At 74.0% G+C, this 216191-nt stretch carries 232 protein-coding genes, 2 tRNA genes, 1 other RNA gene and 1 riboswitch (2 of these 236 only partly in view); of the genes, 135 read left to right on the top strand and 100 right to left on the bottom strand.

Features of this window, described 5'->3' with window-relative positions; all coding sequences use genetic code 11:
- The 4 genes from K3554_RS06820 to K3554_RS06805 all read left to right on the top strand — a co-directional run.
- Positions 1-559, top strand: the 3' portion of a protein-coding gene (locus K3554_RS06820; protein WP_259945243.1) for an acyl-CoA dehydrogenase. It extends 1112 nt beyond the left edge of the window; only the last 559 of its 1671 coding nucleotides appear in the window; its start codon lies beyond the left edge, outside the window; its stop codon occupies positions 557-559.
- A gap of 83 nt (positions 560-642) precedes the next feature.
- Positions 643-1698, top strand: a complete 1056-nt coding sequence (locus tag K3554_RS06815) for an MBL fold metallo-hydrolase (RefSeq protein ID WP_259945240.1) — start codon at positions 643-645, stop codon at positions 1696-1698.
- 32 nt (positions 1699-1730) lie between these two features.
- Complete coding sequence (locus tag K3554_RS06810; protein ID WP_259945239.1) at positions 1731-2219, top strand: DUF6173 family protein; 489 nt, start codon at positions 1731-1733, stop codon at positions 2217-2219.
- Positions 2220-2269: 50 nt separating this feature from the next.
- Positions 2270-2410, top strand: a complete 141-nt coding sequence (locus tag K3554_RS06805; RefSeq protein ID WP_259945236.1) for an aa3-type cytochrome c oxidase subunit IV — start codon at positions 2270-2272, stop codon at positions 2408-2410.
- Positions 2411-2610: 200 nt separating this feature from the next.
- Here the strand turns inward: K3554_RS06805 and rpsU are convergent, their stop codons facing one another.
- The gene (rpsU, locus tag K3554_RS06800) at positions 2611-2817 is read right to left on the bottom strand and encodes a 30S ribosomal protein S21 (protein WP_259945234.1); all 207 of its coding nucleotides are present in this window, start codon (positions 2815-2817) and stop codon (positions 2611-2613) included.
- Positions 2818-2926: 109 nt separating this feature from the next.
- On the opposite strand from rpsU, the gene K3554_RS06795 reads away from it, so the two are divergent.
- Positions 2927-3703, top strand: a complete 777-nt coding sequence (locus K3554_RS06795) for a COQ9 family protein (protein WP_259945232.1) — start codon at positions 2927-2929, stop codon at positions 3701-3703.
- 83 nt (positions 3704-3786) lie between these two features.
- Entirely contained in the window at positions 3787-4773 is a 987-nt protein-coding gene (locus K3554_RS06790; protein WP_259945230.1) for an NAD(P)H-quinone oxidoreductase, read from the top strand.
- 23 nt (positions 4774-4796) lie between these two features.
- Here K3554_RS06790 and K3554_RS06785 read toward each other — a convergent pair whose 3' ends face one another.
- The 3 genes from K3554_RS06785 to ubiA are packed head-to-tail and all read right to left on the bottom strand — an operon-like array spanning position 4797 to position 8030.
- Positions 4797-5120 (bottom strand): hypothetical protein, encoded by a 324-nt coding sequence (locus tag K3554_RS06785; RefSeq protein ID WP_259945228.1) that lies wholly within the window; start codon positions 5118-5120, stop codon positions 4797-4799.
- A complete protein-coding gene (locus tag K3554_RS06780; protein WP_259945226.1) occupies positions 5117-7033 on the bottom strand; it encodes an OmpA family protein in 1917 nt (638 codons plus the stop codon). Before K3554_RS06780 ends, K3554_RS06785 begins: the two co-directional genes overlap by 4 nt.
- A 55-nt stretch (positions 7034-7088) precedes the next feature.
- Entirely contained in the window at positions 7089-8030 is a 942-nt protein-coding gene (gene ubiA / locus K3554_RS06775) for a 4-hydroxybenzoate octaprenyltransferase (protein ID WP_259945223.1), read from the bottom strand.
- Between ubiA and K3554_RS06770 the strand changes: the two genes are divergently transcribed.
- Genes K3554_RS06770 through K3554_RS06755 form a run of 4 tightly spaced genes read left to right on the top strand, consistent with a single transcriptional unit; the run spans position 8029 to position 11521 of the window.
- Positions 8029-8769: a 16S rRNA (uracil(1498)-N(3))-methyltransferase gene (locus K3554_RS06770; protein ID WP_259945221.1), complete on the top strand. Its 741-nt coding sequence runs from the start codon at positions 8029-8031 to the stop codon at positions 8767-8769. The genes ubiA and K3554_RS06770 overlap by 2 nt on opposite strands.
- The gene (locus K3554_RS06765) at positions 8766-9587 is read left to right on the top strand and encodes a GNAT family N-acetyltransferase (RefSeq protein ID WP_259945219.1); all 822 of its coding nucleotides are present in this window, start codon (positions 8766-8768) and stop codon (positions 9585-9587) included. The genes K3554_RS06770 and K3554_RS06765 overlap by 4 nt, the downstream gene beginning before the upstream one ends.
- Positions 9584-10102 carry a hypothetical protein gene (locus tag K3554_RS06760; RefSeq protein ID WP_259945217.1) on the top strand — a complete coding sequence of 173 codons (519 nt, stop codon included), beginning with the start codon at positions 9584-9586 and terminating at the stop codon, positions 10100-10102. The genes K3554_RS06765 and K3554_RS06760 overlap by 4 nt, the downstream gene beginning before the upstream one ends.
- A 48-nt stretch (positions 10103-10150) precedes the next feature.
- Positions 10151-11521, top strand: coding sequence for a glutamate--cysteine ligase (locus K3554_RS06755; RefSeq protein ID WP_259945215.1), 1371 nt, complete (start codon positions 10151-10153; stop codon positions 11519-11521).
- Between the two features lie 22 nt (positions 11522-11543).
- Here the strand turns inward: K3554_RS06755 and K3554_RS06750 are convergent, their stop codons facing one another.
- From K3554_RS06750 to K3554_RS06730, 5 genes are all read right to left on the bottom strand, one after another.
- Complete coding sequence (locus tag K3554_RS06750) at positions 11544-11831, bottom strand: hypothetical protein (protein WP_259945214.1); 288 nt, start codon at positions 11829-11831, stop codon at positions 11544-11546.
- Between the two features lie 35 nt (positions 11832-11866).
- Positions 11867-12469, bottom strand: a complete 603-nt coding sequence (gene plsY / locus K3554_RS06745) for a glycerol-3-phosphate 1-O-acyltransferase PlsY (protein WP_259945212.1) — start codon at positions 12467-12469, stop codon at positions 11867-11869.
- A complete protein-coding gene (pyrC, locus tag K3554_RS06740) occupies positions 12462-13730 on the bottom strand; it encodes a dihydroorotase (RefSeq protein WP_259945210.1) in 1269 nt (422 codons plus the stop codon). The genes plsY and pyrC overlap by 8 nt, the downstream gene beginning before the upstream one ends.
- Before the next feature lie 210 nt (positions 13731-13940).
- Positions 13941-14474, bottom strand: coding sequence for a hypothetical protein (locus K3554_RS06735; protein ID WP_259945209.1), 534 nt, complete (start codon positions 14472-14474; stop codon positions 13941-13943).
- 46 nt (positions 14475-14520) lie between these two features.
- Positions 14521-15453, bottom strand: a complete 933-nt coding sequence (locus K3554_RS06730; protein WP_259945206.1) for an aspartate carbamoyltransferase catalytic subunit — start codon at positions 15451-15453, stop codon at positions 14521-14523.
- Positions 15454-15532: 79 nt separating this feature from the next.
- Between K3554_RS06730 and K3554_RS06725 the strand changes: the two genes are divergently transcribed.
- The 5 genes from K3554_RS06725 to K3554_RS06705 all read left to right on the top strand — a co-directional run bounded on the left by K3554_RS06725 (position 15533) and on the right by K3554_RS06705 (position 22684).
- On the top strand, positions 15533-16312 hold the full coding sequence (locus K3554_RS06725; protein WP_259945203.1) for a uracil-DNA glycosylase: 780 nt from the start codon (positions 15533-15535) through the stop codon (positions 16310-16312).
- A gap of 78 nt (positions 16313-16390) precedes the next feature.
- On the top strand, positions 16391-17218 hold the full coding sequence (yghU, locus tag K3554_RS06720; RefSeq protein WP_259945201.1) for a glutathione-dependent disulfide-bond oxidoreductase: 828 nt from the start codon (positions 16391-16393) through the stop codon (positions 17216-17218).
- Entirely contained in the window at positions 17208-17738 is a 531-nt protein-coding gene (gene moaB, locus K3554_RS06715; RefSeq protein ID WP_259945198.1) for a molybdenum cofactor biosynthesis protein B, read from the top strand. The genes yghU and moaB overlap by 11 nt, the downstream gene beginning before the upstream one ends.
- Before the next feature lie 113 nt (positions 17739-17851).
- Positions 17852-19306: an efflux RND transporter periplasmic adaptor subunit gene (locus tag K3554_RS06710; RefSeq protein WP_259945195.1), complete on the top strand. Its 1455-nt coding sequence runs from the start codon at positions 17852-17854 to the stop codon at positions 19304-19306.
- A 3-nt stretch (positions 19307-19309) separates the two neighbouring features.
- Positions 19310-22684, top strand: a complete 3375-nt coding sequence (locus tag K3554_RS06705; RefSeq protein ID WP_259945193.1) for an efflux RND transporter permease subunit — start codon at positions 19310-19312, stop codon at positions 22682-22684.
- On the opposite strand, the gene K3554_RS06700 is transcribed toward K3554_RS06705, so the two are convergent.
- The 3 genes from K3554_RS06700 to clpS are packed head-to-tail and all read right to left on the bottom strand — an operon-like array spanning position 22681 to position 24814.
- Complete coding sequence (locus tag K3554_RS06700; RefSeq protein ID WP_259945190.1) at positions 22681-23487, bottom strand: SDR family NAD(P)-dependent oxidoreductase; 807 nt, start codon at positions 23485-23487, stop codon at positions 22681-22683. The two genes, K3554_RS06705 and K3554_RS06700, sit on opposite strands and share 4 nt — an antisense overlap.
- Positions 23484-24485: a class I SAM-dependent methyltransferase gene (locus tag K3554_RS06695; protein ID WP_259945188.1), complete on the bottom strand. Its 1002-nt coding sequence runs from the start codon at positions 24483-24485 to the stop codon at positions 23484-23486. The genes K3554_RS06700 and K3554_RS06695 overlap by 4 nt, the downstream gene beginning before the upstream one ends.
- Complete coding sequence (gene clpS / locus K3554_RS06690; RefSeq protein WP_259945813.1) at positions 24485-24814, bottom strand: ATP-dependent Clp protease adapter ClpS; 330 nt, start codon at positions 24812-24814, stop codon at positions 24485-24487. The genes K3554_RS06695 and clpS overlap by 1 nt, the downstream gene beginning before the upstream one ends.
- A gap of 150 nt (positions 24815-24964) precedes the next feature.
- Between clpS and K3554_RS06685 the strand changes: the two genes are divergently transcribed.
- On the top strand, positions 24965-25648 hold the full coding sequence (locus K3554_RS06685; protein ID WP_259945186.1) for an HAD family hydrolase: 684 nt from the start codon (positions 24965-24967) through the stop codon (positions 25646-25648).
- 331 nt (positions 25649-25979) lie between these two features.
- On the opposite strand, the gene K3554_RS06680 is transcribed toward K3554_RS06685, so the two are convergent.
- Entirely contained in the window at positions 25980-27320 is a 1341-nt protein-coding gene (locus K3554_RS06680; protein ID WP_259945184.1) for an aminotransferase class III-fold pyridoxal phosphate-dependent enzyme, read from the bottom strand.
- 80 nt (positions 27321-27400) lie between these two features.
- Between K3554_RS06680 and K3554_RS06675 the strand changes: the two genes are divergently transcribed.
- Positions 27401-29302: an amylosucrase gene (locus K3554_RS06675; protein WP_259945181.1), complete on the top strand. Its 1902-nt coding sequence runs from the start codon at positions 27401-27403 to the stop codon at positions 29300-29302.
- On the opposite strand, the gene K3554_RS06670 is transcribed toward K3554_RS06675, so the two are convergent.
- From K3554_RS06670 to K3554_RS06650, 5 genes are all read right to left on the bottom strand, one after another.
- Positions 29299-29496: a hypothetical protein gene (locus K3554_RS06670; RefSeq protein WP_259945179.1), complete on the bottom strand. Its 198-nt coding sequence runs from the start codon at positions 29494-29496 to the stop codon at positions 29299-29301. The two genes, K3554_RS06675 and K3554_RS06670, sit on opposite strands and share 4 nt — an antisense overlap.
- Positions 29497-29567: 71 nt before the next feature.
- Positions 29568-30095: a Dps family protein gene (locus tag K3554_RS06665; RefSeq protein WP_259945177.1), complete on the bottom strand. Its 528-nt coding sequence runs from the start codon at positions 30093-30095 to the stop codon at positions 29568-29570.
- Positions 30096-30160: 65 nt separating this feature from the next.
- Positions 30161-31156: a Gfo/Idh/MocA family protein gene (locus tag K3554_RS06660; RefSeq protein WP_259945174.1), complete on the bottom strand. Its 996-nt coding sequence runs from the start codon at positions 31154-31156 to the stop codon at positions 30161-30163.
- Between the two features lie 46 nt (positions 31157-31202).
- Complete coding sequence (locus tag K3554_RS06655; protein WP_259945172.1) at positions 31203-31472, bottom strand: DksA/TraR family C4-type zinc finger protein; 270 nt, start codon at positions 31470-31472, stop codon at positions 31203-31205.
- 52 nt (positions 31473-31524) lie between these two features.
- Positions 31525-31878, bottom strand: a complete 354-nt coding sequence (locus K3554_RS06650; RefSeq protein ID WP_259945170.1) for a DUF1428 domain-containing protein — start codon at positions 31876-31878, stop codon at positions 31525-31527.
- A gap of 130 nt (positions 31879-32008) precedes the next feature.
- Between K3554_RS06650 and K3554_RS06645 the strand changes: the two genes are divergently transcribed.
- The gene (locus K3554_RS06645) at positions 32009-32350 is read left to right on the top strand and encodes a helix-turn-helix transcriptional regulator (protein WP_259945168.1); all 342 of its coding nucleotides are present in this window, start codon (positions 32009-32011) and stop codon (positions 32348-32350) included.
- A complete protein-coding gene (locus tag K3554_RS06640) occupies positions 32347-32823 on the top strand; it encodes an SRPBCC family protein (RefSeq protein ID WP_259945166.1) in 477 nt (158 codons plus the stop codon). Before K3554_RS06645 ends, K3554_RS06640 begins: the two co-directional genes overlap by 4 nt.
- A 336-nt stretch (positions 32824-33159) precedes the next feature.
- Here K3554_RS06640 and rpoH read toward each other — a convergent pair whose 3' ends face one another.
- Entirely contained in the window at positions 33160-34056 is an 897-nt protein-coding gene (rpoH, locus tag K3554_RS06635) for an RNA polymerase sigma factor RpoH (RefSeq protein ID WP_259945163.1), read from the bottom strand.
- 233 nt (positions 34057-34289) lie between these two features.
- Entirely contained in the window at positions 34290-35279 is a 990-nt protein-coding gene (locus tag K3554_RS06630; RefSeq protein ID WP_259945160.1) for an RluA family pseudouridine synthase, read from the bottom strand.
- Between K3554_RS06630 and K3554_RS06625 the strand changes: the two genes are divergently transcribed.
- The 17 genes from K3554_RS06625 (at position 35278) to K3554_RS06545 (ending at position 49579) form a co-directional block, all read left to right on the top strand.
- Complete coding sequence (locus tag K3554_RS06625; protein WP_259945158.1) at positions 35278-35568, top strand: DUF6476 family protein; 291 nt, start codon at positions 35278-35280, stop codon at positions 35566-35568. The two genes, K3554_RS06630 and K3554_RS06625, sit on opposite strands and share 2 nt — an antisense overlap.
- A 76-nt stretch (positions 35569-35644) precedes the next feature.
- Complete coding sequence (locus K3554_RS06620) at positions 35645-37942, top strand: bifunctional salicylyl-CoA 5-hydroxylase/oxidoreductase (protein WP_259945155.1); 2298 nt, start codon at positions 35645-35647, stop codon at positions 37940-37942.
- Positions 37939-38682, top strand: a complete 744-nt coding sequence (locus tag K3554_RS06615) for an SDR family NAD(P)-dependent oxidoreductase (protein WP_259945152.1) — start codon at positions 37939-37941, stop codon at positions 38680-38682. Before K3554_RS06620 ends, K3554_RS06615 begins: the two co-directional genes overlap by 4 nt.
- Positions 38679-39134 carry a MarR family winged helix-turn-helix transcriptional regulator gene (locus K3554_RS06610; RefSeq protein ID WP_259945149.1) on the top strand — a complete coding sequence of 152 codons (456 nt, stop codon included), beginning with the start codon at positions 38679-38681 and terminating at the stop codon, positions 39132-39134. The genes K3554_RS06615 and K3554_RS06610 overlap by 4 nt, the downstream gene beginning before the upstream one ends.
- Entirely contained in the window at positions 39124-39924 is an 801-nt protein-coding gene (locus K3554_RS06605) for an enoyl-CoA hydratase family protein (RefSeq protein ID WP_259945147.1), read from the top strand. Before K3554_RS06610 ends, K3554_RS06605 begins: the two co-directional genes overlap by 11 nt.
- Position 39925: 1 nt before the next feature.
- Entirely contained in the window at positions 39926-41089 is a 1164-nt protein-coding gene (locus K3554_RS06600) for an acyl-CoA dehydrogenase family protein (RefSeq protein WP_259945145.1), read from the top strand.
- Positions 41089-41904 (top strand): tryptophan 2,3-dioxygenase, encoded by an 816-nt coding sequence (gene kynA / locus K3554_RS06595; RefSeq protein WP_259945141.1) that lies wholly within the window; start codon positions 41089-41091, stop codon positions 41902-41904. The genes K3554_RS06600 and kynA overlap by 1 nt, the downstream gene beginning before the upstream one ends.
- Before the next feature lie 7 nt (positions 41905-41911).
- Complete coding sequence (locus K3554_RS06590) at positions 41912-43537, top strand: AMP-binding protein (RefSeq protein ID WP_259945139.1); 1626 nt, start codon at positions 41912-41914, stop codon at positions 43535-43537.
- Positions 43534-43770 carry an Lrp/AsnC family transcriptional regulator gene (locus K3554_RS06585; protein WP_259945138.1) on the top strand — a complete coding sequence of 79 codons (237 nt, stop codon included), beginning with the start codon at positions 43534-43536 and terminating at the stop codon, positions 43768-43770. Before K3554_RS06590 ends, K3554_RS06585 begins: the two co-directional genes overlap by 4 nt.
- 31 nt (positions 43771-43801) lie before the next feature.
- Positions 43802-44947 (top strand): ABC transporter substrate-binding protein, encoded by a 1146-nt coding sequence (locus K3554_RS06580; protein WP_259945136.1) that lies wholly within the window; start codon positions 43802-43804, stop codon positions 44945-44947.
- A 58-nt stretch (positions 44948-45005) separates the two neighbouring features.
- Positions 45006-45926: a branched-chain amino acid ABC transporter permease gene (locus K3554_RS06575; RefSeq protein ID WP_259945135.1), complete on the top strand. Its 921-nt coding sequence runs from the start codon at positions 45006-45008 to the stop codon at positions 45924-45926.
- Positions 45923-46906, top strand: coding sequence for a branched-chain amino acid ABC transporter permease (locus tag K3554_RS06570; RefSeq protein ID WP_259945133.1), 984 nt, complete (start codon positions 45923-45925; stop codon positions 46904-46906). The genes K3554_RS06575 and K3554_RS06570 overlap by 4 nt, the downstream gene beginning before the upstream one ends.
- Positions 46899-47651 carry an ABC transporter ATP-binding protein gene (locus K3554_RS06565; protein ID WP_259945131.1) on the top strand — a complete coding sequence of 251 codons (753 nt, stop codon included), beginning with the start codon at positions 46899-46901 and terminating at the stop codon, positions 47649-47651. The genes K3554_RS06570 and K3554_RS06565 overlap by 8 nt, the downstream gene beginning before the upstream one ends.
- On the top strand, positions 47648-48334 hold the full coding sequence (locus K3554_RS06560) for an ABC transporter ATP-binding protein (protein ID WP_259945130.1): 687 nt from the start codon (positions 47648-47650) through the stop codon (positions 48332-48334). Before K3554_RS06565 ends, K3554_RS06560 begins: the two co-directional genes overlap by 4 nt.
- A complete protein-coding gene (locus K3554_RS06555) occupies positions 48335-48739 on the top strand; it encodes a thioesterase family protein (protein ID WP_259945128.1) in 405 nt (134 codons plus the stop codon).
- Positions 48736-49131, top strand: coding sequence for a RidA family protein (locus K3554_RS06550; protein ID WP_259945126.1), 396 nt, complete (start codon positions 48736-48738; stop codon positions 49129-49131). The genes K3554_RS06555 and K3554_RS06550 overlap by 4 nt, the downstream gene beginning before the upstream one ends.
- Positions 49124-49579: an N-acetyltransferase gene (locus K3554_RS06545; protein ID WP_259945123.1), complete on the top strand. Its 456-nt coding sequence runs from the start codon at positions 49124-49126 to the stop codon at positions 49577-49579. Before K3554_RS06550 ends, K3554_RS06545 begins: the two co-directional genes overlap by 8 nt.
- A gap of 142 nt (positions 49580-49721) precedes the next feature.
- Here K3554_RS06545 and K3554_RS06540 read toward each other — a convergent pair.
- Together K3554_RS06540 and K3554_RS06535 are read right to left on the bottom strand one after the other, a co-directional pair.
- Positions 49722-49798: transfer RNA gene (locus tag K3554_RS06540), tRNA-His, on the bottom strand.
- 101 nt (positions 49799-49899) lie between these two features.
- Positions 49900-50382, bottom strand: a complete 483-nt coding sequence (locus K3554_RS06535) for a GNAT family N-acetyltransferase (protein ID WP_259945120.1) — start codon at positions 50380-50382, stop codon at positions 49900-49902.
- Between the two features lie 44 nt (positions 50383-50426).
- Between K3554_RS06535 and K3554_RS06530 the strand changes: the two genes are divergently transcribed.
- On the top strand, positions 50427-50624 hold the full coding sequence (locus tag K3554_RS06530) for a DUF6324 family protein (RefSeq protein WP_259945117.1): 198 nt from the start codon (positions 50427-50429) through the stop codon (positions 50622-50624).
- A gap of 207 nt (positions 50625-50831) precedes the next feature.
- On the opposite strand, the gene K3554_RS06525 is transcribed toward K3554_RS06530, so the two are convergent.
- Positions 50832-51299, bottom strand: coding sequence for an MmcB family DNA repair protein (locus K3554_RS06525; RefSeq protein WP_259945114.1), 468 nt, complete (start codon positions 51297-51299; stop codon positions 50832-50834).
- 89 nt (positions 51300-51388) lie between these two features.
- Between K3554_RS06525 and ssrS the strand changes: the two genes are divergently transcribed.
- Positions 51389-51543, top strand: a non-coding RNA gene (ssrS, locus tag K3554_RS06520) — 6S RNA.
- 188 nt (positions 51544-51731) lie between these two features.
- Here the strand turns inward: ssrS and K3554_RS06515 are convergent.
- On the bottom strand, positions 51732-52058 hold the full coding sequence (locus tag K3554_RS06515; RefSeq protein WP_259945111.1) for a DUF1992 domain-containing protein: 327 nt from the start codon (positions 52056-52058) through the stop codon (positions 51732-51734).
- The gene (locus K3554_RS06510) at positions 52055-52294 is read right to left on the bottom strand and encodes an accessory factor UbiK family protein (RefSeq protein WP_259945109.1); all 240 of its coding nucleotides are present in this window, start codon (positions 52292-52294) and stop codon (positions 52055-52057) included. Before K3554_RS06510 ends, K3554_RS06515 begins: the two co-directional genes overlap by 4 nt.
- A gap of 93 nt (positions 52295-52387) precedes the next feature.
- Between K3554_RS06510 and lgt the strand changes: the two genes are divergently transcribed.
- The 5 genes from lgt (at position 52388) to K3554_RS06485 (ending at position 56613) form a co-directional block, all read left to right on the top strand.
- Positions 52388-53281 carry a prolipoprotein diacylglyceryl transferase gene (gene lgt / locus K3554_RS06505; RefSeq protein WP_259945106.1) on the top strand — a complete coding sequence of 298 codons (894 nt, stop codon included), beginning with the start codon at positions 52388-52390 and terminating at the stop codon, positions 53279-53281.
- Entirely contained in the window at positions 53278-54333 is a 1056-nt protein-coding gene (locus K3554_RS06500; protein ID WP_259945103.1) for a class I SAM-dependent methyltransferase, read from the top strand. Before lgt ends, K3554_RS06500 begins: the two co-directional genes overlap by 4 nt.
- Positions 54334-54416: 83 nt before the next feature.
- Complete coding sequence (gene pgeF / locus K3554_RS06495) at positions 54417-55163, top strand: peptidoglycan editing factor PgeF (RefSeq protein ID WP_259945101.1); 747 nt, start codon at positions 54417-54419, stop codon at positions 55161-55163.
- Between the two features lie 96 nt (positions 55164-55259).
- A complete protein-coding gene (locus K3554_RS06490; RefSeq protein WP_259945099.1) occupies positions 55260-55400 on the top strand; it encodes a hypothetical protein in 141 nt (46 codons plus the stop codon).
- A gap of 49 nt (positions 55401-55449) precedes the next feature.
- Positions 55450-56613 carry an alpha-hydroxy acid oxidase gene (locus tag K3554_RS06485; RefSeq protein ID WP_259945098.1) on the top strand — a complete coding sequence of 388 codons (1164 nt, stop codon included), beginning with the start codon at positions 55450-55452 and terminating at the stop codon, positions 56611-56613.
- Between the two features lie 82 nt (positions 56614-56695).
- On the opposite strand, the gene K3554_RS06480 is transcribed toward K3554_RS06485, so the two are convergent.
- The 3 genes from K3554_RS06480 to K3554_RS06470 all read right to left on the bottom strand — a co-directional run bounded on the left by K3554_RS06480 (position 56696) and on the right by K3554_RS06470 (position 61058).
- The gene (locus K3554_RS06480; RefSeq protein WP_259945097.1) at positions 56696-56899 is read right to left on the bottom strand and encodes a DUF3253 domain-containing protein; all 204 of its coding nucleotides are present in this window, start codon (positions 56897-56899) and stop codon (positions 56696-56698) included.
- Between the two features lie 22 nt (positions 56900-56921).
- On the bottom strand, positions 56922-59918 hold the full coding sequence (gene ileS / locus K3554_RS06475) for an isoleucine--tRNA ligase (protein ID WP_259945095.1): 2997 nt from the start codon (positions 59916-59918) through the stop codon (positions 56922-56924).
- A gap of 171 nt (positions 59919-60089) precedes the next feature.
- Positions 60090-61058 carry an NAD(P)-dependent alcohol dehydrogenase gene (locus K3554_RS06470; RefSeq protein WP_259945094.1) on the bottom strand — a complete coding sequence of 323 codons (969 nt, stop codon included), beginning with the start codon at positions 61056-61058 and terminating at the stop codon, positions 60090-60092.
- A 103-nt stretch (positions 61059-61161) separates the two neighbouring features.
- Between K3554_RS06470 and K3554_RS06465 the strand changes: the two genes are divergently transcribed.
- The gene (locus K3554_RS06465; RefSeq protein WP_259945093.1) at positions 61162-62034 is read left to right on the top strand and encodes a LysR family transcriptional regulator; all 873 of its coding nucleotides are present in this window, start codon (positions 61162-61164) and stop codon (positions 62032-62034) included.
- On the opposite strand, the gene K3554_RS06460 is transcribed toward K3554_RS06465, so the two are convergent.
- Together K3554_RS06460 and K3554_RS06455 are read right to left on the bottom strand one after the other, a co-directional pair.
- Positions 62031-63671: an FAD-dependent oxidoreductase gene (locus tag K3554_RS06460; protein ID WP_259945090.1), complete on the bottom strand. Its 1641-nt coding sequence runs from the start codon at positions 63669-63671 to the stop codon at positions 62031-62033. The genes K3554_RS06465 and K3554_RS06460 overlap by 4 nt on opposite strands.
- A gap of 61 nt (positions 63672-63732) precedes the next feature.
- Complete coding sequence (locus K3554_RS06455) at positions 63733-64785, bottom strand: YcjF family protein (protein WP_259945087.1); 1053 nt, start codon at positions 64783-64785, stop codon at positions 63733-63735.
- Between the two features lie 132 nt (positions 64786-64917).
- Here K3554_RS06455 and K3554_RS06450 point away from each other — a divergent pair, with 132 nt between their 5' ends.
- Positions 64918-65064: a hypothetical protein gene (locus K3554_RS06450; protein ID WP_259945084.1), complete on the top strand. Its 147-nt coding sequence runs from the start codon at positions 64918-64920 to the stop codon at positions 65062-65064.
- 55 nt (positions 65065-65119) lie between these two features.
- On the opposite strand, the gene K3554_RS06445 is transcribed toward K3554_RS06450, so the two are convergent.
- Positions 65120-66508, bottom strand: coding sequence for a YcjX family protein (locus K3554_RS06445; RefSeq protein WP_259945081.1), 1389 nt, complete (start codon positions 66506-66508; stop codon positions 65120-65122).
- A 114-nt stretch (positions 66509-66622) separates the two neighbouring features.
- Here K3554_RS06445 and truA point away from each other — a divergent pair, with 114 nt between their 5' ends.
- From truA to K3554_RS06420, 5 genes are all read left to right on the top strand, one after another.
- A complete protein-coding gene (truA, locus tag K3554_RS06440) occupies positions 66623-67396 on the top strand; it encodes a tRNA pseudouridine(38-40) synthase TruA (RefSeq protein WP_259945078.1) in 774 nt (257 codons plus the stop codon).
- A 121-nt stretch (positions 67397-67517) separates the two neighbouring features.
- The gene (locus K3554_RS06435; RefSeq protein WP_259945076.1) at positions 67518-70136 is read left to right on the top strand and encodes a hypothetical protein; all 2619 of its coding nucleotides are present in this window, start codon (positions 67518-67520) and stop codon (positions 70134-70136) included.
- Positions 70137-70282: 146 nt separating this feature from the next.
- Positions 70283-70492 (top strand): cold-shock protein, encoded by a 210-nt coding sequence (locus K3554_RS06430; RefSeq protein ID WP_259945074.1) that lies wholly within the window; start codon positions 70283-70285, stop codon positions 70490-70492.
- A gap of 57 nt (positions 70493-70549) precedes the next feature.
- Positions 70550-71143: a nitroreductase family protein gene (locus tag K3554_RS06425; protein WP_259945073.1), complete on the top strand. Its 594-nt coding sequence runs from the start codon at positions 70550-70552 to the stop codon at positions 71141-71143.
- Positions 71140-71829, top strand: coding sequence for an EI24 domain-containing protein (locus tag K3554_RS06420; RefSeq protein ID WP_259945072.1), 690 nt, complete (start codon positions 71140-71142; stop codon positions 71827-71829). Before K3554_RS06425 ends, K3554_RS06420 begins: the two co-directional genes overlap by 4 nt.
- Here the strand turns inward: K3554_RS06420 and K3554_RS06415 are convergent.
- On the bottom strand, positions 71826-72065 hold the full coding sequence (locus K3554_RS06415; RefSeq protein ID WP_259945071.1) for a DUF1467 family protein: 240 nt from the start codon (positions 72063-72065) through the stop codon (positions 71826-71828). The genes K3554_RS06420 and K3554_RS06415 overlap by 4 nt on opposite strands.
- 32 nt (positions 72066-72097) lie before the next feature.
- Positions 72098-72502, bottom strand: a complete 405-nt coding sequence (gene mce / locus K3554_RS06410; RefSeq protein WP_259945069.1) for a methylmalonyl-CoA epimerase — start codon at positions 72500-72502, stop codon at positions 72098-72100.
- 98 nt (positions 72503-72600) lie between these two features.
- Between mce and K3554_RS06405 the strand changes: the two genes are divergently transcribed.
- A complete protein-coding gene (locus tag K3554_RS06405; RefSeq protein WP_259945067.1) occupies positions 72601-73308 on the top strand; it encodes a response regulator in 708 nt (235 codons plus the stop codon).
- Here the strand turns inward: K3554_RS06405 and K3554_RS06400 are convergent.
- Entirely contained in the window at positions 73305-73997 is a 693-nt protein-coding gene (locus tag K3554_RS06400; RefSeq protein ID WP_259945065.1) for a GNAT family N-acetyltransferase, read from the bottom strand. The genes K3554_RS06405 and K3554_RS06400 overlap by 4 nt on opposite strands.
- Positions 73998-74023: 26 nt before the next feature.
- Entirely contained in the window at positions 74024-74656 is a 633-nt protein-coding gene (locus K3554_RS06395) for a DUF3047 domain-containing protein (RefSeq protein WP_259945064.1), read from the bottom strand.
- Between the two features lie 252 nt (positions 74657-74908).
- Here K3554_RS06395 and K3554_RS06390 point away from each other — a divergent pair, with 252 nt between their 5' ends.
- The 6 genes from K3554_RS06390 (at position 74909) to K3554_RS06365 (ending at position 78239) form a co-directional block, all read left to right on the top strand.
- A complete protein-coding gene (locus tag K3554_RS06390; RefSeq protein WP_259945062.1) occupies positions 74909-75415 on the top strand; it encodes a YbjN domain-containing protein in 507 nt (168 codons plus the stop codon).
- Positions 75416-75447: 32 nt separating this feature from the next.
- Positions 75448-76242, top strand: a complete 795-nt coding sequence (gene proC / locus K3554_RS06385) for a pyrroline-5-carboxylate reductase (RefSeq protein WP_259945059.1) — start codon at positions 75448-75450, stop codon at positions 76240-76242.
- Complete coding sequence (locus K3554_RS06380) at positions 76239-76574, top strand: tRNA-binding protein (protein ID WP_259945057.1); 336 nt, start codon at positions 76239-76241, stop codon at positions 76572-76574. The genes proC and K3554_RS06380 overlap by 4 nt, the downstream gene beginning before the upstream one ends.
- The gene (locus K3554_RS06375) at positions 76571-77509 is read left to right on the top strand and encodes a D-glycerate dehydrogenase (RefSeq protein WP_259945055.1); all 939 of its coding nucleotides are present in this window, start codon (positions 76571-76573) and stop codon (positions 77507-77509) included. The genes K3554_RS06380 and K3554_RS06375 overlap by 4 nt, the downstream gene beginning before the upstream one ends.
- Before the next feature lie 84 nt (positions 77510-77593).
- Positions 77594-77920, top strand: a complete 327-nt coding sequence (locus tag K3554_RS06370) for a DUF305 domain-containing protein (RefSeq protein WP_259945053.1) — start codon at positions 77594-77596, stop codon at positions 77918-77920.
- A gap of 34 nt (positions 77921-77954) precedes the next feature.
- Complete coding sequence (locus K3554_RS06365) at positions 77955-78239, top strand: DUF1289 domain-containing protein (RefSeq protein WP_259945051.1); 285 nt, start codon at positions 77955-77957, stop codon at positions 78237-78239.
- Between the two features lie 99 nt (positions 78240-78338).
- Here the strand turns inward: K3554_RS06365 and K3554_RS06360 are convergent, their stop codons facing one another.
- Together K3554_RS06360 and K3554_RS06355 are read right to left on the bottom strand one after the other, a co-directional pair.
- Entirely contained in the window at positions 78339-79793 is a 1455-nt protein-coding gene (locus tag K3554_RS06360; protein ID WP_311200380.1) for an NAD-dependent succinate-semialdehyde dehydrogenase, read from the bottom strand.
- A gap of 2 nt (positions 79794-79795) precedes the next feature.
- Positions 79796-80746 (bottom strand): aldose epimerase family protein, encoded by a 951-nt coding sequence (locus K3554_RS06355; RefSeq protein ID WP_259945049.1) that lies wholly within the window; start codon positions 80744-80746, stop codon positions 79796-79798.
- An 87-nt stretch (positions 80747-80833) separates the two neighbouring features.
- Between K3554_RS06355 and K3554_RS06350 the strand changes: the two genes are divergently transcribed.
- Entirely contained in the window at positions 80834-81640 is an 807-nt protein-coding gene (locus K3554_RS06350) for a class I SAM-dependent methyltransferase (RefSeq protein ID WP_259945047.1), read from the top strand.
- On the opposite strand, the gene K3554_RS06345 is transcribed toward K3554_RS06350, so the two are convergent.
- The 6 genes from K3554_RS06345 to K3554_RS06320 all read right to left on the bottom strand — a co-directional run bounded on the left by K3554_RS06345 (position 81637) and on the right by K3554_RS06320 (position 87677).
- Positions 81637-82176 carry a flavodoxin domain-containing protein gene (locus tag K3554_RS06345; protein ID WP_259945045.1) on the bottom strand — a complete coding sequence of 180 codons (540 nt, stop codon included), beginning with the start codon at positions 82174-82176 and terminating at the stop codon, positions 81637-81639. The genes K3554_RS06350 and K3554_RS06345 overlap by 4 nt on opposite strands.
- Positions 82177-82257: 81 nt before the next feature.
- A complete protein-coding gene (locus K3554_RS06340; protein ID WP_259945043.1) occupies positions 82258-83157 on the bottom strand; it encodes a hydroxyacid dehydrogenase in 900 nt (299 codons plus the stop codon).
- Positions 83154-84212: a Gfo/Idh/MocA family protein gene (locus tag K3554_RS06335; RefSeq protein ID WP_259945042.1), complete on the bottom strand. Its 1059-nt coding sequence runs from the start codon at positions 84210-84212 to the stop codon at positions 83154-83156. Before K3554_RS06335 ends, K3554_RS06340 begins: the two co-directional genes overlap by 4 nt.
- Positions 84209-85543: a hypothetical protein gene (locus K3554_RS06330; protein ID WP_259945040.1), complete on the bottom strand. Its 1335-nt coding sequence runs from the start codon at positions 85541-85543 to the stop codon at positions 84209-84211. The genes K3554_RS06335 and K3554_RS06330 overlap by 4 nt, the downstream gene beginning before the upstream one ends.
- Complete coding sequence (locus tag K3554_RS06325; RefSeq protein ID WP_259945037.1) at positions 85540-86379, bottom strand: PfkB family carbohydrate kinase; 840 nt, start codon at positions 86377-86379, stop codon at positions 85540-85542. The genes K3554_RS06330 and K3554_RS06325 overlap by 4 nt, the downstream gene beginning before the upstream one ends.
- Before the next feature lie 2 nt (positions 86380-86381).
- On the bottom strand, positions 86382-87677 hold the full coding sequence (locus tag K3554_RS06320; protein WP_259945035.1) for a cytochrome-c peroxidase: 1296 nt from the start codon (positions 87675-87677) through the stop codon (positions 86382-86384).
- A gap of 72 nt (positions 87678-87749) precedes the next feature.
- Between K3554_RS06320 and K3554_RS06315 the strand changes: the two genes are divergently transcribed.
- On the top strand, positions 87750-88145 hold the full coding sequence (locus tag K3554_RS06315) for a tetratricopeptide repeat protein (RefSeq protein WP_311200392.1): 396 nt from the start codon (positions 87750-87752) through the stop codon (positions 88143-88145).
- On the top strand, positions 88142-88555 hold the full coding sequence (locus K3554_RS06310) for a hypothetical protein (protein WP_259945030.1): 414 nt from the start codon (positions 88142-88144) through the stop codon (positions 88553-88555). Before K3554_RS06315 ends, K3554_RS06310 begins: the two co-directional genes overlap by 4 nt.
- Before the next feature lie 56 nt (positions 88556-88611).
- Here K3554_RS06310 and K3554_RS06305 read toward each other — a convergent pair whose 3' ends face one another.
- From K3554_RS06305 to K3554_RS06275, 7 genes are all read right to left on the bottom strand, one after another.
- A complete protein-coding gene (locus tag K3554_RS06305; protein WP_259945027.1) occupies positions 88612-89265 on the bottom strand; it encodes a hypothetical protein in 654 nt (217 codons plus the stop codon).
- The gene (locus K3554_RS06300) at positions 89262-89879 is read right to left on the bottom strand and encodes a hypothetical protein (protein ID WP_259945024.1); all 618 of its coding nucleotides are present in this window, start codon (positions 89877-89879) and stop codon (positions 89262-89264) included. The genes K3554_RS06305 and K3554_RS06300 overlap by 4 nt, the downstream gene beginning before the upstream one ends.
- A gap of 177 nt (positions 89880-90056) precedes the next feature.
- Positions 90057-91064 (bottom strand): TRAP transporter substrate-binding protein DctP, encoded by a 1008-nt coding sequence (dctP, locus tag K3554_RS06295; RefSeq protein ID WP_259945807.1) that lies wholly within the window; start codon positions 91062-91064, stop codon positions 90057-90059.
- An 80-nt stretch (positions 91065-91144) separates the two neighbouring features.
- Entirely contained in the window at positions 91145-92437 is a 1293-nt protein-coding gene (locus tag K3554_RS06290) for a TRAP transporter large permease (protein WP_259945022.1), read from the bottom strand.
- Positions 92438-93016, bottom strand: a complete 579-nt coding sequence (locus tag K3554_RS06285) for a TRAP transporter small permease (protein WP_259945021.1) — start codon at positions 93014-93016, stop codon at positions 92438-92440.
- An 85-nt stretch (positions 93017-93101) separates the two neighbouring features.
- Positions 93102-94160, bottom strand: a complete 1059-nt coding sequence (locus tag K3554_RS06280; protein ID WP_259945018.1) for an ABC transporter ATP-binding protein — start codon at positions 94158-94160, stop codon at positions 93102-93104.
- The gene (locus K3554_RS06275) at positions 94157-94963 is read right to left on the bottom strand and encodes an IclR family transcriptional regulator (protein WP_259945014.1); all 807 of its coding nucleotides are present in this window, start codon (positions 94961-94963) and stop codon (positions 94157-94159) included. Before K3554_RS06275 ends, K3554_RS06280 begins: the two co-directional genes overlap by 4 nt.
- Before the next feature lie 174 nt (positions 94964-95137).
- On the opposite strand from K3554_RS06275, the gene K3554_RS06270 reads away from it, so the two are divergent.
- From K3554_RS06270 to K3554_RS06225, 10 genes are all read left to right on the top strand, one after another.
- Entirely contained in the window at positions 95138-96394 is a 1257-nt protein-coding gene (locus K3554_RS06270) for an ABC transporter substrate-binding protein (RefSeq protein ID WP_259945011.1), read from the top strand.
- Between the two features lie 117 nt (positions 96395-96511).
- Positions 96512-97477 (top strand): carbohydrate ABC transporter permease, encoded by a 966-nt coding sequence (locus tag K3554_RS06265; RefSeq protein WP_259945008.1) that lies wholly within the window; start codon positions 96512-96514, stop codon positions 97475-97477.
- On the top strand, positions 97474-97821 hold the full coding sequence (locus K3554_RS06260) for an MmcQ/YjbR family DNA-binding protein (protein ID WP_259945006.1): 348 nt from the start codon (positions 97474-97476) through the stop codon (positions 97819-97821). Before K3554_RS06265 ends, K3554_RS06260 begins: the two co-directional genes overlap by 4 nt.
- Before the next feature lies 1 nt (position 97822).
- On the top strand, positions 97823-98671 hold the full coding sequence (locus tag K3554_RS06255; protein ID WP_259945003.1) for a carbohydrate ABC transporter permease: 849 nt from the start codon (positions 97823-97825) through the stop codon (positions 98669-98671).
- A 22-nt stretch (positions 98672-98693) separates the two neighbouring features.
- Positions 98694-100799, top strand: a complete 2106-nt coding sequence (locus K3554_RS06250; protein WP_259945002.1) for an alpha-galactosidase — start codon at positions 98694-98696, stop codon at positions 100797-100799.
- A gap of 85 nt (positions 100800-100884) precedes the next feature.
- The gene (locus K3554_RS06245; RefSeq protein ID WP_259944999.1) at positions 100885-101652 is read left to right on the top strand and encodes an SDR family NAD(P)-dependent oxidoreductase; all 768 of its coding nucleotides are present in this window, start codon (positions 100885-100887) and stop codon (positions 101650-101652) included.
- On the top strand, positions 101649-102515 hold the full coding sequence (locus K3554_RS06240) for a 2-dehydro-3-deoxygalactonokinase (protein WP_259944997.1): 867 nt from the start codon (positions 101649-101651) through the stop codon (positions 102513-102515). The genes K3554_RS06245 and K3554_RS06240 overlap by 4 nt, the downstream gene beginning before the upstream one ends.
- Entirely contained in the window at positions 102512-103114 is a 603-nt protein-coding gene (locus K3554_RS06235; RefSeq protein ID WP_259944995.1) for a 2-dehydro-3-deoxy-6-phosphogalactonate aldolase, read from the top strand. Before K3554_RS06240 ends, K3554_RS06235 begins: the two co-directional genes overlap by 4 nt.
- Entirely contained in the window at positions 103111-103977 is an 867-nt protein-coding gene (locus K3554_RS06230) for an SMP-30/gluconolactonase/LRE family protein (protein ID WP_259944993.1), read from the top strand. Before K3554_RS06235 ends, K3554_RS06230 begins: the two co-directional genes overlap by 4 nt.
- A gap of 98 nt (positions 103978-104075) precedes the next feature.
- A complete protein-coding gene (locus K3554_RS06225; RefSeq protein WP_259944989.1) occupies positions 104076-105959 on the top strand; it encodes a beta-galactosidase in 1884 nt (627 codons plus the stop codon).
- A 3-nt stretch (positions 105960-105962) separates the two neighbouring features.
- Here K3554_RS06225 and K3554_RS06220 read toward each other — a convergent pair whose 3' ends face one another.
- The 6 genes from K3554_RS06220 to K3554_RS06195 all read right to left on the bottom strand — a co-directional run bounded on the left by K3554_RS06220 (position 105963) and on the right by K3554_RS06195 (position 113093).
- Complete coding sequence (locus K3554_RS06220; protein ID WP_259944987.1) at positions 105963-106958, bottom strand: extensin family protein; 996 nt, start codon at positions 106956-106958, stop codon at positions 105963-105965.
- Positions 106955-107827, bottom strand: coding sequence for a prephenate/arogenate dehydrogenase family protein (locus K3554_RS06215; protein ID WP_259945805.1), 873 nt, complete (start codon positions 107825-107827; stop codon positions 106955-106957). Before K3554_RS06215 ends, K3554_RS06220 begins: the two co-directional genes overlap by 4 nt.
- Before the next feature lie 47 nt (positions 107828-107874).
- A complete protein-coding gene (gene hisC / locus K3554_RS06210) occupies positions 107875-108966 on the bottom strand; it encodes a histidinol-phosphate transaminase (protein ID WP_259944986.1) in 1092 nt (363 codons plus the stop codon).
- A gap of 142 nt (positions 108967-109108) precedes the next feature.
- The gene (locus K3554_RS06205; RefSeq protein ID WP_259944983.1) at positions 109109-109744 is read right to left on the bottom strand and encodes a protocatechuate 3,4-dioxygenase; all 636 of its coding nucleotides are present in this window, start codon (positions 109742-109744) and stop codon (positions 109109-109111) included.
- A 93-nt stretch (positions 109745-109837) separates the two neighbouring features.
- The gene (locus K3554_RS06200; RefSeq protein WP_259944980.1) at positions 109838-112036 is read right to left on the bottom strand and encodes a primosomal protein N'; all 2199 of its coding nucleotides are present in this window, start codon (positions 112034-112036) and stop codon (positions 109838-109840) included.
- A 430-nt stretch (positions 112037-112466) separates the two neighbouring features.
- On the bottom strand, positions 112467-113093 hold the full coding sequence (locus K3554_RS06195; RefSeq protein WP_259944978.1) for a LysE family translocator: 627 nt from the start codon (positions 113091-113093) through the stop codon (positions 112467-112469).
- A 67-nt stretch (positions 113094-113160) separates the two neighbouring features.
- Between K3554_RS06195 and fsa the strand changes: the two genes are divergently transcribed.
- The 3 genes from fsa (at position 113161) to K3554_RS06180 (ending at position 115582) form a co-directional block, all read left to right on the top strand.
- The gene (gene fsa, locus K3554_RS06190) at positions 113161-113814 is read left to right on the top strand and encodes a fructose-6-phosphate aldolase (RefSeq protein ID WP_259944976.1); all 654 of its coding nucleotides are present in this window, start codon (positions 113161-113163) and stop codon (positions 113812-113814) included.
- Positions 113815-113960: 146 nt separating this feature from the next.
- Positions 113961-114659, top strand: coding sequence for a DUF484 family protein (locus K3554_RS06185; protein ID WP_259944973.1), 699 nt, complete (start codon positions 113961-113963; stop codon positions 114657-114659).
- 53 nt (positions 114660-114712) lie between these two features.
- The gene (locus tag K3554_RS06180) at positions 114713-115582 is read left to right on the top strand and encodes a tyrosine recombinase XerC (RefSeq protein ID WP_259945803.1); all 870 of its coding nucleotides are present in this window, start codon (positions 114713-114715) and stop codon (positions 115580-115582) included.
- Positions 115583-115915: 333 nt separating this feature from the next.
- Here the strand turns inward: K3554_RS06180 and K3554_RS06175 are convergent, their stop codons facing one another.
- Entirely contained in the window at positions 115916-116653 is a 738-nt protein-coding gene (locus K3554_RS06175; protein ID WP_259944970.1) for an SDR family NAD(P)-dependent oxidoreductase, read from the bottom strand.
- A 66-nt stretch (positions 116654-116719) separates the two neighbouring features.
- Between K3554_RS06175 and K3554_RS06170 the strand changes: the two genes are divergently transcribed.
- Complete coding sequence (locus tag K3554_RS06170; protein WP_259944967.1) at positions 116720-117103, top strand: rhodanese-like domain-containing protein; 384 nt, start codon at positions 116720-116722, stop codon at positions 117101-117103.
- 199 nt (positions 117104-117302) lie between these two features.
- Here the strand turns inward: K3554_RS06170 and K3554_RS06165 are convergent, their stop codons facing one another.
- Positions 117303-118523: a mandelate racemase/muconate lactonizing enzyme family protein gene (locus tag K3554_RS06165; protein ID WP_259944965.1), complete on the bottom strand. Its 1221-nt coding sequence runs from the start codon at positions 118521-118523 to the stop codon at positions 117303-117305.
- A gap of 67 nt (positions 118524-118590) precedes the next feature.
- The gene (locus tag K3554_RS06160; protein ID WP_259944963.1) at positions 118591-119652 is read right to left on the bottom strand and encodes an alcohol dehydrogenase catalytic domain-containing protein; all 1062 of its coding nucleotides are present in this window, start codon (positions 119650-119652) and stop codon (positions 118591-118593) included.
- 96 nt (positions 119653-119748) lie between these two features.
- Between K3554_RS06160 and pcaD the strand changes: the two genes are divergently transcribed.
- Positions 119749-120543 (top strand): 3-oxoadipate enol-lactonase, encoded by a 795-nt coding sequence (gene pcaD, locus K3554_RS06155; protein WP_259944961.1) that lies wholly within the window; start codon positions 119749-119751, stop codon positions 120541-120543.
- On the opposite strand, the gene K3554_RS06150 is transcribed toward pcaD, so the two are convergent.
- Positions 120519-121532, bottom strand: coding sequence for a sensor histidine kinase (locus K3554_RS06150; protein WP_259944960.1), 1014 nt, complete (start codon positions 121530-121532; stop codon positions 120519-120521). The two genes, pcaD and K3554_RS06150, sit on opposite strands and share 25 nt — an antisense overlap.
- A 174-nt stretch (positions 121533-121706) precedes the next feature.
- Between K3554_RS06150 and K3554_RS06145 the strand changes: the two genes are divergently transcribed.
- On the top strand, positions 121707-123011 hold the full coding sequence (locus K3554_RS06145; protein WP_259944959.1) for a lyase family protein: 1305 nt from the start codon (positions 121707-121709) through the stop codon (positions 123009-123011).
- Positions 123012-123021: 10 nt separating this feature from the next.
- Here the strand turns inward: K3554_RS06145 and K3554_RS06140 are convergent, their stop codons facing one another.
- The 5 genes from K3554_RS06140 to K3554_RS06120 all read right to left on the bottom strand — a co-directional run bounded on the left by K3554_RS06140 (position 123022) and on the right by K3554_RS06120 (position 127600).
- Positions 123022-124908, bottom strand: coding sequence for an acyl-CoA synthetase (locus K3554_RS06140; RefSeq protein ID WP_259944957.1), 1887 nt, complete (start codon positions 124906-124908; stop codon positions 123022-123024).
- Between the two features lie 100 nt (positions 124909-125008).
- Complete coding sequence (locus K3554_RS06135) at positions 125009-125224, bottom strand: GDCCVxC domain-containing (seleno)protein (RefSeq protein WP_259944955.1); 216 nt, start codon at positions 125222-125224, stop codon at positions 125009-125011.
- Complete coding sequence (gene merF, locus K3554_RS06130) at positions 125191-125409, bottom strand: mercury resistance system transport protein MerF (RefSeq protein WP_259944953.1); 219 nt, start codon at positions 125407-125409, stop codon at positions 125191-125193. The genes K3554_RS06135 and merF overlap by 34 nt, the downstream gene beginning before the upstream one ends.
- 46 nt (positions 125410-125455) lie before the next feature.
- On the bottom strand, positions 125456-127237 hold the full coding sequence (locus K3554_RS06125) for an ABC transporter transmembrane domain-containing protein (RefSeq protein WP_259944951.1): 1782 nt from the start codon (positions 127235-127237) through the stop codon (positions 125456-125458).
- 289 nt (positions 127238-127526) lie between these two features.
- Positions 127527-127600, bottom strand: a tRNA-Gly gene (locus K3554_RS06120).
- 85 nt (positions 127601-127685) lie between these two features.
- Here K3554_RS06120 and K3554_RS06115 point away from each other — a divergent pair.
- The 5 genes from K3554_RS06115 (at position 127686) to K3554_RS06095 (ending at position 134363) form a co-directional block, all read left to right on the top strand.
- On the top strand, positions 127686-128609 hold the full coding sequence (locus tag K3554_RS06115; protein WP_259944950.1) for a bifunctional riboflavin kinase/FAD synthetase: 924 nt from the start codon (positions 127686-127688) through the stop codon (positions 128607-128609).
- Complete coding sequence (locus K3554_RS06110) at positions 128599-129075, top strand: YcgN family cysteine cluster protein (protein ID WP_259944949.1); 477 nt, start codon at positions 128599-128601, stop codon at positions 129073-129075. The genes K3554_RS06115 and K3554_RS06110 overlap by 11 nt, the downstream gene beginning before the upstream one ends.
- Positions 129072-130094 (top strand): low specificity L-threonine aldolase, encoded by a 1023-nt coding sequence (locus K3554_RS06105; RefSeq protein WP_259944948.1) that lies wholly within the window; start codon positions 129072-129074, stop codon positions 130092-130094. The genes K3554_RS06110 and K3554_RS06105 overlap by 4 nt, the downstream gene beginning before the upstream one ends.
- Positions 130095-130474: 380 nt before the next feature.
- A complete protein-coding gene (lysA, locus tag K3554_RS06100) occupies positions 130475-131749 on the top strand; it encodes a diaminopimelate decarboxylase (protein WP_259944947.1) in 1275 nt (424 codons plus the stop codon).
- A 28-nt stretch (positions 131750-131777) separates the two neighbouring features.
- The gene (locus K3554_RS06095) at positions 131778-134363 is read left to right on the top strand and encodes a DUF4175 domain-containing protein (RefSeq protein ID WP_259944946.1); all 2586 of its coding nucleotides are present in this window, start codon (positions 131778-131780) and stop codon (positions 134361-134363) included.
- 180 nt (positions 134364-134543) lie between these two features.
- On the opposite strand, the gene K3554_RS06090 is transcribed toward K3554_RS06095, so the two are convergent.
- Positions 134544-135425, bottom strand: a complete 882-nt coding sequence (locus K3554_RS06090; protein ID WP_259944945.1) for a zinc-ribbon domain-containing protein — start codon at positions 135423-135425, stop codon at positions 134544-134546.
- A 160-nt stretch (positions 135426-135585) separates the two neighbouring features.
- On the opposite strand from K3554_RS06090, the gene K3554_RS06085 reads away from it, so the two are divergent.
- From K3554_RS06085 to K3554_RS06075, 3 genes are read left to right on the top strand one after another with little or no spacing between them, the layout of a single operon-like run.
- Positions 135586-136263, top strand: a complete 678-nt coding sequence (locus K3554_RS06085; protein WP_259944944.1) for a cell division ATP-binding protein FtsE — start codon at positions 135586-135588, stop codon at positions 136261-136263.
- Positions 136260-137180, top strand: coding sequence for an ABC transporter permease (locus K3554_RS06080; protein ID WP_259944943.1), 921 nt, complete (start codon positions 136260-136262; stop codon positions 137178-137180). The genes K3554_RS06085 and K3554_RS06080 overlap by 4 nt, the downstream gene beginning before the upstream one ends.
- Positions 137177-137992 (top strand): 1-acyl-sn-glycerol-3-phosphate acyltransferase, encoded by an 816-nt coding sequence (locus K3554_RS06075; RefSeq protein WP_259944942.1) that lies wholly within the window; start codon positions 137177-137179, stop codon positions 137990-137992. The genes K3554_RS06080 and K3554_RS06075 overlap by 4 nt, the downstream gene beginning before the upstream one ends.
- Positions 137993-138015: 23 nt before the next feature.
- On the opposite strand, the gene K3554_RS06070 is transcribed toward K3554_RS06075, so the two are convergent.
- The 5 genes from K3554_RS06070 to K3554_RS06050 form a co-directional block, all read right to left on the bottom strand.
- Positions 138016-139002, bottom strand: a complete 987-nt coding sequence (locus tag K3554_RS06070) for a hypothetical protein (protein ID WP_259944940.1) — start codon at positions 139000-139002, stop codon at positions 138016-138018.
- A 161-nt stretch (positions 139003-139163) separates the two neighbouring features.
- Positions 139164-139958: a serine protease gene (locus tag K3554_RS06065; RefSeq protein ID WP_259944938.1), complete on the bottom strand. Its 795-nt coding sequence runs from the start codon at positions 139956-139958 to the stop codon at positions 139164-139166.
- A gap of 65 nt (positions 139959-140023) precedes the next feature.
- On the bottom strand, positions 140024-141442 hold the full coding sequence (gene glcF / locus K3554_RS06060) for a glycolate oxidase subunit GlcF (RefSeq protein WP_259944937.1): 1419 nt from the start codon (positions 141440-141442) through the stop codon (positions 140024-140026).
- Position 141443: 1 nt separating this feature from the next.
- On the bottom strand, positions 141444-142514 hold the full coding sequence (locus tag K3554_RS06055; protein ID WP_259945802.1) for an FAD-binding protein: 1071 nt from the start codon (positions 142512-142514) through the stop codon (positions 141444-141446).
- A gap of 233 nt (positions 142515-142747) precedes the next feature.
- Complete coding sequence (locus K3554_RS06050) at positions 142748-144181, bottom strand: FAD-linked oxidase C-terminal domain-containing protein (RefSeq protein ID WP_259944936.1); 1434 nt, start codon at positions 144179-144181, stop codon at positions 142748-142750.
- A 98-nt stretch (positions 144182-144279) separates the two neighbouring features.
- Between K3554_RS06050 and K3554_RS06045 the strand changes: the two genes are divergently transcribed.
- The 3 genes from K3554_RS06045 to K3554_RS06035 are packed head-to-tail and all read left to right on the top strand — an operon-like array spanning position 144280 to position 145777.
- On the top strand, positions 144280-144969 hold the full coding sequence (locus K3554_RS06045; RefSeq protein WP_259944935.1) for a DUF599 domain-containing protein: 690 nt from the start codon (positions 144280-144282) through the stop codon (positions 144967-144969).
- Positions 144969-145376 (top strand): CopD family protein, encoded by a 408-nt coding sequence (locus tag K3554_RS06040; RefSeq protein ID WP_259944930.1) that lies wholly within the window; start codon positions 144969-144971, stop codon positions 145374-145376. The genes K3554_RS06045 and K3554_RS06040 overlap by 1 nt, the downstream gene beginning before the upstream one ends.
- 53 nt (positions 145377-145429) lie before the next feature.
- Positions 145430-145777 carry a hypothetical protein gene (locus K3554_RS06035; RefSeq protein WP_259944928.1) on the top strand — a complete coding sequence of 116 codons (348 nt, stop codon included), beginning with the start codon at positions 145430-145432 and terminating at the stop codon, positions 145775-145777.
- A gap of 4 nt (positions 145778-145781) precedes the next feature.
- Here K3554_RS06035 and K3554_RS06030 read toward each other — a convergent pair whose 3' ends face one another.
- The 3 genes from K3554_RS06030 to K3554_RS06020 all read right to left on the bottom strand — a co-directional run bounded on the left by K3554_RS06030 (position 145782) and on the right by K3554_RS06020 (position 148087).
- Positions 145782-146696 (bottom strand): HNH endonuclease, encoded by a 915-nt coding sequence (locus K3554_RS06030; RefSeq protein ID WP_259944925.1) that lies wholly within the window; start codon positions 146694-146696, stop codon positions 145782-145784.
- Between the two features lie 71 nt (positions 146697-146767).
- Positions 146768-147454 carry a phosphatidylcholine/phosphatidylserine synthase gene (locus K3554_RS06025; protein WP_259944923.1) on the bottom strand — a complete coding sequence of 229 codons (687 nt, stop codon included), beginning with the start codon at positions 147452-147454 and terminating at the stop codon, positions 146768-146770.
- Between the two features lie 66 nt (positions 147455-147520).
- Positions 147521-148087 carry a cytochrome P460 family protein gene (locus tag K3554_RS06020; RefSeq protein WP_259944921.1) on the bottom strand — a complete coding sequence of 189 codons (567 nt, stop codon included), beginning with the start codon at positions 148085-148087 and terminating at the stop codon, positions 147521-147523.
- Between the two features lie 141 nt (positions 148088-148228).
- On the opposite strand from K3554_RS06020, the gene K3554_RS06015 reads away from it, so the two are divergent.
- Positions 148229-149410, top strand: coding sequence for an aspartate aminotransferase family protein (locus K3554_RS06015; RefSeq protein ID WP_259944919.1), 1182 nt, complete (start codon positions 148229-148231; stop codon positions 149408-149410).
- Between the two features lie 74 nt (positions 149411-149484).
- On the top strand, positions 149485-150411 hold the full coding sequence (argF, locus tag K3554_RS06010) for an ornithine carbamoyltransferase (protein WP_259944917.1): 927 nt from the start codon (positions 149485-149487) through the stop codon (positions 150409-150411).
- On the opposite strand, the gene K3554_RS06005 is transcribed toward argF, so the two are convergent.
- Together K3554_RS06005 and K3554_RS06000 are read right to left on the bottom strand one after the other, a co-directional pair.
- Positions 150408-151406: a serine hydrolase gene (locus K3554_RS06005; RefSeq protein ID WP_259944915.1), complete on the bottom strand. Its 999-nt coding sequence runs from the start codon at positions 151404-151406 to the stop codon at positions 150408-150410. The two genes, argF and K3554_RS06005, sit on opposite strands and share 4 nt — an antisense overlap.
- A complete protein-coding gene (locus K3554_RS06000; RefSeq protein ID WP_259944913.1) occupies positions 151403-152164 on the bottom strand; it encodes an ABC transporter permease in 762 nt (253 codons plus the stop codon). The genes K3554_RS06005 and K3554_RS06000 overlap by 4 nt, the downstream gene beginning before the upstream one ends.
- 182 nt (positions 152165-152346) lie before the next feature.
- Here K3554_RS06000 and K3554_RS05995 point away from each other — a divergent pair, with 182 nt between their 5' ends.
- Both K3554_RS05995 and K3554_RS05990 read left to right on the top strand, forming a co-directional pair.
- Positions 152347-153000 carry a GcrA family cell cycle regulator gene (locus tag K3554_RS05995; RefSeq protein ID WP_259944911.1) on the top strand — a complete coding sequence of 218 codons (654 nt, stop codon included), beginning with the start codon at positions 152347-152349 and terminating at the stop codon, positions 152998-153000.
- 103 nt (positions 153001-153103) lie between these two features.
- Positions 153104-154390, top strand: a complete 1287-nt coding sequence (locus K3554_RS05990) for a UDP-N-acetylglucosamine 1-carboxyvinyltransferase (RefSeq protein ID WP_259944908.1) — start codon at positions 153104-153106, stop codon at positions 154388-154390.
- A 78-nt stretch (positions 154391-154468) separates the two neighbouring features.
- Here K3554_RS05990 and pssA read toward each other — a convergent pair whose 3' ends face one another.
- From pssA to K3554_RS05975, 3 genes are read right to left on the bottom strand one after another with little or no spacing between them, the layout of a single operon-like run.
- Entirely contained in the window at positions 154469-155227 is a 759-nt protein-coding gene (gene pssA, locus K3554_RS05985; protein ID WP_259944906.1) for a CDP-diacylglycerol--serine O-phosphatidyltransferase, read from the bottom strand.
- A 1-nt stretch (position 155228) separates the two neighbouring features.
- Complete coding sequence (locus K3554_RS05980) at positions 155229-155924, bottom strand: phosphatidylserine decarboxylase (protein ID WP_259944903.1); 696 nt, start codon at positions 155922-155924, stop codon at positions 155229-155231.
- Positions 155925-155972: 48 nt separating this feature from the next.
- Positions 155973-157724 (bottom strand): AsmA family protein, encoded by a 1752-nt coding sequence (locus K3554_RS05975; RefSeq protein WP_259944900.1) that lies wholly within the window; start codon positions 157722-157724, stop codon positions 155973-155975.
- 83 nt (positions 157725-157807) lie between these two features.
- Between K3554_RS05975 and rimO the strand changes: the two genes are divergently transcribed.
- The gene (gene rimO, locus K3554_RS05970; RefSeq protein WP_259944898.1) at positions 157808-159169 is read left to right on the top strand and encodes a 30S ribosomal protein S12 methylthiotransferase RimO; all 1362 of its coding nucleotides are present in this window, start codon (positions 157808-157810) and stop codon (positions 159167-159169) included.
- Between the two features lie 40 nt (positions 159170-159209).
- Complete coding sequence (locus K3554_RS05965) at positions 159210-159449, top strand: hypothetical protein (RefSeq protein WP_259944895.1); 240 nt, start codon at positions 159210-159212, stop codon at positions 159447-159449.
- A gap of 33 nt (positions 159450-159482) precedes the next feature.
- Here the strand turns inward: K3554_RS05965 and msrB are convergent, their stop codons facing one another.
- Together msrB and K3554_RS05955 are read right to left on the bottom strand one after the other, a co-directional pair.
- Positions 159483-159974, bottom strand: a complete 492-nt coding sequence (gene msrB / locus K3554_RS05960; protein WP_259944893.1) for a peptide-methionine (R)-S-oxide reductase MsrB — start codon at positions 159972-159974, stop codon at positions 159483-159485.
- Between the two features lie 104 nt (positions 159975-160078).
- Entirely contained in the window at positions 160079-160810 is a 732-nt protein-coding gene (locus K3554_RS05955; protein ID WP_259944891.1) for a M48 family metallopeptidase, read from the bottom strand.
- A gap of 57 nt (positions 160811-160867) precedes the next feature.
- Between K3554_RS05955 and K3554_RS05950 the strand changes: the two genes are divergently transcribed.
- A complete protein-coding gene (locus K3554_RS05950; protein WP_259944890.1) occupies positions 160868-161275 on the top strand; it encodes a thiol-disulfide oxidoreductase DCC family protein in 408 nt (135 codons plus the stop codon).
- Entirely contained in the window at positions 161275-161502 is a 228-nt protein-coding gene (locus K3554_RS05945; RefSeq protein ID WP_259944889.1) for a hypothetical protein, read from the top strand. Before K3554_RS05950 ends, K3554_RS05945 begins: the two co-directional genes overlap by 1 nt.
- A gap of 4 nt (positions 161503-161506) precedes the next feature.
- On the opposite strand, the gene K3554_RS05940 is transcribed toward K3554_RS05945, so the two are convergent.
- The 3 genes from K3554_RS05940 to K3554_RS05930 form a co-directional block, all read right to left on the bottom strand.
- Complete coding sequence (locus tag K3554_RS05940) at positions 161507-162469, bottom strand: acetyl-CoA carboxylase carboxyltransferase subunit alpha (RefSeq protein WP_259944888.1); 963 nt, start codon at positions 162467-162469, stop codon at positions 161507-161509.
- Between the two features lie 227 nt (positions 162470-162696).
- On the bottom strand, positions 162697-163659 hold the full coding sequence (locus K3554_RS05935) for an L-malyl-CoA/beta-methylmalyl-CoA lyase (RefSeq protein ID WP_259944885.1): 963 nt from the start codon (positions 163657-163659) through the stop codon (positions 162697-162699).
- 204 nt (positions 163660-163863) lie between these two features.
- Positions 163864-164412, bottom strand: coding sequence for a TlpA disulfide reductase family protein (locus K3554_RS05930; protein WP_259944882.1), 549 nt, complete (start codon positions 164410-164412; stop codon positions 163864-163866).
- Between K3554_RS05930 and argH the strand changes: the two genes are divergently transcribed.
- The 7 genes from argH to K3554_RS05895 all read left to right on the top strand — a co-directional run bounded on the left by argH (position 164411) and on the right by K3554_RS05895 (position 169557).
- Complete coding sequence (argH, locus tag K3554_RS05925) at positions 164411-165796, top strand: argininosuccinate lyase (protein WP_409197339.1); 1386 nt, start codon at positions 164411-164413, stop codon at positions 165794-165796. The two genes, K3554_RS05930 and argH, sit on opposite strands and share 2 nt — an antisense overlap.
- Positions 165793-165954: an argininosuccinate lyase gene (locus K3554_RS05920; protein ID WP_259944877.1), complete on the top strand. Its 162-nt coding sequence runs from the start codon at positions 165793-165795 to the stop codon at positions 165952-165954. The genes argH and K3554_RS05920 overlap by 4 nt, the downstream gene beginning before the upstream one ends.
- 65 nt (positions 165955-166019) lie before the next feature.
- Positions 166020-166682, top strand: a complete 663-nt coding sequence (locus tag K3554_RS05915) for an HAD family phosphatase (RefSeq protein ID WP_259944875.1) — start codon at positions 166020-166022, stop codon at positions 166680-166682.
- Complete coding sequence (locus K3554_RS05910) at positions 166679-167413, top strand: TauD/TfdA family dioxygenase (protein ID WP_259944872.1); 735 nt, start codon at positions 166679-166681, stop codon at positions 167411-167413. Before K3554_RS05915 ends, K3554_RS05910 begins: the two co-directional genes overlap by 4 nt.
- Before the next feature lie 66 nt (positions 167414-167479).
- Positions 167480-167872 (top strand): DUF1761 domain-containing protein, encoded by a 393-nt coding sequence (locus K3554_RS05905; protein ID WP_259944869.1) that lies wholly within the window; start codon positions 167480-167482, stop codon positions 167870-167872.
- An 84-nt stretch (positions 167873-167956) separates the two neighbouring features.
- Complete coding sequence (gene greA / locus K3554_RS05900) at positions 167957-168430, top strand: transcription elongation factor GreA (RefSeq protein WP_259944866.1); 474 nt, start codon at positions 167957-167959, stop codon at positions 168428-168430.
- Between the two features lie 110 nt (positions 168431-168540).
- Positions 168541-169557, top strand: coding sequence for a hypothetical protein (locus tag K3554_RS05895; RefSeq protein WP_259944864.1), 1017 nt, complete (start codon positions 168541-168543; stop codon positions 169555-169557).
- Here the strand turns inward: K3554_RS05895 and K3554_RS05890 are convergent.
- Positions 169533-169967, bottom strand: a complete 435-nt coding sequence (locus tag K3554_RS05890) for a hypothetical protein (RefSeq protein ID WP_259944863.1) — start codon at positions 169965-169967, stop codon at positions 169533-169535. The genes K3554_RS05895 and K3554_RS05890 overlap by 25 nt on opposite strands.
- A 172-nt stretch (positions 169968-170139) precedes the next feature.
- Here K3554_RS05890 and K3554_RS05885 point away from each other — a divergent pair, with 172 nt between their 5' ends.
- The 3 genes from K3554_RS05885 to K3554_RS05875 are packed head-to-tail and all read left to right on the top strand — an operon-like array spanning position 170140 to position 172638.
- Positions 170140-170541 carry a DUF1636 domain-containing protein gene (locus tag K3554_RS05885; protein ID WP_259944862.1) on the top strand — a complete coding sequence of 134 codons (402 nt, stop codon included), beginning with the start codon at positions 170140-170142 and terminating at the stop codon, positions 170539-170541.
- Positions 170542-170547: 6 nt separating this feature from the next.
- Positions 170548-171435: an adenosylcobinamide-phosphate synthase CbiB gene (gene cbiB / locus K3554_RS05880; protein WP_259944861.1), complete on the top strand. Its 888-nt coding sequence runs from the start codon at positions 170548-170550 to the stop codon at positions 171433-171435.
- Between the two features lie 21 nt (positions 171436-171456).
- Positions 171457-172638, top strand: coding sequence for a lytic murein transglycosylase (locus K3554_RS05875; RefSeq protein WP_259944860.1), 1182 nt, complete (start codon positions 171457-171459; stop codon positions 172636-172638).
- A gap of 126 nt (positions 172639-172764) precedes the next feature.
- On the opposite strand, the gene K3554_RS05870 is transcribed toward K3554_RS05875, so the two are convergent.
- A complete protein-coding gene (locus tag K3554_RS05870; RefSeq protein ID WP_259944859.1) occupies positions 172765-173544 on the bottom strand; it encodes a transglutaminase family protein in 780 nt (259 codons plus the stop codon).
- Positions 173545-173583: 39 nt separating this feature from the next.
- Positions 173584-177009: a chromosome segregation protein SMC gene (smc, locus tag K3554_RS05865; protein ID WP_259945801.1), complete on the bottom strand. Its 3426-nt coding sequence runs from the start codon at positions 177007-177009 to the stop codon at positions 173584-173586.
- A gap of 194 nt (positions 177010-177203) precedes the next feature.
- A riboswitch (cobalamin riboswitch) is annotated at positions 177204-177346 on the top strand.
- Positions 177347-177466: 120 nt separating this feature from the next.
- On the opposite strand from smc, the gene K3554_RS05860 reads away from it, so the two are divergent.
- Both K3554_RS05860 and cobW read left to right on the top strand, forming a co-directional pair.
- Positions 177467-178111, top strand: coding sequence for a HupE/UreJ family protein (locus K3554_RS05860; protein ID WP_259944857.1), 645 nt, complete (start codon positions 177467-177469; stop codon positions 178109-178111).
- A 119-nt stretch (positions 178112-178230) separates the two neighbouring features.
- Entirely contained in the window at positions 178231-179304 is a 1074-nt protein-coding gene (gene cobW / locus K3554_RS05855) for a cobalamin biosynthesis protein CobW (RefSeq protein WP_259944855.1), read from the top strand.
- Between the two features lie 329 nt (positions 179305-179633).
- Here the strand turns inward: cobW and K3554_RS05850 are convergent, their stop codons facing one another.
- Positions 179634-180545 carry a pseudouridine-5'-phosphate glycosidase gene (locus K3554_RS05850; RefSeq protein WP_259944853.1) on the bottom strand — a complete coding sequence of 304 codons (912 nt, stop codon included), beginning with the start codon at positions 180543-180545 and terminating at the stop codon, positions 179634-179636.
- A gap of 389 nt (positions 180546-180934) precedes the next feature.
- On the opposite strand from K3554_RS05850, the gene cobN reads away from it, so the two are divergent.
- Both cobN and K3554_RS05840 read left to right on the top strand, forming a co-directional pair.
- A complete protein-coding gene (gene cobN, locus K3554_RS05845; protein ID WP_259944850.1) occupies positions 180935-184699 on the top strand; it encodes a cobaltochelatase subunit CobN in 3765 nt (1254 codons plus the stop codon).
- Positions 184696-185145, top strand: coding sequence for a GNAT family N-acetyltransferase (locus tag K3554_RS05840; protein ID WP_259944848.1), 450 nt, complete (start codon positions 184696-184698; stop codon positions 185143-185145). Before cobN ends, K3554_RS05840 begins: the two co-directional genes overlap by 4 nt.
- Before the next feature lie 2 nt (positions 185146-185147).
- Here K3554_RS05840 and K3554_RS05835 read toward each other — a convergent pair whose 3' ends face one another.
- A complete protein-coding gene (locus K3554_RS05835) occupies positions 185148-185453 on the bottom strand; it encodes a hypothetical protein (protein ID WP_259944847.1) in 306 nt (101 codons plus the stop codon).
- Positions 185454-185686: 233 nt separating this feature from the next.
- Here K3554_RS05835 and cobO point away from each other — a divergent pair, with 233 nt between their 5' ends.
- From cobO to K3554_RS05815, 4 genes are all read left to right on the top strand, one after another.
- The gene (cobO, locus tag K3554_RS05830; protein ID WP_259944846.1) at positions 185687-186304 is read left to right on the top strand and encodes a cob(I)yrinic acid a,c-diamide adenosyltransferase; all 618 of its coding nucleotides are present in this window, start codon (positions 185687-185689) and stop codon (positions 186302-186304) included.
- Between the two features lie 129 nt (positions 186305-186433).
- The gene (locus tag K3554_RS16835; protein ID WP_311200378.1) at positions 186434-186640 is read left to right on the top strand and encodes a Lin0512 family protein; all 207 of its coding nucleotides are present in this window, start codon (positions 186434-186436) and stop codon (positions 186638-186640) included.
- A complete protein-coding gene (locus K3554_RS05820) occupies positions 186637-187011 on the top strand; it encodes a Lin0512 family protein (protein WP_259944845.1) in 375 nt (124 codons plus the stop codon). The genes K3554_RS16835 and K3554_RS05820 overlap by 4 nt, the downstream gene beginning before the upstream one ends.
- Before the next feature lie 32 nt (positions 187012-187043).
- Complete coding sequence (locus K3554_RS05815) at positions 187044-187925, top strand: 50S ribosomal protein L11 methyltransferase (RefSeq protein ID WP_259944844.1); 882 nt, start codon at positions 187044-187046, stop codon at positions 187923-187925.
- 1 nt (position 187926) lies between these two features.
- Here the strand turns inward: K3554_RS05815 and K3554_RS05810 are convergent, their stop codons facing one another.
- Both K3554_RS05810 and K3554_RS05805 read right to left on the bottom strand, forming a co-directional pair.
- Positions 187927-188070: a DUF1127 domain-containing protein gene (locus K3554_RS05810; protein ID WP_259944842.1), complete on the bottom strand. Its 144-nt coding sequence runs from the start codon at positions 188068-188070 to the stop codon at positions 187927-187929.
- A 204-nt stretch (positions 188071-188274) separates the two neighbouring features.
- Entirely contained in the window at positions 188275-188487 is a 213-nt protein-coding gene (locus K3554_RS05805) for a DUF1127 domain-containing protein (protein WP_259944841.1), read from the bottom strand.
- Positions 188488-188742: 255 nt separating this feature from the next.
- Here K3554_RS05805 and ruvC point away from each other — a divergent pair, with 255 nt between their 5' ends.
- The 15 genes from ruvC to K3554_RS05730 all read left to right on the top strand — a co-directional run bounded on the left by ruvC (position 188743) and on the right by K3554_RS05730 (position 202116).
- The gene (gene ruvC / locus K3554_RS05800) at positions 188743-189246 is read left to right on the top strand and encodes a crossover junction endodeoxyribonuclease RuvC (protein WP_259944839.1); all 504 of its coding nucleotides are present in this window, start codon (positions 188743-188745) and stop codon (positions 189244-189246) included.
- Positions 189243-189896 (top strand): Holliday junction branch migration protein RuvA, encoded by a 654-nt coding sequence (gene ruvA / locus K3554_RS05795; protein ID WP_259944837.1) that lies wholly within the window; start codon positions 189243-189245, stop codon positions 189894-189896. Before ruvC ends, ruvA begins: the two co-directional genes overlap by 4 nt.
- Before the next feature lie 86 nt (positions 189897-189982).
- A complete protein-coding gene (gene ruvB / locus K3554_RS05790; protein ID WP_259944835.1) occupies positions 189983-191005 on the top strand; it encodes a Holliday junction branch migration DNA helicase RuvB in 1023 nt (340 codons plus the stop codon).
- Between the two features lie 161 nt (positions 191006-191166).
- The gene (locus K3554_RS05785) at positions 191167-191796 is read left to right on the top strand and encodes a hypothetical protein (protein WP_259944834.1); all 630 of its coding nucleotides are present in this window, start codon (positions 191167-191169) and stop codon (positions 191794-191796) included.
- Positions 191793-192182 carry a tol-pal system-associated acyl-CoA thioesterase gene (gene ybgC, locus K3554_RS05780; protein ID WP_259944833.1) on the top strand — a complete coding sequence of 130 codons (390 nt, stop codon included), beginning with the start codon at positions 191793-191795 and terminating at the stop codon, positions 192180-192182. The genes K3554_RS05785 and ybgC overlap by 4 nt, the downstream gene beginning before the upstream one ends.
- Before the next feature lie 242 nt (positions 192183-192424).
- A complete protein-coding gene (gene tolQ / locus K3554_RS05775) occupies positions 192425-193123 on the top strand; it encodes a protein TolQ (protein ID WP_259944831.1) in 699 nt (232 codons plus the stop codon).
- Position 193124: 1 nt separating this feature from the next.
- Positions 193125-193616 carry an ExbD/TolR family protein gene (locus K3554_RS05770; RefSeq protein WP_259944830.1) on the top strand — a complete coding sequence of 164 codons (492 nt, stop codon included), beginning with the start codon at positions 193125-193127 and terminating at the stop codon, positions 193614-193616.
- A 1-nt stretch (position 193617) separates the two neighbouring features.
- Positions 193618-194811 carry a hypothetical protein gene (locus tag K3554_RS05765; protein ID WP_259944828.1) on the top strand — a complete coding sequence of 398 codons (1194 nt, stop codon included), beginning with the start codon at positions 193618-193620 and terminating at the stop codon, positions 194809-194811.
- Positions 194812-194893: 82 nt separating this feature from the next.
- Positions 194894-196222, top strand: a complete 1329-nt coding sequence (gene tolB, locus K3554_RS05760; protein ID WP_259944827.1) for a Tol-Pal system beta propeller repeat protein TolB — start codon at positions 194894-194896, stop codon at positions 196220-196222.
- Between the two features lie 11 nt (positions 196223-196233).
- Positions 196234-196767 (top strand): peptidoglycan-associated lipoprotein Pal, encoded by a 534-nt coding sequence (gene pal, locus K3554_RS05755; RefSeq protein ID WP_259944826.1) that lies wholly within the window; start codon positions 196234-196236, stop codon positions 196765-196767.
- Positions 196764-197591, top strand: a complete 828-nt coding sequence (gene ybgF / locus K3554_RS05750) for a tol-pal system protein YbgF (RefSeq protein ID WP_259944825.1) — start codon at positions 196764-196766, stop codon at positions 197589-197591. Before pal ends, ybgF begins: the two co-directional genes overlap by 4 nt.
- Positions 197578-198768, top strand: a complete 1191-nt coding sequence (gene tilS / locus K3554_RS05745; RefSeq protein ID WP_409197338.1) for a tRNA lysidine(34) synthetase TilS — start codon at positions 197578-197580, stop codon at positions 198766-198768. Before ybgF ends, tilS begins: the two co-directional genes overlap by 14 nt.
- A 67-nt stretch (positions 198769-198835) precedes the next feature.
- Positions 198836-200761, top strand: a complete 1926-nt coding sequence (ftsH, locus tag K3554_RS05740; protein ID WP_311200377.1) for an ATP-dependent zinc metalloprotease FtsH — start codon at positions 198836-198838, stop codon at positions 200759-200761.
- 141 nt (positions 200762-200902) lie between these two features.
- Positions 200903-201523, top strand: a complete 621-nt coding sequence (locus K3554_RS05735) for a hypothetical protein (RefSeq protein ID WP_259944822.1) — start codon at positions 200903-200905, stop codon at positions 201521-201523.
- Complete coding sequence (locus tag K3554_RS05730) at positions 201496-202116, top strand: MOSC domain-containing protein (protein ID WP_259944821.1); 621 nt, start codon at positions 201496-201498, stop codon at positions 202114-202116. Before K3554_RS05735 ends, K3554_RS05730 begins: the two co-directional genes overlap by 28 nt.
- A gap of 1 nt (position 202117) precedes the next feature.
- On the opposite strand, the gene K3554_RS05725 is transcribed toward K3554_RS05730, so the two are convergent.
- Both K3554_RS05725 and K3554_RS05720 read right to left on the bottom strand, forming a co-directional pair.
- Entirely contained in the window at positions 202118-202246 is a 129-nt protein-coding gene (locus tag K3554_RS05725; RefSeq protein ID WP_259944820.1) for a hypothetical protein, read from the bottom strand.
- A gap of 45 nt (positions 202247-202291) precedes the next feature.
- A complete protein-coding gene (locus K3554_RS05720; RefSeq protein ID WP_259944818.1) occupies positions 202292-203038 on the bottom strand; it encodes an alpha/beta fold hydrolase in 747 nt (248 codons plus the stop codon).
- Positions 203039-203104: 66 nt separating this feature from the next.
- Between K3554_RS05720 and K3554_RS05715 the strand changes: the two genes are divergently transcribed.
- The gene (locus tag K3554_RS05715; RefSeq protein WP_259944817.1) at positions 203105-203479 is read left to right on the top strand and encodes a hypothetical protein; all 375 of its coding nucleotides are present in this window, start codon (positions 203105-203107) and stop codon (positions 203477-203479) included.
- Positions 203480-203514: 35 nt separating this feature from the next.
- On the top strand, positions 203515-204015 hold the full coding sequence (locus tag K3554_RS05710) for a hypothetical protein (RefSeq protein WP_259944815.1): 501 nt from the start codon (positions 203515-203517) through the stop codon (positions 204013-204015).
- Here K3554_RS05710 and cobT read toward each other — a convergent pair.
- Complete coding sequence (cobT, locus tag K3554_RS05705) at positions 204012-205013, bottom strand: nicotinate-nucleotide--dimethylbenzimidazole phosphoribosyltransferase (protein ID WP_259944812.1); 1002 nt, start codon at positions 205011-205013, stop codon at positions 204012-204014. The two genes, K3554_RS05710 and cobT, sit on opposite strands and share 4 nt — an antisense overlap.
- Positions 205014-205072: 59 nt before the next feature.
- Here cobT and cobS point away from each other — a divergent pair, with 59 nt between their 5' ends.
- The 4 genes from cobS to K3554_RS05685 are packed head-to-tail and all read left to right on the top strand — an operon-like array spanning position 205073 to position 207906.
- Complete coding sequence (cobS, locus tag K3554_RS05700) at positions 205073-205828, top strand: adenosylcobinamide-GDP ribazoletransferase (RefSeq protein WP_409197337.1); 756 nt, start codon at positions 205073-205075, stop codon at positions 205826-205828.
- A 10-nt stretch (positions 205829-205838) separates the two neighbouring features.
- On the top strand, positions 205839-206519 hold the full coding sequence (locus K3554_RS05695) for a molecular chaperone DjiA (protein ID WP_259944808.1): 681 nt from the start codon (positions 205839-205841) through the stop codon (positions 206517-206519).
- Entirely contained in the window at positions 206516-207517 is a 1002-nt protein-coding gene (locus tag K3554_RS05690; protein ID WP_259944805.1) for an endonuclease/exonuclease/phosphatase family protein, read from the top strand. Before K3554_RS05695 ends, K3554_RS05690 begins: the two co-directional genes overlap by 4 nt.
- A gap of 32 nt (positions 207518-207549) precedes the next feature.
- On the top strand, positions 207550-207906 hold the full coding sequence (locus K3554_RS05685) for a hypothetical protein (RefSeq protein ID WP_259944802.1): 357 nt from the start codon (positions 207550-207552) through the stop codon (positions 207904-207906).
- Between the two features lie 120 nt (positions 207907-208026).
- Here K3554_RS05685 and rodA read toward each other — a convergent pair whose 3' ends face one another.
- Genes rodA through K3554_RS05660 form a run of 5 tightly spaced genes read right to left on the bottom strand, consistent with a single transcriptional unit; the run spans position 208027 to position 213675 of the window.
- Positions 208027-209196 (bottom strand): rod shape-determining protein RodA, encoded by a 1170-nt coding sequence (gene rodA, locus K3554_RS05680; protein ID WP_259944800.1) that lies wholly within the window; start codon positions 209194-209196, stop codon positions 208027-208029.
- On the bottom strand, positions 209193-211130 hold the full coding sequence (gene mrdA, locus K3554_RS05675; protein WP_259944798.1) for a penicillin-binding protein 2: 1938 nt from the start codon (positions 211128-211130) through the stop codon (positions 209193-209195). Before mrdA ends, rodA begins: the two co-directional genes overlap by 4 nt.
- Positions 211131-211147: 17 nt before the next feature.
- Entirely contained in the window at positions 211148-211675 is a 528-nt protein-coding gene (locus K3554_RS05670; RefSeq protein ID WP_259944796.1) for a rod shape-determining protein MreD, read from the bottom strand.
- A 1-nt stretch (position 211676) separates the two neighbouring features.
- On the bottom strand, positions 211677-212621 hold the full coding sequence (gene mreC, locus K3554_RS05665) for a rod shape-determining protein MreC (protein WP_259944794.1): 945 nt from the start codon (positions 212619-212621) through the stop codon (positions 211677-211679).
- Positions 212622-212637: 16 nt separating this feature from the next.
- Positions 212638-213675, bottom strand: coding sequence for a rod shape-determining protein (locus K3554_RS05660; protein WP_259944792.1), 1038 nt, complete (start codon positions 213673-213675; stop codon positions 212638-212640).
- A 214-nt stretch (positions 213676-213889) separates the two neighbouring features.
- Here K3554_RS05660 and K3554_RS05655 point away from each other — a divergent pair, with 214 nt between their 5' ends.
- On the top strand, positions 213890-214978 hold the full coding sequence (locus tag K3554_RS05655) for an ATP-grasp fold amidoligase family protein (RefSeq protein ID WP_259944790.1): 1089 nt from the start codon (positions 213890-213892) through the stop codon (positions 214976-214978).
- A 106-nt stretch (positions 214979-215084) separates the two neighbouring features.
- Here the strand turns inward: K3554_RS05655 and K3554_RS05650 are convergent, their stop codons facing one another.
- Positions 215085-216191, bottom strand: the 3' portion of a protein-coding gene (locus K3554_RS05650; RefSeq protein ID WP_259944788.1) for a 2-isopropylmalate synthase. The gene runs 450 nt beyond the window's last position; 1107 of the gene's 1557 nt are visible here — the last part of the coding sequence; its start codon lies off the right edge, out of view; its stop codon occupies positions 215085-215087.

The following is a 216191-nucleotide window of genomic DNA, read 5'->3' as shown; positions in this document are numbered from 1 at the left end:
GGAGTGGCGCGCCCGCGGCGCCTTCCTCACCCCGATCGCCAAGGCCTTCGGCACCGACACCGGCATCAAGGTCGCCGGCGACGGCATCCAGGTCCACGGCGGCATGGGCTTCGTGGAGGAGACCGGCGCCGCCCAGTTCCTGCGCGACGTGCGCGTGACGGCGATCTACGAGGGCACCAACGGCATCCAGGCCATGGACCTCGTAGGCCGCAAGCTCGCCGACGGCGGCGCGGCGGCCTTCGCCCTGCTGGACGAGGTGGCCGAGGCCGACCACGAGGGGCTGCGCGCTGCCTCTGCCGAGCTGCGGACGCTCACCGAGTGGATGCTGGCGCAGGACATGCAGGACCGCTTCGCCGGCTCGGTCGCCTACCTCGCCGCGTTCGCCCGCGTGCTGGGGGCGCACTATCACCTGCGCGCCGCCGCGGCCGACGCCTCGCGCGCCGGCATCGCGCGCTTCGCCGCCGGGCGGATGCTGCCCGAGGCCTTGGCGGAGATGGCGAAGGCGCGGACCGGGGCCGAGGAGCTCTACGCGATCTCCACGGAGGAGATCGCGGCTTGAAGCATGGGGGGCCAGCCCCCCATACCCCCCGAGATATTTCCAGCCAGAGGAAGGGGAGCGTTGTCTCCCCGGAGGAGCCGTCAATGAACGTCCCCATCCCCGACGGCTACGCCGGCCTGCGCTTCCCTTGGGAGTCGCCGCCTGCCGAGGGCGAGGCGACCGAGGTGGCCGAGGGCATGCTCTGGGCGCGCCTGCCGCTGCCGATGGCCCTCGACCACGTCAACGTCTACTTCCTGCGCGAGACGGACGGCTGGACGATGGTCGACACCGGCTTCGCCTCGCGCCGCACCCGGGCGATCCTGGACCGCCTGCGCGCGGGCCCCTTGGGCGGCCGGCCCATCGTGCGGGTGCTGGCGACCCACCACCACCCCGACCACGTCGGGCTGGCGGGCGACCTCCAGCGCGATGGTGCGGAGCTGATGATGACGCGCACCGCCTGGCTCATGGCCCGGATGCTGCAACTCGACGCCCAGCCCGTTCCGCCGCCCGAGACGGTCGCCTTCTGCCGTCGCTACGGCATGGACCCGGACGTCCTGGCGCGCCGGAGCGCGGAGCGGCCCTTCAACTTCGCGGACTGCGTGGCGCCCATGCCCGTGGGCTACCGCCGCATCCGCGAGGGCGAGCGGCTGGAGATCGGCGGGCGGCTCTGGGACGTGCACCGCGGCGACGGCCACGCCCCCGAGCACGCCGTGCTCTACGAGGCGGACGGCGACCTCGTGCTCGGCGGCGACCAGCTCCTGCCGGGCATCTCGCCCAACCTCGGCCTCTACCCCACCGAGCCCGACGCCGACCCCGTGGGCGACTGGCTCGACGCCTGCCGCCGCCTCGCCCCCCTCGCGCGCGAGGACCATCTCGTCCTGCCCGGCCACAAGCTGCCCTTCCGCGGCCTGCCTAAGCGCATGGCCTCGCTGGAGCGCAATCACACCTCGGCCCTGGACCGGCTCCACGCCCACCTCTACGAGCCGCGCACCGGGGGCGAGTGCTTCGCGCCCCTGTTCAAACGCCCCATCGACGAGGGCACCTACGGGCTGGCGTTCTTCGAGACCGCGGCGCACCTGAACCACCTCTGGCGCGCGGGCCGCGCCACGCGCCGCGAGCGGGGCGACGGGGTGTGGCTGTGGCAGGCGGCCGCCGCTTGACGGCGCCCCCCGCCGCGCCAACCTCCACCGCCATGGACAGCACCCCCAGCACCACCGCCGAGGCCATGGAGGCCCACGCCCTGAACCGCGCCGTTGACGCCGAGGGACGCGACACCGCGCCGCCGGTGCCCGCGCCCTCGAAGCGCCCCGTCTCGCCGGCCGAGTGGGCCTGCAAGCGGCTCGTGCTCTACATCAAGGCCTTCGAGGAGCGTCTCGACGCCGAGCACGAGGCGGCGATGGGCTTCGCGGGCGGCCCCGGCGGGGCGCAAGGATTGCTGCGGATCGAGGGAGTCGGCTTCTCCGCGCCCGACCTCGTGACCTTCTCGGGCCGCGACGGGACCGGCGTGCCCTCGACGCTAGTGCAGCACGTGAGCCAGCTCAACGTGGTCATGCGCGCCGTGCCGCGCCCGCCCGAGAACTCCGAGGCCCGGCGCATCGGCTTCCGTCTCGCCCGCGCGCTGGAGGCCGAGGAGGTCGCCGAGGAGGAAGCGGTCGGGGACCGCGACGCCGAGTCCGCGTGACAGCCCCCGCCCGCCGCGCTAGAGGGGCCGCGCAACGACCGGAGGGCACCATGGCCGATCAGGACCACAAGCACGGCACGATGGACACCAGCGCGCAGGAGAAGACCTTCGCCGGCTTCGTCACCTTCACGAAGTGGACCGTGATCGTGATCATCGCGATCCTGGTCCTGCTGGCGCTCTTCCGCGCCTGAGGGCCCGCGGCGGGCCGGGGGCGCGGAGCCACCTGCCCGCATCGCCTCGGCACGAGCCGGCAGGCCGTGCGTCGGTCCCCGTGGACGTGATGCTTCGCGGCGCCCGCACCGGCCTTCCGCATCTTCGGCACCCCTGAAACGGCAAAGCCCCCGCACTGCGGCGGGGGCTCTCCTTCGGCGTTCCGGCGAGTGAACGCTCCTCAGAGCATCCCTTCGCGCTGGGCCTTCTTGCGAGCGAGCTTTCGGGCGCGGCGGATCGCCTCGGCCTTCTGGCGGGCGCGCTTCTCCGAGGGCTTCTCGAAGTGCTGCCGCAGCTTCATCTCGCGAAACACGCCTTCGCGCTGAAGCTTCTTCTTCAGGGCGCGAAGCGCCTGATCGACGTTGTTGTCGCGGACGCTGACCTGCATGTGGTTGTCACCACCTTCCTAGGTTAGAGTTTGCAGAAATGCAGGAAGTGGCCGCCTAGCGGGCTTCCGCTAGGTTGTCCAGCCCGCACGCCCCGCCCGGAGGTCTCCCATGCGCACCGATCTCGCGGACCGCATCGTCGACGCGATGCTGCCCGACGTCCCCTTCGACGGCTGGTCCGAGCGCGCCTTCCGACGCGCCGTGGCCGCCGAGGGCCTCGCCCCCGCCGAGGCCCGCCGCGCGCTGCCCCGCGGCGCGCTGGACGCGGCCCTGCGCTTCCACGAGCGCGGCGACGAACTGATGGTCGAGCGCCTGCGCGCCGAGGATCTCGAACCCATGCGCTACCGCGACCGCGTCGCCCATGCGGTGCGCGTCCGGTTGGAGATCGCCGGCGCGCATCCCGAGGCGGTGCGCCGGGGCGCCACGCTGCTCGCCCTGCCCGTCCACGCCGGCGAGGGCCTGCGCGCCGGCTGGCGCACCGCGGACGCGATCTGGGAGGCGCTGGGCGACCGCTCCGACGACGTGAACTGGTACACGAAGCGCGCGACCCTGCAGGGGGTCTACGCCGCGACCCTGCTGTTCTGGCTGGGCGACCACTCCGAGGGGCACCGCGACACCTGGAGCTTCCTCGACCGGCGCATCGACGACGTGATGCGCATCGAGAAGGCCAAGGCGCAGGTGCGCGCCTCGCCCGCGCTCTCGCGCCTCTTCGCGGGGCCGGCCGCGCTGCTCGCGAAGGTGCGCGCGCCGGGTCGGATGCCCCGTGGCGACCTGCCCGGGTACTGGGCACCGCCCGCCGCGCCGCCCACCGCCGAGGCGGCTCCGGAGGCCGCCGCGACCCCCTCCGTCGCGCCCGCGTCGCCAATCCCGCCGCGGCCCGCCGATTGACGCCGGGCGCGCAAGATTCGCGCCCTCGACAAGTCCCGATCGCGTCACGTAGCCGTGAAGGGCAGCCGTCACGGAGTCCGCCCATGTCCCTTCCCGCCGCCATGCGCGCCGTCTCCATCACCCGGCCCGGCGGCCCCGAGGTGCTGGAGCTGGCGGAGCGTCCGGTGCCCGTGCCCGCCCCCGGGGAGATCTTGCTGCGGATCGACCACGCGGGCGTGAACCGGCCCGACTGCCTCCAGCGCGCGGGCGCCTACGACCCGCCCCCGGGGGCCTCGCCCCTGCCGGGGCTCGAGGCGTCCGGGACGGTGGCGGCGGTGGGCGGGGGCGTCACCCGCTGGGCCGCGGGTGACCGGGTCTGCGCGCTGCTGCCCGGGGGCGGCTACGCCGAGTACGCCACCTGCCCCGCCGACCACGCCCTGCGCATCCCCGAGGGGCTGTCGATGGCTGAGGCGGCGGCGATCCCCGAGACGTTCTTCACGGTGTGGTCGAACGTGTTCCTGCGCGGCGGCCTCCGTGCGGGCGAGCGGCTGCTGGTGCACGGCGGCTCGTCGGGCATCGGCACCACGGCGATCCAGCTCGCGGTGGCCTTCGGCGCCCGCGTCTTCGCCACCGCCGGATCGGACGCGAAATGCGCCCTGTGCCGCGACCTAGGGGCAGAGGCAATCAACTACTGCGAGGCGGACTACGTGGACGTGCTGCAGGCCGAGGGCGGCGCGGACGTGATCCTCGACATGGTGGGCGGCACCTACATCACCCGCAACCTGCGCGCTCTGGCCGAGGACGGCCGGCTGGTGCAGATCGCGTTCCTGCAGGGCCCCAAGGCCGAGGTGAACTTCGCGCCGGTGATGTCGCGGCGCCAGACCATCACCGGCTCGACGCTCCGGCCCCAGTCCGTGCTCGCCAAGGCGCGCTACGCCGAGGACCTGCGCCGCGAGGTCTGGCCCCTGCTCGACGCAGGCCGCGTGGCCCCGGTGATGGACCAAGCCTTCCCCTTGGAGGAGGCCGCCGCCGCCCATGCGCGCATGGAGGCGGGTGAGCACCTGGGCAAGATCGTGCTGCGGGTGGCCTGACGGGGCGACGCCCCCCGCGCCTCTCAGGCGTTCAGGCTCTCGATGTAGCCGCGCAGCTCGGACGCCTCCTGGCGGGCCTCGCGCAGGCCGTCCATGGCGGCGCGGGCCTCGGCCTCGGCCTGCGCGAGCTTGCGCTCCAGCTCCTCCTCGCGGTGATGGAGGTAGGCGATCGCCTGCTCGCGCTGCTCCTCGGCCTCGTGGAGCTGCTGCGCCATGTCGTCCAGCTCGGTCATGCCCGCCTGGGTGACGCGCGCCATGCGGGACACCAGCCACGAGGCCACCCAGCCCAGGAGGAAGGCGAGGAACAGGATCACGGCGATCGCGATCACGAATTCGGTGCGGTTCATTCGCTGTCCTCGTCTGCGGCGGGGGCCTCCGCCCCGGCCTCCCCGGTCTCGTCCGTCCCGGTCTCGTCCGCCTCGGCAGCGGCGGCCTCGGGCGCGTCGCCCGCCGCCCCGTCGAGCAGCGTGAAGGCGATGCGGCGGTTCGCCTCGCGCCCCGCCTCGGTGTCGTTGTCGGCGATGGGTTGCGCCTCGCCGTAGCCCCGCGCGGTGAGCTGCGAGGGCGGCACCCCGCGCTCGATCAGCGCCAGCCGCACCGCGTCGGCGCGCTGCTGGCTCAGCGACTGGTTCATCTCCTCGCCGCCCTGGCTGTCGGTGTGCCCGGCGACCTCGAAGCTCACCCGCTCGCAGTCCTTCAGGTGCCCCACGAGCGTGCCGAGGAGGTCCGCGCTCTCGGCCTCGATCACCGCGGCGCCGGGCGCGAAGCTCAGCTTGGCGCCGTCCTGCGCCGCCGCCAGCCGCTCGACGCAGGCCTCGGGGGTGGGGATGTTCAGCGTCGGGTCCAGTTCTTCGACGTAGGTGACGTCGATGCGGAAGTCCGCCGCCTCGCCCAGCTTGGCGGACAGCAGGCCGCTGATCTCGGCTTCGGCGCGGCGGTTGCCCGTGTCGCCGCGCAGGTCGACTACGTCGGGGCGCACCGTCACCGAGCCGGATTCCAGCCGCGACAGCGCGTCGAGCCCCGCCAGCACCCGCCCCGGCCAGCCCCGCGGCACCGCCTCGTCGCGGCGCACCGCGATGTAGGTCCGCTCCGAGCCGAACAGCGCCCGCCCGTAGGAGCCCACCGCCTCCTCCTGGATCTCGTCGCGCAGGCGCCCGCGCAGCTGCACCTCGCCCTCGGCCGAGCGCGTGGCGGTGAACAGGGGCGCGGGCGCGTCGCCCTCCTCGCCGTCCTCCTCGGCGCCCTCGGGGCGCACCGCACCAAGCGCGTAGATGTCGGGAAGCGCGGCCTCCAGCTCGGCCACCACGGTGTCGAACAGCTCCGCCTCCGTGCCTTCGGCGGCCACCAGCGTCACGTCCGCGTCCGAGAACGTCACCGATCCGCCGGGCAGGCGCGCGAGGGCTCCGATCCCCTCGGCCACCGCGCCGCCCCAGGAGGCGGAGGGCACGCCCAGGCCGATCACGCAGTCCGCCTCGCCCTCGAAGCCCGCGGCCTCGGCGGCGGCGAGCACCCGCTCCAGCGCAGCCTCGGAGTCCACCGCGCAGGCCTCGAAGCGCGCGCCGCCCGGCCCTCGCACGAAGCGCAGCGTGAAGGGCGCGACCACGGGGCGCGGCGCGGCGATCTCGAGGCCCAGCGTCACGGTGTCGGGCACGGCGCGGCGCAGGCGGTCCTCCAGCCGGCGTCGCGCGCCGTCGCTGTCGGCGATGGCGGTGATGTCGACCTGCCCCGCGGCCACGCTGATCTTGGACTGCGGCAGGTCGCCCATCGCCTCCAGCGCGAAGGCCAGCGCGTCGTCCCAGGTGCCGGGCACCGCGCGGTCCGCGGTCTCCACGAGATCGGTCACGTCCTCGAACGCCCTCAGGCCCCGCGCGAGGGCCTCGCGCCCGCCGGTCTCGGGGACGAGGCCGATCAGCGAGATGCCGCGGTCGTTGCGCAGGATCTCCAGCGAGTAGCGCGGCGGGGCGAGCGGCGCCGCGGCGGCCACCTCCATCGCGTCGATCACGCGGGCGGGGTCCACCACGCGGCCCGCGCGGGTCACGGCGCGCAGGCGCGCGGGCTCCGACGGGGCGGTGCCGGCGAGCACGAGCTGCAGGCCGTCGGCATGCAGCTCGACCCAGTCCGCGCCCTCCACCTCCAGCGCGCGCCCCACCTCGGCCAGCGAATGACGCTCGATGAACGCCGCGCCGTACCACGCCGCGGCGGCCGAGGCGGCGGCGGCGAGGAGCATGGCGGTGGCGGCGAGGGTGCGGTTTCGGCTCATGGGCGTCCGGTGGATGATGCCGGGCCCAAGTAGCCCCCCCACCGCCCTGCCGCAATCACATCGCCGCGGCGAGGGCGGAAAACGGCAGGACCCAGAGGCCCGCGTCGCGATTGGAGCGGAACAGCGCGAGGCAGCGGTCGGGGTCGCCGACGTCGAGCCGCCGGAGCTGCCAGGCGAGGTGCACACCCAGCGCCACGGGTCCGCCCAGCGCCACCAGCGCGCGGGGCAAAGGCAGCGCGGCCAGCACCGCGGCGGCCATCAGCAGCACGGCGGCGGCGGCGAAGGCGGCGAGCCACGGGCCGGGCCGGCCGCCGAAGCGCCGCGCCGTGGAGCGCACGCCGATCAGCGCGTCATCCTCGATGTCCTGATAGGCGTAGATCGTGTCGTAGAAGAGCGTCCAGGCGATGCCCGCCAGATACAGCAGCACGGCGGGCGCCCCGAGGCTCCCGGTGTGCGCCGTCCAGGCCAGCAGCGCGCCCCAGTTGAACGCGACCCCGAGGAACAGCTGCGGCCACCACGTGAAGCGCTTGGCGAAGGGATAGACCGCCACCGGCAGGAGCGCGACGACGCCCAGCAGCACCGCGGCGGGCGGGAACGTCAGGAGCACGAGGAACGCCGCCGCCGCCTGCGCCGCCATCCACGCCAGCGCCCCCCGCACGGTGACCTGCCCCGACGGAATGGGCCGCGAGGCGGTGCGCGCCACGCGCCCGTCGATGTGCCGGTCGGTGACGTCGTTCCAGGTGCAGCCCGCGCCGCGCATCAGCAGCGCCCCCACCGCGCAGCCCGCCGCGATCCACAGGGCGGACGGGCGGAACCCGGTCGCCGCGACCGCCAGCGTCAGCCCCCAGAGGCAGGGGATCAGCAGCAGCCACGTGCCGGCGGGCCGGTCGGCGCGGCTCAGCCGAAGCCACGGGCGCAGCCACGGGGGGGCGATCCGGTCCACCCAGTTGCCCTTGACGGCGTCCGCCACCCGTCCAACGTCATCCGAGGCAGTCATGAGGTGTCCCTTGGTTCGGCTCCATGTAGCGCAGGCGCTCGGCAGCGGGCAATCGGTGGCCCTGGACGCGGACCAGGCGCACTACCTGCGCGCCGTGATGCGGCTCGAGCCGGGCGCGCGGGTGGAGCTGTTCGACGGGCGCTCGGGCGCGTGGGAGGCCGAGATCGCGGAGCTGGGCAAGCGCCGCGGCGTGGCCGTCTGCGCGCGCCGGGTGGCCCCCCAGCGCGACCCGCCCGACCTCTGGCTCCTGTTCGCGCCCATCAAGAAGGCCCGCACCGACTTCATCGTAGAGAAGGCCACCGAGCTGGGCGCGCGGCGCATCCTGCCCGTGATGACCGAGCACACCAACTCCGAGCGCGTGCGCCGGGACCGCCTGCAGGCCCACGCCGTGGAGGCCGCCGAGCAGTGCGGCGGCACCTTCGTGCCCGAGGTGGAGGAGCTGCGCCCGCTGGCCAAGGTGCTCGATGCATGGGACGATGCCCGCGCGCTGGTGTTCGCCGACGAGACCCTCTCCGACGACCCTCACTGGGCGCGCGGCGGCGAAGGTGGCGCCATGCCGCCCGCCCCCGCCGCGATCCTCGTCGGCCCCGAGGGCGGCTTCTCGGACGCCGAGCGCGCGCGCCTCCGGGGCATGGCGGCCTCCGTCCCCGTCGCCCTCGGCCCCCGCATCCTGCGCGCCGACACCGCCGCCGTCGCGGCGCTGACGCTGTGGCAGTGGACGCAAGGGGACTGGCGGTGATCCCCGTCGGCCCCGCCGAGCGCCCCGCGCTGGAGCGCTTCCTGCGCGCGCATCTGCTGGACGCGATGTTCCCGCTCGCCAACCTCGCCGCCCACGGTCTGCATGGTGCGCACCCGAACGCGACCCGCTTCTGGGTCGACGCGCCCGACCCTACCGCAGCCCTCGGCCTCACCCGCCGGGGCATGGCGCTGCCGGTCTGGGATGCTGGCTTCGACGCCACCCGCGCGGTGCCCCTGCTCGGGGACGCCCCCGTGACGGGCCTCGCCGGCGCCGCCCATGTCGTGCGCCCGCTGATGCGGGCCGCGAACCTCGACCGCCGCCCCGCCCTGCTCTCCGACGACGAGCCGCAGTATGCGCTGGACCTCGACTCACTCGCCGTGCCGCCCGGCGCGGGGCGCCTCGTCCCCATCTCCCGCGACCCGGCCACCGCCGCGGCGTGGCGCCTCGCCTACGAGCGCGAGCTGCACCTCGGGCACGGCGACCCGGCGGGGGCCGAGGCCACCGTGCGGCGCTGGACCGCCGAGGACTCCCACCGCATCCTCGTGGTGGACGGGGCGCCGGTCGCGCTCACGGGGTTCAACGCCCGGCTGCCCGACATCGTGCAGGTCGGCAGCGTCTTCGTGCCTCCCGCCCTGCGCCGCCGGGGCCTCGGCGCCCTGGCTGTCGCGCAGCACCTCGCCGAGGCGCGCGCCGCCGGCGTACGCCGCGCCACCCTCTTCGCCGCCTCGCCGGCCGCGGCGAGCGTCTACGAGCGTCTCGGCTTCCACCGCGCGGGCACCTTCGCCCTCGCCCTCCTCGAGCCGGAGGCCGCGGCATGATCCGCCCCGAGGCCGCCGCCGCGCTCTTGCGCTGGCGCGAGGCGATCGCGGGCGGCCTCGCCGTCGCCGCGGGCCTCTGGCTCTGGACCGTGTCCTATGGCCTGCCCGCCCTGTTCGGCGCGGCCCTCGTGGCGCTGGGCGCGGTGCTGCTTGTCTCGGGCCTGCGCCACGCGCGCTTCCGCTCCGATTCCGAGGCGCCGGGCGTCGTGGAGGTGGACGAGGGCCGCATCACCTACATGGCCCCCGTGATGGGCGGCACCATGGCGCTCGATGCCGTGGCCGAGGTCGCGTTCCGCCGCACCCGCGGCCCCGAGGGCGAGGGGTTCTGGCGCCTCACGGACACCGCCGGCGCGACGCTGTTCATCCCCGAGGGCGCGGTGGGCCACGACGCGCTGCTCGATGCCCTCGCCCCCCTGCCCGGCCTCGACGGCGGCGCGATGGTGCGGGCCCTGCGCGGGCGCACACCCGGCCTCGTCGTGGTGTGGCGCCGCCGCGGCCATGCCGCCTTGACTTGAGCGCCCCGCGCTTTCAGTCCTCCCCGGCAACCCCGAGGAGGCCCGCGCATGTCCATTCCCCAGTCCGGCGGCGGCCCCATCGAGAGCCACGACCAGCTCGCCGGCTACATGGCCTCGGGTTGCAAGCCGGAGGCGGACTGGCGCATCGGCACCGAGCACGAGAAGTTCGGCTACTGCGCCGACACCCTGAAGCCCCTTCCCTACGAGGGCGAGCGCTCGATCCACGCGGTCCTCGCCGGCCTGCGCGACCGCTTCGGCTGGACGCCCGTCGAGGAGGGCGGCCTCCTGATCGGGCTCGAGAAGGACGGCGCCAACGTCTCCCTAGAGCCGGGCGGCCAGCTCGAGCTGTCGGGCGCCCCCGTGGAGACCATCCACCACACCTGCGACGAGGTGAACGACCACCTGCGCGAGGTGCGCGGCGTGGCCGACGAGATCGGCGTGAAGTTCATTGGCCTCGGCGCCGCCCCGATCTGGCGGCACGAGGACATGCCGCTGATGCCCAAGGGCCGCTACAAGCTCATGGACGCCTACATGGAGCGCGTGGGCACCATGGGCCGCACCATGATGCGGCGCACCTGCACCGTGCAGGTGAACCTCGACTTCGCCTCCGAGGCGGACATGGTGAAGAAGCTGCGGGTAGCCATGGCGCTGCAGCCCGTGGCCACCGCGCTCTTCGCCAACTCGCCCTTCCTGGATGGCGCCCCCAACGGCCACAAGTCCTGGCGCGCCCGCGTCTGGCGCGACCTGGATGCGGCCCGCACCGGCATCCCCGCCTTCGTGTTCGAGGACGGCATGGGCTTCGAGCGGTGGGCCGAGTACGCGCTCGATGTCCCGATGTACTTCGTCTACCGCCAGGGGCGCTACATAGACGCGTTGGGCATGTCCTTCCGCGACTTCCTGCGCGGCGAGCTGCCCGCCCTGCCCGGCGAGAAGCCCACCCTCTCGGATTGGGCCGACCACCTCACCACCCTGTTCCCCGAGGCGCGCATCAAGAAATACATGGAGATGCGCGGCGCCGACGGCGGCCCGTGGCGGCGCCTCTGCGCCCTGCCCGCGCTCTGGGTCGGCCTGATGTACGACGCGGGCGCCCTCGATGCCGCCTGGGACCTGTGCAAGCACTGGGACCAGGAGACGCGCCTCGCGCTGCGGGTCGCCGCCTCCGAGGACGGGCTGCAGGCCGAGACCCACGGCGTTCGGATGCACGACCTCGCCCGCGAGGTGCTCCGCATCGCCGAGGCGGGCCTGAAGGCCCGCGCCCGCCCCGGCGCCGGGGGGTTGGTGCCCGACGAGACCCACTTCCTGAACGCGCTCCGCGAGAGCGTCGAAACCGGCAAGGCCCCCGCCGACGAGCTGCTGGAAGCCTATCACGGCGAGTGGAACGGCGATCTCTCCCGCATCTACGCCGAGCGCAGCTACTGACGGTGCCCCTTCCCCGCGGGCGTCAGCGGCAGGGCACGAGGTCGAGCACGAAGCGCACCACGTCGTCGGCCGGCATCTCGCAGGGCCGCAGGGCCGGCCCCCGCGCAAGGCGGTAGAGGTTCGTGCTGACGTAGCCTTCGGCGCCCAGCGCGCGGGCCACGACCTTCTCGGAGGCGCCGCCGTTGAAGCGGGTCCGCGACACGATCCACTCGTGCCCGAGGCTCCGCCCCCGGAACGTGCCCCAGGGCAGCGCGTCCAGCGCCCGCGCGACCGCGTCGGCGGGGTCCGGATCGCCGCCGGACATGGTCATGCCGATGCCTCCCCGCGCCGACGCACCCCGCCGCCTCACTTCCGGCCGATGCGCGGCTCCTCGCCCGCCCGAAGCCGGCGGATGTTGGGCCCGTGCCGGTAGAGGATCATCGCCGCCAGGGCCGCGCAGAGCAGCACGGAGTCGGGCCGCAGCCACAGCGCCAGGAGCGGCGAGGCCACGGCCGCGAGGATCGCCGCGAGCGACGAGATGCGTGCCGCGGCCGCCACCGCCAGCCAGGCGGCACAGGTGGCGAGCCCGAGCGGGAACGACAGCGCCAGCAGCGTGCCGAGGAAGGTCGCCACGCCCTTGCCGCCATGGAACTGCAGCCAGACCGGGAAGCAGTGTCCGAGGAACGCCGCCAGCGCGGCCACCTGCGCGGCGTCCTCGCCGATCAGCGCGCGCGCCAGCAGCACCGCGAAGGCCCCCTTGCCCGCGTCGCAGACCAGCGTGAGGAAGGCGGCGGGCTTGTTGCCCGTGCGCAGCACGTTGGTGGCGCCGATGTTGCCCGAGCCGATCCGCCGCAGGTCGCCCAGCCCGAAGGCCCGCGCCCAGACGATGCCGAAGGGGACCGAGCCCAGCGCGTAGGCGGCCAGCGCCACCAGGACGAGGGTCGAGGGCCAAGCGTGGATCTCAGGCATGGGCGGATTCCGGTGCGAAGACGCGGGCGCCGGCGACCCAGGTGCCCAGCACCCTTCCTTCCATGCGCGCCTCGTCGAAGGGGGTGTTCTTCGCCTTCGACCGCAGGCGGAAGCGGTCCATCACGAAGGGGGCGTCGGGGTCGAACAGCACGAGGTCGGCGGGCGCGCCGCGCTCCAGCGTGCCGCCCTCCAGCCCCAGCCGCCGCGCGGGGTTGGTCGAGAGCGCGCGCCATAAGCTGGGCAGGTCCAGATGCCCCGCATGGACGAGGCGCATGGCAGCGGGCAGCAGCGTCTCCAGCCCCACGGCGCCAGGCGCGGCGGCCTCGAAGGGCAGGCGCTTCGACTCCTCGTCCTGCGGCGTGTGGAAGCTGCCCACGCAGTCGATCAGCCCCTCGGCCAGCGCCTCGACGACCGCGAGGCGGTCCTCCTCGTCGCGCAGGGGGGGCGTGACCTTGAAGAAGGTGCGGTAGTCGGCAACGTCCAGCGCGTTCAGCGTCAGGTGGTGGATCGAGGTGCCCGCGGTCACGTCCAGCCCCGCCTCGCGCGCGCGCCGCAGGGCGGGCAGCGCGGCGGCCACGGTGATCTGGTCGGCGTGCCAGCGGGCGCGCGTGGCCTCGACCAAGGCCAGGTCGCGGTCCAGCCCCATGCGCTCGGCCACGGGGGCCACGCCCGGCAGGCCGCGCAGGGTGGCGAACTTGCCCGAGGTCACGCAGGCCCCGGCCGAGAGCGTCGGCTCCTGCGGGTGCCCCACCACGAGCGCCCCCAGCGAGCGGGCGTAGCTCAGGCAGCGCGAGAGGGTGCGGGCGTCGCGCAGCACCCGCACGCCGTCGGTGAAGGCCACGGCGCCCGCATCCAGCAGGAAGCCGATCTCGCTCATCTCGCGGCCCTCGCGGGCGCGGGTGAGGGACGCCATGTGCTCCACCCGCACGACCGACTCGGTGGCGCGGGCGCGGGCCTGGGCCAGGATCTCGGGGCTGTCGATGGGCGGCAGCGTGTCGGGGCGGCAGACCATCGTGGTGACGCCCCCGGCGGCGGCGGCCAGTCCGGCGGTGCGGAAGCTTTCCTTGTGGCGCTCGCCCGGCTCGCCGACCTTCACGCCCCAGTCCACGATGCCCGGGGCGAGGCAGCGGCCCCGGCAGTCGACGACTTCGGCCACCGGACCCGGCCCGGCGATGCGCCCGCGCTCTACGCGGAGCTCGCCCCGGCGCTCCTCGCCGGCCACGGGGTCGATCAGTCGGGCGTCGGTGAAAAGCGTGGCCATGGCGCCCGTGCTAGCGGCGGGGCGGAAGCGGCGCAATCGTGCAGGGGGGCCACGCCCGGACCCCGTGCCGGAGCTTCGGGTGTCGGTCGGAGATGCCGCACGGAACGAGGCGCACGGCAGGCCAGCCTTCGGCCCCGCTCACCGACCATCGCCAACGTCAACCGGAGGCCCCGGCGCGAGGCCGGGGCGTCGCCAAACGGAACCGCCTCCCTACAGCAGCAGCACCACCAGCACCGCCACCGCGACCGCCGCCAGCACCACCCACAGGATCGTCTTGCCCCGCGGCCCCTCGTCCACCGCCGCGGCGGGGGTGGCGATGCGCGGCGGCTCGGACGCGGCGCGCGGCATGGCCTGGGGCGAGTCGTCGGCCACGGGCGTGCCGTAGGCGCCCACGTGCTCCACGCCCGCCTCGGGCTCCAGCGCCGCGACGCCGCGGAGGGCGCGCGGCCCCGCCACCATCACCCGCCCCGTGAGCGCGTCCAGCCGCGCCCCGTCGGCCGCCATCGCCGCCTGCGGCACGTCGTGGGCCTGGGCGAGGTAGTCGCGCACGCTCATGGGCGCGATGTCGGACACCGCGAACACCTCGACCTGCGCCGGATCGACGTCCGACGCGCCCAGGGCCGCGCGCACCCGCGCATGGTCTCCGCCGCCCTCCAGGAACGTCTGGGTCGGGATCGGATCGCCCTCGCCGCGCAGGCGGAAGACGTGGACGCGGGTGTCGTTGGGGGGGATCGGGATCGACATGACGGGCCTCCGGTGGATGTGCAGGGCCCCAACGCGCCCGCGCGCCTCAGGGTTCGCGCCGCGCCGCCACCAGCAGGTCCATGGCCGCCATGCGGACGGCCACGCCCATCTCCACCTGCTCGCGGATTACCGAGCGGGTGAGGTCGTCGGCGATGGTGCCGTCGATCTCCACGCCCCGGTTCATCGGCCCCGGGTGCATCACGATGGCGTCGGGCGCGGCGTGGGCCAGCTTCTCGGCGTCCAGTCCGAAGCGGTGGTAGTACTCGCGCTCCGAGGGGATGAAGGCGCCGTCCATGCGCTCGCGCTGGAGGCGCAGCATCATCACCACGTCGGCGCCCTGCAGCCCCGCCTCCATGTCGTCGGTCACTTCGACCCCCAGCTCCGCCACGCCGGGCGGCATCAGCGTGGGCGGCCCGACGAGACGCACCCGGTTCTCCATCTTGCCGAGCAGGATCAGGTTCGAGCGCGCCACCCGGCTGTGGGCGATGTCGCCGCAGATGGCGACGGTCAGGCGGTGCAGCCGCCCCTTGGCGCGGCGGATGGTCAGGGCATCCAGCAGCGCCTGCGTGGGGTGCTCGTGGCGCCCGTCGCCGGCGTTGAGCACGGCGCATTCCACCTTCTCGGCCAGGAGGTTGACCGCGCCCGAGTGCGGGTGGCGCACCACCAGCAGGTCGGGGCGCATGGCGTTGATCGTGGTGGCGGTGTCGATCAGCGTCTCGCCCTTCGACAGCGACGAGGTCTGCATCGCCATGCTCATCACGTCGGCGCCGAGGCGCTTGCCGGCGATCTCGAAGCTGGCCTGGGTGCGGGTCGAGGCCTCGAAGAACATGTTGACCTGCGTGAGGCCCTCGAGCGCGTCGCCGTGCTTCTGGCCCCGCCGCGCCGCCTCCGCGTAGTCCTGCGCGCGGTCGAGCACGGCGGTGATCTCGCGCGGGGCGAGCGGCTCGATCCCGAGCAGGTGGCGCTGGCGGAACTCCATGGCGCCGTGATGCGACGGGGCGGCGCCCGGGCACAAGGCCCCGCTGGCGCCGGGCGCCCCGGCCCCCTATCTCCATCCCATGAGCCCCGACCTCGACCCCGCCACGGCCCGCGCGCTTCTCGAATGGCAGATCGAGATGGGCGTCGATGCCGCGCTCGAGGCCCGCCCCGTGGACCGCTTCGCCCTGCCCGAGCGCATGCCCGCGCCGCAGCGGCGCGACCCCGCCCCTCACGCCGCGCCCCGCGCCGAGGCGCCGCGCGACCCCATCGCCGCCGCCGAGGCCGCCGCCGCCGAGGCCGCCGACCTGCCCGCCCTGCGCGAGGCGCTCGGGCGCTATCCCCACTGCGATCTTCGCATGGGCGCCCAGAACCTCGTGTTCGCCGATGGCCGCCCCGGCGCCCGCGTCATGATCGTGGGCGAGGCGCCGGGCCGCGAGGAGGACCGCTCTGGCAGGCCCTTCGTGGGACAGGCCGGCAAGCTCCTCGACCGGATGCTCGGCGCCATCGGCCTCGCCCGCGGCCACGAGGACGCCGGCCGCGCCGTCTACATCACCAACGTCCTGCCCTGGCGCCCGCCCGGTAACCGCGACCCCGAGCCGGCCGAGGTGGCGATGATGCTGCCGTTCCTGCGCCGCCACGTGGCGCTGGCCGCGCCCGAGGTGCTGGTGCTCATGGGCAACCACGCCTGCAACGCGGTGCTGGGCAAGCGCGGCATCACCAAGCTCCGGGGTCGCTGGGACGAGGCGATGGGCCTGCCGGTGCTGCCCATGCTCCACCCCGCCTACCTGCTGCGCCAGCCCCACGCGAAGCGGCAGGCCTGGGCCGACCTGCTGGAGCTGCGGGCGCGGCTCGAAAGCTAGGGCCTGCGCCCGCGCACACCTGCCCTGCGCTTGCCTCCCCCCCGCCCGCGCGCCACGTAAGGGCCCGAAGGAGACCCCATGCCCTACGAACCCCCCAAGGTCTGGACCCACGACGCCGAGTCGGGCGGCACGTTCGCCTCGATCAACAAGCCCACCGCCGGCGCCCAGTTCGACCGCGAGCTGCCGCGCGGCGAGCATCCCTACCAGCTCCACAGCCTCGCCACGCCGAACGGCCAGAAGGTCACGATCCTGTTCGAGGAGCTGATCGAGGCCGGACACCCCATCGAGTACGACGCCTGGCCCATCGACATCTCCGAGGGCGAGCAGTTCGGCTCGGGCTTCGTGGCCCTCAACGTCAACTCCAAGATCCCCGCCCTGCTCGACGCGACCACCGGCGAAGACGTGCGCGTGTTCGAGAGCGGCGCGATCATGCTCCACCTGGCCGAGCGCTACGACGCCTTCCTCGGCGAGAGCCGCACCGAGATGCTGAGCTGGCTCTTCTGGCAGATGGGCTCCGCCCCCTTCCTCGGCGGCGGCTTCGGCCACTTCTACGCCTACGCCCCCGAGAAGCTGGAGTATCCGATCAACCGCTATGCCATGGAGGCGAAGCGCCAGCTCGACGTGCTCGACAAGCGGCTCGGGGTTTCGGAATGGCTGGCGGGCGACGACTACACGATCGCCGACATGGCCAACTGGGCCTGGTACGGGCAGCTCTGCCTCGGGCGCCTCTACTCGGCGGCGGAGTTCCTGCAGGTCCATACCTACGGGAACGTGGTTCGCTGGGCCGAGGCCATCGACGCTCGCCCCGCGGTGCGCCGGGGCCGCATGGTCAACAAGCTCTCCGGCGAGGACGAGTCGATGAAGATGCGCGAGCGCCACTCCCGCGCGGACTTCGATGGCCGATAGGGACTTCCTCCCCTGCCGCATCGCGGTGCTGACGGTGTCCGACACCCGCACCATGGAGGACGACCGCTCCGGCGACGCACTGGTGGGGCGGCTGGCGGCGGCGGGCCACGTGCTCGCCGACCGCACAATTGAGCGCGACGACCGGGCGGCCATCGCCGGCCACCTGCGCCGCTGGATCGACACCCCCGAGGTGGACGTCGTGATCTCGACGGGGGGCACCGGCCTCACCGGCCGGGACGTCACCGTCGAGGCGCACCGCGACGTCTACGAGAAGGAGATCGACGCCTTCGGCACGGTCTTCACGCTCATTTCCATGCGCAAGATCGGCACCTCCGCCGTGCAGTCCCGCGCCTGCGCCGGCGTGGCGGGCGGCACCTACCTCTTCGCCCTGCCCGGCTCGCCCGGCGCCTGCCGCGACGCTTGGGACGAGATCCTCGTCCACCAGCTCGACCTGCGGCACCTCCCTTGCAACTTCGTCGAGATCATGCCCCGCCTCGACGAGCACCTGCGCCGGAAGTGACCGCGGAAAAGTTACGCAGGCGCGCGACGGAACCGCCCCCCTCGGATGTGTGACTTGGGAGGGGTGGGCATGTGGTCTATCTCCCGAGGCAGTCCTCACGAGTCCGGTACCGCATGCGTTTCCTCTCCCGCAGCCTCGTCGCCCTGTTCCTCGCCGCCGTCGCGGTGTCCCTGCTGGCGTGGGGCGCGCAGATCACCCTCGCCGCCCTCGAGGAACGCCGGGAGCGCGAGCCGGGGCAGCCGCCCGCCCGCGAGCGCACCTTCGCCGCCGACGTGGTCGCCGTGGAGCCGGGCACCGTCACCCCCGTCCTGCAGGTCTTCGGCGAGGTCCGCGCCCAGCGCACCCTGGAGCTGCGTGCCCCCGCCGGCGGCCGCGTGGTGGAGCTGGCCGAGGGCTTCGTGGAGGGCGGCCGCGTCGAGGCGGGCGAGGTGCTCCTGCGGCTCGACCCCACGGATGCGGAGGGCGCCGTGGCCCTCGCCCGCGCCGACCTCGCCGGCGCCGAGGCCGAGCGGCGCGACGCCGAGCGCGCGCTGAGCCTCGCCGGCGAGGAGCTGGGCGGCGCCGAGGCCCAGCGCGACCTCCAGGCCGGCGCGCTGCGCCGCCAGCGCGACTTGGCCGAGCGCGGCGTGGGCGCCGCCGCCGCTGCCGAGGCTGCCGAGCTGGCGCTCCAGGCCGCCGAGCAGACCGTGCTCGCCCGCCGCGGCGCCATCGCCGCCGCCGAGACTCGGATCGACGCCGCGGCCCTCGCCGTGGAGCGCGCCCGCATCGCCCTCGCCCAGGCCGAGCGCGACCTCGCCGACCGCACGCTCCGCGCCGAATTCGCGGGCGTGCTCTCGGACGTCGCCGTGGTGCGCGGCGGCCTCGTGGGCGCCAACGAGCGGCTCGGCGCCCTGATCGACCCCACAGCTCTGGAGGTCGCGTTCCGCGTCTCCACCGCCCAGCGCGCGCGCCTCGCCGGGCCGGGCGGCGCCGTGGCGGGCGTGCCCGTGCGCGCCGTGCTCGACGTTCTGGGGCTTGAGCTGGCTGCGCCCGGCATCGTGGTGCGCGAGGCCCCCGCCGTGGGCGAGGGGCGCACCGGGCGCCAGCTCTTCGCCGCGCTTTCCGACGCGGGCGGCTTCCGCCCCGGCGACTTCGTGCGCGTCGAGGTCGAGGAGCCGGCGCTGGAGCACGTCGCCCGCCTGCCCTCCGCCGCCCTCTCGGCGCAGGACGCCGTGCTCGCCCTGGGCGAGGGCGACCGGCTGGAGGAGGTCGCCGTGGAGGTGGTGCGGCGGCAGGGCGACGACGTGCTCGTGAGGCCCGGCCCGCTCCGGGGCCGCGAGGTGGTCGCGGCCCGCGGCCCTGCCCTCGGCGCCGGCATCCTGGTCGAGCCGCGCCGCGAGGGTGCCGAGGAGGAACCCGAGGAGGAGCAGCTCCTCGCCCTCGACGACGACCGCCGCGCGCGCCTGATCGCCTTCGTGGAGGGCGGCCGCATGCCCGACGAGGCCAAGGCCCGCCTCCTGGCCCGCCTGCGCGAGGAGCGCGTGCCCGCCCGCGTGGTGGAGCGCATCGAGAGCCGGATGGGAGGCTAGGGCATGATCGGCTACGTCACCCGCCACCGCACCCTCGCCAACCTCCTGATGGTGCTCCTGCTCGCCGCCGGCGCCGCAGCCCTGCCCAACATGCGCGCGCAGTTCTTTCCCGACGTGGTGGTCGACAGCGTCACGGTCTCCGCCGCCTGGGAGGGCGCGGGCGCCGAGGACGTGGACCTCGGCGTCGTCGGCGTGCTGGAGCCCGCCCTCCTGGCCGTGGAGGGCGTGACCGACGCCGCCTCGGTCTCGCGCGAGGGCGGCGCCTCGATCGTGCTGGAGTTCGAGCCGGGCCGCGACATGCGCACCGCCGCCGCCGACGTCCAGGCCGCCGTGGAGGCCGTCTCGGGCCTGCCCGAGGGCGTCGACGACCCCGAGGTGCGCCAGGGCCGCTGGACCGACCGCGTCACGGACGTGATCGTCTCCGGCCCCGTGGGCGTGGACCAGCTCGCCCGCCTCACGGACGCCTTCGTGGCCCGCCTCTTCGCGGAAGGCGTGACCCAGACCACGGTGCGCGGCGTGGCCGCCCCCGAGGTGGTGGTCGAGATCCCCTCCGAGAGCCTCCTGCGCGCCGGGGTCACCTTGCGCGAGGTGGCAGGCGCCATCGGCGCCGAGGCCGCCGCCGAGCCAGCCGGCGACGTGTCGGGCGGCGGCGCGCGCATCCGCACCGGCGAGGCCCGCCGCACCGCCGGCGAGGTGGCCGCCGTGGTGGTGCGCCGCGACGACGACGGCGCGCCCGTCACCGTGGGCGACCTCGGCCGCGTCGTCTCGGGCGGCGTGGACCGCGAGCGCGCCTTCTTCGTGGGCGACGCCCCCGCCCTCTCGGTTCAGGTGGTGCGCGGCGCCGCCGGCGACGCCATCGCGCTCCAGCGCGTGGTGGAGCGCGTGGCCGACGAGGTGCTGGAGGGCGCCCCCGAGGGCGTGGCGATCGAGCTGATCCGCACCCGCACCGAGGCGATCTCGGCGCGCATCGACGTGCTGGTCGACAACGCCGCCCTAGGCCTCGTCCTCGTGGTGCTGCTCCTGTTCCTGTTCCTCGACGCCCGCACCGCGTTCTGGGTCGCTGCCGGCATCCCCGTCGCCATGATGGCCGCGATCGCGCTGATGTGGGCCGCCGGATTGACCATTAACATGATCTCGCTCTTCGCGCTGATCATCACGCTGGGCATCGTGGTGGACGACGCCATCGTGGTGGGCGAGCACGCCGACTTCCGCGCCCGCGTGCTGGGCGAGGCCCCCGCCGCCGCCGCCGAGAACGCCGCGCGCCGCATGTTCACCCCCGTCCTCTCGGCGACCCTGACCACGGTGATCGCCTTCTTCGGCCTCGTGGCCGTGGGCGGGCGCATGGGCTCGCTGATCCAGGACATCCCCTTCACGGTGATCGCCGTGCTGCTGGCCTCGCTCGCCGAGTGCTTCCTGATCCTGCCCCACCACATGGCCGGCGCCCTGGCGAAGGCGAACCGCCGCCGCTGGTACGACCTGCCCTCGCGCGCCGTGAACGCGGGCTTCGACTGGGTGCGCGACCGGATCGTGGTCCCGCTCATCCGCCTCGCGGTGCACGCGCGCTACGCCGTGATCGCCGGCGCCGTGGCCCTCCTCGCCTCGCAGATCGCACTTGTGATCGACGGCGCCGTGCAGTGGCGCTTCTTCGACGCCCCCGAACGCGGCTCGATCACCGGCAACTTCGCGCTGCGCGACGGGGCCGCGCGCGCCGACGCCGTCGCGCAGGTGCGCGAGATGCAGCGCGCCGTGACGGCCGTGGCCCAGCGCTACGAGGAAGAGCACGGCGCGAGCCCCGTCACCTTCGTCATGGGCGAGGTGGGCGGCAACTCGGGCCGCGGCCTCGCCTCCGCCGACGACAAGGATGCCGACGAGCTGGGCGCGATCTCGATCGAGCTGATCGACGCCGACCTGCGCCCCTACTCCTCGTTCGCCTTCCTTGCCGACCTCCAGGACGAGGTCCGCACCCTGCCCGCCACCGAGGAGCTGAGCTTCCGCGGCTGGCGCTCCGGCCCCGGCGGCGACGCGCTGTCGGTCGAGTTCACCGGCGCCGACGCCGCCACGCTCAAGGCCGCCGCCGAGGACCTCAAGACCGCCGTGGCGCGCTTCCCGGAGGTCTCCGCCGTCGAGGACTCGCTGCCCTACGACAAGGACGAGCTGATCCTCTCGCTCACGCCCCAGGGCGAGGCGCTCGGCTTCGACATCGACGCCCTGGGCGCGCTGCTGCGCGACCGCCTGACCGGCATCGAGGCCGCCGCCTTCCCGGTCGGTCCCCGGACGGGCACGATCCGCGTGGAGCTGCCCGCCGCCGAGCGCGGGGCCGACTTCCTGGAAAGCCTGCGACTGCCCGCGCCCTCGGGCGGCGACGTGGCGCTGGCCGACATCGTGACCGTGGACGTGCGCTCGGGCTTCGGCTCGATCCGGCGCGAGAACGGCGTTCCGGTCGTCACCGTCTCGGGCGACATCGCCCAGGACGACGCCGCCCGCGCCAACGAGATCCGCGACGCGCTGGCCACGGAGATCCTTCCGGCCATCGCCGCCCGCCGCCAGGTCGCCTACGAGCAGGGCGGGCTGGCCGAGCAGGAGCGCGAGTTCTTCACCGACGCCACCCTCGGCCTCGTCGCCTGCCTCCTCGGCATCTACCTCGTGCTGGCCTGGATCTTCGCGTCTTGGACCCGGCCCATGGTCATCATGGCCGTGATCCCCTTCGGCCTGATCGGCGCGATCTGGGGCCACTGGTGGTGGGAGGTGCCGCTCTCGATGTTCTCGGTGGTGGGGCTGATCGGCATGACCGGCATCGTGATCAACGACTCCATCGTGCTCGTCACCACCGTGGACGAGTACGCGAAGGGCCGCGCCCTGCGCCCCGCCATCGTGGACGCCGTGCGCGACCGCCTGCGCCCGGTGCTGCTGACCACGCTCACCACCGTGCTGGGGCTCGCGCCGCTCCTCTACGAGACGTCCTCGCAGGCCCAGTGGCTCCGCCCCACCGTGATCACGCTGGCCTACGGCCTCGGCTTCGCGATGGTGCTGGTGCTCGTGCTCGTCCCCGCCCTCCTGGCGACGGGCCACGACGCGACCCGCCTCTCGGGCGCGCTCGGGCGGCTCCTGCGGCTGGGCCTCGCGCCCCGTCGCGGGCGCCTCTTCGGGGTGCTGGCGCTGCTGGCCGCCGCCGCGCTGGCCGTCTGGGCCGCGCTCGTGCTCGGCCCCCCGGTCGCGGGCACGGCGGCGGTCCCCGCGCTCGAAGCCCTCGCCCCGGCGGACGGCATGGCCGGCGCGGTGGCGCTGTTCCTCGGGGGCGCCGCGGCGCTGTTGGGGGCAGTGTGGCTCGCGGGCGGGCTGGCGAAGCTCGCCGGCCGCCGCCGCCCCGCCCGCCTCTAGTGGAACGGCCCTGCCACGGGGTCGATCAGCGTGCGCCCGCCGTCCACGGTCAGGATCTGCCCGGTCATGAAGCTCGAGGCGTCCGAGGCCAGGTACTGCACCGTCTCGGCCATTTCCGCGGGCGGCGCGATGCGGGCCATGGGCGTCGCGTCCACGATGGCTTCGCGCAGCCCCTCCTCCTCGGCGATCCGGCTCTGGAGCGCGGCCGACATCACCGAGCCCACCGCGACGCCGTTCACGCGGATGCCCCGCGGCGCCAGCGAGACCGCCAGCGAGCGCGTCGCCTGATCGAGCGCCGCCGCCGAGATCGAGTAGGCCAGCAGCTCCGGCTGGGTGCGCCGCGCCGCGATCGAGCCGATGTTCACGATCGCCCCGATCGGCCCCTCGGCCCCCTCGCCCGCCTGATGGATCATGCGGTTCGCCACCGCCTTCGTCAGCCGCAGCGGCGTCAGGAGGTTCTGCTCCAGCAGCGTGCGCAGCGAGCCGTCCTCGGGGTCGAGCGGATCCGTGGCCATGATCTGCCGCGAGGCGTTCACGAGGATGTCGACGCGGTCGAAGGCGTCGATCGTGGCGGACAAGAGGTTGGCGACCGTCAGCCGCTCGCGCAGGTCGCCCGCGAAGTAGCGCAAGGTGCCCGCGTCGTCGCGCTGCGCCTCGCCCACCTCCTGCTCCAGCCGCTCCTCGTCGCGGTCCGCGAACATCACGTTCGCGCCCACGGCGGCGAAGTGCCGGGCGATGGCGAGGCCGACGCCGTTGGCGGCCCCCGTAACGATGGCCGTGCGGCCCGCGATGCTCATGGTCATCGGCGCGTCCTCCCCGGCCGCTTGCCCCCGCCGAGGGGCCGCGACGCTTCGATCACCTTGTAGCCCCGCGCCTCGCCGCGCGTCACCACCTCGCCGAAGGCCTCCGCGAGCGCGCCCTCGTAAGGCAAATGCCGGTTGGCCACGAACCACGCCCGGCCCCGCGGCGCGAGCAGCCGCGCGGCCGCCGCCACGAAGGCCCGGCCCAGCGCGGGGTCGGCCCGGCGCGAGGCGTGGAACGGCGGGTTGGTGACCACGGCGTCGTAGCGCCCCTCCCAGCGGGTCGCGTCGGCCCAGTGGAACGCGGCGCGCGCATCAGTGACGTTGCGCCGCGCGCAGTCCAGCGCGTCGGCCTCGGCCTCCACGAGATCCAGCGCCTCGACCTTGTCCGAATCGCCCAGCACCCGCGACGCCAGATATCCCCACCCCGCGCCCAGGTCGCAGACCCGGCCCGAGAGCGGCGGCAGCGCGTCCGCGAGCATGGCCGAGCCGGGATCGACCCCGTCCGCCGAAAACACGCCCGCCGCCGTGCGGAACCCGTCCGCCTCGGTGGGCGCAGCAATCCAGTCCGCGGGCGCGGGCCGGGCCGGAAAGGCGAACACCTTGCCGTGGGCCTTGGCGTGCGCCTCGCCGACGTCCGCGAACCCGCGCACCGCGCGCAGCAGCGAATCGACCCCGTCCTCCTTGGCCCCGTCGACCACCACCGGCGCCCCCTCGGGCACGGCGGCGCAGGCCCGCGCCACGAGGTCGCGCGCCAGCGCCTTGGCGCGGGGCACGAACACCACGGCGGCGGCGAAGGGGCCCTCCACGTCGCGCGCCGTCTCCAGCCCGCGGGCGGCGAGCGCGTCGAAGTCGGGCCGGAAGCCGGTCACGGCCACGCAGCGCCCGGCGGGCAGCGCGCCTTCGTCCAGCGCGGCGGTGGGTCGGAGAAGAAGGATGCGGCCCTCGTCGGGCAGGGCCACGGCACCGCGCTCCAGCGCGTCGCGGAGACGGGAGGTCACTACTCCTCCTTCTCCATGGTGCACTGGAGGGGGTGCTGGTTGCGCCGGGCGAAGTCCATCACCTGCGCCACCTTGGTCTCGGCGATCTCGTGCGAGAACACGCCCACGACGGCCAGGCCCTTCTTGTGCACCTGGAGCATGATCTCCACCGACTGGGCGTGGTTCAGGCCGAAGAACCGCTCCAGCACGTGCACCACGAACTCCATCGGCGTGTAGTCGTCGTTCAGCAGCATCACCTTGTAGAGCGGCGGCTTCGCGGTCTTGGGCCGGGTCTTGGTGACGACCGAGGTGTCGCCGTCGCCGCCCTCGCCGTCGGGCGGGTTCGCCATGGCCGTGATGGGAAGGGGGCAGAGCATGGTGTCGGGTCCGTCCGGTGGGTCCGGCCATGCGCGCCGCGGGGGCGCGGCGGCCGGAAGGTCTGGGCTTCGGGTCAGGGCCTGTCATATAGGCGGACCGCTTCCCCATGCAAAGAGGTCAGGATGTCCCGGCTGGAGACCATCGCCTTCGACGCCGACGACACGCTGTGGCAGAACGAGGCGTTCTTCCGCCTCACCCAAGAGCGCTTCGCGGACCTGCTGCGCGCGGACGCCGGCACGGACCACCTCATGGAGCGGCTCGAGGCGGCCGAGCGGCGCAACCTCGGGCACTACGGCTTCGGCATCAAGGCGTTCACGCTCACGATGATCGAGACCGCGATCGAGGTCAGCGAGGGCCGCGTGCAGGCCTCCGTGATCGCCGAGATCATGGCCGCGGGCCGCGAGATGCTGCGCCACCCGGTGGACCTCCTGCCCCACGCCCGCGAGACCGTGGAGGCGCTGGCCGCCGATCACCGCGTCGTGCTGATCACCAAGGGCGACCTCCTCGATCAGGAGCGCAAGCTCGCGCAATCGGGCCTCGGCGATCTCTTCGACGCCGTGGAGATCGTCAGCCACAAGGTGCCCGAGGTCTACCGGCGCGCCTTCCCCGACCCGTCCCGCGCGCTGATGGTCGGCAACTCGGTGCGCTCCGACGTGATCCCCGCCATCGAGGCCGGCGCTTGGGGCGTCCACGTGCCGTCCGAGATCGAATGGGCCCTGGAGGCCGCCGAGGTGCCCGAAGGCCACCCCCGCTTCCGCGCCATCGCCCACCTCGGCGAGCTGCCGGGGCTGGTGGCGGGGCTGTAGGTCAGCAGGGCACGCCCCGGCCCCGAGCCGGGGCCTCGGCGTGCAGGAGGCGCCTCGCTCCGCAACGACGGCACCAGCATCGGCCAGAGGCCCCGGATCAGGTCCGGGGCGTCGCCTTGGCCCACCCGCAGCACGACACGCCCCGGCCTTGCGCCGGGGCCTCGGCGTTCCGAAGGCGCTCCGCTCCGCGAGGACGGAGCCAGCATCGGCCAGAGGCCCCGGATCAGGTCCGGGGCGTTGCCCCCGCCACGCGGAGCGCCCCGGGCCGCAACCCGCGAATTACCTTGCATTCGGCGAAGTTGCCGACTGGCAAAAACCCCTTACCGACCTCTTAAGCGGCCTCCGACAACCCCTCGTCCAGCGCCGCCACGACCCGGTCCACGTCCTCCGCCTCGATCGTCAGCGGCGGCGAGCACACAAGGTTCGCGCCCGACCAGCGCACCATCGCGCCCGCGCGGTAGGCGGCTTCGAAGATGCGCCCCGCGCGCGCCGGGTCGGCGGTCCGTGCGTCCCGGTCCGAGACGATCTCCACGGCGGCCATCAGCCCCTGCCCCCGCACGTCGCCCACCGCCTCGTGGCGGCGCAGCCCTTCCAGCCCGGCCAGCAGCCGCGGCCCGAGATCCCGCGCGCAGTCCCACAGCGCCAGCCGCTCGGTCTCGGCCAGGCAGGCCAGAGCGGCGGCGCAGCCGACCGGATGACCGGAGTAGGTGTAGCCCGTGGGCACCATCGCGCCGCCCTTGCCCTCGAACGCCTCGGCCACCCGCTCGGACGCCATCACGGCGCCCATCGGGAAGTATCCGGAGGTGATCGCCTTGGCGCACGTCATCATGTCGGGTTGCACGCCCCAGAGCCGCGCCCCGGAGACGGCGCCTGCGCGCCCGAAGCCGGTGATCACCTCGTCCGAGATCAGCAGCACCCCGTGCCGGTCGCAGATCTCGCGCACGCCGGGCATGTAGCTCTCGTGCGGCACGATCACGCCGCCCGCGCCCTGCACCGACTCCATGATGAAGGCCGCCACGGTGGACGGGTCCTGGAACGCGATCTCCTCCTCCAGGGCGCGCAGGCACAGGCGCGCCAGCCGCTCGGGGTCCTCCTCGTCGAAGGGGTTCCGGTAGCCGTACGGGCTGGGCACGTGGAACACGCCCGGCAGCAGCGGCTCGTACGGCGCGCGGAACGCGGTGTTGCCGTTCACCGAGCCGCCGCCGAAGTGCGTGCCGTGGTAGCCCTTGCGCAGGGCGATGAACTTGGTGCGCCCCGCCTCGCCGCGCAGCTTGTGGTACTGCCGGGCGAGCTTGAGCGCGGTGTCCACGCTGTCCGAGCCGCCCGAGGTCAGGAACGCCCGCGCCATGCCGTCCTCCCCCAGGATGCGCGCCAGTTCCACCGACAGCTCGATCGCGGGGCCGTTCGTGGTGCCCTTGAAGGCCGAGTAGTAGGGCAAGGACGCGAGCTGCGCCGCGATGGCCTCCTTGATGGGATCGCACGAGTACCCGAGGTTCACGCACCACAGCCCGCCCACGGCGTCGATGGTCTCGTGGCCCGCGTCGTCCGTGATCCGCACGCCCGAGGCGCTGGCGATCACCTTGGGCGGCACGTCCCGCATCTCGCCGGGATGGGCGAAGGGGTGCCACAGGTGGCGGGCGTTCATCTCGGCGTGGAAGTTGTGGTCGCGCATGGGGGTTGCCTCCTCGGCCGCACAAGATACCCATTCGAGGGCCGCTCCAAGGGGGGGCGCCGCAACGGAGGGATTGCCGCGTGAAGCCGGTCCGCAGGGGCAACCGCCCGATCACCGACGCCGAAGCCTTCGCCCTGCGCTGGCGCCGCGTGCGCCGCGACCTCGTCGGCCCCGTCTCGCGCCTCTACGGCGGCGTGTGCGACCACGAGGCCCTGCTGGAGCGAATGCGCGCGATGATGGAGGGGCACTGGGCGAAGCGCCCCGCCGCCCTCAAGGCGCTGGACCTCTGGCGCGACCTCGACCCCGAGTGGTTCCTGAGCGAGGAGGTGGCCGCCTACGTCTTCTACGTGGACCGCTTCTGCGGGACGCTGAAGGCCCTGCCGGATCGCCTGGGCTACCTGGAATCCCTCGGGGTCCGCTACGCCCACATGATGCCGCTCCTCCAGCCCCGCCCCGGCGACTCCGATGGCGGGTACGCGGTGATGGACTACCGCCGCATCGACCCGAAGCTCGGCACCATGCGGGATTTCGAGGCCGCCTGCGCCGCCATGCGCGAGCGCCGCATCAGCCCTTGCATTGACCTCGTGCTGAACCACACCGCCGAGGAGCACGAATGGGCGCGGAAGGCCCGCGAGGGCGACCCCCACTACCAGGCCTTCTACCGCATGTACGACGACGAGGCGGAGCCGCAGGCCTTTGAAGCGTCCCTGCTGGAGGTGTTCCCCGAGCAGGCCCCCGGCAACTTCACCTGGATCGATGGCATCCCCGGACCCAATGGCGGCAAGTGGGTCTGGACCACCTTCAACAGCTTCCAGTGGGACCTGAACTGGGCGAACCCCGAGGTGTTCCTGGCGATCCTCGACACGATCCTCCACCTCGCCAACCGGGGCGTGGAGGTGTTCCGCCTCGACGCGGTGGCGTTCATGTGGAAGCGGATGGGCACCACCTGCCAGAACCTGCCCGAGGTGCACGACATCCTGCAGGCGCTGACCCAGGCCACCCGCGTCGCCGCCCCCGCCGTGATCCACAAGGCCGAGGCCATCGTCGGCCCGCGCGAGCTGGTCCCCTACCTCGGCGCCGGGCGCCACGAGGGGCGCGCGAGCCAGCTCGCCTACCACAACAACCTCATGGTGCAGTTCTGGTCCGCGCTCGCCTCGCGCGACACGCGGCTGATGACCCACGTGATGCGGACCCACTTCCCGGAGCGGTTCCGCCGCGCCGCCTTCGCCCCCTACATCCGCTGCCACGACGACATCGGCTGGGCGATCACCCCCGAGGACACGGCCCACGTGCCCGGCATGGAAGCCCCCGCCCACCGCGCCTTCCTCGCGGACTTCTACACCGGGCAGTTCCCGGGCAGCTTCGCGCGCGGCGCCGACTTCCAGTCCAACCCCGAGACCGGCGACCGGCGCACCAACGGCTCCTTCGCCTCGCTCGCGGGGTTGGAGACGGCGCTGGAGGCGGGCGACCCGGAGGCCATAGACCTCGCGGTGAGGCGCATCCTCCTCGGCCACGCCCTCATCGCCTCCTACGGCGGCGTGCCGCTGCTCTACATGGGCGACGAGCTGGGCCTGCTGAACGACCACTCCTATCTCGACGACCCCGCCCGCGCGGGCGACGGACGCTGGATGCAGCGCCCCGCGATGGACTGGGAGCGGGCTGCCGAGGCGCCTGACACCGACGCCCCCCACGGGCGCATCTGGCGCGGCACGCGGGCGATCCTGGCCACGCGTGCAGCGACTCCGCAACTCGCCTCGCACGTCGGCACGCGGGTGCTGGACGCCGGCGAAGGCGTCTTCGCCTACGAGCGGCTGGCCGAGGACCGCCCCGTCACCTGCCTGTGCAACTTCACCGATGGCGAGCGCCTCGCCCATGTGCCCGTGCCCGCGAACGCGGTGGACCTGCTGACGGGCACGGCGCCGAAGCGGGAGGGGGACGCGGTCCGCCTCGCCCCCTACGCCGCGCTCTGGCTGCGCGCCTAGGGCAGCACCGCGCCCACGGCGGCCGAGCCGCCCTTCACCACCAGCTTGCCCGCGCCGACGCCGGTCCTGACCACCGTGCCCGTGGCCGCGGCGCCGACGCCCACGGCCGTCCCCGCCACGGCGCCGGTCAAGGCGGCAGCCGCGCAGCCGCCGAGGGCGGTGGAGACGAGGAGGGCGAGGAGGAGCCCGGGCATCGCGAATCCTTCGAAGTTCGCCCCCGATCTGGGGGCCGGAGGGGGCGGACCCAAGGCCGCCCCCGACTGCGCTACTGCGCGTGGGCGCGAAGCTGCCACATCTGCTTGTCGAGCAGCGCCGTCACCGCGATCAGGAGGTCCTGCGTCGGCGTGTCGTCGGACACCGCCTCGAGCCGGTCGTACATCAGCGGCGAGACCGTGGACCAGGCCTCCAGCAGGCGCTGCACCGCCTCCTCGCCGCCGATCTCGGCCGGCTCCGCGCCGTCCACCGCCGCGTTCTCGGCCACCGCCGAGGGGCGCCCGTCGGCGGGCGCGCCCAGCGCGCGCTTGCGCTCGGCCACCTGGTCGATCATCGGCGCCAGCCCGTCGTAGAGCTCGGCGAAGAACTCGTGGAGCTGGTAGAACTCGATGCCCACCACGTTCCAGTGCGCCTGGTGCGCCGCGTGCCGCAGGGCGATCAGATCGTAGAGCGTCGCCTGCAGCGCCTCGGCGGAGGGGTCGCGCACCTCCTGCGCGAGGGGCAGCGGGTCCGTGCCCTGCGCGATGGCGGGCACGGGCAGCGCGACAGCGAGCGCGACGAGGGGGGCGGCGAGACGCATGGGAGGCTCCGGGTTCGAAAGGTCCGCCGCGCCAACCCCTTGCGCGCGGTCCCGTTCCCGCGACCTCAGGCCGCGGGCCGTCCTCCGCCGGCGGCATAGGCCATGTCGATCACCCGCTGTGTGCCGCGCGCGTCCTCCAGCGTCCAGGGGAACGGCGCCTCGCCCCGCACGGCGGCCGCGAAGGCCTCGACCTGCAGCACGTACTGGTTCGGGCGGGGCCAGCGCTCGATGCGCGTGCCGCGGCCGTCCCGAATCTCCAGCCGCGCCTCGCCGAACACGCCGGCGTTGTAGGGGGCGTCGAGGCGCAGGAGCCCGCGCTCGCCGTGGAACAGGATGAACTGCTCGTGCCAGAGCCGCATGGCGTTGACCCAGTGCGCGGTGAAGCCGCCCTCGGGCGTGTCGAACCGCGCACCCACCCGCGCGAGCACGTCGCAGCCCGCCTCCCAGTCGAATACGGCCGAGGTGATCTCCTCCGGCTCCGCCCCGGTGGCCCAGCGCGTGGAGCCGTAGGTGTAGACGCCGATGTCCGGCAGCGCCCCGCCCCCGGTGGCGGCGGCGTTGCGGATGTTCCCCGAATCGCCCGAGTTGTCGTAGGTGAACACCGCCTCGACGTGCCGCAGCCGCCCGACGGCGCCCTCGGCGAGCAGGGCGCGCACCCGCTGCCACTGGGGGTGATGTACGATCATGTAGCCTTCCGCGCACTGGAGGCCGGTGCGGTCCCGCGCCTCGATCAGCGGCGCGATCTCATCGGCGTGCATCGCCACCGGCTTCTCGACCAGCACGTGCTTGCCCGCCTCGAGCGCGCGGATCGCCCACGCCACGTGCATCGTGTGGGGCAGAGGGATGTAGACCGCGTCGACGCCCGGATCGGCCAGCAGGGCGTCGTAGTCCCCGTGCACCGCGATGTCGCCGGCGAAGGCGCGGAACGGCGCGGCCTTGGCCGGGTCGCGCGTGGCGAGCGCGGCGATGCGGCTACCGCGGGCCGCGTGGATCGCCGGCCCCATCTTGTCGAGCGCGAACTTCGAGGCGCCGAGGATGCCCCAGCGGAGTTGGTCGGTCATGGCGGTCCCCCTTCCGCGCCGTCCTAGCGCACGGGCGGGGCCGCCGCTACTTCAGCTGGCTGTCCTTGGAGCCGCGCCGGTTGATGCCCGCGCGGGGGCGGGCGCGGGCGTCGCGCTCGGCGGCGCAGTCGCGGCAGAGCTTCACGCCCGGCAGCGCCGCGCGGCGGGCCTCGTCGATCGGCTCCTCGCACTCGGCGCAGTGGGTGAAACTCTCGCCCGCGGGACCCCGGCGCGCGCGCATCCGCGCCAGCTCGTCGGCCAGCGAGGCCTCGATCTGCTCCGACACCGCGCCGTCGCGCGTCCATCCTCCGGCCATGCTCCGTCCTCCCTGCGGGAAAGGTAGGGCGCCCGGGGGCGCCCCGCCAGTATCAGGCCCGGACCGAGACGATCGGGGCGAAGCCGCCGTAGATCATGCGCTTGCCGTCGAATGGCATGTCCTGCATCGCACCGGGATCCTCCATCATCTTCGACCACGCCGCGTCGCGGGTGGCCCGGTCCGGCCATTCGATCCATGAGAACACGATCGACTCGTCCGACTTGCATTGCACCGCCTTCGGGAAGGAGGTCAGCTCGCCTTCCGGCACCTCCTCGCCCCAGGTCTCGACCATGCCGACCGCGCCCGCCGGCGCGAACATGTCGTCCCACGCCTTCCGGGCATGACTGGCGTAGACGTCGCGGTTCGCCGTCGGCACGGCTGCCACGAACCCGTCATAGTAGCTCATCGCAGGTTCCTCCTTCGTTCACCCTTCGATCCATACAGGGTTCCGTGGGGTCAACGCGATGATTCGTTTGTAGTTAGGCGCTGCGCTAACTTTCCGTTGACCGGCGCGGGGGACCGGGATACTTATACGAATGGCTAAGCATGACGCCGACCTCGACCGCCTCTTCTCTGCCCTCGGCGACCCGACCCGCCGGGCGATCCTCGCGCGGCTCGCCCGCGGCCCGGCCAGCGTCGGCGAGCTGGCGGCGCCCCACGCGATGGCCCTGCCCTCGCTGATGGCGCACCTGCGGAAGCTGGAGGCGGCGGGGCTGGTGCAGTCCCGGAAGGCGGGGCGCGTGCGGACCTACCGCATGGCGCCCGGCGCCTTCGCCCCGGCGCAGGACTGGCTGGGCGAGCAGCGCGCCGTGTGGGAGGGCCGCCTCGACCGGCTCGACGACTACGTTCAATCGCTCATGGAGGACCCCAAGCGATGACCCTCGATCCGAACACCGACCTCACGTTCACGCGCACGCTCCGGGCGCCCCGCCCGCTCCTGTGGGAGTGCTGGACCTCGCCCCGGCACATCCCGCACTTCTTCGTGCCCGCGCCGCACAAGGTGGCGGCCTGCGAGATCGACCTGCGGCCCGGCGGCCGCTTCAACACCACGTTCGAGGTGGACGGGCAGGAGATGCGCAACGACGGCGTGATCCTGGAGGCCGTGGAGGGCGAGCGGCTGGTGTTCACGGACGCCTACACCGAAGGCTGGAAGCCGAACCCCGACCCCTTCATGACCGCGATCGTGGAGTTCGCCGACGACGGCGCGGGCGGCACCCGCTACACCGCCACCGCGCGCCACCGCTCCGCAGAGGCGCGCGAGCGCCACGAGGCGATGGGGTTCCACGGCGGGTGGACCACGGTGGCGGAGCAGCTCGAGCGGTATGCGCAGTCGCTGCGGGCGGAGGCGTAGGGGGGCCGCACGCCGCGCCCCGGCCTCGCGCCGGGGCCTCTGGCTGATGTCGGCGCGTCGGCTGCGGAGCGAAGCACCCGTGGTGGGCCGAGGCCCAGGCTCGCGGCCGGGGCGTGAGGCACGCGGTTTGGTGGCAACCGCCCCGGCCCTGCGCCGGGGCCTCCGGTGGACGTCGGCACTCAAGTTGCCGAGCGAAGCGCCTGCGGAAAGCAAAGGCCCCGGCGCAGGGCCGGGGCGTGTCGCGCAAGGCCAGAGCCGGGGCGCCGAACCCCTCCCCTCACCCTGCCGGAAACGCCTCGCGGGGGTCCGGGCGCGCGAAGCCCCCGGCGGCCACCCTCAAGCCGGCACCATGTTCTTCTCGCGCGCCAGCTCCTTGACCCGCTTCTGGAGCTTGTCGAACGCCCGCACCTCGATCTGGCGGATGCGCTCGCGGCTGACGCCGTACTTGGTGCTCAGGTCCTCCAGCGTCACGGTCTCCTCGGAGAGGCGGCGCTGGGTGAGGATGTCCTTCTCGCGGTCGTTGAGCACGTCCATGGCGTTCGCCACGAGCGAGATGCGGCTCTCGTACTCGTCGCGCTCGGCGTAGTCGGTGGCCTGGTCCGCCGAGTCGTCGGCCAGCCAGTCCTGCCACTGCGTGGAGCCGTCGCCGTCGGAGCCGACCATGACGTTGAGCGAGGCGTCGCCGCCCGACATGCGCCGGTTCATCGACGTCACCTCGGCCTCGGTCACGCCGAGGTCGGTGGCGATGCGCTCCACGTTCTCGGGGCGCAGGTCGCCCTCCTCCAGAGCGCCGATGCGGTTCTTGGCCTTGCGCAGGTTGAAGAACAGCTTCTTCTGCGCCGAGGTCGTGCCCAGCTTCACCATCGACCAGGACCGCAGCACGTATTCCTGGATCGCGGCGCGGATCCACCACATCGCGTAGGTGGCGAGGCGGAAGCCCTTCTCGGGGTCGAACTTCTTGACGGCCTGCATCAGCCCGACGTTCGCCTCGGAGATCACCTCGGCCTGGGGCAGGCCGTAGCCGCGGTAGCCCATGGCGATCTTCGCGGCGAGGCGCAGGTGCGAGGTCACGAGCTGGTGCGCGGCCTCGGTGTCGCCGTCCTCTACCCAGCGCTTGGCGAGCATGTACTCCTGCTCGGGCTCCAGCATGGGGAACTTGCGGATTTCCTGAAGGTAGCGGTTCAGCCCGGCCTCGGGGTTCGGGGCCGGAAGGTTGGCGTAGGTGGCTGCCATGTGTCGGCCTCCCATGTTCGCGGCGTTCACATTCCCCCTGGAATGTGGGTGCGCGCCTCGCGTGATCAAGATGTTGTGGGCGCCGCATCCTGCAGCCCCCACGCTTCGTAGCACCATAGCTTACACGGACGGCGGACGCATCTCCGTCGGTCATGATTCGCCTGTGCCCGTCCGCACATCGAACGCAGCCCTCGCGCAGGGTGTTCCCCTGCACCCGAGAGGTGAAGATTCCGTTACCGCAGGGCGTCCAGAAGCGCCGCCATGTCGGCCGGGATCGGGCTCTCGAAGCGCATGGCCTCGCCCGTGCCGGGGTGGCGGAAGCCCAAGGTGGCGGCGTGGAGCGCCTGGCGCGGAAAGGCCGCCGCCGCCTCGCCCCGCGCGCCGCCGAGGCGCCGGCGCCCGCCATAGACCGGATCGCCCACCAGCCCGTGGCCCGCGTGCGCCATGTGGACGCGGATCTGGTGGGTGCGGCCCGTCTCCAGCCGGCACTCCAGCAGGGCCGCGCCCTCCAGCGCCTCGGCGACGCGCGCGTGGGTCACGGCGCGGCGCCCGCCCTCGCGGCGCACCGCCTGCCGCTGGCGGTCCACGGGATGCCGGTCGAGGCCGGTGGCGATGCGCAGCCAGGGGCCGTTCCACGTGACGCCGTGCAGCCCCCGCAGGCGCGGGTCGGCCGGGTCGGGCACGCCGAAGCAGACGGCGCGGTAGAGGCGCTCCGCCGAGTGCGCCTCGAACTGGGCGGCCAGCCCGTGGTGGGCGCGGTCGGTGCGGGCGACCACCAAAAGGCCGGAGGTGTCCTTGTCGATGCGGTGCACGATGCCGGGGCGCGCCACCCCGCCCACGTCGGACAGCCCCGCCCCGAAGCGGTGCATCAGCGCGTTCACCAGCGTGCCCGAGGGCGAGCCGGGCGCGGGGTGCACCACCATGCCGGCGGGCTTGTCGACCACCACGAGGTCGTCGTCCTCGTGCACGATATGCAGCGGGATCGCCTCGGCGCGGATGTCGGCCGCCTCCGCCTCGGGCACGGCGATCTCCACATGGTCGCCCTCCGCCGCCTTCGCCTTGGGCCGGGCGGGCGCGCCGTTCACCGTGACCGCCCCCGCCTCGATCAGCTTCGCCAGCCGCGAGCGGCTCAGGTGCGCCGCCTCTGGCACGTCGCGGGCGATCGCCCTATCGAGGCGCGGCGGCGGATCGGCCGCGATGCGGAACGTTACGAGGCGCGACATGGACACTCCCGAGCCGCCGCCCGAGCCCGCGAACCTGCGCTTCCTGCGGCGGCTGGTGACGGTGCTGACGGCGGTGATGATCGCCGGCCTCCTAGCGGTGGTGGTGCTGCTTGTCATCCGCCTCGGCGGCGCGGGGACGGTCGTGCCCGAGGCGCTGGCGCTGCCCGAGGGCACGCAGGTCCACGCCGTCACCCGGGCGCCGGACATGTGGATCGTCACCACCCGCGACGGCCGCGCGCTGGTCTTCGCGCCCGACGGGCGGCTTCGGGGCGAGGTCGCCCTGCCGTGACGCTTCAAGCCTGAAACTTCCGGCTTGAAATAATATCGAACCGCGCGCACTCTCCGTCCGAACGGAAGGGGGACGGATGCGGATCGCGTGTCTCGGCGGTGGCCCTGCGGGGCTCTACTTCGCCATCTCGGCCAAGCTGCGCGACCCCTCGCACGAGGTGGTCGTGCTGGAGCGCAACCGCGCCGACGACACCTTCGGCTGGGGCGTGGTGCTGAGCGACGAGACGCTCGCCAACCTCGAGGCCAACGATCCGGTCTCGGCGGCGGCGATCCGCGCGCACTTCGCCCGTTGGGACGACGTGGCGCTCCACGTCCACGGCCAGCGGCTGGTCTCCACCGGCCACGGCTTCTGCGGCATCGGGCGCAAGCGGCTGCTTCTGCTGCTGCAGGACCGCGCGCGCGAGTTGGGCGTGGAGCTGCGCTACGAGACCGAGGTGGAGAGCGCGGAGGCCTACCGCGAGACCCACAATCTGGTGGTCGCCGCCGATGGCCTGAACTCCAAGACCCGCCAGCTCTACGCGGACACCTTCCGCCCGGACGTCGACGAGCGGCTCTGCCGCTTCGTCTGGCTGGGCACGCGGCAGACCTTCCGCGACGCCTTCACCTTCATCTTCGAGCAAACCCCGCACGGCTGGGTCTGGGCCCACGCCTACCAGTTCGAGGAAGGGACGGCGACGTTCATCGTGGAGTGCTCCGAGGCCACCTTCGAGGCCTGGGGCTTCGGCCGGATGAGCCAGGAAGAGAGCATCGCCGTCTGCGAGCGCATTTTTGCGGCGCACCTCGGCGGCCACGCGCTGATGAGCAACGCCCGCCACATCCGCGGCTCGGCCTGGATCCGCTTCCCGCGCGTGCTGTGCGAGCGGTGGCATCACGGCAACGTCGTGTTGCTGGGGGACGCGGCCGCCACCGCCCACTTCTCGATTGGGTCGGGCACGAAACTCGCGCTGGAGAGCGCGGTGGCGCTGGCCGACCTCGTCGAGGAGGCGCCAACGCTGGAGGCCGCGTTCGAGGCCTACGAGGACCGGCGCCGCACCGAGGTGCTGCGCCTCCAGTCGGCGGCGCGCAACTCGCTGGAATGGTTCGAGCAGGTGGAGCGCTACCTCCATCTCGACCCGGTGCAGCTGAACTACGCGATGCTCACCCGCTCGCAGCGCATCAGCCACGAGAACCTGCGCGCGCGGGACCCGGACTGGCTGCGGTCCGCGGAGGCGTGGTTCCAGCGCCAGGCCGGCGTGCCCGACGACGCGCCCGTGCGCGCGCCCATGTTCGCGCCGTTCCGGTTGGGGGATCTCGCGCTCAAGAACCGCATCGTGGTCTCGCCCATGGCCCAGTACCGCGCCGTGGACGGCTGCCCCACCGACTGGCACCTCGTCCACTACGCGGAGCGCGCCAAGGGCGGCGCGGGGCTCGTCTACACCGAGATGACCTGCGTGTCCCCGGAGGGCCGCATCACCCCCGGCTGCCCGGGCCTCTACGCGCCGAAGCACGTGGCGGCATGGCGGCGCCTCGTGGACTTCGTGCACGGCGAGACCACCGCCAAGATCTGCGCCCAGATCGGCCATTCGGGGCGCAAGGGCTCCACCAACATCGGCTGGGAGGGCATGGACACGCCCTTGGCCGAGGGCGGCTGGGAGACCGTCAGCGCCTCCGCCATCCCGTGGGACGAGGGCCACCGCGCCCCCCGCGAGATCGCGCGCGCCGAGATGGACGCGATCCGCGACCAGTTCGCGGAGGCCACCGCCATGGCCGTGCGCGCGGGCTTCGACATGATCGAGATGCACGCCGCCCACGGCTACCTCCTGTCGTCCTTCATCACGCCCGTCTCGAACCGGCGCACGGATGAGTACGGCGGCTCGCTTGAGAACCGCATGCGCTGGCCGCTCGAGGTGCTGCGGGCCATGCGGGCCCGGATGCCCGAGGGGATGCCGCTGTCGGTCCGCATCTCGGCCAACGACTGGGTGGGCGAGGACGGCGTGACCCCGGACGAGGCGGTGGAGATCGCGCGGATGTTCGCGGCCGCCGGCGCCGACCTGATCGACGTGTCTGCGGGCCAGACCTCCGTGGACGCGAAACCCGTCTATGGCCGCATGTTCCAGACCCCGTTCTCGGACCGCATCCGCAACGAGGCGGGGGTGGCGACGGTGGCCGTCGGCAACATCTACGAAGCCGACCACGCCAACTCGATCCTGATGGCGGGGCGTGCCGACCTCGTGGCTGTGGGCCGGCCCCACCTCGCCGACCCCTACTGGACGTTCCACCAGGCCGCCGCGATCGGCGACCGCGAGGCCACCGACTGGCCCCGCCCTTACGAGGCCGGGCGCGACCAGCTCTGGCGCCTCGCCGACCGGGCCGCCGAGCAGGCGGGGCCGGTATGAACGCCGCTCGCCGCCACGTCGTCGTCACCGGGGGCGGCTCCGGCGTGGGCGCCGCCACCGCGCGGGCCTTCGCGGAAGCGGGCCACCCGGTCACGATCATGGGCCGGACCGAAGCGCCCCTCGCCGTGCAAGGTTTGCCCTTCGAGATCTGCGACGTCACCGACCCGGACGCCGTGGCCCGCGCCTTCGCCGCCGCCGCGGACGCGCGCGGCCCCGTGGCGATCGTGGTCGCCAACGCCGGCGCCGCCGAGAGCGTGCCGTTCGCGAAGCTCCGCCCCGATCAGCTCCATGCCATGATGGCCGTGAACCTCGGCGGCGTCGTCCACTGCTGGCAGGCCGCCCTGCCCGGCATGAAGGCGGCCCGTTGGGGCCGCATGATCGCGGTCGCCTCCACCGCCGGGCTGCGGGGCTATCCGTACGTCGCGGCTTACTGCGCCGCCAAGCACGCGGTCGTCGGCCTCACCCGCGCGGTGGCGCGCGAGCTAGCCCGCACCGGCATCACGGCCAACGCGGTCTGCCCCGGCTTCGTGGAGACGCCGCTCCTGGAGCGCTCGATCCGCAACATCGTCCTCACCACCGGCATGGACGAGGAGGCCGCCGCCGCGACCTTGCGCGCCGACAACCCCCAGGGCCGCTTCGTGCAGCCCGGCGAAGTGGCCTCGGCGGCGCTCTGGCTCGCCTCGGACGGCGCGGCGGCCACGAACGGCCACGCCCTGAGCCTGTCGGGGGGCGAGACGTGAGCGAGCCCCTCAGCAAGACCCGCCTGCGCCTCTGGCTGCGCCTCCTGAAGACCACCCACGGCATCGAGGCCGAGCTGCGCCGCCGCCTGCGCGAGCGCCACGGCACCACCCTGCCCCGCTTCGACGTGCTCGCCGCCCTCGCCCGCTTCCCGGACGGCCTGCGCATGAGCGAGCTGTCGGACCTCCTGCGCGTCTCGAACGGCAACGTGACCGGCATCGTGGACCGCCTCAGCGAGGACGGGCTGGCCGAGCGCATCGCGGTTCCCGGCGACCGCCGCGCCACGCGCGCGCGCCTCACGGAGGCGGGCCGCGCCGCCTTCGCCGATCTCGCCGCCGCCCACGAGGCGTGGATCGACGAGCTGCTGGAGGGGGTCGATGCGGACGCCGCCGAGGCCATGACGCGGCTGCTGAAGGGCGCCGCCACCCAAGGAGGACGCGCCCATGCGCAGTGACGTCGAGCACTTCCGCTGCCGGATCGAGGATGGGGTCGCCCACCTCGCCCTCGACCGCCCTGAGCGCAAGAACCCCCTCACCTTCGCGAGCTACGCCGAGCTGCGCGACTGGTTCCGCGACCTCGCCTACGCCGACGACGTGCACGCGGTGGTGTTCGGGCCGACGGGCGGCAACTTCTCGTCGGGCGGCGACGTGCACGAGATCATCGGGCCGCTGACGGGCATGGGCATGAAGGACCTGCTCGCCTTCACCCGCATGACCGGCGATCTGGTCAAGGCGATGATCCACTGTGGCAAGCCCGTCGTGGCCGCCGTCGACGGCATCTGCGCGGGCGCGGGCGCGATCATCGCCATGGCCTCGGACCTGCGGATCGCCACCCCCGAGGCGAAGGTCGCGTTCCTGTTCAACCGCGTGGGGCTGGCGGGCTGCGACATGGGGGCCTGCGCGATGCTGCCCCGGATCATCGGGCAGGGGCGCGCCGCCGAACTCCTCTACCTCGGGCGCTCCATGTCCGCCGAGGAAGGTGAGCGCTGGGGCTTCTTCAACCGCGTGGTGGCGCGGGACGATCTGGAGGCCACCGCGGGCGAGATGGCCGCCCGCATCGCCGCGGGGCCGACCTTCGCGAATGCCATGACCAAGACGATGCTGGCGCAGGAGTGGTCGATGACGCTCGACCAGGCCATCGAGGCCGAGGCGCAGGCGCAGGCGATCTGCATGCAGGGAAACGACTTCCGCCGGGCCTACGAGGCCTTCGCCGCGAAGCGCAAACCGGTGTTCGAGGGGGACTGACGTGCCGGACCGCTCCTTCCTCCGCTGGCCCTTCTTCGAGGACCGCCACCGCGCCTTCGCCGCGGAGCTGGAACGGTGGGCGGGGGATGCGCTGGCCCATGTCGACCACGCCGACACGGACGCCGCCTGCCGCGCGCTGGTGCGGGACTTGGGTGACGCGGGCTTCCTCCAGTACACCGCCAGCGGGAGCGGCGCGCTCGACGTGCGCACCCTCTGCCTCGCCCGCGAGACGTTGGCGCGCCACGACGGGCTGGCCGACTTCGCCTTCGCCATGCAGGGCCTCGGCACCGGGGCGATCACGCTCTTCGGCACCGACGCGCAGAAGGCGGAATGGCTCCCCCGCACCCGCGCGGGCGAGAGCATCGCCGCCTTCGCCCTGACCGAGCCGCGCTCGGGCTCCGACGTCGCCAACTCCACCATGACCGCGACGCGCGACGGCGACGACTACATCCTGAATGGCGAGAAGACCTGGATCTCCAACGGCGGCATCGCCGACGTCCACACCCTCTTCGCCCGCACCGGCGAGGCCCCCGGCGCCCGTGGCCTCTCGGCCTTCGTCGTACCCGCCGGCCTGCCGGGCTTCGAAGTTGCGGAGCGGCTGGAGACCATCGCCCCCCACCCCCTCGCCACCCTGCGCTTCGGGAACTGCCGCGTGCCTGCCTCCGCCCTGCTCGGGCGCCCCGGCGAGGGCTTCAAGGTGGCGATGGCGGTGCTGGACGTGTTCCGCTCCACCGTGGCCGCCGCCGCGCTCGGCTTCGCGCGCCGGGCGCTCGACGAAGCGTTGTCCCGGACCACCACCCGCGAGGTGCAGGGCCAGCCGCTGAGCGAGCTGCAGATGGTGCAGGGCCACCTCGCCGACATGGCGCTCGACGTCGATGCCGCCGCCCTCCTCGTCTACCGCGCCGCCTGGGCGAAGGACGCCGGCGCCCCGCGCATCACCCGCGAGGCGGCCATGGCCAAGCTGTTCTCTACCGAGGCGGCGCAGACGGTCATCGACCGCGCCGTGCAGCTTCACGGCGGCGACGGCGTGCGGGCGGGCGAGACTGTGGAGCGCCTCTACCGCGAGATACGCGCGCTCCGGATCTACGAGGGCGCCTCCGACGTGCAGCGCGTGGTGATCGCCCGCCAGACCCTCGCGGCTCATGCGGCGGAGGGGCGCGCGTGATGGCCGACCGCCCCGTCACCGACTTCCGCGACCGGATGAGCTACGGGGACTACCTGCACCTCGGCCAGGTGCTCTCGGCCCAGCACCCCGTGTCGGACGCCCCCGACGAGATGCTGTTCATCGTCCAGCACCAGACCTCGGAGCTGTGGATGAAGCTAATGCTCCACGAGCTCGGCGCCGCCCGCCGCGCCGTGGCCGAGGATCACGTGCCCCAGGCCTTCAAGATGCTGGCCCGCGTCTCCCGCATCATGGAGCAGCTCAACAACGCCTGGGACGTGCTGCGGACCATGACGCCCTCGGACTACACCACGTTCCGCGAGACGCTCGGCCAGTCCTCGGGTTTCCAGTCCGTGCAGTACCGGCTGATCGAGTTCACGCTGGGCAACCGCAACGCCGACATGCTGCGCCCCCACGCCCACGACGCCGAGGCCACCGCCCGGCTGGAGGCCGAATTGCGCGAGCCCACGCTCTACCAGGTGGTCCTGCGCGCCGCCGCCCGCATGGGCATGGACGTGCCCGAGCGTGTCATCGCCGCCCCCTCCCGCGCGCCGCAGGCGGAGGTGCCCGAGGTCCGCGCCATGTGGGCTGCCGTGTACCGCGACCCGGCCGCCCACTGGACGCTCTACGAGATGGCCGAGAAGCTGGTCGACCTCGAGGACTACTTCCGCCGCTGGCGCTTCAACCACGTCACCACCGTGGAGCGCGTGATCGGCATGAAGCGCGGCACGGGGGGCACGGGCGGCGTCGACTACCTGCGCCGGATGCTGGCCGTGGAGCTGTTCCCCGAGCTCTGGCGCGTGCGGACCGACCTGTGAGGATGCCATGAGACCGAGTGCCCACGCCGACGACTTCGCCCGCCGCAACCTCCCCCCCGAGGACCAGTGGCCCGACTTCCTGTTCGACGGCTTCCGCTACCCCGACCGGCTGAACGCCGGCCACGAGCTGACCCACGCGATGGTGGAGCGCGGCCACGGCGACCGCACCGCCCTCATCGGCAACGGCCGCCGCCGCACCTACAAGGAGCTGGCCGACTGGACCGGCCGCCTCGCCCACGTGCTGGTCGAGGACCTGGGCGTGCGCCCCGGCGACCGCGTGCTGATCCGCTCCGCCAACAACCCCGCCATGGTGGCCTGCTGGCTGGCCGCCACGAAGGCGGGCGCGGTGGTGGTGAACTCCATGCCGATGCTGCGCGCCCACGAGCTGCGCAAGTACGTGGACAAGGCCGAGATCGCCTTCGCGCTGTGCGACACCCGTCTGATGGAGGAGATGGAGAAGGCGGCCGAGGGCAGTCCCTTCCTGCGCCGCGTCGTCGGCTTCGACGGCACCGCCAACCACGACGCGGAGCTGGACCGCCTCGCGCTGGAGAAGCCCGTCCACTTCGCGGCCGTGGACACCGCGCAGGACGACGTGGCCCTCCTCGGCTTCACCTCCGGCTCCACCGGCGATCCGAAGGCCACGATGCACTTCCACCGCGACCTGCTCGTCATCGCCGACGGCTACGCGAAGGAAGTCCTAGGCGTCACCCCCGACGACGTGTTCGTCGGCTCGCCCCCCCTCGCCTTCACCTTCGGGCTGGGCGGCCTCGCCATCTTCCCGCTGCGCTTCGGGGCCGCCGCGACCCTGCTGGAGACGGCCTCCCCGCCCAACATGATCGAGATCATCGAGCGCTACCGCGCCACGGTCTGCTTCACCGCCCCCACCGCCTATCGCGCCATGCTGCAGGCCATGGAGGCGGGCGCCGACCTCTCGTCGCTCCGCGCCGCGGTCTCCGCCGGCGAGACCCTCCCCAAGCCCGTCTACGACGAGTGGATGGCCAAGACCGGCAAGCCCATGCTCGACGGCATCGGCGCCACCGAGATGCTCCACATCTTCATCTCCAACCGCTTCGACGACCACCGCCCCGCCTGCACCGGCAAGCCGGTCGGCGGCTACGAGGCGAAGGTCATCGGCCCAGACGGCGCCGAGGTCCCCGACGGCACCCCCGGCCGCCTCGCCGTGCGCGGGCCGACCGGCTGCCGCTACCTGCGCGGCGAGCGTCAAGCCGAGTATGTGGTGGACGGCTGGAACGTCACGGGCGACACGTTTCTGCGGGACGAGGGCGGCTGGTTCCACTTCCAGGCGCGCAACGACGACATGATCGTGTCGGCGGGCTACAACATCGCCGGCCCCGAGGTGGAGGCGGCGCTGCTGGCCCACCCCTGGGTCGCGGAATGCGCCGTGATCGGCGCGCCCGACCCGGGCCGCGGCCAGGTCGTCGAGGCCCACGTCGTTCTGGCCGAGGGCGCCCGGCCGGACGACGCGACGAGGCTGGCGCTCCAGGAGCACGCGAAAGGCATGATCGCCCCCTACAAGTACCCCCGCAGCGTCGTCTTCGCGGACGCCCTGCCCAAGACGCCCACCGGCAAGGTGCAGCGCTTCCGGCTCCGGCCCGGCGGAGGCGCGCCATGAACTGCGTCTTCGTCCAGGTCCGCTGCCGCCCCGCCACCGCCTACAAGGTGGCCGACGCCATCGCGCTGCGCGAGATCCACTCCGAGCTCTACTCCACCTCCGGCGAGTACGACCTCCTGGTGAAGATCTACGTTCCCGAAGGCGAGGACGTAGGCAAGTTCATCAACGACAACCTGCTCGACATCGACGGGATCGAGCGGACGCTGACGACCCTGACCTTCAGGGCCTTCTGAACAACCCGTCGCACCGCAACAGGGGAAGCACATGAAACTGAAGTCTCTCATCCTCGCCGCCGGCCTCGCCGCCACGGCGACCCACGCCCTCGCCGACGCCCACGGGGGCGTCAAGGTCGGCATGATCACCACGCTCTCGGGCGGCGGCGCCGGCCTCGGCATCGACGTGCGCGACGGCTTCCTGCTGGCCGTCGAGCAGGACGGCCGCGAGGGCCTCGAGGTCGTCGTCGAGGACGACCAGCAGAAGCCCGACGTGGCCGTGCAACTCGCCGACAAGATGATCCAGTCCGAGAAGGTGGACGTTCTGACCGGCATCATCTGGTCGAACCTCGCCATGGCCGTGGTGCCCTCGGCCACCGCGCAGGGCGTGTTCTACCTCTCGCCCAACGCCGGTCCCTCGGCGCTGGCGGGCAAGGGCTGCAGCCCGCTCTACTTCAACGTGGCCTGGCAGAACGACAACCTCCACGAGGCGGCGGGCGCCTACTCGAACACCGCAGGCCACCAGAACGCCTTCATCCTCGCGCCCAACTACCCCGCGGGGCAGGACGCGCTGACCGGCTTCAAGCGCATGTACGAGGGCGAGCTGGCGGGCGAGCTGTTCACCGAGCTGGGCCAGACCGACTACGCCGCCGAGCTCGCGCAGATCCGCGCCTCGGGCGCCGACTCGGTGTTCTTCTTCCTGCCCGGCGGCATGGGGATCTCGTTCCTCAAGCAGTACGCCGACAGCGGCATCGAGCTGCCCGTGGTCGGCCCCGCCTTCTCGTTCGACCAGGGCATCCTGCAGGCCGTGGGCGACGCGGCGCTCGGCGTGGTGAACACCTCGCAGTGGTCGAAGGATCTCGACAACGAGGCGAACGTCGCCTTCGTCGCCGCCTTCCAGGAGAAGTACGGCCGCCTGCCCTCGCTCTACGCCTCCCAGGGGTACGACACCGCGAACCTCCTCCTGTCCGCGCTCGACAAGGCCATGCCGTCGGATGCCGAGGCGTTCCAGGCCGCCCTCGAGGAGGCCGACTTCTCGTCCACGCGCGGCGACTTCCGCTTCGGGCCGAACCACCACCCGATCCAGGACATCTACGCCCGCGAGGTCGTCAAGGAGGGCGACGTCTACACCAACCGGATCGTCGGCGTGGCCCTCGAGGACCACGGCGACGCCTACGCCGCCGAGTGCGAGATGTGATCCCGCCGGCCCGGGCGCGCGGCGCCCGGGCCACCCCGACCGCCCACGAAAGGCGCCCATGACCCCCATCCTCGTCATCGAGCAGGTCCTGAACGGCCTCCAGTTCGGCGTGATGCTGTTCCTGATGGCGGCCGGCCTGACGCTGATCTTCGGCGTGATGGGCCTGATCAACCTCGCTCACGGCTCGCTCTACATGATCGGCGCCTTCGCCGCCGCCGCCGTGGCCGGCGCCACCGGCTCGTTCCTACTGGCCCTGGCGGCGGCCATGGCGGCGGCGGCCATCGCGGGTGTCGTCGTCGAAGTGGCGGTGATCCGGCGCCTCTACGCGCGCGACCACCTCGACCAGGTGCTCGCCACCTTCGCGCTGATCCTCGTGTTCTCGGAAGGCACCCGCTGGCTCTTCGGCTCCTTCCCGCTGTTCCTCGACATCCCCGAATGGCTGAGCGGCCCCGTCATGCTGCCGGGCGGCATCCTCTACCCCGCCTACCGCCTCGCCCTCATCGCCGTGGGCCTCGCCGTGGCCGTCGGCCTCGGCCTCCTGATCACCCGCACGCGGCTGGGCATCCAGATCCGCGCCGGCGAGAACGACCGCGAGATGATCGCCGCCCTCGGCGTCGACATATCCAAGCTCTACACCCTCGTCTTCGCCCTCGGCGCCGCATTGGCCGGGCTGGCGGGCGCGCTCGTGGGCGCGATCCAGTCTGTGCAGGTGGGCATGGGCGAGCCGGTCCTGATTCTGGCCTTCGTGGTGATCGTGATCGGCGGCATCGGCTCGATCCGCGGCGCCCTCGTGGGCGCCCTGCTGGTCGGCCTGACCGACACCCTCGGCGGCGTGTTCCTGCCCGCCCTGCTCGCCCTCGTCACCGACGCCTCGACGGCGGCCTCAACCGGCTCGGCGCTGGCCTCCATGGCGATCTACGTGCTGATGGGCGCCGTGCTCGTCTGGCGCCCCACCGGCCTCTTCGGAGCGCGCGCATGATTCCCGAGCGCCTCGTCAACGCCGCCGTGCTGCTGCTCCTCGCCGGCATCCCGCTCTGGGCGTGGATGGCGGACGAGCCCTTCACCATCACGCTCGCCACCCGCGCCGCCGTGTTCGCGCTGGCCGCCGTGGGCCTGAACCTCGCCCTCGGGCTGGGCGGCATGGTCTCCTTGGGCCACGCCGCGTTCTTCGGGCTGGGCGGCTACGCCATGGGCATCCTCGCCCACCACGCCCAGACCTACACGGCGCTGAACATCGGCCCCTTCGCCTTCGACGGCACCAAGTCCATGCCCGTGATCTGGCTGGTCGCCATGGCCGCCTCGGCGCTGGCCGCCCTCCTGATCGGCCTCCTCTCGCTGCGCACGGCGGGCGTCTACTTCATCATGATCACGCTGGCCTTCGGGCAGATGTTCTACTTCTTCGCCATCTCCTGGCCCGCCTACGGCGGCGAGGACGGCCTCTCGATCTACGTGCGCAACGGCTTCCCGGGCCTGAACACCCTCGACCCGATCCAGTTCTTCGGCCTCTGCTTCGCGCTCCTCCTCCTCGCGCTCCTCCTGTCCGCGCGCCTCAAGCGCTCCCCCTTCGGCCTCGCCCTGGAGGCCGCCCGCCAGGTGCCCCAGCGCGTGGAGACCGTGGGCCTCGACCCGTTCCGCCTGAAGCTGGTGGCCTTCGTCCTCTCGGGCACGATCACCGGCCTCGCGGGCGCGCTCTTCGCCGACCTCAACCGCTTCGTCTCGCCCACCATGTTCTCGTGGCAGCTCTCGGGAGAGATCATCGTGTTCGTGATCCTCGGCGGCGTCGCGCGCCTCTGCGGCCCCGTGGTCGGCGCCTGCGTCTTCGTCCTCCTCGAGCACGTCCTCGGGGGCCTCAGCGACTACTGGCACGTCTACCTCGGCGCGCTCCTCCTCGGCATCGTGCTCTTCGCGCGGGGCGGAATCATCGGCCTACTCTCAGGCCCGGAGCGGCTCCATGACTGACGCCCCCGTCCTCGCCGTCCACGACTTGCGCAAGAGCTTCGGCGCCCTCGCCGCCACCGACGGCGTCTCGCTCGATCTCCGCCCCGGCGAGATCCACGCCGTGATCGGCCCGAACGGCGCCGGCAAGTCCACCCTCATCGCCCAGATCGGCGGCACCCTGGCCCCCGACTCCGGCCGGGTCGAGCTGCTGGGCGAGGACGTCACCCGCCTGCCCACCCGCGCCCGCGCCCGCCGCGGGCTGGGCCGCACCTTCCAGGTCTCCGCCCTCGCCATGGAGCACTCCGCGCTCCAGAACGCCCTCCTCGGCGCCCTCGGGGCCTCGGGGCGCCCCTGGCGCTTCCTCCGCTCCGCCCTCGGCGACCAGGCCTTGCGCGCCCGCGCCGAGGCCGCCCTCGCCCGCGTCGGCCTTGGCTCCCACGCCGCCACCCGCACCGGCGCCCTGAGCCACGGCGAGCGCCGCCAGCTCGAGGTCGCCGTGGCCCTCACCCTCCAGCCCCGCGCCTTCCTCATGGACGAGCCCATGGCCGGCCTCGGCACCGAAGGCTCCAAGACCCTCACCGCCTTCCTGGACGGCCTGCGTGCCGAAGCCCCGATCCTCCTCGTCGAGCACGACATGGACGCCGTGTTCGCCCTCGCCGACCGGGTGAGCGTGCTCGTCTACGGCCGGATCATCGCCACCGGCACCGTGGACGAGATCCGCCGGAGCCGCGCCGTGCGCGAGGCCTATCTCGGGGACGCCGCATGAGCCTGCTGGAACTGCAAGGCGTCGAGGCCTCCTACGGCACCGCCCAGGCCCTCCACGGCGTCGACCTGCGCGTCGAGGAGGGCGAGGCCGTCGCCCTCATGGGGCGCAACGGCATGGGCAAGACCACCACCGTGAAGGCCATCTGCCGGATGCTGCCCGCCACCGGCACCCTCCAATTCGACGGCCGCGACTTGCGCGCCCTGCCCTCCCACCGCGCCGCCCGCCTCGGCATCGGGCTGGTGCCCGAGGGCCGCCGCTGCTTCCGCTCCCTCACCGTGCACGAGAACCTCGTCGCCGCCGCCCGCCCCGGCCCGTGGGACATGGACAAGGTCGCCGCCCTCTTCCCCCGGCTCGGGGAGCGCCGCACCCAGCGCGCCGCCACGCTTTCGGGCGGCGAGCAGCAGATGCTCGCCATCGGCCGCGCGCTGATGACCAACCCGCGCCTCCTGATCCTCGACGAGGCCACCGAGGGCCTCGCCCCCCTCGTGCGCGCCGAGATCTGGGCCGCCGTGGGCGCGGTGCGCCGCGACGGCGCGATGGCCCTCCTCGTGATCGACAAGTCCCTCGCCGAGCTGCGCGCCGTCTGCGACCGCGCCGCGATCCTCCAGCGCGGCCGCACCGCCTGGGAGGGGCCCGTCGCCGACCTCACCGACGAGACCGCCGAGCGATTGGTGGGGGTGTAGATGTTCGAGACCACCCAGAAGGTGCTGTTCCGGCACTGCGACCCGGCGGGTATCGTGTTCTTCCCGCGCGCCTTCGAGATCGCCAACGACCTCGTGGAGCGGTTCTTCGCGGAGGCCCTCGACTGGCCCTTCGAGGACCTGCTCCGCGATGCCGGCGTGCCCACCGCCGAGATCGCCACCCGCTTCCGCGCCCCCTCGCGCCACGGCGACGTGCTGCGGCTGCGGCTCGCGCTCACGAAGCTCGGCCGCACCAGCCTCGCCTATCGCCTCGACGCGCAGTGCGGGGGCGAGCCGCGCTGGGAGACCCGCGCCACCCTCGTCCACGTCGGCGCCGGGGGCCGCCCGGCCCCGTGGCCCGACGCCGTCCGCCTCCGCCTCGCCGACCATCTGGAGCCCGCCCCATGACATTGACCCCGATCCACCCCGAGGGCTGGGCGCCCGCGCTCGGCTACGCCAACGGCATGCTCGCCCCCGACGGCACGCTCCACGTGGCCGGCCAGATCGGATGGGACGCGTCGAAGCGCTTCGTGGCGGACGACTTCGTGGGGCAGATGCGCCAGGCGCTCGCGAACGTGGTCGCGGTGGTCGAGGCGGCGGGCGGCTCGGCCACGGACGTGGCGCGACTGACGTGGTTCGTGACCGACAAGTACGCCTACCTCGCCGCCCAGCGCGCCGTGGGCGAGGCCTACCGCGAGGTGTTCGGCCGCCACTTCCCGGCCATGTCGATGCTGGTGGTCTCGGAGCTGGTCGAGGACCGCGCGCTGGTCGAGATCGAGGCCACCGCCCACGTTGGCTGAGGTCGCGATCCGCCCCGCCGTCCCGGCCGACGCCGCGGCGGTCCGCGCCTGCGTCCGCGCCGCCTACGCGCCTTACGTTGCCGCGATCGGCCGCGAGCCCGCGCCCATGGGCGACGACTGGCCCGCGCTGGTGGCCGCCGGCGAGGTCCGCGTCGCCCCGGCCCTCGGCCCGCTGCTGGGGTGCATCGCCTTCCGCGCGGACGGCCCGGCGATGCTGCTGGAGACCGTCGCCGTCCACCCGGGCGCCCAGGGCCGCGGCCTCGGCGGCGCGCTGATCCGCCACTGCGAGGCCGAGGCGCGCCGCCTCGGGCTGGCCTCCGTGCGCCTCTACACCAACGAGGCGATGACGGCGAACCTCACGCTCTACCCCGCCCTCGGCTACCGCGAGACCGGGCGGCGGGAGGAGCACGGCTTCCGCCGCGTGTTCTTCGAGAAGAGGCTGGCCTGAGGCGGGCCGAAACCCCTCTGTCCCCACCGATCCACCTCTCGGCGCGCCTCCGTCCCCACGTGTCCCCACGACGGCACACGCGAAGTCGCCGGAGCGATGGACCCGCGGCGGCGGAAAATGTTAGCAAATCCAAAGATTTGGATGGTACCAGCGCCCCGGCTCGAACGGGGGACCTCCTGATCCACAATCAGGCGCTCTAACCAACTGAGCTACGCCGGCACTCGTCCCGCGGCGCCTCGCGGCACCGCTCGGGGCGCGATCTAGCGAAGGGGCGCGCGCCGCGCAAGAGCGGCGGGGCGGGGTTTTCTCCCCCGGCGGCCCTACAACGCGATCTCCCAGCTCTGCTCCACGGTGGGCTGCCCGAACGCCTCGACCGGCTTCGAGTCCACCATGCGGAAGCCCCGCCGCGCGTAGAGCCGTCCCGCCGCGCCGTGGCTCTCGTGGGTCCAGAGCGTAAGCCGCCGCGCACCGGTCTCCCGCGCGAAGGCCATGCAGCGGTCCAGCAGCGCGTCCGCCAGCCCGGTGCCGCGCATCGCCGGCTCCACGAGGAACATCCGCAGCTTCGCCGACTCGTCCGAGGGGCGGGTGCAGAAGATGCAGCCCAGCCGCTCGTCCCCGCGGTGGGCGATCCAGGCCCGCTCGTGCGCGGTGCGCGTCTCGATGAACCGCGCCAGCAGCCCCAGCACCAGCGCCTCGAAGCGGATGTCGTAGCCCTCGTCGCGCCAGTAGAGCGCGCCGTGGCGCGAGGCGACCCAGCCGGCGTCCCCGGGCTCGAGGTCGCGGAACTCGACGTCGCCTGTCATGCTCCCACGTTGCACGGGGCCCGCGGCGGCGCTAGAGGGCCGCCATGGGCATCAACGACGAATCCGACGCCGAGGCGAACCTGCAGATCGGTCCCACCGACCGCGGCATGGTGCGCCTCTTCATCGAGAGCCACGGCACCGAGATCCCGATGGACTTCGAGCCCGAGGAGGCCGAGGACATCGCCGAGGAGCTCCGCGCCGCCGCCGCGATGGCCCGCGCCATGGGCGCCAAGGGCCGCTGAGCCGCGCGCGGCGAACACGCCTTCTGATCTTCGTTTCGTAAATTCCGAGGAGGTCCGCAGGCTTCCCGGGATCGGTCCAGTGGACCGATCCGCCTGCGGACGGGCGAAGCCCCGGACGCGCGCAGCGAGCGGGGGCAGAGCCCCCTATCGACGCCGCCGGTATGCACGGGGGGTGCACGCAGGGTGCACGGGGGGCGCCCCCCCCGTTCAGGACGCCGAGCGCAGCATCGGGTCGCGTGCCCAGTGCAGCCGCTGCGCCGCCGTGCGCGCGAACCGGACGGTCAGCTTGCGGCGCTTGGCCTGCGGCAGCGGCGTGCCTTCCGGCATGCGGATCACCTCGGCCCCGAAGGCGTCGCCGATGATGAGGCCCACATCGCCGGGCAGGATCTCGGTCGGGAAATCGCAGTCCACGGCGAAGAAGAACCGATCCGCAAAAGGCAAGTAGTTCCGCCACTTGAGGTCCGACATGAAGTCCGCGCGGCTCGACTTGCACTCGATCACCCAGAACTCGGACTTCGGCCCCATGGCCATCACGTCGATGCGCAGGCCGCGGTCGGGCACGAACTCCTCAAGGCAGCAGAAGTCGTGGTCCCGCAGGTGCCGCGCGACGCCGCGGGCCAGCAGCTGGCCGGGCTGCATGGGGGCGTCGGGCAGGAGGGCGGGACGGTCGAGCATGGGGCGATCTTGTGAACGAAAGGTGAATCGCTGTCCAGCCTCCCCCTCCCGCTTGAAGGCCCCGGGGGCGGGGCCTATCTGGCTTCTCGCGGGTTCTGCTCTTCTCGTCACTCGGCGAAATTCCGGTGGCCTTAAGCAATTCCGAGGGAGTTGGCTCTGATGCGGTCCTGGCCGTGTTACCCGGCGCCCACCTGTACATACAGGTCCTCGGGAATGATCGCTCGACGGTCGCTGCGGATCCCGCGCATTTCCTGCCCGAAGGGCAGGAAATGTCGCGTCTCGCAACAAGATGCCACGCCGCCCTAACCGGGACTTTCCGCAGGAAAGTCTCCGGCCCCGGCGTGGCACCCGCGACGACCGTACGAGGGGGCTCTGCCCCCGCGCTACGCGCTCCCCCGAGGTACTTCGGGCAAGGTGAGGACGCAGGGGCGCCTACCGCCCCCGCCGCCGCGCCTCCATCCGCATCGCGCGCCGCATCTCGATGTCCGCGAGCCGCGTCATCAGGGCACGGCGCTCCGCCTCGCCTTCCGTCGCCTTCAGCTCCTCGCGCAGCGCGGCGGCCTGCTTGGCGAGCACCACCTCGGGCGGCAGCGCGCCCTCGCGCGCCATCATGCGGAAGCCCGCCGACTCGATCGGATCGACGTAGGCCCCGCCTTCGGCGGGCGGCAGCGGCTTGCCCTCGCCTTCGAGCCCGCGCAGGTCGCCCTGCGCCTCGGCCCGGGCGATCAGCCGCTCGGTGAGGAAGGCGAGCGCCTTCACTTCGCCTCCAGCGCCTCGATGCGGGCGCGCAGCGCCTCGTTCTCCTCGCGGGCCTTCTGGGCCATCGCGCGCACGGCGTCGAACTCCTCGCGCGTCACGAAGTCGCGGTCGGCCATCCAGCGGTCCAGCATCGACTGGAACGCGGTCTCGGCCTCGGCGCGCGCGCCCTGCGCCACGCCCATCGCGTTGGTCATGAGCTGGCCGATGTCGTCCATGAAGCGGTTGCGGGTCTGCATTGGGTCTCTCCTCCGGGATCCCGCCGGATATGGGGGCACGGGCGCCGCGCCTCAAGCTTGACAGCCCCGCCCCGCGCGGCCACGGCACGGCCCATGCTCGTGATCCCCTTCCCCGACATCGCGCCCGAGATCTTCACGCTCTCGCTCGGCGGCTTCGACTTCGCGCTGCGCTGGTACGCGCTGGCCTATATCGCCGCGATCCTCGGGGGGTGGGCGCTCGCCCGCGCGGCCGTCGCGCATACCGAGTGGTGGCCGGGCGGCACCGCGCCGATGACCAGGGCGCAGATCGAGGACGCCATGACCTGGGCGACGCTCGGCGTGATCCTGGGCGGGCGGCTGGGCTACGTGCTGTTCTACCGGCCCGAGCACTACTTCGCGAACCCCGGCGAGATCCTCGCCGTCTGGGAGGGCGGAATGAGCTTCCACGGCGGCATGATCGCCACCGGCCTCGCCGTGATCGCCTTCGCGCTGAAGAACGGCGTGCCGATCCGGCAGATGCTGGACGTGGCCGCGCTGGCCACGCCGCTGGGCCTCGCGCTGGGGCGGCTCGCGAACTTCATCAACGCCGAGTTGTGGGGCCGTCCCTCGGACCTGCCGTGGGCGGTGGTGTTTCCCGGCGAGGCCGCGCAGGCCTGCGCCACGGCCGCGGCGGCCTGCGCGCGCCATCCCTCGCAGCTCTACGAGGCGCTGCTGGAGGGCGTGGTGCTGCTGGCCGTGCTCTGGATCGTGGCCGCGCGCGGGGCGCTGAAGCGGCCCGGCTTCGTGACGGGGCTGTTCCTCGCCGGCTATGCGACGGCGCGCATCTTCGTGGAGCGGTTCCGCGTGGCCGACGCCCAGTACATCACCCCAGAGAACCCGCTCGGCCACGTGGTCGGCTCGCCGGAGTTCGGCCTGAGCATGGGACAGGTGCTGAGCCTGCCGATGCTCGTCGTGGGCCTCGGCGCGATGGCGCTGGCGGTGGCGGCGGGCCGGCGCCGCACGGCGTGAGCCTGCGCGACCACCTCCTGCGGCGCATCCGAGCCGCGGGGCCGATGACCGTGGCCGACTGGATGCACGACTGCCTCGTGCACCCCGAATGGGGCTACTACGTGCGCCGCGACCCGCTGGGCCGCGACTTCACCACCGCGCCCGAGATCTCCCAGGTGTTCGGCGAGCTGCTGGGACTGGCCCTCGCGCAGGCGTGGCTCGACCAGGGGGCGCCCGCGCCCGTGACGCTGGCGGAGCCGGGACCGGGGCGCGGCACACTGATGGCCGACGCCCTGCGCGCCACCGCGCGCGTTCCCGGCTTCCATGACGCGCTCCGCCTCCACCTCGTGGAGGCCTCGCCCGCCCTGCGCGCGGAGCAGGCCAAGCGTCTCGGCGACCACGATCCCACCTGGCACGACACGGTGGACGCCCTGCCGGACGGCCCCCTCCTGCTCGTCGCCAACGAGTTCCTCGACGCCCTGCCGGTGCGCCAGTGGCGGCGCGCGGGCGATGGCTGGTCCGAGGTGCTGGTGACGGAGCGGGAGGGCGCGCTCGCCTTCGCCGCCGGTCCACCCGCCCTCGTCCCCGAGCTGGACCGCTTCGACGTCCCCGACGGCACGGTGGTGGAGCGCTGCCCTGCCCTGCCCGGCGTGGTCGCCGCCATCGCGCGGCGGGTGGCCGAGGGGGGCGCGGCGATCTTCGTGGACTACGGGCACTGGCGCTCGCGCGGCGACACGCTGCAGGCGGTGCGTGCGGGCGCGGCGGTCGACCCGCTGGCCGATCCGGGCGAGGCCGACCTCACGGCCCACGTGGACTTCGAGGCGGTGGCGCTGGCCGCCGGGGGCGTGCCGGGCCTGCGCGTCTCGGGGATGGAGCGGCAGGGCGTGCTGCTGGAGCGGCTCGGCGCCACGGCGCGCGTGCAGGCCCTCGCCCGGGGCCGCGACGCCGCCGCGGTGGAGGCGCTGGCCGCCGCGCACCGGCGCCTCCTTCACCCCTCCGAGATGGGCGATCTGTTCAAGGCCCTCGCCCTCGTGCCCGCGGGCGCCCCGCTGCCGCCGGGCTTCGGGGACTAGGGGCGCGAGCCGGTCCGCGCCGTTCCTTCCCCCCGCCCCGCATGCGCCTTGACCCGCCCCGTCGCACCGCGCACTCCGGTGGCATGACCCTCGACGCCATCCGCTCCGACCTCATCGCTGCGCCGCACGGGTTCTTCACCCGCGCGGGCGGTGCCTCGTCGGGGCTCTACGAGGGGCTGAACGCCGGGCTCGGCAGCCGCGACCAGCGCGGCGCGGTTCAGATGAACCGCGAGCGGGTGGCCGCGCATCTCGGCGTCGCGCCCGATCACCTCCACGGGGTGCACCAGGTCCATTCGGCGGACGTGGTGCGCGTGGACGGCCCCCTGGGCGAGCCGCGTCCGAAGGCCGACGCGCTCGTCACCGACCGCCCCGGCGAGGCGCTCGCGATCCTCACCGCCGACTGCCAGCCGGTGCTGTTCGAGGACCGCGAGGCCGGCGTCATCGGGGCGGCCCATGCGGGCTGGAAGGGTGCGCTCGGCGGTGTGCTGGAGGCGACCCTGGAGGCGATGGAGGCGCTCGGCGCGCGCACGATCCGCGCGGCCATCGGCCCGTCGATCTCGCAGCGCAACTACGAGGTGGGGCCCGAGATGCTGGACGCCTTCCTGGCCGAGGACGCGGAGGCCGCGCGCTTCTTCGCGAACGGCGAGGGCGACCGGATGATGCTGGACCTGCCGGGCTACGGCCTCCACCGCCTGCGCCGCGCGGGCGTGGAAGCCGAGTGGACCGGCCACTGCACCTACGCCGACGAGGCGCGGTTCTACTCCTACCGCCGGGCCACCCACCGGGGCGAGCCCGATTATGGCCGTCTCATCGCCGCGATCCGGCTCTAGCGGCGCCACGGGAACACCCGGACCGCGCCACGTCTCCGCCCCCGCCCCGCCGCGAGGCCCCGTCACACCGGGCTCACGCCTCAGGGAGAGATCGCGATGTCCAGCAAGACCTTCATCGACGCCGTCGTCGAAGCCGCTCGCACCGAGCGCCCGGTGATGCCGTGGACCCGCGGCGCGCGCCGTGCCGCCATGATCGACCGCCGCGTGCCCGAGCGCATCGAGGCCGCCGCCAGCTGAGGCCACGCCCCCGCTGGACAACCCCGCCGGGCGGGGCGCAACTGCGCCCATGCCCGATCTCGACCTCCGCTACCCCGCCATCTCCGACCTGCGCGCCCGCGCCCGCCGGCGCATGCCTCGCTTCGCCTTCGAGTACCTCGATTCGGGCACCGGCACCGAGCGCGGCGTCCACGCGAACCGCGCCGGCCTCGACGCGGTGCGCTTCCAGCCCGCGATCCTGCGCGGGCCTCTCGATTTCGACCTCTCCGCGGATGCCTTCGGCCCGCACCCCCTGCCCTTCGGCATCGCGCCCGTGGGCTTCGCGGGCATGATCTGGCCGGACGCGGAGCGTCACCTCGCCCGCGCCGCCGCGCGCCACGGCATCCCCTACGGCCAGAGCACCGTGGCCGCCGCCACGCCCGAGGACACCGGCCCCATCGCCGGCGATCTGGGCTGGTTCCAGCACTACCCGGTCAACGACGCAGGGATACGCCGGGACATGCTGCGGCGGATCAAGGACGCGGGCTGGCGGGTGCTAGTCGTCACCGTGGACGTGCCCGGCGAGTCGCGCCGCGAGCGCCAGCGCCGCGCCAACATCTCCATGCCCCCCGTGGTCACGCCCGCGATGGCGCTCGACATGGCCCTGCACCCGGCATGGGCCATGGGCCACGCGCGGATGGGCGGCATGCCCCGGATGCGCTTTCCCGAAGGATACGTCGGCGACCGCACGGGCGCGGACGCCTTCGTCCACGCGGGCCGCCTGATCCGGGGCTATCCGGACGACGCCTACATCAGCGCCCTGCGCGAGGAGTGGGACGGCCCCCTCGTGGTGAAGGGCGTGCAGGAGGGGGTGGACGCCGAGCGGCTGCTCGGCCTCGGCGTGGACGGCATCTGGGTGTCGAACCACTCGGGCCGCCAGTTCGAGGGCGGGCCGGCGGCGATCGACAACCTGCGCGAGGTGGCCGGCGTCGTCGCGGGCCGGGCGCCGGTGTTCTTCTGCTCCGGCGTCGCGGGCGGGCTGGACGTCCTGCGCGCGGTGGCCCTCGGCGCAAGCTTCGTGTTCCTCGGCAAGGCGTGGTTCTTCGCGCTGGCCGCCCTCGGGCCGCGGGGGCTGGATCACCTCGTGCACGTCCTGCGCGACGACCTGGAGTGCAACATGGCGCAGCTTGGGATCGAGCGGCTGGCGGACGCGAAGGGGCGGTTGATCGGTCGGGGGGGCGCGTCGATCCGGTAAGACGGCGCGGGTGGTTGGCCGAGGCCCCGGATCGGGTCCGGGGCCTCGGCCCGCCAGGGGCGGAACGGTCGGGACGTGAACGCTACCCCCCGACCCGCCGCAACCGGATCGGCCCCCGCGCCGCCTGCGGGTCCACCACCGCCCCGCCCTGCGTCGCCTCGACCTCTGCCAGCCCTCCGGCCACCCGGCGGACCTGCGCCATCAGCGGGCGCCAGTCCCCGGCCAGCGCCCGCGCCACCTCGGAGGGGCAGACCGAGCGGGGCGACCGCTCGGCCGTGAGCGCCAAGATCGCCGCCGCGACCGCGCCGTCAGTCGGAGAGCGCGGCATCGCAGCGGCCGCAGACCCCGTCGTGGCCGTGCCGGCCCACGTCGGGCAGCACCTTCCAGCAGCGCAGGCACTTGCCGCCCTCGGCGTGCCGGAACACCACCGCGACGCCGCCCTCCTCGGAGCGGAACGCCTCGGGCGGGGCGTCGGCGTCGGAGAGCACGACGTCCGAGACGATGCACACGTCGTCGAAGGCCACGCCGTCCAGCAGCGCCTTGGTGTCCGGGTCCACGTGCACCACCGGCGCCGCCTCCAGCGACGAGCCGATCACCTTGTCGCGCCGCGCCACCTCCAGCGCCCCGGTCACGACGCGGCGCGCCGCGCGCACGCGCGCCCACTTCCCAGCCAGCGCGTCGTCGCGCCATCCGGGGTTCGCTTCGGGGAAGTCCTCGAGGTGCACCGACGACTCCTCGCCCCCGAAGCGCTCCAGCCACGCTTCCTCCATGGTGAAGGGCAGGATCGGCGCGAGCCATGCGGCGATGCGCCTGTGCAGGATGTCGAGCACGGTGAGCGCCGAGCGCCGCCGCAGCGTGTCCCCGTCGCAGTAGAGCGCGTCCTTGCGCACGTCGAAGTAGAAGGCCGACAGGTCATTCGTGCAGAACTGGAACACGGCGTTCCAGACCCCGGCGAAGTCGAAGCGGCGGTAGCCCTCGCGCACCTCGTCGTCGAGCTCCGAGAGGCGGTGGAGGATCAGGCGCTCCAGCTCCGGCATCTCGATCGGGTCGGCGGCCTTCGCGGGATCGTAGTCGCCCAGCGAACCCAGCATGTAGCGCAGGGTGTTGCGCAGGCGCCGGTAGCCATCGGCCACGCCCTTGAGGATCTCGTCGCCGATGCGGTGGTCGGCGGTGTAGTCCACCTGCGCCACCCACAGGCGCAGGATGTCGGCGCCGTACTGGTCCACGATCTTCTGGGGCGCGACGATGTTGCCGAGCGACTTCGACATCTTCACGCCCTTCGCGTCGAGCGTGAAGCCGTGGGTCACGACCGCCTTGTAAGGCGCGCGCCCCTTCGTTCCGCAGCCCTGCAGCATGGACGAGTGGAACCAGCCCCGGTGCTGATCGGTGCCTTCCAGATAGACGTCGGCGATGCCGTCCGCGGTGCCGTCCTCGCGGTCGCGCAGCACGAAGGCGTGGGTGGAGCCCGAGTCGAACCACACGTCGAGGATGTCGAACACCTGGTCCCAGGCCTCGGGATCGTGGTCCGCCCCGAGGAACCGCGCCTTGGCGCCCGCCGCGTACCAGGCGTCCGCGCCCTCGGCCTCGAAGGCCTCGAGGATGCGCGCGTCCACGGCGTCGTCGCGCAGGATGAAGTCCGGATCGTCCGCCTTCGCGCCCCGCTTCGTGAACAGAACCAGGGGCACGCCCCAGGCGCGCTGGCGGCTGAGCACCCAGTCGGGGCGGTTCTCGATCATGGCGTGGAGCCGGTTGCGACCGCGCCGCGGCGTCCACTCCACCAGTTGGTCGATGGAGGTGAGCGCCCGCGCCCGGATCGTCTCGCCGTGCGCGTCGCGGCCGTCGCCCACGGGGCGGTCGATGGCGGCGAACCACTGGGGCCGGTTGAGGCGGATCACGGGGGCCTTGGAGCGCCAGGAATGGGCGTCCGAGATGGTGATGCGCCGCCGCGCCATCAGCGCGCCGGCCGCGACCATGCGCTCGATCACCGCCTTGTTGGCGCCGCCGGGCTTGCCGCTCGCCTGCACGATGGCCTCGCCGCCGAAGAACGGCAGGTCGGCGCGCAAGGTGCCGTCGGCCTCGACGTTGTAGGTCATGGGCAGGCCGTGCTCGACGCCGATCGCGTAGTCGTCGTCGCCGTGGCTGGGCGCGGTGTGCACGAAGCCCGTGCCGGCGTCGTCGGTGACGTGGGCGCCCGGGAACAGGGGCACGTCGTAGTCCCACTCACCGTCCGCGCCGTCCGCGCCGCGCAGGGGGTGGGCGCAGCGGAGGGCGGCAAGCTCTTCGGGCTGCACGGGGCGCACGCGGCGCCACTGACCGGATTCCAGCCGCATGGCGCCCAGCGCCTCCTCGGCGAGGGCGTCGGCGACTAGGAACGTGTCGCCCACCGAGACCCACGATTCCTCGGGCGTGCCCGTCACCTCGTAGAGGCCATACTCGATGGAGGGCCCGAAGCAGATCGCCCGGTTCGAGGGCAGCGTCCAAGGCGTGGTGGTCCAGATCAGCACGCGCGCGGCCTCGAGCTGCTGCTCGCGCGTGACCGTGGCCGCGGCCACGGCGGCGCGGGTCTCCTGCGTCTCCTCCTCGAAGGGCAGGTCCGCCTCAAGGTCGTAGAGCGTGCTCGCGGCCTCGACGACGGGGAAGGCCACCCAGACGGCGTCGGTCTGGCGGTCGTGGTACTCCACCTCCGCCTCGGCCAGCGCGGTGCGCTCCACGGGCGACCACATCACGGGCTTCGAGCCCTGGTACACCAGCCCATTGCGCACGAACTCCAGGAACTCGCCCGCGATCACCGCCTCGGCGTGATGCGCCATGGTCAGGTAGGGGTCGGCCCAGTTGCCGGTGATGCCGAGGCGCTGGAACTCGTCCCGCTGCACGTCGACCCAGCCGCGCGCGAACTCGCGGCACTCGCCGCGGAACTCGGACACGTCGACCGCGTCCTTGTCCTGGCCCTTGCTGCGGTACTTCTCCTCGATCTTCCACTCGATCGGCAGGCCGTGGCAGTCCCAGCCGGGGACGTACGGCGCGTCGAAGCCCATCATCTGGTGCGAGCGCACCACGAAGTCCTTCAGCGTCTTGTTGAGCGCGTGGCCCATGTGGAGGTGGCCGTTGGCGTAAGGAGGCCCGTCGTGGAGCACGAAGCGCTCCCGGCCCGCCTTGGCGCGCAAACGGTCGTAGATGCCCATCCGCGCCCAGCGCTCCAGCCACGCCGGCTCGCGCTTCGGGAGCCCGGCGCGCATCGGGAAGTCGGTGCGCGGCAGATGCAGGGTGGACTTGTAGTCGGGAGCTTCGGGCGTGTCGGCGCACATGGGGGCGGTCTCGCGAATGGGGAATGGAAGGGCGCGCGTCGGCGCGGCGTGCGGCCCGGCTACCCCGCGCGGATCAGCGGCGGGGCGCCGGGCGGCGAATTCGCGATATGCGGGCCGGATGGTGCATCGGCGGCGTTATAGGCAGGGGGCCGCGGGGGGTAAAGGCGCCCCTCAGACCACCGCCACGTTGCCGCGCTTGCGCCCCGTCTCCACGTAGCGGTGCGCCTCCACGAGGTCGCGCAGCGGATAGATCCGGTCCATCTGCGGGGCGAAGGTGCCCGCGTGCACCATCTCCAGGAGGGCCGCGAGGCCGCCGCGGAGGGTGGCCGCGTCCTGCAGGCCGGCCGCCGAGAACAGGGCGCGCGGCCCGTCGCGCATCCGGGACCGGGCCATGTCCCGCAGGAGCGCGAGCCCCAGCACCGGGCAGAGGTAGCGGCCCCGCGGCGCGAGGTGCGGGCGGGCCTCCGCGAAGCCCGAGAGCCCCAGCGTGTCGAACACCACGTCGAAGGGCCCGCCCGCGAACACGTCCTCCCTGCGCGGGTCCACGACCCGGTGCGCGCCGACGGCCGCCACCATCGCGGCGTTGCGCGTGGTGGTGGCGGTCGTATCCGCGCCGAGCGCGGCGGCGATCTGCACCGCCGCGCTGCCGAGGCTGCCCGAGCCGCCGAGGACCAGCACCCCCTCTCCCGCCCGCAGCTCCGCCACGCGGGTGAGGAAGTGCCACGAGGTCAGCGGCCCGTCGCACATCACCGCCGCCTCCTCGTGGGTGAGGGCGTCGGGCTTTGGCATGAGCACCCCGTCCTCGGGCAGGAGGATGTGGCTCGCGTTCGCGCCGAAGCGCATCCCCGCCTCGCCGAACACGGCGTCGCCCACAGCGAAGCGCCGCACTCCGGGCCCCGCGGCGATCACCTCGCCCGAGAGGCCCGTGCCGCTCAGGGCGGCGCGGGGACGGCGCAGGCCGAGGAAGAGGCGGGCGAAGCGGGGCCGGCCGGCGCGCATCATCGTGTCGGCGCGGGTCACGGCCGAGGCGCGCACGCGCACGAGCACCTCGCCCGGTCCCGGCTCCGGCAGGGGACGCACCACCGGCGCGAGCCGTTCGGGGCCGCCGTAGCGGCGGATTTCCCAGGCATCGTAGGTCATGGCAGGCTCCTTTCCGTTCGGGGTCGGCGTCCGGATAGAGGGTCGAGATCGATCCGCGAATGCCCTAGGATGACCCGCCCCGGATCGAAAACGAACCGCGCCCATGGACTGGAAAGCCCTGCCCGCCTTCCTCGCCGTCGCCCGCGACGGCTCGCTGCGCGCCGCGGCCGAGCGGCTGGGCGGCACCCATGCGACCGTGCGGCGGCAGATCGAGGGGCTGGAGGCGCAGCTCGACACGCAGCTCTTCCGACGGACCACGGGCGGCCTGACGCTGACGGCCGCCGGACGGCGCCTCCTGCCCCGCGCCGAGGAGGCCGAGGCGGCGCTCCTGCGGGGGCGGGCCGCGGTGCAGGGCCTCGACCGCGAGGCGGCGGGGCGGGTGCGGCTCTCGGCCGATCCGATGACGGCGCACCACCTGCTGGCCCCGGCGCTCGCGGAGTTCGCAGGGCTCTACCCGGAGATCGACGTGGAACTGCGTCTCGACTACGCGCTCGACTCGATCCCGGCGGGCGAGACGGACGTCTCGGTGCGCCACGTTCTGGCCGTCGACGAGGACGCGGTGGGGCGCAAGCTGTTCGCGCTGGAGCTGGGCGTCTTCGCCTCGCGGGCCTACCTCGACCGGCACCTGCCCGCGGCGGGACCGCACGGCGAGGGGCTGAGCTGGATCGGCTACGGCGACGCGCCGGAACTGCGCCGGATGATCGACGCCACGCCCTTCCCGGCCGCGCGCGTGCGCCACGCCGTGCCCGATCCGGGGATGCACCTGCACCTCGCGCGGGCCGGGGCGGGCATGACGTTCCTGGCGACCTGGGTGCAGCGCGCCTTTCCCGAGCTGCAGCGGGTGCCCGGAACGGCGCTCGACCGCCGCCGCTCCACCTGGGTGCTGCTGCACGGCGAGCTGCGCCGGGTGCGGCGGGTGCGGCTGCTGGCGGACTTCCTTGCCGACGCGCTGGTGGCGGCCCGGGACGCGGGCTAGCCCTCGCCGTCGCGCACCTTCTGCACGTGCTCCCAGACGCGGGAGATCACCACCGACCCCTCGCCCACCGCCGAGGCCACGCGCTTCACCGACTCCGCGCGCAGGTCGCCGATCGCGAACACGCCGTCCATCGAGGTCTCGAAGGGCGACTCGCGCCCCGCCGCCTCGCCGGTCAGCACGAAGCCGGCATCGTCCACGGCGACGTCGTCCGCCAGCCAGTCGGTGTTGGGCGCGGCGCCGACCATCACGAAGGCGGCCGGGGTCTCGATGCGCTCGTCGCCCTCCTCCACGCCGTCGCCCTTGAGGGTGACCGCCTCCAGCGCCTCGCCGCCCTCCAGCGCGGCGATCTCGGTCGAGAGGCGCACGCGCACGTGCTCGCTCGCCTCCAGCCGCCGGCTGAGGTAGCTCGACATGGCCCCGAGCCGGTCCTCGCGCACCAGGAGGTGCACGCAGGCGGCATGGCGGCTGAGGAACATCGCCGCCTGCCCCGCCGAGTTGCCGCCCCCCACCACGACCACCTGGGCGTCGCGGCAGAAGCGGGCCTCGAACTCGGTGGCGGCATAGTAGATGCCGGCGCCCTCGAACTCCTCGAGCCGGTCGAGCGGCAGGCGGCGGTACTGCACCCCGCAGGCCAGCACCACGGCGCGGGCGCAGCACTCGGTGCCGTCGTCGAGCGTGACGCACAGGATGCCGTCCTCGCGCCGGCGCATGTCCACGGCGCGGCGGGGCACGGCGAAGCGGGTGCCGAACTTCATGGCCTGCACCTCGCCGCGCCAGCACAGGTCGGCGCCCGAGATGCCGGTCGGGAACCCCATGTAGTTCTCGATACGACTGGAGGTGCCCGCCTGCCCGCCGATGGTGGCGTCCTCGATCACCAGCGCCGAGAGTCCCTCGGCGCCCGCGTAGACCGCCGCCGCCACGCCGCCGGGGCCGCCGCCCACGATCAGCACGTCGTGGACCTCGGAGGGCCCGAGGTCGAGGTCGAGGCCGAAGAGACGCGCGACCTTGGCCGTGGTCGGCGCCTCCATCACGTGGTCGCGGCCGAACACCACGCAGGGCTCCGCGGGAATCGCCGAGCAGTCCTCGGGCAGGCGCCCCTCGCGCACGTCCTCGACCTCGAGCGTGCGGAACGGGATGCGGTTGCGCTGGGCGAAGGCCGCGATCGAGCGGATGTGCCGGTCGCGCTCCACGCCCACGAGGGTCAGCGACGAGCTGTTGCCCTGAAGCAGCTCGCGGCGGCGCGCGGCGAGCACGGTGACCACGATGTCCGAGGCCTCGGGGTAGCGACTCATAAGCTCGAGCATCGCCTCGCGCGGGGCTTCCAGGATGCGGCATTCGGACATGCAGCGCACGGGCAGCATGGCGCCCGAGCCGGTCAGGAAGCCCACCTCGCCCGCGAACTGCCCCGGCCCGAGGGTGGCCCCGTCGGGGCCGATGCGCTCGCCGGTCACGGCGTCCACGGCCTCGGCCTCGCCCTCCAGCAGGTATTGGAACGTGTCGAGGGGCTTGCCCGGCTCGGCCAGCATGGCGCCGGCGGGGTACGTGCGCTCCTCGGCGATGCGGCGCAGCGCCTCGACGTGCTCGTCGGTGAGCGGGGTGCGGGCCATGGTCCGCAGGTCCTCGGCGAGGCTTTCCATCGGGATCGTCCTTTGCGTGTGTCGCGAGGGGATCGCGCGGGGGCGCCGGATCGTTCCCGGATCAATCGTCGCGGTCGAACAGCCCGGTCATGGAGCGGCCCACCAGCGCCGAGACGCGCGGCGGGGCTAGGGCGGCGAAGGGCAGCGGGCGGCACACCTCCATCGCGGCCAGCCCCACCCGCGCCGTGAGCGCGCCGTTCACCAGCCCCTCGCCGAAGCGGCGCGAAACGCGGGACAGGACGCCGCCGCCCGCGACCGAGTGGATCATGTCGTCGCCCACCGCCACGGCCCCCGTCGCCGCCAGATGCGTGAACACGGTGCGCGCCAGCCGCCACGAGCCCAGCGTGCCGCCGCGCCCGCCGTAGACCAGCGCGACGCGGCGGATCATGCGCAGGTTCGAGACCAGGGCCGCGGCCACGTCCGCCAGCGCGAGCGGCACCACGGCCGTCACCAGCGCCACCTGCCGGGCGGCGGCCTCGACCTCGCGCGCGGCGGCGGCATCGAGGGGGGCGAGCAGCTCGCGCTCGGCCAGGGCCAGCACGGCATCCGGGTCGAACACGTCGCCCGTGCGCTCGGCCAGCCGCTCGCGGCCCCAGGCGGTGTCGGGGCGCGCGGCGTAGAAGCTGACCAGCCGGTCGGCCACGCGGCGCGCGGCGGCGAGGTCGGTGGCGGCGGCGGCCATGGCGTGGATTTCGTCGATCCGCGCGAGGCGGCGCAGGGCGGACAGCTCGCGCAGCGCCACCGCGAGGCAGGCGACGACGAAGGCCGAAATGAGGGCGATCGCGGTCCAGCCCAGCCAGGCCCGCTCTGCCATCAGCGAGGCGGCGAAGTCCCACGCCGCCACCGACAACGCGAAGCCGAGGAGCGCGAGGAAGGTGCCCAGCACCCAGCGCCCCAGCCCCCGCTCGGGGCGGGCCGAGAGGGTGGCGAGGGTCTGCATGGCCCGGCCCGTGGGCGCGCCCGCAGGGGCGGCGTCGGGCACGGGCGGCGCGGTGGCGGGCGAGGCGGGCGCGTCCGGTTCGGGCGCGTCCGCGGCGGCGGCGCGGGCCTCGGCGGCGGGCGCCGGATCCAACTCGATCAGCACGGCGCCCCGGCGGGACGGTTGTTTCGCCATGTCGGCTCCTGCGGGGGCTCTGGTCCCTTTACCTATGGATACGTGAACCGCAGGCAAGCGTGGACCACCTCGGCGCCCAATTCTGGACATGCGCGGGTGGGAAATGGTGGACAGATCAACGAGGAGACACTGATGAACGTTTGCACCCTCATGAGCGGCCCCGCCCTCACGGACATGCCCGTGTTCTGGGTGGCACTCGGGCTGAGCCTCTTCGTGGCTTCGCTCGCGACCCGCTCCGAGGCTGGCATCGCCGACGGGGAGGTTCCCGACCCGGCATGACGCGCCCTGCGCCGGAACACCAGACGGGCCGCCCCAGTGGGCGGCCCGTTCCCGTTCAGAGCCGGTCGCCAATCAGGAACTCGGCCGCGCGGTCCATGCGGATGTGCGGCGGTCCGTCGCCCCGGCGCAGCGTGTGCGGCGCGGGGCGGAAGCGCATCACGTCGTAGTCGCCGTCCAGCCAGCGCCCCTCCGGCCCCGGCACCAGCCGCGCCGGATCGTCGGGCAGGTCCCCGGGCGAGAGCGCTACCGCGCGCCCGTCCTCCAGCGTGCCGCGCACCAACCCGACCCGCTCGCCCCCCACCTCTCGTTCCTCCTCGGTGGTGGCCCGCAGCGCGGCCAGCGCCACGGTGCGCGTCTCGGCGCCCGCGAAGTCGGCGCGGTCGCGGGCCGCGCGCACGATCCGCTCCAGGATCGCCTCCAGCCGCGCGTGCTGCGCGTGGTGCAGATGGTCGGCCTTGGTGGCGGCAAACAGGATGCGGTCGATGCGCCGTCCGCCCACGAGGGAGAGCAGCCAGCCCGTGCGGCCGGGGTTGAAGGCGCGCAAGATGTCGGTGACGGCCTCCTGCAGCTCCTCCATGGCGCGGGGGCCGCGGCGCAGCGCCTCCAGCACGTCCACCAGCACCACCTGCCGGTCGATGCGCGCGAAGTGCTCGCGGAAGAAGGGGCGCACCACGCGGCTCTTGTAGGCCTCGAAGCGGCGCGCGAACTCGCGGGCGAGCGAGCCGCGCGGCGCCTCCGAGGGCGGCAACGGCGCGAAGGTGAGGGCCGGCGAGCCCTCCATCTCGCCGGGCAGCAGGAAGCGCCCGGGGGTCAGATCGAACGCGCCCGCCTCGCGCGCGGCCCCCAGAGCGGCGGCGTAGGCCACCGCGAGGCGCCGCGCCTCGGGCTCCTCCATGGGCGCGTCGGGGCGAGCCGTCTCCAGCGCGGCGCGGTAGCCGCCCGCGCCCCAGGCGGTGAGGCGGCCCAAGGCCCGCGCCGACCAGGCCTCGTAGTCGAGGGGCAGCAGCGCAAGGTCGAGCAGCCACTCGCCGGGGTAGTCCACGATGTCGACGTGGAGCGTGCGCGCGCCGCGCAGACCCGCGAGCATGCCCCCCTGCCGCGAGCGCACCGACAGGCGCAGCGTGGAGATGGAGCGCGTGCCCTCGGGCCAGTGCGGCGCGGCTCCCGTGAGGGCGGCGAGGTTGGTCTCGTAGTCGAAGCGCGGCACCGCGTCGTCGGGCTGGGGCTGAAGGAACGCCGCCTCGATGCGCGGGCCGGCATGCAGCCCCGGCATCCGGCCCCGGTCCACGAGGTTGGCCACCAGCGAGGTCACGAACACCGTCTTGCCCGCGCGCGACAGGCCGGTGACGCCGAGGCGCAGCGTCGGGTCGAACACGTCGGTGACCGCGTGGCCCAGGGCACCGGCGGCGTCCAGGGCCGTCTCCGCGAGGCGTCCGATCACCATGTGCGTCCCCCTTTCCGTTCCCCGGCAGATAGGGGCGGCGGGGACGCGGGGGCAAGGGCGGGGCGCGCGCCCGCCCCGCTTGCCGCCCCCGCGCCCCGGCGCTAGGGCGCGCCCATGCCCCGCTACGCGTTCCGCCTCGAATACGACGGCCGGCCCTTCGCGGGCTGGCAGCGGCAGGACGGGCCAGCTTCGGTGCAGCAGGCATTGGAGGAGGCGCTGGGCCGCCTCGGCCCCGAGCCGCGCGTGGCCGCCGCCGGGCGCACCGACGCGGGCGTCCACGCAACGCACCAGGTCGCCCACGCCGACCTCGCCCGCGACTGGGAGCCGTTCCGGCTGGCCGAGGCCATCAACTTTCACCTGAAGCCCGAGCCGGTCGCCGTGACGGCCTGCGCCCGCGTCGCGGACGACTGGCATGCGCGCTTCAGCGCCCGCGAGCGGCGCTACGTCTTCCGCATCATATCGCGGCGCGCCCCGCTCGCGCTGGAGCGGGGGCTGGCCTGGCGCGTGCCGGGGCCGCTCGACCCCGAGGCCATGCGGGCGGGCGCAGCGCACCTCGTGGGGCGGCACGACTTCACCACCTTCCGGGCCTCGATCTGCCAGGCGGACTCGCCGGTCCGCACGCTCGACGCGCTGGAGGTCGAGGCCCTGCCCTATCCCGGCGGCGCGGAGATCCGCCTGCACCTGCGCGCGCGCTCGTTCCTCCACAACCAGGTGCGCTCCATCGCCGGCACCCTCGAGCGCGTCGGGGCCGGCGCCTGGGCGCCCGAACGCGTGGGCGAGGCGCTCGCGGCACGCGACCGCGCCGCCTGCGGCCCAGTCGCCCCGCCCGGGGGCCTGACGCTGTGCGGCGTGGGCTACGAGGCGGACCCGTTCGCGGACCTCGGCTGACGGCCCGCCGCCTGCTTGCCGCCACCGCGCCGCTTGCCCTAGGATTGGGCTCGGGCGAACGCCGTCCCGCCCCCGATCCCTTCCGCGTCCCGCCCGCGCCCGCCCCTCGAAGGTCCGTCCCATGAAACCGTTGCTCGCCCTCGATCTTTCGCTCGATTCCGTCGCGCTCCTCTCGCGCCCGCCCGAGGCGGAGGGGGGCGCGTGGTGGCGCGAGGGGGTGGTGCGGCTGGACGATCCGGACTTCGGCGACGCGCTCGCCCGGCTGCGCGCGCGGGGCGAACGGCGCGTGGGCGCGGACGCCCCCTGCTACGTCGTGCTGCCCGACAGCCAGCTGCTGTTCAGCACCTACGACCGCGACGACCGCCGCCCCGAGGTCACCATCCGGCAGGCCCTGCAGGGGCGCACGCCCTACGCCGTCGAGGACCTCGCCTTCGACTACGTGCAGCGCGGCGACCGGCTCGAGGTCGCGGTGGCGGCGCTCGACACGCTGCTGGAGGCCGAGGGCTTCGCGGCCGAGCACGGGTTCCGCCCCGTGGGCTTCTGCGCCCGCCCCGAGGAGGGCAAGTTCCGCGGCGTGCCCTGGTTCGGGCCCACCGCGGTCGCCGCCGAGATGCTGGACGGCGAGCGCGTCGAGCCGCCGGGCGCCCCGTTCCGCGTCGTTGCCGCGCCGCCCTTGCCCGAGCCCGAGCCCGAACCGAAACCCGAGCCCGAGCCGCAACCGCAAGCGGAGCCCGAACCCCGGCCCGAACCCGCCGCGGCAGCGGTCGCAGCACCGCAGCCGGAGCCATCGGCCCCGCCGGCGGGCGATGCGGAGCCGGACGGCACCGCGGAGCCGGCGACGCCTGAGGCCGCCCCGGTCGCGCCGCCGGCGCCGGTCGAGGCCCCGGTGCAGGCCGCCGCCCCGACCGAACCCGTCTCCCCCGCCCCGCCGGAGGAAGCTCCGCCCCCCGTCGACGCTCCCGTCGATACCGGCGGTGACCCTGCGCCCTCCCCTGCCGCCCCGGCTTTCGCGTCGCGCCGTGCGGGCGAGGCTGCCGCCGACGCCGCGCCGCGCCTTTCGGGCGTGACGCGGACGTCCGCGCCGGACGCGCCGAAGGACGCGCCCGCCGGCCCGACCCGGCACCTCGCCGCCACCTCGCTCGTGGGCGCGGTGTCCTCGCTCCCGCGCGCGGAGCCCGAGCGGGTTTCGGGCCTCGTGGCCGAGGCGCGCTCGCGCAAGGCCGAAGCCGCCGCAGCACCGGCCGCGCAATCGCCCCCGAGGGCGCGGCCGCGCCGCGTGGGCCTCGCGCTCACGCTCCTGCTGATCGCCGGGATGGGCGGCGTGGCGGGGTGGGCCGCGCTGTTCCTCGACGAGCCCGCGGCCGGCCCCGAGACGGTGCTCGGCGCCGTGCGCACGCAGACCTCGGGCGATGACGACACCGAGACGGCGGCGCCTGCCCCGCGCGCGGCCACCGCTTCCGGAACGATCGCCGCACCCGAGCCGGTGCGCCTGCCGGAGGCCCCCGCGGACGGCACGAGCGAGGTCGCCGCCGCGCCCGCCGGCCCCGGCGGTCCCGCCGCGCCGCGCGCCGCCGTCGCGCCCGCGCCCGCCGGCGCGCCCGAGCCGTCCGGCGACGTCGCCGCGGCGCCCGAGGCCGGGCCGGCCGTGCAACTGGTGCCGATCGCGCCCGCCGCCGGCGCGGCGCCCGACGAGCCCGACGCGCCGCCCGCCCTCGCGGCGGCCTCCGGGACGGCCCCTGCCGAAGGGGACGCCGCCGCCGCGCTATCCGCGCCCGAGGGCGGTGACGCCGCGCCCGCCGCGGAAGGGCCCGCCACGCCCGTCGCCCCAGCCGCGCTCGCTGGTGCGGCGCCCGAGGCCGAGGCGGCCGCACCCGAGGCGCCCGCCGAGCCCGCGCCGTCCGCCGAGCAGGCCGAGGCGCCCGCGCCGACCGGCGAGCTAGATGGTGCCGAGGCGCAGGCCGCCGCCGCGCCCGTGGCCCCGGAGGCCCCGGCCGCCGACGCCGCGCCCTCCGACGCGGAGGCGGCGGTCGCGGGCACCGACGCGCCCGAGCCCGCCGAGGCGCTTCCGGTCCCGCCGGACCCCGAGGAGGTCGCGCGCCGCGCTGCGCTGGCCCGCGTTCGCCCCCAGCCGCGCGCCGGCGAGGTGGTCCTGGACACCGCCCCGCCCGCGCCCGAGATCGAGATCGACCCCGCCCGCCGCGCCGCGCTGCTGCGGGTGCGCCCCGCGCCGCGCCCCGGCGTGGACGAGGCGGCGCTCGCCGCGGCGCGCGAGTCGGCGGCCGCCTCGCTGGTCGCGCTGGCCGAGGAGGATGCCGAAGCGGCCGCGGAGGAGGACGAGGACGTCTCCGCGCTGGCCCTGCCCCGCTCGGGCCGCCCCGGTGCGCGGCCCAGCAGCGTGGTGCAGCAGGCGGCCCGCGCCGAGGCCGACGCCCAGCGCACCGCGCCCCGCGCGCCCACCCCTGCCGCCAGCGCCACCCGCCAGACCCTCCGCTCCGCGGGCGGAAACGTGAACCGCGCCGCGACCGAGACGAACCAGATCAGCCTCAACCGCATCAACCTGATCGGCACCTACGGCAGCGCCAGCAGCCGCCGCGCGCTCGTGCGCCTGGCCAACGGGCGCTACGTGAAGGTGGAGGTGGGCGACCGGCTCGACCGCGGCCGGGTGATCGCGGTGGGCGACGGCGTGCTGCGCTACCAGCGCGGCGGCCGCAACCTCGAGCTGCGGATGCCCCGCTCCTGACGGGCGGCCCCGGAGGCGGGGCCGCCGCCTTGCCAACCTCCCCGCGGGCGATATCTCGACCTCCGTGCCGGGCGGATCGGACCCGAGTCCCGGCGCCGCGCCGCCGCGTTCCGCGGGCGGGACCACCACGCAGGGAGGGCCGCAGCATGGCCACCGGAACCGTGAAATGGTTCAATTCCACCAAGGGCTACGGCTTCATCGCGCCCGACGACGGCGGAAAGGACATCTTCGTCCACTTCTCCGCCGTGGAGCGGGCGGGGCTGACGGGCCTGCGCGACGACCAGAAGGTGCAGTACGAGCTGCGCGAGGGTCGCGACGGGCGCGCCAGCGCCGTGGAGCTGGTGGTGCTGGACTGACTTGTGCCGCGCGCCGCCCGTTGCGACATGCCACCCGGTGTCGCAACGGAGAGGCGCATGACCACCCCCACCATCGAGCCGCTTCGCCCCCTGCCGGAGGTGCGGCGCTTCCTCGCCGGGCGCCGCTCGCGCCCGGCCAAGACCCTGCGGGCGCCCGCGCCCGATCGCGCCGCGCTGGAGCGCATCCTCGAAGTGGCCCTGCGGGTGCCCGACCACGGCAAGCTCGAGCCGTGGCGCCTCGTGGTGCTGGGGGGCGCGGCATTGCAGCGGCTCGGCGCGCTGGCCGAGGCCCGCGCCGCCGAGATCGCCCCCGACAAGGCCCCGAAGCTGGCCGCGCAGTTCCGCGACGCGCCGCTCGTGGTGGCGGTGGTGGCCGCGCCCGAGCCGTCCGAGGCCATCCCCGAGATCGAGCAGACCCTCAGCGCCGGCGCCCTGTGCCTCGCGCTCCTGAACGCCGCCCACGCCGAGGGCTGGGGCGCGAACTGGCTGACCGGGGCGGTAGCCTACGACGAGGCGTTCCTGCGGGGCGGCCTCGGGCTGGAGCCGTCGCAGTGGGTCGCGGGCTTCGTGGTGATCGGCACCGAGGGCGCCGTGCCGCCCGAGCGTCCGCGCCCCGACCTCGCGCGCATCATTCGCTGGGTGGACCGGTGAGGGAGGTCGCGCTCGCCGTCGGGCAGATCGGCGATCCGCGCTTCCGCGGCGTGCTCCTGCGCGGCGTGGGGCTGTCGGTGCTGCTGCTGGCGGGCTTCTCGGCGCTCTTGATCTGGGGCGCGCGCTGGCTGGTGGGGCCGTCCGTGACCCTGCCGTGGATCGGCACGGTGACGTGGCTGGACGAGGCGGCGGGCTTCGCCGCGGTGCCCTTCACGCTGCTGGCCTCGGTGTTCCTGATGGTGCCCGTGGCCTCGGCCTTCACGGGTCTCTTCCTCGACCGCATCGCCGAGGCCGTGGAGCGCAAGCACTATCCCGGCCTGCCGCCCGCGCGCGCGCAAGGATGGGGCGAGGCGATGGCCGAGACCGCGCGGTTCCTCGGGATCGTGATCGGCGCGAACCTTCTGGCGCTCGTCGCCTACCTCGTGCTCGCGCCCTTCGCGCTGTTCATCTTCTGGGGCGTGAACGGCCTGCTGCTGGGCCGCGAGTATGCGCAGCTCGTGGCCGCCCGGCACATGCCCTCGCAGGACGCGGCGAAGTGGCGCCGGCGGCACCGGGCGCGGATCTGGGCCACGGGCGTGCTGATGGCGGTCCCGCTCTCGGTGCCAATCCTGAACCTCCTGGTCCCGGTGGTGGGCGTGGCGGCCTTCACCCACTTGTTCCACCGCCTGCGCGGGGCCGCGCGCTAGGGGATCGGCCGCCCCGTCAGCGCGCGCAGCCCGTCCATCGTCACCACGCCCGACAGGATCACCCAGACCAGCGGCACCCAGAGCGCGAGCGCGATGGCGGTGGCCCACAGGAGCCGCCGCTTCAGCCCCACGGTCTGCGGCGCGGACCCATGGGTGCCCTCGACCCGCTCGTTGTCGTCGCCCTGGGTGTGCACGCCGACCTGCAGCATCACCATCATCGCCAGCGCCCAGATCATCGCGAACAGGACGAAGGCGGAAAACGGGCCAATCATAATTCTTCCAGTTCGACGAGCACGCCGGTGAAGTCCTTCGGATGCAGGAACAGCACCGGCTTGCCGTGCGCCCCGATCTTCGGCTCGCCCGTGCCCAGCACCCGGGCGCCCGCGGCCTGCAGCCTGTCCCGGGCGGAGAGGATGTCGTCCACCTCGTAGCAGACGTGATGGATGCCGCCCGAGGGGTTCTTGGCGAGGAACGCCGCGATGGGGCTGTCGTCGCCCAGGGGGTGCAGCAGCTCGATCTTGGTGTTGGGCAGCTCGATGAACACCACCGTGACGCCGTGGTCCGGCTCGGGCTGGGGCGCGCGCACGGTGGCGCCCAGCGTATCGCGGTACTGCGCGGCGGCGGTCTCCAGGTCGGGCACGGCAATGGCCACGTGGTTCAGTCGTCCGATCATGGGCGGGCCTCCTCGGGCGGCCCCGGGCGCGGGGCGTTCACCTTCCATTAAGCCCATCTCGTCAAATTGCGGCCGAGGCTCAAGGGATGGAGGCCCCGATGGACGACTTGACGCTCACCGCCCCCGCGCGGCCCGCGCCGACGCCGCAGCGGCCCCTGCTCGGGCTCACCGTGCTGGTGGTCGAGGACAGCCGCTTCGCGTCCGAGGCGCTGCGCCTCCTGTGCCTGCGCTCGGGTGCGCGCATCCGCCGCGCCGACTGCGTCGCCTCGGCCGAGCGGCACATGGGCCGCTACGCCCCCGACGTGGCGATCGTGGACCTCGGGCTGCCCGACGGCTCGGGGCTGGCGCTGATCGGGCGGATGGCCGCGGGGCCGAAGCCGCCCGCGGCCCTGCTTGCCACCTCCGGCCTCGACCGCGCCGAGGCGGAACGCGCGGCGCGCGAGGCCGGGGCGGGCGGCTTCCTGCCCAAGCCGATCGCGAGCATCGCCGCCTTTCAACAGGCCGTGCTCGCCCTCCTGCCCGCAGAGCGCCGGCCGCTCGGACTGCGCGAGGTGGGCGCCGAGACGGTGCGCCCCGATCCGCTCGCCATGGTCGAGGACCTCGGCTACGCCGAGCGGCTGCTCGACGAGGGCGGCGTGGCGCCGAACTTCGTGGCGGGCTTCCTGCAGGGCGTGGCGCGCACGGGCGGCGACGCGGCGCTGCTGGCGCAGGCGCGCGCCCTCTCGGGCCCGGGCGCCGGGGACGAGCTGCGCGAGCGCATCCGCGCCGTGATCCGCGCGCGCCGGTCCGAGCGGCAGGTGGTCTAGCCCCCGGCGTCCGGGCGGCCCAGCCCGCGCACCGCCTCCGCGGTGCGCTCGCCCAACGCGGAGCGCTGCGTCCCGTCCGGCACGAAGTTGCCGGGCTCCAGCCACCCCGCGACCGCCGCGTGCAGGGCGGGCCATTCGCCGTCAAGGATTGCGAACCACGCCGTGTCGCGGTTCCGCCCCTTCACCACCGCCGCCTGCCGGAACGTGCCCTCGTGGGCGAACCCGAGGCGCAGGGCGGCGCGGCGCGAGGCGGCGTTGCGGGCGTCGCACTTCCACTCCAGCCGCCGGAAGCCGCTCGCGAAGGCGTGGTCGGCCAAGAGGAACAGCGCCTCCGTGGCGGCGATCGTGCGCTGAAGCGCGGGCGCGAAGCACAGGTGGCCAATCTCGATCGCGCCGTTCGGGCGATCGATCCGCATGAGCGCGCCGACGCCCCGCCAGTCCCCGGCGCCGATGGCGTAGAACGCCGGGTCCTCCGCGTCCGCCTGCGCGGCGAGGTGCGCGGCGTGGGCCTCGTCCGAGGCGAACGGCCCGTAGGGCAGCCACCGCCAGATCGAGTCGTCGTCCAGCATCGCCCGGCGCAACGCCGGCGCGTGCCGGGGCGCGAGCCGCTCCAGCCGCACGTGCGCGCCGTGCAGCGCCGCGGGCGGGGACCAATCGAGCGGCGGGGTCCAGTCAAGAGCGTCGTCCATGCCCCCGCCATAGCATGGGCCCTGTGCTACCGCAGCGCGAGGTTCGACACCGTGGCGCGGATGCGCGTCTTCGTGTCGTCGCTGTCGGCCGACACGCCCACTCCCACCAGCACGCCCGACTCCGTGCCGAAGGCCCGGCGGAAGTCGGCCGCGAGGTCCACCGACTCCGAGAAGCTGCCCGTGCCCGCCGGCCGCAGCACCACGGTGCGCATGCCGTCGAGGTAGGGCGAGCGCTGCACCGTGCCCCGCGCGGCATCCCCGCCCCGCACGTAGACCAGCACCCGCGTCGTGGGCGCGCGCAGGAGCTGCATGGCGCGCGCCGGGTCGACCGACGCCCCGGCTTCGGTCCACGCGAAGTAGAGCGCGAGGTCGCGGTCGTCGCCGCCCTTCCGCGCGAGGTCGGTGGGCGGCACGCCCTCGGTGACGCCCCAGCTCCAGGAGGCCTTCGTGGCGTCCCGCGCGCCTTCGGGCAGCGCCTTCCACAGCAGCGACACCGTGCCGTCCGAGGCGACCCCGAGGCTCGCACCGCCCTGCTGGTAGTCGTTGGTGCGGAAGCGCAGGAAGCCCTGCTCCTTCCAGGAGCCGTCGAAGGCGACGGTCTGCGCGGCAGCGGGCAGGGCGAGGGCGGTGGCGACGAGGGCCGGGAGGAGGATTCTCATGGAGGCGACGCTAGCGCGCCGATGCCCGATCCGAAGCCACAGGGGCGTGATCGCGGCGTGTGGGGGCCGTGTTCGGCGCCTTCGCGCCGAGAAACCGGTGGAGCGTTGCGGTCCGCCGCGGCTTTCTTGGGGATAAGGCCGATCCGGGGCTTTACAGACCCCCGGCCCGCTCAACCATATGTGGTGGGGCGCGGCGGAGACACCCGAAGAGGTGGGAGCGGTGCGCAGACCTAGGGCGAGACGGAGCACCTCATGCTGTATCAGCGCGACCAGTTCTCGGAGACGGGCGACCTGCACCCCATCGACCTGGTCGAGACGGTGGCCACCTCCCACGACTGGGACTTCGACCGCGTGGGCGACGACCAGATCGCCATGGTGGTCGAGGGCCAGTGGCGCTCCTACTCCGTGACCCTCGCCTGGAGCGAGACCACCGAGACGCTGCGCCTCGTGTGCTGCTTCGAGATGGAGCCGCCCGCCGAGTCCCTGCCCGGCCTCTACGAGCTCCTGAACCGCGTGAACGACGAATGCTGGCACGGCGCGTTCACCTACTGGGCGAAGTCCAAGCTCATGGTCTACCGCTACGGGCTGGCGCTGGCCGGGGGCGCCTGCGCGCAGGTCGACCAGATCAACCACCTCGTGGCCGAGGCGGTGCTCTCGGGCGAGCGGTTCTACCCTGCGTTCCAGCTCGTGTGCTGGGGCGGACGATCCGCCGACGAGGCCATGCAGATCGCCATCGCCGAGGCCTATGGCCACGCTTGAAGTCGCCCCCCCGCCCCGGCACGGTGCCGCCCATGACGCTCCATGACCTGAACCGCCGCGGCGCCGTGCTGCTGGGCTGCGGCAAGATGGGCTCCGCGCTGCTGGCCGGCTGGCTGCGCGCCGGGCTCGATCCCCGCGCGGTGCACGCGATCGAGCCGAACCCCTCGGACTGGCTGCGCGCCACCGGCGTGCACCTAGGCGACGCCCTGCCCGCCAGTCCCGCCGTGACGCTGATCGCCGTGAAGCCGCAGATGATGGGCGCCGCCCTGCCCGCGCTGCAGGACCTGCGCGACACGCTGTTCGTGTCGATCGCCGCCGGCACGCCCCTCGCCGCCTTCGAGCTGGCCTTTCCGGGCGCGCGGGTCGTGCGGGCCATGCCCAACACCCCCGCCGCCGTGGGGGCCGGGATCACCGCGATCGTCGGCAATTCTGCTGCGACGGAGGCGGACCTCTCCTTGGCCGAGACGCTGCTGGGCGCCGTGGGCGAGGTGGTGCGGCTCGACTCCGAGGACCAGATGGACGCGGTGACGGGGCTGTCGGGCTCCGGCCCCGCCTACGTGTTCCACATGATCGAGACGCTGGCCGCCGCGGGCGAGGCCGAGGGGCTGGCACCGGACCTCGCCATGCGGCTCGCCAAGGCCACCGTGGCGGGCGCGGGCCGGCTGGCGATGGAGGCGGACGAGACGCCCGAGCAGCTCCGCCGCAACGTGACCTCGCCGAACGGCACGACTCAGGCGGGGCTGGAGGTGCTGATGGCGGAGCTGCCCGACCTCGCGCGGCGCACCGTGAAGGCCGCCGCCGATCGCTCGCGGGAGCTGCGCGCATGACGATCGAGTACGGCGACTTCCAGCGCGTCGACATCCGCGTTGGCACGGTGACGCGGGCCGAGGCCTACCCCGAGGCGCGCAAGCCGGCGATCAAGCTCTGGATCGACTTCGGCGGCGCGCTGGGCGAGCGGAAGTCCTCGGCACAGCTCACCGCCCACTACGACCCGGAGACGCTCGTGGGCCGGCAGGTGGTGGCGGTGGTGAACTTCCAGCCGCGCCAGATCGGCCGCTTCATGTCCGAGGTGCTGGTGCTGGGCCTGCCCGACGCGGCCGGCGAGGTGGTGCTGCTCCAGCCCGAGCGCGCGGTCCCCGACGGCGGGAGGATGCATTGAAGCTCCTCGTCTCGCGCGCCCTGCCCGACTCGGTGATGCGCGCCGCCGCCGAGCACTTCGAGGTCACCTGCCGCGACACCACGCGGCCCATGGACCTCGCCGAGTGCCGCGCGGCCCTGGACGAATACGACGTGGTGCTTCCCACCCTGGGCGACGCCCTTGGAGCGGACGCCTTCGAAGGGCCGATCCGGGCGCGCGGGTTGGCGAACTTCGGCGTAGGCTACAACCACATCGACGTCGGCGCTGCGAAGGCGGCGGGCCTCGCGGTCACCAACACCCCCGGCGCCGTCACGGATGCGACCGCCGACATCGCCATGACGCTGATCCTGATGACCGCGCGGCGCGCCGGCGAGGGCGAGCGTCTGGTGCGCGCAGGAAACTGGGAGGGCTGGCACCCGGTCCAGATGCTGGGGATGCACCTCGGCGGCAGGGTGCTGGGCGTCGTCGGCATGGGCCGCATCGGTCAGGCCATCGCCCACCGCGCGCGGGCCTTCGGCATGGAGGTCGCCTACTGGAACCGCCGCCCCAAGGCGGTCGAGGGCGCGCGGCAGGTCGACACGGTCGAGGCGCTCTGCGCCGCGTCGGACGTGGTGGTGATGGCCGTCGCCGCCTCGCCCGAGACGCGCGACCTCTTGGGCGCGGAGGCGCTGGCGGCCATGCGGCCCCACGCCATCGTGGTCAACATCGCCCGGGGCGACGTGGTGGACGAGGCGGCGCTGATCGAGGCGCTGGAGGCGGGCCGCATCGCCGGCGCGGGCCTCGACGTCTATGCCCGCGAGCCGCACGTGCCCGAACGCCTGCGCGCGCTGGAGAACGTCGTTCTGCTGCCGCACCTCGGCACCAACGCCCTGGAGGTGCGCGAGGAAATGGGCCGCATGGCCCTCGCCAACGCGCTTGCGATCGCGCAAGGCCGCGAGCCGCCGAACCCCGTCTGAAGGGCCTTGCGCGCGCGCCCCGCCGCGCGCATCTGCGCGGTTCCGGGGTGCCGTGCCGGCGCCCCTCCGGGGGGATCGGGAACCATGAGGACTTCCGCAGTCGTGGCCGTCGCGACCATCGTGGCGGCGTTGTCGTCGGGCGCGACCTTCGCGCTGGTCCGGGGCGTGGGCGCCATGGACATGGGTGGCGCGTCCCACGCGGCGGGCATAGGTGCGGACACCACCGGCGACGCGGACGTGGACTTCGCCCGCGACATGATCGTGCATCACCGCGGCGCGGTGGCGATGGCCGAGGCGCAGCTCGCGGAGGGCGACGACCCGGAGCTGCTCGCCTTCGCGCGGCAGGTCATCCGCGACCAGGGGGCGGAGATCGAGATGCTGGAGACGTGGCTCGGCGCAGCGCCGCGCTGAGGACCCCGTCCGCGCCCCCGCGCGTTGCGCGCCCATGAAGCCTCCCTCTCCCTGCGTCGGCGTCTGCAGCTTCCGCCGCCCCGGCCCCGCCGGGCGGCACTGCATCGCCTGCTCCATGACCAAGGCCCAGCGGCGGCTCTCGAAGCTAGCCAAGAAGCGCGACGCCCGCGTCGGGTTCCTGGCGCTGGTGGTGGCGCAGCAGGCCGCGATGGGCCGCTACGCGCATTGGCGCGAGGCCTACGCGAAGCGCTGCCGCAAGCGCGGGGTGCCGGTGCCGGAGGTCGTGGAGGGCGGGGCGGAGGGAACGCCCCGGACCTGATCCGGGGCCTCCGGTGGCCATCCTCGCGCGTCGCTCCGCGGCGGATGCGCCCGTGGCGGGCGGAGGCCCCGGCGCAGGGCCGGGGCGTGGTCGGCGAACCTAGATCCCGTCCACGCAGACGTACTTCGTCTCCAGGTAGTCCTCGAGACCCTGGCTGCCGCCCTCCTTGCCCAGACCGCTCTCCTTCACGCCGCCGAAGGGGGCCTCGACGGTGGTGATGAGGCCTGAGTTGATGCCGATCATCCCGTATTCCAGCCGCTCGTTCAGGCGGAACGCCCGGCCGAGGTCCTTGGTGTAGGCGTAGCAGGCCAGGCCGAAGGCGGTGGCGTTGGCCAGCTCCACGGCCTCCTCCTCGGTGTCGAAGCGGAACACCGGGGCTAGGGGGCCGAAGATCTCCTCGGTGGCGAACTGCATGGCCTGACTGGCCCCCGTCACCACGGTCGGCTCGAAGAAGGTGCCGCCGCGCTCGTGGCGCTTGCCGCCCGTGACCACCTCGCCGCCGTGCTGTTTGGCGTCCTCGATGAAGCCCTCGACCTTCTCGACCGCGTCCGCGTCGATCATCGGCCCCTGCTCCACGCCGTCGTCGCGCCCGTCGCCCACCTTGAGGGCCTTCGTGCGCTCGACCAACTTCTTCACGAAGCGGTCGTGGATGCCGGACTGCACGAGGATGCGGTTCGCGCAGACGCAGGTCTGGCCGGCGTTGCGGAACTTTGAGACCATTGCGCCCTCGACCGCCGCCTCGAGGTCGGCGTCGTCGAACACGATGAAGGGCGCGTTGCCGCCCAGCTCCATGGACACCTTCTTGACGGTGTCGGCCGAGCCGCGGATCAGCTCCTTGCCGACCTCGGTGGAGCCGGTGAAGGTGATCTTGCGGACCGCGAAGGCGTCCATCATCGCGCCCGCGATCTCGCGCGCCGAGCCCGTCACCACGTTCACCACGCCCGCCGGGTAGCCCGCCTCCTCGGCCAGCGCGCCCCAGGCCAGCCCCGAGTAGGGCGTGGCGGTCGCGGGCTTGGCGACCACGGTGCAGCCCACGGCGAGGGCGGGCGCGATCTTGCGGGCCAGCATCGACGAGGGGAAGTTCCAGGGCGTGATCATGCCCACCACGCCGACGGGGTGCTTGGTCACGAGGATGCGGCGCCCGTTCACGCCGGCGGGCACGATCTCGCCCTTGGCGCGGCGCGCCTCCTCGGCGAACCAGCGCACGTACTGCGCGCCGATGGCGATCTCGCCCTTCGCCTCGGCCAGCGGCTTGCCCATCTCGACGGTCAGCAGCTCGGCGAGCGACGCCTGGTTGTCCATCAGCGCGTCGTGCAGCCGCCACAGGAGGTTGCAGCGCTCCATCAGCGGGGTCTCGCGGAACGAGCGGAACGCCTCGGCGGCGGCGGCGATGGCGCGCTCGGTCTCGGCCCGGCCGCAGGCGGGCACGGTGCCGATGGTCTCGCCCGTGGCCTTGTCGGTCACGTCGATGGTCCTGCCGGAGTCGGCGGCGATCCACTCGCCCGCCACGAGGTTGGCCTGGCGCATCCAGGGGGTGTAGCCGGTGTCGAGCATGGTCAGCCTTTCAGGAAGCGGAAGGTGGAGGTCTGGCGGTAGCGCTCGCCGGGGCGGAGCATTGTGTTCGGGAAACCCTCGTGGTGGATACCGTCGGGCCAGGCCTGCGGCTCCAGCGCGATGCCCGCGTGGGGCGCGTAGCGGCGCCCGCCGAGGCCCGGCACGCGGGTGTCGAGGTTGGCGCCGTCGTAGACCTGCAGCCCCGCCTCGGTGGTGGCGATGCGCATGGCCACATTCGAGGCCTCGGAGCGCAGCTCGGCCACCTCGCGCAGCGGCCCCCGGGCCGAGGCGAGGCAGAGGTTGTGGTCGAGCAGCCCCTCGCGGTCGGGCAAGCCCCGCCCCTCGCGGTAGTCGAAGCGGGTACCCTCCACCGAGGCGACGCCGGTAGGGATCAGGTCGTCGTCCACGGGCACGTAGCGGTCCGCCGCCACTTGCAGGCGGTGGTGGTCGAGGCCGCCGGTATCGTCCAGCACCCAGTAGGAGTGGTGCGCCAGGTTGCACAAGGTGGACGCGTCGCAGGTCGCCTCGTAGTCGACCCGCAGCGTCGCGTTCGCAGTGCAAGCGAAGGTGGCGGCGATCTCGATGCGGCCGGGGAAGCCCATGTGGCCGTCCGCGAGGGTGATCTCGAAGCGGACGACGTTGGCGGCCTTCTCGGCCAGCCGCCAGCGCAGCTTGCCGGTACCCTCGGCGCCGCCGTGCAGCGTGTGGCGGCCCCGGAAGTTGGCGCTCAGCTCGTGCTCGGCGCCGTCCAGCACGAAGCGCGCGCCGCCGATACGATTGGCGCAGCGGCCCGCCGTGGCGCCCATGAACTGCGAGTATTCGGGGTAGTGCGCCGCGTCCTCCAGCCCCAGCACCAAGGGGGCGTCGTGGCCCTCCAGGCGCAGGTCGCGCAGGATCGCTCCCATCTCGAGGAAGCGCGCCGTGAGCCCGTGGCCGGAGATCGTGTGTTCCATGGGCCGAGGCCTAGCGCAGCCGCCGGGCCGCGTCACGGGGGGGCGTTCCGGGGCGTTTCGTGCTAGGATGGCGGGGCGGAGGACGCCATGACCGAGACCGCCACCCGCTTCGCCGGCTCCGTTCCCGAAGTCTACGACCGCATCCTCGGGCCGGTGCTCTTCGAGGGCTTCGCCCGCGACCTCGCCCGCCGGGCCGGGGCGCACCGCTCCGCCCATGCGCTGGAGCTGGCGGCGGGCACCGGCATCCTCAGCCGCCCGCTGCGCGACGCGCTGATCCCCACCGCCTCGCTGGTGGTGACCGACCTGAACCTTCCGATGCTGGAGATCGCCCGGCACCGTTTCCGCCCCACCGAGGCGGTGGCCTTCGAGGTGGCCGACATGACCGCCCTTCCCTTCCCGGACGGCGGCTTCGACCTCGCGGCCTGCCAGTTCGGGCTGATGTTCGCGCCCGATCCGGCCGTGGCGCTTCGCGAGGTGCGCCGGGTGCTCGCCGCGGGGGCGCCGTTCCTGTTCAGCGTCTGGGACGGCTGGGAGCGGAACCGCGTCGGAGAGGTGGCCCACGGGGTCGCCGCCGCGCTCGTGCCGGACGACCCGCCGGGCTTCTACCGGGTGCCCTTCCGGCTGGGCGACCGGGACGCCGTGCGCCGCGCGCTCGCGGCGGCGGGGATCGAGGAGGCGGAGCCCGAGCGCCTCGAGCGGCGCGAGCGGATCGACCCGGACGTGTTCGGGCACGGCCTCGTCTTCGGCAACCCATTGGCCGACGAGCTGCGCGAGCGCGGCGCCGACCCGGACGCCGCGGCCGCGGCGATGGCGGACGCCCTGCGGCGGGCCTTCGGCACCCCCGCCGCGCTCGACCTCTCCGTGACCCTCTGGCGCTGCCGGATGCCGGGCTAGCCCACCAGCGCGTCCTCGCGCAGGAACCGCCGCAGCCCGTCCCCCAGGGCGTCCCAGTCGGTGAACTCCCACTCGCCCACGCCGGGGTCGAAGCCGCGATCGCGCAGCACCACGAAGCGCACGATCTGGCGGGCGTAGAAGTCGTAGCGGCTGTTGCGCACGGCCCCGGGCACGAGCATCCGCGCGTCGGGCCGCAGCCCCGTGCGCGAGCACATCTCCTCGGCGTAGGCCTCGGCATCCTCGATGCCTTCCGGGAACGCGGCGCTGAGGCTGACCGACAGCAGCATCGTGCGCCGCTCGGCCAGCGCCGCGCGGTTGGCGCACAGGAACACCTCGAAGCTCTTGGGGTGGCGCCGCTCGTGCACGGAGCCGGCGAGGATCACGCGGTCGACCCCGGCGAAGTCCATGGGGCCGGGGCGTCCCCCCAGATCGACGCGTCGCACCGCGCGCCCCTCCCCCTGCACCACCTCCTCCGCGAAGCGGGCGATCTTCCCTGTCTGCCCCTCCACGGTCGCGAACGCGATGAGCACCGACATGGCCATCTCCTCCGGCTGGTCCGGCGCGAGGATCGCACGGGACCGGCGGGGGCGGCCTTGCGCTGGATCAATTGCGCGGCGTCACCAGCCCAGCGCGCCCGCCACCGCGCGCGCGATCATCTCGGAGACGCGGGCGTTGGCCTCGCGCGTCACGCCCGCGATGTGGGGCGTGAGCACGAGGTTGGGGCAGCCCGCGAAGGGGTGCGAGGGGCCCAGCGGCTCGTGCTCGAAGCAGTCGAGCGCGGCGCCCCCCAGCGTGCCGGCGCGCAGGGCGCCTGCCACGGCCGCCTCGTCCACCACGCCCCCGCGCGCGGCGTTGACGAGCACGGCGTCGTCCTTCATCGACCCGATCGCCTCCGCCCCGATCAGCCCCCGGGTCTCGTCCGTCAGCGGCACGTGGACCGACACCACGTCCGACCCGGCCAGCAGCGCGTCCAGGGTCACGGTGCGCATGGCCCCCCAGTCGCGGCAGTGCGGATCGTGGGCGACGACCTCGAACCCGAAGGGCCGGGCCAGCCGCTCCACCTCGCGGGCGATTGCGCCGTAGCCGACCAGCCCCAGGGTCTTGCCCGCTACCTCGCGGCCCCGTCCCGCCTCGGCGCGGGGCCAGTCGCCCGCCTCCATCTCAGGGCGCATGGCGTAGGCGCCGCGCAGGAGCATCGCCGCCGTGGTCACCACGTACTCCGCGACCGCGAGCGTGTTGGCCCCCGTCGCGGGGATCACGCGGATGCCCCGCGCCTCGCAGCCCGCCACGTCGATGTTGTCGAGCCCCACCCCGAGGCGCCCGACTACGGCGATGCCTGCGTCCAGCACGTCGCCCCGCACCTGCGTGCGGTTGCGCACGATCAGCGCGCGCGCCGCGCGGGCGGCGACGGCGAGGTCCGCGGGGCGGTCCGCAAGCTCGGGCGCCACCCGCACCTCGCCGCGTGCGCGCAGCCACGCGATCCAGTCCTCGTCCATGAACTCGGTGACAAGGATCATGGCCCCTTCCCCCGCAGGTCCACGGGCATCCCCGTGCGCGCCGATTCCTCGGCCGCCTCGCCCATCAGCACCGACCAGAAGCCGTCGAGGATGCCCACCTCGGGGGCGTCCGCGCTGCCACGCACCAGGCGCAGGAACCGCTCGTGCTGGAAGTAGGTCGAGCCGTGGTGGTCGCCGGCATGGAGCAGCTCGGGCGGCGTGTGGACCGTCTCGGTGGTCTCGCCCGAGCGGTCGCGGGGGGCGTGCGAAAACTCCGCCTCGACGGCCTCGCCGGCGGGGTGGAAGCGGGCCGGGCCGGGGATGCGTGCCTCGATGCGGGCGCGCTCCCCGGTGACGGTCAGGATCTCCTGCCAGCGCGCCCCTTCCGCGAACATGCACAGGTCCAGCATGGCCCGCGCGCCGTTCTCGAAGTCCACCACGGCGTAGGCGTTGTCGGCCATCTCGCCGCCCAGCGCGGCGCCCGCCGAGCAGAACACCCGCACGGGGTCGGCGCCGAGGATCAGGCGCATGAGGTCGAAGTGGTGGCAGCACTTCTCGACCAGCGTGCCGCCGGTGCGCGCGTTTGTGCGGTTCCAGTCGTCCACCTTGTCGAGGAACGGGTAGCGGTGCTCGCGGATCGCCACCATGCGCGGCGTGCCCACCGCGTCCAGCGCGCCCAGCAGGCGCTGCACGGGCGGCATGTAGCGGTACTCCATCGCCACCCAGATCGGCGCGCGGCGGCCGCGGGCGAGGCGGATCAGGTCGCGGCAGTCGCGCGACGTGGTCGCCAGCGGCTTCTCGACCAGGATCGGCTTGTCGGTCGCCATGAGCCCGCGCAGCAATTCGGCGTGCAGGTCGTTGGGCGCGGCCACGAGGTAGGCGTCGACCTCGGCGTCCCGCAAGAGGTCGCCCGCCGAAAGGAAGCCCCGGGCCGACTGCGCGGTCGCTAGGGCGAGGCCGCGCATCCCCTCGTCGGGGTCGGCCACCGCGGTCACGGCCGCGTCTCCCAGCAGGGCAACATTGCGGATGTGCTCCTGCCCCATCATGCCGCCGCCGATAAGCCCGTAGCGCATCATCGGCCCAGCTCCAGCACGGGGATGCCGAGGTGCGCGGCCACGCCGCGCAGGGCGGGCGCGTGGTCGCCGTAGGCGAGGGCCAGGTGGTGCTCCAGCCCGGAGGCCATCACGTCCGCGAGGACGTCGGCGGCAGGCGCGTCGAAGCGCACCGTGCCGGAGGTGCCGGTGAAGGCCATCGGCGCCGCCACCACCTCGCCGGTCGCGATCACCGCCTGGGGCGTCCCGCGCGCCTGGCTCAGGCGGAACAGGGTCACGCGACCGGGCCGCAGGGCGAACTCGTAGAGGAGGGCCTGCCGGCGGTTCGTGTGCACCGTGGCCGCCGGCTCGCCCGCGGCCATGGAGCGGGGCGCCTGCCCGCAGTGCCAGACCACGCCGGTCTCGCCGTCCATGTCCACGAGGTCGGCCAGGAACACGGGCGCGTCGGCCACGTCCCCGAGGATGCCTTGGGTCACGGCGCCGTACACGTCGGCCTCGCAGGCGCAGGGCACGCGCGCCTCGCCCAGCATCGAGACGCCGCCGCAGACCGCGCCGCCGTACTCGGTGAACGTCTCGGGCCAGCAGCGGATCGCGACCGCGTCGAGCCCCCGCTCCTTGCGGATCGCATCGAGCGCGGCGGCCAGGCGCACCGAGCGGTCCAGCTCGCCCCGGTCCAGCGCCTCGACGCCGCGCAGCGTGCCGGCCTCGGCGGCGTAGGGGGCGACCGCGGTGTCGGGCATGGCGCGGGCGCGCTCGAACAGCTCGGGCAGCGCCATCTCGTCGACCTCGGCGCCGGCGAGGGCGCGCAGGGCATCCGCGTCGTAGCGACAGGTGTCGAAGCCCGCGGGGTGCTCGCCGATGCGGCCGATGCGCAAGGCGCGCACGGCGACCGGCTCGGCCTCCATGGGGACGCCTCGTCGCGGCTCGGGGAGCGGGCCGGCCATCAGGGCATCGAGGTCGGTGTCCGCGCCGTAGCCCCACGCGAAGGGCACGTCCCGCAGGCCCAGCGCGTGGCCCAGCAGGTTGAGCCCGCAGAAGGCGTTGAGCCGCAGCCGCCCGCCCGCGCGCGGCTCGCGCGCGGCCCAGACCGCGACGCGGCCCCCGAACCCTTCCGCGGCGCGCGCGGCGAAGGCGGCGTCGGTGAAGGTGACTTGGAGGATCAGGAGCACGTCGGCGCCCGTGGCGGCCTCCAGCGCGGCGGCGTCCGCCTCCATCAGCAGGCGGCGGGGGCCGGCGAGCGCGTGCCCCCCGGCGGCGGCCCAGGCGTCGAGGCGCGCCAGCATCGCCGCCAAGGCCTCCTCGGCATAGGCGACGTCGAAGGTGGGCCGCGCGAGCGGCAGGACGGCGACCTTCATGGCGCTCCCATCTCGCGCGCGGTGGGCCAGTGGTCCCAGCCCCCGCGGCGCGTGCATTTCAAGGCTGCCGCACGATTGGCGAAGGCGGAGGCCCCCGCAAGCCCTTCCCCCCGGGCAAGGGCGAGCGCGAACGCCCCGTGCCACAGGTCGCCGGCCCCGAGTGTGTCCACGGCGCGCACCTCCGGCGCGGGCACGTGCGGCCCGCCGTGCCAGCGCACCCCGTCGGGGCCGTCGGTGTAGGCGACCCGGCCCGGCAGGCGCGCCGCGGCGGCGTCCAGCGCGTCTCGGAGGTCGTCGCACCCCGCGAAGTCCCGCAGGCCGGGCGCCGAGAACACCACGTGGGTGGCGAGGCGGGCCAGCGCCTCGGGCACGAAGCGCTCGCCGTCGATCACCGCCAGAAGGCCCCGCGCCTTCGCCTCGCGCAGCGCGGCCTCGGCGGCGGTCTCCCAGCGGCAGTCGGTCAGCAGGGCGTCGAAGGGGGGCAGCGGGGGCACCGTCTCGGGCAAGGCGTCGCCCGGATAGTTCACGATCATCCGCTCGCCCGCCGCGTCGATCATGATCGAGGAGAGCGGCTGGCGCCCGCCCCGCGCCGCCACGAGGCGCACCCGGCCCTCCAACATCGCCGCCAGTTCTTCCCCGGCCCCGTCATCACCCAGCCGCGTGAGCAACGTGACGTCGCCCCCGAGGCGGGCCGCGCCCACGGCGGCCGAGGCGCCGCAGCCGCCGCCGATGCGCTCGAAGGCGTGGGAACGGAACTTGGCGCCCCCCTCGGGCAGCGCGTCCACGTGGTGCACGTAGTCCAGCACGGCGAGGCCGGCGACGAGGAGGCGGGCCATGCTCAGTCCACCGGCAGCCCGGAGGGCACCGCCTCGGGCCGTCCCAGCCGTCCGTGCCGGCTCGCGCCCCCGGTGAGGGCGTGGAGGAACGCCACGAGGTCGGCCACGTCCCCGTCCGACAGCGCCACGGGTGCGATGTCGATCCTGCTCGCCACGCGCGCCATCTCGCGTGCGTCCGAGCGGATCACGAAGTCGGTGGCGGCGAGCCAGGGCGCGTCCGGCAGGCGCGCCATCTCCGGCTCCCACGCCCCGAACGCCGCCACCGGGTCGGCGTGGTGGCGCACGATGCCCTCGAGCGTTGGATACGCCCCGTTGTGGCCGTAGGGCGCGGTCAGGGCGACGTTGCGCAAGGAGGGCGTGCGGAAGCGGTAGGCGTCCTCGAGCGCGTCGGTCTCGGCCATGCGGCCCGTGTCGCGCGGGAGGGGGTCGAAGCGGCGCGTGCGCCCCGGCCCGAAGGGCGGCAGGGCCAGGGCGTGGAAGCTGTGGTCGGTGAAGAGCGGCCCCGCGTGGCAGGTCGCGCAGCCCGCGTCCCCGAAGAAGAGGGCGCGCCCCCGCGCCTCGGCCGCCGTGGGCTCCGCCTCGCCCCGCGCCCAGAGGTCGTAAGGAGCGTCCAGCGAGCGCCACTCCGAGCCCATGAAATCCGCCAGCGCGATGGCGACGTGGGCGATGGTGACCTCCGCTGCCGCGTCCACGTCCTCGAAGGCCTCCACGAACAGCGCCCCGTATTCCGGGATCGTCCGCACCCGCTTCGCCAGGATCGGCCAGGCGTAGTCCACGCGATCGTACACCGCCCCCGCCACCGGGTTCTCGCCGGGCGATCCGGCCATCTCGAACTGCGCCACCATCGGGAACAGGGCCTGCACGGCGAGGATGTGCGGCAGGCCCTCGGGCAGCCACTCCTCGGCAGGGGTGTCGTAGCCGACCTCGTAGTGGGGCGAGACGCTGACCCGCCCGTCGTGGAAGAAGTGCGTGAACTCGGTGGCGCCGATGTTCCACAGGGCGGGCGCGTGGCGCGGCACGCGCTTGGCAATGGCCTCCCCGCCCTCGCCCGCGTGGCGCATCGCCCCGAGGCCGCGCCCGCCCTCGCCGATGCCCAAACTCAGGCCGTCCGCCGAGAAGGTCTCGTGGTGGTGGCAGGTGCCGCAGGAGATGTTGCGGTTGCCCGACAGCACGGGGTCGTAGAACAGGAGGCGCCCCAGCGCGGCCTTCCTCTCGTCGAACGGATGGAACGCGACCTCTTGCGCCCCGGCCGCGGGTGCGGCGAGCATGAGGGCGAGGAGGACGACGTGCGACGACATGCTGCGATCTTGGGCACGCTGGTGCTGCTGTCCACCCCCGCCGGCGCCGACATCGAGGCGGCGCGCGACCTGATGGACGCGCAGAGGTTCGAGGAGGCCTACGATGCCCTCTGGCCCGCCGCCCGCTCCGGCAACGCCGACGCCGAGGAGCTGATCGGCGTGATGTACGCCCTCGGGCTGGGCCGCGAGAAGGACCCGGTTCGCGCCTTCGAGTGGTACCTGCGCTCGGCCATGAAGGGCCATCCCGGCGCGCAGTCGGGGGTGGGCTGGTACTACGAGGTGGGGCTGGGGATGCCCGCCCCCGACCTCGTGCGCGCCTACTTGTGGTACGTGCTCTCGGCCATCGGGGGCGACCCGGACGCCGCGATCAGCCAGGAGGAGGTGGCGAAGAAAATGACTCCCGAGCAGATCGCCCACGCACTGGAGCTGGTGGCCGACTACAAGGTGTGGATGTACCCGTTCCGGTGACGCGGCTCGCGCCGGTCGCGGGCGAGGCGGCGGCCCTGTGTGGCACGCCCCCGCGCCTGCGCATCCGCTTCGGCGGCGCCGCCTGGACGGCCCCCGGCGCGGTACTGGAGGGGCTGTGGCAGGCGGGCGACGTGCTGCTCGCCGCCACCACCGACGACGTGCCGCACGAGGAGGCGCTCCACTTCGCGCTGCTCGGCCCGCCCGGCCCCGAGATGGAGCACGTCACGCTTGTGGCCCCCTACGCCACCGGCACGTTCCGGCCCGGGGGGATCGAAGGCACGGCGCTGTGGTTCCGCTTCTTCGACACGCCGCCGTGGCGGCTGGAGGTGCTGGTCCGGCCCGCCCGCACCTGCCGGTCTTCGGCGATCCGATGGGGGTCGCGCGGCGGTTCGCGCTCCGGACGCGGTTGAAGGTGCGGGGGGCGCGACGGGTGTAGGGGGGCGGGTTCCTCGCTCCAATCCCTGGCCTACTCCCTTTCGCTCCAAGCCTCCGCCACCGCCCCCCCGATCACGTCGGGCTTGCAGCGGTGCACGAAGACCTGGACCGGGGCTTCCACGGGCTGCTCCTCGGACCAGCGGATCTGGATCAGGGCCGGGTGTCTCCGCTGCCAGAACGCCGGGGCGATTCCCTCGTCGCGCAGGAAGCGGTCCACCACCACCTGGTCGCCGTGGATGCGGTTCGGGGCGTCGGGGCAGGACGCGCGGTCCATCCAGTGGGCGGGATTTCGGGCGAAGCGCCGGTAGAGCGCGCCCATCGCCGCACCGTCGAAGCGCATCACGGCCGTGGAGACCCGGCCCTCGAAGGTCTGGTCCTCCATCGCCACGAGGTCGCCGCCCTCGGCCAGCGCCGCCGCCTCGTCCACCAGCACCGTGTCGAGGTCGAGGAGGAGGACAGGCCCGTCCGCCAACCCGGGCCGGAACGCCTCCATCTTGGCCCACCAGCCCGGCCAGTCGTGGCGCAAGGCTGCGGTCTCGCAGCCCTCGATCGGGCCCTCGTGGTCGGTGAGACACACGACGCGCTCCACCCCCGGCACCCGCCGGCGCAGGCCGCGCGCGAGACGCTCGGCCCAGAGGGGGCGGTAGCGCCCGCCCGAGCGCAGGACGCAGACGGCCGTCGTCATCCGGCCTTGGCCCGCTCCAGCGGCGCGGGGTCGTGGAGGCGGATGCGCCCCGCGCGGGCGCGGCGGGCGACCCAGGCGCGCTCGCGGTCCCAGGCGTGGCCGCCCCAGCCGGTGAAGCCGAAGCCGTAGAGCGCGAAGCGCACGTCGCCGTCGGTCACCGCGTCGTACCAGTAGAGCCCCAGCAGCCCCGTGCTGGGCCAGAACGCTGCGTCGCCCGAGGGCCCCAGCGCGGCGAGGTCGCGGATCGCGCGGCGGCGCAGGACGTCGGGCATGGTGCGCACGGGGCGCCCCCGCAGCCGGGCGCGGGCGTCGTGCTCGTAGTTGACCCCGTCGCGCGCGCAGGGCGACGCGCCGCGCGCGGCGAGGAGGCCCGAGCCGGCGCGCACCGCCGCGACGGGCAGCGAGATGCGCCGGGCCGCGGCCACGGGGCGGGAGCGCCAGAAGGCGGGGTCGTGCAGCCACTCGCGCATCTGCCCGCCGCAGTTCACGAGGAACAGGTCGTCGATCCGGCATCCCGTGGCGCCGCCGAACCCCCGCGTCTTGTTGAACCGCACCACCCGGTCCGCCCGGTCCACCTCCCGGCTCACGTCCCCCTCCAGGGGGGCGTTGCCCACGAACGCTATCTCCCGCACCGTCACCTCGTCGTCGCCGTTGTCTCCGTTGCGGGGGGAGGTAGGGGAACCGCCCGGCGCCTCAATGATTCGAACGCTACGGGATGTCGGGAGTCTTCAAGACGCGGAAGGGGCGGCCCCGGCGGACCGCCCCCTCCCCCGTCGCAATGGGCGCGGGCCCTACTGCATGTCCATCTCGCGCCGGGCGTTCACCGACTCCTCGGCGGTGGCGATGGCCGCGCGGAAGTTCCCCAGCATCTCCTCGCCGCCGTCCACGTTCTGCGCGAACCAGTCGTAGACGGGCGCCGCGGCGTCCTGGAACGCCTGCTTCTGCTCGGGGGTCGGCACGTAGAGGTCGCCGCCGCCGGCCACGAACTCCTCGTAGGCCTCGATCGACTTGCGCTTCGGGCTCGCGAAGGTGGCCTGCTGGAGCGCCGCGAAGCCGTCCACGATCACGCGCTGCATCTCGGGGTCCATGGCCTTGAACTTCTCGTTGTTCATGACCCAGATCGCCGCCATGTAGGCATGCCCGTCGAGGGTGACGTACTGAAGCCCCGCGTCGGGGAACTTCATGCCCATGATGTCGGTGATGCCGTTCTTGGAGCCTTCCACCACGCCGGTCTCGAACGAGGTGAACAGCTCCGGCCACGGGATCGGCGTGGGCGAGGCGCCGAGGGCCCTCACCAGCTCCTGCGGCAGGTCGGCCACCACGGTGCGGATCTTGAGGCCGGCGAGGTCGCCCGGCTCCTCGACCCGGCGGACGGTGTTGGCGAAGTTGCGCCAGCCGCCCGTGTTGCCGATGGTCATGATGCGGATCGCGTCCCCGGAATCCTCCAGCGCCTTGGCACGCATCTGCGCCGTCAGCTCGGTGTTCGTCAGCACCTCCTCGGCGATGCGGTCGTCGGCCATGAGGTAGGGCAGGTCGAAGATCTGTACGTAGGGAAAGATGCCCGCCGCGCCGCCGGAGGTGGTCACGAAGATGTCGATCGAGCCGTCGGCGACCCCTTGCAGGCATTCGGCCCCGTTCGAGCAGAGCTGGGTGCCGATGAACAGCTCCACGGTGATCGCGCCGTTGGAGGCGTTCTCGACGTAGTTCTTGAACACCACGAGGCCGTCGTAGTCCTCGTCGTTCTCGTTGGAGTTGGCGGTGGCGCGCAGGTTGATGGCGTGGGCGTCGGCCCAGGCCATGCCCGGAAGCGCCACGGCGGCGCCGAGCGCCAGCGCCCGGATGGTCGAAGTAAGGTTCATTGTCTTCCTCCCTGTCGTGGTCACTGAACAAATCCCAAAAGCCGCGGCATCGCCAGCGATATGGCCGGAACGTAGGTGATCAGCCCGATCACGAAGACCTCGACGGCCAGGAAGGGCAGGATCGCGCGGGCGATGGTCTCGACCCGCTCGCCCGAGACGCTCGAGGCGACGAACAGCACCAGCCCCATGGGCGGCGTGGCCAGCCCCACGGTCAGGTTCACGGACATGATGATCGCGAAGTGGACGGGGTGGACGCCCATCTCCAGGAAGATGGGGCCGAGGATCGGGCCGAGGATGATGATCGCTGGGCCGGCATCGAGGAACATGCCGACGATGAACAGGAGGATGTTGATCAGCAGCAAGAGGACCAGCGGGTTGTCCGACAGCGTCAGGATGAAGGCGGCCAGCGCCTCGGGCGCGTGGCTCAGCGCCACCACGGTTTTGAAGCTGAGGGCCGCGCCCACGAGCAGCAGCACCACCGAGGACGCGATGGCCGAGCGCAGGAGCACGTCCGGCAAGTCGCGCCACGTCATGGAGCGCAGCAGGAACAGCGAGACCACGGCCGCATAGGCAACCGCCACGGCGCTCGCCTCGGTGGGGGTGAACACGCCGCCGAGGATGCCGCCGAGGATGATGACGGGGGTGAGCAGCGGGAAGAACGCCTTGAGCGACGCCTGCCCCCGCTCGGGCCAGGTCGCCTTGCGCTTCAGGGGCGGGAAGTCCGGCGCGCGCCGCGCGATCACGTTGGTCACGATCATCAGCCCGAGGCCCACCAGCACGCCCGGCACGATGCCGGCGAGGAAGAGGGCGGCGACCGACTCCTCCATCACGTAGGCGTAGATGATCATGATGCCCGAGGGCGGGATGATCGGACCGATGACCGAGGACGCGGCGGTGACGGCGGCGGCGAACTTGCGGGTGTAGCCCTCGCGCTCCATGGCCGGGATCAGCATCGAGCCGAGCGCGGAGGTGTCCGCCACGGCCGAGCCCGAGAGCCCCGCGAACAGCATGGAGCTGAGGATGTTCACCTGCGCCAGCCCCGCCCGGAAGTGGCCCACGCAGGCCTGGGAGAACTCCACCAATCTCGAGGTGATGCCGCCGCGGTTCATCATCTCGCCGGCCAGCATGAAGAACGGGATGGCCATCAGCGGAAAGCTGTCCATGCCGTTGTAGAGGTTGCGGTAGAGCAGCACGAAGTCGCTGCCGTCGCCGTTCAGCGCCAGCATCAGGCCCGGCGCGGCCAGCAGCGCGAAGAACACCGGCAGGCCGAGCAGCAGGAGGACGAGGAACAGGGGCAGGAACCAGACCAGCACCTATTCGGCTCCCGCCGCCAGGGGGTCGGCCTGGGCGATCTCGGGCAACGCCGTATCGGGGCGCAGCAGCAGCACGAGCTGGCGCACGATCAACTCCACCGTGACCGACAGCAGTAGCGCCACGCCGACGAGCAGCGAGGCCATCATCCACGAGCGGGGCATCTTCGCCCAGCCCTCCAGCGTGGGGTAGTAGAGCGACGAGGACTTGAACCGCCCCGAGAAGCCCGTGACCTCGGCCCAGCCGATCCGCACGGAGACCAGCAGCACCAGGAACGCCAGCGCCAGCAGCACCAGCGTCAGCACGCCGCCCGCCACGCGGGGCAAGGCGAGCTGGATCGTGTCGATCGCCACGAAGCCCCCCCGCCGCCAGGCGGTGGGCGCCACCACGCCGGTCATCCAGAGCATCAGGAACCGGGCCGCCTCCTCGGGCCAGGGCAGCGGGTTGTCGAGGCCGTAGCGCCAGAACACCTGCACGAGGATGGCCACCACCATCAGCGCCATGGCGAGGATGCCGACCCAGCGGCCCACGGCGAGCACCGGCCCGTGCACCGCCGCCAGCAGCCGCGCGATTCCCGTCAATGCGCCCAAGGCATCCCCCCGTTCCCGGCGGAGGGTGCGCGGGCGGGGGGCCGTGCGTCAACAGCCATCACGGCGCGCACGCCCCCTAGCGGATGCGCGCCTCCGTGCCAGCGTCGAACGCCATGGCCCGCGCCGCGTCCACGTTGATGCCGACGCGCGCGCCCTCCTCGGAGCGGATGTCGCCGCGCTCCTCGACCACCAGCTTCTCGCCGGTGTCCGCCGTGAGGTAGGCGTAGCTGACCCCGCCCAGCGCCTCGGTCAGATCCACGGTGTGGGTGTCGCCCGCGGGGTCGATCCCGAGGTGCTCGGGCCGCAGCCCCAGCAGCACCTCGGTGCCGTCGGGGGGCATCGTCACGGGCGGCGCCACGGTGCCCCGCAGGCTGGGCACCTCGATCGCGCCACCCGCGACCCGCCCCGCGAGGAAGTTCATGGCCGGCGAGCCGATGAAGCCCGCCACGAAGCGGTTGTCGGGGTCGCGGTAGAGGTCGAGCGGCGCGCCCACCTGCTCGATCCGCCCCGCCCGCAGCACCACGATCTTGTCGGCCAGCGTCATCGCCTCGACCTGGTCGTGGGTGACGTAGATCATCGTCGCGCCGATCTCCTTGTGCAGGCGCGCGATCTCGACCCGCATCTCCACCCGCAGCTCGGCGTCGAGGTTCGAGAGCGGCTCGTCGAACAGGAACACCTCGGGCCCGCGCACGATGGCGCGCCCGATAGCGACGCGCTGGCGCTGGCCGCCCGACAGGGCCGCGGGCTTGCGCTTCAGGTAGTCGTCCAGCTTCAGGATGCGGCTGGCCTCGGCGACCTTGGACTGGATCTCGGCCTTGGGGTGGCCGTTCATCTTCAGCCCGAACCCCATGTTCTCGCCCACCGTCATGTGCGGGTAGAGCGCGTAGGTCTGGAACACCATCGCCACGCCCCGCTCGGCCGGATCCATGCGGGTCACGTCGCGGGCGCCGATGTGGATGGCGCCGTCCGAGGTCTCCTCGAGCCCTGCGATCATGCGCAGGAGCGTGGACTTGCCGCAGCCCGAGGGGCCAACGAAGACGCAGAACTCGCCGTCCTGGATCGCCAAGTCCACGCCGTGGATCACCTGCACCTCGCCGTAGCGCTTGACCACCCGCTCCAGTGTGACGCCCGTCATTCCCGATCCTCCCGTTGGTCGGGAAAGCGCCATGCGCGCAGCTCCCCGGCTATGCTGTCCACCGCCCGGCGCAGGGCGGGCAGGTGCGCCCGCAGCCCCACCAGCGCCGCCCGTCCCCCGTGCGCAGTCACCGACACCGCTCCGCGCACCCGCCCCTCGGGCGAGAGCACCGGCAGCGCCACGCAGACGATGCCGGGCTCGTGCTCCTCGCGGTCCTCGGCGTGGCCCGCGCGGCGGATCGCCTCCAGCTCGGCGCGCATGGCCCCCTCGGACGTGATCGTGGCGGGGGTGTGGGCGTACCAGGACTGCTGCCCCAGCACCGCCTCGAGCCGCTCCTCCGCCAGCCAGGCCATCATCGCCTTGCCCACGCCCGTGCAGTGCGCCGGCCCCACCTTGCCGGCGGCCGAGAACATCTCCACGGGGCGCGCGGCGTTCCGCTTGTCGACGTAGAGCACCGAGCCGCCGTCGAGCTGCGCGAGGTGCACCGTCTCGCCCACCGCCTCGCTCAGGGAATCCAGATGAGGCCGCGCCACGGGCGCGAGGCTCGACTGGTCCCAGGCCGCGTGGGCCATGCGGACCAGCCGCAGGCCCGGCGCGTAGGCGTTGGTCTCGGGGTCGTGGCGCAGCATCCGCTGGCGCGCGAGCGTCTGCACCAGCCGGTAGAGCGTGGCCTTGGGGTAGGGGCTGCCGTCCAGGAGCTCGGCGAAGCGCACGGGCCGCCCGAAGGCCGCCACGCGCTCGAGCACGTCGAGCGCCTTGCCCACCGTGCCCTCCGCGCTGCCCTCGCCCCTCTGCACGTTCACGCGCGCCTCCCCGCTGAGATCGCGGTCCCCGAGGGCGCCGCGGCTGTTGACAGGTTAGGCCGAGACAAGGCATGATTTCAACATAAGAAACTAGGTCTCACAATGTGGAACGTACTGCTCGGGAGTGGAGCGGGCCACGGCGGGACCGCCCTCAGGGATTCCAGGGAGGACTCCATGCGTTCCATTCTCACGGCGCTCGCCGCCACCACCGCGCTGGCCGGCGCCGCCCATGCCGACGCCCACGCGCCCGCGCTGTCGGGCACGCTGCGCATTGTCTCGGACATGTCGAACCCCGCGCCCCGCGCGGTGATGGAGGAGCTGGCCTCCGGCTTCGACGAGATGCATCCCGACCTCACGGTCGAGCTGGAGGTGGTCGACCGCGAGGCGTGGAAGACCCAGATCCGCAACACGCTCAGCGCCAACCCGCCCGACGTGGTGAACTGGTACGCCGCCAACCGCATGGGGCCTTACGTCGAGGCCGGCCTCTTCGCCGACGTCTCCGACCTCTGGCAGGAGGAGGAGCTGCAGGACCTGCAGGCCGTGAAGGGCGCGATGACCATCGACGACAAGCAGTGGGGCGTGCCCTACACCTACTACCAGTGGGGCATCTACTACCGCGAGGACATCTTCGACGAGCTGGGCCTCGAGGAGCCGGCGACCTTCGAGGAGGAGAAGGCCAACTGCCAGAAGATCCTCGACGCCGGCAAGAAGTGCTACGCCATTGGCACCAAGTTCCTTTGGACCGCCGGTGGCTGGTTCGACTACCTCAACATGCGCACCAACGGCTTCGACTACCACATGCGGCTCGCCAACGGCGAGATCCCGTGGACCGACGAGGGCGTGGCCCAGACCTTCGCCAACTGGCGCGAGCTGATCGACATGGGCGCCTTCATCGACGACCATCAGTCCTACAGCTGGCAGGAGGCGCTGAAGTTCTTCACCGACGGCGAGGCCACGGCCTACCTGATCGGCAACTTCGCGGTGGCGCCGATGCGTGACGCAGGCCTCACGGACGAGCAGATCGACTTCTACCAGTTCCCGGCCATCAACCCGGACGTCGAGATGGGCGAGGACGCCCCCACCGACACGTTCCACATCGCGGCGGGCGCCCAGAACATGGACGCGGCCAAGGCCTTCCTGAAGTACGTGGTCTCGCCCGATGTCCAGACCGACATTAACTCGGGCGAGAAGCTCGGGCAGCTTCCCGTCAACGCCAAGTCCTCGGTGGATGCCGACGAGTTCCTGGAGCAGGGCTTCGAGATGCTGCAGAACAACGCCACCGGCGGCGTCGCGCAGTTCTTCGACCGCGACTTCCCGGCCGAGATGGCCTCCGTGGGCATGGAAGGCCTGCAGGAGTTCATGGTGTTCCCCGACAACCTCGAGGACATCATCGCGCGCCTCGAGGAGGCCCGCCAGCGCATCTACGAATGAAGACCGTCTGACGACCCGGACCCCGCCGCCCCGCGCGGCGGGGTCCGCCACCCCCGGCCCACCGGCAAGGCCCCCGCCTTCCCCGTGCGCCGCACCCGCCGGCCCGGAGGCCCCCCCATGACCAACGTCGCCCCCGCCGTCCCCGACCGCCACCCGCCCCTCGGCGGCGGCCCCCGCCGCGGCTGGTACCGGCGCAACGAGATCGCGGTGACGCCGTGGCTGTTCCTCTTGCCGGGCCTCCTGTTCTTCGCGGTCTACGTCATTATCCCGATCTTCCAGTCGTTCCAGATCTCGCTTTACGAGTGGAACGGCCTCGGCGACCTGTCGGAGACCGGCGAGTACGTCGGGCTGGCCAACTACGAGCGCCTGCTGGGCGGCGACCGCAAGTTCGAGACCTCGTTCTGGAACAACGTCCGCTGGCTGGTGCTCTACCTCCTCGCCATCCCCGCAGGCCTCTTCATCGCGCTCTTCCTCAACCAGACCGTGGCGGGCATCCGGGTCTACAAGTCGCTGTTCTTCTTCCCCTTCGTGCTCTCCCAGGTCGTGGTGGGCCTCGTGTTCTCGTGGTTCTACCTGCCGCGCGAGGGCCTCCTGAACGCGATCCTCGCAGTATTCGGCGCCGGCCCCGTCAACATCCTGGGCGATCCCGATCTCGCCACCTACGGCATCATCGCCGCGGGCCTGTGGCCCCAGACCGCCTACTGCATGATCCTCTACCTCACGGGCCTGAACGCCGTGGACCCCGAGCAGGTCGAGGCCGCGCGCCTAGATGGGGCCAAAGGCTGGAAGATGCTCTGGTACGTGATCCTGCCGCAGCTGCGCCCCGCCACCTTCATCGCCTTCGTGGTCACCATCATCGGCGCGCTGCGGTCCTTCGACTTCATCGCCGTGATGACCAACGGCGGCCCCTTCGGCTCCACGAGGGTCCTCAGCTTCTACATGTTCGAGGAGGCCCTCTCCGAGTTCGGCTTCCGCATGGGCTACGGCTCGGCCATCGCGGTCGTCCTCTTCATGCTGATGCTCGTCTTCATCACCTACTTCCTCTGGCAGATGTGGAGCGACGAGCGGGCGGCGCGGCGATGACACGGGCAGAGATCAACGCGCTCTGCGCCGCCCGGCCGGGGGCCACGCTCCACCACAGCTTCGGCCCCGGCCACGACGTCTGGAAGGTGGGCGACAAGATGTTCGCGGTGATGGGCGCCGCGGACGACGGCATCTCGCTCAAGACGGGCGGCCCCGACACGGCGGCCATGCTGATCGACGCCGGCGTGGGCGAGCGGGCCCCCTACCTCCACGCCTCATGGGTCCGCCTGCCCCCCGGCAGCGACGACGGCGAGATCGCCCACCGCGTCCGGTCCTCCTACGCCCTGATCCGCGCCACGCTCACGAAGAAGGCGCAGGCCGCCCTGCCCCGCGAGGACGCCTGAGATGTTCCCCACCCCAATCCAGAAGCGCTCCGACGCCGCGCAGGCCACCTACAAGGCGATGCTTCCGCTCGCCCTGATCCTCTGGCTCCTGCCCCTCATCGCGGTCGCCATGTTCTCGGTCCGCCCCGAAGCCGACTTCGCGCGCGGCAACTACTGGGGCTGGCCCTCCTCGTTCGACCTCCTGGAGAACTACGGCAAGGTCTTCCTCGAGAGCGACATGCCGCGCTACCTCCTCAACTCGGTGTTCATCACCGTGCCCACGGTGCTGGGCGCCATCGCGCTCTCGGCGCTGACGGGCTTCGCGCTGGGCATCTACCGCTTCCGCGGCAACCTGCTGCTGTTCTTCATGTTCATCGCCGGCAACTTCGTGCCCTTCCAGATCCTCATGGTCCCCGTGCGCGACCTGACCGTGGACCTCGGCCTCTATGATACCAAGACCGGGCTGGTGCTCTTCCACATCGCCTTCCAGACCGGCTTCTGCACGCTCTTCATGCGCAACTTCATCCGCGCCCTGCCCTACCCCCTGATCGAGGCCGCCCGCGTCGAGGGCGTCGCCGAGTGGCGCATCTTCTGGTACGTAGTCCTGCCCCTGATGAAGCCCGCGCTGGCCGCCCTGGCCGTGCTCATCTTCACGTTCATCTGGAACGACTACTTCTGGGCCGTCGTCCTGACGCAAGGCCCCGACGCCCAGCCCGTCACGGCCGGCATCACCGCCTTCAACTCCCAGTACCGCGCCGCCTACCACCTGATGAGCGCCGGCAGCATCGTCGCCGCCCTGCCGCCCGTGCTGATGTTCTTCCTGATGCAGCGCCACTTCATCGCCGGCCTGACCCTCGGAGCCGTGAAGTGACCCCGAGCGCCCCGCAGCCCCGATGACCGCTGCCATCCCCGCCACCCGCACCTGGCGCCTCGACGCGGGGCCCCAGTGCCTCGCGCTCGCCGCGACGCGCGACCGCCTGCCCCAGTGCATCCACTGGGGCGCGCCCCTTCCCGCGGACGCCGACCTCGCGACGCTCCACGCCGCCCACGCCATCGACGTGACGGGCGGCATGCTCGACGAGAACCCCGACCTCTCGCTGCTGCCCGAGGCGGTGCGCTCGTTCCCCGGCCAGCCCGGCCTCGTGCTGCGGGCCGAGGACGGCACGCCGCTCCTGCCGAAGCTCTGCTTCGCCGCCGAGGAGGCGGGCGACGGCGCGCTGTCGTTGCGCTACGAGGACGCCGCCCTCGGCCTCGCCGCCACGTTCCGCTTCCGCGCCGACGAAGGCACCGGCGTGATCGCCTGCTCCACCGCGCTCGAGTCGGACGCGCCCGTGCACCTCCACTGGCTCGCCGCCCCCGTGCTGCCCGCGCCGCAGCACGCGGCCGAAATGATCGACGTGTCGGGCCGCTGGTGCGGCGAGTTCCAGCTCAACCGCACCGCCTGGTCGCCCGGCATGCGCTACCGCGAGAACCGCACGGGCCGCACGGGGCACGAGCACTTCCCCGGCCTCGTGATCCCCGGCGCGGGCGCCACCAACACCCGCGGCGAAGCCTGGGCCTTCCACTACGGTTGGTCGGGCGGCCACCGCATGATCGCCGAGGAGCTGCCCGACGGCCGGCGACAGGTCCAGTGGGGCCATGCCGCGCGCATGGAGCCCGAGGCGAGCCGCCGCTTCGAGACCGCCACGCTGTACGCGGCCTACTCGGCCGAAGGTCTCAACGGCTGCGCGGTGGCCTTCCAGCGCCACGTGCGCGACCGCGTGGTCACCTGGCCCCGGGGCCGCGCCCACCCCCGCCCCGTCCACTACAACTGCTGGGAGGCGGTGTACTTCCGCCACGAGCTTCCCGTGCTGCGCGACATCGCGGAGCGGGCCGCCGCCCTCGGCGCCGAGCGCTTCGTGCTCGACGACGGCTGGTTCGGCCAGCGCGACGACGACACCCGCTCGCTCTCGGACTGGGAGGTGGACCCGCGCAAGTACCCCGACGGCCTCGGCCCCCTGATCGACCACGTGCACGGCTTGGGCATGACCTTCGGTCTGTGGTTCGAGCCCGAGATGATCAACCCGGACTCCGACCTCCACCGCGCCCACCCGGACTGGGCGCTCGGCGGCGAGGACCAGACCCTGGGCCGCGCGCAGAAGGCCCTCAACATGGCGCTGCCCGAGGTCCGCGACTTCATCTACGATCGCATGGCTGCGATCCTCGCGCGCCACGCGATCGACTACGTGAAGTGGGACCACAACCGCGTGCTGCCCATGCCCGATGCGGCGCAGACCCGCGGCTCCTACGCCCTCCTCGACCGCCTGCGCGCCGACTTCCCCCAGGTGGAGATCGAGAGCTGCGCGAGCGGAGGGGGGCGCATCGACTTCGGCATCCTCGGGCGCACCCAGCGCGTCTGGCTGTCCGATTCCAACGACGCGCTGGAGCGCTTGCGCATCCAGCACGACGCGGCCCTGTTCCTGCCCCTCGCCGTCACCGGCTCCCACGTCGGCCCGCGCCGCTGCCACACCTCGGGCCGCAGCCACGACATCACCTTCCGCGCCTGGGTCGCCGCCCAGCGCCACATGGGCTTCGAGATGGACCCGCGCGAGCTGGACGAACGCGAGGCCCGCGTCCTCTCGGAGGTCACGGCATGGTGGAAGGCGAACCGCGCGTGGATGACGGAGGCCGACATCCTGCGCCTCGACAGCGCCGACCCCGCCGTTCTGGCCGAGCAGCAGATGGCCCCCGACGGCGCGCGCTTCGCCGTGTTCGCCGGCAAGGCCGCCACCTCGGCCCAGATCGCCCCGCGCCCCCTGCGCCTGGCAAACCTCGACCCCGCCGCCACCTACCGCGTGGAGCTGATCAACCGCGCCGACGCCCCCGCCCTCTCGCGCGGCGCGCCGCTCCTCAAGGACGGCCCCATCGACCTCCCCGGCGCCTGGCTCATGCACCACGGCCTCGTCCTGCCCTGGCACTTCCCGGAGACGATGTGGGTGATCGAAGGACACCGCCTGTGATCCCCGCCCTCCCTCATCTTGCCGAAAATACCTCGGGGGTCCGGGGGCAGAGCCCCCGGCGCCACCCACGCACGGAGCCCCGCCCATGACCCCCACCTTCCCCGACCTCGCCGGCGCCTCGGTCTTCGTCACCGGCGGCGGCTCCGGCATCGGCGCCGCCCTGACCGAAGGGTTCCTCAGGCAGGGCGCGAAGGTCGCCTTCATCGGCCGCTCCGACGCCACCGCCTTCGCGGAGAGCATGGAGGCCGCGACGGGCACCAAGCCCCTGTTCATCCAGGGCGACATCTCCGACAACGCGAGCCTCTTCGCCGCCATCGACCGCGCCGCCGAGGCCCACGGCCCCGTGACCCGCCTCGTGAACAACGCCGCCAACGACGACCGCCACGGCACGCTGGACGTGACCGAGGACTACTGGCGGCGGATGATCGACGTGAACCTCGGCGCCTACCTCTTCGCCTCGCAGCACGTGATCCGGGGCCTGCGCGACGCGGGCCTGCCGGGGCGCATCGTCAACTTCAGCTCCATCTCCTACATAATGGGCAACGCCGGCTACGCCGTCTACACCGCCGCCAACGCGGGCATCACCGGCCTGACCCGCAGCCTCGCCCGCGAGTTCGGCCCCGACGGCATCCGCGTGAACGCCCTCGCGCCGGGGTGGGTGCTGACGCAGAAGCAGCTCGACCTCTGGGCCGACCCGGAGGGACTCGCGGCCCACCTGGGCCGCCAGTGCCTCAAGGAACACCTCGCCCCCGAGCACATCGTGGCCCCCACCCTGTTCCTCGCATCCGACGCCTCTGCCATGATGACCGGGCAGGCGATGGTCGTGGACGGAGGCGTGGTCACCACCGGATGAAGAGATGGATCGCCGTCGACTGGGGCACCACCGCCCTGCGCGCCACGCTCGTCGAGGGCGAAGCCACGCAGACGCGCGAGAGCGGCGCCGGCATGAACAGCCTCGGGCGCGAGGGCTTCGAGCCGGCGCTGCTGGCGCTGGTGGAGGACTGGCTTCCCGCCCCGGTCCGCGTCTGCGGCATGGCCGGCGCGCGGCAGGGCTGGCACGAGGCGCCCTACCGGAGCGTTCCCTGCACGCCCCTCGGCGATCCCGTCCGCGTGCCCGCCAGCGACCCGCGCCTCCATGCCACCATCGTGCCCGGCCTGAGCCAGCGCGCGCCCCACCCGGACGTGATGCGCGGCGAGGAGACCCAGATCGCCGGCGTCCTTGCCACCCTCCCCGACTTCGACGGCTGCCTCTGCCTGCCCGGCACCCACACCAAGTGGGTCCACGTGAGCGCGGGCGAGGTGATCAGCTTCCTCACCTGCATGACGGGCGAGCTGTTCGCGCTCCTCTCCGAGCGGTCGGTGCTGCGCCACTCGCTCGCGGGCGACGGCTGGGACGACGCCGCCTTCGCGGAGGCCGCTGCCGAGGCCCTGTCGCGCCCCGAGCGCCTCGCCGCCCGCGCCTTCGGCCTGCGCGCCGCCGACCTGCTGCACGGCCAGGACGCCGGAACCGCCCGCGCCACGCTCTCGGGCCTCCTGGTCGGCGCCGAGATGGCCGCCGCCCGCCCTTGGTGGCTGGGCCGCGACGTGGTCATAACGGGATCGGACCGCACGGCTCCGATCTACGAGGCCGCCCTCGCCGCCGAAGGAATCACCACCCGCATCTTGCCCGCCGGCGCCATGACGCTCGCGGGCCTGGCCAGCCTGGAGGCGCCATGACCCGTCCCCTGATCGCCATCCTGAGGGGCATCGAGCCCGAGCAGGCCGCCGAGGCGGCCGAGGCCCTCGTGGACGAGGGCATCGTCACCATCGAAGTGCCGCTGAACTCGCCCGAGCCCTTCCGCTCGATCGAGGCGATGGTGCGCACCGTGGGCCACCACGCGACCGTGGGCGCCGGCACCGTGCTGGACCCCGACGACGTGGACCGCGTGGTCCGGGCGGGCGGGCGCATCATCGTCTCGCCCGACTGCAACGAGGCCGTGATCCGCCGCACCCGCGAGCGCCACCTCCAGAGCTGGCCCGGCGTGTTCACCCCCACCGAGGCCTTCGCCGCGATCCGCTGGGGGGCCACGGGGCTGAAGCTCTTTCCCGGCGCGATGGCCGGCCCCGTGGGGCTGAAGGCCATGCGCGCCGTGATCCCCGAGGACATGCCGGTCTTCGCCGTGGGCGGCGCCGGCCCCGAGAACTTCGCGGCATGGGTCGCGGCCGGCGCCTCGGGCTTCGGCCTCGGCTCGGCCCTCTACCGGCCGGGCTTCTCGACCGAGGAGATCGGCCGCCGCGCCCAGCGCATCGTCGCCGCCTGGGACGCCGCGAAATGACCCCCACCCTCTTCGACGACCGCGCCTGCGTGCTGGGCGAGGGCCCGCTCTGGCACCCCGAGCGCGAGCAGCTGTTCTGGTTCGACATCGAAGGCCACCGGATGCTCTCCCGCGCGGGGGACGAGCCGCTGGAATGGCAGTGGGACGAGCCGGTCACCTGCGCCGGCTGGGTGGACCGCGACACGCTGATGGTGGTCTCCGCCTCGGCCTTCTGGCGCTTCGACATCCCCTCCGGCGCGCGCCAGCGGCTGGTGGGGCTGGAGGCGGACGACCCCTCGACCCGCTCCAACGACGGGCGCGCCGACCCGGTGGGCGGCTTCTGGGTCGGCACCATGGGGCGCGAGCAGGAGAAGGGGGCCGGCGCCATCTACCGCTACTTCCGCGGCGAGGTGCGCCGGATGTTCGCGGACCTCGCCATCACCATTCCCAACGCCATCTGCTTCTCGCCCGACGGCACCACCGCCTACTTCACCGACACCCGCGAGGGCGTGCTGTGGCGCCAGCGGATCGACCGGGCGGGCTGGCCCTCGGGGCGGCGCGAGGTGTTCTGCGACTTCGGCCCCGTGGGGCTGGCCCCGGACGGCGCGGTTGTGGACGCGGACGGCGACGTCTGGATCGCCCAGTGGGGCGCGTGGCGCGTGGCCTGCCACGGCCCCGACGGGCGCTACAAGCGCAGCCTCGCGGTGGGCTCCGCGCACACCACTTGCCCGGCCTTCGGCGGGCCGGGGCTGCGGCAGATGTTCGTGACCTCGGCGACGCAAGGACTGGACGACGGCGCGCTCGACTTCCAGCCGGGTGGCGGCAAGACCTGGGTGGCGGACATGCCCGTGGCGGGGCAGCGCGAGCACCGGGTCGTGCTGTGAGCGAAGGCCCGCGGCGCGGCGGGTAGCGCCGCGCGCGCCCCGGCGGGCGCGGACCTCCCGAAATCCCTCTCCCCATCCCTCCCGACGGACCCCCGACCATGAAGCGCACCCTCGGCGTCTGCTACTACCCCGAGCACTGGCCCGAGAGCCGCTGGGCCACGGATGCGGCGATGATGCGCGACGCGGGCCTCACCTGGGTCCGGATCGGCGAGTTCGCCTGGTCGCGGCTGGAGCCGGCCCCCGGCGAGCTGCGCCTCGACTGGCTCGCCCGCGCGATCGACGTGCTGCGCGGCGCGGGCCTCCGGGTCGTCCTCGGCACCCCCTCCGCCACGCCGCCGCGCTGGATGCTGGACCGCCACCCGGACATGCTCGCCGTGGACGCCGAAGGCCGCCCCCGCCGCTTCGGCTCGCGCCGCCATTACTGCTTCAGCCACGAGGGCTACCGCGCCGAGGCGGCCCGCATGGCCGGGGTCCTGGCCGAGCGGTTCGCGGACGTGGTGGACGCCTGGCAGACCGACAACGAGTACGGCTGCCACGACACGACGGTCTCCTACTCGGATACCGCCCTGCGCGCCTTCCGCCTCTGGCTCGCCGAGCGCTACGGCACCGTGGAGGCCCTCAACGAAGCCTGGGGCAACGTGTTCTGGTCGATGGACTACGACAGCTTCGACCAGATCGACCTGCCGAACCTCACCGTCACCGAGCCGAACCCCGCCCACGCCATGGCCTTCCGCCGCTTCTCGTCGGATCAGGTGGCGCGCTGGAACGCGGCGCAGGTGGCGGCGATCCGGACGCATTCGGACGCGCCCATCTCGCACAACTACATGGGCCGGGTGACGGAGTTCGACCACTTCGCCACGGGCCGCCAGATGGAGATCGCCACCTGGGACAGCTACCCCATGGGCTTCCTCTTGGACCGGGTGCCCGAGGGGGACACGCTGGCCTACCTCCGCCAGGGCGACCCCGACTTCCAGGCCTTCCATCACGACCTCTACCGCGCCGTGGGCATGGGGCGCTGGTGGGTCATGGAGCAGCAGCCCGGTCCCGTGAACTGGGCGCCCCACAACCCCGCGCCGCTGCCCGGCATTGTGCGGCTCTGGGCGTGGGAGGCCTTCGCCCACGGCGCGGAAGCCGTGTGCTTCTTCCGCTGGCGCCAGGCCGCGCACGCGCAGGAGCGGTTCCACGCCGGCCTCCTGCGCGCGGACGCGGCCCCCGCGCCCGGCCTGGCCGAGGCCCGCGCCGTGGCCGCGGAGCTGAGCGAGGCCCCCGAGGTAGAGCAGGCGCAGGCCCCCGTGGCGCTCGTCTTCGACTACGCCTCGCAGTGGGCCTGGGAGGTGCAGCCGCAGGGCGCGGGCTTTGACCACTTCGCGCTGACGTTCGCCCTCTACCGCGCCCTGCGCCACCTCGGCGTCAGCGTCGACGTGCTGCCGCCCGACGCGGCCTCGCTCGACGGCTACGCGCTGACGCTGGTGCCGGGCGTCCTCGCCCTGAGCGATCCCCTCCGTGCCGCCATCGAGGCCGCCGAAGGGCTGGTCCTCACCGGCCCCCGCACCGCCGTCACCACCCCCGAAATGGCGACGCCCGAGACCCTCGGGCCCGAGGTGCCGGGGCTGGAGGCGCAGGCGGTGCTGGTGGAGACCCTGCCCCCCGGCGCCGAGCGCCCCCTGGAGCGGGGCGGCGCGATCCGCCTCTGGCTGGAGCATCTGGAGGGCACGGCCACGGTGGTGGAGCGCTGCGCCGACGGCACCCCCGCGCTGGTGCGGTCGGGCCGCCGCCTGCACCTCGCCGGCTGGCCGGATGCGGTGGCGGCGGAGCGCATCCTCGGCGATCTCCTGCGCGAGGCCGGGGTGGAGCCGCGCCCCCTGCCCGAGGGCCTGCGCCTGCGCCGGGCGGGCGCGGCGGAGTACGCGTTCAACTACGCCGCCGAGCCGCGGGAGTGGGCGGGCCGCACCCTGCCCCCCGCCGGCGTGCTGCGCCTCTGACGCCTAACGGCAGTAGCTGCCCGACCGGTACCGCGCCGTGTCGAGGTGGAAGTGGTCGCGGTGGAAGCGGTCCGACTCCGGCCCCAGCACCGTGCCGAAGGTGCCGCAGGCGGCGGCGTGCACCGCGCGAAGGATGCGCCCGCCGGTGCCCTTGCCCCAGTCGCCCAGCACGCTGATCGTGCGCCCGTTGGCGAGGCGGATGCCGCCCACGTCCACCGCGCGCCCCTTGCCGTGCTCGGAGATCTTCGCGCCCGCCTGCGAGTTGCGGGTGCGGCAGGCGTAGCCCGCCATGACCTCGAGCTGCACCGGCCCGCCGCCATGGGTGCCCACGGCGGGGATCACGCCGCCGCGCACCCAGTCGTCGAGCGCCTGCGCGGTGCCGCAGTCCATGCGCAGGGGCCGCGAGAGCGTCACCCCCGCCACGCGGCTCACGCGGACCGCGTCGGGAATGCCGCAGGCACCGCGTCCCGCGACGGGCGGGATGCGCCGGCCCGCGATCGAGGCGCGGCCGCACAGGCCCCCGCCGCGCTGCTCCGCCTGCACCCCGCGCGCCGCGGCCAGCGTCACCGCGGGGCGCGTGCCGGGGCGGCCCGAGCGCAGAAGCGTGCCGTCCACGGCCACCACCGGCTTCGCGGCGGTGCGCAGGAACGCGGCGCGGCGCTCCGTGCGCCGCGCCTCCCCCAGGCGCGCCACCGGGCGCGGCGAGCGGGGCACGGCGGCGACGGTCGCGGGAGCCCTGGGCGTGCGCGTCATCACCTCGACCGCCGGGGCGGGCCGCGCCCGGGGCCGGCCGTCGCGCGCGTCGATCGGCGCCGAGGCCCCGCCCCGCGACGAGACCACCTCGTCCAGGATCAAGCCCTCCACCGCGCCCGGCGCCGGCACGGCGGCGGCGAGCTGGTAGGGGGCGGGCCGGGCCACGGGCCGCAGGTCGGCGTCGCCCAGCTCCTGCGCCGCGGCGGGCCAGGCCAAGGCCATGAGCGCGAGCGCCAGCCCCCTCATTCCGCCACCCCCCGGCGCGCGGCGCGCCCGAAGTCCGGGTCGGCCACGTCCTGGCCGGCCTCGATGATGCCGCGGCGGATCGCCCGCGTGCGCGTGAAGTAGTCTTCCAGCATCGCCCCGTCTCCCGTGCGGATCGCCCGCTGCAACGCGAACAGCTCCTCGGTGAAGCGGCCCAGGATCTCGAGCGTCGCGTCCTTGTTGTTGAGGAACACGTCGCGCCACATCACCGGGTCCGAGGCGGCGATCCGGGTGAAGTCCCGGAAGCCCGCCGCCGAGTACTTGATGACCTCCGAGTCCGTGACCCGCCTGAGGTCGTCGGCCACGCCCACCATCGTGTAGGCGATCAGGTGCGGCGCGTGCGAGGTGACCGCGAGCACGAGGTCGTGGTGCTCGGGGTCCATCTCCTCGACGTTCGATCCCATCGCCCGCCAGAGCCGCGCGAGGCGCTCGGCGGCCTCCGGGTCGGTGCCCTCGGGCGGGGTCAGCAGGCACCAGCGGTTCTCGAACAGCTCCGCGAAGCCCGCCTCGGGGCCGGAATGCTCGGTGCCCGCGATGGGGTGGGCCGGCACGAAATGGACGCCGTCCGGCACGTGCGGCGCCACGGCGGCTATCACGTCGCGCTTCACGCTCCCGACATCGCTGACCGTCGCGCCTGGCTCCAGATGCGGCGCGATCGCCTCGGCCACGGCCCCCATCGCGCCCACCGGCACGCAGAGGACGACGAGGTCGGCGCCCTGCACCGCCTCGGCGGCCGTGTCGCAGACCCGGTGCACCAGCCCGCGTCGAAGGGCGGTCTCGCGGGTGGCCGCCGAGCGGGCATGGCCCACGACCTCGCCGGCGAGCCCGCTCTCACGCATCCGAAGGCCCATGGAGCCGGCGATCAGCCCGAGGCCGATGAGGGCGACGCGGCGGTAGATCACGCCGCCCGCTCCGCGCGGAAGGCCGCGAGCGCGTCGAGGACGCGCGCCACGCCCTCGGCATCCCCCACGGTGATCCGCAAGCCTTCCGGCAGCCCGTAGGCGGCCACGCGGCGCACGATCACGCCGCGGGACTGGAGGAAGCTATCGGCGGCCTCGGCGGCCTCGGCGCTCTCCAGCCGGGCCAGCACGAAGTTCGCCTCCGAGGGATCAAAGGCGATCCCCAGCGCGTCCAGCCCGGCCTGCAGGGCTGTGCGGTTCGCCGCGTTGTCGGCGCGGGTGCGGCGCAGGAAGGCCTCGTCCCGCACGGCGGCCTCGGCGGCGGCGAGCGCGGGGGTCGACAGGTTGAACGGCCCCCGCACGCGGTTGAGCACGTCGATCACCGCACGCGGCCCGTAGCCCCAGCCGACCCGCATGCCGCCCAGCCCGTAGATCTTGGAGAAGGTCCGCGTGACGACGACGTTCTCGCGCGTCTCGGCCAGCTTCAGCCCGCCGTCGAAGTCCTCGACGTACTCCGCATAGGCCCCGTCAAGCACCAGCAGGCACCCTTCGGGCAGCCCGTCCGCCAGCCGCACCACGTCCTGCCCGCCCAGCATCGTCCCCGTCGGGTTGTTGGGGTTGGCGAGGAACACGAGGCGGGTGCGCTCGGTGCAGGCGTCCAGCAGGGCGTCCACGTCGGCGCGGCGCGCCCGCTCGGGCGCGGCCACGGGGGTGGCGCCGGCGGCGCGGGCGCTGATGGGGTACATCAGGAAGCCGTGCTCGGTGTGGAGCACCTCGTCGCCGGGGCCCGCGAAGGCTTGGCAGAGGAACGTGATGACCTCGTCCGAGCCGACGCCGCAGATGACGCGCTCGGGGTCGAGGCCGTGGGCCTCGGCGATGGCCGCGCGGAGGCTCGCATGATCGGTGGGCGGGTAGAGATGCATCGTGCGCAGCGCCCCGGCGGCGGCCTCCACGGCCGAGGGCGGCGGGCCGGCGGGGTTCTCGTTGGACGACAGCTTGAGCACGTCCCGCACGCCCGCGACCTTGGACGCGCCCCCCTGATAGAGCGCGATCTCTAGGATGCCGGGCTGCGGCGGGGGGGCGGACGGCATGGGCGGCTCCTCGTGGTCCGGGGCCTTCTAGCGGCGGCCGGGGGGCGAGGGAAGCGCGCGGCACGACGGCGGGCGGCGGGGCGCTTGTGGCGGCGGGCGGAACCTGCGGGCGCCGGGACGGAGGGCCGCGGGCGCGGGCCTGTCAGACCACGACGTCGACGACCGCCTCCTCTCCCGCATCCGTCGCCGCGAAGGACATCGAGACGGCCTGCGCCTCTTTGCGCGACAGGCGGCGGAAGATCCTGTCCCGGCCGTTGGCGGGATGCCCCTCGATGTAGAACTGGGTGGTCAGCACCTCCCGTTCGCCGTCGAACAGCTTGACGTGGATGTGCGGCGCGCGGCCGGGGTAGGTCACGGGCTTGATGGTGCGGAACGCGTAGCCGCCGTCGGGGCCGGTGACGTCGTGGCCGAAGCCTTGGAAGGCCGCGTCGAAGGCGATCGCCTGGCGGTCCCCGGCGTGAAGGTACTTGCCGTTGGTATCGCACTGCCAGATCTCGATCCGCCGGCCCGCGAGCGGCGCGCCGGAGCCGTCGAGCACGCGGCCCCGCAGGACGAAGACCTCGCCGCCGGCCTCGCGGACGGCACCCAAGACCCTGACCAGATCGTTGTCGACGTCGGCCCCACGCATGGCAGGGGCCGGATAGAAGGGCCCTTCGGTGGCGGGCGGCGTCGGGCCCGCGGCGCGCGCGGGCCTTGCCAAGGCGGAGACGCCGAGCGTGCCGAGGGTGCCGCCGACGAAGCGGCGGCGCGATCGTCCAAGTCCGTCCATGTCGTCCATCCGTTCCGGTGCGGGCCGTTCCCCCACGGAGCATACCCGAGATTCCGCCTCGTTCACAGGCGCGTCGCTGCGGCGCACGGGCGCCACCTCGCGCTACAAAAAACTCTGCGGATCGATGTCGATGCTCAGCCGGGTCGTGCGGGGCAGCTCCACCTGCCCGGCCCATTCCGCCAGCGCGGACTGGATCGGCGCCTGCCGGGGCGCCTTCACCAGCAGGCGCACCCGGTGCCGCCCCCGGATGCGGGCGATGGGCGCGGGCGCGGGTCCCCAGACCTCGGCGCCGATCGCCTCCAGCGCGCCGGCCCGCCGGGCGAGGTGGTTGCCGATGTCGAAGGCCACCGCCGCCTCGGGGTCCGAGATCACCACGCCGGCCATGCGCCCATAGGGAGGAACCCCCGCGGCGCGGCGGGCGGCGGCCTCCTCGGCCCAGAACCCCTCCTCGTCGCCGGCGAGGATCGCGCGGATCACGGGGTGCTCGGGCTGGAACGTCTGCAGGAGCGCCTCGCCCGGCCGCTCCGCGCGCCCAGCCCGGCCCGAGACCTGGCGCATCAGCTGGAACGTGCGCTCGGCGGCGCGCAGGTCGCCGCCCTGCAGCCCGAGGTCGGCGTCGATCACGCCCACGAGGGTGAGGAGCGGGAAGTTGTGCCCCTTGGCGACCAGCTGCGTGCCGATCACGATGTCGGCGCCCCCGGCGGCGATCTCCTCGACGGCGGCCTTCAGGCTGCGGGCCGAGCCGAAGAGGTCGGACGACAGCACCGCCACCCGCGCCTCGGGGAAGAGGGCGCCGATCTCCTCGGCCATGCGCTCCACCCCCGGTCCCACGGGGGCGAGCTTGCCCTCCACGCCGCAGCTCGGGCACGCATTCGGCATCGGCGCGGTCTCGCCGCACTGGTGGCACATGAGGCGCTTGAGGAAGCGGTGCTCGACCATGCGCGCGTCGCACTGGTGGCAGGCCACCTGCTGGCCGCAGGCCCGGCACAAGGTCACGGGCGCGTAGCCCCGGCGGTTCAGGAACACGAGCGACTGCTCGCCCGAGGACAGCCGCACGCGGATCGCGCGCTCCAGGGTGGGCGAGACCCAGCGCCCGCCCTTCACGTCCTCGGCGCGCATGTCGATCGCCGAGAGCTTCGGGAGCGCAGCAGGGCCGAAGCGCGAGGTGAGGTCGAGCCGCGCGTACTTGCCCGCCTCGACGTTGGCCCAGGACTCCAGCGAGGGCGTGGCCGAGGCCAGCACCACTTGAGCGCCCTCGCAGGAGGCGCGCAACACCGCCATGTCGCGGGCGGAATAGAGCACCCCGTCCTCCTGCTTGTAGGCGGTGTCGTGCTCTTCGTCGACGACGACCAAGGCGAGGTCCGGGAACGGCAGGTAGAGCGCCGAGCGCGCGCCCACCACCAGCCGCGCCTGCCCCTCGGCCACCATCCGCCAGCAACGCCGGCGCTCGGCTTGGGTGACGCCCGAGTGCCACTCGGCCGGAACGGCGCCGAACCGCGCCTCGACGCGGGTGAGGAACTCGGACGTCAGCGCGATCTCGGGGAGCAGCACGAGGGCCTGGCGGCCTTGTGCCAGCGCCTCGGCCACGGCCTCCAGGTACACCTCGGTCTTGCCCGAGCCGGTCACGCCCTTCAGCAGCGTCGTGCCGTAGCCCCCCGCCGCCACGGAAGCGCGCAGGGCGTCCGCGGCCTCGCCCTGATCGGGGGCCAGCGCCTTGCCGGGGCGCGCGGGGTCGAGCGGGGGATAGGGCGCGTCGCGGGGGCGGTCGATCTCGCGGATCGCGCCGGTGGCGGCCAACCCCTTGAGCACGCTCGCCGAGACGCCCGCCAGCTCGGCCAGCTCCGAGGGGGCGAAGGTGTCGTCGGGACGTGCCTCGAACACGGCCAGCACCTTCGCGCGCGCCGCCGTGGCGCGGCCCGGATCGCCGGAGCCTCGGGCATACACCGTGCGCTTGCCCGGAGCCTCGCCGAGGCCCGGCGCGCGCATCGCGAGGCGCAGCATGGAGACGAGGGGGGTGAGGGTGTAGGCCGCCGCCCTTTCCAGGAAGTCGCGCATGCCGGGGCGCATGGGCGGCACGTCGAGCACGGAGGCCACGGGGCGCAGCTTCTCGACGGGCCAGTCGCCCTCGGCCTCGCCCCAGACCACGCCGAGCACGCGGCGGGGGCCGAGGGGCACCTCCACGAAGGCGCCCACGGCCGCGCCGCCCTCGGGCGCGCGGTAGTCGAGCGGCCCGTCGAGCGGCTGCGTGGTCAGCACGGCCAGCGGCTCGCCGTGGGCGAAGTGTCGGGGGTCGGAACGCATGGGGATCATATCGAGGCGGCGGCGGGGGAATGGAAGGGCTCGGCGCACCCCGTGCGGGCCAAGGATCGGGCCGGTGGGGCGATCCGGGCGGCGAGGTGCAGGCCGTCGCCGGAAATGGAAACCGCACGTTCCCCATGCCGGGGCTCCGCCCGTCCGCAGGCGGATCGGTCCACTGGACCGATCCCAAGATGCCTGCGGACCCCCGAGGCATTTTCGGCCAGAGAAGGAGGGGTCCGGCATCCCGCATCCGCCGTTCGCATCGCGGACGGACAACGGGACGCCTTCCCCTGGCACGGCCATCGGCTCCTCAGCCTGTGCTGCGCCGCGACGGTTTCACGATTTGATTAAGAAGGCGTTTTCCTACCTTCCTCTGGCGGAAAATACCTCGGGGGTCCGGGGGCAGAGCCCCCGGCTTGTGCCCCCCCCCGACCTACGCCCGCCGCGCCAGCGCCGTCGCCGCGGCCATCGCCACGAGCGCCGCGCCGCCCCCGCGCGTCATCCATCGCAGCGCACCGGGCCGACGCACGCCCGCCCGCAGGCGGTCTGCCAGCAGCGCCCAGAGCAGCGCGTTGAGCGCCGCGATGCCCACGAAGGTCGCCACCAGCACCGCGAACTGCCGCGCGAGCGGAGCCGAGGGGTCCACGAACTGCGGCACGAAGGCCACGAAGAACACGATGCCCTTGGGGTTCAGCGCCGTGACGGCGGCGGCGTGCCCGAACACCGCGCGCGGCGACACGTGCCGCCCCGCGCCCGGCGCCTCGGCCTCCACCCCGTCCGCCGAGCGCCACATCCGCACGCCCATCCACAGCAGGTAGGCCGCGCCCAGCCATTTCAGCACCGTGAAGGCCGCCGCCGACGCCATCACCAGCGCCCCCAGCCCCGCGAGCGACGCGCTCATGGCCGCGAAGTCCCCCAGCGCCACGCCCAGCGCCGAGGCCGCCGCCACGCGCCGCCCCTGGCTCAGGGCATAGCCAGCCACCAGGAGCACGGTCGGGCCGGGCACGGCGACGAGCGCCGCGGAGGCGAGGGCGAAGGCGATCCAGAGGGTGGGGTCCATGCGGGGTGGCTCCTGTCAGCTGCGGGCGCTATCTGCCCAAGGGAACACACCGGACCGGGAGACCGCCATGAAGTTCTTCGTCGACACCGCCGACATCGACGCCATCCGCGAGCTGCACGACCTCGGCATGGTGGACGGCGTAACCACCAATCCCTCGCTGATCGCCAAGTCGGGCCGCGACATCCTCGAGGTCACGAAGGAGATCTGCGAGCTGGTCGACGGCCCCGTCTCGGCCGAGGTGGTCGCCACCGAGACCGACGCCATGCTCGCCGAGGGCCGCCACCTCGCGAAGATCGCGCCCAACATCTGCGTCAAGCTCCCCCTCACCTGGGACGGCCTGCGCGCCTGCAAGGTGCTGACCGACGAGGGCACCAAGGTGAACGTCACCCTGTGCTTCAGCCCCAACCAGGCGCTGCTCGCGGCCAAGGCGGGCGCCACCTACATCTCGCCGTTCATCGGACGCCTCGACGACATCGTGCTCGACGGCATGGACGTGATCCGCGACATCCGCGAGATCTACGACAACTACGGCTTCGAGACGCAGATCCTGGCCGCCTCGATCCGCTCCGCGAACCACATGAAGGAGGCGGCCCTCATCGGCGCCGACGTCGCCACCGCGCCGCCCGACGTGATCCGCAAGATGGCCGCGCACCCGCTCACGGACGCAGGGCTGAAGGCCTTCCTCGCGGACGCCGAGAAGGCCGGCATCAAGATCGTCTGACGCCCCGAAGGCCCCCGCGGCGACGCGGGGGCCCGGCACCGATGCCGCGATGCCACCCGGGCCGGCCCGCGTCCCGCGCCCGGTATCCCGGCCCATTCCGCCATGCTAGCCTCCCCCCCAATCGGCACGAGACCGGAGAGAGGCAGATGAAGGCAGTATCCGCTCCGGCGGACGGGGACTGGCGCGGCCGCGTGCTCGTCGATCCCGACATGATCCTCGAGGACCGCGACGTGATGCGCGCCCTGATCGCCGCCAACGAGCGGCAGATGGGCAAGAACATCGTGGACCTGCGCGGCATCGCCATGGAGCGGCTGGAGGCCCGGCTCGACCGGCTCGAGGACACCCACCGCTCGGTGATCGCCGCCGCCTACGAGAACCTCGCGGGCACCAACCAGATCCACCGCTCGGTGCTGCGGATCCTCGACTGCGCCACGTTCCCCGCGCTGCTCGACTTCCTCGCCGGCGAGTTGTCCGAGATCCTGCGCGTGGACGCCGTGCGCCTCGTGCTCGAGAGCACCGAGCCCGGCGAGGCGCCCCACCCCGCCGTGGTGCCGGTCGCGATCGGCGCCGTGGAGGCCTACGTCGCGGGCGGCCGGGTGGCCCCGCCGCGCCCCGTGACCTTGCGCCAGTGCGCGCCCGCGGGCGACGCGGTGTTCGGGGACCGGGCCGCCGACCTGCGCTCCGAGGCGCTGCTGCAGCTCGACCTCGGACCGGGGCGCGCCGCCGCCATGCTGGCGCTGGGCGGCGAGGACCCGCACCAGTTCCGCGCAGGACAGGGCACCGACCTCCTGCAGTTCCTCGCCGGCTGCCTCGAGCGCACGCTGCGCCGGCACCTCGGCGCGTGACGCTGGAGATCAGCGAGGGGCTGCGCGACGCGCTCGGCGCCTGGGGCGACCACATGCGCGCCCTCGACGGCCGCACGGCGAGCACCGTCGAGGCCTACGCCGCCGACCTGCGCCACTTCCTGGCCTTCCAGGCCGGGCACCGCGGCGGGCCGATGGGCGTAGGCGCGATGGGCGAGGTCGGCACCGCGGAGATGCGCGCGTGGATGGCCGCCGAGAGGCGGCGCGGCGCGGGCGCACGCTCCGTGGCACGGCGGCTCTCGGCGGTGAAGGGCTTCGTGCGCTGGCTCTCGGAGCGCGAGGGTTTCGACCCCACCGCCGTGCTCGCCATGCGCGCGCCGCGGTTCCGCAAGCCCCTGCCCCGCCCCCTCGCCCCGGATGCGGCGCGCGAGGTGATCGACACCGTGGGGCTGCAGCACGAGACCCCTTGGATCGCCGCGCGCGACGTGGCCGTCGTCACCGTGCTCTACGGCTGCGGCCTGCGCATCTCGGAAGGGCTGGGCCTGCGCGGCGGCGACGCGCCGCTGGCGGACGTGCTGCGCATCCGCGGCAAGGGCGGCAAGGAGCGGCTGGTGCCCGTGATCCCCGCCGCCCGCGCGGCGGTGGAGCGCTACCGCGCGCTCTGCCCCTTCGAGCTGATCGCCGACGCGCCCCTGTTCCGCGGCGCCCGGGGCGGCGCGCTCCACGCGCGGCTGGTGTCGGGCGCGATGGCGCGCGCGCGCATGCAGCTCGGGCTGCCCGCGACGGCCACGCCCCACGCCCTGCGCCACAGCTTCGCCACGCACCTCCTGGAGGCCGGCGGCGACCTGCGGGCGATCCAGGAGCTGCTCGGCCACGCTTCGCTCTCGACCACGCAGGCCTACACCGCCGTGGACGCGGTGCACCTGATGGAGACCTATGCCCGGGCGCACCGCCACGGCGCGTGAGGGGTTGACCCGCGGGTCCGCTCACCGAGACACACTCCCGGCGCGCGCATCGCGGGGGATGGCATCCCCGCACACCACGGCCCGCCCCCATCCGGGGGCCGGGGTCGGGCCCGATCCCACGTTGGCGGACATCCCCCCATCGACGACCATTCGGACGCATCGCGAGACACCGGAACGCCCCGGGCCACCGGCTCCGGGGGGCGCTCCCGCACGCTCCGCGCCGTCCCGGCCCTGCGCCGGGGCCTCGGCGTGCCGTCGGTGTCGGCGCCGGAGCGGAGAGCGGCATCCCGACTGCACCCGAAGGCCCCGGCGCAGGGCCGGGGCGTCCCGTCGTCAGACCGTGTAGTTCAGCGCCAGCCGTCCGCCGTCCACGTAGATCGTCTCGCCGGTCACGTAGCTCGCCTTCTCGGAGGCGAGGAACGCCACAACGTCGCCGATCTCGCGGGGCGTGCCGGGACGCTTGAGGGGCGTGCGCGACATGGCGCGGGCGAAGGCCTCGGGGTCCGCATTGACGGCCGCCATCATCGCCGTGTCGATCGAGCCCGGCCCGACCGCGTTCACGCGGATGCCGTGGGGGGCGAGCGCGAGGGCGGCCACCTTCGTCAGCTGCATCACGCCGCCCTTCGAGGCGCAGTAGCCGGCGATCTGCGGGATCGCGACCTGGGCGTTGATCGACGACATGTTGACGATCGCGCCCTTCAGCTCGTGCTTCACCATCGCCTTCGCGGCCCGCTGCGTGGCCAGGAACACGCCCACGAGGTTGATGTCGATGACCTGCCGGAACTGCTTCTCGGTCATGTCGAGGAAGTCGGCGCCCACGGCGATGCCGGCGTTGTTGACCAGAACCGAGACCGGGCCGACGTCCGCCTCGGTGCGGTCGAACAGCTCCGCGATGGCGGCGGAATCGCTCATGTCGATCTGGTAGCCGGTGCCGCCGAGCTTCGCGGCCGCCTCCGAGACGCTCTCCTGCACGTCGGCGAGCACGACGCGGCAGCCATCCTCGGCCAGGGCCTCGGCGCAGGCGTACCCGATGCCCTGCGCGCCGCCGGTGACGAGTGCGATGCGATCCATGACGTGTCCTCCCCTGATGTCGCGGCCTGCTTGAACCTCGCCGCCCGAGGCGTCAACGTCGGCGCCATGAAGAGCGCGGAGCAGTTGGTGGCCGAGGCGCGCGCGCGGGTGCGCGAGCTGTCGGTCGAGGAGGTGCGGGCCCTCGACCCGGAGCGCACCGTGATCGTGGACGTGCGCGACGTGCGCGAGCGGGCGGCGGGGCGCATCCCCGGCTCGGTCCACGCGCCGCGCGGCATGCTGGAGTTCTGGTGGGACCCGGCCTCGCCCTACCACCGCGAGGTGTTCGCGCAGGAGGGCGTGACCTACGTCCTGCACTGCGCCGTGGGCTGGCGCTCGGCGCTGGCCGCCGACGCGCTGCGCGCGATGGGCCACGACGTGGCGCACATGTGGGGCGGGTTCGAGGCGTGGAAGGCGGTGGGCGCTCCGGTCGAGGTGCCGGAGGGAAGGTAGCGCCCCGGCGACCGCGTCGGGGGCGAAGGCGAGGGTTGTTCAGGCGATACCCTCAAACGCCACCGAAACGAACAAGGCTACGAGCTAAGACCGATCCGCATGGCCATGCGCAATTCCACCATGCCGTCCCAAGGGGATTCCCGCAACGCGTAACACCGCAACAATAAAGGGCGTTCGTCCACGCCCTGCGCGCCGCCCCTCAGTCCGCCGCCCCGCCGAGGAACGCGTTCCCCCGCGCGTAGTCCGGCGACGCCTCCTGCATCTCGAGGTGCAGCCCCGTGCCCCGATAGGGGTGCGCGCGGGCGAGGTCCTCGTCGAACGAGAGGCCCAGCCCGGGCGCGGTGGGCACCTCCACGAAGCCGCCCTCGGCCCTGGGCCCGCCGCCCAGCGCGTGGTGGAACGGGGTCTCGATGGCCTCCACCATCAGGAGGTTCGGGATCGCGGCGCCGAGCTGGACGGAGGCCGCGAACTCCACCGGCCCCGCGTAGAGGTGCGGCGCCACCTGCGCGCCGAAGCCCTGCGCCAGCGCCGCGATCCGCAGCCCCTCGCCGATGCCGCCCGCGCGGCCCAGCGCCGGCTGCAGGATGCGCGCCGCCCCGAGGCGCAGGAGCGTGGCGAACTCGCCCAGGCCGCAGAGTCGCTCGCCGGAGGCCACAGGGACGGGCTGACCCCGCGCCACCTCGGCCTGCCCCGAGGGGTCGTCGGGCGGCACCGGCTCCTCGAACCACAGGGGGTCGGCTTCCGCGATGGCCCGCCCCAGCCGGATCGCGCCCGAGGGGGTGAACTGCCCGTGGGTGCCGAACAGGAGGTCCGCGCGGTCGCCCACCGCGGCGCGGATCGCGCGGACGAAGGCGACCGACAGCGAGACGTCGCGGCCCCCCGGCTCGTGCCCGCCGCGGATGGTGTAGGGGCCGGCGGGGTCGAACTTGACGGCCGTCCACCCCTCGGCGACGCGCAGCGCGGCGACCTCGGCGGCCATCTCGGCGGAGGTCCAGAAGGCAGCGGCGTCCATCGACGGCTCGGGGTAGAGGTAGGTGTAGGCGCGCAGGCGTTCGTTCAGCCGCCCGCCGACCAACGCGTGCACCGGCCGGTCCAGCGCCTTGCCGAGGATGTCCCAGCAGGCGATTTCCAGGCCCGACCACGCGCCCCAGACCGTGGGATCGGCCCGCCCCGTGAAGCCCGAGCCCCAGACCCGCCGCGCCATCAGCGCCGTGTCGGCCGGATCGCTCCCCTCGCAGTGCCGCGCGAACACGTCCCCGATCACAGTCCGCATCGCCTCCGGCCCCACGGCGGAGGCATAGACCTCGCCGTAGCCCGTGACCCCGCAGGAGGTCGTCAGCTTCGGCACGATCCAGTACCGCCCGCCCCACCCCGGCGCCGGCGGCGCGACGACGAACACGTCCAGCTCGGCCAGCCTCATCGCACGCCCCCCTTCACTCTGGCGGAAATACTCCCGCCGGAGGCTCCCGCCCCCTCCACGGGCGCCATCACCCGAACACCACGACGTTCCGCCGCCCCTCGCCCCGCGCCGTCGCCGCGAAGGCCTCGTTGATCCCCTCCAGGGGCCACGTTCCCGAAACCAGCTCCTCCAGCATCAGCCGTCCTTGCGCGTGCAGATCGAGGATCCACGGCATGTCCCGCCGCAGCACCACGTCGCCCATGCGCGTGCCGCGCAATCCTTGCCCGTAGTAGCTGGCCGAGACCGGGTCGTAGTGCCCCACCGTGCCCGAATGCGGCATCCCCACGAGGTAGGCCGTGCCGTGGGGGGCCAGCCAGTCCACCGCCCCGTCGATCACCGAAGGTGCCCCCACGGTGACGAAGGCGTGGTCGGCCAGCCGCCCGAGGCGCAGCATCGCCGCGGGGCCGTCGGAAGCGAGGATCCCGTCGGTGGCACCGAAGGCGCGGGCCGCCTCGAGCTTCTCCTCGCTCACGTCCACCGCCACCACGCGGGCCGCGCCGGACAGCCGCGCCGCCTGGATGCTGTTGAGCCCCACGCCCCCCGCGCCGATCACCACGCACCAGTCGCCGGGGCGCACGCGCGCCGTGTTCACCACCGCGCCGAGGCCCGTCACCACCCCGCAGCTCAGGATCGCAGCGGCGGCGGCGGGGATCGTCTCGGGCACGGGGGCGAGCTGGCTTGCGTGGACCGTCACCGCCTCGGCGAAGGCACCGCAGCTCATGGCCGCGACCACCGTGCCGTCCGAGAGGCCGGGGTGGTCGCCCGGCGCAGCACATTGGGTCGGCCGCCCCCCGGCGCAGGAGGCGCAGCCGCCGCAGGCGCGGATCAGGGTGACGAGCACACGCTGGCCCTCCGAGACCCCTTCCGTCCCCGGCCCCACCGCCGAGACCCGTCCCACGGCCTCGTGGCCATAGACGGCCGGCAGCTGCCCGCCCCAGCCGCCGCGCCAGAAGGTGAGGTCGGAGTGGCAGACCGCGCAGGCCTCGATCTCGACCGTGGCCTCAAACGCGCGGGGGGCCGGCAGGCCGACCGTCTCGATCCCCATCGGCGCGCCGAACTCGCGGCACACCGCCGCCCGAACCTGTCGCATGAGCCCCTCCCGTTTCCCCGCACCCTAGCGGGCCGGCGCCCTTGCACAATGCCGCCCCGGCGGGCGATGCCCGGGAACGCACCGAGGGAGGCCAGGGTGGAGCACGAAGTCGAAAGCGCCGACGGCACCGCGATCCACGTCCGCGAGGAGGGCGCCGGCGCGCCCGTGCTCTTCGCCAATTCCCTCGGCACCGACCTGCGGGTCTGGGACGCGGTGCTGCCGCTCCTGCCCCCCGGCCTGCGGCTGGTGCGCTACGACATGCGCGGGCACGGGCAGTCGGAGGTGCCGCCCGCGCCCTACCCCATGGGCGCGCTCGTGCGCGACGCCGAGGCGGTGGCCGACGCGCTGGGCTTGCGGGACGCGGTGGTCGTCGGCCTGTCGGTGGGCGGCATGGTGGCGCAGGCGATGGCGGTGAAGCGCGCCGACGTGGTGCGCGCGATCGCGATCTCGGGCGCGGGCGTCAAGAGCGGCACGCCGGACGCCTGGGCCGCGCGCATCGAGGCGGTGCGGCGCGGCGGGCTGGAGGCGATCGCGGACGCGACGATGGACCGCTGGTTCGCGCGGGACTTCCCGCACCGCGCCGCGTGGCGCGCGCGCCTCCTGGAGACCGATCCCGAGGGCTACTGCGGCGTCTGCGCCGCCATCGCGGGCACCGACCTTCTCGCCCCCACCAGCGGACTGCGCCTGCCGACGCTGGCCATCGCGGGGTCAGAGGACGGGGCCGCGCCGCCCGACCTCGTGCGCGAGACCGCGGCGCTGATCCCCGGCAGCCGCTTCGCGCTAATCCGCGGCGCGGGCCACCTGCCTCCCGTGGACGCGCCCGAGCGCTTCGCGGCGGTGCTGTCGGAGTTCCTCGGGGCGATCGGTCACACCGCGTCGTCCTCGGGCTGAAACCGCACAGCGATGCACGTGCCACCCGGTCCGCTGCGCACCGACTTCGTGCCGCCGAGGTCGCGCACGAAGGCCTCGACCAGCAGCCCGCCCGAGCCGGAGGGGTCGTGCGCCGCCGCGCCGCCCGTGCCGTCGTCCTCGACCTCGAGGAGGGCCGCGCCGTCCGCCTCGCGGCGCAGGCGGATGCGGATGCGCCCCGGCCCGTCCCGGAACGCGTGCTTCACGGCGTTGGTGACCAGCTCGTTGACGATCAGCCCGAGGTGGATCGCCTTGTGGCTGCCCAGGGCGAAGCCGTCGGCCTCGCCGCGGATGGCGACCCGGCCGTCGCCGGCGACCGAGGCCTCCAGCATCGCCGCGAAGTCGCGCACGAACTGCGCCGCGTCCACGGTCTCCACCGCGTCCGAGGCGTTCATCAGGTCGTAGAGCCGCGCGACGGCCTGGATGCGCCCGTCCACCGCGCGCAGCACCTCGCGGGCGCCATCGTCGGCCTTGCGCGTCTCCATCCGCAGCATCGAGGAGATCAGCGCGAGGTTGTTCTTCACCCGGTGGCTCAGCTCGTGCAAGAGCCGGCGCGAGGCCTCCAGCGCCGCCTCGCGGGCGTGCTCGGCCTCGACGCGCGCGGTCACGTCGCGGAACAGCACCACGAACTGCCCCGCCTCCTCGCCCGGCATGGCGCAGACGTCGAAGGCCCGGCCCATGGGCACCGAGTCGGCGTGGATCCGCAGCGTCTCGCCGCCGAGCCCTACGCGGGCGTAGAAGTCGATCCAGCGCCGCTCCAGCCCCGGCACCAGCTCCAGCGCGGTCAGGCCCACGGGGGCGTGGAGGCCGCTCATCTCCTCGAAGTGCTCGTTGATCCAGAGGAACCGGTAGTCGGCGGGCTCGCCCGCCTCGTCCACGATCATCTCGCATACGCACATGGCCTCGCCGGTGAGGCGCGTCATCGCGTCGAACATGGTCTGCGCGTCGAACGTCTTGTGCGAGTCGGGCATTCGGCGAAGCGGGTCTGATCGGGTCCAGGGGGCGGTGGGCTGCTAAACTAAACCAGTGTCAGGAAAAATCCACGGGGGGAAGCCTTCGCGCGCACCGGCGCCCGACGCGGCCCCGCTGGCCGCGCCGCGCGGCGCCCGCTAGACGCGGGCCGATCCCCCCCCGAGGAGCGCCCCATGGCCGTCACGCCCTTCGACTCCGCCCTCCACCGCGACCTCTTCGGCGACGCCGAGCTGGGGCGCCTGTTCTCGGACGCCGCCGAGGTGCGGGCCATGCTGCTCGTGTGGGGCGCGCTGGCGAAGGCGCAGGGCGCGGCGGGCGTGATCCCCGAGACCGCCGGGGCCTTCCTCCACCGCGCCACGATGGAGGTGCAGGTCGACCCCGCGGGGCTGGCCGCGGACGTGGCGCGCGACGGCATCTCGGTGCCGGGGCTGGTGGCCGCCACCCGCAAGGCGCTGGAGGCGCCCGAGCACGCGCAGTTCCTCCACTGGGGCGCGACCTCGCAGGACATCATCGACACCGGGCTGGCGCTGCGTCTGCGCCAGGCGCTGGCCCTCGTCGCGGGGCGCATCGACACGGCGCTGGATCGGCTGGCGGCGCTGGCCGAGGCCCATGCCGAGACGCCCATGGCGGCGCGCACCTGGGGCCAGCCCGCCACCCCCACCACCTTCGGCGCGGTGGTGGCCACATGGGGCGAGGGGCTGCTGGCGGTGCGCGAGGACCTGGAGCCCCTGCGGACGCGGGTCGAGATCGTCTCGCTCCACGGCGCGGCGGGCACGCTCTCGGCGATGGGCGAGCGGGGGCCGGAGGTGCGCGCCGCCCTCGCCCGCGCGCTGAACCTGCGCGACCCTGAGCGCGCGCCCCATGCCGACCGCGCCCACGTGGCCGCGCTGGCGGCGTGGCTCACGCGGCTCGCGGGGGCCTGCGGCAAGGCGGCGACCGACCTCCTCCTGCTCGCGCGCGACGGGGCGGTGGCGGCGGGCGCCGGCTCCAGTTCCACCATGCCGCAGAAGCGCAACCCGGTCGGCCCCAGCGCCGTGCGCGCGCTCGCCGCCCACGCGGCGGGGCTGAACGGCGCGCTGCAGGCCGGCGCCATGACATGGGACCAGCGCGACGGCGCGGCATGGTTCGGGGAGTGGCTGGCGCTGCCGCAACTGACCGTCGCGGCGGGCCGCGCCGTGGACATCCTGGCGGCGCTCGAGATCGTGCCCGACGCCGAGCGCCTGCGCGCCGCGCTGGACGACCCCTCGGGCCTCGTCCACGCCGAGGCCGTCAGCTTCGCGCTGGCCGAGACCCTGCCCCGCCCCGAGGCGCAGGCCCGCACCAAGGCGCTGGCCCGCGAGGTGGCGGAGCACGGCGGCTCGCTGGTGGAGCGGGCCGGGCTCGACCCCGCCCGCTTCCGCCCCGAGCGGCAGTGGGGCGAGGCCCCCGCCCACGCCCGCCGCTTCGCGGCGCGCGTACGCGAGGGCGCGCCCGGTTAGGATCAGGCCCTCAGGCCGCCCATTCCCAGGGTCGCGTGTAGTTGCCCATGACGGCGGTGACCTCGCGCTCCTCGACGTCGCCGGTGCGCTCCAGCCGGGCCACGAGCCCGCGCTTCTTGTCCTCGACCACCTCCGAGACGCGCGCGTTGATGCCCGCGTCCCGCAATGCGGCGTCGTAGACGCGCGTGATGGCGCGGCGGCGCAGGTCGGGCTTGAACACCTTGCCCACGGCCGTCTTGGGCAGCTCATCGAGGATCTCGATGTGCTTGGGCCGCGCCGCCCTCTCGTGGACGTGGGTCTCGCAGTGCCTGACCAGCTCCTCGGGCGTGACCTCGGCGCCGGCCACCAGCTCCACGTAGGCGCAGGGCAGCTCGCCCGCGAAGGCGTCCGGTTGCCCGATCGCGCCGGCCATGGCGACGGCGGGGTGCCCGGCCAGGGCCTCCTCGATCTCGGCGGGGTCGATGTTGTGGCCGCCGCGGATGATCAGGTCCTTGGCGCGGCCCGTGATCCACAGGTAGCCGTCCTCGTCCTTGCGGCCGAGGTCGCCGGTCCGCAGGTACTTCTCGAAGTGGTAGAGCTTCGCGTTCTTGGCCGCCTCGGTGTAGGTGTCGGGCGCGTTGACGCCGGGGTTCGAGACGCAGATCTCGCCCACCTCGTCCACCTTGCACTCCACGGGGCCGTCGCCCTTGTCCATCAGGATCTTCACGTCGCAGTGCATGAAGGGGATGCCGACCGAGCCGATCTTCTTCTCGCCGTCCACGGGGTTGCACGACACGAGGCAGGTGGCCTCGGTCAGGCCGTAGCCCTCGACCACAGTGACGCCGGTGTCCTTCTCGAAGCGCTTGAACAGCTCCACCGGCAGGGGCGAGGAGCCGCAGAACGCCGTCTTGATCGACGAGACGTCGGCGTCCACGGGGCGCTGCATCATGGCGGCCATGGCCGTGGGCACGGTGATCAGGAAGGTGACGCGGTAGCGCTCGATCAGCTTCCACATGTTGTCGAACACGCCCTCGCCCCGGTAGCCCTGCGGCGTCGGGAAGACGACGTGCGCGCCCGAGGCGACCATCGCCATCAGGATCACGTGGCAGGCGAAGACGTGGAACAGGGGCAGCGGGCACATCACCACGTCCTGCTCGGAGAACAGGAGGCGGTGGCCGATCCAGCCGTTGTAGATCATGCCCTCGTAGGTGTGCTGCGCCACCTTGGGCATGCCCGTGGTGCCGCCGGTGTGGAAGTAGGCCGCGACGCGGTCGGCCCCGCCGTCCTCGAAGGCGAGCTGGGTGGGCTGCTTGGCCACCTCCTTGGCGAAGTCGTGCACCGTGGCGCGGTGCGTCACGGGGTTCTTGGGCCGGATCAGGGGCACCACGAGCTTCTTGAGGCCCGTCAGGTAGCGGTGGAGGTCCACCTCCAGCACGTGCTCGACGTTCGGGGCCAGGCGCACCGCGGCGGCGACCTTCTGGGCCACGTCGGTCTTGGGAAAGGCCCGCAGGGTGACGACGACCTTGGCCCCCGTCTCGCGCAGGATCGAGCCGATCTGCTCGGGCTCCAAGAGCGGGTTGATGGGGGCTGCGATGCCCGCGACCGTCCCGCCCAGCAGCACGGTGGCGGTCTCGGTGCAGTTGGGCAGCACGTAGGCCACCACGTCGCGCTCGCCCACGCCGAGCTTGCGCAGGAGGTTGGCGGTCTGCGCCACGCGGCCGCGCAACTCGTTCCAAGTCAGCGTCTCGGCCGGGTCGGCGGGCCCCGAGAACAGCTGGTAGCTCAGCGCGGGGCGGTCCCCGTGGGCGTCGGCGGTCTGCGACAGGAGCTGCCAGAGCGTCCGGGCGGGCTGCACCGTCTCCCACGGCTCGGCGGCCTCGATGTCGAGAATGTCCTGCTTGTTGGCGAAGCTCGCCATGGTCCCGTCCTCCCGTGCGGTCCGGGGCTCCCTCCCCGGTTTCGGGCGAGACTGTCGAAACGGCGCCACGCGTTCAAGCGCGACGCTGCGGCGTCGTGTCTCAGCCGCGGCAGCCGCTGCCCGCCTGCACCGGCGGGCAGGGAACCGAGCCGTAGGAGCAGAACACGCAGCAGTCGCCCGGCAGCGGGCGCAGCACCGCGCCGCAGCCGCGGCATTCGTGGAAGAACGCGCAGGCGTCGGTGGGCATGCGCTCCTCGCCCGAATGGCCGCATTCGGGGCAGGTCAGCTGCGAGCGGAGCGTCGGTGCTTCAGCCACAGGGCCACTCCGGCGAGGGCGAGGAAGAAGGCGAGCACGGGCAGGAGCACCGCGTCGCGGTAGAGCACGCCGGTCAACCCGCCCGCCCCCACGGCGGCCAGCACGGCCGGCAGCAGCGGCGTCGCGCAGCAGAGGGCGGCGAGCGCGGAGCCTCCTAGGCCGACGGCGAGGAGCGGGTTGGTCATCCGGGCAGCCTGTCACGCCCGCGCCCCGCGCGCGAGCGCGGCGCGATCACTCCGCCGCGAGGCCTTCCGTGAACTGGAGCCGCGCGAGGCGGGCGTAGAGACCGCCCTGCCCCACCAGCTCGTCGTGGGTGCCGGTGGCGGCGATGCGCCCCCCCTCCATCACCACGATCCGGTCGGCGGCCTTCACGGTGGCCAGCCGGTGGGCGACGATGATCGTGGTGCGCCCCTCGGCAAGCCGCTCCACGGCGTCCTGCACGGCGCGCTCGGACTCGGCGTCGAGGGCGCTCGTCGCCTCGTCGAGCAGGAGGAGCGGCGCGTCGCGCAGGATCGCGCGGGCGATGGCGATGCGCTGCTTCTGCCCGCCCGACAGCATCACGCCGCGCTCGCCCACGTAGGTGTCGTAGCCCTCGGGCAGCGCGGCGATGAAGTCGTGCGCCGCGGCGGCGCGGGCGGCGGCCTCGACCTGCGCCGCCGTGGCGCCTTCCGTGCCGAAGGCGATGTTGTCGCGCGCCGAGGCCGCGAAGATCACCGGATCCTGCGGCACGAGCGCGAGCAGCCGCCGGAACGCGGCCCGGTCCATGTCCCGCAGGTCGGTGCCGCCCAGGGTGATGCGCCCCTCGTCGGGATCGTAGAAGCGCTGGATCAGCTGGATCACCGTGGACTTGCCCGCGCCCGAGGGACCGACCAGCGCCACGGTCTCGCCGGGGCGGACGTGGAGGTCCACGCCCTCGAGGGCGGCCACCGAGGGGCGCGAGGGGTAGTGGAAGCGCACGCCCTCGAAGCGCAGCCCGTCGCCCAGCGCGGGGGGATGCGCCGTGGCGGGGTCGCGCACGGCGTCCTCCACCTCCAGCAGCTCCACCAGCCGCTCGGTGGCGCCGGCGGCGCGCTGCAGCTCGCCCCAGATCTCGGACAGGGCGCCGACGCTGCCCGCGACCATGATCGCGTAGATCAGGAACTGGATCAGCTCGCCGATCGACATCGCGTCCGCCCGGACGTCGCGCGCGCCGACCCAGAGCACGGCGATCACGGCGGCGAAGATCAGCGCGATCACGATCACGGTCATCGTCGCGCGCGTCGCGATGCGCTTCGAGGCCGAGCGGAACGAGTCCTCGGTCACGTCGTCGAAGCGTCCCGCGGCCTGGCGCTCGAAGGTGTAGGCCTGCACGGTCTGGGCCGACAGCAGCCACTCCGACGCGCGGCCCGAGGATTCGGCGATCCAGTCCTGGTTCTCGCGGCTCAGCTGGCGCAGGCGCCGGCCGAGGATCACGATCGGCAGGATCAGGAGCGGCACGATCAGCAGCACCAGCCCGCCGAGCTTGGGCGACGTCCAGAGCATCAGCGCGAGGCCCCCCGCGAAGATCAGCACGTTGCGCAGGGCCACAGAGACCGAGGACCCGATCACCGACAGGAGCAGCGTCGTGTCGGTGGTGATGCGGGAGAGCACCTCGCCGGTGAGGATGCCGTCGAAGAAGTCGGGGCTCATGCGGATCATGCGCCCGAACACGGCCTTGCGGATGTCGGCCACCACTCGCTCGCCGAGGCGCGTCACGAGGTAGTAGCGCAGCCCCGTCCCGATCGCGAGCGCGCCGGCGATCAAGAGGGCGGCCAGGAAGTACTGGTCGAGCAGCCCCTCCGCCGAGGTCTCGAACCCGTCCACCACGCGGCGCACCGCGAGCGGCAGGATCAGCGACACGGCGGCGGTGAGCGTCAGCGCGAGGAGCGCGGCGGCGAGCAGGCCGCGGTAGGGTCGCAGGAACGGCGCGAGGCGCAGGAGGTTGCCCACGCGCTTCGAGCCCTGCCGCTCGGACGCCTTCTCGATCTCCGCCATCGTCCCTCCGGTGCCTCGGGTGGGGAGGTACAGGCGGGGGGGCGGGGGCGCAACGGGAGAGCCGGATCGGGACGGGGGTGAGCCGGACGAGGGCGAGGTCCAGTGGACCTCGACCCCGGCGAACGCGGCCCCGCACCGGCGGGGTCGCCGGAGATTGATGCTGGAGGGGGCTCTGCCCCCGGCCTTTCAGGCCTCCCCCGAGGTATTTTCGAAACGAAGACAGGGACCGTCGGTCACCCCCGACCGGACCGCGCCGGTCCCGCTACGCACCGAAGATGGGAGGGGGGAGTGGAGCGGGCGACGGGAATCGAACCCGTATCATCAGCTTGGAAGGCTGAGGTCTTACCATTACACAACGCCCGCGCGTCCCCCTTCATTTGCGACGCGCGGCCCCGCTTGGCAAGGGGTCCGCTTGCGCGCCCCCGTCCGCCCCGCTACCCCGCGGGCCATGCGCGTGTTCCGTGATCCCAGCTCCATCCCGGCGGACGCGCGCGGCGCTTCGGCGGCGATCGGCAACTTCGACGGCGTGCACCTCGGCCACCGCCACGTGATCGACCTCGCCCGGCGCCCCGGCGCGCCCCTCGGCGTGGTCACCTTCGAGCCGCACCCCCGCGAGGTCTTCGCGCCCGACGCGCCCCCGTTCCGCCTGATGAACAGCGCCGCCAAGGCCTCGCGCCTGCACAAGATCGGCGTGGACGCCCTGTTCGAACTGGACTTCCGCCGCATCGCCCCCCTCACCCCGGACGCCTTCATGGAGGACGTGCTGGCAGGCGCGCTCGGGCTCTCCCACGTTGTGGTCGGCGAGGACTTCCGCTTCGGCAAGGGGCGGTCGGGCGACGTGGACACCCTGCGCGCGGGCGGCCAGCGTCTCGGCTTCGAGGTCACCGCCGCGCCGCTGCTGGCCGAGGGCGGCACCGACGTGTCCTCCACCGCGATCCGCGAGGCGCTGGCCGGGGGCCGCCCCCGCGACGCCGCGCGCATGCTGGGTCACTGGCACCGCGTCGAAGGCCCCGTGATCCACGGCGAGAAGCGCGGGCGCACGCTGGGCTGGCCGACCGCCAACATGAGCATGGAAGGCCTGCACCTCCCCCGCCTCGGCGTCTACGCCGTGCTGGCCGATGTGCTCGACGGCCCCCACCGCGGCGCGCACCGGGGCGTGGCCTCGCTGGGGGTCCGCCCGATGTTCGGCGAGAACGCCCCCAATCTGGAGACCTTCCTCTTCGACTTCGCCGGCGACCTCTACGGCGCGCCGATGTCGGTCGCCTTGGTCGAGTTCCTGCGCCCCGAGGCGCGGTTCGACGGGCTGGACGCCCTCGTCGCCCAGATGGAGCGCGACGGGGCCGGGGCGCGGGCGGTGCTCGATGCCCTCTAGGCCCCGGCGCGACCCGCTCCGCCCGCGCTTCTGGGAGCGGCCCCTTGGCACGCTGAACCCCCGCGAGTGGGAGGCGCTCTGCGACGGCTGCGGCAAGTGCTGCCTCAACAAGCTGGAAGACGAGGAGACCGCCGAGGTGGTGTTCACCGACGTCGCCTGCCGCCTCCTGGACGACGCCACCTGCCGCTGCGCCCACTACGAGACGCGGCTGGCCTTCGTGCCCGACTGCGTGGTGCTGACGCCGAAGTCGCTGCCCGACGTGGCCTACTTCATGCCCGAGACCTGCGCCTACCGCCGCCTCCACGAGGGCCGGGACCTGCCCCGCTGGCACCCCCTCCTGACCGGCGACCCCGAGAGCCCCCACGCCGCGGGGGCGTCGCTCCGGGGCCGGACCCATTCCGAGATGGACGTGGCCGAGGACGACTGGGAGGAGCACATCGTCGAGGAGCCCCTGGGAGAGCCATGAATCTCAACTTCGCCTCCGACAACACCGGTCCCGTGGCCGCCCCGATCATGGACGCGCTCAATGCGGCCAACGCGGGGGCCGCCATGCCCTACGGCAACGATCCGTGGATGCCCGGCGTGCGGGACGCGATCCGCGCCGCCTTCCGCTGGCCCGAGGCCGAGGTGCTGCTGGTCGCCACCGGGACCGGGGCCAACGCGCTGGCCCTCGCCGGGCTGATCGAGCCGTGGGAGTCGGTGATCTGCCACCGCATCGCCCACGTCGAGGAGGACGAGTGCGGCGCGCCTGAGTTCTACACCGGCGGCGCCAAGCTGGTGCTGGCGGACGGAGAGGGCGGCAAGATGACGCCCGACACGTTGCGCGCCGCCCTCGCCCGCACCGGCACCAAGGGCGTGCACGGGGTGCAGCGCGGGGCGCTCAGCCTCACCAACGTCACCGAGGCGGGCACGGTGTATTCCCTCGCCGAGATCGGCGCGCTGCAGGAAACCGCGCGCGAGGCGGGGCTGGCGCTCCACCTCGACGGCGCGCGCTTCGCCAATGCCTGCGCCGCCCTCGGGTGCGGGGCGGCCGAGCTGGCGGACGGCTTCGACGTGGTCAGCTTCGGCGGCACCAAGAACGGCTGCATGGCCGTCGAGGCCATCGTGCTGCGCGACCCGGCGAAGCACTGGGAGATGCAGCTCCGCCGCAAGCGCGCGGCGCAGCTGTGGTCGAAGCACCGCTACCTCGCGGTGCAGATGGCGGCCTACCTCGAGGGCGACCTTTGGCTGGCGAACGCCCGCGCGGCCAACGCCGCCGGGCAGCGGCTGGCGGCGGGGCTCCGCACACTTGGGGCTGAACTGGTCTGGGAGCCCGAGGCCAACATGATCTTCGCCCGGCTGGACCGCGCGGCACACGGGCGGGCGCGGTCGGAAGCCGAGTACTACTTGATGGACGACGTGGAGCGGCCCCTCTGCCGGCTGGTGTGCGACTTCACCAAGACCGACGCGGAGGTGGATCGGTTGCTGGAGTTGTTCCGCGGTTGAGCGGCGGTCCGGCGAAGCCGGCGATCAGTCCGGTGGACTGATCGAGCCGCGAACGGGCGAAGCCCCGGATGGGCCATCGCTCCTTGTGCCCGGAGGCCCCGGCTCAAGGCCGGGGCGTGGCGCGCCGCTTCCGCCCCGGCCTTGCGCCGGGGCCTCGGCCCGCCACGGGAGATGTTGCCCAAAGCGAAGCGCGCCGGCGGCCACCGGCGTCGGCTTGCGCCTCCGCGCTCGGGGCTGGATCGGTCCCCGCTCGGCGGGGGCGCGGTCCACTGGACCCCGCCCCGATCCGCCTCGCCCATCCCGAGACGCCCCTCGCCCCGCTCCCTAGACGCCCCACCCCACCCCCGCTACACGCCCCCCGTCCCCGACCGGAGCGCCTCATGGACCACTTCCTCTACCGCGACGGCGTGCTCCACGCCGAGGACGTGCCCCTGCCCGAGATCGCGGCCAGCGTCGGCACGCCCGCCTACGTCTACTCCGCCGCCACGCTCCTGCGGCACCTGCGCCTCTTCGACGAGGCGCTCGCACCCCTGCCCCACCTCGTCTGCTACGCGGTGAAGGCCGCCGGCAACGTCGCCATCCTCAAGCTGCTCGGCGACGCCGGCGCCGGCATGGACGTGGTGTCGGAGGGCGAGTACCGCCGCGCCCGCGCCGCCGGCATCCCCGGCGAGCGCATCGTGTTCTCGGGCGTCGGCAAGACCCGCGCCGAGATGGCCCACGTCCTCCGGAACGGCATCCGCCAGATCAACCTCGAGAGCGAGCCCGAGATGCGCGCCCTCTCGGAGATCGCCGCCTCCATGGGCGTCGAGGTCCCCGTGACGGTGCGCGTGAACCCCGACGTGGACGCGAAGACCCACGAGAAGATCTCCACCGGCCTCGCCGAGAACAAGTTCGGCATCCCTATCGCCCGCGCCCGCGCGGTCTACGCCGAGATCGCCCGCCTCCCCGGCCTGCGCGCCGTGGGCATCGACGTGCACATCGGCTCACAGCTCACCGACCTCCAGCCGTTCCGCGAGGCCTATGCGAAGGTGGCGGACCTCACGATGGCCTTGCGCGCCGACGGCCACCGCATCGAGCGCCTCGACCTCGGCGGCGGCCTCGGCATTCCCTACGCCCGCTCCAACCTCGCCCCGCCGCTGCCCTCGGACTACGGCGCCCTGGTGCGGGAGACCGTGGGCCACCTGGGCTGCGAGATCGAGATCGAGCCGGGGCGCCTGATCGCCGGCAACGCCGGCATCCTCCTGGCCTCGGTGGTCTGGCGCAAGGGCGGCGAGGGCCGCGACTTCCTGATCCTCGATGCCGCCATGAACGACCTCGTCCGCCCCGCCATGTACGGCGCGCACCACGACATCGTGCCCCTGCACGAGCCGGCCCCCGGCGCCGAGACCGCGCCCTACGACGTGGTCGGCCCCGTCTGCGAGACCGGCGACACCTTCTGCAAGGCGCGCGAATTGCCGCACGTTCCCGAGGGCGGCGTGCTCGCGTTCCGCTCGGCCGGGGCCTACGGCGCCACCATGGCCTCGGAATACAACGCCCGCCCGCTGGTGCCGGAGGTGCTGGTGCAGGGCTCGGACTGGGCCGTGATCCGCCCACGCCCCTCCTACGAGGAGATGATCGGGCGCGAGGCCATTCCCGATTGGCTCGCCGCGCCCTAAGTTAAGGGGGTCCGACCGGGAGGGGCCCTTGACCCACGACGCGCTCGACCGCATCCGCCGCCAGCTCGCGCTGACCCGCCTCGGCCTCTGGGCCGAGCGGATCACCCACGCGCTCTGGCCGGCCTGGACGGCGCTGTTCCTCGGCGTCGCGGTCTGGGCCTCGGGCGTGGTCGCGCCGCTGTGGGAGGCCTCGCTGATCGCCGCCCTGGGCGTGTTGGCCCTCGTGCTCGCCGTGCTCGGCCTGCGCGGCTTCCGCGCCCCCACCCGTGCCGAGGCCGCCGCCCGCCTCGACGCCACGCTGCCCGGCCGCCCCATCGCCACGCTCTCGGACGACCTCGCCATCGGCGCCGCCGACGCGGGCGCGCGCTCGGTCTGGGCCGCGCACCGCGAGCGCCTCGCCCGCCGCCTCGGCGCCGCCCGCGCGGTCGCGCCCGACCTGCGCGTCAGCCGCCGCGATCCCTACGCCCTGCGCTACATGGCGCTCCTGCTCGCCGCCGTGGCCGTGACCTTCGGCACGCTCCTGCGCGTTCCAGCCGCCCCCGTGCTGCCCGGCGGCGCGGGCGGCGCCGTGGCCGCAGGCCCCGCCTGGGAGGGTTGGCTCCAGCCGCCCCGCCACACCGGCCTGCCCACGCTCTACCTCAACGAGATCGCGCCCGGCACCGTGGCCGTGCCCGAGGGCACGCAGGTGACGCTGCGCCTCTACGGCCAGCCCGGCGCGCTCTCGGTCTCCGAGACCGTCTCGGGCCGCGCGGAGGTGAACCCCGCCGAGCCGATCCAGGAGTTCGCCGCCACCCGCTCCGGCACGCTCGCCATCGACGGCGCCGAGACCGCGCCGCTCTGGTCGCTCGACGTGCTGCCCGACGCCGCCCCCACGGTCACGCTCGCCGGCGAGCCGGGCTTCGAGCACCCCGCCACCACCACGCTCCCCTGGGCCGCCGAGGACGACCACGGCATCACCGCGGCCCGCATCCGCCTCGCCCTCGACCTGGCCGCCGTGGACCGCCGCCACGGGCTGGCCGCGGACCCCGAGCCCATCGCCCCGATCGAGATGGACATGGCGCTGCCCATCGCCGGCAGCCGCGACGCCATCCGCGAGACGTTCCGCGCCGACCTCGCCAAGCACCCCCTCGCCGGCCTGCCCGTGCGCGCCACGCTCGAGGTCTCCGACGCCGCCGCGCAGACCGGCACCGCCGAGGCCGCCATCGTGCTGCCCGCCAAGCCGTTCTACGACCCCATGGCCGCCGCGCTCGTGGAGATGCGCCGCGACCTCCTGTGGTCGCGCGAGAACCGCCGCCGCACCGCGCAGGTGCTGCGCGCCGTGTCCTGGCGCGGCGACGACACCTTCGACAACCCGTCCGCGTACCTCATCGTCCGCATGGCGATCCGCAAGCTGGAGGGCGTGGACGCCCTCGACGTGCCCCTGCGCGACGAGATCGCCGAGATGCTCTGGGAGGCCGCCACGCGGCTCGAGGAGAACTCGCTCGACTCCGCCCTCGAGCGCCTGCGCCAGGCCGAGGAGCGCCTGAGCGAGGCGATCCGCAACGGCGCGCCGCCCGAGGAGATCGAGCGCCTGATGGCCGAGATGCGGCAGGCGATGGACGACTACACCCGCCAGCTCGCGCAGCAGGGGGGACAGCAGGGCCAGCAGCAGCAGGCCGAGGGCGAGACCCAGGAGGTCACGCCCGACATGCTCGACCAGATGATGGAGCGCATCGAGGAGCTGATGGCCCAGGGGCGCACCGCCGAGGCGCAGGAGCTGCTGCGCCAGCTCCAGGAGATGATGGAGAACCTCCAGGTCACGCAAGGACAGGGCAGCGGCCAGGGTGGCCAGCAGCAGTCGCAGGGCGAGCAGTCCATGGACGACCTGCGCGACACCCTGCGCGAGCAGCAGGGCCTGAGCGACGACGCCTTTCGCGAGCTGCAGGAGCAGTTCGACCCCGCCCCCGGGCAGGGCGAGCAGCAGGGCCAGCAGCAAGGCCAGGGCCAGCAGCCCGGCCAGGACGGCCAGCAGGGCGAGGGCCAGCAGCCGGGCCAGCAGGGCCAGGGGCAGCAGCCCGGCACGCAGGGCGGCCAGGGACAGGCGCAGGGCGAGCCCGGCGGCGGCACCACGCCCGAGGCCCTCGCCCGGCGCCAGGGCCAGCTGCGCCGGCAACTCGACGGCCTGCGCGAGGGCCTGCCGCAGACAGGCGGCGAGGCCGGCGAGCGCGCCGCCGAGGCGCTGGACCGCGCCGGCCGTGCCATGGACGACGCCGAGAGCGACCTCGCCGAGGGCAACCTCGGCGGCGCCCTCGACGACCAGGCCCGCGCCATGGACGCCCTGCGCGACGGCATGCAGGAGCTGGGCCGCGCCCTGGCCGAGGAGCGGCAGGACGGCCAGCCCGGGCAGGGCCAGGGCCAGGCCGCCGAGCGCACCGGCGACGGCTTCCGCCGCGATCCCCTTGGCCGCCGCTCCGGCGAGGGCGCGCGGCTGGGCACCGACGAGGAGTTCCTCGGCGGCATTGACGCGGCCCGCCGCGCGCGCGAGCTGATGGACGAGATCCGCCGCCGGTCGGGTGAGCGGGAGCGGCCCGAGGTGGAGCTCGACTACCTGCGGCGGCTCCTGGAGCGGTTCTAGCCCGGCCCGCAGGGGGGCTCCGCCCCCGGCCCTTCGGGCCTCCCCCGGGATATTCGGGGCCAGAGGAAGGGGGGCGTTTGGGTGGGGAGAGCTGGGCGCGTCTTCCCGGCGGTCTCGCGACGACCTGCGCCACCGCGTTCGCGCCCGGCATCGGTCCACCGGACCGATCCCGGGCGGCGCTCACTCCTCCGTGGGCGTGAGCCAGTCCGCGAGATCGCCGGCGCCCTCGTCGATGCGGATGCGCATGCCGTCGACCCAGGAGGCGTAGTCGCGCAGCGGCTCCTCCAGCGAGGGCACGGCTCCGGCGATCAGCGGCGCGTAGATGTAGACCAGCGCCGCGAGCACCGCGACCAGCAGCACCGACACGAAGCCGAGGCGGAAGCCCCCGCGCCGCGGCGCCTCCTCCTCGGGGGGCTGCTCGGCCCCGGCGGCCTGCTCGGCGGCGCGCTCGTCGGGCCGCAGCGTGGAGTTGATCTCCTCGATGTCCGGCAGGAGGTCGCGCCGCGCCGGGGCGGGCGCGGCGGCGGCGGCAGCGGCAGCGGCAGCGGCCGGCGGCGCCGGCTCGGGGGCCGGCCGCTCCTCCGGCGGATCGCGGTCGCGGGCGCGGGCCAGCGCCGCGGCGGCGGCGATGCGGGCGCGCTCGCGGGCCCCCACCGTGGCCGGATCGTCGTCGGCGGCGGGGGGCGGCGTCGCGGACGCGGGCTCCGCGGCGGCCTCTGGCTCCGGCGCCGTGCGGGCCTTCGCCGCGGCCGCCTTCGCCGCGGCCTCCGCGTCGGCGGCGCGCAGCTGAGCCTCGCGCTCGCGCTCCTGGCGCAGCACGTCGAGCACCGCCTCGTCGGGACGCCGGCGCCGCGGCGCCTCGGCGGGGGCGTCCTCCGGCTCGGCTCCGGTGTCCGCCTCCGCGTCGCCCTCCGCCCCGGCCGGCGCCGGACGCCGCGCGTCCGCCGCATCCTGGAACCAGGTGGCGCCGCAGTTCGAGCACTGCACGTCCCGCCCGCCCGGGGGGATCAGATCGGCGTCGATCTCGTACTTGGCCCCGCAGCTGGGGCAGGTCAGGCGCATGGGGGCACGGTCCTCGCCTCGCCGCAATCGCCCCGACCCTAGCGACGGGAGACGGGGGGGCAACCCGTCGTTGCCGCACCGGCAACGGCCGCGTGGCGGATATGCAAGATTGCGGCGTCCCCGTGGCGCTGGCATAGGGGCCGCGGCGGGGGCGGATGGCATGATCGAGCTGAAACAGGCCGGATACAGCTACGGGCGCGGCGCGCTCCTGCGCGAGGTCGACCTCCTGCTCGCCCCCGGATCGTTCCACTTTCTGACCGGCCCCTCGGGCGCCGGCAAGACCACCCTGATGAAGATGCTCTACGGCGAGCTCAAGCCCACCGAGGGCGAGGCGCTGCTGTTCGGCACCGACAGCCGCCGCATCGACCGCGACCGCCTCGCGCGCATCCGCCGCCGCGTGGGCGTGGTGCACCAGGACTGCCGCTTCCTCGACCACCTCTCCATGGACGAGAACGTCGGCCTGCCGCTCCGCGTCGCTGGCCAGGACCCCGCGAGCTTGCGCGCCGACCTCGACCAGCTCCTCGGCTGGGTCGGCCTCGGGCACCGCACCGACGCGCGCCCGCCCGAGCTGTCGGGCGGCGAGCGCCAGCGCGCGGCCCTCGCCCGCGCCGTGATCATGGACCCCGACGTGATCCTGGCCGACGAGCCCACCGGCAACGTCGACTGGGAGATGTCGCAGCGCCTCCTGACCCTGCTCGCCGAGCTCAACCGCATGGGCAAGGCGGTGATGGTGGCGACCCACGACCTCGGGCTGATCCGCGCCGCCAAGGGCATGGTGCAGGCCCGCGTCCTGCGCCTCGCCGGCGGGCGCCTCACGGTCGCCGGGGCCGACCTTTGAGCGCCGTCGCCGCGGCGACGGGGCGCCTGCGCGCCCTGGCCGAGATCGCGCTCGGCGACCGCGACGCCGACCGCGTGGTGCCGCCCGCGGGCCACACCGTCTGGCTGACCGTGGTGGCCTCGGGCGCGATGGCCTTCCTCGCCGTCTTCGCGCTGGCCCTGTCGCTGGCCTCGGCCCGCCTCGCCGACCGCTGGGCCGAGGGCCTCGCCCGCGCCTCCACGGTGCGCATCAGCGCCCCCGCCGGGCAGGGCGACGCCCAGGCCCGCGCGGTGCTCGCCATCCTCGCCTCCACCCCCGGCGTGGAGCGCGCGCGCGAGATCGGCGCAGATGAGCGCGCGGCCCTCCTTGCCCCCTGGCTCGGCCCCGACCTGCCGCTCGACAGCCTGCCCCTGCCCCGCCTCGTGGAGGTCGAGGAGGGCGAGGACTTCGACGCGCAAGGTTTGCGCCTGCGGCTCCAGGCCGAGGTGCCCGGCGCCGTGCTCGACGACCACACCCGCTGGCGCGCCCCCCTCGTCCATGCCGCCGAGCGCCTGCGCAGCCTCGGCTGGCTCGCCCTCGGGCTGATCGCCGTGGTGACGGGCGTGACCATCACCCTCGGCGCCCAGGCGGCTCTGGCCGCCAACACCGAGGTGATCCGCGTGCTGCGCCTCGTGGGCGCGCGCGACAGCTTCGTGGTGCGCGCCTTCACCCGCCGCTTCACGCTGCGGGCGCTCGCGGGCGCCGCCGGAGGCGCGCTGCTCGGCGCGCTCGCCATCGCCGCCCTGCCCGCCGCCGAGGGCGCGGGCGGCTTCCTCACCGGCCTCGGCTTCTCGGGCGCGGGCTGGCTCCTGCCCGCCGCGATCCCGCCGCTCGCCGCGCTGGTGGCGTTCCTGGCCACCCGAAGCGCCACCGCGCGCGCCCTCCGGAGGTTCGAATGATCCAGTGGCTCCGCAGCCTCGCGCTCAACGTCGCGGTCTACGCCTGGCTCCCGGTGATCGGCCTCGCCTACCTGCCGTGGATGCTGGTCTCGCGCCGCGGCGCGCGGGCGGGCTGCCGGCGCTACTGCCTCGACGTGCAGCGGATGCTCCCCGTCATGGTCGGCCTCCACCCCGAGATCCGCGGCACGCCCCCCACGGGCGAGGGCATGGTGGCCGCCAAGCACCAGAGCTTCCTCGACGTGCTGATGATCTACGGCGCCGTGCCGCGGGGCTTCTTCATCATGAAGTCGATCCTGCGCTACGCCCCCGTGGTGGGGCAGTACGGCATGCGCATCGGCTGCATCCCCGTCCAGCGCGGCCGCCGCGCCGAGGCCATCCGCCACATGCTCGCCCAGCTCGCCGCCGGCGAGCGCCGGGGCGGCCAGCTCATCATCTACCCCCAGGGCACCCGCGTGGCCCCGGGCGCCGACAAGCCCTACAAGGTGGGCACCTTCGCGATCTACGAGATGCTGGGGCAGCCCTGCTACCCGGTGGCCACCAACGTCGGGGTCTTCTGGCCCAAGCGCGGCGTCCTGCGCCGCCCCGGCCGCGCCGTGGTGGAGTTCCTGGAGCCGATCCCGCCGGGGCTGGGCCGCCAGGCCTTCATGGAGACGCTGGAGCGGCGCATCGAGACCGCCTCGAACCGGCTGATGGCCGAGGCCGGCTTCCCGGTCGGCCCGCCGCCGCACCCGCCCGTGGGCGACCCGCTGCGCCGCGCCGTGCACGAGACCACCGGCCTGCCGCCCCTGGAGCCGGCGCGGGAGCGGGACTAGGCCCCGCCCCGCGCCGCGCCGCCTCAGCCCACGAGGCCGTTCCACTCCGGCTCGGCGGCCGCGTCCGGCTCGCCGAGCGGGTGCGACAGCAGGTCCGCGTAGTCCGGCATCACCGTGCTCTCCTTGACGTTGCGCTTCGCATCGACGTGGAGCTCCACGCCCGCCTCGGGCACGCCGTAAGAGGCGTGGAACACGAAGTAGTCGTCGGGCGTGCCCTCCTGCTCGATCTCGAACATCATGTAGCGCCGGCCCTCGGCGTCGCTGACCCAGTAGTAGGCCTCGGCGAAGATCTTGGCGCCGTTGCCCACCTCCTGCCCGTTCACGTCCCGGACCGAGGCCGTCTGCCCGGTCTCGTCGTCGGCGTACTCGCTGCGAACGTTGTCGCCCGACAGCGAGACGTCGTCGTCGTCCACGGTGACCGTGAGCGTGGCCGCCGAGGGCAGCATGATGGTCTGGCCGACGTAGAGGTTCTCGTGGCCGCCCCTGACGAGGTCGAACTCGTTGTAGGCGGTGAAGACGTACTCGTCCTCGGGCACGGGCGGGGGCTGCACCGCGCCGCCGGCGAGGTCGGCGTAGTCCGGCAGGATCGTGCTCTCCCGGGCGTTCACCTTCTGCTCCACGTGGAGCTGCACCCCGGGCGCCGGGACGCCGTAGGCGGCGTGGAACGCGAACAGGTCGCCGCTCGCGCCCTCCTGCTCGATCTCGACCAGCACGTAGCGGTTCCCCTGGTCGTCGCTGACCCAGTAGAAGGACTCGGCGTAGATCCGGCCGCCGTTGCCCGTCTCGCTGCCGTCCGCGCCGAGGATCGAGGCGCTCTGGCCGGTGTCGTCGTCGGCCCGCTCGCCGACCCGGTTGTCGCCCGACAGCGTGCCGTCGTCGTCGAGCACCGAGACCGTGACCGTGGCCTCGCCCGGGACGACGATGGTGTCGCCGACGTGGAAGTTCTTCTGGCCGCCGATCGTGAGGGACGCCTCGGACATCGCGGTGAACTGGTAGGTGTCGTAAGGCATATGGTGCTCCCCCTGCCCTTAACCCCGCGGGGGCGCGGACATCGCGCGCCGGCGGCGCCGGAGTGTGCGCCTCCGGCGTCGATCTGACAAGGTTACGCAGCGTAAGAGTTCGCCTCCGCGGCGGCGTCGGGGGGCCTTCCGCGGGACGGGGGCGCGCGCCTTCAGTCTGCGGCGGTGGGCAGCACGTCCGAGGGCGTCACGGTCTTGCCCACGGGGCCGAAGGCCGGCGTGCGGGCGAACTCGCGGATCAGCCGCTCCAGCTCGCCCTCCATCACCGCGGCCAGCGCCACGGGGCGGTCGCCCCAGGTGGCCTTGGCGGAGATCACCGAGACGATGCGCATCTCGTCGCCCTGGCGCACGAACACGGGCGCGCCCGACGATCCGAAGTCCACGGAGCACGAGAGCACCAGGATGTCGCTGTCGCGGGCCAGCACCTCGCAGGCCCCCTCGCGCGAGGGGGCGTCGGCGCGGTCCTTGGCGTAGCTCACCACCTGCACGGTCTCGCCCTCGCGCACCCGCATGTGGGTGCGGAACGGAAGCACGTTGCCGTTGCGCACGGGGCGGTCCAGCTCGAGGAGGGCGAGGTCGGCGCCGATGCGGTCCAGCCGCTCGGCGGACTCGAAGGTGTAGGCGGGGTGGATCACCACGCGGCGGATGCCGCGGTAGGCCTCGGCGCGGCCGAAGCGCAGGCCGGCCTGGAACTCGATCTCCCCGATGGCGACCCGCTCGCCGGTGACCTTGTCGAACAGGCAGTGCGCCGCGGTGATCACCACCTCCGAGGTCACCAGCGAGGCGGTGCAGAAGCCCCGGTCGCCGAAGTTGAGGCGGCCCACCGCCTCGTAGCCCCGCGTCTGGTCGGCGGTGGCCAGCGTCTCGAGGCTGTCGGCCCAGGAGGCCCCGGCGACCATCAGGGCGCCCAGCATCCCGAACGCCGCCTTTCGAAGAAATGTCCGCATGCGCCTCTCCACCGTTCACCGCCTGGCGACAACCTGCGGGCCGATCGGGACGGGGACGGGGCCGGTCAGGCGCGCAGGCGGGGCGTTTCCGGGGCGCGCGGCGCGGAATGGGGCTCGAATGCGGCGATCGCGGGCGGCACCGGCCCGCCCGTGGCCCAGTCGAGCAGCTCCACGGTGTGCACCACCGGCGCCCCCGCGGCCGTGCCGATCTGCATCATGCAGCCGATGTTGCCGGCCGCGATCACGTCCGGGCGCCGCTCGGCCAAGGTCGCCACCTTGCGCGCCTTGAGCTGCTTCGAGATTTCCGGCTGCATCAGGTTGTAGGTGCCCGCCGAGCCGCAGCACAGATGCGCGTCGCGCGGCTCCACCACCTGGAAACCCGCGCGCTTGAGCAGGTCCTTCGGCGCCGACTTCACCTTCTGCCCGTGCTGGAGCGAGCAGGCCGCGTGGTAGGCGACCCGCATCGGCCCCCGCCCCTCGGCCTCCGGCAGCCGCTCCGTGGGAACGCCCCCCACACCGTCGCGCGCCGGACGCGGCGGGGTCTCGAACGGGTGGTCGGCGGGCAGCAGCTCCACCAGCACCTCGCTCACGTCGCGGGCGATGGCCGACACCGCCGCCGCCTTCCCGGCCATCGCGGGGTCGGTGCGGAACATGTGCCCGTAGTCCTTCACCGTGGTGCCGCAGCCGGAGGTGTTCACCACGATGGCGTCGAGCCCCCCGCCCTCCATCTCGCGCGTCCACGCCTCGATGTTGCGCGCCGCGAAGCCGTGGGAGCTCTCGGTCTTGCCCATATGGTGCGTCAGCGCCCCGCAGCATCCCATGCCGTCCGGGATCACCACCTCGGCCCCCAGCCGCGTGAGCAGGCGGATCGTGGCGTCGTTGATGTCGGTGTTGAGGGCCCGCTGGGCGCAGCCCGTCATCAGGGCCACCCGCATCCGCCGCTCGGGGCGCTCCGCCTGAAAGGTCTGCGGATCGTCGTTGCGGCTCACGGGCGGGATCACGGCGGGCGCCATCTCCAGCATCGCCCGCAGGCGGGCGTCGGGGACCAGCCGCCGGAAGGGCCGCCCGATCTTGGCGGCCAAGAGGGCGAGGCGGAAGCGGTTCGGATAGGGGAGCACCTGCGCCAGCACCCAGCGCAGCGCGCGGTCGCGCCAGGGGCGCTCGTAGGTCTCCTCGATGTAGGCGCGGGCGTGGTCGACGAGGTGCATGTAGTGCACCCCCGACGGGCAGGTCGTCATGCAGGCGAGGCAGGACAGGCACCGGTCGATGTGCTTCACCGTGTCCGCGTCGGCAGGCCGCCCCTCCTCCAGCATCTGCTTGATGAGGTAGATGCGTCCCCGGGGGCTATCGAGTTCGTCGCCCAGCACCTGGTAGGTCGGGCAGGTCGCCGTGCAGAAGCCGCAGTGCACGCAGGCCCGCAGGATCTCGTTGGAGCGCGCGGTGTCGGGGTCGCGCAGCTGCTCGGGCGTGAAGGTGGTCTGCATGTCAGGCGGTCTCCGGGGTGCGGAACAGCGCGCGCGGATCGAAGCGCTCGCGGATGCCGCGCTCCAGGGCGGCGACGGGCGCGGGCTGCGGCGGGGCCTCGTGGGGGCCGGTGACGCGCATGGCGTGGCCGTCGAAGGGCGGCAGCGCGGCGCGCAGGTCGGAGCCCTCGGCCACCCGCAGCCACACCAGCCCCCCGCCCCAGTCGATCAGCGCGGCCTCGGCGCGCTCGGCGCCGACGACCGCGGGCGCCTCGGAGGGCCGGCAGTGCACCCGCCACACGTCGCCCGCGCCCGCGACGGCGCGCGCGTCCCGCACGTCGCGCCAGAGCACGGCGCCGTCCTCGATCCGCTCCGCCTCGCCCCAGGGGGCCAGCACGCGGGCGAGCGCGCCGGCGCGGTAGTCCACCGATCCAGGCAGGCCCTCGACGCGCAGCACCGTGCCCATGTCCCCATGCGCGGCCGCGTTCACCTCGAAGGGCGAGCCGAGCGCGGCGGCCATCGCCCGCACCGCCTCGCCCACGTCCAAGCCCCGCAGCCGCAGGGTGGCGGCGGCGGGCGCGGCGGGCAGCACCTTGAAGGCGACCTCGGTCAGCACGCCCAGCGTGCCACGGCTTCCGGCCATCAGCTTCACGAGGTCGTAGCCGGTGACGTTCTTCATCACCCGCCCGCCGTTCTTGATCGCGGTCCCGGTGCCGTCCACGAACCGCACCCCGATCATGGCATCGCGGCAGGCGCCCGCCACCACGCGGCGGGGGCCCGAGGCGTTGACGGCAGCCGCGCCGCCGATCGTCGGCTCGCCCGAAGTGCCCAGCAGCGCGCGATGGTCCATCGGCTCGAACGGCAGGCGCTGGTTCTCGGCTGCCAGCGCCGCCTCGACCTCCGCGACGGGCGTCCCCGCCCGCGCCACCAGCGTCAGCGCGCCCGGCTCGTAGAGCACGATGCCCGAAAGCCCGGCGGTCGTCAGCGCCTCGCCCGCGCCGGGCCGGTGCCGCGTGGCCCCGCCGCGCACCGAGAGGGGCCCGTTCGCCCCGCGCACCATCTCGGCCAGCTCGGCCTCGGATTCGGGTCTCAGCACGGCGCACGCCCTCCCGGTCGGAAACCTGACCGATCCGCAGGCCCCCGAACCATCGACGCCGCAGGGGTGCACGGGGGGTGCACGGGGGGTGTACGGGGGGCACCCCCCCGACACCCACCCCGTTCCGGTCCGATTCCCTGACCAATCCCCATGACCACCCCGTTAACCATCCGCGCGCCCCCCTGCCCGTCTTTGCTTCCCAAATACCTCCGCCGGAGGCATCCGACCGCTCAACCGGCACGCCGCCCGGCGGTGGATGCCAACGGAAACACCTTCGCCGGATTCAGCAGCCACCCAGGATCGAACGCGTCCTTGACCCGCATCTGCGCCTCCATGTCCTCGGGCGCGAACTGGTGAGTCATCAGGTCCCGCTTCTCGACCCCGACCCCGTGCTCGCCCGTCAGGCACCCGCCCACGTCGACGCACAGGCGCAGGATGTCGGCGCCCATGGCCTCCACCGTCTCCAGCGCGCCCTCGGCGTTGGCGTCGTACATGATGAGGGGATGCATGTTGCCGTCGCCCGCGTGGAACACGTTGCCGACCTTCAGGCCGTAGTGCTCCGACAGCTCCCCAATGCCCCGCAGCACCTTCGGCAGCTCCGAGACCGGGATCGTCCCGTCGAGGCACATGTAGTCGGCCACCCGCCCCGTGGCGCCGAAGGCCGACTTGCGGCCCAGCCAGATGCGCGCCGACTCGTCCTCGGACCGGCTCTCGCGCAGCTCCACCGGGTCATGCCGCCGGGCGATCTCGGTGATGGTCGAAAGCTGCTCCTCGATCTCCGCTTCGGAGCCTTCCACCTCCACGATCAGCAGCGCCTCGCAGTCCGGGTAGCCCGCGCCCGCGAAGTCCTCGGTGATGCGGATGATGGGGCGGTCCATGAACTCGATGGCCACGGGCAGGACGCCGGCCTTGATGATGTCGGCCACGCAGGCGCCCGCCACCTCGTTCGAGTCGAAGCCGATCAGCACGGGCCGCGCGCCCTCGGGCTTGGGCAGGATGCGCAAGGTGGCCTCGGTCACGACGCCGAGCTGCCCTTCCGAGCCGCACACCACGCCCAGCAGGTCCAGCCCGCCCGCGTCCATGTGCGCGCCCCCGAGGTCCACCACCGTGCCGTCCATCAGCACCATGCGCACGCCGAGCAGGTTGTTGGTGGTGACCCCGTACTTCAGGCAATGCGCGCCGCCCGAGTTCATGCCGATGTTGCCGGCGATGGCGCAGGCGAGCTGCGAGGAGGGGTCGGGCGCGTAGAACCAGCCCTCGCCCTCGACCTCGCCGGTGACCGAGAGGTTGGTGCGGCCCGACTGCACGCGGATGACGCGGTCGGCGTAGTCCACCTCGAGCACGTCCGTGAGGCGCGCGGTCCCGAGGATCACGCTGTCGGCGGTGGGCAGCGAGCCGCCCGCGAGCGAGGTGCCCGCGCCGCGCGGCACGACCGGCACGCCCATCTCGTGGCAGACCCGCAGCGCGGCGGCGACCTCCTCCGTGGTGCGCGGCAGCACGGCGGCCAGGGGCGGGCACTTGTAGGCGGTGAGCGCGTCGCACTCGTAGGCCTTGAGCTCGGTCTCGCTCCCGATGACGCTCTCGGCGGGCAGGACGGCGCCGAGGCGCGCGAGCAGCTCGTCCCTGCGGGCCAGCGCGAAGCGGTTCGGCTCGGGCATCTGCATGGGGGGCGTCCTCCGGGGGTGACAGGGGCGTGATTGGTAAAGTAATATGACCAATTTCCGGGGAAGGCAAGGAAAGCGGCCGGTGATAGGCCCGCGACATGATCGCCGACCTCCTCGTTAACATCTCGTTAACCGACTCGGTTGCCCTGGGCGTGCTCGGTCTCGGCTGGGCCGGCTCCACCTGGGCCATCGAACACCCGCCCGCGGGGCGCCCCTCCGTCGGCCTCCTGATGGCGCGCTACCGCCATGCGTGGATGCGCGAGATGATCGGCCGCCAGCCCCGCGTGTTCGACGCCCAGATCCTCGGCAGCCTGCGCCAGGGCACCACGTTCCTGGCCTCCGCCGCCCTCATCGCGGTGGGCGGCGTGCTGGCGCTCGCGGGCAATGCCGAGCGGCTCGAGAGCCTGGCCCTGGACATGCTCTCGGACGCCCAGCCGACGCTGTTCCTGCAGGCCAAGCTGATGCCCGTGGCCCTCCTGCTGGCCCATGCGGTGTTCAAGTTCATCTGGTCGAACCGCCTGTTCGGCTACTGCGCCGTGGTCATGGCCTCCACGCCCAACGACGCCTCCGACCCCCTTGCCCCGGTCCGCGCCCGGCAGGCCGCCGATCTGAACGCGCGAGCGGCCGTGAACTTCAACCGCGGCCTGCGCTCGATCTACTTCGCCTTCGCCGCGCTGGCCTGGCTCCTCGGCGGCTGGGCGCTGCTTGCGGCTACCCTGCTCACCCTCTGGGTCGTGCTCGGCCGCGAGTTCGCCTCGCAGAGCCGCGCCGTGCTGCTGGAGGATTGATGGACTGGGTCAAGATCATCCACCTGCTGGCCGTGTTCGGCTGGATGGCCAGCGTCTTCGCGGTACCCCGCGCGTTGATCTACTGGCGCCGCGACTGGGAGCTGCGGGGCGAGCAGGGCCCCATCGGCGACCTGACGTTCCGCCTCTACCGCTTCTCGGCCGGCCTCGCCGTGATCGGCGTGGCGCTGGGGCTGTGGCTGGCGACCTGGTGGGGCTGGCCGAGCTGGACCCACTGGAAGACCCTCTTCGTGGCCGTGCTGGCGGGGCACTACGCCTGGACCGGCCTCATGGTGCGCGACGCCCGCCGGGGCCGCTTTCCCCGCTCCGACCGCTGGCTGCGGGTGTTCAACGAGGCGAGCGTGGTCGTCTTCCTCGCCATCCTCTGGGCTGTGGTGGCGAAGCCCTGAGCCTCACGCAGATGCGACTGGACCGCGCCCGCGCCCGCGCGCAGGCTCGGCCCATGCACCGCCTCCTCGCCGTCCTTCTCCTCGCCCCCCTGCCCGCCCTCGCGGACGCTCCGGAAGTGGTCGCCGTCGAGGCCGCGCGGACCGGAACCGAATGGCGCTTCGCGGTCACGGTCCGCCACGCCGACGCCGGCTGGGACCACTACGCCGACGCCTGGGCCGTCCTCGACGCGGACGGCACCGAGATCGCCCGCCGCACCCTCCTCCACCCCCATGTCGACGAACAGCCCTTCACCCGCAGCCTCGGCGGCGTGGCCCTCCCCGAAGGTACCCGCTCCGTCCACGTCCGCGCCCACGACACCGTCCACGGCTGGGGCGAGGCGGTCGAGGTGGCATTGCCCTGAAGGGCTACCAGGGCGCGGGCCCGTCCTCGTTCCACTGGCCGAACACGTGCTCGCGGTGCCAGCGCAGCGCCTCGCGGCTGGGGTGGTCGCGCGCATCGGCGGGCAAGCGGATCTGTCGGTCGGGGACCAGGAGGCGTGCGGCCACGTCGCCGGGCACCTTGTTGCCCGACACGAGGATCGAGAGGTCGCCCGCCACCGACACCAGCCCCCGGTCGAACATCCAGTGAAGCGTGCCCGACAGCGCCAGCCCGTTGCGCACCGAGTCGCTGCCGCCCCGCGCCACCGGAACGATGTGCGCCGCCTCGACTTCGGGCCGCCCGCCCCCGTTGCGCAGCGTCAGCCCCGACAGCGCGCAGCGGTGCCCGTAGGCTTCGCGCACCCGGCGGCGGAAGGCCATGTCGCGGAAGGCCCGCCGCGTGAGGCGCTCGATCACGGGGCGGTCGAAGGCGGTGATTGGCTCCGCGAGGCCGGGCCCGGCGGGGTCGTAGCGCCGGGCCTCCACGGCCTCCAGGTCAGCGGGCAGGCCCCGGTTCACAATGGCGGCGAACTCGGCGTCGGGCAGGCGGCGAACGGCGGACATGGCCTGTCCTCCTCGGATCGGAGAACCATCCGCCGCCCGCAGGGCCGACTCCAACGGGCGTCCACCGTCCAGCCGCGGCACCGGGTCGACGAGCGGCAGATACGTCTCCGGGGTGATCTCGGCGAAGTGGTGACCGGGATTGCCGTCGCTTCGGACGATGTCCGCGATGTGCGCGACGGCGAAGTAGCGTTGAGCGCGCCGTCCCGGTTCGTAGTAGACGATCCAGTCCCCGACCGCGTCCCGCATCCGCGAGAGATAGACGTCGGGAAATTCGTAGCGCACCGGAGGCTCGTCGTCGTAACCCGAGCCCAACTTGTGCATGAGGACCAGCTTCGCCATGCGCCCAGGAAACCCCGCAAGGCTGTGGGGGCAAGCCCGCTTTCGGTTATCGGAGCACTAAGGACGCCGCCCTACCCCCGCACCACCTGCTGCGCCGCGCCCGCGAGCAGGAGGTAGAGGCTCGCCAGTCCGAACAGGCCCGCGGCGAGGGGCGGCAGGCCGAACTCGCCCCAGGAGGCGACCACGGCCAGCACCATCCAGACGGTCGTGATCGCCAGGGTCAGGGGGCGCCAGCGGCGGGTGCGGACGGGGTGGACGAAGCGCACCGGCAGGAACATTGCCGCCGAGAGCACCAGCGCGACCACCAGCGTCAGCCAGGGGTTCGGCTCGGTCACGAAGACCACCAGCGCCACCATGTTCCAGCAGCCGGGGAAGCCCTCGAACGAGGCGTCCTCGGTCTTCATCTGCGTGTCCGCGAAGTAGAGCGCCGAGGCGAAGGGCACCACGATCAGCACCCCCCAGCCGGCCCAGCCGGGCACGAGGCCGCTCGCGTAGAGCGCGTAGATCGGGATGAAGACGTAAGTGAGGTAGTCGATGATGAGGTCGAGCAGCACGCCGTCGAAGCGCGCCGCGTGCAGCGTCACCTCCCAGCGCCGCGCGAGCGGCCCGTCGACGCCGTCCACCACGAGGGCGGCCAGCAGCCACAGGAACATCCAGGACCACGCCGTCTCCACGGCGGCGAGCAGCGCGAACATGGCGAACACCGCCCCGGAGGCGGTGAGCGCGTGGACGGAGAGGGCGCGGGTGCGGGGCCACATGGGGCGAGACTTGCCCGCCGCGCGGGGGGATGTCGAGCGGAAGCCGGGGTGCGCGCGCGGGCGCGCCTAGCGCGCGACGCGCACCTCCTCGAGCGGGTAGCCCAGCGCGTCGCGATCGGCGAAGGCCGCGTGGCAGTCGTGGCAGAAGGCCTGGGTGTGGTCGACGTAAGCGCCGTTCTCCATGACGGCGGAGTAGCGCCAGCCGTCCGTCTCGGGCGCGCCGTCCACCTTCTCCATGAGGAACAGCGGCCCGACCCGGGGCACGCCGCCCTCGCCCACCGCGATGGACTCCTTGGCTAGCACGGAGCCCACGGGCATCTCGAACCCCTCCTCCTCGAAGCGCAGGTACTGCTCGGCGGCGACGGGGTTGGCGAAGGTCAGCAGGAAGCGCTCGCCGTGGGGACCGGCCACGGCGGGGCGCGTGGCGGCCGCCGTCCAGCCGCGGTAGGCCACGGCGGCCGGGTCGCCGCCGGAGGCGTAGCCCGCGGCCATGCGCGCCTCCATGCAGCCGTAGAGCTCGGACACGCCCGCCTCGCCCAGCTCCCAGGGGTCGCCCTCCACGACGTAACCCTCGGCCCCGGCGGGGGCGGCGAGCAGGAGCAGGACGGCGGCGGTGGCGGCGGTGCGGGACATGGGGGCTTCCTTCGGTTGCATGCCCCGACGGTGACGCGGCGTCCGGTCACGTGCATCCGACGTCTGCGTGAACGCGCGCCTTCGTTGACAGCCGTGACCGGATGGGCTTTGCGGAACGCTTCACGCAACGGAGGTTTCCCGATGATCCCGCCCCTCTTGCCGACCTACAACCGCGCCCCGCTCGCCTTCGAGCGCGGCGAGGGCTCGTGGCTGGTGGAGCGCGGGGGCGGGCGATACCTCGACCTCGGCGCGGGCATCGCGGTGAACGCGCTCGGCCACGCCCACCCCGCGCTGGTGGAGGCGCTGACCGCGCAGGCCGGCGCGGTCTGGCACACGTCGAACCTCTACGAGATCCCCGCCCAGCAGCGCCTGGCCGAGCGGCTGGTGGAGGCGACCTTCGCGGACACCTGCTTCTTCACCAACTCCGGCACCGAGGCCTGCGAGCTGGCGGTAAAGATGGCGCGCAAGCACTTCTCGGCGCAAGGGAGCCCCGAGCGCCACGTGATCCTGGCCTTCACCGGCTCGTTCCACGGGCGCTCCTCGGCGGGCATCGCCGCGGCAGGGTCCGAGAAGATGACCGCGGGCTTCGGCCCGCTGCTGCCGGGCTTCCGCCACCTGCCCTTCGGCGACCACGCGGCCTTCGAGGCCGCCATCCGGGAGCCGGACGTCGCCGCGGTGATCCTGGAGCCCGTGCAGGGCGAAGGCGGCATCGTGCCCGTTCCCGACCAATGCCTGAAAGGCGTGCGCGAGGCCTGCGACCAAGTCGGCGCGCTGATGATCCTCGACGAGGTGCAGTGCGGCATGGGACGGACCGGCAGGCTCTTCGCCCACGAATGGGCCGGAGTCGCGCCCGACATCATGATGGTGGCCAAGGGCATCGGCGGGGGCTTCCCGCTGGGCGCCCTGCTGGCCACCGAGGCCGCCGCCTCCGCCATGACGGCGGGTACCCACGGCTCGACCTACGGCGGCAACCCGCTGGCCTGCGCCGTGGGCAATGCCGTGGTGGAGATCGTCGCCGACGAGGCGTTCCTCTCCGAGGTCCGCCGCAAGGGCGGGCTCCTGCGCCAGGGGCTGGAGGGCCTCGTGGCCGCACACCCCGAGGTGTTCGAGCGGGTGCAGGGCGCCGGGCTGATGCTCGGCCTGCGCTGCCGCATCCCCGTGGCCCGCGTGATCGAGGCGGCGTGCGCGGAGTCCCTCCTCCTGGTTCCAGCCGCCAACGAGACCGCTCGCATCCTGCCGGCCCTCAACATCGAGGACGCCGACATCCGCGAGGCCCTCGACCGCCTCGACCGCGCCGCGGCCGCCGTGACGGCGCCCGCCTAGAATCTTTGTTTCCAAAATACCTCGGGGGGCCCGGGGGGCAGCGCCCCCCGTCGCTCTCCGCGAGGAGCCTGCCCATGCCCCATTTCCTGGACCTCGACCGCACCCCCCGCGAGGACCTGCGCGCGATCCTCGACACCGCGCGCGCCATGAAGGCCGCGCGCGGCGACCGCCCGCGCGGCACGCCCGACGACGCGCTGCCTCTCGAGGGCCGCGTGGTGGCGCTGATCTTCGAGAAGCCCTCCACCCGCACCCGCATCTCCTTCGACGTGGGCGCGCGACAGATGGGGGCGACCACGATGGTGCTGTCGGGCGCCGACATGCAGCTCGGCCACGGCGAGACGGTCGGCGACACGGCGCGGGTGCTCTCGCGCTACGTGGACCTCGTGATGATCCGCACCTTCGGCGCCGAGATCCTCCACGAGATGGCCGAGCACGCCACCGTGCCGGTGATCAACGGCCTGACCGACAGCTCGCACCCCTGCCAGCTCATGGCCGACGTGATGACCTACGAGGAGCACCGCGGCCCCATCGAGGGCGCGCGGGTGGCGTGGATGGGCGACGGCAACAACGTGGCCCAGAGCTTCCTGCAGGCCGCCGAGCGGTTCGGCTTCGACATGACCTTCTCGGGCCCCGAGCAGCTGGATCCGGACCCCCGCCTGATGGAGCGGCTGCGCGCCTCGGGGCGGGACGCGCGGATCGAGCGCGACCCCGCGCGCGCCGTGGCCGACGCCGACCTCATCGTCACCGACACCTGGGTCTCGATGGGCGACGCCGAGAGCTCGCGCCAGCGGCGCCACAACCTCCTGCGCCCCTACCAGGTGAACGAGGCGCTGCTTGGGGCCGCGCCCGAAAGCGCGCTCGTCATGCACTGCCTGCCTGCCCACCGAGGCGAGGAGATCACGGACGCGGTGCTCGACGGGCCGCGCTCGGTGGTGTTCGACGAGGCCGAGAACCGGCTCCACGCGCAGAAGGCGATCATGCGGTGGTGCGTGGGGGCCTAGCGGGCCTCGCGCAGCGCCTGCACCGCCTCCAGGACGGGGGCGCGCACGGAGCGCTGGTCGCCGGCGTTCACCAGAACGAACAGGGCGCGCCCGGCGGCGTGGTCGATCTCCATCACCGCCCACCACAGGGTGTTCGAGCCGACGTGGTGCAGGCGCCCCTCGTCGTCCACCCGCCATCCCATCGCGTACGCCTCGTCGAGCTGCAGCCGCTCCCAGCTGTCGGGCGAGAGGTAGCCTTCGTCCCAGGCAAGGTGCGCGGCGAGGAAGGCGGCGAGGTCCGCGGCGCCGGAGTGGACCGTGCCCGCCGGGCCCATCAGCGCGGGGTTGTCGGCGTCGGCGGCGCCCGGCGCCACGGCGCGGGGGCCCGGCCCGTGGCCGTGGTTGCGGGGCGGCGGGCCGAAGCCCGCGCCCGTCATGCCGAGCGGCTCGAACACCTCGCGGCGCATCAGCGCCTCCCAGGTCTCGCCGGCGGCGGCCTCCAGCATGGCGGCGGCCACCACGTAGCCGACGTTGCTGTAGAGGAACCGCCCCGGCGTGCCGCCTGCGATCGGCAGGCGCAGGGCGGCCCGGACGAAGCGGTCGCGGCTGGGCGCGCCCCGGGCGAGCGGGCCGGGCATGTTCGGCGGCAGGCCCGCGCGGTGCGCGAGCAGCGCCGCCAGCGTTGCGTCGCCGTAGCGCCCCGGCTCGGGCAGGAGGTCGGCGACCGTGGTGTCCCAGTCCAGGAGACCCCGCTCCACCAGCCGCGCGGCCAGCGTCGCGGTCATGGCCTTCGTGAGCGAGCCGAGATGCCAGCGGTCGTCCTCGGTCGTGGCGGGCCCGCGCAGGGTCTGCCGCTTGCCCGCCACGGCCACGCGCGCGCCCTCGGCGGTCACGAGGCCCACCGCAGCGCCGGGCACGCCGGGGTGGCGCGCGACGCCTTCGGCAATGGTCTCGATGGAGTCGGCGGCGGCGGGCCATGCCACGAGGAGCAGGAGGAGCGCCGCCGCCCGCCTCACGGCTTGAGCCGGTAGCCCGTGCGGAACATCCACCACGCCAGTCCCGCCATCAGGGCGGTGGAGAGGGCGACCACCGCGAAGCCCAGCGCCGGCGGGCTGTCGGAGACGCCCAGCACCGCGTGGCGCAGCCCGTCGATCAGGTAGAACACCGGGTTGGCGTGGCTGAGCGCGCGCATCACCGGCGGCAGGGTCTCGATCGAGTAGAAGGTGCCCGACAGGAAGCTGAGCGGCGTCACGATGAAGTTCGTGATCGCGGCGATCTGGTCGAACTTGTTGGCGAACACCCCCGCCACGATGCCCAAGGCTCCGAGGAACGCGCCACCCAGCGCAACCCACAGGATGGTGAGCAGCGGGTGCGCGACCCACAGGCCGATCAGCGGGAACATCACCAGCACGATCGCGGCGGCGACCAAGAGGCCCCGCGCCACGCCGCCGGCGAGGAAGCCCGCCACCAGCTCTCCGGCCGAAAGGGGCGGCATCAGCGTGTCCACGATGTTGCCCTGCACCTTCGAGATCACGATCGACGAGGACACGTTGGCGAACGAGTTCTGGATCACCGTCATCATCAGGATGCCGGGGGCGAGGAAATGGACGAAGGGCACGCCCATCACGTCGCCGCGCGCGGGGCCGATGGCGAGGCTGAAGATCAGCAGGAACAGGCCCGCGGTCACGAGGGGGGCGGCGAGGGTCTGGGTCCACACGGCGAGGAAGCGTCGGATCTCGCGCTCGGCCAGGGTCCACAGGCCCAACCAGTTCACGCGGCCGAATCGGCGCACCCCGTGCTCGCGTGTGGCGGTATCGGTTGCCAAGGCGCTGGCCCCTCTGATATCTGGGTCGACTTGCGGGCCAGGAGGCCTCGCGACCGTATGACACCCCCGCCCGGGGACCGCCAGCGCCCGGGCGCGCGGCGGCGCGCGGGCCGGGACGAGGAGGACGACCGATGGCCTGGACCGACGACCGCGTCGAGACGCTCAAGCGGATGTGGGGCGAAGGGGCCTCGGCTTCGCAGATCGCCAAGGAGCTGGGCGGCGTGACCCGCAACGCGGTGATCGGCAAGGTCCACCGCCTCGGCCTGTCGAACCGCAACAAGGACGAGGAGCCCGGCGCCGCGGCCGAGGCCCCCGCCGAGCCCGCGCCGCCCCCCGCCCCCGAGGCGGAGCTTCCCGAGCCCACCGAGGTGGTCGCCGCCGCCGAGGCCGGGGCCGCGAAGGACGACGCGAAGGAGGCCCCCGCCCCCGAGGCGGACGAGGAGGACGACGACGACGAGCCGCGCACCATGGCCGCCGTGCCCCACGGCGCCACCGTGACCCCGATCCGCAAGCCGCTCATGGCCGGCCAGCCGCTGCCCCCGCAGCCCTCGGCCAACGAGATCAGCCCCGAGGCGCTGGCCAAGGTGAACGCGGTCGAGAAGACCGCCAAGAAGCTGGGCCTGATGGAGCTGACGGAGCGCACCTGCAAGTGGCCCATCGGCGACCCCGCGACGCCGAAGTTCTGGTTCTGCGGCCTGCCCGTGCAGGCGGGCAAGCCCTACTGCGAGGCCCACGTCACGGTCGCCTTCCAGCCCATGTCCTCGCGCCGCGACCGCCGCCGCTAGGCGCGACCTCCCGGCCGGCGCCCCCTCGCGCGCCGGCCCGCCTCCCCCCACGCTCCACCGGCGCGCGCCCCGCGCCGGCTCCCTCCCCCGAAAGGCACCGCGCATGGCCAACCTGATCGTGAACGGGGGGCGTCCCCTGCACGGCACCATCCGGCCCAACGGCAACAAGAACGCCGTGCTGCCGATGCTCTGCGCCTCGCTGCTCACCTCGGACCCGGTGCGCCTGTCGAACGTCCCCGACATCACCGACCTGCGGAAGTTCATCGAGTACTTCCGCGCCATCGGCTCGACGGTGGAGCACGACGCCGAGGCGCAGACCCTCGAGGTGCGCCACGCCGAGACCCTGAGCGAGAGCGCCGTCGAGAAGCTGCCCCTGCGCATCCGCTCCGCGATCATGCTGCTCGCGCCGATCCTGCTGCGCCACGGCCACCTGTGCTTCGACGTGGACGCCAAGGGCTGCGCGCTGGGCATCCGCGAGATCGACCCGCACATCGACATCCTCAAGCGCTTCGGCGCGCGCATGGCGCCCGGCGACGTGGTGGACCTGACGCTCGCCAACCGCCCCGCGGGCCAGTCGATCTGGGCCGAGTACGCCTCCGTGACCGCCACCGAGACGTTCCTGCTGATCGCCTCCATGTCGACCGGCACGAGCGTGCTGACCAACGCCGCCTCGGAGCCGCACGTGCAGGCCCTGTGCCACATGCTCGTGGAGATGGGCGCCGAGGTGGAGGGCATCGGCACCTCGCGCCTCACGGTGCGCGGCGTGGAGACGCTGGGCGGCGCCGACCGCCGCGTGCCCGACGACCACCACGAGGTCGCGACCTTCCTCGCCCTGGGCGGCGTGTCCGGCGGTCAGGTCACCGTGGAGACCGACATCCTCGACGAGATGCCGCTGATCCTCGACCAGTTCGCGAAGCTCGGCCTGATCTTCGTGCGGGGGCTGGGCTCCGTCACCGTGGCGGGCTGGACGCGCGACGTGGTCACGCCCCTGACCGCGCAGATGACGCCCAAGATCGAGGCCGCGCCCTGGCCCTACTTCCCGGCCGACCTCCTGCCCCAGGCGATCGGCGTGTCGGTGGGCTGCCACGGCGACGTGATGTTCTGGAACAAGGTCTACGAGGGCGCCATGGGCTGGTCGGGCGAGCTGGCCAAGTTCGGCGTGCGCTGCCACCTGAGCGACCCGCACCGGCTGATCGTGTTCGGCGGCAACAAGCTCAAGCCCGCCGAGGTCGAGGCGCCCTACATCATCCGCGTGGTGGTGGGGCTCCTGATCGCCGCCATCCAGATCGAGGGCTCGTCGCGCATCCTCAACGCCGACCCCGTCAGCCGGGCGCATCCGAGGTTCGTGGAGAACCTCACCTCGCTGGGCGCGGACCTGCGCTGGGACTGATGGTTGGCGGGGGCTCTGCCCCCGGCCCCTGCGGGGCCTCCCCCGAGGTATTTGGGGCGAGGTGAGGAAGGGGGCGGGTTACTCCTCCGGCGCCGCTTCCTGCGCAGTGGCGGTGCCCCGGCGGGCGCGGACGACGCCGATCACGAGAAGGGCCAGGTAAATCGCGGTGGCGCCCACGGCGAAGAGCCAGATGCGGGTGAGCATGAGGCCGATCACGACGGCGGCGCCCAAGAGCACGTAGACCGCGTTGTCGCGATCGATGCGCATGGCCTTGAGCGACACGGTGCGGAAGCGCGCCACCATCAGCACCCCCACGCCCACGGTCCAGCCCGCCACCAGCAGCGGCGCGCCCCGCAGGTCCACGATCTCGGCGAGGTGGAGGAACACCGGGAACAGCGCCAGCATCGCCCCCGCCGGCGCGGGCACGCCCACGAAGTGGGTCGACACATCCTGCCCGGGGTCCTTGGCCATGACGTTGAACCGCGCCAGCCGCAGGCAGCAGCAGATCGCGAGGAACAGGGCGGCCACCCAGCCGACGCCGTAGAGGTCCGACAACGCGAAGCGGTAGACCAGCAGCGCCGGAGCCACGCCGAAGCACACGAAGTCCGACAGCGAGTCCAGCTCCGCCCCCATGGGCGAGGCCGCATCGAGCCGCCGCGCCAGCATGCCGTCGAGCGCGTCGATCAGGGCGGCGAAGATCAGCAGCCCCGCAGCCAGCCAGAGCGTGGCGTCGATCGAGAAGCGGATCGAGGTGAGGCCCGCGCTCAGCCCGAGGATCGTGACGAGGTTCGGCAGCAGCGCCACCAGCGGCATCCGCGAGCCTTGGCGCCTCGCCATCTCAGACGGTCCGCGCGGTCGCCGGCGCGTTCTCGCCCAGCACCGCCAGCACGGTCTCGCCGGAGGTGCAGGTCTGCCCCACCGAGACCCGCGGCGCGGTGCCCCGCGGCAGGTAGACGTCGAGGCGCGAGCCGAAGCGGATCAGGCCGAAGCGCTCGCCGCGCTCGAGGATCGCGCCCTCCTGCACCTCGCACAGGATGCGCCGCGCCACGAGGCCGGCGATCTGCACCACGCCGATGGTGGTGCCGTCGTCCATGGTCAGCGTCATGCCGTTGCGCTCGTTCTCCTCGGAGGCCTTGTCGAGCTCGGCCGACAGGAACTTGCCGGGGCGGTAGGCGATCTGCGTGACCGTGCCCTCTACGGGGGCGCGGTTCACGTGGCAGTCGAACACCGACATGAACACGCTCACGCGGGTGCGCGGCTCGGGACCGAGGCCCAGCTCCGAGGGCGGGATCGCCGGACCGATCAGCGAGACGACGCCGTCGGCGGGCGAGACCACGAGGCCCTCATCCTGCGGCACCACGCGGTTCGGGTCGCGGAAGAAGTAGTAGCACCAGACCGTCAGGCCGAGGCCGATCCAGCCCAGCGGGTCCCACACGAGGAACAGCGCCAGCGAGACGGCGGCGAAGATCGCGACAAAGCGCGGCCCCTCGCGGTGGAGGGGCTTGATGACGGTGGATTTCAGATCGACGCTCATGGGCGCGAGGTAGCGCGGGCCGGGGGCAGGGTCCAGCGCGGCGCCGCGTCAGTCGGCGCGCATCAGCTCCACGTCGCGGGCCGCGGCCGGCACCACGGGCGCGTCCGAGGCGACGCCGGCGGGATCGGGCGCGGGCACGGGCTGGGGCACGGCGGCGGGCGGGGGCGCCTCGGGCGCGACGCGCGGCGCCCGCCACGGCCCCGCGACTGCGATCGCCGCACCGCCGCCCTCGGGCACCAGCCGCAGGTCCACGCGCCGCGCCGCGAGGTCCACCGTGCCGCCGCCCCGGAACGAGCGCCGCGGCCCGCGCAGTCCGACGTCGCCGCTCATCGTGCCGCCATCCACCCGCCACCGCGTGTCGGCCCCGTGCACCGGCGTCGCCCCGCCCGCCACGGCGCGTCCCGTGACCGCCATCTCGGGCAGGTCCGCGCCATGAAGCGCGCCTGTGGCGAAGCGCGCCTCCAGGGTGCCGGCGAGGTCCGCCACCAGCGCGGCGGCGTCCGCGCCCCCGCCCGCCAGCGCGGCGCGCGCATCCAGGGGCGCGTCGAAGGCGGTGACGCCGGCCCAGTCCGCGAGCATCGGCCCGGCGGCCACGCCGCGCAGGTCGGCGGCCAGCTCCACCGCCACGCCGCGCGCCGCGGGCGCGAGGCGCAGGGTGCCCGCCGCCGTGCCGCCGTAGAGGCGCAGCTCCTCGGCGCGCAGGAGTGCCGTGCCGCCCTCGGCCGAGAGGCGCAGGCGCGCCGCGTCCACCGTGGCGGCGCCCAGCGACACCGGCCCGGTGCGCAACGCCACGTCGAGGTCCGCCGCCTCCAGCACCGACGCCTGGAAGGGCCGGCGCGCCCAGCCCCGTTCCGAGACCAGCAGGCTCCGCCCGCCCCCGCCGCGGCGGCTGAAGGCGTCGAGGTCGAGCGACGGCGCCTCGAGGCGCGCCACCAGCCGGGGCCGCGCGCCCTCGAGGCGCAGGTCGGCCTCGCCCGTGAAGCGGTTGCCGTCGAGCGCGAGGTCGAGCCCCCGCAGGTGAAGCGCCCCGTCCGGCGCCAGCGTGGCTGCGGCCACGAGCGCCGCGCGGCGGCGCCCGAAGCCCTCGGGCGGGGCGGTGCGCGGCAGGCCCAGCCCCGCGAGGCGGTCGTCGGTGAAGAGGTCGAGCGTGCCGTCGAAGGCCAGCGGCGCCACGCCCGCGCGCCCGTCGAGCGTCAGCGCCGTGCCGCCCGCGCGCAGCGACAAGGTCACGGGCTGGAGCGCGCCGCCGAGCAGGGCCGCGAGGTCGTCGGTGCGCCCGCCCGCCACCACGGCGCCCTCGCGCGTGAGCGCGGACGCCTCGAAGCGCGTGCCCCGCCCGTCGCGGCGGAGGTCCAACTCCACGGCGCGGAACCGGGCGGTGCCGTGGGCGCCGTCCACCTCGAGGGTCGCGCCCGCCACCTCCAGCCGGTCGAGCCGCGCCGCTGCTTGCAGCGCTGCCAAGCCGCCTCCGTCCCGCACCACGGCGCGGGCGCCGGCGAGGTGGACGCGCGCGAGGCGCAGCTCGCCGCGCAGCAGCGCCGCGGGGTCGATCGCCAGCCCCACCCGCGCCACGTCCGCCGCCGCGCCCGGTCCCTCGGCCCGCACGTCCCGCAGCTCCAGCCCGGGCGGCCAAGCGGCGAGGCGCACCGGCCCCGTCCAGGCCACGGCGAGGCCGGTCGCCGCCTCCACGGCCCCGGCGGCGTGCCGCGCCAGCCGCTCGGCGGGCACGAGCATCGCCGCGCCCGCGAGCAGGAGCACGAGGGCGATGGGGAGGGCGAGGAGGCGGAGGAGGAGCACCATTCCCCCGGCCCTACCACGCCCCCGCCCCGGGCGCCCACGCGCGGGGGCTTACGCGCCGCCGCCCGTGCCCCTATGTGGCGCCCATGTCGCAGAACCCGCCCGATCTCCGCCCCGACCTCGCGCCGCGCGCCGTGCTGCCCTCGGACGCCCGCCCCGGACAGCCCCGCATCGGCATGGTCTCGCTGGGGTGCCCCAAGGCGCTGGTGGACAGCGAGCGCATCCTCACGCGGCTGCGCGCGGAAGGCTACGCCATCTCGCCCGACTACGCCGGCGCCGAGGCGGTGATCGTGAACACCTGCGGCTTCCTCGACTCCGCCAAGGCCGAGAGCCTCGGCGCCATCGGCGAGGCGCTGCGCGAGAACGGGCGCGTGATCGTGACAGGCTGCCTCGGGGCCGAGCCCGACTACATTACAGGCGCGCACCCCAAGGTGCTGGCCGTGACGGGGCCGCACCAGTACGAGCAGGTGCTCGACGCCGTCCACCGCGCGGTGCCGCCCGCGCCGGACCCGTTCGTGGACCTCCTGCCCGCCTCGGGGGTCTCGCTCACGCCGCGGCACTTCAGCTACCTGAAGATCTCCGAGGGCTGCAATCACAAGTGCCGCTTCTGCATCATCCCCGACATGCGGGGCCGCCTCCAGTCGCGCCCACACGCCGCGGTGGTGCGCGAGGCGGAGCGGCTGGTGGACGCGGGCGTCAGGGAGCTGCTGGTCATCAGCCAGGACACCTCGGCCTACGGCGTGGACCGCAAGGATCCCCGCGCCATCGTGCCGCTCGCCCGCGACCTCGGCAGCCTCGGCGCGTGGGTCCGGCTGCACTACGTCTACCCCTACCCCTTCGTGCGCGAGCTGGTGCCGCTGATGGCGGAGGGCGCGATCCTGCCCTACCTCGACGTGCCGTTCCAGCACGCCCACCCAGACACCCTGCGCCGCATGGCGCGGCCCGCCGCCGCCGAGCGCACGCTGGACCGCATTGCCGAGTGGCGCAGCATCTGCCCCGACATCGCGATCCGCTCGACCTTCATCGTCGGCTACCCCGGCGAGACCGAGGCGGAGTTCCAGCACCTCCTCGACTGGATGGAGGAGGCGCAGCTCGACCGCGTGGGCGCGTTCCAGTACGAGAACGTCGCCGGCGCGCGCGCCAACGCCCTGCCCGATCACGTGGCCGACGAGGTGAAGGCCGAGCGCTTCGCCCGCTTCATGGAGGTGGCGCAGCGCATCTCGGCGGCGAAGCTGGAGGCGAAGGTGGGCACGCGTCAGAGGGTGATCGTGGACGCCGTGGACGCCGAGGGCGCCACCTGCCGCACGACCGCAGATGCGCCCGAGATCGACGGCAACCTCTTCATCGACGAGGGCTTCGAGGCGCTGGCCCCCGGCGACATCGTGACGGTCGAGGTGGACGAGGCGTCGGAGTACGATCTCTGGGGCAGCGTGGTGCGCGAAACCTAAGGGCCCGCCCGGCGGTTGGGCCCCGAGAGGAGACCGACCCATGACCGACGAATCCACCGCCGAGGCCGAACGCCGCCGCCGTCTCGAGGAGGCCGAGCGCTCCGCCGCCTCGACGCCGCACCGCGGCTCCACCGAGACGCCGATCCCCGAGAAGGTGCGGGAGGGCGCGCGGACCCACGGGCCGAAGGGCACGACGCACGACCCGAACTCCGTGACCACGGGCACCGAAGTGGAGCCGGACGACCGTTATCCGCCGAAGGGAGAGGGCCGCCGGGACTGACGCATCGCGGCGGAGCCTCCGGGCTCCGCCGCCTCAGGCCGTCTCGGCCTCGAAGCGCAGCGCCACGCCGTTGATGCAGTGGCGCATGCCGGTGGGCGCGGGGCCGTCGTCGAAGATGTGGCCCTGGTGGCCGCCGCAGCGCGCGCAGTGGACCTCGGTGCGGGGGAACACCATCGAGTAGTCCGCCTTCGTGCCCACCGCGTCCGCGGAGACGGGCTGCGTGAAGGACGGCCAGCCGGTGCCGCTGTCGAACTTGTGCTCGGACTTGTAGAGCGGGTTGTCGCAGCCCGCGCAGTGGAACGTGCCCGCTGCCTCGATCTCGTTGAGGGGCGAGGAGAAGGCCGGCTCCGTGGCGTGCTCGCGCAGCACCTGGAACTGCTCGGGCGTGAGCCGCGCCTGCCATTCCGCAGGCGTGAGGGAGACGGGGAACGTGGCGTCGCGCGTCGCCCCGTCGCGGCAGCCGCCCAGCGCGGCGGTGCCGAGGAGGGCGGCGGATCCCAGAAGAAGGCGGCGTCGCGTCTGCATGGCGGTCTCCCTTGGCGGAACATTGTTGCGTCCCTGTGCGGGGAACCGCGACGCCGGTCCCGGTGTTCCGGGGCCGGCGATCACGTTTTCCTCAAAGTGGCCCGTCAGAGGCCCGCCGCCACCCGGCGCACCGTGGCGATGCGCGCGGCGTTGGGCGGGTGGGTGCCCAGGAAGCGGTCGCCCGGGTCGGGGATGCGTCCGAAGAACACCGCGCCGCGGACCGGATCGAAGCCCGCGCGCGCCACGATCACCGTGCCCAGCGCGTCGGCCTCCAGCTCGTGCGCCTTCGAGAAACGCCGCGCGCCGACCTGCGCGCCGGCCCGGCCCAGCTCGTTGACGACCTGCGCGTTGGCGCCGGCGATCGACCCGATCACGGTGCCGATGATGGCGCCCGTGGCCGCGCTCTGGCGCTGGCGGCCGATGTGGTCCTCGATGTGGTGCGCGGTCTCGTGGCCGACCACGAAGGCGATCTCGTCGACGTTGCGCGCCTCGGCGATCAGCGCGCGGGTGAAGATCACCACGGGGCGCCCCCTGTCCAGCGTCTGGAAGGCGTTGGGCGGCAGGCGCGGGTCCGGGTCCACGCGGATCAGGAAGTCGCAGTTGAGCCCCGGCGCCCGGTCGCGGCACACCGATTCCGCGGCCGGCTCCACGCGGCGCACCGCCGCCTGGAAGTTGCGCACCGCGGTGGCCGAGGACACCCGGTCCACCGCCGGCTGCTGCACGATCGGCGGGCGCGCGGGCTCGGGCGCGGGTGCCGTGGGCGTCGGCCCCGTGGAGACCGTGACGCAGCCGCCCAGGCCGACCGCCACGAGCAGTGCCACCAGTGTGAATCGCATGGGAATCCCTCCGCTCGGCCCCTACCTTCGAGGGGCACCATAGCGCGAGGATATGCGATGTCAGGGTCCGATCCGGCCGGCGCGGCCGCCGATCCCACGGCCGCCGTGGCGGTCCTGCACAACGGCCGCTGCCCGGTCTGCCGCCACGAGATCGAGGCCCACCGCCGCACCGCCGCGCGCGAGGGGCTGCCGCTGGCGTTCGACGACCTCCACTCGCCCGACCGAGCGGGCTGGAGCGTGGACGCCGACGCCGCCGCGCGGCGCCTCCATGCGCGCCTCGCCGACGGGCGCGTGGTGCGGGGCTTCGAGGCCAACCTCGCGATGTGGCGGGCGGTGCCGCGCTGGCGCCCGCTCGCGCGCGTCGCCGGGCTGCCCGGCTTGCGCCCGGTGCTGGCGTGGCTCTACGAGCGGGCGTTCGCGCCGCTGGCCTACCGCATGCACCTGCGCCGCGAGGGGGGCCGCTGATGTTCACGATCGAGCACGAGTTCGACGCCACCGTGGTGACGCTGGTGGACGAGGGCGCGGCGCCCCTGGCCGAGGACGTCACCGTGTCGCTGTTCGAGGAATGCGCCACGGTCACGCAAGTGGACGCGCGCAGCGGCCAGCCCGTCACCGTGACGCTGAGCCAGACGCAGATGCGCGACCTCGCCGCCGCGCTGAACCTTCCCGAGGGCGTGTACCGCCGCCGCTAGGCGCCTAGGCCGCCAGCCCCTTCGAGCCCATGTCGAGGAACTTGCGCCGGCGGGCCGCGCGGATCGCGTCCAGCTCCTGCCCGTCGAACGTGGCCAGCGTCTCCTGCAGCGCCGCGCCCACCGAGGCCACGGCAGCGGCGCCGTCGCGGTGCGCGCCGCCCAGCGGCTCGGGGATGATGCGGTCGATCACGCCCAGCTTCTGCAGGTCCTGCGCGGTGAGGCGCAGCGCCTCGGCGGCCTCGCGCATCTTGTCGCTGTCCTTCCACAGAATCGAGGCGCAGCCCTCGGGCGAGATCACCGAGTAGATCGAGTGCTCCAGCATCGCCACGCGGTCGGCCGTAGCGAAGGCCACCGCGCCGCCCGAGCCGCCCTCGCCGATCACGACCGATACCAGCGGAACGCCCAAGGACAGGCACGCCTGCGTGGAGCGGGCGATGGCCTCGGACTGGCCGCGCTCCTCGGCGCCCTTGCCGGGATAGGCGCCGGGCGTGTCGATCAGGGTGACCACGGGCAGGCCGAAGCGCCCGGCCATCTGCATCAGGCGGATCGCCTTGCGGTAGCCCTCGGGGCGGGCCATGCCGAAGTTGCGCTGGATGCGGCTCTGGGTGTCGTGGCCCTTCTCGTGGCCGATCACCATCACGGCCCGGTCGCCCAGCCGCGCGAGCCCCCCCATTACCGCGTGGTCGTCCGCGAAGTTGCGGTCGCCCGCCAGCGGGGTCCATTCGGTGAACAGGGCCTCCACGTAGTCCTTGCAGTGCGGCCGCTCGGGGTGGCGCGAGACCTGCGCCTTCTGCCAAGGGGTCAGCCCCTTGTAGAGGTTCGCGAGCATGTCGCGCGCCTTGGCGTCGAGCCCCGCTGCCTCCTTCTCGACGTCGAGCGTGGCGTCGGAGCGGGCCATGGCACGCAGCTCCTCGGCCTTGCCCTCGATCACCGAGAGCGGCTTCTCGAAATCCAGGTAGGTGGTCATGGGCGGGCCTCCGGTTGCGCGCACCGTATGCCGCCGCCGGACGGGCGGGGCAAGGCGGGCGGGGTCGCGCGCCGTCGCCCCGGCTTCGCGCTGGGGCCTCCGGGGGCAGTTGGTCGAAACGTCGCCTCGTAGGCGGAAAGCCGACCAGGCGTGTGCGCCGCAACCATGCCCACCGCCCGCGGCAGGCGGAGGCCCCGGCGCAGGGCCGGGGCATGGCGTAGCGCCGCTCAGGCAGCGCCGGCGATCATCTCGGACTGGCGCACCACCACCTCGGCCTGCTTGATCGAGGCGATGTCGACCAGCCGGCCCTTGTAGGTCGCCGCCCCCTGCCCTGCGGCCTTGGCCGCCTCCATCGCCTCGAGGATGCCGCGCGCCTCGGCCACGGCGGCCTCGGACGGCGTGAACACCTCGTTGCACAGCGCGATCTGCTTGGGATGGATCGCCCACTTGCCGACCATGCCGAGCACGGCCGAGCGCCGAGCCTGCGCGCGGAACCCCTCGTCGTCCGAGAAGTCACCGAAGGGGCCGTCCACGGGCAGGAGGCCGTGGGTGCGGCAGGCGGCCACGATCGCGGTCTGCGCCCAGTGCCAGGGGTCGGACCAGTGCCGCTGCCCCTCGTGGAGCATGTAGTAGTCCGCCTGCGTGCCCCCGATGCCGGTGGTCTGCATGCCCATCGAGGCCGCGAAGTCGGCCGCGCCCAGCGACATGGCGACCAGACGGTCCGAGGCGGCGGCGATGGCCTCCACGTGGGCGATGCCGGCAGCCGATTCGATGATGACCTCCAGCCCGATGCGCCGCTCCCGGCCCTTCGCCGCCTCGACCGCGCTGACCAGCGCGTCCACCGCGTAGACGTCCTCACCGCAGCCGACCTTGGGGATCATGATCTGGTCCAGCCGCCCCGTGTCGGCCTCCAGGATCTCCACCACGTCGCGGTACCAGAAGGGCGTGTCGAGCGCGTTGATCCGCACGCTCACCACCTTGCGCGCCCAGTCCACGTCGCGGAGCGCGGCGATCACGTTGGCCCGCGCTGCGTCCTTGTCGGAAGGGGCGACCGAGTCCTCGAGGTCGAGGTTCACCACGTCCGCGTCCGAGGCGGCCATCTTCGCGAACAGCTTGGGGTTCGAGCCGGGGCCGAAGAGCTGGCAGCGGTTCGGGCGGGCGGCGGGCGTGGGCTGGATGCGGAAGGACATGGGCGCTCCGGTAACGATGTTGCGTGCGGGGTCGGTGCGAGGGGTAGGACATTGCGCGCAGGTCGGCAAGATGCTGCGGCGCGGCGGGGGTTGCCAGCCGCGTCCCGGACTTGATCCGGGGCCTCCGTCACCCGATGGCGCTCCGATCCACAGCGAAGCGCGAGCGGCATCCCGAGGCCCCGGCGCGTGGCCGGGGCGTGCCCCCTACTTCGCCAGCGCCGCCAGCACCGCCGCCACGGCCTCGCCGTCCCACGCCACCTCGCCCGACACCTCGGCCACCACCTGCCCCTCGGCATCCAGGATAACCGAATGGGGCAGCCCGCCCACGCCCAGGGCCTTCGCCACGTCCGCCCCGGCGTCGAGGTGGAGCGGCAGGCGCTCGATCCCCGCCTCGGCCCAGAAGCGCCGCATCGCCTCCGCGTCGTGGCGCCCGAAGGCCAGGGTCGCCACCGCCACCTCGCGCCGCGCCGCCAGCCGGTCGAGCGCCGGCATCTCGGCCCGGCAGGGCGCGCACCACGTCGCCCAGAAGTTCACCACCGCCACTCGTCCCCGGTAGTCCGCGAGCGTCCCCTCGCCCCCCTCGCCCGCGTCCAGCGCGAAGGCCGCATCCGGTGCCGGGCGCGGCGCGGGGAAGCGCATCGCGGGCAGCCGCTCGGCGGCGACGGCGGCGGCCGCGGCCACGTCCGCGGCGGCGGGGGTGGGCACCCCCAGCCCCGAGGCGTATAGGGCGGCGGCGACGAGGAGGGTGCGCATGAAGCAGTCCAATCAGATGTGGGGCGGCCGGTTCGCGGAAGGCCCCGATGCGGTGATGGAGGCCATCAACGCCTCGATCGGCTTCGACCGGCGCATGGCCCGCGAGGACATCGAGGGCTCCCGCGCCCATGCCGCGATGCTGGCCGCCACGGGCATCGTCTCGGATAGCGACGCCCAAGCCATCCGGGAAGGCCTGCTCACCGTCTTGTCAGAGATCGAGGGGGGCACGTTCGAGTTCTCCGCCGCCCTCGAGGACATCCACATGAACGTGGAGGCGCGCCTGAAGGAGATCGTGGGCGAGCCTGCGGGGCGCCTCCACACGGGCCGCTCGCGCAACGATCAGGTGGCCACCGACTTCCGCCTCTGGGTGCGGGGGCGCATCGACCTGCTCGACGGGCTGCTGGCGGGTCTCCTCGGCGCGCTTGTCTCGCAGGCCGAGGCCGGCGCCGACTGGCCCATGGCCGGCTTCACCCACCTACAGGTCGCCCAGCCCGTGACTTGGGGCCACCACATGCTGGCCTACGCCGAGATGTTCGCGCGGGATCGCTCCCGCCTCGCCGACGCCCGCGCCCGCATGAACGAGTGCCCGCTCGGCGCCGCGGCCCTCGCCGGCACGTCCTTCCCGATCGACCGCGCCATGACCGCCGAGGCGCTGGGGTTCGACCGCCCCTGCGCCAACTCGCTCGACGCCGTGTCCGACCGCGACTTCGCGCTGGAGTTCCTGTCGGCCGCCTCGATCTGCGCCATGCACCTGAGCCGCCTTGCCGAGGAGCTGGTGATCTGGTCGACCGCGCAGTTCCGCTTCGTGACCCTGCCCGACCGCTGGACCACCGGCTCCTCGATCATGCCGCAGAAGCGCAACCCGGACGCCGCCGAGCTGCTGCGCGCCAAGGTGGGCCGCATCTTCGGCGCCAACGTCGCGCTGTTGACGGTGATGAAGGGACTGCCGCTCGCGTATTCCAAGGACATGCAGGAGGACAAGGAGCAGGTCTTCGACGCCGCTGACGCGCTGGAGCTGGCCTTGCGCGCCATGACCGGCATGGTGCGCGAGATGGAGGCCAACCGGGAGCCGATGCGCGAGGCCGCCGCCCGCGGCTTCTCGACCGCCACCGACCTCGCCGACTGGCTGGTGCGCGAGCTTGGCCTCCCCTTCCGCGAGGCGCACCACGTCACCGGCGCGCTGGTGGCGATGGCCGAGGCGAAGGGCTGCGACCTGCCGGACCTCTCGCTCGCCGACATGCAGGGCGTCCACGAGGGCATCGACGACGGCGTCTTCGCGGTGCTGGGCGTCGAGAACTCGGTCGCCTCGCGCCGCTGCCTCGGCGGCACCGCGCCCGATCAGGTGCGCGCGCAGGCGGCCCTCTGGCGGGAGCGCCTCGCATGATCCGCCCCCTCGCGCTCCTCCTCGCCCTCGCCGCCTGCGGCGCCTCCGGCCCGCCGGTGCCGCCCTCGGACGACGACGAGCGCCCCGCTGCGGGCATCACCCTCTCGGGCACCGCCACCGCGGGCATCGCCGGCGGCTCCGGGCGCCTCTCCCCTTGATCCGGCGGGCCGCGCGCTACGTGCTGCCCGTCGCCGATCCCCAATCAACGAACGGAACCGACGCCATGAAAGCCCTCCTGCTCGGGTCCATCGGGACCCTCGCCGACACCTCCGAACTCCAGCGCCGGGCCTTCAACGAGGCCTTCGCGAAGCACGGCCTCGACTGGCAGTGGCCCCGCGACGACTACCGCCGCATGCTGCGCGAGTCGGGCGGCCAGCGCCGCGTGGCCGCGCAGGCCGACGCCGAAGGCATCGACGTGGACGCCGCCGCGATCCACGCCACGAAGTCGGAGCTGTTCCAGGGCTACCTCGCCGACGGCGCCGCCTCGGCCCGTCCGGGCCTGCGCGAGGCCATCACCCGCGCCCGCGCCGAGGGCGTGCGCGTCGGGCTGGTGACCACCACCTCGCGCGCCAACGTCGACGCGCTGCTCGGCTCGCTGAGCATGGACCGCGGCGTGTTCGACGTGATCGTCACCGCCGAGGAGGTGAGCGCGCCCAAGCCCGCGCCCGACTGCTACGAGTACGCCGCCGCCACCCTGGGCTTCGCCGCCGAGGACTGCGTCGCGGTCGAAGACAACGAGGGCGGCGTGCGCGCGGCGCTCGCCGCCGGCATGGCCTGCATCGCCTGGCCCAACGAGAACAACCGTGGCCACGACTTCACCGGCGCGCGCATGGCGGGCGACGACATCGCCGAGGCCGTCTGGCCCGATCGGGCCGCCGCGGAATGAGTTGGGAGGCGGCGCGCTGCCGGCTCGACGCCGCCGAGGTGCGCGAGGCCCTGGGCCGCGCGGGCGTCGCCGTGATCGAGGGTGCCGCCATCTCGGACGCCGCCTTCGCCGACTTCCTGGAAGGCCTCGGCCCCCTCGCCTTCACCGACGGCGAGACCCCGCTGGAGGGCGAGCCGCGGCTCAACTTCGTCACCAACGTCGGGCGCACGACGCCGCCGCGCTCGGTGTTCCACACCGACACCTCCTACGTGGCCGCGCCGCCGGCCTTCACGGCGCTCAAGGCGCACCGCATCCCCGAGGCGGGCGGCGAGACCGTGTTCACCAACCAGTTCGACGCCTTCCGCCGCCTGCCCGAGGACCTCAAGGTCCGGCTGCGGGGCGCGCGCGTCCTCCACCGCGTCACCGGCGTCGAGACGGGCGGCGAGCGCGAGACCTGGCACCCCCTGCTGCGCCGCCACCCGGTCTCGGGCGAGACCGCGCTGTGGCTCTCGACGCCCGAGCGCTGCGTGGCGCTGGAGCTGGCCGACGGCACGCGCGCCGATCACCTGGTGGCCGAGCTCTACGAGCACTCCACCGATCCGGCCTATCAGTGGCGCCACCGCTGGCGCGCGGGCGACATCGTGATCTGGGACAACCGCTGCACGCTGCACAAGGCGGACCACACGGCGGTGCGGGGCGACAGGGTGCTCCACCGGGGCATGGTCGCGGGCGAGGTGCCGCTGGCCGCCTGAGCGCGCCGCTTGACCCCGCGTCCGCGCCGGTCCCACACTCGCGCGCAGACCCTGCGGAGCGCGCCGATGCCCATCCTCTCGATCTTCCTCGCCGCGGTGGCGGCCTTCGGCTTCGGCGCGCTGTGGTACTCGGCGCTGGCGGGGCGCTGGATGGCGGTGTCGGGCGTCCCGGTGGTGGACGGGGTGCCGGCGAACCGCCGCGACCCTTTGCCCTACGCGACCAGCCTGCTCGGCAACGTCGCGGTGGCATTGATGCTGCATCTCGCCTTCGCCGCCGCCGGGGTGTCGGGGCCCCTCTCCGGCCTGCTTTGGGGCCTCGCCGCCGGCGCCTTCGTGGCGGCGCCCTGGCTGCTGACCTGCTACGGCTTCGCGGGCCGGCCCCGGGCCCTCGCGGCGATCGACGCGGGCTACGCCGTCGGGGGCTGCGGCACGATCGGGCTGGTGCTGGCCCTGCTCTGAGCGCGTCCCGTTGCGCGCCCCCCAACCCCTGATACATACACCCGAATCCCGCCCCGCGGACCCAACACGACCTCGGAGACCGAGATGGAAAAGATCCCCATGACCCCGCGCGGCCTCTCGGCGCTGGAGAAGGAGCTCAAGCAGCTCAAGTCCGTGGAGCGCCCTGCGATCATCCGCGCCATCGCCGAGGCCCGCGAGCACGGCGACCTCAGCGAGAACGCCGAGTACCACTCCGCGCGCGAGAAGCAGGGCTTCATCGAGGGCCGCATCAAGGAGCTGGAAGGCGTGATCAGCCTCGCCGAGGTGATCGACCCCGCCAAGATGAACGGCGGCACGATCCGCTTCGGCGCTACGGTCACGCTGATCGACGAGGACACCGAAGAGGAGCGGCGCTACCAGATCGTGGGCGAGCACGAGGCCGACATCGAGAACGGCCTCCTGAACGTCCGCTCGCCCCTCGCACGCGCCCTGATCGGCAAGGAGGAGGGCGACTCGGTCGAGGTGCGCACCCCGGGCGGCACGCGCGACTACGAGGTCGCCGCGGTCAGCTACCAGTGAGCCTCGCCGAGCCCCCCGCGCTCGGCCCGCCCGCCGCCGGGGGCGGCACGCCCCCGCCGCCTCCGCCCAAGGGTCGGGCGCGCGGGCGCGCCCGTTCCGGCGACGGTGGGATGGGCCCCGCCGAGATCGCGGCCGCGCTCGTCAGCCTCGTCTGGGCCGGGTTCGTGGCGTGGCTCGTGGCCGCGCGCGGCGAGGCGCTGCTGCGGCTGCTCGACGCCGATCCCATGGGATTCGCGATCACCATGCTGGGGCTCGTGCTGCCCGTGGCGCTCCTGTGGGTCGCCGTCGCCGCGGCGCGCACCGCGCGGGCCATGCGCGAGGAGGGCGCGCGCCTGCGCGCCGCCATCGACGCCATGCGCGCAGGCTGGCTCGACGCGCGCGGCGCCGAGGCGGGCGGCGGCACCGAGGCTCTGGAGCGGCGCCTCGACACGCTGATCGCGCGGCAGGACGCGCTCGCCGACGCCGTGGCCGCCCTCTGCGACGCCGCCCCCGCGGCCCCCGCCGCCGTCTCCCCGCCGCCGCCATCGCAGCCGCCATCGCAGCCGCGCGAGGCCGAAGGCGCGGGGCCGGTGCTCGCCGCGCCCGCCCGCCCCCGCCCCGCGGTGCAGCCCGCGCTGGCCCTCGGCGTCGAGGAGGCGGCCGGCGAGGACGGCGCGCCGCTGGGCACGGAGGACTTCGTGCGCGCGCTCGACTTCCCGCGCAACGAGCGCGACGTGGCGGGCTTCGAGGTGCTGCGCCGCGCCCTCGACCGCCGCGACACGGCGCAGGTCGTCACCGCGGCGCAGGACGTGCTGTCGCTGCTCAGCCAGGACGGCATCTTCATGGACGACCTCGCCGGCGATCCGGCGCCGCCCATGGTCTGGCGCGCCTTCGCGGACGGGGTGCGGGGGCCGCAGGTGGCCGAGATGGGCTCGATCCGCGACCGCTCGGCGCTGACGCTGGCGGGCGCGCGGATGCGCGAGGACCCGGTGTTCCGCGATGCGGCCCACCACTTCCTGCGCGCGTTCGACCGCGCGCTCGCCCAGTTCGCGCCCGATGCGCTGGACGGCGACATCGCCGCGCTGGCCGCGACCCGCTCGGGCCGCGCCTTCGCGCTCCTGGGTCAGGTGACGAGGATGTTCGACTGACCGCCCGCGCCGGCCCGGAGGCCGCCCCGCGCCGCCGCCTCGGCGTGGTGCTGCACGAAGGCCGCGAGGTCGCCCGGCGCCATCTCCGCCGAGACCACGCCGTGCGCGTTGGGCATGTGCAGGAAGATCGAGCCGTCCGCGAAGTCCGGCCCCTCGCCCAGCTCGACCAGCACCCGCGCATGGTCGAGCCGGAAGCCCGCGCGGTCCGCCACCGTGAGCGCCGTGCCGCGCCCCTGCGCGAGGCTGACCACCACCACCGCCGGGGCCATGTCGGGCAGGATCGAGATCGCCTCGCTCTCCTCGGCCGCCTCGACCAGCCGGAACGCGCCCGACGCCTCGGCCGCCGCGCGCATCCGCGCGGCCATCCGCTCGCCGAGCCCCGCACACAGCACCACTGTCTTCTCGCCCATGTTCTTGTTCCTTGTTTGCTCGCACGCCTCCCTCACCCGCCGCGAACCTAGGATTCGGATAGTTAACGAGGGGTTAATCCCCGGCTGACAAACGATAAATCGGCAACGCTCCCTCGATCCGCAGGCGGTGTTCCGCCGAGAGCGCAGGCGTTGATCCCGGGCCGCGGGCGTGATGAACGGGCCGCCGGGAGGACGCACCGTGACCACGACCACCATCACCGTCTGCGAGACCTGCAAGCGCGAGGACTGGGCCGCCGGCACCCCGCGGACCCACGGCGAGGAACTCGCCGCGCTGGTGGAGCGGGCCGCCGAGGGCACCGGCGTCGCGGTGCGCCGCCACGCCTGCCTCATGGGCTGCGACCGGGCCTGCAACGTGTCGCTGCAGGCGCCGGGCAAGATGTGCTACACGCTGGGCCGCTTCGAGCCGAGCGCCGAGGCCGCCGAGGGCATCGTCGCCTACGCCGCGCTCCATGCGGCGGCGCCGGGGGGCGTGGTGCCCTACCGGACCTGGCCCGCCGCCATCAAGGGCCACTTCGTGACGCGCCATCCGCCCCTGCCCACCGACGCCGAGTAGCGCGCGGTGGTTCTCGCCGCCGCGCTGGCGCTCGACGCCCTCCTCGGCGAGCCGCGCTGGCTCTGGCGCCGCCTGCCCCATCCGGCCGTCCTCATGGGCCGCGCCGTGGAGGCGCTGGAGCGGCGCTGGAACCGGGGTCGGCACCGCCGCGCGAAGGGGGTGGCGGCCATCGCCTTCCTCGCCCTCCTCGCCGCGCTCGCAGGCTGGGCGCTGTCGGTGCACTGGATCCCCGAGACCCTCCTCGCCGCCGTTCTGCTGGCCCAGCGCAGCCTCGCCGAGCACGTCGCCGCCGTGGCCGAAGCCCTGCGGCGCGGCCTCCCCGATGGGCGCGCGAGCGTGGCCCGGATCGTGGGCCGCGACACCGCCGGGATGGACGAGCCGGCGGTGGCCCGCGCGGCCGTGGAGAGCGCCGCCGAGAACCTCTCCGACGGCGTGGTAGCCCCGGCCTTCTGGTTCGCGGTGGCGGGCCTGCCGGGGATGCTCCTCTACAAGATGGTGAACACCGCCGACTCCACGGTGGGCTACCGGACCGCGCGGCACGAGCGCTTCGGCTGGGCCTCGGCCCGGCTCGACGACTTGCTGAACTGGGTGCCGGCCCGCCTGACGGCCCTCCTGATCCTCGCGGTCACCGCTACGGCGCCGCGGGGCGTCGCCGGGGATGCGCGCCTCCACCGCTCGCCCAACGCCGGCTGGCCCGAGGCGGCGGCCGCGCGCGCGCTCGGCGTCTCGCTGGCGGGGCCGCGGGCCTACGATGGCGCGATGCAGGACTACCCGCTCGTGAACGCGGGCGCGCCCGCGCCGGGGCCGGCGGCGGTGGAGGCGGCGGTCCGCCTCCTCTGGCGGGTCTGGGCCGCGCTGCTCGCGCTCGGCTTCGCGGGGACCTATTCCGCCTGAGACCCAATCCGGAGCTTCCCCATGCGCGCCACCCTCCTCGCCGCCGCCGCCACCCTCATGCCCCTTGCCGCCTCCGCGCAAAGCTGCGGGGGCGACTTCGGGGCCTTCGTGGACGGCCTGCGCGCCGAGGCCGTTGCCGCGGGCATTCCCGCAGCCGACGCGGACCGCTTCTTCGCGAACGTGCGCCAGGACCCCGCCACGTTGCGCGCGGACCAGCGTCAGGGCGTGTTCCAGCTCGAGTTCACCGACTTCGCGCGCCGCGTCATCTCCGCCGACCGCATCCGCCGGGGCGCGGCGAACGCGCAGGCCTACGACGCGCTGTTCGACCGCATCGAGGCCGAGCACGGCGTGCCGCGCGGCCTCCTTTTGGCCTTCTGGGCGCTGGAGACGGACTACGGGCAGGTGCAGGGCGACTTTGACACGCTGAACTCCCTCGTGACGCTCGCCCACGACTGCCGCCGCCCCGAGCTGTTCCGCCCGCAGGTGCTCGGCGCGCTGCGGCTGTGGCAGGCGGGGAGCTTCCAGCCGCACCAGACCACCGGCGCCTGGGCCGGCGAGATCGGGCAGGTGCAGATGCTGCCCCTCGACATCCTCCACCTCGGCGCCGACGGCGACGGCGACGGGCGCGTGGACCTCAAGGCCTCGACCCCCGACGCGCTGCTGACCGGCGCACGGTTCCTGCGCGAGATCGGATGGCGCCCCAACGAGCCGTGGCTGGTGGAGGCCGAGGTGCCCGCGGACCACGACTGGTCGCTCTCGGGGCTCGACGAGAAGCGCAGCGCCGCCGACTGGGCCGCGCTCGGCGTGCGCCCGCGCGACGGAGCCGCCGTGATCCCGGTACCGCCGGGGCTGGGGGCCGCGCTGCTGGCGCCGCAGGGCGAGGGCGGGCCGACCTTCCTGGCGTTCCCGAACTTCGAGGTGCTGTTCGAGTGGAACAAGAGCTTCGTCTACGTGCTGACGGCGGCCTACTTCGCCACCCGCCTCTCGGGCGCGCCGGTGTTCGACGCCGGGAGCCCGGAGCCCGGCCTCGGGCCGGACGGCATGGAGGCGCTGCAGCGCGCGCTGGTGGCACGGGGGCACGACGTGGGCGCCGTGGACGGCATCCTGGGGCGCATGACCCGCGACGCAGTGCGCGCCGAGCAGCGGCGGCTGGGGCTGGCGCCCGACGGCTGGCCCACGGAGGCGCTGCTCCGGGCGCTCTGAGGCGCACTGCGCCCCGGGGCCCCCTGCGTCGGTCGGTGCCCCGTCTCGAAGCGGCAGCGCGAACGGCGGGCGGGGCCCAGGCTCGGGGCCGGGGCGTACCCGTACGGCCCGATCGCCGAGCGGGTCCTAGGCCCGCACCACCTCGACCTCCTGCGAGCGCAGCTCGGCCGCGCCCATCACGGTCATGAACGAGATCTCGGCGGCGTCGCGGCCGACGCCGATCACCGCCATCTCCGACGGATCGGCCATTCCGGTCGCGTCCACCAGCCGCCACAAGCCGTCGAGCCACAGCTCGGCCACGGCGTGGAGGTCGGGCGGGTCCACGTCGGGCGCGTAGACCGAGGCCATGCGCGCCGGGATGCCCCCCGCCCGCGCCATGGCGATCACCACGTGGGCGTAGTCGCGGCACACGCCCTGGCGGGCCATGAAGCTGTCGGCCGCCGTGGTGGTGGCGTCGGACGTGCCCGAGACGTAGCTCATGCTCTCGTGGACCCAGGCCCGGATCGCCTCGGCCAGCGCGCCGCCCCGGTGGTCGGCGAACTCCGAGGCCATGAACGGCAGGAACACGTCCGACTGGCAGTAGCGCGAGGGCATCAGGTAGGACGTCGCGTCGCCCGGCAGGAGGCGCGACGGCGTGGCCGGGAGCGCGGCGAGGTCCACGCCGGGGCGCGTCACCTCGACCTCGGCCTCGTAGGTGGCCTGCCACGACCCCTCGGCGCCGAACCAGGCGCGGGTGCCGAGGCCGGATTCCGCAGGCACGCGGCGGAAGTCGTCCACCGGCGTGGTGCTCAGCGACTCCGAGACGATCCGCTGGCCGGGCCCGTGGGCGACCTCGACCTGCAGGAGGCAGTCCGAGGGCTGCGGGAAGTGGTAGTCGAGACGGGTGGTGATTCGGAGCTGGGTCATGGGACCGGCGTAGCGGGCGCGGGGCATCGGCGTAAGCCCTCAGGCCACCATCGCCTCCGCCGCGCCGAGGTCCACCGACACGAGCTGGCTCACCCCCTGCTCCACCATGGTCACGCCGAACAGCCGGTCCATGCGCGCCATGGTGACCGCGTGGTGGGTGATCACCAGGAAGCGCGTGTCGGTGCGGCGGGTCATCTCGTCCAGGAGATCGCAGAAGCGCCCGACATTGGCATCGTCCAGCGGCGCGTCCACCTCGTCGAGCACGCAGATCGGCGCGGGGTTGGCCAGGAACACCGCGAAGATGAGGGCCAGCGCCGTGAGGGTCTGCTCGCCGCCCGACAGGAGCGAAAGCGCCGCGAGGCGCTTGCCGGGAGGCTGGCACATGATCTCGAGGCCCGCCTCCAGGGGGTCGTCGGACTCCACCAACGCCAGACGCGCCTCGCCGCCGCCGAAGAGTGTGCGGAAGAGGGCGCCGAACTGGCGGTCCACGACTTCGAACGCTTCGAGCAGGCGTCCCCGGCCCTCGCGGTTCAAGGCGTCGATGCCGGCGCGCAACTCGGCGATGGCAGCGACGAGGTCGGCGTGCTCGGCGGCGAGGGCATCGTGCTCGCCTGCCACCGCCTCGGCATCCTCCTCGGCGCGCAGGTTCACCGCGCCCAACGCATCGCGCGCGGCGCGCAGGCGCGCGACCTCGGCCTCGGCGGCGTCGGGCGCGGGCGAGGCCTCGCCCAGTTGCGCGGCCAGGGCGTCGGGCGTCCCGGCGCCCGCCTCGTGAATGCGGGCGGCGGCGGCGGCGGCGGCGTCCCCGGCGGCCTCGAGCCGGGCGGCGGCGGCGGCGCGAGCCTCGCGGGCGGCGGAGGCGGCGCGCTCGGCCTCGCGCTCGGCGTCGGCCGCGTCCCGGAAGGCGGCGTCGGCGGTGCGCAGGGCTTCGGCGGCATCGCCGCGGCGGGCCTTGGCGCGGGCAAGATCGGCGGAAAGGCGCGTGCCCTCGTCCGCCAGCGCGGCGGGGGCGGTGCGCCCCGCCTCCAGCGCGGTCTCGTCGGCGGCGCGGCGCGCGGCCAGCTCGCCCAGGCGGGCGGCGGCGGCGGCGCCCCGCTCGCGCCACGCCCGCAGCTCGCGCGCCACGGCGTCGCGGCGGCGGGCGCGCGCCTCGGCCTCGGCAGCGAGGCGCGCGGCGGCGGCGCGGTCGGCCACGAGGCGGGCGCGCAGGGCCTCCACCTCGCTGCGCAGGGCGCCGAGCGCGTCGTCGAGGCCGTCCGGGGCGGGCAGCGCGGCCTCCGCCTCGGCGGCCGCTCGGGCGGCGTCGCGGGCCTCGCGCAGGTCGGCGTCGAGGCGGGCGAGCGCCTGCCACGCGGTCTCGGCGCGCGTGGCGGCGAGGCCGCGGTCGCCTTCTGCGCGGGCCAGCGCACGGGCGGCCTCGGCGGCGGCACGGTCGGCGGCGCGCATGGCCTCGCGCGCGCCGGTCTCTTCGCGGCGGGCGGCGTCGAGGGCGGCGGCGGCACCGTGGTGGGCGGTGCGGGCGTCCCCGGCCCCCGCTTCGGCCGCCGCGAGGTCGCGGCGCAGGGCGTCGAGGCGGTTCGCGCGCTCCAGCCGCAGCGCGGCGGCGGAGGGCGCGGCGCCGGCGGCGACCCGCACCCCGTCCCACCGCCAGAGGTCACCCGCGCGCGACACCAGCGCCTGCCCCGGCGCGAGCCTGTCCTGTATCGCGGCGCCGTCCGACACCAGCCCGACCAGCGCGAGGCGCCGCGCCAGCGCCGGGGGGGCCTCGACGTGGGGAGCGAGCGGCTCTGCCCCGTCGGGCAGCGGGGGCGGCGTGGCGAAGGGGGCGAGCGCGGTCCAGGCGGCGGGGGCGTCGCCTTCGGGCAGGAGCAGGTCATCGCCCATCGCGGCGCCCACCGCCGCCTCCAGACCCGGCGCCGCGCGCACCCGGCGGATCAGCGGGGCGGCGTCGTCCTCCGCTCCGTCCAAGAGGGCGGCGAGCGCGTCGGTCTCGGCGCGCAGGGCGGCGGCGGCGGCCTCGGCGCGGGCACGGGTGGTGCGGGCCTCGGCCTCCGCGCCCGCGGCGGTCTCGGCGGCGACATCCGCGCGCTGCACTGCGACCTCGGCCTCGGCGGCCCCGGCGGCGGCGAGGCGCTGCTCCTCCTCGGCGCAGCCGTGCGCGGCCTCCGCCTCAGCTCTGGCGCGCTCTGCGGCGTCGCGCTGCGCCTCCGCCGCCGCGCGCTCCGCCCCCACCTTCTCCAGACGCGTCCGCGCATCCTCGGCGGCGCGAACCGCGGCGGCGTGGCGGGCGCGGAGGCGGACGGCGTCCTCGGCGCGCTCCGTGAAGGCCCCCTCGCGGGCGGCCAGCGCCCGTGCCGCCGCCTCGGCCGCGTCGCGCGCGGCGTCTACGGCGGCGTCCTCGCCCTCGGCGTCGCCCCGCAGCGCATCGGCCTCTGCGGCGAGACGGGCCACGGTGGCATCGGCGTCGCGCTCCAGCGCAGCCTCGCGCTCGGCATCGCGCGCGATCTGGGCGAGCCGCGCCTCCAGCCCCTCGATCGCCTCGCGGGCCCGCGCCTCGCGCGCCTCCAGCCCCGCGCGGGCCGCGCGCAGGCGGTCGAGCACGGCGGCCGCCACGGTCTCCTCCTCGCGCAGCGGGGGCAGCGCGGCCTCGGCGGCGGCGCGGGCGCGGGCGGCGGCCTCGGCGGCCCGGGCGGCGACGGCGACGGCGGCGCCGCGCTCGCCGGCCGCGACCTCCGCCGCCGCGCGCGCGCGCTCCGCGGCCTGCCACCGCCCAAGCAGCAGCAGTCCCTCGGCGTGGCGCAGGGCGGTGCCGATCTCGCGGTAGCGCCGCGCCTGCCGCGCCTGGCGCCCGAGCGCGGCCATCTGCGCGGCGAGTGCGTCGAGGGTGTCGCCCAGCCGGGCGAGGTTCGCCTCGGCGGCGCCGAGCTTCAGCTCCGCCTCGTGGCGGCGCCCGTGGAGGCCCGAGATCCCCGCCGCCTCCTCGAGCACCCGGCGGCGCTGGCGGGGCCGGGCGGCGATCAGCTCGGCGATCTGCCCCTGCCGCACCAGCGCGGGCGAATGCGCCCCCGTGGAGGCGTCGGCGAACAGCATCTGCACGTCGCGCGCCCGCACGTCGCGCCCCCCTAGGCGGAAGGCTGAGCCAGCGTCGCGGGTGATGCGGCGCACCACCTCCACCGTGTCGCCCCCCTCCCCGGCGGACGCGGCGAGGTCGCCGAGCACCAGCGTTACCTCGGCGAAGCGGCGCGCGGGGCGCGAGGCGGCGCCGGCGAAGATCACGTCCTCCATGCCGCCGCCGCGCATCGCGGTGGGGCGGCTCTCGCCCATGACCCATCGCAGGGCCTCGAGGAGGTTCGACTTGCCGCAGCCGTTGGGGCCGACCACGCCCGTCAGCCCGTCCTCGATGGCGAGCTCGGTCGGGTCCACGAAGCTCTTGAAGCCGGACAGGCGGAGGCGGTCGAAGCGCACGCGGGCTCCCTCGGGGTTGCGGGCAAGCACCGTGGGGGCGCGGCGGCGGCGGGGTCAAGCGGGCCGGGGGCGCATCGGGCGCGCGGCGTCGCTTTCGCGCCACCGCCGGCCGCCTCGGCGCTTGACCGCCCGCGCGGCGGCGCGCAGGAACGGAGGCGTGCGGTTCCCCGCCCGGGCCAAGCCCGGAGGGGACGAAGTGGGAATGCGGAAGGGACGACCCACGCCGGGGTCCCGTGCCGCAGCCGCCCCCGCGACCGTGAGCGGCGAGCGCTCCGCCAAGGGCCACTGGGAAACCGGGAAGGCGGCGGAGGGCGACGACCCGCGAGCCGGGAGACCAGCCGCGCACCGCGTCCCCCCACGGGGCGCGGGGAACGCCATACGGACGGGGTGATCCGTAGCCGGGCCGCGCACGCCCCGCTCCGCACCCCCCTTCAACGCTCGTCCGAAGGGGACAGACATGAACCGCACGCTTCTCGCCGCCCTCGCCTCGCTCGCCGCCACGCCGGCGCTGGCCCACCACCCCCTGGGCGGCCTGCCCATGGAGACCTTCGCCCACGGCATGCTGTCGGGCGCGGGCCACCCGCTGCTCGGCTTCGACCACCTCGCCTTCGTGGTCGCGATGGGCGTGGCCGCCACCTTCACCGCGCGCCGCATCCTGGCCCCGCTGGCCTACGTGGCCGCGATGGTGCTCGGCACCCTCGCCGTGTCGATGGGCGCCGCGCTGCCGCTCGCCGAGGCGGGCATCGTGCTGTCGCTGCTGGTCGTGGGCGGCATCGTGCTGTCGGGCCGCGCGCTGGGCGCCGGTGCCGCGATGGCCCTCTTCGCGGGGTTCGGGCTGTTCCACGGCGCGGGCTTCGCCGGCTCGATCCTCGGGCAGGAGGGCGGCGTGGGCGCCGCCGTGATGGTCGGCTACCTCGGCGGCCTCGCGGCCGTGCAACTGGCCGTGGCGCTCGCCGCCGGCTGGGCCGTGCGCGCGCTGCTCGGCGCCACCTCGGCCGCGTCCGTGAACGCCCGCCTTGCCGGCGCCGCCGTGTTCGGCGTGGGCGCCTTCCTCGCCTTGGAGCTGGCCGAGGGGCCGTTGGTCGCCGCCCTCGCGGGCTAAGCCCTAGGGGGCGTCGTCCCCCATCTCACCTTGCTCGAAATACCTCGGGGGGCGAGCGGAGCGAGCGGGGGCAGAGCCCCCCTCCCTCGCCGCCCCCCTTCCCGATTCCGGAGCCTTCCATGCCCAAGATCCCCGCCACCGTCGTCACCGGCTTCCTCGGCGCCGGCAAGACCACCCTCATCCGCCACCTCCTCGAGCACGCCGACCGCCGCATCGCGCTGATCATCAACGAGTTCGGCGACCTCGGGGTCGACGGCGGCATCCTTAAGGGCTGCGGCATCGAGGGCTGTGCGGACGACGACGTGATGGAGCTGTCGAACGGCTGCATCTGCTGCACCGTGGCCGACGACTTCGTGCCCGCGATGCTCAAGCTCCTCGACCGCCCGAACCCGCCCGAGCACATCGTGATCGAGACCTCCGGCCTCGCCCTGCCCCAGCCGCTCGTGCGCGCCTTCCGCTGGCCCGAGCTGGCCGCACGCGTCACCGTGGACGGCGTGGTCACGGTGCTGGACGGCCCCGCGGTGGAGGCCGGCACCTTCGCCGCCGACGTGGCCGCGGTGGACCGCCAGCGCGCGGCGGACGACGGGCTGGACCACGAGACGCCGCTGTCCGAGCTCTACGCCGACCAAGTGGCCTGCGCCGACATGATCGTGGTCAACAAGCGCGACCTGATGGGGGACGCGGACGCCCTGCTCGCGCGCCTGCGCGGCGAGGCGCGGCCCGGCGTGCAGGTGGTCCCCGCGACCATGGGGGCGCTGCCCGTGGACGTGCTCCTGGGCCGCGGCATGGCGGCCGAGGACGACCTCTCGGCGCGCCACGAGGTGCACCACCACCATCACCACGACGACGAGGGCGGGGACGACGATCACCACCACCACGAGCACGAGCACGGCCATGACGCCTTCGAGAGCTTCGTGGTGGAGGGGCCCGAGGTCTCCGACCCGGCGGCCTTCGCGCGGCACGTCGCGGAAGTGATCCGCGCGCACGGCATCCTGCGGCTCAAGGGCTTCGCCTCCGTCGCGGGCAAGCCCATGCGCCTGACGGTGCAGGCGGTGGGGCCGCGGGTGGACCACTACTTCGACCGGCCCCTGGGTTCGGACCCGCGCGGCGCGCGGCTGGTTGTTATCGGCGAGGCGGGGATGGACCGCGCGGCGATCGAGCGGGCGCTGGCCGGGGAGGCGGTGGCGGCCTAGGAGCGGAGCCGTGCCAGCGCCGGCCCGCGGGGCGGCGCTGGCGGCCTCGCTGCTGAGTGGTTTATCGTGCCTACCGTCGGATGAGCGATCCGCGTTGCACAAGCATCGACGGAGCGCCGCCCCGTAGGGGCGGGTCGGCGCTGGCACGGCGGGCTAAAGCCCTTGATTCCGTGCCAGGACTAGAGTGTCTCGACCCGTCACCAACACGCCCCGGCCTTGCGCCGGGGCCTCGGTCCACCGCCCGCGCTCCGCTCCGCATCCGAAGCGCCGGCATCGGCCGGAGGCCCCGGATCATGTCCGGGGCGTGGCGATGAGGCAGCGGCGCCTCGCTACACCCAGGTCCCGCTCGACGCCTCCGCCACCGCGATGCGCGCGGCCAGCCGGGCGTTCGACAGCACCAGTTCCACGTTCGCCCCGAGCGCCCGGCCCTCGGTCACGGCGTTGAGACGCCCGAGCAGGAACGGCGTCACGTCCTTGCCGCGCACGCCTTCCGCCTCGGCGGCGCGCAGGGCGGCGTCGATCTCGGCGCCGATCTCCTCTGCCGGGAGCGCATGGGCCTCCGGGATCGGGTTGGCGACCAGCATGCCGGTCCCGAGCCCCGTGGCGCGGGTCGCGGCGCGCACGGCGGCGATCTGCTCGGACGTGTCCAGACGCTCCGGCGACGCGCAGCCCGAGTCGCGGGTGTAGAAGGCCGGGAAGCGGTCCGAGCCGTAGGTGACGACCGGCACCCGCAGCGTCTCGAGCATCTCCAGCGTGCGGGGGATGTCGAGGATCGACTTCACGCCCGCGCAGACCACCAGCACGTCCGTGGCGGCCAGTTCCGTGAGGTCGGCGCTCACGTCGCCCCCCTCGCCCCGGTGCACGCCGCCGATGCCGCCCGTGGCGAACACGCCGATGCCCGCGAGCCGCGCGATCCGCATGGTGGCCGAGACCGTCGTGCCGGCGGTGCGCCCGAGGGCCACGGCCGCCCCGAGGTCGCGCGAGGCGGCCTTCACGACGCCCTCACCGTGCCCCAGCCGCTCGATGTCCGCCGCCCCGAGGCCGGCGCGCAGGCGCCCCTCGACCACGGCCACGGTGGCGGGCACGGCGCCCTCGGCGCGCACGGCGTCCTCCACGGCGCGGCCCACCTCGGCGTTGCGAGGCCAGGGCATGCCGTGGCTGAGGATCGTGGATTCGAGGGCCACCACGGGGGCCCCGGTGGCGAGCGCGCGAGCGACGTCGTCGGAGAGATCGGGTTTCATGGGGCGGGGATGCACCCGGTGGGGGCGGGGGGCAAGGTGGGGGGCGACGTGCCCCGGCCTTGCGCCGGGGTCTCTGCTCGCCGGAGGCACCCCGCTCGGCGACGGCAGCACCATCGGCAACCAGAGGCCCTGGATCAGGTCCGGGGCGTGCCCTGCCCCCCGCCCGCGCCCCGGCCCCTGCGCCGGGGCCTCGGCCCACTAGGGGCGCTTCGCTCCGCAACCATAGTTCCACCCCCGGCCAGAGGCCCCGGATCGAGTCCGAGGCGCGCGTCGCCCCCCCAGCGCTTCGCGCGTTCAGGCTCGGATCGGTCCATTGGACCGATCCGTCCGCCTGCGCCGGACCGCCCTCACCCACTTGCACCCGCCACCTCACCTGCCATGACGCCCCCATGCACCTCCTTGCCGCCCAACCCGGCGCCATCGACGAGGGCGAGGCCGTGGATCCCGGCCAGACCCCCGGCGAGCTGGTCGTCATCTCCGCCGCCGACACCGAGCTGGCCGCGCTCTCGGGCGCGCGCGCCGCCATGGCGGACCCGCCCGAGACGCGTCTCGTCTCGCTCATGCACCTGCGCCACCCCATGAGCGTGGACCTCCACCTCGATCAGTGCGCCACGCGCTCGAAGCTGGTGGTCGCCCGCGTGCTGGGGGGCCGGGGCTACTGGACCTACGGGCTAAAGCAGTACGCCGCCCGGCTACACGAGGCGGGCGTGCCCTTCGCCGCCCTGCCCGGCGACGACAAGCCCGACGCCGAGCTGCGCGGCCTCTCGACGGTCGCACCCGAGGACTACGACGCCCTGTGGTCCGCGCTGGTCGAGGGCGGCCCCGAGAACGCCGCTACCTTCCTCGCCCACGCCCGCGCCGTGATCCGCGGCGAGGCGCGCCCCGGCCCCGCGCGGCCCCTCCTGCGGGCCGGCCTCTACTGGCCGGGCACGGAGGCCGCGACCCTCGCCGACCTACGCGCGGCTTGGACCGACGGCGCGCCGGTCGTCCCTCTCGTGTTCTACCGCGCGCTGGTGCAGGGCGCCGGCCTCAACCCCGTGAACCGCACCGTGAAGGCGCTGCTGCGGGCGGGGCTGAACCCCATGCCCGTCTTCGTGGCCTCGTTGAAGGACCCGGTGTCGGCGGCCACCCTCGAGGCCCTGTTCCGCGAGGCCCCGCCCGCGGCGATCCTGAACCTCACCTCCTTCGCCGCCGGCGAGGGCAACCCGCTCGCCCAGCCCTGGGCCGACGAGGCCCCGGTGTTCCAGGGGGTCCTGTCGTCGGGCACCGAGGAGGCCTGGCGCACGGGCACCAGCGGCCTCTCGGCCCGCGACATCGCCATGAACGTGGCCCTGCCCGAGCTGGACGGCCGCGTGCTGACCCGCGCGCTCGGCTTCAAGGGCGAGGCGTTCTTCGACGAGGCCACCCAGTGCCCGATCGCCACCTGGAAGGCCGCCGGCGACCGCATCGCCTTCACCGCCGCGCTGATCGCCCGCTGGTGCCGCCTGCGCCGCACGCCCCCCGCCGAGCGGCGCGTGGCGCTGATCCTGGCCAACTACCCCAACCGCGACGGGCGCCTCGCCAACGGCGTGGGGCTCGACACCCCCGCCGCCACGGTGGGCGCGCTCGGAGCGCTTGGCGAGGCGGGCTACCGAGTGCGCGGCGCGCCGGCGGACTCGGACGCGTTGATGCGCGCGATCCTCGCCGGCCCCACCAACTGGCTCGCGGACCGCGCCGAGCGCCGGGGCGGCGTGACCCTGTCGATGGCCGACTACCAGATCGAGTATGGCCAGCTCCCGTGGGAAGCCCGCCGGCAGGTCGAGGAGCGCTGGGGCCCGCCCGAATCCGACCCCTTCTTCGCCCCCGGCGCGGTGGACTGCGGCCACTTCGCCCTGTCGGTGCTGGAGTTCGGCAACGTGGTTGTCGGGGTGCAGCCGGCGCGGGGATACAACGTCGACCCCACCGAGACCTACCACGCCCCCGACCTCGTGCCGCCGCACCACTACTTGGCCTTTCATTTCTGGCTGCGCGCGCAGTTCCGCGCCGACGCGGTGGTGCACATGGGCAAGCACGGCAATCTCGAATGGCTGCCGGGGCGGGCCGTGGCGCTCGGCGCCGAGGACTGGCCCGAGATCGCCCTCGGCCCGACCCCGCACCTCTACCCGTTCATCGTCAACGATCCCGGGGAGGGGACGCAAGCGAAGCGGCGCGCGGCGGCGGTGATCCTCGACCACCTGACGCCCCCCCTCACCCGCGCCGAGAGCTACGGGCCCATGCGCGACCTCGAGGCGCTGGTGGACGAGTACTACGAGGCCGCCGGCGTGGACCCGCGCCGCATCGACTACCTGCGGAGCGAGATCCTGAGCCTCGCCCGCGTGGCCGGCCTCGACGTGGACGCGGGCCTGGAGGGGAACGAGGGCGACCTGGCCAAGCTCGACGCGTATCTCTGCGAGCTGAAGGAGGCGCAGATCCGCGACGGGCTGCACGTGTTCGGCGTGAGCCCCGAGGGGCGGCTGCGCGACGATCTCCTCGCCGCTCTCCTGCGCCTGCCGCGTGGGAAGGGCGAGAGCCTGCCGCGGGCGATCGCCGCGGACCTCAGGCTCCCGTTCGATCCGCTCGACTGCGACATGGCCGCCCCGTGGGAAGGGCCGCGGCCTGCGGTGCTAGGGGATGCCCCGCCCCGGCCTTGCGCCGGGGCCTCCGGCGAAGGCAGCGAGCCGTTCGGAGGTGACGCGCAGTCGGTGACGGAGGTCCCGGATCGAGCCCGGGGCGACACCGCGGATTCGTCCCACCCCGATGCCCCAGGCTCCTGGCGCTCCCACGGCGACACCGTCGAGCGCATCGAGCATCTCGTCTCGCGCCTCCTGCGCGGCGAGGCCGAGGCGCCCGGCCCCGCCTCCGCCGCCGTGATGGAGGAAGCGGCAACGTTGCGCGCGACCCTCGACGCCTGCGGCCCCGCGGAGCGTCGGTCCCTGCTCGCGGGCCTCGACGGCCGCGCGATCTCCCCCGGCCCTTCGGGCGCCCCCACCCGGGGTCGCCCCGACGTCCTGCCCACGGGCCGCAACTTCTTCTCCGTCGACAGCCGCGCCGTGCCCACCCGCGCGGCGTGGGAGCTGGGGTGGAAGTCCGCGAACCTCCTGATCGAGCGGCACCTGCAGGACCACGGCGACTGGCCACGCGCCATGCTGCTCACGGCCTGGGGCACCGCCAACATGCGCACGGGCGGCGACGACATCGCGCAGGCGCTGGCGCTGATGGGCGTACGCCCGCGCTGGGACGCCATGAACCGCCGCGTCACCGGCTTCGAGATCATCCCCGAGGGCGCGCTGGGCCGTCCCCGCGTGGACGTCACCTTGCGCGTCTCGGGCTTCTTCCGCGACGCCTTTCCGCAGCAGATGGCCCTCGTGGACGCCGCCGCCCGCGCGGTGCAAGCACTGGACGAGGACGCCGCCCAGAACCCTGCCGCCGCCCGCGCCCGCGCCGGGGAGGGAACCGCGCGGGTCTATGGCTCGAAGCCCGGCGCCTACGGGGCGGGGCTGCAGGCGATGCTCGACGAGCGCCTGTGGAACGACGCCTCGGACCTCGGCGGGGCCTACGTTGAGTGGGGGGGATACGCCTATGGCGCGGACGCGGAAGGCACCGCCGACCACGACGGGCTGCGCCAGCGGCTGGGCCAAGTGGAGGCCATCGTCCAGAACCAGGACAACCGCGAGCACGACCTCCTCGACAGCGACGACTACTACCAGTTCGAGGGCGGGGCCGCCGCCGCCGTGGAAATGATCCGCGGGGAGCGCGTCCCCGTCTGGCACAACGACCACTCGCGTCCCGAGCGCCCCGTGATCCGCTCGCTCGAGGAGGAGATCGGCCGCGTGGTGCGCTCGCGCGTGGTGAACCCCAAGTGGATCGCGGGCGTCATGCGCCACGGCTACAAGGGCGCCTTCGAGATCGCCGCCACGGTGGACTACCTGTTCGCCTTCGCTGCCACGACCGGAGCGGTGCGCGACCACCACTTCGACCTCGTCCATGCCGCCGTGCTGGAGGACGAGGCGGTGCGCGGCTTCATCGCGGAGCACAACGCGCCTGCGCTCGCGGACATCGAGGCGCGGCTGCGCGAGGCGGTGGAGCGCGGGCTCTGGCGGCCCCGGTCGAACTCGGTTCGGGTGCGACTGGCGTGAGGGTCCGGCGGCTCGGCGAGGCGGATGCGGAGGCGGCCGCCGCGCTCGTGCGCGAGACCTTCGGGGCGATGCACCGCGAGACGGGCATGGACAGCCCCTCGCGCCGCATCGACGCGGCGGGCGTGCGCGCCAAGCTCGCGGAAGGCGCGGGCTTCGGCGCGGAGGCGGGCGGCGCGCTGCTCGGGGTCGCCTTCACCCGGCCCTCGCGCGACGTGCCGGGGGCGCTCTACCTCGGGCCGGTGGCGACGGATGCCGACGCCCGGGGGCGCGGGGTCGCGCGGACCCTCGTGGAGGCCGCGCTGGACGAAGCGCGGGCGAACGGCGCTCCGGCGGTGACGCTGGACACCTGGACCGGCGAGGCCGGGCCGCGGGGCTACTTCGCGCGCTTGGGCTTCGCGGAGCACGCGCGCGAGGGGCGCGTCGTGACGATGCTGCGCCCGGTCTGACGCTACTTCGCGCCCCCGCCTCCGCAGTCGAGCGTCATCTCCACCAGCGCCACGTCGCCGTCCACGGATCCGGGCGGCACGGCGCAGCCCGTGACCCGCTCCACCGCCGCGACGGCGGCAAGGGCCACTCCGGAGAAAGCGGGCCGCCACGTGGGATTCATGCGCGTCGCCTGAGCGGTGTCCGCGTTCCAGTTGACCACGAACCGGTGCCCCAGCGCGCCGACGCGCGCGGACCGGTCCAGCCCGTCGAGGGGATGCGGCGTGCCGCAGGCGGCGAGGAGGAGAAGGAGGGAAAGCAGGCGGATCATGCCTCGACCGTGCGCCCTCCATGCCTAATGCCGAGTTAATGCCCCCGTCTTCGTTCCCAAAATGCCGAGGGGGCCCGCGGGCAACTTGGGATCGGTCCGGTGGACCGATCCGCCCGCGGACGGGCGAAGCCCCGGTCGGCGCCGGAGGCGCCGGGGGGCAGAGCCCCCTCCCCGGTTGCAATCCCGCCCCCCCGAACGGACAGTCCCACCGACCCCCGCACGAGGCCCGCCCCATGACCGAGACCCCCGACGACGACGCCCGGCACAACGCCAAGATGGCCAAGAAGAAGGCCGCCCGCGACAAGATCATGGCTACCAAGACCGCGGAGAAAGGGCTGGTGATCGTCCACACCGGCAAGGGCAAGGGGAAGTCCTCGGCCGCCTTCGGCATGATCTTCCGCTGCATCGCCCACGAAATGCCCTGCGCCGTGGTGCAGTTCATCAAGGGCGGCATGTCCACGGGCGAGCGCGACCTGATCCTCGCCCACTTCTCCGACGCCTGCCGGTTCCACACCATGGGCGAGGGCTTCACCTGGGAGACGCAGGACCGCGCCCGCGACAAGGAGATGGCCCATTCGGCCTGGGAGCAGGCCAAGGCGCTGATCCGCGATCCGGAGATCCGCATGGTGCTGCTCGACGAGATCAACATCGCGCTGCGCTACGACTACCTCGACGTGGACGAGGTGGTGCGGTTCCTGCGCGACGAGAAGCCCGCCACCACCCACGTGGTCCTCACGGGGCGCAACGCGAAGGACGCGCTGATCGAGGCCGCCGACCTGGTCACGGAGATGGAGCTGGTGAAGCACCCGTTCCGATCGGGCGTGAAGGCGCAGGCGGGCGTGGAGTTCTGATGCGCCGCCTCGTGACCGAGTTCGGCATCGGCACCTCGCTGCGCCGGGGCGACCACACCGAGGCCGCCTGCCGGGCGGTGCGCGGACGCGCTGTGGCGCAACTCCGTCGACCTCGCGGGCCTCTTCGGCGTGGAGCGCGACGCCATGCGCGTGCTGGTGGAAATCGGCGTGCCCGAGCCCGGGGCGGTGGACGCCACGGCCGTCGCCGCCCTTCTCCCCTACGGCGAGGCCCGCGTCGAGGTGCGCCGCGGCGGCCTGGCCGTGCCCCGCCCCGGTGGCGGCGTGCCCACGGTGATCGCCAACGCCGCGCTGTCGGTCGCGCTGGAGGGCGTATGAGGCGCTTCATCCTCGAGATGGGCATGGGCAACGACCTCCACGGCTGCGATGCCACCAAGGCCGCCGGGCGCGCGATCGAGACCGCGCTGCGCCGCTCCACCCTGCCGCTCTTCGAGACGCTGGGGCTGGATCACGCGGAGATGGAGGTGCGGGTGACGGTGGCCGTGCCGGACCCGGCCGGCGTGGACTGCACGGCGCTCGCCGCCCGCCTGCCGCGCGGCCGCGCCACGGTGCGCGCCGTGGAGGGCGGGCTCGCGGTGCGCAACCCCGACACCGGCGAGACGGCGATAGTGGCGACCGCGGCGGTGGAGGCGTTCCTCGACCCCGCCACGGCGCGCGCGGCGGCCGCGCGGGGCCGCACTGGCGCTTGACAGGCGCCCGTGCCCGCGTGAGGGGGCGGCCCATGACCGACATCACCCCCGCCACCTGGACCGCCCTCACCACCCTGCCCGGCCGCGACGCCGCCGAGGCGCTCGGTGAGCGCATGGAGCTGCTCGACCCCGCGCCCGACGGCTTGGGCGTGTTCGAGATCGAGGACGGCTCGGGCCTGTGGGAGGTGGGGGGCTACTTCACCGAGGCCCCCGACGGCGCCGCGCTGGCGCTGCTGGCCGCGGCCTTCGGTGCGAAGCCCTTCACGGTCTCCGAGCTGCCGCCCACCGACTGGGTGGCCGAGGTGCGGCGCGAGCTGCATCCCGTCGAGGCGGGGCGCTTCTTCGTCTACGGCAGCCACGACGCGGACCGCATGCCCGAAGGGCGCGTGGCGCTGCTGATCGAGGCGGCGATGGCCTTCGGCACCGGCCACCACGGCACGACGCAAGGCTGCCTGCTGGCGCTGGAGGATCTGCTCGCGGAAGGCTTCGCGCCCGGCGCCGTGGCCGACGTGGGCGCGGGAACGGCGGTGCTGGCTATGGCGGCCAAGCGGGTGTTCCCGGAAGCCCACGTGGTGGCCTCCGACATCGACGCCGTGGCGGTCGAGGTGGCCGAGGCGAACCTGCGCGTGAACGGCATGGCGGGCACGGTGGACTGCGTGGAGGCCGCGGGCTTCGACCACGCCGCGCTGGCGGGCCCCTTCGACCTCGTGTTCGCCAACATCCTCAAGGGACCGCTGGTCGAGATGGCCCCCGCGATGGCGGGCGCCGTGGCGCCGGAGGGGCGGGCGATCCTGTCGGGTCTCCTGAACGCGCAGGCGGACGAGGTGTCGGACGCCTACCGCGCCGCCGGCTTCCGGGAAGCCGGGCGGCGGGAGCTGGGCGACTGGACCACGCTGCTGATGCGGCGCGGCTAGCTCAGCCGAAGCGGACGTCGACGTCGGCGCGGTTCAGGCCGATGTCCTCGAGCTGACGCTCGTCGAGGCTCAGGAGCGCGCGGCGCGTGGTGCGGCGGGCGGTGCGGTCGGCCCAGCGGGCGCGAAGGGTGTCGTAGCGGGTCATGGCGGGTCTCTCGGGGATGTTTGCGTTACCAGCCCGATCTAGGAGACGTCCGGCGTCCCGGTCAGGGGCTCGCGCGCAAGGCGATTATGCTGCGCGTGCATGGAACCCGGGGAGAGGCGGACGGCGCGCGGCCGCCCTCCCGAAACGAGAAACGCCGCCCCGGGCAGGGACGGCGACGCGACGGCGGCGCGGAGATGCGCGCGATCAGTAGACGCGCGTGGCGGGACGGCGACCGGCGGCGATGGCGTCGATGTCGGCGCGGGTCAGGCCGAGGTCGTCGAGCTCGCGCGTGGTGAGCTTGCCGAGGGCGCGGGCGGTGGCGCGGCGGTCGGCCCATCCGTCGATGCGCGCGCCGAGGCGCTGGAGGAGGCCCGGGCGGGCGGCGTAGACGGGACGGAACTGGTCGAAGGTGGCCATGGTGGACCTCGGCGTAGGGTGGGTGGGCCGCACGGATGCGTCATGAAGCGATCATGTCCCGCACCTAGGAGGCGTTCGCACACCGCACAAATATTCATCGTGCATGCCGGCGATGTCGGCATCGCATGACGGAGGGCGTCGTTGCGCGGATGCCGCGGGGGGCCGCGCGATTCGGTCCCCCGCCCCCGCAGGGGCGTTTGCCGCCCCGCCCGGGGGCGTGCTAGGGCGAACGGGTCGGGAACATGCGGAGGCGCCATGCGCGTGATGGGAATCGATCCGGGGCTGCGCGCCTGCGGCTGGGGCGTCATCGAGGCGCGCCCCGGACGGCTCTTGCACGTGGCCAGCGGCACGCTGCGTCCCAAGGGCACGGCGCTCGCGGATCGGCTGCTCGCGCTGCACGGCCTCCTGTGCGCGGTGATCGAGGCGCAGGCCCCCGAGGCGGCCGCCGTGGAGCAGACCTTCGTGAACCGCGACGGCGCGAGCACGCTGAAGCTGGGACAGGCGCGCGGCGTGGCCGTGCTCGCCGTGGCGCAGGCCGGGCTTGTGGTGGGCGAGTACGCGCCCTCGGCCGTGAAGAAGGCCGTGGTGGGCGTGGGCGGCGCCTCCAAGGACCAGATCGGCCACATGGTGCGGATGCAGCTTCCGGGCGCCGTGCCCGACAGCGCCGACGCCGCCGACGCGCTCGCCGTTGCCCTGTGCCACGCCTTCCACGTGCAGTCCGCCGGACGGCTGGCCGCGGCGATCGGGGCGGCGCGATGATCGGGCGGCTCACCGGACGGCTGGACCATCGCGGCCCCGACCACGTGCTGCTCGACGTGGGCGGCGTGGGCTACGTGGTGTTCTGCTCGGACCGCACCCTCGCCGCGCTGCCGCCCGTCAAGTCGCCCGTGGCCCTCTGGACCGAGCTCCTGGTGCGCGAGGACCTGCTGCAGCTCTTCGGCTTCCTCACCATGCAGGAGCGCGAGTGGCACCGCCTGCTGACCGGTGTGCAGGGCATCGGCTCCAAGGCGTCGCTGGCGATCCTCGGCGCGCTGGGGCCGGACGGCGTGGCCCGCGCCATCGCGCTGGGGGATGCCAACGCCGTACGCGCGGCCCCCGGCGTCGGGCCGAAGATCGCCGCGCGTGTGGTGAACGAGCTGAAGGGCAAGGCGCCCGCCATGATGATGGGCACGGGCGAGCCGGCGATGGCGGCCGCCGCGCTGGCGGGCGATCCGCTCGTCGAGTCCCCCGCCGCGCCCCCGGGCGATGGCGCCCTCGCCGCCCAGTCCGAGGCCCTCTCAGCCCTCGCCAACCTCGGCTACGCCCCGATCGACGCGGCCCGCGCCGTGGCCGAGGCCGCGGGCGAGGGCGCCAAGGACACCGCGGCCGTGATCCGCGCCGCCCTGCGCAAGCTGGCGCCGCGGGAGTAGGCCGCCCCGCCCTCGTTCGATAGACACCTCGGGGCGCGCGAGGGGCTGCCCCCCCGCCCCCGCGCCCCGCAACCGGAGCCGCACCGATGACCCCCCGCGACCCCATCCTGAACCCCGCCCAGCCCGACGAGGCCGACGTCTCGCTGCGGCCGCAGTCGCTCGACGAGTTCACCGGGCAGGCCGAGGCGCGCGCGAACCTGCGCGTGTTCATCGAGAGCGCCCGGCGCCGCGGCGTGGCCATGGACCACGTGCTGTTCCACGGGCCGCCCGGCCTCGGCAAGACGACGCTCGCGCAGATCATGGCGCGCGAGCTGGGCGTGGGCTTCCGCATGACCTCCGGCCCGGTGCTGGTGAAGGCGGGCGACCTGGCCGCGATCCTCACCAACCTCGAGCCGCGCGACGTGCTCTTCATCGACGAGATCCACCGCCTGAACCCCGCCGTGGAGGAGGTGCTGTACCCCGCGCTCGAGGACTACGCGCTGGATCTGGTGATCGGCGAGGGGCCGGCGGCGCGGACGGTGCGGATCGACCTGCAGCCCTTCACGCTGGTGGGCGCGACCACGCGGCTGGGGCTGCTGACCACGCCGCTGCGCGACCGCTTCGGCATCCCCACGCGGCTCGAGTTCTACACCGTGAACGAGCTGCACAGCATCGTCACCCGCGGCGCGCGGATGATGGGCGCGCCCGCGACCGACGACGGCGCCCGCGAGATCGCCCGCCGCGCGCGGGGCACCCCGCGCATCGCCGGGCGCCTCCTGCGCCGGGTGGTGGACTTCGCGGTGGTGGAGGGTGACGGCACCGTCACCGCCGCGATTGCCGACCGGGCGCTGACGCGGCTGGGCGTGGACGGCCTCGGCCTCGACGGCGCGGACCGGCGCTACCTCGGCGTGATCGCCGAGAACTACGGCGGCGGCCCCGTGGGCATCGAGACCATCGCCGCCGCCATCTCCGAGCCGCGCGACGCGGTCGAGGAAGTCATCGAGCCCTACCTGCTCCAGCAGGGCCTCATCGCCCGCACCCCCCGCGGCCGGATGCTGGCCCAGAAGGGCTGGACCCACCTCGGGCTGGCGGCCCCGAAGGCCCCCGACCAGGGGGCGCTGTTCGAGTAGTCCGCAATGGGAATGGGCGCTCGCTATCCGGTTTCCCTCGTCTTCGTTTCGTAAATACCTCGGGGGAGTCGCCGCAGGCGACGGGGGCGGAGCCCCCTCGCCTCCGACCGCAATCCTTCCCCCGCTTGCCCTCCGCCCCGCCCCCATGGCACCCCCGCCCCATGAGCCTGCCCCCCGAGACCGTGGAACGCCTCTTCACCCGCGCCGATGGCCGCTTCCTGCTCGCCCGCTGGGGCCGCCCCCTCGCGCCCGTGGTGTTCGGCGTCGAGCCCGAGACCGTCGCGGTGCTCAAGGGCGCCTTCGAGGCGGTCTGCGCGCTGACCGGGCACCAGATGACCGAGACCGACCCGGAGCTGGGCGCCAACCTGATGGTGTTCTTCTGCCGCGACTGGCGCGAGCTGCTGGACGTGCCCAACCTGGACCGGCTCGTGGACGGCCTCGCCCCCCTGGTGGAGCGGCTGGAGGCGGCCGAGGCCAACCAGTACCGCGTGTTCCGCTTCGACGAGGCGGGCGCGATCCGGGCCTGCTTCGCCTTCGTGCGGGTGGACGCGCACATCGAAGCCGTGCCCGCCGAAACGCTGGCGCTGAACCAGGCCGTGCAGGCGATGCTCTTGTGGTCGGACGCGGCCTTCCGGGACGCCTCGCCGCTGGCCGTCGCAAACGGCGTGGCCGTGCTGCGCCCCGACGTCGCCGCGGTGATGCACGCCGCCTACGACCCCGTGCTGCCCGCGGTCTCCCACGACCCGGCCCACGCCCACCGGGTCGCCGCGCGCACCGGGGGCGTGCAGTGATCCACCGCTGGCCGATCCGGGTGTACTACGAAGACGTCGACCTCGCCGGGATCGTCTACTACGCCAACTACCTGCGCTTCATCGAGCGCGCCCGCTCCGAGATGGTGCGCGAGGCCGGCATCGATCAGGCGGTCATGCGCGCGGACGGCCTCGTGTTCGCGGTGCGCCGGGTCGAGGCCGACTACCTGCGCCCCGCCCGCTACGACGACCGGCTGGAGGTGGAGACGCGAATGGGCACGGTCTCGCGCGCGCGTTTCACCATGTTGCAGACGGTCCGGCGGGACGGGGAGCCTCTCCTCGAGGCGGTGGTCGAGGTGGTGTGCATGGACCTCGAGGGCCGGCCCCGGCGCATTCCCGAGGCGGTGCGCGCGATGGCGGGGACGTAGGGGGCGCCGCCCCCATCGCCTGCGGCGATTCCCCCGAGGTACTTGTGGAACGAGGACGGGGTCGGATCGGCTTGTCGGACTGATCCCCGGGAGCCTGCGGACGGGCCCCGCGCGATCACGATGACGCGCGCGATCCCGCCGAAACCGGATCGGGCCTCGCCCGACCCGCTTCCATCTGCTAGCGTCCCGCCGCAACACCGAGGCCGCACAAGCGACCCGACAGACAGAGGACGGGCAGTCCCATGGAAACCGAAGTGCTGGCCGCGGCCGGCGAAGCCGACTTCTCGATGTGGTCGCTGTTCTGGCGCGCGACCCCGGTGGTCAAGATCGTCATGTTCGGCCTGCTGATCGCATCCGTGCTGGTCTGGGCCGTGTTCATCCAGAAGATCGGGCAGTTCCGCCTCGCCCGGCGCCGCGCCGCCGCCTTCGACCGCGCGTTCTGGTCGGGCGAGCCGCTCGATGAGCTCTACGACCAGATCGGCGACACCCCCCGCTCCGCCTCGGAGCGCATCTTCGCCGCCGCGATGGAGGAGTGGAACCGCTCGCACCGCGACGACGGCGGCCTGATCGCGGGCGCGCAGGCGCGCATCGACCGCGCCATGGACGTGGCCATCTCCCGCGAGCGCGACCGCCTCGCCAACGGGCTGATCTTCCTCGCCACCGTCGGCTCGGTCGGCCCCTTCGTGGGCCTCTTCGGCACCGTGTGGGGCATCATGCACGCCTTCACCGAGATCGCCGCCCAGCAGAACACCAACCTCGCCGTGGTCGCCCCCGGCATCGCCGAGGCGCTGCTGGCCACCGGCCTCGGCCTCCTCGCCGCGATCCCGGCGGTGGTGTTTTACAACAAGCTGACCCGCGACTCCGAGCGCATCGCCGGCAACTACGAGAGCTTCGCCGACGAGTTCGCCACCATCCTGTCGCGCCAGCTGGACGCGGCCTGAGATGGGCGCGGGGGTCGTCGGTGGATCGGGCGGGAACGCGCCGCGGCGCCGGCGCCGCCGGGGCGGGGGCGGCTCCGCGCCCATGTCCGAGATCAACGTCACGCCCTTCGTGGACGTGATGCTGGTGCTGCTCATCATCTTCATGGTGGCAGCTCCCTTGCTGACCGCGGGCGTGCCCATCGAGCTGCCCGAGACCGCCGCCGCGCCCCTGCCCAACGACCCCGAGGAGCCGCTGGCCGTCACCGTGGCCGCCGACGGGCGCGTGCTGATCGGCTCGGGCGAGGTGCCGCGCGAGGAGCTGCTCGCCCGCCTGCGCGCCGTGGCCGCCGAGCGGACCTCGAGCCGCGTCTACCTGCGCGCCGACGGCGCCGTGCCCTACGCCGAGGTGATGGTCGTCATGGGCGCGCTGAACGCCGGCGGCTTCCGCGACATCGGCCTCGTGACCGACGGGGGCGGCCCCACACTGGACGGCGCGCCCGGATCGGACGGCTGACGTGCGCCTGCGCACCGCCGTCGCCGTGTCGGGCACGGCCCATGCGGGGCTGTTCCTCTGGGCGCTGCTCGCGGGGCTGTTCCCCGACGCGCCCCCCGAGGACAACCTGCAGGTCGCGGCCGTCTCCGTGATCTCGCCGGCCGCCTTCGACGCGCTGGTCTCGGACGCGCCCGAGGCCGCCGAGACGCCCGCGCCCGCGGCCCCCGCCGCGCCCGAGAGCGCCGAGGCCCCGCCGCCCCGGCCCGCCGAGGAGACCCCGGCGCCCGCCCCCGCGCCCGCGCCGCCCGCGCCCGCCGACGCGGCGCCCGACGCGAACCCCGACGTCGCCACGCTGGTCGCCCCCGCGCCGGTGCCCGAGGATCTGGCGCCGGACGCGCCCGACGCCCCGGCCGCGCCGCCCCCCGACGCGCCCGACGCGCCGACCGTGTCCGAGCAGCCCGCGCCGCGCCCCGCGCCGCGGGTGGCCGCCCTGCCCGCCCCCGCGCCGCCGCCCCTGGCCGAGACCGCGCCCGCCCCCGAGGCGCCGCCGGAGCCCTCGCCCGAGCCGGAGCCCGAGCCCGCCGAGCCGGTCGAGACGCCCGCCGCGCCCGAGGAGGCCGCGCCCGTGATCGTGACCGAGGCCGACACGCCGAGCCGCGCGCCCGAGACGAGCGCGCGCCCGCCGGGCCGCCCCGCGCGCCGACTGGTCGCCGCCGCCTCGTCGGAGAACGTCGCGCCAGCCCGCGATCCGGCCCCGGCCGCCCCGGCCGAGGCGGCGCCCGCCGCGCCGGAGACTCCGGACGCCCCCGCGCCCGACCTGTCGGACGCCATCGCCGGCGCGCTCGCCGAGGCGGTGGAGGCCCCCGCCGCCGCGCCCGCCGCCGCCGCCGGCCCGCCGCTGACCTTCGGCGAGCGCGAGGGCCTGCGCGTGGCCGTGAGCCAGTGCTGGAACGTGGGCTCCATGTCCACCGAGGCGCTGCGCACCGTGGTCACCATCGCCATGGAGATGGACCGCGACGGCAAGCCGCGCTCGAACACCCTGCGGCTGATCGCGTGGGAGGGCGGCTCCGAGGCCGCCGCCCGCGACGCCTTCGAGGCCGGTCGCCGCGCCATCCTGCGCTGCGGCTCGGGCGGCTTCGACCTGCCGGCCGAGAAGTTCGCGCACTGGCGCGAGATCGAGATGACCTTCAACCCCGACGAGATGCGCCGCCGCTAGGCGCCGTCCCGTCCAGCCGCGAGGTTGAGACTTGCCCCACGCTACGCGATACACGCCCACCCGGAACGGAAACGGTGACGGAATGCTCCATCGACTGTTCACGACCCTCTGCCTCGGTCTCGCCGTGCTCGGCGCGCCGGCGGCGGCCCAGGATCCCGGCCCCCTGCGCATCGAGATCACCGACGGCGTGATCGAGCCGCTGCCCTTCGCGGTGCCGCGCTTCATCGCCCGCAACCCCGCCGCCGAGGACCTCGCGCAGGACCTGACCCGCGTGATCGCGGGTGACCTCGCCAACACCGGCCTCTTCCGCGAGATCCCCCAGGACGCCCACATCGCCCGCGTGTCCTCGTTCGAGTCCGCGGTGCAGTGGGCCGACTGGAAGGCGATCGGCGCGCAGGCCCTCATCACCGGCTCGGTGTCGGTGGAGCCGTCGGGCCAGCTCGTGGTGCAGTTCCGCCTGTTCGACGTGTTCTCCGAGGCCCCCCTGGGCGAGGGCCTCCAGTTCGTGGGCACCGCCGAGGGCTGGCGCCGCATGGCCCACAAGGTCGCCGACGCCGCCTACAGCCGCATCACCGGCGAGGGCCCCTACTTCGACAGCCGCGTGGCCTTCGTGTCCGAGAGCGGGCCCAAGGACGCGCGCCTCAAGCGCCTCGCCATCATGGACTACGACGGCGCCAACGTGCAGTACCTCACGTCCTCGGACTCGATCGTGCTGGCGCCGCGGTTCTCGCCCGACGGGCGGAACCTGATCTACACCTCCTACGAGAGCGGCTTTCCGCGTGTGACCCTGCTCGACGTGGGCTCGCTGCAGCGGCGCATCGTCGGCGGCGAGACCCAGAACATGAGCTTCGCGCCGCGGTTCTCGCCCTCGGGCGACCGCGTGGTCTACTCGGCCGAGGCCTCGGGCAACACCGACCTCTACGCCCTCGACATCGCCTCCGGCGCCACCAGCCGCCTGACCGACGCCCCCTCGATCGAGACCGCGCCCTCCTACTCGCCCGACGGCACGCAGCTCGTGTTCGAGAGCGACCGCTCCGGCCAGCAGCAGCTCTACGTGATGCCCGCCGGGGGCGGCGAGGCGCGCCGCATCTCCTTCGGCGAGGGGCGCTACAGCACCCCCGTCTGGTCGCCCCAGGGCGACTACATCGCCTTCACCAAGCAGAACGCCGGGCGCTTCCACATCGGCGTGATGCGCACCGACGGCTCCGAGGAGCGGCTGCTCACCGGCGCCTTCCTCGACGAGGGCCCGACCTGGTCGCCCAACGGCCGCGTGGTGATGTTCACCCGCGAGACTCCCGGCGCCGCCGGGGCGCCGGCGCTCTATTCCGTCGACATCACCGGGCGCAACCTCCAGCGCGCCCCAACGCCCGCCGCCGCCTCCGACCCCTCCTGGGGTCCGCTGCTGAAGTAGAAGGTACTCCCATGAAGACCCCCACCCTGATCCTGTGCGCCGCCCTCGCGCTGTCGGCCTGCGCCAAGCGCGACTTCGGCCCCAACCCCAACGACGCGCTCGGCGCGGGCGGCTTCGACGCCGCCGGTGCCGGCATGGGCGCGGGCGCCTTCACGCCCGGCGGCCCCGACGATCCGTCCTCGGCGGCCTACTTCGCGCAGCGCGTGGGCGACCGCGTGCTCTTCGCCGTGGACCAGAGCACCGTCTCGCCCGAAGGCGCCGCGACGCTCGACGGCCAGGCCCAGTGGCTGCAGGCCAACCCCGGCTACACCGCGCTGATCGAGGGCCACGCCGACGAGCAGGGCACCCGCGAGTACAACCTCGCCCTCGGCGGCCGCCGCGCGAATGCCGCGCGCGACTACCTCATCACCCGCGGCGTGGACGCCTCGCGCCTGCGCACAATCTCGTACGGCAAGGAGCGCCCGCTGGAGATCTGCTCCACCGAGTCGTGCTACGCCCAGAACCGCCGCGCCGTGACGGTGCTGGCCGCCGGGGCGGGCGTGTGATCCGCGCCGCGCTCCTCCTGGCCCTCCTGGCCGCGCCCGCCGCGGCGCAGGACGCGGACACGCTGGCCGACATCCGCCAGCAGCTCCAGGTGCTGAACGGCGAGCTGCAGGGCCTCAAGCGCGAGCTGTCCACCACCGGCGCGCCGGCGCTCGGCATCGCCGGCACCACGTTCCCGGACCGCGTGATCGCGCTCGAGAGCCAGCTCCAGGACCTGTCGGGCAAGACCGAGCGCCTCGCCTTCCGCGTGGAGAGCGTGGCCAAGGACGGCGGCAACCGGATCGAGGACCTGCGCTTCCAGCTCTGCGAGCTGACCCCGGACTGCGACATCGGCGCCCTGCCCGCGCCCTCCGCGCTGGGCGGCGAGACCGGCGCCCCCGCGGGCGCACTGGTGGTGGAGGCCCCCGCCGCCGCCGCGCCCGCCGCCGGCACGCCCGAGCTGGCCGTCGACGAGCGCAGCCGCTTCGACGCCGCCCGCATCGCCCTGAGCGAGGGGCGCCACGACGAGGCCGCCCGCCTGTTCGGGGGCTTCGTCGAGAGCTACCCCACCGGCCCGCTGACCGCCGAGGCTCACCTCCTGCGCGGCGAGGCGCTGGCCGAGACCGGCGACGCCGCGAACGCGGCTCGCGCGTACCTCGAGAGCTTCTCGGGCACGCCCGACGGCCCCCACGCGGCGGCCGCCCTGCTCGGCCTCGGGCGCGCGCTGGGATCGCTGGGCCAGACCGGCGAGGCCTGCCTGACGCTGGAGGAGGTGGCGATCCGCTTCCCCTCGTCCCCCGAGACGGCCGAGGCGCGCATGGCCCGCACGGCGCTTGCCTGCGGGTGATCCCGCGGGGGCGGTCCGTGCCGCCCTCGGGGACGCCCCCGCCCTCGTCGCCCTGTCCGGGGGCGGCGATTCGGTGGCCCTCCTGCTCGCCGCCCACGAGGCGGGCCTCCTCCGGGGCGCCGCCACCGTGGATCACGGCCTGCGCCCCGAGGCCGCGGCGGAGGCCCGTTGGGCCGCTGCCCTCTGCGCCCGCCTCGGCGTGCCCCACGCGACCCTCCCTCTTTCTCTGCGCGACGGCCCGGGCCTCCAGGACCGCGCCCGCACCGCCCGCTACGCCGCGCTCGCCGCGTGGGGCGCCGGGCGCACCGTGCTGGTGGGGCACACCGCCGACGACGTAGCCGAGACCCTCGCCATGCGCCTCGGCCGCGGCGTGGGCCTGCGCGGCCTCGCCGCCATGCCGGACGCCTGGGAGGTGGACGGCACCCCCTTCGCGCGCCCGTTCCTCCCTCTGACCCGCGCGCACCTGCGGGACTGGCTCCGGGCGCGGGGCGAGACCTGGCTGGAGGACCCCTCCAACGACGACCCCCGCTTCGAGCGCGCGCGCCTGCGCGCCGCCATGGCCTCGCTCGGATGGGACGCGGAAGCCCTCGCCCGCTCCGCCCGCGCCCTGCGGGAGGCGAGCCGCTCGCTCGGCGCCCACGCCGCCGAGATCGCGGACCGCGCCGTGCGGGAGACCGCCGCCGGCGAGGTGCTGATCGAGGAGGCCGCGATCCCCGAGGGCGCCGCCGAGCAGCGCCGGCGCCTCTGGCTCTTCGCGCTCGCCCGCGTCGGCGGCCGCCCCGCCCCCCGCGGCGCCGAGCTTGCCCGCGCCATGGCTGCCACCGCGTCCCACGCCCTCGCGGGCTGCATCGTCACGCCCGGCGCGCCTGTGCGCATCGCCCGCGAGGTTGCCGCCTGCCCATCCCCGGGACCGGCGACCGCGCCGTGGGACGGCTGGCGCGTCGAGGGACCGGCGCTCGGCGCGCTGACCGTCGGCGCCCTGGGCGACGACGTCGCCCAGGTCCCGTGGCGCGGCACCGGACTGCCTCGTCGTGCCCTTCTCGCCACACCCGCGCTGCGCCGCGACGGCGCGCTCGTGGCCGCCCCCGTGGCGGGCCTCGCCGCGGGCTATCGCGCCGCGCTGCAGCGCCCGCCGCTCGCCGCGGCGATCCGACGCCACCCCGCCATCGCGCGTTGAACCGCGGGCGTTCGCCGCCTATGTCCCCTCTCACACGGGCGCGCGCGCCCCAGCCGGGAGACCTCCTTTGGGGAACATGAGAAACATCGCCTTCTGGGTGGTCCTGTTCGTCCTCGTCATGGCGCTGTTCCAGCTCTTCTCGGGCGGCGGCAACTCGATGGCGGCGCGCGAGGTGCCCTATTCCGACTTCGTCGGACAGGTCGAGAACGGGGCCGTGAACGAGGTCACCCTCGACGGCGAGCGAATCTACTTCCGTGGGGCCGGCGGCTCCAGCCAGGTCACCATCAAGCCGTCGGACGTGGACGTCACCGAGACGCTGCTGGCCAACGACGTGGTGATCGAGGCCGAGCCGCAGGAGCAGTCCGGCTTCCTGTCGGCGCTGTCGCTCTGGTTGCCCGTGCTGGTGCTGATCGGCATCTGGATCTTCTTCATGAACCGCATGCAGGGCGGCGGGCGCGGCGGGGCCATGGGCTTCGGCAAGTCCAAGGCGAAGCTGCTGACCGAGAAGCAGGGCCGCGTCACCTTCGACGACGTGGCCGGCATCGACGAGGCCAAGGAGGACCTCGAGGAGATCGTCGAGTTCCTGCGCAACCCGCAGAAGTTCTCGCGCCTCGGCGGCAAGATCCCCAAGGGCGCCCTGCTGGTCGGCCCTCCGGGCACCGGCAAGACGCTCCTCGCCCGCGCCGTGGCCGGCGAGGCCGGCGTGCCGTTCTTCACCATCTCCGGCTCCGACTTCGTGGAGATGTTCGTGGGCGTCGGCGCCTCCCGCGTGCGCGACATGTTCGAGCAGGCCAAGAAGAACGCCCCCTGCATCGTGTTCATCGACGAGATCGACGCGGTCGGCCGCTCGCGCGGCGTGGGCTACGGCGGCGGCAATGACGAACGCGAGCAGACCCTCAACCAGCTCCTAGTCGAGATGGACGGCTTCGAAGCCAACGAGGGCATCATCATCGTCGCGGCCACGAACCGCCCCGACGTGCTCGACCCCGCGCTGCTGCGTCCGGGCCGCTTCGACCGCCAGGTCCAGGTGCCGAACCCCGACATCAAGGGCCGCGAGAAGATCCTCTCGGTCCACGCCCGCAAGGTGCCCCTGGGCGCCGACGTCGACCTGCGCATCATCGCCCGCGGCACGCCCGGCTTCTCGGGCGCCGACCTCGCCAACCTGGTGAACGAGGCCGCCCTCATGGCCGCGCGCATCGGCCGGCGCGTGGTCACGATGAACGACTTCGAGCAGGCCAAGGACAAGGTCATGATGGGCGCCGAGCGTCGGTCCATGGTCATGACCGAGGACGAGAAGAAGCTCACCGCCTATCACGAGGCGGGCCACGCCATCGTCGGCCTGAACGTCCCCCAGCACGACCCGATCCACAAAGCGACGATCATCCCGCGCGGCCGGGCCCTCGGCCTCGTGCTCAGCTTGCCCGAGCGCGACCAGCTCTCGGTCAGCCTGCAGAAGTACAAGTCGAAGATCGCCATGGCGATGGGCGGCCGCGTCGCCGAGGAGCTGGTGTTCGGCCCCGACAACGTCACCTCGGGCGCTGCCTCGGACATCCAGCAGGTCACGCGCATCGCCCGCGCCATGGTCACCCAGTTCGGCTACGCCGAGGAGCTGGGCATGGTGGACTACGCCAACGAGCAGCAGAGCTACCTCGGCTCCTACCAGGGCGGCTCCAACATCTCGCCCGACACCCAGCGCAAGATCGACGAGAAGGTGAAGGAGCTGGTCGAGGAGGGCTACGAGCGCGCCAAGGCGATTCTGACCGAGAAGCGCGACGACCTCGAGCGGCTCGCCCAGGGCCTCTTGGAGTACGAGACGCTGACCGGCCCGGAGATCATGAAGGTGATCAACGGCGAGCCCCTGGGCCGCGACGACGACGACGCGGGCGCCGACACCGGCTCCTCCGGCCCCTCGCTCACGGCGGTGCCGAAGACCAAGCCCCGCAAGTCCGGCGGCTCCGCCCCCGACGCCGGCCCGGCCCCCGAGCCGACCTGAGCCCCCCCCCCGTCGGCAAGACCCCGCGCCCCGGCCCTCTCGGCCGGGGCGCTTTCGTTTCAGCGGCGTCACACGGGGCGCGGGCCGGGGTTTGCGCTCCGGCCCCGCCTCCGGCAGAGGGGCGCCCCGGAGGACCGCACCATGACCCGACCCGCCCCCCGCTGGCTCCCCATCCTCGCCGCCCTCCTCACGGGCGCCGTGCTGTTCGCCGTCGGCCGGGTGCACGGCGCCGGACTGTTCGCGGAAGGGGGCGTGGTCGAGGCCGCCACCGCGGGCCTCCTCGCCGCCGCAGGCTCTGCCGCGCTCGTGCTTCGCCGCCCGTGGGCCGGCACCGCGCTCGTGCTCCTGGCGCTGCGCGAGCTGGACCTCGACAAGCGCGCTGTGTCCGAGGGCATCCTCAAGCTGCGGCAGTACAGTGGCGACGCGCCCCTCGGCGAGAAGATCGCCGGCCTCCTCGTGATCGCACTGATCCTCGCGATCCTCTGGCGCTTCGCCCGCGCCCTGCCTTCGGTGCTGCGCGCCGCGCGGCGCGAGACCTGGGCACGGCTGGTGCTGCTGGCCTTCGCGCTCGTCGTGGTCGCCAAGACGCTCGACGGCCTCGCCCGCAAGCTCGCCGGTATCGGCGTGGAGATCTCGGCCGAGGCCGCCGCCCGCGCGCCGGCCTTCGAGGAGAGCCTTGAACTCCTGTTCGGCGCGTGCCTCCTCTGGGCGGTGCTCGCCTACAGGACGTCCCCATGCCCGCCCTCGAACCCACCGGCCTGACCGGACGCGTCCGCTGGCTGGGCCGCGTGCCCGACCGCGACGCCGCGCTGGCCTCCGAGTCCCTCCCGCGACTCCGCCTCGCCTTCGCCGGCCCCGAGGGCGAGAATCACGGCGGCCTCACCCGCCCCTCCTGCTCGCGCGTGCTCGGTCTTTACGAGCGCGGCACGCCGATCCGCAACGCGCGCCAGCTCTCGATCCTGTCGCAGGAGGAGCTGGAGGCCGTCGCCGCCGCGATGGGTCTGGACGCGCTCGACCCCGCCTGGCTGGGGGCCACGATGGTCGTCGAGGGGCTGCCGGATTTCAGCCACCTGCCCCCGGCCTCGCGGCTCCAGTTCAGGGGGCGTGGCGGGCCGACCGTGGCGGTGGACATGCAGAACCGCCCCTGCGTCCTGCCCGGTCCCGTGATCGAGGCCGCGCGGCCCGGTTTCGGTACGCGCTTCAAGCGCGCGGCCGAGGGGCGGCGCGGCGTGGTCGGGTCGGTCGAGCGGGAGGGGGTGGTCGACGTCGGGGACGCGGTGGCGCTCCACGTCCCCGATCAGCGCGCCTGGCAGGGCGCGGGCGGGGGCGCGGCAGTCGCCCCCGGGCAGCCTTAGGTCAGGACAGGGCGACGCCGGTCAGGAGCGCGAGCACGAGACCGGTGGCGAAACCGGCGTGGATCAGGAGGGTGGTCGCGGTCATGGCAGGTCTCCGGCAGGGGGGCGCCACGGTGCGGCGCCGGTTCATCCACTCAACCGCGCCGTGCCCCCGTTGTTCCCCGTGACCTGCGCGTCACATGTCTAGAAATGCGCGCACCGCCGCCTCGAACTCCCTTGGCTTCTCCGCGTGCAGCCAGTGGCCCGCACCGGGGATGCGGGCGAATCGCGCCTTCGGGAAAAACGACTTGATGCGCGCCCGGTGCTCCGGCAGCACGTAGTCGCTGGCCCCGCCGGACAGGAACAGCGCTGGCTCCGTAAAATGCCCGGTGACGTCGGGAAAGCCGACGATCCGTGGCATCTCGCGCTCCAGCACATCGAGGTTCAGCATCCACCGCCCCTCGGCTGCGTCGAGCGACTGCAGGAGGAACGCCCGCGTTCCCGGATCGTCCACCGCCAGCATCGCGCCGGCGTCGGAGCGCCGCTCAACGGAGCCGAGGTCCACCGCCCGCATCGCCGCAATCAGGTGCGACTGCGTATGCCCGTAGGCGACCGGCGCGATGTCGGCCACCACGAGGCGCCGCACCAACTCCGGGTGCGCCAGCGCCATCACCATCGCCGCCTTGCCGCCCATGGAGTGCCCCAGCACGTCGTGGGGCCGCCCGGCGCAGACCTCGGCCAGGTCGGCCGCCATGTCGGGGTAGCTCTGGCTGTCCGCGCGCGGCGAGGCGCCGTGGTTGCGCATGTCCACCGCCACCACCTCGCGGTCCCGCGCGAGGCGCTTGGCGATCACGCCCCAGTTGCGGGCCGAGCCGAACAGCCCGTGGGCGACGAGCAGCGGCGGGCGGTCCGAGGGGGCGCCGTGGCGCACGAGGTTCAGCATGGGCCGCACCCTAGCCGCCCCGCCGGCGATTGCCAGTGCGCGCGGGGCCGGGATAGGGTCGCCGCGATGCTACACGCCGACGCCCTCGCCCGGATCGACGCCCTGCAGGCCCTCATGGCCGAGCGCCTCCACCTCAGCCGCCGGGCGCGGCTCGGCGGCGTGCTCCATGCCGCCCGCGGGCGCCTGCCCCGCGCCGCCCGCCGCCGCGCGCGCGAGCTGATCGGCCTCCGCGCCATGCTCCAGGCCCCGGCCACCGCCCGCGCGGTCGATCCGAACCACGTGCGCGACCTCTGCGACGCGCTGGAGCGCTACCTGGGCGAGGTGCCCGAGGGGAAGTGGCGCCGCCGCGAGTGCTCCGCGCTCTGGGGCGGGATCGCGCTGCGGGTGCTCGTCGTGGTCCTGCTGCTCGTCGCCGTGCTCCACTGGCGCGGCCTCGCCTGATTGCCGCGACCGCCCCGGCGCGCTAGCCCCCCACCATGTCCCACGCTCCCGACCCCCCCGACGACGCGGCCCCGCCGATCCACGTGCTGCGGCCCTCGCCCGCGCGCCGCGCCATCGCCCTGGGCATCCAGATCGTGCTGGGCCTTCTCCTTCTGTGGATCGCGCTCGCCCAGCCGCCCGAGGCGCTGCTGTGGCGCGTGGTCCTCCTCGCCCTCGGCGGCGGCGCCCTCGTGCTCGGGCTGCGCGGCTGGCAGGGCGGCGCGCAGGGCATCGTGCTCGATGCGGGCGGCCTTCGCACCGAGGACGGGCGCACCGTCGCGGCGCTCGCCAACATCGCCTCGGTCGACCGCGGCGTCTTCGCGTTCAAGCCCTCGAACGGGTTCCTCCTGCGCCTCCACGAGCCGATGCCCCGCGCCTGGAGCCCCGGCATGTGGTGGCGCGTGGGCCGGCGCGTGGGCGTGGGCGGGGTGATCTCGCCCAGCGACGCCAAGTTCGCCGCCGACGTGCTGGCGATGCGCGTGGCCGAGCGGCCCTAGCCCGCCGCCACGCCCGCCTCGGCGAAGGTCGCCATGCCGCGGTGGCAGGCCAGCGCCCCGCGCAGCACCCCGATCGCCAGCGCCGCGCCCGAGCCCTCGCCCAAGCGAAGCCCGAGGCGCAGCAGCGGCTCCATGCCCAGCGCGTCGAGCATCCGCCCGTGCGCGCCCTCGGCCGAGAGGTGCCCGGCCACGCAGTGATCCAGCGCGTCCCCGCGCTCGGCCCGCAGGCAGAGCGCGGCGGCGGTGCAGATGAACCCGTCGAGGATCACCGGGATGCCCCGTGCCCGCGCGCCGGCCACCGCGCCCGCCATCGCCGCAAGCTCGCGCCCGCCGAGGGCGGCCAGCACCTCCAGCCCCGTGCGCCCCGGATTGCTCCGCAGGGCCGCGGCCACGGCGGCCTCCTTGCGCGCCAGCCCCGCATCGTCGACCCCGGTGCCGCGCCCGGCCCATCCCTCGCCGCCGAGCAGCGCCGCCGCGATCGCCGCCGCCGCCGTGGTGTTGCCGATGCCCATCTCGCCCGCGACCACGAGGTCGGCGCCGTCGTCCACCGCTTCCCACCCGGCGGCGAAGGCGGCGCAAGCCTCCGCCTCGCTCATCGCGGGTCCGTGCCGGAAGTCGGCGGTGGGGCGCTCCAACTCCAGCGCGTGCACGTCGAGCCGTGCGCCGGCCAGCGCGGCGAGCTGGTTCACCGCCGCACCCCCGGCCCGGAAGTTCGCCACCATCTGCACGGTCACCTCGGCCGGAAACGCGCTGACCCCGGCGGCCGCGACCCCGTGGTTGCCGGCGAACACCAGCACCTGCGGGCGTTCCAGCCGGGGCCGCGGGTCGCCGCGCCACCCGGCGTACCACTGCGCCAGATCCTCCAAGCGCCCCAGCGAGCCGGGGGGCTTGGTCAGCTGCGCGTCGCGCTCGGCGGCGCCCCGGCGGGCGGCCTCGTCGGCGGCGGGCAGCGCGGCGAGCGCTTGGCGGATGGCATCGAAGGAACGGAGATCGGTCATGGCGCGGGCCTGTCGTTGCAGCTAGGCGGGGGGCTGTCCACCGCCCCGGTCCGCCCCTGATGCCGCATTCCCCCGTGTCCGCCACCGAAAACGACATCCCCGCGCAGCTTCGCTCCGCCGCCCTGCTGCTGACCCGCATCCCCGTGCGCGGCCCCGTCGCCGCGCCCGCCGCGCGGGCGGCGTGGGCGTGGCCGCTCGTGGGCCTCGCGGTGGGCGCGGCGGTGGCGGGGACGCTGTTCGGGACCGCCGCTCTCGGCGCCGTGCCGGGGCTGGCGGCGGCGCTGGCGCTGCTCGTGGGCGCGATGCTCACCGGCGCGCTGCACGAGGACGGGCTGGCGGACGTCGCCGACGGCATCTGGGGCGGGGGCACGCCCGAACGCCGCCTCGCCATCATGCGCGACAGCCGCCTCGGCACCTACGGCGCGTTGGCGCTGGGGCTCGGGCTCCTCGCCCGCTGGAGCCTCCTCGTCGCCGCCCTCGCGGGCAACTACTGGCTCGCCCCCGTGGCCGCGGCCGCCGCCTCGCGCGCGGCGATGGCGTGGATGCTCGCCCGCCCCCCGGCCCGGGCCGACGGGCTCGGGCGCGGCGCCGGGCGGCCCGGCCCGCGCACGGTGGCGACCGCCCTCGCCCTCGGCGCCCTGCCCCTCCTCGCCTTCGGCCTCCACGGCCTTGCCGCGGCCCTCCTCGCCGCCCTCGCCACGCTCGCCCTCGCCCGTCTCGCCCGCGCCCGGATCGGCGGCGTGACGGGCGACGTGTGCGGCGCCGCGCAGCAGCTCGCCGAGATCGCCGTTCTCGCCGCGCTCCTCGCGCGCTAGGGTCGCCCCCATGACGCTCTGGTCCCGCATCCTCGAAGCCCTGTCCCGCCTCGCCCCCGGCGAGCGGCTCTCGGCCCTGTTCGACCGCCTCGGCGGCGCGCCCGAACGCTCCGTCGCCTTCACCATCGCGGTGATCGCGCTGGGGGCGAAGATGGCCAAGGCCGACGGGCAGGTGACCCGCTCCGAGGTGGCCGCCTTCCGCGAGGTGTTCACGATCCCCCGCAGCGAGGAGGCCAACGCCGCGCGCGTGTTCGACCTCGCGCGCACCGATGTGGCGGGCTTCGAGGACTACGCCCGGCGCATCGCCGCGATGTTCCCCGAGGACGACCCGATCCTGTGCGACCTCATGGAGGGGCTGTTCCACATCGCGCTGGCGGACGGCGACTACCACCCCGCCGAGGACGACTTCTTGGCCCGCGTGGCCGCAGCCTTCCGCCTGCCCGACCGCGAGTTCCGCGCTCTGCGCGCGCGCTTCGCGCCGGGGCGCGAGCCGGACTGCTACGCGATCCTCGGGGTCGCGCCCGACGCCCCCCTCGAGGAGGTCCGCCGCGCCTGGCGGCAGCAGGTGCGCGAGACCCATCCCGACGCGCTGATCGCCCGCGGCCTGCCCGAGGAGGCGGTGAAGCTGGCCGAGAAGCGCCTCATCGCCATCAACCACGCGTGGGAGCGCATCCAGGCCGAGGCGGCGTGACCCCGTTCCGCCTCGCGGTGTGGAACGTGGAGTGGTTCGACCGCTTGTTCGACGACCGGGGCAAGGTGCGCGCGGGCGACCCCGAGATTGGCCGCTACGGCGTCTCGCGTGGACGGCAGGCCGAGGCGGTGGCCCACGTGCTGCGCCACCTCGACCCCGACGCCGCCCTGATCGTGGAGGCGCCTGATGACGGCGCGCGCCGCTCGGCCCGCGCCGCGCTGGAGGGCTTCGCGGCCTGGGCGGGGCTTCGCCTCTCGCAGACCCGCACCGGATTCCGCAGCGGCACGCGGCAGGAGATCGCGCTGATGTTCGACCCCGCCGCCGTCGAGGCCGAGCACGCGCCCGGCGACCACCCCGAGGCGCCGCGCTTCGACACGAGCTTCCGCATCGACCTCGACGTGGACAGCCGCGCCGACCTCGTGCGCTGGTCGAAGCCGCCCCTCGAGCTGGACCTCGCTGTGCGCGGCGAGGCCATCCGCCTCGTGGGCGTCCACGCGAAGTCCAAGGGCCTCCACGGCGCCACCGGCGACGAGGCGCTGCGGGTCGCCATCCTGAACCGCCGCAAGCAGCTCGCCCAATGCATCTGGCTGCGCGCGCGCGTGGACGCGCGGCTCGCCGAGGGGGTGCCGCTGATCGTGGCGGGCGACTTCAACGACGGCCCCGGGCTGGACCGCTTCGAGACCCTGTTCGGCCGCTCCGGCGTGGAGATCGTGCTGGGCGAGGGCGAGGGCGCGCTGGTGGAGCCCCACGCCGTGCCGCCGCGCCTGGGCGCCGCGCAGCCCGCCACGGCGCGGTTCTGGGACCGGGACTGCGGGCGGTTCCTCAACGCGCTCCTGGACTTCGCGATGGTCTCGAAGCCCCTCGCCTCGCGGGCGCGCTGGCGCATCCTCCACCCCTTCGACGACCCCGAGCCGGGGCGCGACCCCGCCCTGCGCGACGCCCTGCTCGACGCCTCCGACCACTTCCCGGTGGTGCTGGAGCTGGCGCCGCCCGCTTGACGCGGCACGGGGGCGCCCCCACCTCCCCCTCCATGACACGCACCCTCGCCCCCCTCGCCGCCGCCCTGCTCCTCCTCGCCGCGCCCGCCGGGGCGCAGGAGGACGAGGGCGACGTCGGCGCGTCGCTGGAGCGCGGCCTCCAGCTCCTGATGGAAGGCCTCCTGAGCGAGATCGGCCCCGAGCTGGACGAGCTGGACGGCCTGCGCCGCGATGCCCAGCCCCTCCTGGAGCGCCTTCAGGGCGACCTCGGCCGCGTGCTGGAGGGCTTCGCCGACCTGCCGGCCTACGACGCCCCCGAGATGCTGCCCAACGGCGACATCATCATCCGCCGCAAGCTCCCCCTCCCCGAGGGCGTGGAGCCGAACCCGGACGGGTCGCTCGACCTCTGAAGGGCTTTGCCCGCAGTCCCTGTTCCGAAAATACCGAGGGGGGTCCGCAGGCTTCTTGAGATCGGTCCAGTGGACCGATCCGCCTGGGGACGCGCGCAGCGCCCGGAGGGCGGAGCCCTCCTATCGCTTCAGCAGCCGCCCCTCGCTCGGCATCCGCGGCCGGTGCACGTGCGCCGACTGCACCATCCCGAACGCCACCATCAGCACGAGCATCGCCGAGCCGCCGTAGCTCACCAGGGGCAGCGGCACGCCCACCACGGGCGCGAGCCCCATGACCATCGACATGTTCACCGCGAAGAACAGGAAGAACGTGACAGCGACGCCGAGCGACACCAGCGAGGCGAAGCGGTCCTTGGTCTTCACCGCGGTCCAGATGCAGAACGCCACGATCAGCATGTAGAGCACCAGGAGCGACATCGAGCCGATGAAGCCGAACTCCTCGGCGAGGGCGGTGAAGATGAAGTCGGTGTGCTTCTCGGGCAGGAAGTTCAGCCGCGCCTGCGTGCCTTGCATGAACCCCTTGCCCTGCAGCCCGCCCGAGCCCAGCGCGATCTTCGACTGGGTGATGTGGTAGCCCGCACCCAGGGGATCGCTCTCGGGGTCGATGAAGGTGTCGATGCGGCGGTACTGGTAGTCCTTCAGGATCTGCCAGTCGGTGCCGCGCGACTTCAGGACGGCCGTCACCAGCGCCACGCCGGCGCCGATCACGGTCACGAAGTAGGCCCAGTGGACGCCGGCCAGGAACATGATCGCGCCGCCGCCCGTGACCAGGAGGATCGAGGTGCCGAGGTCGGGCTGCTTCAGGACCAGCGCGGTGGGCACCATCATGATGAGGATGGGCACCAGCACCCATTGCGGGCGGCTGACCTTCGAAGGGGGCAGCCAGTCGTAGTAGGCAGCCAGGAACATCACCAGGACGACCTTCATCACCTCCGAGGGCTGGAGGCGCAGCGGCCCGACGTCGATCCAGCGCTGCGCGCCGCCGCCCGTCACGCCCACCACCTCCACGGCAACGAGGAGGAGCAGGCCGAACGCGTAGAGGAGGGCCGAGGTGTTGCGCCAGAACCAGATCGGCACCATCGCCACGATGAACATCGCCGCGAGCCCCAGCACGAAGCGCTCGATCTGCGCCTCCGCCCAGGGCGTCATGGAGCCGCCCGCCACGGAGTAGAGCACCATGAACCCAAAGGAGGCCACCGCCACCACCACGATCAGCAGCGCCCAGTTCATGGCCAGCACCTTGCGCAGGCCTGTGGGCGTCCGGGCGACGTTGTACTCCAGGTAGGTCATGCCTGGCTCGATCCGCCGCCCACGCGCGGCTTGAGCGCGAGGTTCGAGAGCATGTCGGCGATGTCCTCGCGCTGGTAGTCCGGGTAGGCCTCCAGGGGCGGCACGTCGCCGTGCAGCGCGTAGAGCATCACGTCGCGCGCCACGGGCGCCGCCGCGGTGGAGCCGCCGCCGCCATGCTCGACCACCACCGAGACGGCGAGGTGCGGGTCGTCCACGGGCGCGTAGCCCACGAACAGCGCGTGGTCGCGCCGCTCCCACGGCAGGTCCGCGTTCGAGGAGACGCCGCGCGCGCGCTCGGCCGCGGTGATGTTGCGGACCTGGGAGGTGCCGGTCTTGCCGGCCCACTTCACCCCCGCGAGGTCGAACTTGGAGCGCCCCGCGGTGCCGCCCGGCGCGTTCACCACCTGGTCCATGGCGCCACGCACGAGATCGAGCAGCGAGCGCGGCACGTCGAGCACGCCCTTGACCCCGGACGGCTGGTCCACGCCGTCGATCGAGCGCACCAGCCGCGGCGAGACCTCGAGGCCCGAGGCGATGCGCGCGGTCATCACGGCGAGCTGCAGCGGCGAGGTGAGCACGAAGCCCTGCCCGATCGAGGCGTTGAGGCTGTCGCCGATCTGCCAGGGCTCGCCCCGGCGCACCTGCTTCCACTGCTTGTCGGGGATCAGGCCCTCGGACACGGAGGTCATGGCCAGCTCGTGCTGCACGCCCAGGCCCAGCTTGCGGGCCATGGCGGCGATGCGCTCGATGCCGGCGCGCTGGGACAGCTCGTAGTAGTAGACGTCGCAGGAGGAGCGCAGCGAGGCGTTCAGGTCCACGCGCCCGTGCCCGCCGCGCTTCCAGCAGTGGAAGCGGCGGCCCGACACGGTGGTGTAGCCCGGGCAGCCGATGGTCTCGCGCGGGGTGACGAGCCCGGCCTCCAGGGCGGCGAGCAGGGTCACCATCTTGAACGTCGAGCCCGGCGGGTAGAGGCCCTGCACGATCTTGTTGTGCAGGGGGCGGTGGTCGTTGTCGCGCAGCACCGCGTAGTCGGGCACCGAGATGCCCTGCACGAAGAGGTTGGGGTCGAAGCCGGGCGAGGACACGGCCGCCAGCACGTCGCCGTTGCGAACGTCCATGACCACCGCCGAGGCGCTCTCGACGCCGAGGCGCGCCTGCACGAAGTTCTGGAGGTTGGCGTCGATGGTCAGGCGCAGGTCGCCGCCCGACACGCCCTCGCGGCGGTCCAGCTCGCGCATGACCCGTCCGGCGGCGTTGACCTCGTAGCGCCGCGTGCCGGCCTTGCCGCGCAGGACGGGCTCCATCATCTTCTCGGTGCCGGTCTTGCCGATCTGGAACTCGGGCACGCCCAGCAGCGGGTCGCCGGTGGTGTCGGCGTCGAGGTCGCGCTGGGTGACGCGGCCCACGTAGCCGATCACGTGGGCGAAGTCGTCGGTGCGCGGATAGACCCGGCTCAGGCCCACCTCGGGGGTCACGCCCGGCAGCGCGGGCGCGTTGAGGGCGACGGCCGACAGCTCCTCCCAGGTCAGGCGGTCGGCGAGGGTCACGGACACGAACGAGGGCGAGCGCTCCATCTCGCGCATGGCTCGTTCCAGCCGCTCGTCGTCGAGGTTCACGAGGGTACGCAGGCGGGCGATCACGGCGTCGACGTCCTTGGCCTCCTCGCGGCGGATCGAGACGCGGTAGATCTGCTCGTTGCCGGCCAGCACGGCGCCGTTGCGGTCGAGGATCAGGCCGCGGGCGGGGGCCAGCAGCCCGACGTTGATGCGGTTCTCCTCGGCCAGCAGGCGGAACTGCTGCCCGCCCTCCAGCTGCATGTCCACGAGGCGCGCCGTCAGCACCCCCGCGAAGGCGAGCTGCAGCCCCCCCACCACGGCGGCGCGGCGGGTGATGCGGCGAGTGGAGAGCTGGGTCTCCTGCGGCGATCGCTTCATGACGGGATACCTCGGGCTCAGGCGCGGCTGCCCAGCGTGTCGAGCTCGCCCGGGGCGAGGCGCCGGACGCCGAGCATCTGTGAGAATATGGCCGCGGGCGGGTAGAATACAATCGTGGCGAGGGCATGGAGCGCCTCGCCGCCGAGGGGCGGCGTGCCCGCCAGCAGCAGCACGAGGGCCGCGTAGTTCGCCACGAAGGCCACCGCGATGCAGCCCGTGACCAGCCCCACCTCGCTCCAGAAGGGCAGCGCCTCGGACTGGTCCACGCGCCGGCGCAGGTACTCGGTGATCAGCAGCACGATCAGCGCCCAGAGGCCGAGCGGGCGGCCGAGCAGCGCGTCGCCCAGCACCAGGAGCGGGATCAGCAGCCACACGGGCACGTAGTCCGGACGGCGCAGCACCCAGGCGGCCGCGAGGCACAGCGTCAGGTCCGGCCCCGGCACGCCGCCCTCGCCCGGGCCGAAGGGAAGCAGCGCGAAGAACAGCACGAGGAAGGCCAGCAGCGCGAACAGGACGCGGAACCACCAGACGCGGCGCGGCGCCACCTCAGCCGCCCCCCGGCGCCGCCGCGGCGGAGGCGGCCTCCTCGCCCTCGGGCGGGGGCGGCGGCCCGATCACGTCGGCTCCGGGCGGCGCGATCAGCCCGCCGGTGCTGCCGATCGGGTCGGCGGGGCCGGAGCGCAGCACGCGCAGGAACTCCAGCCGCGCGGTGTCGGCGGCCAGCCGCACCCGCAGGCGCCCGTTGCGGTCGCGCACGACCTGGCCCACCAGCAGGTCGGGCGGGAACACGCCCCCGTCGCCGGAGGTGACCACGCGGTCGCCCGCGCGCACGTCCTCGGGCGTCTCCACGAAGTCGAGCGCCGGCAGCGGTGTGGTGTCGCCCGACAGGATCGCGCGCAGGCCCGAGGGCTGGATCGTGACGGGGATGCGGCTGTTGCCGTCGGTCAGTAAGAGCACGCGGCTCGTGGTGCGCCCCACGCCCGAGATGCGCCCCACCAGCCCCAGGCCGTCGGTGGCGGCCCAGCCGTCGCGCACGCCCACCTCGGAGCCGATGTTCAGGAGCACCGAGCGGCGGAACGGCGAGCCCGAATCCGTCAGCACCCGCCCGCCGACGTAAGTCAGGTCCGGCGACAGCTTCACCTTGTTGAGGTCCAGGAGGCGCGCGTTCTCCTGCTCGAGCTGGATCGCCGCCTCCTGCCACGCCTTCATGCGCTGCAGCTCGCGGCGCAGCTCCTGGTTCTGCTCGTAGACGCGGGTGTAGCCCTCGAAGTCCTCGACCAGCCGGCCCGCCCAGGTGACGGGGGCGAGCGCCCACTCGAACGAGGGGATCACCCGGTCCACCAGCGACGCGCGCAGGCGCTCGGCGCGGGGGTTGTCGATGCGCCACAGCAGCACCAGCCCCACCAGCACCACGCAGGCGAGCGTCACGAGCAGCCGGCGCAGGGGCCGGCCGTAGACCTCGTCGGGGTTCGATGATCGCCTGCGGGCCATGGCGCCGCCTCGCGGGTCAGGACTCGTAGTCGATCACGTGGGAGAGCTGGCGCTCGAATTCCAGTGCCTTGCCGGTGCCGAGGGCGACGCAGTTGAGGCTCTCGTCGGCCACGGAGATCGACAGGCCGGTCTGCTCGCGCAGGGCGAGGTCCAGCTCGCCTAGGAGCGCGCCGCCGCCCGTGAGCATGACGCCCCGGTCCACGATGTCGGCGGCGAGGTCAGGCGGCGTGGATTCGAGGGCGGTCATCACCGCCTCGCAGATCTGCTGCACCGGCTCGGCCAGCGCCTCGGCGACCTGCGCCTGGGAGACCTCGGTCTCCTTGGGCACGCCGTTCAGCAGATCGCGGCCGCGGATCATCAGCACCTCGCCGCGCCCGTCCTCGGGCATGCGCGCGGTGCCGATCTCCTTCTTGATGCGCTCCGCCGTGGACTCGCCCACGAGCAGGTTCTGGTGGCGGCGCAGGTAGGAGATGAGCGCCTCGTCCATGCGGTCGCCGCCCACGCGCACGGAGCGGGCGTAGACGATGTCGGCAAGCGACATCACGGCGACCTCGGTGGTGCCGCCACCGATGTCGACCACCATCGAGCCGGTGGGGTCGGTGATGGGCATGCCCGCGCCGATGGCGGCGGCGATGGGCTCGGCGATGAGGCCGGCCTTGCGCGCGCCCGCGCCCAGCACGGACTGGCGGATGGCGCGCTTCTCGACGGGGGTGGCGCCATGGGGCACGCAGACGATGATCTTGGGCTTCGTGAAGGTGGAGCGGCGGTGCACCTTGCGGATGAAGTGCTTGATCATCTCCTCGGCGGTGTCGAAGTCGGCGATCACGCCCTCGCGCATGGGGCGGATGGCCTCGATCGAGCCGGGGGTGCGGCCGAGCATGAGCTTGGCGTCCTCGCCCACGGCGAGCACCTCCTTGCGGCCGTTCTTCATGTGGTAGGCGACCACGGAGGGCTCGTTGAGGACGATGCCCTTGCCCTTGACGTAGACCAGCGTGTTGGCCGTCCCGAGGTCGATGGCCATGTCCGAGCTGAACAGGCTTCCGAAGATCGACATGCGCGTCCCCCATACGTCATCGCCCCCGCGGCGCCCGCGCCCGGGGGTTCGGTGGCGTGTAGCGGGTTCGGCGATGGGGTGCCAGAGGGCGCGCCGAGGGGGGTGGCGGAGCTTCGCCGGGCGGTCCATAGGCGGATAGAGGGGCGAAGCGCCCGCACGCCATGCACAGGGGTCATCGCCCAACGCCGCTCCCGAGAAGAGCAGACGAGTATTCGTGACCCAGACGCCCTGTCCCACCGTGGCCTCCGACGGCACGATCCGCCAGGGCGACCTGCGGCCCGCCCACCGTCCTCTGGATGCGGCCGAGCTGGCCGTCCCCGAGCGCGCAGCGATGGCCTTCGTCGAGCACCGGATCCGTACGCGCCACCCGAAGCTGGTAGACGTCACCGCCCGCCGCGCGCAGCTCGACCCGGACGCGCTGCGCTTCGCGCTGCCCCGCACCGTCAACGAGAAGTTCGCCTGGCGGAAGTTCTTCGATCGCGACCCGCGCTTTCCGATCATCTCCGACAAGGTGGCGATCAAGGACTGGCTCCGCCGCAACGGCCTCCTAGCCGCCGCGCCCACGATCTGGGCCGGTGACGACCCAGACGCGATCCCCGAGGCGGTACTCGAGCGCCGGTGCCTGTTCAAGGCGGCCCATTCCAGTGGTGCGCAGATGTTCGTGGTGCCCGGCGAGACCACGATGAGAGACCTGCGCCGCCGGGGCCGCCGGATGCTGGGGCGGCGCTACGGCTTCAAGGCCATGGAATGGGGCTACGATGACGTGCCCCTCCGCATCCTCTTCGAGGAGGAGCTGGTGCCGCGCGCCGGCGCGCCAGTCGAGGAGGTGAAGGTGTTCGTGTTCGGCGGCCGCATCGACCGGATCCTGCGCATCTTCAACCGCTACGACGGCATATCGGGTCAGGTCTGGCGTGCCGACGGCGCCCACGTCGTCCGGCCGAGCCCCGGCGAGCCGATCGACATCGCGCCGAGCGTCTCGGACCGCCCCCCGTCCCCGAACTGGGCCGAGATCATCGGCCACGCGGCCCGGATCGGCGCGCTGTTCGACCAGATGCGCGTGGACTTCCTGACCGACGGCGAGACGCTCTGGCTCAACGAACTGACGATCTACAGCCAGGCCGGCCGCTACACCCACGTCGGCAACGACCCGGCGGCCCCGGCGGCGCTGCACTGGGACCTGCGCCAGAGTCACTTCATGCGCACGCCCCAGCGCCGCCCGGCGCTGGAGCTCTACCGCCGCACGCTCCGCCGCATCCTAGACCGCGCCGCGCCCGGGCCGACGGGCGCGGCGTCCGGCTCCTGACCCGAGCGCCGCGCAACCCCGCGTAGTGGCCCCGCCTTGGTGCCTCGGGGAGGGGGCGGCCAAAGCAAACGCGGCGGCGCCCCCGGTGGCCGAGGGCTTGCCTGACCTACCCGACGTCCTTGTAGCTCACCTCCGCCGCGTCCCGCCCGGCCTTCTCGCGCCGCACCATCAGGCGGTTCAGCGCGTTCACGTAGGCGCGCACGCTGGCCACCACGGTGTCGGTGTCGGCGGACTGGCCCGAGACGATGCGGCCGTCCTCCTCGAGGCGCACGGTCACGGTCGCCTGCGCGTCCGTGCCTTCGGTCACCGCGTGCACCTGGTAGAGCTGCAGCCGTGCGTCGTGCGCGACCAGCGCCTTCACCGCGTTGAAGGCGGCATCGACGGGGCCGTCGCCGGTGGCCTCGGCGGAGCGCGCCTCGCCGTCGACGCTCAGCGTCAGCTCCGCCGTCTGCGGGCCGTCGGTGCCGCAGACCACCCGCAGGCGCTCCACGCGGATGCGGTCCTCGGCCTCGCGCTCCTCGGCCTGCATCAGCGCGATCAGGTCCTCGTCGAAGACCTCCTTCTTGCGGTCCGCCAGCGCCTTGAAGCGCACGAACACGTCGCCGAGCTGGTTGTCCTCCAGCACGTACCCCAGCTCCTTGAGCTTGGAGCGCAGCGCCGCGCGGCCCGAGTGCTTGCCCATCACCAGGGAGGTGGCCGACAGGCCGACGTCCGCGGGGCGCATGATCTCGAAGGTCTCGGCGTTCTTGAGCATCCCGTCCTGGTGGATGCCGCTCTCGTGGGCGAAGGCGTTCTTGCCCACGATCGCCTTGTTGAACTGGACGGGGAAGCCCGACACGCTCGCCACGCGCCGCGAGATCGCCATCAGGCGGCGCGCGTCGATCCCGGTCTCGTAGGGCATGATGTCGCCGCGCACCTTCAGCGCCATCACCACCTCCTCGAGGGCCGTGTTGCCCGCCCGCTCGCCGAGGCCGTTCACGGTGCACTCGATCTGGCGCGCCCCGCCCTCCACGGCGGCCAGGGCGTTGGCCGTCGCCATGCCGAGGTCGTTGTGGCAGTGCGTCGCGAAGGTCACGCCCTCCGCCCCCGGCACCTCGGCGATCAGGCGGCGGATCAGCGCGGCGCTCTCGGCCGGCGCGGTGTAGCCCACGGTGTCGGGGATGTTGATGGTGGTCGCGCCGGCCCGGATGGCGATCTCCACGACGCGCGCGAG

The organism is Jannaschia sp. W003, assembly GCF_025144335.1.
Lineage (GTDB): Bacteria > Pseudomonadota > Alphaproteobacteria > Rhodobacterales > Rhodobacteraceae > Jannaschia.
Note: the sequence above shows the minus strand (reverse complement) of the source record. Positions and strands in the feature narration are given on the sequence as shown.

What these genes read in the sequence shown, in the direction of transcription:
- K3554_RS06460 (WP_259945090.1), bottom strand. Translation starts at nt 63,671, where the DNA reads ATGGAAAGCCTCGCCGAGGACCTGCGGACCATGGCCCGCACCCCGCTC.
- K3554_RS06240 (WP_259944997.1), top strand. Translation starts at nt 101,649, where the DNA reads ATGAAGAGATGGATCGCCGTCGACTGGGGCACCACCGCCCTGCGCGCC.
- K3554_RS06535 (WP_259945120.1), bottom strand. Translation starts at nt 50,382, where the DNA reads ATGACAGGCGACGTCGAGTTCCGCGACCTCGAGCCCGGGGACGCCGGC.
- K3554_RS06560 (WP_259945130.1), top strand. Translation starts at nt 47,648, where the DNA reads ATGAGCCTGCTGGAACTGCAAGGCGTCGAGGCCTCCTACGGCACCGCC.
- K3554_RS06790 (WP_259945230.1), top strand. Translation starts at nt 3,787, where the DNA reads ATGTCCCTTCCCGCCGCCATGCGCGCCGTCTCCATCACCCGGCCCGGC.
- proC (WP_259945059.1), top strand. Translation starts at nt 75,448, where the DNA reads ATGACGCTCCATGACCTGAACCGCCGCGGCGCCGTGCTGCTGGGCTGC.
- K3554_RS06665 (WP_259945177.1), bottom strand. Translation starts at nt 30,095, where the DNA reads ATGCGTCTCGCCGCCCCCCTCGTCGCGCTCGCTGTCGCGCTGCCCGTG.
- K3554_RS06125 (WP_259944951.1), bottom strand. Translation starts at nt 127,237, where the DNA reads ATGGCGGAGATCGAGAAGGCGTCCGAGCGGCAGGGCTCGAAGCGCGTG.
- K3554_RS06315 (WP_311200392.1), top strand. Translation starts at nt 87,750, where the DNA reads ATGGACGCGCAGAGGTTCGAGGAGGCCTACGATGCCCTCTGGCCCGCC.
- K3554_RS06050 (WP_259944936.1), bottom strand. Translation starts at nt 144,181, where the DNA reads ATGCAGATGCCCGAGCCGAACCGCTTCGCGCTGGCCCGCAGGGACGAG.
- pal (WP_259944826.1), top strand. Translation starts at nt 196,234, where the DNA reads ATGAAGACCCCCACCCTGATCCTGTGCGCCGCCCTCGCGCTGTCGGCC.
- K3554_RS06390 (WP_259945062.1), top strand. Translation starts at nt 74,909, where the DNA reads ATGCTGTATCAGCGCGACCAGTTCTCGGAGACGGGCGACCTGCACCCC.
- K3554_RS06625 (WP_259945158.1), top strand. Translation starts at nt 35,278, where the DNA reads ATGGACACTCCCGAGCCGCCGCCCGAGCCCGCGAACCTGCGCTTCCTG.
- K3554_RS06795 (WP_259945232.1), top strand. Translation starts at nt 2,927, where the DNA reads ATGCGCACCGATCTCGCGGACCGCATCGTCGACGCGATGCTGCCCGAC.
- K3554_RS05730 (WP_259944821.1), top strand. Translation starts at nt 201,496, where the DNA reads ATGCCCGCCCTCGAACCCACCGGCCTGACCGGACGCGTCCGCTGGCTG.
- K3554_RS05995 (WP_259944911.1), top strand. Translation starts at nt 152,347, where the DNA reads ATGGCCTGGACCGACGACCGCGTCGAGACGCTCAAGCGGATGTGGGGC.
- K3554_RS06205 (WP_259944983.1), bottom strand. Translation starts at nt 109,744, where the DNA reads ATGGACGACATGGACGGACTTGGACGATCGCGCCGCCGCTTCGTCGGC.
- K3554_RS06225 (WP_259944989.1), top strand. Translation starts at nt 104,076, where the DNA reads ATGAAGCGCACCCTCGGCGTCTGCTACTACCCCGAGCACTGGCCCGAG.
- K3554_RS06325 (WP_259945037.1), bottom strand. Translation starts at nt 86,379, where the DNA reads ATGGCCCGCCTCCTCGTCGCCGGCCTCGCCGTGCTGGACTACGTGCAC.
- K3554_RS06160 (WP_259944963.1), bottom strand. Translation starts at nt 119,652, where the DNA reads ATGCGACAGGTTCGGGCGGCGGTGTGCCGCGAGTTCGGCGCGCCGATG.
- K3554_RS05890 (WP_259944863.1), bottom strand. Translation starts at nt 169,967, where the DNA reads ATGGGCGAGAAGACAGTGGTGCTGTGTGCGGGGCTCGGCGAGCGGATG.
- K3554_RS06810 (WP_259945239.1), top strand. Translation starts at nt 1,731, where the DNA reads ATGGACAGCACCCCCAGCACCACCGCCGAGGCCATGGAGGCCCACGCC.
- K3554_RS06470 (WP_259945094.1), bottom strand. Translation starts at nt 61,058, where the DNA reads ATGACCTACGATGCCTGGGAAATCCGCCGCTACGGCGGCCCCGAACGG.
- merF (WP_259944953.1), bottom strand. Translation starts at nt 125,409, where the DNA reads ATGACCAACCCGCTCCTCGCCGTCGGCCTAGGAGGCTCCGCGCTCGCC.
- K3554_RS06215 (WP_259945805.1), bottom strand. Translation starts at nt 107,827, where the DNA reads ATGGGCCTTCGGATGCGTGAGAGCGGGCTCGCCGGCGAGGTCGTGGGC.
- K3554_RS06750 (WP_259945214.1), bottom strand. Translation starts at nt 11,831, where the DNA reads ATGACCATGTCCGGCGGCGATCCGGACCCCGCCGACGCGGTCGCGCGG.
- K3554_RS05785 (WP_259944834.1), top strand. Translation starts at nt 191,167, where the DNA reads ATGAGCCTGCCCCCCGAGACCGTGGAACGCCTCTTCACCCGCGCCGAT.
- K3554_RS05915 (WP_259944875.1), top strand. Translation starts at nt 166,020, where the DNA reads ATGAAAGCCCTCCTGCTCGGGTCCATCGGGACCCTCGCCGACACCTCC.
- rodA (WP_259944800.1), bottom strand. Translation starts at nt 209,196, where the DNA reads ATGACCTACCTGGAGTACAACGTCGCCCGGACGCCCACAGGCCTGCGC.
- K3554_RS06320 (WP_259945035.1), bottom strand. Translation starts at nt 87,677, where the DNA reads ATGTCGTCGCACGTCGTCCTCCTCGCCCTCATGCTCGCCGCACCCGCG.
- K3554_RS06305 (WP_259945027.1), bottom strand. Translation starts at nt 89,265, where the DNA reads ATGACGACGGCCGTCTGCGTCCTGCGCTCGGGCGGGCGCTACCGCCCC.
- K3554_RS06370 (WP_259945053.1), top strand. Translation starts at nt 77,594, where the DNA reads ATGAGGACTTCCGCAGTCGTGGCCGTCGCGACCATCGTGGCGGCGTTG.
- K3554_RS06280 (WP_259945018.1), bottom strand. Translation starts at nt 94,160, where the DNA reads ATGACGGGCGTCACACTGGAGCGGGTGGTCAAGCGCTACGGCGAGGTG.
- K3554_RS06680 (WP_259945184.1), bottom strand. Translation starts at nt 27,320, where the DNA reads ATGCGCGACCACAACTTCCACGCCGAGATGAACGCCCGCCACCTGTGG.
- ubiA (WP_259945223.1), bottom strand. Translation starts at nt 8,030, where the DNA reads ATGACTGCCTCGGATGACGTTGGACGGGTGGCGGACGCCGTCAAGGGC.
- cobO (WP_259944846.1), top strand. Translation starts at nt 185,687, where the DNA reads ATGACCGAGACCCCCGACGACGACGCCCGGCACAACGCCAAGATGGCC.
- K3554_RS06575 (WP_259945135.1), top strand. Translation starts at nt 45,006, where the DNA reads ATGACCCCCATCCTCGTCATCGAGCAGGTCCTGAACGGCCTCCAGTTC.
- K3554_RS05835 (WP_259944847.1), bottom strand. Translation starts at nt 185,453, where the DNA reads ATGATCCGCCTGCTTTCCCTCCTTCTCCTCCTCGCCGCCTGCGGCACG.
- K3554_RS06585 (WP_259945138.1), top strand. Translation starts at nt 43,534, where the DNA reads ATGAACTGCGTCTTCGTCCAGGTCCGCTGCCGCCCCGCCACCGCCTAC.
- K3554_RS05930 (WP_259944882.1), bottom strand. Translation starts at nt 164,412, where the DNA reads ATGCGCACCCTCCTCGTCGCCGCCGCCCTATACGCCTCGGGGCTGGGG.
- K3554_RS06335 (WP_259945042.1), bottom strand. Translation starts at nt 84,212, where the DNA reads ATGATGCGCTACGGGCTTATCGGCGGCGGCATGATGGGGCAGGAGCAC.
- K3554_RS06360 (WP_311200380.1), bottom strand. Translation starts at nt 79,793, where the DNA reads ATGCTCGACACCGGCTACACCCCCTGGATGCGCCAGGCCAACCTCGTG.
- K3554_RS06025 (WP_259944923.1), bottom strand. Translation starts at nt 147,454, where the DNA reads ATGTGGCCCCGCACCCGCGCCCTCTCCGTCCACGCGCTCACCGCCTCC.
- K3554_RS06355 (WP_259945049.1), bottom strand. Translation starts at nt 80,746, where the DNA reads ATGGAACACACGATCTCCGGCCACGGGCTCACGGCGCGCTTCCTCGAG.
- K3554_RS06815 (WP_259945240.1), top strand. Translation starts at nt 643, where the DNA reads ATGAACGTCCCCATCCCCGACGGCTACGCCGGCCTGCGCTTCCCTTGG.
- K3554_RS06710 (WP_259945195.1), top strand. Translation starts at nt 17,852, where the DNA reads ATGCGTTTCCTCTCCCGCAGCCTCGTCGCCCTGTTCCTCGCCGCCGTC.
- ileS (WP_259945095.1), bottom strand. Translation starts at nt 59,918, where the DNA reads ATGTGCGCCGACACGCCCGAAGCTCCCGACTACAAGTCCACCCTGCAT.
- K3554_RS06405 (WP_259945067.1), top strand. Translation starts at nt 72,601, where the DNA reads ATGGACGACTTGACGCTCACCGCCCCCGCGCGGCCCGCGCCGACGCCG.
- kynA (WP_259945141.1), top strand. Translation starts at nt 41,089, where the DNA reads ATGGCCGACCGCCCCGTCACCGACTTCCGCGACCGGATGAGCTACGGG.
- K3554_RS06580 (WP_259945136.1), top strand. Translation starts at nt 43,802, where the DNA reads ATGAAACTGAAGTCTCTCATCCTCGCCGCCGGCCTCGCCGCCACGGCG.
- K3554_RS06105 (WP_259944948.1), top strand. Translation starts at nt 129,072, where the DNA reads ATGAATCTCAACTTCGCCTCCGACAACACCGGTCCCGTGGCCGCCCCG.
- K3554_RS06170 (WP_259944967.1), top strand. Translation starts at nt 116,720, where the DNA reads ATGAAGAGCGCGGAGCAGTTGGTGGCCGAGGCGCGCGCGCGGGTGCGC.
- K3554_RS06380 (WP_259945057.1), top strand. Translation starts at nt 76,239, where the DNA reads ATGACGATCGAGTACGGCGACTTCCAGCGCGTCGACATCCGCGTTGGC.
- K3554_RS05815 (WP_259944844.1), top strand. Translation starts at nt 187,044, where the DNA reads ATGACCGACATCACCCCCGCCACCTGGACCGCCCTCACCACCCTGCCC.
- K3554_RS06730 (WP_259945206.1), bottom strand. Translation starts at nt 15,453, where the DNA reads ATGGAGTTCCGCCAGCGCCACCTGCTCGGGATCGAGCCGCTCGCCCCG.
- K3554_RS06090 (WP_259944945.1), bottom strand. Translation starts at nt 135,425, where the DNA reads ATGCGCCTGACCTGCCCCAGCTGCGGGGCCAAGTACGAGATCGACGCC.
- pssA (WP_259944906.1), bottom strand. Translation starts at nt 155,227, where the DNA reads ATGGCGAGGCGCCAAGGCTCGCGGATGCCGCTGGTGGCGCTGCTGCCG.
- K3554_RS05895 (WP_259944864.1), top strand. Translation starts at nt 168,541, where the DNA reads ATGGGCCCCGCCGAGATCGCGGCCGCGCTCGTCAGCCTCGTCTGGGCC.
- K3554_RS06785 (WP_259945228.1), bottom strand. Translation starts at nt 5,120, where the DNA reads ATGAACCGCACCGAATTCGTGATCGCGATCGCCGTGATCCTGTTCCTC.
- K3554_RS06200 (WP_259944980.1), bottom strand. Translation starts at nt 112,036, where the DNA reads ATGCGTTCCGACCCCCGACACTTCGCCCACGGCGAGCCGCTGGCCGTG.
- K3554_RS06065 (WP_259944938.1), bottom strand. Translation starts at nt 139,958, where the DNA reads ATGCGGACATTTCTTCGAAAGGCGGCGTTCGGGATGCTGGGCGCCCTG.
- ruvB (WP_259944835.1), top strand. Translation starts at nt 189,983, where the DNA reads ATGACCCCCCGCGACCCCATCCTGAACCCCGCCCAGCCCGACGAGGCC.
- K3554_RS06425 (WP_259945073.1), top strand. Translation starts at nt 70,550, where the DNA reads ATGACCACCCCCACCATCGAGCCGCTTCGCCCCCTGCCGGAGGTGCGG.
- K3554_RS06020 (WP_259944921.1), bottom strand. Translation starts at nt 148,087, where the DNA reads ATGTCCCGCACCGCCGCCACCGCCGCCGTCCTGCTCCTGCTCGCCGCC.
- K3554_RS06180 (WP_259945803.1), top strand. Translation starts at nt 114,713, where the DNA reads ATGCGCGCCCTCGACGGCCGCACGGCGAGCACCGTCGAGGCCTACGCC.
- K3554_RS06645 (WP_259945168.1), top strand. Translation starts at nt 32,009, where the DNA reads ATGGCTAAGCATGACGCCGACCTCGACCGCCTCTTCTCTGCCCTCGGC.
- truA (WP_259945078.1), top strand. Translation starts at nt 66,623, where the DNA reads ATGCCCCGCTACGCGTTCCGCCTCGAATACGACGGCCGGCCCTTCGCG.
- K3554_RS06045 (WP_259944935.1), top strand. Translation starts at nt 144,280, where the DNA reads ATGATCGCCGACCTCCTCGTTAACATCTCGTTAACCGACTCGGTTGCC.
- K3554_RS06270 (WP_259945011.1), top strand. Translation starts at nt 95,138, where the DNA reads ATGCGTTCCATTCTCACGGCGCTCGCCGCCACCACCGCGCTGGCCGGC.
- K3554_RS06590 (WP_259945139.1), top strand. Translation starts at nt 41,912, where the DNA reads ATGAGACCGAGTGCCCACGCCGACGACTTCGCCCGCCGCAACCTCCCC.
- K3554_RS05715 (WP_259944817.1), top strand. Translation starts at nt 203,105, where the DNA reads ATGCTACACGCCGACGCCCTCGCCCGGATCGACGCCCTGCAGGCCCTC.
- clpS (WP_259945813.1), bottom strand. Translation starts at nt 24,814, where the DNA reads ATGGCGAACCCGCCCGACGGCGAGGGCGGCGACGGCGACACCTCGGTC.
- K3554_RS06705 (WP_259945193.1), top strand. Translation starts at nt 19,310, where the DNA reads ATGATCGGCTACGTCACCCGCCACCGCACCCTCGCCAACCTCCTGATG.
- K3554_RS05875 (WP_259944860.1), top strand. Translation starts at nt 171,457, where the DNA reads ATGCGCGCCACCCTCCTCGCCGCCGCCGCCACCCTCATGCCCCTTGCC.
- glcF (WP_259944937.1), bottom strand. Translation starts at nt 141,442, where the DNA reads ATGCAGACCACCTTCACGCCCGAGCAGCTGCGCGACCCCGACACCGCG.
- K3554_RS06510 (WP_259945109.1), bottom strand. Translation starts at nt 52,294, where the DNA reads ATGCAGACCCGCAACCGCTTCATGGACGACATCGGCCAGCTCATGACC.
- K3554_RS06490 (WP_259945099.1), top strand. Translation starts at nt 55,260, where the DNA reads ATGTCCAGCAAGACCTTCATCGACGCCGTCGTCGAAGCCGCTCGCACC.
- K3554_RS05720 (WP_259944818.1), bottom strand. Translation starts at nt 203,038, where the DNA reads ATGCTGAACCTCGTGCGCCACGGCGCCCCCTCGGACCGCCCGCCGCTG.
- K3554_RS06110 (WP_259944949.1), top strand. Translation starts at nt 128,599, where the DNA reads ATGCCCTCTAGGCCCCGGCGCGACCCGCTCCGCCCGCGCTTCTGGGAG.
- argH (WP_409197339.1), top strand. Translation starts at nt 164,411, where the DNA reads ATGAAGCAGTCCAATCAGATGTGGGGCGGCCGGTTCGCGGAAGGCCCC.
- K3554_RS06570 (WP_259945133.1), top strand. Translation starts at nt 45,923, where the DNA reads ATGATTCCCGAGCGCCTCGTCAACGCCGCCGTGCTGCTGCTCCTCGCC.
- rpoH (WP_259945163.1), bottom strand. Translation starts at nt 34,056, where the DNA reads ATGGCAGCCACCTACGCCAACCTTCCGGCCCCGAACCCCGAGGCCGGG.
- K3554_RS05910 (WP_259944872.1), top strand. Translation starts at nt 166,679, where the DNA reads ATGAGTTGGGAGGCGGCGCGCTGCCGGCTCGACGCCGCCGAGGTGCGC.
- yghU (WP_259945201.1), top strand. Translation starts at nt 16,391, where the DNA reads ATGCCCTACGAACCCCCCAAGGTCTGGACCCACGACGCCGAGTCGGGC.
- K3554_RS06525 (WP_259945114.1), bottom strand. Translation starts at nt 51,299, where the DNA reads ATGCTCGACCGTCCCGCCCTCCTGCCCGACGCCCCCATGCAGCCCGGC.
- argF (WP_259944917.1), top strand. Translation starts at nt 149,485, where the DNA reads ATGCCCCATTTCCTGGACCTCGACCGCACCCCCCGCGAGGACCTGCGC.
- K3554_RS06030 (WP_259944925.1), bottom strand. Translation starts at nt 146,696, where the DNA reads ATGGCGAAGCTGGTCCTCATGCACAAGTTGGGCTCGGGTTACGACGAC.
- K3554_RS06530 (WP_259945117.1), top strand. Translation starts at nt 50,427, where the DNA reads ATGGGCATCAACGACGAATCCGACGCCGAGGCGAACCTGCAGATCGGT.
- K3554_RS06350 (WP_259945047.1), top strand. Translation starts at nt 80,834, where the DNA reads ATGACCGAGACCGCCACCCGCTTCGCCGGCTCCGTTCCCGAAGTCTAC.
- dctP (WP_259945807.1), bottom strand. Translation starts at nt 91,064, where the DNA reads ATGGCCTGGGCCGACGCCCACGCCATCAACCTGCGCGCCACCGCCAAC.
- pyrC (WP_259945210.1), bottom strand. Translation starts at nt 13,730, where the DNA reads ATGGCCACGCTTTTCACCGACGCCCGACTGATCGACCCCGTGGCCGGC.
- K3554_RS06230 (WP_259944993.1), top strand. Translation starts at nt 103,111, where the DNA reads ATGACCCCCACCCTCTTCGACGACCGCGCCTGCGTGCTGGGCGAGGGC.
- K3554_RS06670 (WP_259945179.1), bottom strand. Translation starts at nt 29,496, where the DNA reads ATGCCCGGGCTCCTCCTCGCCCTCCTCGTCTCCACCGCCCTCGGCGGC.
- rpsU (WP_259945234.1), bottom strand. Translation starts at nt 2,817, where the DNA reads ATGCAGGTCAGCGTCCGCGACAACAACGTCGATCAGGCGCTTCGCGCC.
- K3554_RS06700 (WP_259945190.1), bottom strand. Translation starts at nt 23,487, where the DNA reads ATGACCATGAGCATCGCGGGCCGCACGGCCATCGTTACGGGGGCCGCC.
- K3554_RS06615 (WP_259945152.1), top strand. Translation starts at nt 37,939, where the DNA reads ATGAACGCCGCTCGCCGCCACGTCGTCGTCACCGGGGGCGGCTCCGGC.
- K3554_RS05940 (WP_259944888.1), bottom strand. Translation starts at nt 162,469, where the DNA reads ATGACCACCTACCTGGATTTCGAGAAGCCGCTCTCGGTGATCGAGGGC.
- K3554_RS05710 (WP_259944815.1), top strand. Translation starts at nt 203,515, where the DNA reads ATGTCCCACGCTCCCGACCCCCCCGACGACGCGGCCCCGCCGATCCAC.
- K3554_RS05660 (WP_259944792.1), bottom strand. Translation starts at nt 213,675, where the DNA reads ATGTCGATCTTCGGAAGCCTGTTCAGCTCGGACATGGCCATCGACCTC.
- K3554_RS06770 (WP_259945221.1), top strand. Translation starts at nt 8,029, where the DNA reads ATGAGGTGTCCCTTGGTTCGGCTCCATGTAGCGCAGGCGCTCGGCAGC.
- K3554_RS05870 (WP_259944859.1), bottom strand. Translation starts at nt 173,544, where the DNA reads ATGACCCAGCTCCGAATCACCACCCGTCTCGACTACCACTTCCCGCAG.
- K3554_RS06450 (WP_259945084.1), top strand. Translation starts at nt 64,918, where the DNA reads ATGAACGTTTGCACCCTCATGAGCGGCCCCGCCCTCACGGACATGCCC.
- K3554_RS05990 (WP_259944908.1), top strand. Translation starts at nt 153,104, where the DNA reads ATGGCCAACCTGATCGTGAACGGGGGGCGTCCCCTGCACGGCACCATC.
- K3554_RS05805 (WP_259944841.1), bottom strand. Translation starts at nt 188,487, where the DNA reads ATGGCCACCTTCGACCAGTTCCGTCCCGTCTACGCCGCCCGCCCGGGC.
- tolQ (WP_259944831.1), top strand. Translation starts at nt 192,425, where the DNA reads ATGGAAACCGAAGTGCTGGCCGCGGCCGGCGAAGCCGACTTCTCGATG.
- K3554_RS06640 (WP_259945166.1), top strand. Translation starts at nt 32,347, where the DNA reads ATGACCCTCGATCCGAACACCGACCTCACGTTCACGCGCACGCTCCGG.
- msrB (WP_259944893.1), bottom strand. Translation starts at nt 159,974, where the DNA reads ATGCAGACGCGACGCCGCCTTCTTCTGGGATCCGCCGCCCTCCTCGGC.
- K3554_RS06260 (WP_259945006.1), top strand. Translation starts at nt 97,474, where the DNA reads ATGACACGGGCAGAGATCAACGCGCTCTGCGCCGCCCGGCCGGGGGCC.
- K3554_RS06605 (WP_259945147.1), top strand. Translation starts at nt 39,124, where the DNA reads ATGCGCAGTGACGTCGAGCACTTCCGCTGCCGGATCGAGGATGGGGTC.
- K3554_RS06345 (WP_259945045.1), bottom strand. Translation starts at nt 82,176, where the DNA reads ATGTCGGTGCTCATCGCGTTCGCGACCGTGGAGGGGCAGACAGGGAAG.
- K3554_RS06620 (WP_259945155.1), top strand. Translation starts at nt 35,645, where the DNA reads ATGCGGATCGCGTGTCTCGGCGGTGGCCCTGCGGGGCTCTACTTCGCC.
- K3554_RS06340 (WP_259945043.1), bottom strand. Translation starts at nt 83,157, where the DNA reads ATGATCCTTGTCACCGAGTTCATGGACGAGGACTGGATCGCGTGGCTG.
- K3554_RS05980 (WP_259944903.1), bottom strand. Translation starts at nt 155,924, where the DNA reads ATGAGCGTCGATCTGAAATCCACCGTCATCAAGCCCCTCCACCGCGAG.
- K3554_RS06725 (WP_259945203.1), top strand. Translation starts at nt 15,533, where the DNA reads ATGAGCCCCGACCTCGACCCCGCCACGGCCCGCGCGCTTCTCGAATGG.
- mrdA (WP_259944798.1), bottom strand. Translation starts at nt 211,130, where the DNA reads ATGAAGCGATCGCCGCAGGAGACCCAGCTCTCCACTCGCCGCATCACC.
- rimO (WP_259944898.1), top strand. Translation starts at nt 157,808, where the DNA reads ATGTCGCAGAACCCGCCCGATCTCCGCCCCGACCTCGCGCCGCGCGCC.
- K3554_RS06175 (WP_259944970.1), bottom strand. Translation starts at nt 116,653, where the DNA reads ATGGATCGCATCGCACTCGTCACCGGCGGCGCGCAGGGCATCGGGTAC.
- K3554_RS06185 (WP_259944973.1), top strand. Translation starts at nt 113,961, where the DNA reads ATGAAGGCAGTATCCGCTCCGGCGGACGGGGACTGGCGCGGCCGCGTG.
- K3554_RS05965 (WP_259944895.1), top strand. Translation starts at nt 159,210, where the DNA reads ATGACCGACGAATCCACCGCCGAGGCCGAACGCCGCCGCCGTCTCGAG.
- K3554_RS05850 (WP_259944853.1), bottom strand. Translation starts at nt 180,545, where the DNA reads ATGAAACCCGATCTCTCCGACGACGTCGCTCGCGCGCTCGCCACCGGG.
- K3554_RS06395 (WP_259945064.1), bottom strand. Translation starts at nt 74,656, where the DNA reads ATGAGAATCCTCCTCCCGGCCCTCGTCGCCACCGCCCTCGCCCTGCCC.
- K3554_RS05945 (WP_259944889.1), top strand. Translation starts at nt 161,275, where the DNA reads ATGTTCACGATCGAGCACGAGTTCGACGCCACCGTGGTGACGCTGGTG.
- K3554_RS05860 (WP_259944857.1), top strand. Translation starts at nt 177,467, where the DNA reads ATGAACCGCACGCTTCTCGCCGCCCTCGCCTCGCTCGCCGCCACGCCG.
- K3554_RS05885 (WP_259944862.1), top strand. Translation starts at nt 170,140, where the DNA reads ATGAACGGGCCGCCGGGAGGACGCACCGTGACCACGACCACCATCACC.
- K3554_RS06250 (WP_259945002.1), top strand. Translation starts at nt 98,694, where the DNA reads ATGACCGCTGCCATCCCCGCCACCCGCACCTGGCGCCTCGACGCGGGG.
- K3554_RS06660 (WP_259945174.1), bottom strand. Translation starts at nt 31,156, where the DNA reads ATGACCGACCAACTCCGCTGGGGCATCCTCGGCGCCTCGAAGTTCGCG.
- K3554_RS06235 (WP_259944995.1), top strand. Translation starts at nt 102,512, where the DNA reads ATGACCCGTCCCCTGATCGCCATCCTGAGGGGCATCGAGCCCGAGCAG.
- hisC (WP_259944986.1), bottom strand. Translation starts at nt 108,966, where the DNA reads ATGCCGTCCGCCCCCCCGCCGCAGCCCGGCATCCTAGAGATCGCGCTC.
- K3554_RS06245 (WP_259944999.1), top strand. Translation starts at nt 100,885, where the DNA reads ATGACCCCCACCTTCCCCGACCTCGCCGGCGCCTCGGTCTTCGTCACC.
- cobT (WP_259944812.1), bottom strand. Translation starts at nt 205,013, where the DNA reads ATGACCGATCTCCGTTCCTTCGATGCCATCCGCCAAGCGCTCGCCGCG.
- K3554_RS06760 (WP_259945217.1), top strand. Translation starts at nt 9,584, where the DNA reads ATGATCCGCCCCGAGGCCGCCGCCGCGCTCTTGCGCTGGCGCGAGGCG.
- lgt (WP_259945106.1), top strand. Translation starts at nt 52,388, where the DNA reads ATGCTCGTGATCCCCTTCCCCGACATCGCGCCCGAGATCTTCACGCTC.
- K3554_RS06040 (WP_259944930.1), top strand. Translation starts at nt 144,969, where the DNA reads ATGGACTGGGTCAAGATCATCCACCTGCTGGCCGTGTTCGGCTGGATG.
- K3554_RS06220 (WP_259944987.1), bottom strand. Translation starts at nt 106,958, where the DNA reads ATGAGGGGGCTGGCGCTCGCGCTCATGGCCTTGGCCTGGCCCGCCGCG.
- K3554_RS06265 (WP_259945008.1), top strand. Translation starts at nt 96,512, where the DNA reads ATGACCAACGTCGCCCCCGCCGTCCCCGACCGCCACCCGCCCCTCGGC.
- K3554_RS06075 (WP_259944942.1), top strand. Translation starts at nt 137,177, where the DNA reads ATGATCCAGTGGCTCCGCAGCCTCGCGCTCAACGTCGCGGTCTACGCC.
- K3554_RS05695 (WP_259944808.1), top strand. Translation starts at nt 205,839, where the DNA reads ATGACGCTCTGGTCCCGCATCCTCGAAGCCCTGTCCCGCCTCGCCCCC.
- K3554_RS06455 (WP_259945087.1), bottom strand. Translation starts at nt 64,785, where the DNA reads ATGGCGAAACAACCGTCCCGCCGGGGCGCCGTGCTGATCGAGTTGGAT.
- K3554_RS06070 (WP_259944940.1), bottom strand. Translation starts at nt 139,002, where the DNA reads ATGCCTTACGACACCTACCAGTTCACCGCGATGTCCGAGGCGTCCCTC.
- moaB (WP_259945198.1), top strand. Translation starts at nt 17,208, where the DNA reads ATGGCCGATAGGGACTTCCTCCCCTGCCGCATCGCGGTGCTGACGGTG.
- K3554_RS06630 (WP_259945160.1), bottom strand. Translation starts at nt 35,279, where the DNA reads ATGTCGCGCCTCGTAACGTTCCGCATCGCGGCCGATCCGCCGCCGCGC.
- K3554_RS05725 (WP_259944820.1), bottom strand. Translation starts at nt 202,246, where the DNA reads ATGAACCGGCGCCGCACCGTGGCGCCCCCCTGCCGGAGACCTGCCATG.
- K3554_RS06145 (WP_259944959.1), top strand. Translation starts at nt 121,707, where the DNA reads ATGGCCGTCACGCCCTTCGACTCCGCCCTCCACCGCGACCTCTTCGGC.
- K3554_RS05920 (WP_259944877.1), top strand. Translation starts at nt 165,793, where the DNA reads ATGATCCGCCCCCTCGCGCTCCTCCTCGCCCTCGCCGCCTGCGGCGCC.
- K3554_RS06550 (WP_259945126.1), top strand. Translation starts at nt 48,736, where the DNA reads ATGACATTGACCCCGATCCACCCCGAGGGCTGGGCGCCCGCGCTCGGC.
- K3554_RS06415 (WP_259945071.1), bottom strand. Translation starts at nt 72,065, where the DNA reads ATGATCTGGGCGCTGGCGATGATGGTGATGCTGCAGGTCGGCGTGCAC.
- pgeF (WP_259945101.1), top strand. Translation starts at nt 54,417, where the DNA reads ATGACCCTCGACGCCATCCGCTCCGACCTCATCGCTGCGCCGCACGGG.
- K3554_RS06445 (WP_259945081.1), bottom strand. Translation starts at nt 66,508, where the DNA reads ATGGTGATCGGACGCCTCGCGGAGACGGCCCTGGACGCCGCCGGTGCC.
- K3554_RS06485 (WP_259945098.1), top strand. Translation starts at nt 55,450, where the DNA reads ATGCCCGATCTCGACCTCCGCTACCCCGCCATCTCCGACCTGCGCGCC.
- ruvC (WP_259944839.1), top strand. Translation starts at nt 188,743, where the DNA reads ATGCGCGTGATGGGAATCGATCCGGGGCTGCGCGCCTGCGGCTGGGGC.
- lysA (WP_259944947.1), top strand. Translation starts at nt 130,475, where the DNA reads ATGGACCACTTCCTCTACCGCGACGGCGTGCTCCACGCCGAGGACGTG.
- K3554_RS05905 (WP_259944869.1), top strand. Translation starts at nt 167,480, where the DNA reads ATGCCCATCCTCTCGATCTTCCTCGCCGCGGTGGCGGCCTTCGGCTTC.
- mce (WP_259945069.1), bottom strand. Translation starts at nt 72,502, where the DNA reads ATGATCGGACGACTGAACCACGTGGCCATTGCCGTGCCCGACCTGGAG.
- ruvA (WP_259944837.1), top strand. Translation starts at nt 189,243, where the DNA reads ATGATCGGGCGGCTCACCGGACGGCTGGACCATCGCGGCCCCGACCAC.
- K3554_RS06780 (WP_259945226.1), bottom strand. Translation starts at nt 7,033, where the DNA reads ATGAGCCGAAACCGCACCCTCGCCGCCACCGCCATGCTCCTCGCCGCC.
- K3554_RS06165 (WP_259944965.1), bottom strand. Translation starts at nt 118,523, where the DNA reads ATGAGGCTGGCCGAGCTGGACGTGTTCGTCGTCGCGCCGCCGGCGCCG.
- greA (WP_259944866.1), top strand. Translation starts at nt 167,957, where the DNA reads ATGGAAAAGATCCCCATGACCCCGCGCGGCCTCTCGGCGCTGGAGAAG.
- mreC (WP_259944794.1), bottom strand. Translation starts at nt 212,621, where the DNA reads ATGGCCCGCAGGCGATCATCGAACCCCGACGAGGTCTACGGCCGGCCC.
- K3554_RS06655 (WP_259945172.1), bottom strand. Translation starts at nt 31,472, where the DNA reads ATGGCCGGAGGATGGACGCGCGACGGCGCGGTGTCGGAGCAGATCGAG.
- K3554_RS05685 (WP_259944802.1), top strand. Translation starts at nt 207,550, where the DNA reads ATGACACGCACCCTCGCCCCCCTCGCCGCCGCCCTGCTCCTCCTCGCC.
- cobN (WP_259944850.1), top strand. Translation starts at nt 180,935, where the DNA reads ATGCACCTCCTTGCCGCCCAACCCGGCGCCATCGACGAGGGCGAGGCC.
- fsa (WP_259944976.1), top strand. Translation starts at nt 113,161, where the DNA reads ATGAAGTTCTTCGTCGACACCGCCGACATCGACGCCATCCGCGAGCTG.
- K3554_RS06365 (WP_259945051.1), top strand. Translation starts at nt 77,955, where the DNA reads ATGAAGCCTCCCTCTCCCTGCGTCGGCGTCTGCAGCTTCCGCCGCCCC.
- K3554_RS06085 (WP_259944944.1), top strand. Translation starts at nt 135,586, where the DNA reads ATGATCGAGCTGAAACAGGCCGGATACAGCTACGGGCGCGGCGCGCTC.
- K3554_RS06465 (WP_259945093.1), top strand. Translation starts at nt 61,162, where the DNA reads ATGGACTGGAAAGCCCTGCCCGCCTTCCTCGCCGTCGCCCGCGACGGC.
- K3554_RS06150 (WP_259944960.1), bottom strand. Translation starts at nt 121,532, where the DNA reads ATGCCCGACTCGCACAAGACGTTCGACGCGCAGACCATGTTCGACGCG.
- K3554_RS06035 (WP_259944928.1), top strand. Translation starts at nt 145,430, where the DNA reads ATGCACCGCCTCCTCGCCGTCCTTCTCCTCGCCCCCCTGCCCGCCCTC.
- K3554_RS06435 (WP_259945076.1), top strand. Translation starts at nt 67,518, where the DNA reads ATGAAACCGTTGCTCGCCCTCGATCTTTCGCTCGATTCCGTCGCGCTC.
- K3554_RS06115 (WP_259944950.1), top strand. Translation starts at nt 127,686, where the DNA reads ATGCGCGTGTTCCGTGATCCCAGCTCCATCCCGGCGGACGCGCGCGGC.
- K3554_RS06805 (WP_259945236.1), top strand. Translation starts at nt 2,270, where the DNA reads ATGGCCGATCAGGACCACAAGCACGGCACGATGGACACCAGCGCGCAG.
- K3554_RS05975 (WP_259944900.1), bottom strand. Translation starts at nt 157,724, where the DNA reads ATGGTGCTCCTCCTCCGCCTCCTCGCCCTCCCCATCGCCCTCGTGCTC.
- K3554_RS06255 (WP_259945003.1), top strand. Translation starts at nt 97,823, where the DNA reads ATGTTCCCCACCCCAATCCAGAAGCGCTCCGACGCCGCGCAGGCCACC.
- tolB (WP_259944827.1), top strand. Translation starts at nt 194,894, where the DNA reads ATGCTCCATCGACTGTTCACGACCCTCTGCCTCGGTCTCGCCGTGCTC.
- K3554_RS06565 (WP_259945131.1), top strand. Translation starts at nt 46,899, where the DNA reads ATGACTGACGCCCCCGTCCTCGCCGTCCACGACTTGCGCAAGAGCTTC.
- cobS (WP_409197337.1), top strand. Translation starts at nt 205,073, where the DNA reads ATGCCGCATTCCCCCGTGTCCGCCACCGAAAACGACATCCCCGCGCAG.
- cobW (WP_259944855.1), top strand. Translation starts at nt 178,231, where the DNA reads ATGCCCAAGATCCCCGCCACCGTCGTCACCGGCTTCCTCGGCGCCGGC.
- K3554_RS06430 (WP_259945074.1), top strand. Translation starts at nt 70,283, where the DNA reads ATGGCCACCGGAACCGTGAAATGGTTCAATTCCACCAAGGGCTACGGC.
- K3554_RS06400 (WP_259945065.1), bottom strand. Translation starts at nt 73,997, where the DNA reads ATGGACGACGCTCTTGACTGGACCCCGCCGCTCGATTGGTCCCCGCCC.
- K3554_RS06735 (WP_259945209.1), bottom strand. Translation starts at nt 14,474, where the DNA reads ATGTCGATCCCGATCCCCCCCAACGACACCCGCGTCCACGTCTTCCGC.
- plsY (WP_259945212.1), bottom strand. Translation starts at nt 12,469, where the DNA reads ATGCCTGAGATCCACGCTTGGCCCTCGACCCTCGTCCTGGTGGCGCTG.
- K3554_RS06015 (WP_259944919.1), top strand. Translation starts at nt 148,229, where the DNA reads ATGATCCCGCCCCTCTTGCCGACCTACAACCGCGCCCCGCTCGCCTTC.
- K3554_RS06330 (WP_259945040.1), bottom strand. Translation starts at nt 85,543, where the DNA reads ATGAAGGTCGCCGTCCTGCCGCTCGCGCGGCCCACCTTCGACGTCGCC.
- K3554_RS05935 (WP_259944885.1), bottom strand. Translation starts at nt 163,659, where the DNA reads ATGTCCTTCCGCATCCAGCCCACGCCCGCCGCCCGCCCGAACCGCTGC.
- K3554_RS05770 (WP_259944830.1), top strand. Translation starts at nt 193,125, where the DNA reads ATGGGCGCGGGGGTCGTCGGTGGATCGGGCGGGAACGCGCCGCGGCGC.
- K3554_RS05950 (WP_259944890.1), top strand. Translation starts at nt 160,868, where the DNA reads ATGTCAGGGTCCGATCCGGCCGGCGCGGCCGCCGATCCCACGGCCGCC.
- K3554_RS06685 (WP_259945186.1), top strand. Translation starts at nt 24,965, where the DNA reads ATGTCCCGGCTGGAGACCATCGCCTTCGACGCCGACGACACGCTGTGG.
- K3554_RS06140 (WP_259944957.1), bottom strand. Translation starts at nt 124,908, where the DNA reads ATGGCGAGCTTCGCCAACAAGCAGGACATTCTCGACATCGAGGCCGCC.
- K3554_RS05955 (WP_259944891.1), bottom strand. Translation starts at nt 160,810, where the DNA reads ATGCGATTCACACTGGTGGCACTGCTCGTGGCGGTCGGCCTGGGCGGC.
- K3554_RS06195 (WP_259944978.1), bottom strand. Translation starts at nt 113,093, where the DNA reads ATGGACCCCACCCTCTGGATCGCCTTCGCCCTCGCCTCCGCGGCGCTC.
- K3554_RS06555 (WP_259945128.1), top strand. Translation starts at nt 48,335, where the DNA reads ATGTTCGAGACCACCCAGAAGGTGCTGTTCCGGCACTGCGACCCGGCG.
- K3554_RS06755 (WP_259945215.1), top strand. Translation starts at nt 10,151, where the DNA reads ATGTCCATTCCCCAGTCCGGCGGCGGCCCCATCGAGAGCCACGACCAG.
- K3554_RS06650 (WP_259945170.1), bottom strand. Translation starts at nt 31,878, where the DNA reads ATGAGCTACTATGACGGGTTCGTGGCAGCCGTGCCGACGGCGAACCGC.
- K3554_RS05820 (WP_259944845.1), top strand. Translation starts at nt 186,637, where the DNA reads ATGAGGCGCTTCATCCTCGAGATGGGCATGGGCAACGACCTCCACGGC.
- K3554_RS05735 (WP_259944822.1), top strand. Translation starts at nt 200,903, where the DNA reads ATGACCCGACCCGCCCCCCGCTGGCTCCCCATCCTCGCCGCCCTCCTC.
- K3554_RS05810 (WP_259944842.1), bottom strand. Translation starts at nt 188,070, where the DNA reads ATGACCCGCTACGACACCCTTCGCGCCCGCTGGGCCGACCGCACCGCC.